We start from the raw sequence: 223983 nt of genomic DNA on the forward strand, positions 1-223983 counted from the left end.
TGGGGCGATGCCCTTTTCCTCGAGGCGATAGGCGGCGAGATCGCGCAGGTCATCATCGCCGCTCTCGAGCGCCAGATGGGGGTTCCATATCTCGAACGTGCCGCCGACGCCGACGAACAAGGCGAGCTCCTCGATCCGGCCCTTGCGGCGCATCATCGGGGGCAGGATGATGCGGCCGCTCGTGTCGTAGGGGACATCCTCGGTGATGCCGAAGGTGCGGCGCGCCCGCGCGAAATGCTGGGCGGGATCGCCCTGCCCTTCCTCGAGCAGGCGGCGGCGCTCATTCTCGGCATGGAGGATGCGGCCGTAACCGCGGTCGTAGGCGGTGAGGCAGGGATCGCATTCGTGGGCGCCGAGCACCACCGCCTTGGCGTCGGTGCGGCGCTCGATCACCCCGCGGATGAACGCCGGAACCGACAGACGCCCCTTGGCGTCCACCGCGTTCAGCGCGCTTCCGTTGAAGAGGTGCTCCAATTCCACCTGTTGATCCGCCCCTTGAAACGCACACGGATCTTCCCTGTTCGCGAAGGTGCGCATCCGCGCCCTCGCGTGACTCGCTGGTCAGCCAGGAAATGCCCCGAAACTTTGAGGCTCAGTGGATAACAGTATGGGCACAGGGATGGAAGGGGTTTTCATGCCACACGTGGGGATTTCATGCCCAAACGTGGTTGATGGCTATGTATTCTTGGTTTGTTCATGCGCCAGTTCTTGGCCTGTTCGCGAGAAACAGGCCTGTGGATAACCTTGGGGAAGAGAAGCGGGGGCGACGCCCGAGCGGCGGGCGCCGAGTCTCAGCTCTGGGGCTCGGCCGCGAGGGGCGGCTGCGATTCGCTCGCCACATTGTTCGAATCGACGTTGCCGGGCGCGACGCCGAGTTCGGCCAGCGGCTCCTTGGGCTCCGCCGTTTCGGCGAGATTGGCCTGGCCGCCGGGGACAAGGCCCTGTTCGATCGTATTGGCGGTGATCGGGGCTTCGTCACTGGGGCTGCTGAAGATGGCGGCCAACAGGACGAGCATGAAAACGAACGCCAGTCCGGTCAGGCCGATGCGAACACGCTGCATTGCTTGCGAACTCTCCCGTCCCCCGCGCGGGCTCGGAATAGCCCAAGCCGTCACCCTTGTCGAACCCCGGGGCCGGTTCGTCAAAAGGCTGAGGCCCTGCGGGTGACCGCAATCCTTAACTATCCCCTTGACGATTCTCGCTGCAATCGCGAAGGGGCCGACATGCAACGCACCATATCCTTCGCTGCCGCGCCGGTCGCGGCGCTCCTCGCCCTCGCGGCCTGCAACCAGCAGCCGGAGACAGTCAGCACCAACGGCGCCGATCCGCAGGCCGCGGCGCTCGCCAAGGCGGCGCCGGTCGAACTGCCGCCGTCCATCCAGGCGAGCCGCACCTATCGCTGCAAGGACAACAGCCTCGTCTATGCGACCTTCTACACCAACAATACTGTGAAGGTCGCCGACGAGCAGGGCGCGGCCGGCACCCTACTCACCGCCGCCGGCGGACAGCCGCCCTTCGTCGCGGAAGGCTATTCGCTGAGCGCCAATGCGGACAGCGTGTCGTACACCGCTCCGGGCAAGGGCACGCAGAGCTGCAACGCCTGATCTGATTGCCAGCCAAGCCAAATCAGGCCGGCCGGAGGATGCTCCGGCCGGCCTTTTTCATGTCAGTGCCAAAGGCCCAGGATGAGGCCGAAGAGCGCGAACTGGGCGGTGTGATAGCCGCAGTTGATCAGCGCCACCCGCGCCGTCCGTCCTTCGAACAGATGCTGGATGCCGAACGATGTGGTGATGAAGGCGAGGCCGACCGCCAGGCCCCACAGCACCGCCCCGCCGAGCGGAGGCTCGGGCCCCAGGAACGCCGCGAAGACGATCGCGGCGACGACCGACAAGGTGATCCCGACCGCGAAACGGGTCGCTTCCGAGATATTGCCCTTATGCCCGTCGGCGATGCCGGTGTCCGCCTGCCAAGGCTTGAGGAACATCAGCTTCGAATACCACAGGCCTCCGACGAAGAAGCCGAGAACGCCGGCGGCCACCGCCGCGATCCAGTTGATTTCCGCCATGTCATCCTCCCGCCGCGGCGCCGCTCAGGCCATCTCGCTCGCCATCGCCTGCATCCGGCGATGCATCTCCTCCTCCGGCACGTCCTCGACATGGGTCGAGAGGGTCCAGCGATGTCCGAACGGATCGACGACGGTTCCCATCCGGTCGCCCCAGAACTGGTCCGCGACGGGCCGCTCCTCAATCGCCCCGGCGTCGAGCGCGCGCTGGAAAGCCAGGTCGACATCGGCGAGATAGATCATCAGGCTGGCCGTCGCCCCGCCGCGCCTGGCCGGGCCGAGCAGATCCATGTCCGGCCACTCGTCGGACAGCATCACATGGGAATCGCCGATCTTGATCTCGGCATGGGCGATTCTGCCGCCCCCTCCGACGCCTCCGGCGGCGTCGCTCTCAACAGGCATCGGCATGCGCAGCATTTCGACCGCGCCGAACGCCTCGGAATAAAAGCGAATCGCCTCGGCGGCTCCATCGATGATCAGATAAGGCGTAACGCTATGATAGCCCTGCGGTATCGGATTGACGGCCATGGTTCGGCTCCTTTCAGATAGAACAAACCATGACCATATCTACTCTCAAACCACCCCTTCGACAAACGACATTCGATGACTTACAGGGCGGCCATGTCGAACAGCATCACTCCGCAGATCATCGCCGAGCACGGCCTCTCCCCGGAAGAATATGAGCGCGTCCTCCACGCCATGGGGCGCGAGCCGAACCTCACCGAGCTCGGCATATTCTCGGTGATGTGGTCGGAGCATTGCTCGTACAAGTCGTCCCGCATTCACTTGAAGAAGCTGCCCACCACCGGCCCGCAGGTGATCTGCGGCCCCGGCGAGAATGCCGGCGTGGTCGATATCGGCGACGGGCTGGCCGCCATCTTCAAGATGGAGAGCCACAACCATCCGTCCTATATCGAGCCCTATCAGGGCGCCGCGACGGGTGTCGGCGGCATCCTGCGCGATGTCTTCACCATGGGCGCGCGGCCGATCGCCAACCTGAACGCGCTCCGCTTCGGCCGGCCGGACCATCCGAAGATGCGCCATCTGATCGCCGGCGTCGTCTCCGGCATCGGCGGCTACGGCAATTGCGTCGGCGTCCCGACCGTGGGCGGCGAGGTCAATTTCCACCGCGCTTATGACGGCAACATCCTGGTCAACGCGATGACCGTGGGCATCGCCGCCACCGACAAGATCTTCTATTCCGCGGCCTCGGGCGTCGGCAATCCGATCGTCTATGTCGGTTCCAAGACCGGACGCGACGGCATTCACGGCGCGACCATGGCTTCGGCCGATTTTTCCGAGGATTCGGAGGAAAAGCGCCCCACGGTCCAGGTCGGCGATCCGTTCACCGAGAAATTGCTGATCGAAGCCTGCCTGGAGTTGATGGCGTCGGACGCGATCGTCGCCATCCAGGACATGGGCGCCGCCGGCCTCACCTCGTCATCCGTGGAAATGGCTTCCAAGGGCGGCGTCGGCATTGAGCTCGACATGAACGCCGTTCCCTGCCGCGAGGAGGGCATGACGCCCTATGAGATGATGCTGTCGGAATCGCAGGAGCGGATGCTGATGGTGCTGAAGCCCGGCCGCGAGGATTTCGCGGAAAGCATCTTCCGCAAATGGGAGCTCGATTTCGCCGTCATCGGCCGCGTCACCGATGGGGGCCATATGGTGCTCAAGTGGAATGGCGATGTGGTCGCCGACATCCCCCTCGCCCCCCTCGCCGACGAAGCGCCGCTCTACGACCGCCCTTCGGTCCCGACGCCGAAGCCCGCCCCGCTTGGCCCGGTGCCGCCGCACGGGGACATAGGCGACAATCTCATCCAGCTGATGGCTTCGCCCGACCTCGCCAGCCGCCGCTGGATCTGGGAGCAATATGACCACATGGTCGGCGCCGACACGGTCCAGCGCCCGGGCGGAGACGCCGCCGTGGTGCGCGTCCACGGCACCGACAAGGGCCTCGCCATCTCCACCGACTGCACGCCGCGCTATTGCTTCGCCGACCCTGTCGAGGGCGGCAAGCAGGTCGTCGCCGAATGCTACCGCAATTTGAGCGCGGTCGGCGCGACGCCGCTGGCGATCACCAACTGCCTCAATTTCGCCAATCCGCAGCGCCCCGAGATCATGGGCCAGATCAAAGGCTGCCTCGACGGCATGAGCGAGGCCTGCCGGGCGCTCGACTTCCCGATCGTCTCCGGCAACGTCAGCCTCTATAATGAGAGCAAGGCGACCGGCGGCGGCAGCGCCATCCTTCCGACTCCGGCGATCGGCGGCATCGGCCTCCTCGCCGACTGGAGCGCCTCCGCCACGGTCGCCATCAAGGCCGAGGGCGAGGCGATCTTCGTCATCGGCGACACAAAAGGCCATCTCGGCCAGTCGCTGTGGCTGCGCGAGATTGCCGGCCGCGAGGAAGGGGCACCGCCGCCGGTCGACCTCGACAAGGAGCGCAGCGCCGCCGAGTTCGTGCGCCGCCTGATCGCCGAGAACAAGGTCAGCGCCGTCCACGACGTCTCCGATGGCGGCCTGCTCGTCGCGGTCGCCGAGATGGCGCTCGCCGGCAATATCGGCGCCGCGCTGGAGCAGATTGGTGACCACGCCACCGCCTTCGGCGAGGATCAGGGCCGCTACGTCGTCACCAGCCGCAACCCGGAGACGATCCAGGCAGCGGGCTTCCCGATGACGCGCATCGGCACCACCGGCGGCGATTCGATTCGCGGCGCCGGCCGCGAGGTGCCGCTCGATGAACTCCGCCGCGCCCATGAAGGCTTCTTTCCGGCGCTGATGGGAGCCGACGCCGCCTTCGCTTGAGTGCGAAAGCGAACCATTCGCCGCATCCTGCGTGAAAGGATATTGCGACACATTCGCATTAGATATATGCGGCTTCTCAGGGAGTAGCCGAATGATCGTGTGCGTCTGCAATGCGTTGAAGGAAACCGAGGTGCGCCGGGCCGCGCGCGACGGCGCCTCCTGCCCGACCAGCGCCTACCGGGCTTTCGGCCGCAAGCCGCGCTGCGGCCAATGCTTCTCATTCGCGCGTGAGATCATCGCCGCGGAACGTGCGACTGCCTAGCATAAGCACCCGATTTTTCGCAGTTTTCCGCCGCTTTTTCGTTCAAATTGCATCTTCGATAGGCTATGGTCGCGGCAACATAGGAGACCGCGATGAAGGGTGACGAAAAGGTTATCGAGCTGCTCAATGAAGCGCTCAGGAACGAACTGACGGCGGTCAACCAATATTGGCTGCATTACAGGATGCTCGATAATTGGGGCGTGAAGCGGCTCGCCGAATTCGAGCGGCACGAATCGATCGACGAGATGAAGCATGCCGACCGGCTGGCCGAACGCATCCTCTTCCTTGACGGCCTGCCCAATTTCCAGATGCTCGGCCGTCTGCGCATCGGCGAGAGCGTCGAGGAGGTGCTGAAAGCCGATCTCGAGCTGGAGCGCGAGGCGCTGGTCCAGCTTCGCGGCGCGATCGAATATTGCGAGACCAAGCGCGACTATGTCAGCCGCGACCTCTTCACCGATATCCTCGAGAGCGAGGAAAGTCATGTCGACACGCTCGAAACCCAGTTCGAGATGATCGAGCGGATGGGCCTGCAGAACTACATCCAGCTCCAGTCGAAGCCATCGGAGGGATGATCGCGCGCCGCGATTGTGCGCGGCGTTGATTGCTGTAGTTTCGCCCCCGATACTGCCTGACAGAGAAATCGGGGGAATGACCACCATCACGGAACCGCAGCCGCGGATCGCCACGCTCGACATCGTCCGCGGCGTCGCCGTGATGGGCATATTGGCGATGAACGTCGTCGCCTTCTCGATGCCGATCGAAGCCTATATGAACCCTGTTGCCTACGGCATGGAGACGACGGGCGACTTCATCGCCTGGCTCGGCGGCTTCATCTTCATCGACGGGAAGATGCGCGGGCTCTTCTCCTTCCTGTTCGGCGCCAGCATGTTGCTCGTCATCCAGCGCGCGGAGGCCAGCGGGCGTTCCGCGTGGTCGGTCCATTTCCGGCGGATGCTCTGGCTCGCCGTCTTCGGCCTCATCCATTATTACTTCATCTGGTACGGCGACATCCTCTTCAGCTACGCCGTGATCGGCATGATCGCCTGGCTGTTCCGCGCCAGTGAGATGCCGAAGCTCCTTCACTGGGCCTTCTGGCTGCTCGTCGCCCAGCTCATCATGGGGGGTTTGATGGCGCTCTCCTTCTTCGAGATGAGCGCCGCCGCGGCCGCCCCGGGCGCGACCGCCGAGGTCATCGGCCAATGGACGGCGATGAAAGCCGAATTCGCCGTGCCCGGCGCCCAACGGCTCGCCGAGGATCTGGCCCTCTATCGCGGCGATTATGCCGGCATTGTCGGAGACCGGCTGACCGACGGCGTCATTTTCCCCTTCTTCGGCCTGTTCCTGTTCGGCAGCGAGACATTGGGCTATATGCTGCTCGGCATGGCGGCGCTGGAGAGCGGCTTCTTCAAGGGCGAATGGAGCCGCGCCGCTTATGCCCGGACGCTCATCATCGGCTTCGCGATCGGCATTCCCGCTTATGCTGTCATGGCCTGGCTGGTCGTATCGGGTGATTACAGCGTGCCGATGATCGTCGCGGTGACGTTCGCGGCCACCGTGGTCTTTCGCCCAGCCATGATCTTCGCGACCGCCGCGCTCATCATCCTCGCCACCTGCAGCGGGGGAGCCCTGGTCGAGCGCATCGCCGCCGCCGGCCGCGCCGCCTTCACCAACTATCTCGGCACCAGCCTTCTGATGACCACGCTTTATTATGGCTTCGGCCTGGGGCTCTACGGCACGATGGGCCGGGCCGAGTTGTGGCTGGTCGTGGTGGCGATGTGGGGCGTCATGCTGATCTGGTCGAAGCCTTGGCTCGACCGCTACCGCTACGGGCCGTTCGAATGGCTGTGGCGCACGCTGGCGCGCGGCGAGCGCCAGCCGATGCGGAGATTGACGGCCACGTGACCCAAGCCTTCGTGGGTCAGATGCGTCCGAAATCCTGGTTGTGCGCCCCCGAGCGGCCGACGACGGGGCGGCGCTCAACGAGAGGATTGGTTTCCTTTTCGAACAGCTCCATCGTCTGCTCGTAAAGCGGCCGCAGCCGCGCGGCGGCGGGAATCAGGTCGTCGGGAAAGGCGCGCATCTCGATCGCCCGGCGCCCCGCGAACTCGATCTCCTCGGCCAGCTCGCCCAGCGGCTCGGCGCCGAACTGGCGCGCCTCCGATTTGAGCGTATGGGCCGGTATCACCAGACCGGTCGCGTCGCGGCGCTGCATCGCCTCCTCGATCCTAGCGACCGATTTCTCGCCATCCTCGCGGAAATAGCCGAGGATGCGCACGAAACCCGGCCCCAGCTCGGCCCGCGTGCGCGAAAAAACGGTCCAGTCCACGATTGCGTTGGATTCGTCGGGCAAATCCGCGTTCCTTCCGGTCTTACGTCCACCTTGTCCGGGGGCGATATTAGGCCGCGCGGAGTAAACAGGCGGTTGACGTGATCGCCGGTGTCGCGTCGCTCATTTCTTGGTGTCGAACGGATTGCGCGACGGGCGCGCGGCGAGGCGCACCGGCACCGCGCCGAACCCCAGCTCCTTTCGGATCCCGTTGACGAGATAGCGCAGATAGCTGTCCGGGAGCTGGTCGACGCGCGTCCCGAACAGGACGAAGCTCGGCGGCCGGCTGTTCACCTGGGTGATGTAGCGCAGCTTGATCCTCTTGCCGCCGGGCGCGGGCGGCGGATTGTTCTCGATCGCCTGTTCGAACCAGCGGTTGAGCTGGCCGGTGGAGACCCGCTTGGACCAGATTTCGCGGACCTCGAAGGCGGCCGCGAGCAATTGGTCGATCCCCTTGCCGGTCTTGGCCGAGACCGCGAGCAGGCCGACGCCGCGCGCCTGGCTGAGCCCTTCCTCCAGCGCGCCCTTGATGCCGTTGAACAGGGAGCTCTGATTTTCCGCGATGTCCCATTTGTTGATCGCGATGAGCAGCGCCCTTCCCTCCTCCAGCACGTGGCTGGCGATCTTGAGATCCTGGACCTCGAGGCCGCGGGTCGCGTCGAGCAAAAGCACGACGACCTCGGCGAAATCGACCGAGCGCCGGGCGTCGGCGACCGACAGTTTCTCGAGCTTGTCATCGACCTTGGCCTTCTTGCGCATCCCCGCCGTGTCGATCAATCGCACCGGCCGCGCCTCGCCGTCCGGTGCCGTCCATTCCCAGTCGACCGCGATCGAATCGCGGGTGATCCCCGCCTCCGGCCCGGTGATGAGCCGCTCCTGCTCGAGGATTCGGTTGATGAGCGTCGACTTGCCCGCATTGGGCCGGCCGACGATGGCGAGCTTGAGCGGCCCCTCTCCTTCCTCGACATCCTTCTCGTCGTCCTCGCGCTCGACGAACGGGCGGATATGCTCGAACAGGTCGACGACGCCCTCGCCATGCTCGGCGCTCATCGCGATCGGCTCGCCGAGGCCGAGTGCATAGGCTTCGAGGATGCCGCTCTCGCCGGCTTTCCCTTCCGCCTTGTTGGCGGCGAGCACGACCGGCGTCGTCTCGCTCCGCAGCCAGCGGCCGATCTCCTCGTCGAGCGGGGTGAGGCCCGCGCGCGCGTCGATCAGGAATAAGGCGGCATCGGCCTCGCGCACAGCGGCGATGGTCTGCGCCCGCATCCGCCCGGGCAGCGTCTCGGGATCCTCATCCTCGTAGCCGGCGGTGTCGATCACCCGGAATTCGAGCCCGAGCAAGGTGGCGTCACCCTCGCGCCGGTCGCGAGTCACGCCCGGCCGGTCGTCGACCAGCGCCAGCTTCTTGCCCACCAGCCGGTTGAACAGAGTCGACTTGCCGACATTGGGGCGTCCGACAATCGCGATGGTGGGGGGCTTGGCCATGGTGAGGCGGCCCTGCCCCCTTATCTCCAGGCGGTCAACTGGCCGCTGTCGTGCAGGATGTAGAGCGTGTTGCCGGCCACGACCGGCGGCAGCGTCGCCGGCATTCCGGTTTCGACCGTCGACTGAATGCTTCCGTCATAAGGCGACACGTTGACGATCTGCCCCAGCGAGTTGACCAGGATCAGCCGGTCGCCGGCGAGGACCGGGCCGGTCCAGCCGATCCGGCCTTTCTTGTCTTCCTCGTCGCGCCAGCGCGGGAGCTGGGTCATCCACTTGATCCGGCCGCTCGACCGCGCGAGGGCCAGAAGCTGCCCCTGGTCGGTGACGACGAAGACCCATTCGCCCGCCACCCAGGGGGTGGAGATGCCGGCGATGTTGATCTCCCAGATGCGCTGGCCGGTATTGAGCTCCAGCGCCACCATGCGCCCGCCCTGCCCGACGGCATAGACGCGGCCGTCGGCGATCACCGGATCGGCGTCGATGTCGGACAAAGCCGCGACCGTCGTCGAGATGCTGGTGCGGGCGAGCGCGTCCTGCCAGACGGTGCGGCCATTCTCGTAGCGATAAGCGGTGAGCTCGCCCGAGGAATAGCCGGCGACGACCGTCCCTTGCGCGGCGGCGGGGGTGGCGTTGCCGAATACGCCGGCGAGTTCGACCGTGCCCGCCTCGTTCCAGCGCGTCGCGCCGTCCGCCGGGTTGAGCGCGAAGAGCTGGTTGTCCTGGCTCACCACATAGACATTGTCGTTGGCGATGGTCGGGGCACCGCGCAGCGGGCCGCCCGGGCGCACCTTCCAGATTTCCGCGCCGGTGCCGGCGTCGAGCGCGGCGGCGTATCCCAAGCCGTTGGTCGCATAGACCCGGCCATTGTCGAAGCTGACGCCGCCGCCGAACAGCGCATTCTCGTTGCCACCGTCGCCGGTGATGCGGGTGCGCCACAAGGTCGCGCCGGTGCCGGCGTCGAAGGCGCTGACCGTCGCCCCGGAATCGACGGTGAATATCTTGCCGTCGGCGACGACCGGCGCCGCGCCGAGCCGGGCCTTGTTGCCGCTGCCTTCGCCGATGCTGACCGCGAAGGCGCGAGAGAGCGACGTGCCGAGCGCGACATGGCTCATCGTCTTGGCGGCATTGCCGCCGGGCTGGGCCCAATCGGCGTTGGCGACCGCCGGCGGAAGCGTCACCGCCACGTCGGCCAGCGCCGGGTCGGTCTCGATGCTCGTTTCGGCCGAGAGGACGGGAATGCGCTTGCCGATGGTCGGAGTCTTGGGCTTGCCGTCGCCTTCGAGGATTCCGCATCCGCCCAGCAGGCCGGCCATGGCGGCGGCGAGGATCAGTCGCTTCATTCGGCATCTTCCTTCGTTGTGGCGGGGCCTTCGCCCGTATCTTCCGCCTGGACCGCGTCGACCCCCAGCGCGCCCGCCATCTGCATGGCCCGCGAGCGCATGCTCGGCGGAAGCGCTTCATCCTTGGCCATTGCGGCGAAAATGGGGGCGGCGAGCGCCGGCTTGTTCTGCTTCAAATGGGCGAGCGCGGTCATCTCGCCGGCACTGCCGAACCAGGGACTTCCGGGAACCGCCAGCGGCTTCAGCCGCTCGACGATCGCGGCGGGAGCCAAAGTGTCGAACTCGACCGCCGTCTGACGGATGAGGGCGAGGTCGCGATAGGGCTGGGGAAGCTCACCGTCCGCCGCCACCGCCTTGAAAGCGGCGGCCGCCGCCGCGTCGTCGCCCGCCTGGACCGCGAGGTCGGCCTTGGTCAGCATGGCGGCGGCGCGATAGCCGGGGCCGGCGTCGGCGGCGATCGCGTCGAGCTTGGCGCTTGCGCCTTCGGTTCGGCCGGCCTGGATGTCGGCGAACACGGCGGTGAGCGCCTCGCCTTTCTCGCCCGCTTGCACCTCCTGGCGGTGCTGCCAATAGATCACGCCTCCGATAACGGCGATCAGCAGCACGAGCCCGGCGGCGACGGCGATACCGTAGCGCTTCCAGAATCCGCTCAGTTGCTCGCGGCGAAGCTCCTCGTCGACCTCGCGGTAGAAGCTTTCATTGTCTGCGGGCTTGATCGCCAAGGACGGTCTCCAAAAATCGATGCGGCAGCCGCGCCGGCGCCGGCTCCCTCATTCCCGCCTTCAACAATAGCGAGGATGAACGGAGGATTGGCGCGGCGGAATGCCCTTCGCCCCCTCTATCCAGACAAACGGCCGAACGGAAGGCTTCACGTGGCCGGGTGATAGGTCTGGTCCGCGGTCGGGAAATCGCGGGCGCGCACTTCGGCCGCATAGGCCGCCGCCGCCTCGCCAACGCGGGCGGCGAGATCGTCATAGCGCTTCACGAAGCGCGGCGTGCGCTCGAACATGCCGAGCATATCCTCCGTGACCAGCACCTGGCCGTCGCATTGGGCCGACGCGCCGATACCGATGGTCGGGCAGGCGACCATTTTGGTCGCTTCGATGGCGATCTCCTCCATCACCCCTTCGAGCACGAGCGCGAAGCAGCCCGCCTCGGCGACCGCTTTGGCGTCGGCGAGGATCTTGTCCGCCTCGGCATCGTCGCGGCCGCGGGCGCGATAGCCGCCCAGCACGTTCACCGCCTGCGGGGTCAGCCCGACATGGCCGATCACCGGAATGCCGCGCGCGACGAGGAAAGCGACCGTCTCGGCCATCGCCTCGCCGCCTTCGAGCTTCACCGCCGCCGCGCCGGTTTCCTTGAGGATGCGCGCGGCATTGTCGAACGCCTGGGCCGGACTTCTTTCATAGGAGCCGAACGGCATGTCGACGGCGACCACGCTGTGATACGACCCCCGCACCACCGCCGCGCCATGAGCGCACATCATCTCGAGCGTGACCGGCACCGTCGTGGGCAGGCCGTAAATCACCTGGCCGAGGCTGTCCCCGACCAGCAGCAGGTCGCAATGCGGATCGAGCAACTGCGCCATCCGCGCGGTATAAGCGGTGAGCATGACGATCGGCCGGTCGACCTTGCCGTCGGCGCTCTTCCTCTCCCGAATCTTCGGCACGGTGAGCCGCCGCATCGGCGCGGGCGTGGGATTGGCGCGGCTGGTCGAGGTGTCGAGCGTGTAGGTGGACATGATGTCTGCCTAAAGGTTCGTCGCCATCATGGCAAAGGGAGAGGATGAAGCGTCGCGCTCAGCGCGGCCCGGCGGTCAACGCCGCCGCCAGCAGGAAGGCGGCGCCGATCACGAACAGGGCGATGCCGGGAACGTCCGCCTTCAGGCTCAAACGCCGGCCGCGCCCCTTGGGCTCCAGCGTATCGGGCGCGTCCTCGGCCGGCGGCGGCTCGGCATCGCTCAGCCGTCCCCGCCGGATCGTCGTCGTCGCCGACAGCAAGACGCCGATGACGATGAGAAGCGCCCCGATCCAAACCAACAGCATATCGCCTCCCGGCTCGCGCCCGTCGCCATCGCTGCATAGCGCAAAGCGGCGGGCGCGTGAACGCCTAAAGCTGCCGCCCAGCGCCACTTTCCGACATCCATAGGAAGCCGGGATTGGCCTCGACTTTCGCGATCTTCCTTGCTTTGGTGTTTTGAATCTTAACGAAATCCGGGGTCGCACGTTTCCCGATCGCCATTGGCGCGGGCGGGCCGCTCTCAGTCGAGCTTGGCAAGAAGCTCCTCGAACATGCATAGCGAACGCATTTCGCCGTCCATGGCGAAGGCTTCGCGCAAGGCATTGCCCACGCCGGCATGAACGGTGGGCGGCGCCACCTTCACGAAGCGCCTTGAGGAAGCATGAGTCATGGCTTCTTTTCTCGGATTCATCACATTCACCTGGGTTAAAACGTCCTTTGTTCTATCCGGTTGCAAAAGTTGCGCTCCGCCAACGAAACTGGTCTGGTTTGTGGCATGACGGCGACACCCATGGATCCCGATTTTGAAGACGCTCTGGCGCGTGCCTCGGCCTGTTCCCCCTTCCTGAAGCTCCAGCTCGAAGCACGGCCGGACGTGACCGAGCTGCTGCGCGCCGGGTCGATCGAGGGAGCCTTGGAGAAGGCGCGGCTGAGCGGCGACGACGCGCCCGACATAGGGGCGTCGCTTCGCCGGGAGCGGAGCGCCACAGCGCTGGCGGTGGGCGTCGGCGACCTCGCCGGGGCCTTGCCGCTGGAGCGGGTGGTGGGGGCGCTTTCCGACCTCGCCGACCGCGCGCTGGGCGAGGCGCTGCGGAGCGCCATCGCCGCGCGCACTCCCGATGCCGAGCCGCGCGGATTCGCAATCGTCGCGCTCGGCAAGCTCGGCAGCCGCGAACTCAATTATTCGTCGGACGTCGATTTGCTGTTCCTGTTCGATCCCGAAACCTTGCCGGTGAAGCCCGGCGAGGAGCCCGCGCGCGCGGCGGTGCGGATTGGGCAAAGTCTGATCGAGCTCATCCAGAAGCGCGACGGAGAGGGCTATGTCTTCCGCGTCGACCTGCGGCTCAGGCCCTCGCCCGAGGTGACGCCGATCGCCTTGCCGGCGGGCGCGGCCATATCCTATTACGAATCGAGCGCATTGCCGTGGGAGCGCGCCGCCTTCGTCCGCGCCCGCATTGTCGGCGGCGACGCCAGGCTCGGCGCTTATTTTCTCGACGCGATCCACCCGTTCGTATGGCGCCGCTCGCTCGATTTCGGGGCGATCGAGGAGCTGCGCGCGATCACGCGCCGCATCCGCGACCATTATGCGCAGGGCCAGCGTTTCGGCCCGGGCTACGATCTGAAGCGCGGTCGGGGCGGCATCCGCGAGATCGAGTTCTTCGCCCAGATCCACCAGTTGATCCATGGCGGCCGCGAGCCGTCGCTGCGCGCGCCGGCCACCCTCGATGCGCTGGCGGCGCTAGCGAAGGCAGGCCGCATCCCGGCCGACGAGGCGTCGGACCTCGCCGCCGCGTACCGGCTGTTCCGCACCATCGAGCACCGCCTCCAGATGGTCGACGACCGCCAGACCCACAATCTTCCGGAGGATGCCGGCGCGCTGGACAATGTCGCGCGTCTCCACGGCCTCGCCGATGGCCGGGTATTGCTCGACCTGCTGGAGCCGCATGTCGAAAGAGTGGCGGCGATCTACGGCGGGTTGGGCGAGGCGGACGGCTCCGAGCTGCCCCGCGACCCCCAGGCGCTGGAGGCGCGGCTGTCCGCCGTCGGTTTCGAAGATGCGGCCGCGGGGCGGCTTCGCATCGAGGGCTGGCGGTCGGGCCGGGCGCGCTCGCTTCGCGGCGCGGCGTCGCGCGTCGCGTTCGAGGCGATGCTGCCGGCGCTGATCGAGGCTTTCGGCGACTCGCCGGACGGAATGCGCGCGATGAACCGCTTCGACGACGTCGTGACCAAGCTGCCGAGCGGGGTCAATTTCTATCGGCTTCTCCAGGCGCGGCCCGGCCTGATCCGGACCCTGGCGACGATCCTGGCCCACGCGCCGGCGCTGGCCGAGCAGCTCGGCCGTCGCCCGGAGCTGCTCGACGGCCTGATCGATGCCAGCGCCTTCGAGCCGACGCGCGCGGTGGATGCGCTGGCGCGCGACTTCGCCCGGCCCGAGCGCGAAGGCGAGGATTATCAGATATTGCTCGACCGGGTCCGTCGCCGCGTCAACGGCGCGCGGTTCGCGCTGGGAGTCCAGCTGGTGGCGGCGCATAGCGACCCGCTGGAGGTCGCCGGCGGCTATGCCCGCGTCGCCGAAGCCGCCATCCGGGTGCTCGCCGACGCCACCATCGCGGAGTTCGAGGCGGTGCACGGCCGCGTCCCCGGATCCGAGCTGGTCATCCTCGGTCTCGGCAGGCTCGGCGGCGAGGCGCTGACCCACGCCTCCGATCTCGATCTCATCTACCTTTTTTCGGGGACGCACGAGGCCCAGTCGGACGGCGCGAGGCCGCTGCGGGCCACCGATTATTTCAACCGCCTCGCGCCGAGGATCACCGCCGCTCTGTCGGTTCCGACGGCGGCGGGGCCGCTCTACGATGTCGACACGCGCCTGCGTCCGTCGGGAGCGGATGGTCTGATCGCCGTCTCGCTGCCGAGCTTCGCCGATTATCAGACGACCCGCGCCTGGACCTGGGAGCATATGGCGCTCACCCGCGCCCGGCCGGTCTATGGATCGGACGAGGCGCGTGGCGCGCTGGGCAATATCGTCGAGAGCATCCTCCTGCAGCCGCGCGACGTCGCCGGCCTGGTCGCCGACACCGCGAAGATGCGGGCGGAGATCGCCGCCCACAAGCCGGCTAAAGGGCCCTATGACATCAAATTGGGGGACGGCGGGCTGGTCGACCTGGAATTCGCCGTCCAGACGCTCCAGCTCCGCCACGGAGCCGCCCTCCATCCCCAGCTCGAACGCGCGGTGAGGGCCTTGGCCGAGGCAGGCCTGATCCCGTGCGAAATCGTGTCGGCCCATAACCTGCTCACCCGGATGCTGGTGATGTTCCGCCTGGTTTCTCCCTCATCGGACGCGCCGCCGGAAGCCACCCGGCCGCTGGTCGCGCAAGCCTGCGGCATGGCCGACTGGGAAAGCCTGCTTGCGGCGCATGACGAAGCCCGGCACAGGATTTTCAAGCTGTGGCGCGACGTCGCCGCCGACAAGGGAGAATGACGATGCTGGCCGAAGGCGACCCCGTACCCGACGTGACCCTGGAAGGGCTGGAGGGGCAACCTGTGCGCCCCGCCGACTTCAAGGGGCAGAAGCTGGTCCTCTATTTCTATCCCAAGGACGACACGTCTGGCTGCACGCGCGAAGCGCAGGATTTCACGGCTCTGGCGGAGGAATTCGAGAGCGCGGGCACCTGGATCCTCGGCGTCTCGAAGGACGATGCGAAGAAGCACGCCAAATTCATCGCGAAATACGACCTCAAGGTGCCGCTCGCCACCGACCCCGACGGCTCGGTCTGCGAGACGTTCGGCACCTGGGTGGAAAAATCGATGTACGGCCGCAAATATATGGGCATCGACCGCGCCACTTTCCTGGTCGACCGCGACGGCGTCATCAAGCGCATCTGGCGCAAGGTCAAGGTGCCGGGCCATGCCGAGGAAGTGCTCGCCGCCGCTCGGGAGCTTCCGTAAGCGTTGGCGCCGCCCTTCTTTCGTTCATGGGCGGGCAAACGCGCCATGCTAGGCTTCCGGCATGACCATCGGGCTCCGAGTCGCGCTTGTTGCAGCTTGCGCCATTGCGCTGGCGGCGCCGGCGCAGGGACGCGCGCCGGTGCCTGAAAGCAACGCCAATCGCGCCCGCGACGGCGACATCGCGATCCAGGAAGAGCTGTGCGCCGCGCGCAAGGCGGGCACCATCGCGGCCTACGACCTGTTCATCGCCCGCCATCGCGGTCATCCTTTGGTCGAGACCGCGCGAGCCGAGCGGGAGCGGCTCATCTCAAGCCGTCCATGATGCGAGGGGCGGCGGCGGCGGACGCAATCTGAATAGCGCCCGCGCGCAATCTGTGGCAATTTGCGCGTCTGCCCGCCGGGGCAGTGTCGCGGTGTCATCGAGAGGATTTTGGCCATGCCGGCAACGCTTCCAGTCACGCTGACGGGTAATCAGGACATTGACGGGCTCCTTGAATCGGACCGATGGGCCGTCGCCACCCTCAGCTTCAGCTTCCCGACGACCGCGGCCGCTTACGCCGCCGATTACGATCCGGCCGAAGGCCTCGACGAGCCGACCACCAATTTCTCCGCCTTCACCGTCGGCCAGAGGATCGCGGCGCGCGACGTGCTCGCCCAGTTCGCCTCGGTCGCCAACCTGACCTTCACCGAATCGACGGGCGGCGCCGCGGCCAACGCCGATCTCCGCTTCGGCCGCACCGGCGCCACCGAGGTCGCCCATGCCTACACGCCCACCTCCCACCCGGTGGGCGGCGATTCCTGGTATGCCAATACCGGCGACTTCGCGCTCGTCGCCAATCCCCAAGTCGGGGATTACGACTACAGCACCCTGCTGCACGAAGTCGGCCATGCGCTCGGCCTCAAGCACGGCCACGAAGTCTACGAAGCCGATCCGCCATTCTTCCCGGCCCGGCCGGCGATGACGGCCGCGCATGATTCGATGGAATTTTCGGTGATGACCTACCGCTCCTATGTCGGCGCGGATCTGAGCGGCTACACCAACGAGACGTTCGGCTACGCCCAGAGCCTGATGATGTACGACATCGCGGCGCTCCAATATATGTATGGCGCCAATTTCAGCCATAATGGCGGCAATAGCGTCTACACTTGGAACCCCAATAGTGGCGAGATGGCGATCAACGGCGTCGGGCAGGGCGCGCCCGGCGGCAACCGCGTCTTCCTCACCGTCTGGGACGGCGGCGGCAGCGACACCTACAATCTTTCGGCTTATGACGACGGCGTTCGGATCGACCTGCGCCCCGGCCAGTGGACGACCCTGTCGGACGTGCAGATCGCCAATCTCGGCGACGGCAATTTCGCGCGCGGCAACATCGCCAACGCGCTCCAGTTTGAAGGCGACGCGCGCTCGCTGATCGAGAATGCGGTCGGGGGCGACGGCAACGACATCATTATCGGCAACAATGCGGTCAACCGCCTAAGCGGGGGGCGCGGCAACGACCGGCTCGACGGCCGCGGCGGGGCAGATGCGATGAATGGCGGAATCGGCAACGACACCTATATGGTCGACAATGCCCGCGACCGCGCCATCGAAAGCAGCGCCGCCGGCGGCACCGACAGCGTCCGCAGCTCGGTGTCCTTCACCTTGCGCGCCAACCTGGATAATCTGACGCTGACCGGGGGCGGAACCATCAACGGCAATGGCAACGGCCTCGACAATTGGCTGACCGGAAACGGTGCCGCCAACCGTCTGCTGGGAGGCGCCGGCGAGGACATGGTCCGGGGCGGCAACGGCAACGACCGCCTTTACGGAGGCGAGGGCGACGACCGGTTGAGCGGAGGCTCCGGCGCGGACCGCTTCTATTTCGACACCGCCCTCAATGCCTCGACCAATGTCGACCGGATTCTCGATTTCTCGACCGCCCCCGACACGATCATGCTCGACCGCGCGATTTTCGACGATATTGCCCTCAACGGGACCCTGAGGGCTTCAGCCTTTCGCAACGGCAACGTCGCCGCCGACAGCAGCGACCGCATCCTGTACGACGGCGCCACCGGCCGGATATTCTACGACGCCGACGGCAACGGGGCCGGAGCGGACGCGACCCTGTTCGCGACGGTGACGGCGGGAACCGCGCTCACCAATGCCGACTTCAGCGTCTTCGGGTAGCGCGGCCTACAGCACGAAGTCCCCCACCACCGGCGCGACGAGGCCGTCGAGGCGGATCATGAAGTCGGCGGTGCCGTCGCCATTGGTGTCACCTTCGATGAAGGTGTCGCCCTGGGCGTGGCCGTAACGCAGCTCGCCGGCCGCGCCGGAGAAGGCCGCGTCGCCGACGAAGGTGAAATTCTGGTCTCCGCCGGTGCCGGTGTCGGCGTCCGTTTGCCTGAGGTTGATGCGGTCTCCCTCGGCGCTGTTGAAGTCGGTGACGATGTCGGCGCCGTTGCGGGTGGCGGCGGTGTCGCCGTCGGCGAACACGAACTGGTCGGCGTCGGCGCCTCCCGTCATCGTGTCGCGCTGAATGCCACCGTTGAGCGCGTCGTCGCCGGATCCGCCGTCGAGGATGTCGGCGCCCGCCTTGCCGAACAGCCGGTCGTCGCCCACGCCGCCATCGAGCGTATCGACCCCGTCGTCGCCATTCAGCCGGTCCTCGCCGGCGTCGCCGAACAGGCTGTCATTGCCGAGATCGCCATAGAGGATGTCGGCATCGTCGCCGCCACGAAGCTCGTCGACCCCGCTCTGGCCGCGAAGCGTGTCGTCGCCGCCCAAGCCCGACAAGATGTTGGCGATGCTCGATCCGAAGATCATGTTATCGAGCCCGTTGCCGGTTCCCACATGCGCGGTGCCGAGCAGCCGCATATCTTCGATATTGGCGGCCATCGTGTGGTCGTTGAACGCTTTGACCTGGTCGTGGCCCTGGTTCAGCCCTTCGATCGCCTGATCGCCCGCTTCGCGGACGAAGAAGATGTCGTCGCCAAGATTGCCGCGCATCTGATCGTCGCCGCCGCCGCCGTTCAGCACGTCATTGCCCGATCCTCCGATGAGCAGATCCTCACCACCCTGGCCCGACAGGCTGTCATGGCCGCCGCCGCCTTCCAGCCGGTTGACGCCGATGGTGCCGCTCAACGTGTCGGCAAAGCCCGAGCCGATGGCATTCTCGATGCTGGATAACGTATCGACGCCCGCGCCGCCTGTATCCTGCGCCGTGGTGAGAACGAGACGCAGAGTCACGCCCGCCCCGGCATTGGCGTAACGCGCCGTGTCGGTGCCCGACCCGCCGTCGAGGCTGTCGTCGCCGTCGCCACCGTCGAGCACGTCATCGCCCCCGAAGCCGCGCAGCGTGTCGGCGCCTCCAAGGCCACTCAGAATGTCGTTGAAGTCGCCGCCACTGATCGTCTGGTCGATCGCGGAGCCGGTCCGCGTGACGCCGCTCGTGGGCGCGCGACCGAAAACGACATAAGCCTCGCCTGCCTGGGCACCGCCATCATCGCCATTGTGAGCGCCGACGATCACATCGGCGAAACCGTCGTCATTGACATCGCCCGCCGCCGAGACGCTGAAGCCGGCCCGGTCTCCGAAGGTGTCGCCCTGGATGACCAGGCCGTCGCCTTGAGCGAGATTGGCGAGGTCGACATCGCCCAGCACCGCGTTGCCGAAGATCACATAGGCCTTGCCCTCCTCGCCGCCGTAAGGCTCGCCGACGATGATGTCGTCGAAGCCGTCGCCGTTGACATCGCCCGCCGAGGAGACGTTGCTGATGACGTCGCCCGTAGTGCCGGCGCGGACGCTGATGCTGAAGCCGTCGGCGGGGGCGAGCGATTCGAGATCGATGTCCGCGAAGCCGCCGGCCTTGCCGAACAGCACGAAGGCGGTGCGGCCGTCATTGGCGTTGTTGGTGGTTTCCGGAGAGGCGACAATGACGTCGTCATAGCCATCGCCGTTGATATCGCCTGCCGAGGAGACGCTGAGCCCGGCATTGTCGAAGCCTGTCGCGCCCAAGATGGCGAAACCGTCGGCCAGATCGAGGCTCGACAGGTCGATATCGGCGAAGCCGTTCGCCTTGCCGAACACGACAAAAGCCGCGCCGGCGCCGGGCGCGCCGCCATCCTCGTTGCCGGGCACGCCGACGATGACGTCGTCGAAGCCGTCGCCATTGAGATCCCTGGCCGACGACACGCTCCAGCCCGCCCGGTCGGAAGGATCGCCGCCGAGGATCGTGAAGCCGACGCCGTCATTCGCGGCGAGGAAGGTCAGGTCGACCGTTCCGAACCCGGCAGCGTTGCCGAAAATCACATAGGCCGCACCCGCCGCATTGCCGCCCACTTCATCCTCGTTCGCGCCGACGATGATGTCGTCCACGCCGTCGCCATTGACGTCGCCCGCCGACGACACGCTCCAGCCGGCCTGGTCGTAGGAATCGCCGCCCTGGATGGTGAACCCGTCGGTGGGGTCGTAACCCGGATTGTCGGGGTTGAAGCTGGTAAGGTCGATCGTCGTGAACCCCCCTGCCTTGCCGAAGATGACATAGGCCTCGCCGGCGCGGGGGAAGCCGCCATCGTCGCCTTCAGGCGCGCCGATAATCACATCGTCGAAACCGTCGCCGTTTACGTCGCCCGCCCCCGAGACGCTCCGGCCGGCCTGGTCGTAGTTGATATCCCCCTGGATGATGAAACCATCGGGGGCGGCGAGACCGGTGAGGTCGATCGTCCCGAACCCGTTTGCCTTGCCGAAGATGACATAGGCTTCGCCGGCCCCGTTGCCGCCGTCGTCCCCGGCGCGCGCGCCGACGATCACGTCGCCGAAGCCGTCGCCATTGACGTCGCCCGCGCCGGAGACGCTGAAGCCCGCCAGATCGTTGGCGGCATCGCCCTGGATGATGAAGCCCGCCGAACCGAGCGTCGATAGATCGATGATGTCAGCCACGACTCGTCTCCCCGTCGTCAACCGTCGAACAGGCTACTCCTTATCCGTGCCTGTGGCGAGCGGAGGTGGAAAGGCGGATCAAGGACATGGCCGATCACAGCGCGCAGCTGACCGTATCGGAACCGGAGGAACGAACCGTCACTCAAGCCGACGGCCTCTCCCGAAGCGGAAGGGGAGCGCCTCAAAGCATGAAGTCGCCCGCTTGCAGGCTCGTCACATTTTCGATGCGGATGAGGAAATCGGCGCCGCCGTCGCCATTCGTGTCGCCCTCGACGAAGGCGTGGCCGGCGACAACCGAGTAGCGCAGCTGACCGGCCGAGCCGGTGAAGGCGTTCGTCCCGATGAACGTGAAATTCTGGTCGCCGTCGGCGGCGGCATCGGCGTCGATCTGGCGAAGATGGATCCTGTCGCGTTCGGACTGGCGGAAGTCCGCGACGATGTCGGCCGCGAAGCGCGTCGCTCCTGTATCGCCGTCATCGAACAGGAAGGTATCTGCCCCCGCGCCGCCCCTCAGCGTGTCTTTCTGAAGCCCGCCAATCAAATGGTCGTCGCCGTCGCCGCCCTGCATGGTGTCACCGCCTTCGCCACCCCTTAGATCATCATTGCCAAGGCCGCCGTTCAAAAAGTCCGAGCTGCCCTCACCGCGCAGTTCGTCGTCCCCGTCGCCGCCGAGCAGGCCATCGATGGCGACCGACCCGAACAGCCGGTCGGCGCCTCCGCCTCCGTCCAGCGCGTCTTCGCCGCCGCCGCCGCGCAGGATGTCATTCCCGTCAAGGCCGAGGATCGTATCATCCCCCGCCGATCCGAAGATCGCATTGTCCAGGCTGTTCCCGGTGCCGCCCCTGGCGCCGCCCAGCATACGCATTTCCTCGACATTATCGGCCATCACGTGGTGGACGAACGCCTTGACCTGGTCATAGCCCTGGTCCGCGAGCTCGATCGCGGCATCGCCCGCCTGCTGGACATAGATTATGTCGTCACCGAGCCCGCTCGTCATCGTGTCCACGCCGCCGCCGCCGCGCAGCACGTCATCGCCAGCGCCGCCGAGAAGCGCATCCTTCCCCGCATAGCCCGAAAGCACGTCGTCGCCAGCGCCTCCCTCCAGGCGGTTGATCCCCGCCGTTCCATAGAGCGAGTCCGCGAAGCCCGAACCAATGACATCCTCGATCGAGTTCAGCACGTCGGTGCCGGCGGCGCCCGTATTTTGGCCGGCCGTCGCGGTCAGCCGCACCGTGACCGCCGCAGCCGCCGTGGCATAGCTGGCGGCGTCGCGGCCGGCCCCGCCGAACAGCCGGTCGTTGCCGGAGCCGCCTTCCAGCACGTCGGCGCCGCCATGGCCGATCAGCCGATCCGCGCCGCCAAGGCCGGAAAGCATATCCTCGCCGCGACCGCCGTTGATGGTTTGGCCGATCGCCGATCCGGCGCGCACGACGTCGTTGCCGGGCAGGCGGCCGTAGATGACGAAAGTCAGGCCGGAACTGTCGCCGCCGGCGGTCGGGCGAGACATGATGATGTCGTCCAGGCCGTCGCCATTGAGATCGCCGCCGGCCGCGACCCTGACGCCGATGCCGCCCGCCCCCTCGTTGGCGATGATGAAGCCCTGGTCAACAGTCAGGGCGGCAAGGTCGATCGTGCCGAAGCCGGGAGCCTTGCCGAAGATCACGAAGGCGTCGCCGTCGTTCGGGCCGCCCGTGTCGCCGAATCTGGCTCCGATCAGCAGGTCGTCGAAGCCGTCACCATTGACGTCTCCCGCATTCGACACGGGGAAGCCGGACTGATCCACGGGTCTCCCCTGGATGACGAAGCCGTCGGCGGGCGTCAGGTTGCCGAGATCGACATTGGCGAAGCCGCCCCCCTTGCCGAAAACGACATAGGTCTCGCCGGCATTGCTACCGCCATTGTCGCCATAAGGGGCGCCGATCACTATATCGCCGAAGCCGTCCCCATTCACGTCACCCGCGCTGGAGACGCTTCGTCCCGCCTGGTCGTTGGCATCGTCGCCGCGGAGGGTGAAGCCGACCGCAGGCGTCAGGGTCGTCAGGTCTATATTCGAGAAGGCGCCCGCATGGCCGAAGATCACATAGGCCTCGCCCGCATTGGTCGCGGCATTGTCGCCATTGCCCGCTCCGACGATCAGATCGTCATAGCCGTCATTGTTGATATCCCCGGCGGACGAGACGCTGCGCCCCGCATCGTCCCCGTCCGCGTCTCCCAGGATCCGGAATCCATCGGCGGCGGGCAAGGAAGTCACGTCGATCGACGCGAATCCACCGGCCTTGCCGAATATCACATAGGCTTCGCCCGTGTTGGTGCCACCGGCCTCGCCCAAAGGCGCGCCGACGATAATGTCGTCATAGCCGTCTCCGTTGACGTCGCCCGCGTTCGCGACATCGGTGCCGAACTGGTCGCCCGCCGCGTCACCGCCGATCCGGAAGCCTTCGGCCGGAGCGAGGGTCGCCAGCGACATGTCCGCCCAGCCGGCTTCCTTGCCGAACACCACGTGCACCGCCCCTTCGAAGCTACCGGCGTCACGAGAACCGATGACGATGTCGGCCAGCCCGTCGCCGTTCGTATCGGCCGTGGCGACGTCGAATCCCGTCCTGTCGCCTTCGGCGCCATCAATCCGGATTCCGAGATCGGTGCCGAGCAGCGACAGGTCCAGATTGCCAAAACCCGCCGCGGAGCCGAAAACGAGCCAGGCCGAGCCGGAATCCTGGCCGTTTGCATCGGCGCCGGGCGCGCCGATGATGAGATCGTCGAAGCCGTCGCCGTTGACGTCGCCGGCGGCTATTCCATTGCCCGCGGAATCGCTCGCCAGGTCGCCCTTGATAACACCGCCGAAAGCCGGCGAGATGGCCGAGACCTCGTAGATCAGCGGGAAGTCGCCGGCTTCGCCGCCCCGTCCGTAGATGATATAGGCCGCCTCCGCGTAGCTCCCCGCGCTGGCGATCAGATCGTCGAAACCGTCGCCGTTGAGGTCGCCCGCAGCCGACAAAAGGCTGCCAATCCGGCGATCAGGCGTGGCCGCGATGCGGAATCCCGCTTCGGGCGCGAGGGTGGTGAGATCGATGGTGCCGAATCCGCCATCCTTGCCGAATATGACGAAGGCGTTCCCATTGCCGCCGAAGGCGTTGATGATGATATCATCATGCCCGTCCCCGTTCACGTCGCCCGCCGACGAGACGCCACTCCCGGTGGAAAAGTCGTCCCCGCCGCGGATTATGAATCCCTGCGAAGAGGAGAAGGCGGTGAGATCGATCGTTCCGAACCCGCTCGCCTTGCCATAGACGACATAGAGTTCATCGCTGAAAGACCCGCCGGGGACGAGCAGATCGTCGAAGCCGTCACCGTTGATGTCGCCCGCCTCAGATGCCCGGGATAGATAGTCATAGGCGTCGCCGTGGATCGCGAACCCGTCGCCGGCGCTTAGCGCGCCGAGGTCGATCGGGGCCCAACCGTCGGCCTTGCCGAAAATCACGTAGATCCTGCCGGCATAATAGCCGGCGTCGCTATTGTAGGGGGCCGTGACGAGCATGTCGTCGAAACCGTCGCCATTGACGTCTCCGGCCGAGGAGACGAGCGAGCCGGCCTGATCGAAACTTTCGGCGCCCCGAATGACGATCCCGTTGTCGGTCGTGAAGAAGGCGAAGGTGAGATCGATGTTTCCAAAGCCGGTCGACCGCCCGAACAGCAGATAGGCCTCGCCCGCTCCATTGCCCCCATTGTCGCCGTAGGGCGCCCCGATCAGGATGTCGTCGAGACCGTCTCCGTTGACGTCGCCGGCGGACGACACCGACCTTCCCGCACTATCGCCCTCCGCATCGCCGCGGATGACGAATCCCTGCGAGAGGGTCAGCGCCGTGAGGTCGATCGCCGACGGGAGCGTGGAGCTTCCGTATATCACGTAGGCCTCGCCCGCGGAATTTCCCCCATCGTCTCCCTGGGGGGCGCCAACGATGATGTCGGCGAGGCCGTCTCCGTTTATGTCGCCCAGCGACGAAACGCTCCGGCCGGTATTGTCGCCGGTGGAATTGTCGGTGATCACCAGCCCCTCGCCAGGGGCCATCGCGGCGGCATCGAGGGCGGGATAGCCGCCCGCCCTGCCGAAAATCACATAGGCGCGGTCCTCGCCCGTGTCGCCGATGATGATGTCGTCGAAGCCGTCGCCGTTCAGGTCCCCCGCGTCGGAAAGGGACGAGATGCTGGCCGCGGCGGGTAAGCTGATGACGAACCCATATTCGGGGTCGAAGGTGGCCAGATCGATCACGGATGGAAACGCGGACATTCGTCACTCCCCCACTCGCAGAGTCCAACGCATAAACGATTTTCAGTTCTCTCGGGAGTCCCTCCAGGAATTAGGATCAAGGCTTCGAACCGCACCTCGAGCCCGCCCCCGACGGGAGGGATGGACTGAAGCGGGCGAGAAGCTAGGGTGGGCTTCCATCCGAAGAGGAGAAGATGATGGCGGACGCGGCGGGCGAAGGTCGAGAAGAGAAATTCGCGCTCAGCACCTCCCGCCATTTTCCGGAATGGCTGGCTTCGACCGGCGGCGGGATCGCATTCACAACCTATCAGGCGGGCAAGCTGTTCTTGCTCGGCGTCAAGCCCGACGGCAAATTGTCGGTGTTCGAGCGAACCTTTCCGCGCTGCATGGGCATCGCGGTCAGCGACGACGGGCGCGCGCTCGCGCTCGCCACCCAATATCAGATCCAGCGGTTCGATAACGTGCTGCCTGCCGGACAGGCCGACAAGAGCGGCTTCGACGCCGTTTACGCGCCGCACGCCGCCTGGGTCACGGGCGACGTCGATGCCCATGACGTGGGTTTCGACGCCGATGGAAGGCCGCTCTTCGTCAACACGCTGTTCGGCTGCATCGCGGCGGTGAGCGACGGCCACAGCTTTCGTCCACTGTGGAAGCCCGATTTCATCTCCCGCCTCGCCGCCGAGGATCGCTGCCACCTGAACGGCATGGCCATGGAGGCGGGACGCCCGCGTTACGCCACCGCCGTCTCGCGCTCGGACGTCGCCGACGGTTGGCGCGACAAAAGGACAAGCGGCGGAGTCGTCATCGACTGCGACACCGGAGAAATAGTCTGCGAGGGGCTATCCATGCCCCATTCGCCGCGGCTCCATGACGGCCGGCTGTGGGTGCTCAATTCGGGAGCGGGCGAGTTCGGCTTCGTCGATCTGGCGACGGGCCGGTTCGAGCCGGTCGCCTTCTGCCCCGGCTATGCCCGAGGTCTCGCCTTCGCCGGCGGCCGGGCCGTCATCGGCCTGTCGCAGGCGCGCGAGAATCGTACCTTCTCCGGCCTGCCTCTCGACGAGGCGCTGGCGGCGCGCGACGTCGAGCCGCGCTGCGGCCTCGCCGTCGTCGATCTCGTAAGCGGCGACATGAGCGGCTGGGTCCGGATCGAAGGCGTCGTTCGCGAATTGTACGACGTGGCCGCGCTGCCAGGCGCCCGCCGCCCCTCCGCGATCGGTTTCAAGACGGACGAGGTCAAGCACGTCATCTCGATCGAGGATTGAAGCCTGGGGCTCAGCCCTGGGTGTCGTCGCTATCGGCGCCGGCTTCGGCCGCATCCGCTTCATTCTGGAAATAAGGCTCGACCGGCCCGGAAAGCTTGATCGTCATCGGCTGGCCGTGGCGATCGAGGCTGCGACCGGCGGCGACGCGGATCCAGCCTTCGGAAACGCAATATTCCTCGACGTTGGTCTTCTCCGCGCCCTTGAAGCGGATGCCGACGCCGCGCCGAAGCAAATCGGCGTCGAAATGGGGGCTTCGTGGATTGAGGGACAAGCGGTCTGGGGGCGTGGCGGTCATTCAAGCTCTCGATATGCAATTGGCGGCTGCGCCCGCCCATAGAGCATCTCGTCATTCCCGCGAAAGCGGGAATCCCGCCCCCCATTAGGAGAGAAACGGCATCCCGCTTTCGGCGGATGATCGGCTTCAGCGCAGCTTGCTGATCTTCAGGCCGTCGATCTTCGCGCGATCCTTGACCGATTCCTCGCTGCGGGTGAGCGCCTTGGCAATCGCTTTCAAGGCCATGCCCTTTCCCGCCAGCGTGCGAAGTTTGGCGACTTCCTCGCTCTTCCACGGCTGGCGGTGCCTGGTGAAGATTTCGGCCATCAGTCCTTGATCCCCATCATTCCTTGACCAGAGTTCCCTTGGTCGAAGGATTGGCGGCGATCGTCTTCTTCACCTCCTTCTTGGGTTTTCGGGCTTCCTTGTTGCTCTTCTTCTGACCCTTGGCCATCTCGCTCTCCTGTCAGCTCTTCGACGCGATATAGGCATCGACCTGCGCTTCGAGCACGTCAAGCGGAAGCGATCCGTTCTCCAGCACCGCGGCGTGGAAGTCGCGGACGTCGAACCTGTCGCCCAGCGCCTGCTCGGCCTTGGCGCGGAGCTCCAATATCTTCAATTGGCCGATCTTGTAGCTCGTCGCCTGGCCGGGATTGTTGATGTAGCGCTCGACCTCCTTGACGATGTCGCGCTCCGACAGCAGCGAATTCTCCTGGAAATAGCGGATCGCGTCCTCGCGGCTCCAGCGCTTGTGGTGGAGGCCGGTGTCGGTGACGAGGCGGACGGCGCGCCACAGCTCGAGGGAGAGCCGGCCGAAGTCCGAATAGGGATCCTGGTAGAAGCCGAATTCCTTGCCGAGCTTCTCCGAATAGAGGCCCCAGCCCTCCGTATAGGCGCCGTAGCCGCCGAAGCGCCGGAACTTGGGGATGCCGGGAAGCTCCTGCGCCAGCGCGATCTGGAAATGATGCCCGGGCGCGCCCTCATGATAGCTGATCGCCTCGATCTGGGGCTTCAGCACCTGAGTCATGTCGGCGAGGTTGACGTAGTAGATGCCGGGGCGCGAGCCGTCCGGAGCGGGGCTGTTGTAGAAAGCGACGGAAGCCGTCTCCTCACGCCATTTTTCGACCGCGCGGACCTCCAGCGGAGCTTTCGGCAAGCGCCGGAAATATTGCGGCGCGACCGCCATCACCTGATCGATGAAGGCGTTGGCCTCCTTCAGATACTGCTCCCGGCCCGCTTCGGTGTTCGGGTACTGAAATTGCTCGTCCGTCTTCAGGTGCGCGAAGAATTCCTGCAACGTTCCCTCAAAGCCGACCTTCTGCTTGATGACCTCCATCTCGCCATGGATGCGCTCCACCTCGTCGAGGCCGATCTGGTGGATCTGGTCTGCGGAAAGGTCGGTGGTCGTGGAATCGCGCAGGCGGCTGGCATAATATTCGGCGCCACGGGGCAGGTCCCACGCACCATTATTGTCGACCGCCTGCGGCTCGATGGCATCCAATGCTGCGAACAGCGTGTCGTAGCCGCGCTTGAAGGGGCCGGTCAGCGCCGCGCTCGCCTCGGCGATCAGGCGCTCCTTGACCTCGGGCGGCGCGGTAAGCGCGCTCACCTTCTTCCTGAAGTCGGCCAGGACCGTGCTGTCGGCGCCTTGGGTGAACGGCGCCCCGGTGATGACCTTCCTCGCATCCGCGCGGACCGGCTCGAAGACGAGCTTGGGCGGGACGATGCCCATTCCCGCCTGCCGGCGGACATTGGCCGAGACCTCGTTCATCACCCGTTCCGCATCGACGAGGCGGGCGATATAGGCCTCGGCGTCCGCGACGCTCGTCACTTTGTGCTGGTTGATGAGGAAAACCGGGATCGACCCGGCGGGGCTGCCGTTGGTCGAGATGGGGAAGCGATGCCAGCGCCATTCATGCTGTTCGCGATCGGTCTCGACCTGCTCCTCGAACAGTCGATAGCTGAGCTGCCCGGCGGGGCTCAGCGCTTCATAATCGAACGTGGCCTTCATCTCGGCGAGCTGGGCTTCTTCCATCGCGAGCACGCGCTGATCGTGGGCGTCGGTATAATCGTTGAGCTTGTCGTAATCGGTCTTGATGCCGAGCGCGGTCATGAATTGCGGGCTGGTTGCGACGATCGCGTCGAACCCGGCGTCGAGGAAGGCGAGCAGGCGGGCGTCTTCGGCCTCGGTGTTCGCTGCCGGGGCGACGGCGGCGGGAGCCGGAGGCGCGCTCGTCTCAACCTGGGGTGTTGCACAGGCCGCGGTGGCGAGGAGCAGGGCGGTAAGCGGGAGATGCGGCTTCATTGGAATGTCCTTTCGGCTAGACTGAATCCGTTCGCCCCGAGCGAAGTCGAGGGGCCCAATCGAGCGAAGCCGAGATGCTTTCGCCCTCGGCTTCGCTCGGGAGGATGTCTCGACTTCGCTCGACACGAACGGAGATTTCATCTGACTCAAGCGCTTTTCGCGGCGATGTAGGCGTCGACCTGCGCCTCCAGCACGTCGAGCGGCAGCGCGCCGTTGCCGAGGATGACGGTGTGGAACTCGCGAATGTCGAACTTGTCGCCGAGCGCCGCCTTCGCCTTCTCGCGCAGCTCCATGATGCGGATCTGGCCGATCATGTAGCTCGTCGCCTGGCCGGGATTGTTGATGTAGCGCTCGACCTCCTTGACGATGTCGCGCTCGCTCACCAGCGAATTGTCCTTGAAATACTGGATGGCCTGCTCGCGGCTCCAGCGCTTGGCGTGGAGGCCGGTATCGACCACCAGCCGCACCGCCCGCCAGAGCTGGGACGAAAGCATCCCGAACTCCTGATAAGGATCCTGGTAGAAGCCCATCTCCTTGCCGAAGCGCTCGGCATAGAGGCCCCAGCCCTCGCTATAGGCGCTGTAGCCGCCGAACTTGCGGAACTTGGGCAGCCCCGGAAGCTCCTGGGCGAGCGCGATCTGGAAGTGATGGCCGGGCGCGCCCTCATGATAGGCGATGGTCTCGACCTGGGGCTTCAAGACCTGGGTCATGTCGGCGAGGTTGACGTAATAGATGCCGGGACGCGAGCCGTCGGGCGCGGGGCGGTTGTAGAAGGCGACGGGCGCGGTGTCCTGCCGCCATTCCTCGACCGCCTTCACCTCCAGCGGCGCCTTGGGAAGCCGGCTGAAATAGCGCGGCGCGGCCGCCATCACTTGGTCGATCTTGGCGGTGGCGTCCTTGAGATATTGCTGCCGGCCCGCCTCGGTGTTAAGATATTTGAACTCGGCGCCGGTCAAGACGTGGGCAAAGAAATCCTGGAGCGAACCTTCGAAGCCGACGCGTTCCTTGATCGCCTCCATCTCGCCATGGATACGCTCGACCTCGGCGAGGCCCACCTGGTGGATGCGGTCGGCGCTGATGTCGGTCGTCGTGAAGAGGCGGAGCTGGTCGGCATAATAAGCCTCGCCATCGGGGAGGCTCCAGGCGCCGTCATTGTCGGTCGCCTTCGGCTCGATCTCGTCCAGCACCGTGAACATGGCATCGTAACCGCGTTTGAAGGGGCCGGTCAGCGCCGCGCTCGCTTGGGCGATCAGCCGCGCCTTGACGTCGGCCGGCGCATCCAGTGCGTCGACCTTCTCCTTGAAATCGGCGAAGAGGCTGCTGTCGGCGCCGTCGGTGAAGGGGGCGCCGATCAGCACCTTGCGAGCGTCGGCGCGAACCGGCTCGAAGTTGAACTTCGGCGGCAGAATGCCCTTCTCCGTCTGGGTGCGGATGTTGGCGGCGACTTCGTTCATTACCCGCTCGACCTCCCGGAGGCGGGCGATATAGGCCTCGGCGTCGGCGACTGAATCCACGCGGTGCTGGTTGATGAGGAAGACGGGCAGGTCGCCCGCAGGACTGCCGTTGGTCGAGATCGGGAAATCGTGCCAGCGCCACTGGAACTGCCGCCGCCCGCGCTCGACATTATTCTCGAACAGGCGATAGCTGAGCTGACCTGTCGGGCTCAGCGCGCCAGGGTCGAACTGGGCCTTCATCGCGGCGAGCTGCTTCTCCGCCAGCGCCTGGTCGGCCACGTCCTGGGCATCGGTATAATCGTCGAGCTTGTCGTAATCGGTCTTGATGCCGAGGGCCGTCAAAGTCTCGGGGCTGTCGGCGATGGCCTCGTCGAAGGCCGCATCGAGGAAGGCGAGCAGGCGCGCATCCTCGGCGGCGGGGTCCGCAGCCGGCGCGGTCGCGGCCGGCGCCGGAGATCCGGTTTGCGCGGTCGCGGTCGCGGCGAGCGAGGTGGCGGCGAGCAACAGGGCCAGAATCTTCATGGAACGGCATCCCCCTTTTATGATTTGCGCCGTCTTGTAACGGCTCGTGCCGCTCGGTCTAGCTGTCGGAACCCGCATCCGCCATCCAGCAGGGATCCCAGTCGGGCTCCGGCCCGAAACGCGCGGCCAGGAAATCGACCAGCGCGCGCACCCGTGCCGTCGTCGCGCGGCCGGGCGGCATGACGACGTGGAGACCGTTCTCGTCGAGCGGGTAATCGCGGAGCAGCACTTCCAGCGCGCCGCTCTCGATCGCCGGCGCGGCGATGAAGGTGGGCAGGATGACGACACCGAGGCCCGCGCAGGCGGCCTCGCGGAGCAATTCGCCATTGTCGGCGCGGAAGCGGACGTGGCCGTGGACATAGTCCCAGCGGCCGTTGACCCTGAACCGCCACTGGTTGCCGCGTCCTGTATTGGCGTAGAGCAGGAGATCGTGATCGTTGAGGTCGCGCGGGCTCTCCGGCCTGCCCCGCCCGGCGAGATAGGAAGGGCTCGCCAGCACCGCCGCTCGCACCGGCGCGATCCGCCGCGCGACCAGCGCGGAATCGGGCAGCTTGCCGATCCGCACCGCGAGGTCGTAGCCGCCGCCGACCAGATCGACCGTGCGATCGTCGAGCGACACGTCGAGCTCGACCCTGGGATGCAGCCGCGCGAAATCGGCCAGCGCGGGCGCGAGATACTGGCTGCCGAAGGAGAGGGGAGCGCTCATCCGGATCGGACCGGCGATCTGGGTCACCGCCTCGGCGACCACCTCCCGCGCCGCTTCCAGATCGGCGAGGATGTTGGAGGCGCGGGCATAATAAGCCTCGCCGATGTCGGTCGGCTGGGCGCCCTGCGCGGTGCGGGTCAGGAGCCGGGCGCCAAGCTGCTCCTCCAGCCGGGCGACGCGGCGGCTGAGGATCGACTTGGAAATCCCCATCCGTTCGGCGGCGCGGGCGAAGGCGCCGGTCTCCACCACCCGCACGAAGGCGAGAACGTCCAGCAGGTCGACCGAAGAGCGTTCCATTTAGTGCAACACCATGATGCGTAGCGGACGGCTACTCGCAACGATGCTACGCGCTTAGATAGCCTCCAGCAAGTTCAAAGGAGGAATTTCACCATGACCAAGGCCCTTATCCTGAACAGCGCCGTCACCGGCGAGGCGTCGATCTCCAATCGGCTGACCGGCGAATTCGCCGCCCGGCTCAGGGAGCGCGATCCCGCCGCGCGGATCGTCACCCGCGATCTCGGCGCCAGGCCGGTGCCGCACCTTCTCCCCGAGACCGTCGCTGGCATCCGCGCGACCGCCGCGACCGACGCGGAAAAGGCCGCGCTCGCTCTGTCCGACGAGCTGGTCGACGAGCTGCGCGACATCGACCTGCTGGTGATCGGCGCGCCGATGTACAATTTCGGCATGCCGTCGTCGCTGAAGGCGTGGTTCGACTATATCCTGCGCGCCGGCGTCACCTTCCGCTATACCGAGAACGGGCCGGAGGGCCTGTTGCCGGTCAAGAAAGCGGTGGTGATCGAGACGCGCGGCGGCCTCTACAGCGAAGGCCCGGCGGTGGCGATGGACAGCCAGGAACCGCACCTTCGCACCCTGCTCGGCTTCATGGGCGTTACCGACGTGGTGTTCGTCCGCGCCGAGAAACTGGGCTTCGGTCCGGAAGCCGTCCAGGCGGCCGTCGACGGCGCGATCGCCGAGCTCAACGGATGCGCCGAGAGGGAACTGGCCCTGGCCGCCTGACCACTGTCCGCCCATGTCAATTTCCCTCGTCATCCCCGCGAAAGCGGGGATCCCGCTTCTCCACAGGAGTTGGAAGAAAAAGCGGGATTCCCGCTTTCGCGGGAATGACGATAACCTAAGGACCGCAAGATGATCGACATTCGACCCTTCGACACGCTCGGCCATGCCGACCATGGCTGGCTGAATGCGCGTCACCATTTTTCGTTCGCCAATTATCACGATCCCGCCCGCATGGGCTGGGGCGCGATCCGGGTGTGGAACGACGACGAGATCGCCGCACGCTCCGGCTTTCCGCCTCATCCGCACGCGGACATGGAGATCATCACCTATGTCCGGACCGGCGCGATCACCCATCAGGATTCGATGGGCAACAAGGGTCGCACCGCGGCGGGCGACGTTCAGGTGATGAGCGCCGGAACCGGCGTCCGTCATTCGGAATTCAACCTGGAGGACGAGACGACGACCCTGTTCCAGATCTGGGTGATAACGGACAAGCCCGGCGCGGAGCCGGGCTGGGGCGCGAGGCAATTTCCGAAGGACGACCGGGAGGGCAGTTTCGTCACCCTCGCCAGCGGCTTCGCGGAGGATAGCGACGCGCTCGGCATCAATGCCGCCGCCCGCATCATGGGCGCGACCCTGAAGGCCGGGGAGACGGCGGAGCTCGGCCTCGATCCGGCCCGTCACGTCTATCTGGTCCCGGTCGATGCCCCGATCGAGGTCAACGGCGTCCGGGCCGAGCCGCGCGACGGCGTCGCCATCACCGGCGAGGAGACGATCGCGATCACCGCGATCGGCAATACGGAGGTCGTGCTCGTCGACGCGCGGTGACGGGCGCTCGCCTCAACCTGCGCGAAAAAATAGCCCCGGCCGGCGAGGGCCGGGGCTAGTATCACCGCTCGTGGATCCCAGGGAGTTTCCGCGGTGCGTGAGGCGTGAAGCTTACTGACTGTTCGCCTGGACGTTGGCGTCGACCGAGACGTTGGCGTCGACCACGTTGCCGGGATCGACCGTGTTGAGGTCGGTTTCATTGCCCAGGCTATCGGCCGGGATCTCTGCAAGAGTGCCATCGGTCGGCGCGAGCACATCCTCTTCCGGCACGGCAACGGTGTCGACAACATTGTCGGTCACAGCCTCTTCGCCGCCACCGCAGGCGGCCAGGACCAGCATACCCGCGCCGAGAAGGACATTGGAAAATAGTTTCATCGTGGCGTTTCCCCGTTGGAATGGAGGCGTGAGGATTGCAGCTTCGCGGATGGGCGGCAACGCGAAACCCGTGAACCCGCCATCTTTGCACAATCCGCCTCGCGGGCGCGGCGCGGGCGACTGGAATCTTCCAAGAAGACGTGGATGGGATAGACGATTCTGCCCTCGACTTTCGAGGCGTGTCGGAAGCCGGAGCCACGAGCCCCGATGCCGGAGGCTTTGTGACGACGGGCCGCATCTGCTATGGCGTTGGCTCTAAGCAGTTGAAGAGTCGCGGATCGCCGACGAGGGAGGCCCGGAGGTCCCGCTTCAGATCACGGAGGTCTTGTAGTGATGCCAGGTGAAGATCGCCAGCGCGCCACGGTGCGGGCGCCACGCCTCGGCGAGTTCCCTCACCCGCCGCTCGCCGGGTTTTTCGGGGAGGTTCAGCAGACGCCCCACTTGGATCTGGACGACAAGGTCGCCCGCCGGCCAAACATCCTCTCGGCCCTCGGCAAAGAGCAGGTAGACCTCGGCCGACCAGCGTCCGATCCCCTTGACCCGGACGAGCTCGGCGATGGCCGCTTCGTCGGATTCAGCTAGGTTGTGAAGGTCGAGCCGGCCTGAAACCACCTCTTCGGCGAGGCTGCGCGCGTAGCTCGCTTTCTGGCGCGACAGGCCGGCCGCGCGCAGCGTCTCATCGCTGGCCGCGAGAATCGACGCCGGATCGGGCGTTTCGCCGACCAGCGACTGGAGCTTGGCCCACATCGACGCCGCCGCCTTGATGCTGACCTGCTGGCCGACGATGGTGCGCAGCAAGGTGATGTAGCCGGGCGCGCTGGTCCGGGGCTCGGGATAGCCGGCGTCCGCCAGCGCCGCCGCGAACAAAGGCTCGCGCCGCGCCAGCTCGTCCAAAGATGCCCGCAACGCCCCGGCCTTGATGCCCACTCCTGCCCCTCCGCTTGATTTGACCGGGGGCGCCTAGCATAGGACGGCGCACACGCCTTCCCCTTTTCAGCGATCACGGACAATATTCCCGATGCCCAAGCTCATCCTCGTTACCCGCGACGGAACCGAAACCGCAGTCGAGGCGCGCGCGGGCTACAGCGTGATGGAGGTCATCCGCGACAACGGCTTCGACGAGCTTCTCGCTCTGTGCGGCGGTTGCTGCTCCTGCGCCACCTGCCACGTCCATGTCGACGAGGCGTGGCTGGAGCGATTGCCGCCGCGGGGCGCGGACGAGGACGATCTGCTCGACAGCTCGGACCACAAGCAGCCCAACAGCCGCCTCTCCTGCCAATTGCTGTTCGCGCCCGCGCTCGACGGAATGCGGGTCACGATCGCACCGGAGGATTGAGAAGGGGCGTCCGAACCAAGAGCGGCTAGGCCCGGGCCAATCAAGTCTTGCGTCCTCTGAATTGGTGTCCCTAAATGCAGTGGTACTGTTTCCGTAGTTCCTCTCACCGCACCTCCGAGCCCGGCCGCAACGGCAGCGGATTTTTTAGCCAGTCATGTGGGTGTCCCGTCAGGGCATCGATTTCCATCTCAGAAGGTGGCTCCCGAACGCCGTCCGCCCAGATCGCGCACTCCGTTACCAACTGGACTCGCTGTTGCTCTGTCAGGTTGAAGCGAGTCGTCACGCGTCCATAGAAGGCGTCACGCGCCAGGGGCGAGACTCCGAATTCGCCTAAACGGCAGAGATTAACAGTGAAAACACCTCCAGCGACTGGGTGCTCATAATGAGAACTGGGGGATAAGTCCGCAGTGTCAGCAAGATTAATAGCTTGCTCTATGTGTGATTGGCTCGCGCTAACATCACTACTCGATCCAATCTGTAGAGCAGCCACTACGATAAAACCAGCTTCAAATAAGCCCGGCATCTCACAATCCCGTAAATATAGTTAGAGATATTATCAGAGATTCACGAATAACTTAAAGTGTCTTGTCATTGTATTGAAAAAGCAGCTGCGCTGCTAATCCGGAATCTTCGTCAACTTTAACCCTGCATGTAATCTTTGTGCTTGAAAAGCTAGCCTGGATTATCTCCGATTCAGTTAGCCGTAACTTTGCCATCAGATGAACTAAACTTCTCTGTCCATCGTCTTTCTTGGATATTCGCTCATGTTTCAAGTAGTTTATTAGTCTATTCTTTTTCATGCACCATAATATTTGATATCTGCCATAGGCGAACAACGCGACAACTGCTGTAGCAATTGCCGCCCCATCTGCCACGACTTCAAGCACGGAGTTCGTTCCACCAGAGGCGCCTGCAGGCATAACGAGAGCTAATCCTTCTGCCCACGCGAACCCGCGAACCGCACCACCGCCGTCGGCACCGTCCGGCTCGCCGGAGTCACCCGCCAGACGATCTTTGTGCCGGGGCCGGGCTCCGCGCCCGCTTCGTTATTCTGCATCACCAGTTCGGCGTCGGTGGTGAGGGTGAAGGTGCCTTCGCGGCGCTCCACGGCTTTGTCCATCGGGCTGGTGGGGGTGGGGATGACGCCCTCGGTCTCGCCTTCGCCGAAGGCGGGGGCCTTGATGCGGGCGGTGCCGTCCTGGCGGAGTTCGATCGCGATCCAGGGGAAGATCGCGGCGGCGTCGCTGTTGAAGGGATAGACGAAGGCGCGGTCGAGCCGCCCGGAGATCGCGTAATTGACCCGGTACAGGCCGTCGCCCAGATACTGGACCGAGCGATAGCCCTGCTCCTTGCGGAGCGCCTCGGCGATGGCCTCGCGCTTGGCGCGGAGCTCCGCCGTCTCGACCGCCGGAGCGGGCGGCGCGGATTCCTCCGGCGCGGAATAGTCGCCGCCTTCCGCCTCGGGATCGGAGGAAATGCTCACATTCTGCTCGGGGTCGATGAGGATCGCCTCGCCGGCATAAGTGAAGGTGAAGCTGCGGTCGCTCCCGATGTCGAGGGTGGAGACGAACTTGCCCGGCGTCAGCAGGCAGGAGACGAGCAGCAGGGGCGCCGCCAGGATCGTCACAAGCCGCGCCATCCGCATCGCACTTCCCCCGGTCGATCAGCTTCCCGTCGTTACGGCGGCGTATAGCGCAATCGCGGCGGCGTTGGAAACGTTGAGGCTCTCGATCCGGTCGCTGATCGGCAGCCGGGCGAGGGCGTCGCAATGGGCCTGGGTGTTGTGGCGCATGCCTTCGCCCTCGGCGCCGAGCACGAGGGCGATGCGGGGCGGGCCCATCGCTTCGGCCAAGGTCATCTCCGCCTCGCCGGTGAGGCCGACCCGCCAGAAGCCGGCCTGGGCGATCTCGTCGAGGGCGCGGGCGAGGTTGACGACGCGGACCCAGGGCACCGACTCCAGCGCGCCGCTGGCGGCCTTGGCGAGGGCGCCGGATTCGGGCGGCGCGTGCCGGTCTTGCGTCACGATGCCCAAGGCGTCGAACGCGGCGGCGGAGCGCAGGATCGCGCCGACATTGTGGGGATCGGTGACCTGGTCGAGCACCAGCAGCGGCCGGCCGTCCTCGGCGCGGTCGAGCAGGTCGCCGAGCCAGATGTCGGGCAGTTTCTCGATCTCGATGACGATGCCCTGGTGCGGCGCGTCGCCGGGGACCAGCCGGCCGAGATCGGCGACGTCGGCGAAGGTCAGCGGGATAGACGGGTCGAGATCGAAGGCTTCGGCGGCCTCGCGGGTCGCCCAGATGCGCTTGACGACACGCTCGGGATTGGCGAGCGCGGCGGCGACGGCGTGGCGGCCCCAGAAGCGGGGGCGGTTCTCGGCCTTGGTGGCCTGGCGGGCTTTGCGGCGCATGGAGCGCTGCATGGCGAGTGCGAGGCTTTCTGGCAAGCGCTCGCCGCTGAACCAATCGCCCGGTGCGCGGTTGAACGGCCAAGGAGGATGCGATGGCGACCGCTCGGCCTTCTTTGCCCCAATGGCGCGGCGACCGGCTGTTCTTCATCGGAATGAGCGTCTTCGTGGCGCTCACGATATTCGCCAGCTTCGCCCGCACTTATTATCTGTCGCAATGGATGACGCCACCGGCGCGGACGCCGGAAATCACCCCGCTGCTGCACGCCCACGCTCTGGTCTTCACCTTGTGGGTCTGCCTGCTGGTCGTCCAGCCCGCGCTGGTCGCGGGCGGGCGCGTGGCGCTCCACCGCCGGCTTGGGATCGGCGGGGCGGTGCTCGCTATCCTGGTCTGGGCGCTCGGCAACCTCGCCGCCGTGAAGGCGATCCATGCCGGCTTCGCGGGCGTCGGCGACCCCTACGCCTTCTACGCCATCACCTTCTTCTCGATCCAGGCGTTCGGTATCATCGTCGTGCTGGGTGTGCTTTGGCGGGAGTATGCCGAGACGCACAAGAGGCTGATGCTGCTGTCGAGCGCGGCGATATTGGAGGCGGCGGTCGGCCGGCTGCCGGTAGGCATAGTGGCGGAGGCGGCGCCTTTGTCCTTCTATGTCGGCAGCGATCTCGTCATCGTCGCGGGCGTGGCTTACGACCTCGTCAGCCGAGGCGCCGTCCATCCCGTGTGGATCTGGGGCGGCGGTGCCTTGATTGCCAGCCAGCTTTTCAGAATAGCGATCATGGACACGACGCCGTGGCTGGCCTTCGCCCATTGGGCGGCGTCGCTCGTCTAGGATAAGGCTGGAGCGGGTAGCGGGAATCGAACCCGCGTCACAAGCTTGGAAGGCTAGTGCTCTACCATTGAGCTATACCCGCTTTCGCCCCTTCGCCTATGGCGAAGGGAGCTTCAGCGGGCAAGCCCGCTTTCCTTCGGCGCTATCGGAAATGTTTGGCGGCAAAAGCGCGTCCGGAGCCGAATTTCAGATATTGCTCGAATGCCACGGCCTTGGCCTCGTCGACGAAGGCGAAATAGCTGACCAGGTTCCACGGACGATGCTTTGAGGTATGGGGCGATTTGCCCGCATTGTGCTGGGCGAGGCGGAGCCGCAAATCCACGGCTAGCCCGGTATACCGGTATCAGCCTCGCTCCTCAAGATGTCCACATAATGCATATCGCGGACCGCTGGCTTGCCAGCCGAAGCCTTTGGCGAAGGCTGGTGGACAGGGCTGGATTCGAACCAGCGTACGGGAAACCCGGGCAGATTTACAGTCTGCTGCCTTTAACCACTCGGCCACCTGTCCCCAAGGGCGTTGGACCCTAGATAGGAAGGCGGCTCAATGGCGAAAGGGGGGCCGGCTGTCAACGCGGCCCTTCCCCTCAGTCGTCGCGCAGCCATCCCATCAGTTCGTGGAACGGAATGACCTGGTTGAAGGCGATGCCGGCGAGGCCGTCCTGGCACCAGCGGACGACGCCGTGGACCGGACGGAACTTCTCCAGCGAGAGGACGACGTGCGCGCCGGCCTCGAGCGGCTGGTCCGATTCGATCTTGATGCCGCCCTGCGAGATGTCCCGCGTGCCGACCCAGTGGGTGCGCGCGCCGACCCGCAACGTCGCCAGCCGGTCGACCTCGACCCGTGGCAGCCGCGTCCGCCAGCCATTCTCGAGCACCGACTGGGTGGCGAGCATCTCTTCGACGTCGATCGGCGCGTCGAAGGTGATGCCGATATTGGACCCGTCGACCCACGATACCCGGCCGGCGACGGCCTGGTTGGTCTTGAGCTCGACGTGAATCGCCTTTTCGGGCGTCAGGGAGGAATAGACATGCGCCATCAGCCCGCCCGCCGAAATGTTGCGGATCAGGCAAAGCTCGCGGCCGCCGTCGACCATCAAGGTGCCGACCTTCAATATGGTGAGATGACGGGCCTGCCGGCGCCTCTCCCGCGGGGGCGGCGGCGCCTCGCGCGAAAAGGAGAAAATCGTCTCCTCCAAGGCGGTGTTCATCAGCACAGAATCCTCCCTCGCCCGCCGCGCCGACGATCCCCCTTCGCCGCCGCAACCTCGTCCGAATCTACGACGCAATAAGTTTAAGAAGGCCTTACGCCGGTATCGGGTCGCCACGGCCCGTCGCGTTTCTCTTCACCGGATGCTTACGCAATGGCGGCTATGGCGGCGCCATGAACGCGCAGGGCAGGATCGAAAGCGATGCGCGCCGCGACGCCCGGCCGGCGTCGGCGGTGAGCACCGGGGTGGGCCTCGCCGGGCTGCTGGGCCTGGCCTGCTGGACGGCGGCCGGGCGCGCCTGGGGCATGGAAGGCCCGCTTGCCGCTCTGTGCGGCGTCGTCGCCTGCGGTGTGCCGATGATCCTGTGGTCGCTGTTGGTCGACAAGGTTCACCGCAATCCGAGCACCGGCATCGACTGGGATTCCGCGCCGCGCCCCCTCGTGGAAAGCGCCGACACTAGTCTCGTCAAGCTGGTCGGTCTGTGGGGCATCTGGGGCCTCATCGCGAGCCTTTACTGCATCGCGCGCTGGTATTGGGACGGCAATTATCTGTTCGCGATGCGGGTGCTGGCGGTGGGATCGGTGCCGATGCTGCTGCTGTCCGTGCCTTATATCTTCTGGCTAGACCGGCGGCTGAAGGAGCCGCGCGACGGCGCCTGGCATTTCGGACGGCTGCTGATCGGACGCGGCGCCGGAATAGACCGGGAATTGCTCCACGATTTCCTGCGAAGCTGGGCGGTGAAGGGCTTCTTCCTCGCCTTCATGATCTCGATCGTGCCCGGCAACTGGGCCGACGTCATCCGCGCCCCGGCCTGGGAGATCGCGTCCGATCCGCTTGCTTTGTCACGCTGGCTGATCGCGGGCATGTTCATGATCGACGTAACCTTCGCCACGGTGGGATACACGCTGACGATGAAGCCGCTGGACGCGCACATCCGCTCGGCCAATCCTTATGCGTCCGGCTGGGCGGCGGCTTTGATCTGCTATCCCCCCTTCATCCTGATGAATGCAGGAGGGCCGCTCGATTATCAGCAGGGCACCAGCGATTATGTCCATTGGCTGAGCGGATCGCCGCTGGCGCTCACGCTGGTCGCCTTCATCCTCGTCGCGCTGGCGGCCGTCTACGCCTGGGCGACGGTGGCGTTCGGACTGCGCTTCTCCAACCTCACCCATCGCGGCATCCTGACCCATGGACCCTATGCCTGGACCAAGCATCCGGCCTATGTGTCGAAGAACCTGTTCTGGTGGCTGGCGACCCTCCCCTTCCTCGCGACCACGGGCAATCCGGTCGACATGATCCGCAACACCGTGGTCCTCGGCATCGTGAGCGGAATCTATTACTGGCGCGCCGTCACCGAGGAAAGGCATCTGATGGCCGATCCCGCCTATCGCGACTATGCCGCCTGGATGGAGCGCCATGGCCCGATGCCAAGGCTTCTTCGCGCCCTCGGCGACTGGGCGAGGCGGGCTCCGGCGGCGGCGGAATAAGGTTCCGGCCGAACTTTCGATTGCCCGGAACGCCCCGGACGGCGCATAAGTGGCCCTCGAACGGAGAGGTGCGATGCGAATTGCGTCTGTCATCCTATTGATCGGGCTGGCGGGCTGCGCCGACCCCGGCAATGGCCAGGCCGGGAGCGCGAATATGGTGGCGATCACGATCCATGATGCGCAAGGCGAGCCCACCGATTGCGGCCTCGCGATCCGCTTTGGCAGCTACGCGATGGGCATAGACGGCGTCGCGGCGCGAAAGGTCGAGGCGCTGGTCGCCGGCGATCCGGGCGCACGCTCGGCCGCCCGCCATCGCTGGGGACGGGAAGGCGAATATACATTGTGCGTCGAGACCACGTCCGACGCGGCGGCGAAAGCGCTGTTCGGCCGAATCATGCCGATTCTCCCGGCGACGCCGCGCGGGCCGATCCAGCTGATCCTGCGCGACGGCGCCCGCCACGACGCGCCGCCGCGATAACGCCCGCGCTCAGCCCACCGCGACGAAATCGGCGTTGGTAAGCTGGACGGCGGGGACCAGCAAAGCGATCAATATCGCGTCGCCGTCGCCATTGCCGTCGGCGTCGTAGAAGATTTCGCCAGTCGGCCTGTTGTAGAGGATCCGGTCGTCGGCATCCATCGCCACCGCCCCGGCTCGGAACGCCGATACGCTCAACGTCCCGTTCGCCGCGATCCCGTCGAAGATCGTCCGGTCGAGCATGATCGTGTCGTCCGCGGCGGATAAATCGAGAATTCTGTCGACATTGTTATTCTCGTTGAGCGCGGTGTCGAAGTAGAAGCGGTCGGCGCCGCCGCCGCCCCTCAGATCATCGTCGCCGGAGCCGCCGAACAGCCGGTCATTGCCGAGCCCGCCGCTCAGCGAATCCGCACCGCCGGCGCCGTTGAGCAGGTTCGCCCCGTTATTGCCGACGATCATATTGGCCAGCCCGTTGCCGATGCCGTCGATGGCGGCGGCGCCGGTGAGGGTCAGTCGCTCGACATTGTTGCCAAGTGTGAAATCGACCGAGCTTCGGACGATGTCATTGCCGGCGCCCGCGGCTTCGAGCGCTTTGTCGCCGACGGCGTTGACCGTGTAGGAATCATTGCCACCGCCGCCGCGCATCGTGTCCGCGCCGCCGGCCCCGTCGAGGAGGTTGGCCACCGCATTGCCGGTGAGGGCGTTGGCGAGCGCGTTGCCGGTCCCGCGCGCGGCCGTGCCGGTCAGGACGAGGTTTTCGAGATTGTTGCCGAGGGTGAAGTTGAGACTGCTGCTCACCGTATCGATGCCGGCGCCCACGGCTTCCAGAGCTTTGTCGCCGCCATTGTCGACCATGTAGAGATCGTTGCCGTCGTTGCCGCGCATCGTGTCGGCGCCGCCAGCTCCGTCGAGGACGTTGTTCGCATCATTGCCAGTGATGGCGTTGGCGAGGCCGTTGCCGGTCCCGCGGGCGGCGGATCCGATGAGGATCAGGTTCTCGACATTGTTGCCCAGGATGAAGCTCGCGCTGCTCCGGACGACGTCCGTTCCCATGGCCGCGGCCTCGATGGCGGCGTCGCCGCTGTCGTCGGCAAGGTAAGTGTCGTCGCCATCGCCGCCGCGCATCGTGTCGGCGCCGCCGGCTCCATCGAGCAGGTTCGTCTGGTCGTTGCCGGTAAGGGTGTTGGCGAGATTGTTGCCGGTGCCTTTTTCGGCGGTTCCGAGCAGGGTCAGGTTCTCGACATTGGTGCCGAGCGTGAAGTTTATGGTGCTCCTGACGATATCTGTGCCCGCCCCGGCCGCCTCGATCGCCTGGTCGGCGCCGACGTTGACCATGTAAATGTCGTTGCCGCCGCCGCCGCGCATCGAATCGGCGCCGCCGGCGCCGTCGAGCATGTTGTTCCGGGCATTGCCGATGAGGATGTTGACGAGGCCGTTCCCGGTTCCCCTCGCCGCGGTCCCGATCAGGGTAAGGTTCTCGACATTGATGCCGAGGACATAATTGACCGAGCTCTTCACCAGGTCGACGCCGCCGGTCGCCGTCTCCAGCGCCCGGTCGGCGCCGCTATCGGCCATGAAAATATCGTCGCCATCCCCGCCGCGCATCGTGTCGACGCCGCCGCGGCCGTTCAGGATATTCGCCAGTTCATTGCCGACGATGACGTTGACGATGTCGTTGCCGACACCGCTGACCGCCGCGCCGGTCAAAGTGAGGCGCTCGACATGGTCGGAGAGCGCGAAGTTCGCCGAGCTGATGACGATGTCGTTGCCCTCGTCCGGATCCTCCAGCGCCGTATCGTCGGAACTGTCGACCAGGAAGGTATCGTTGCCGTCGCCGCCCAGCATCCTGTCCGCGCCCGCGCCGCCATCGAGGATGTTCGCGCCGACATTGCCGATCAGCCGGTCGTCGGCGACGCTGCCCAGCGCGTTCTCGATCAGGTTGACGATCACGCCCCCGACCCTAACCGCCGCCGCGAGGCCGATATTGTTGGGGATGGCGCCGATCGTCGAGAAGGCGCCCGGGTTGAGGTTGAGCGTCACCGGACCGCTCTGGTTGGCGCCGCTGAACAGGTCCGTCCCGCCCGCGTCCCATGCGCACAGGATCGCACCCATTCCGTTGGCGAGCAGGCCGCCATCGGCTAGCGCGAACGCGGTGGCGCCGGTGCCAAAATAAACATCGTCGCCGGCGCGGGTCGAAAGATTGGGCCCGTAGAGCGCCTGCATCGCCTGAATGTCGAACAGCATCGGCGTGATCGGCCAGGCCGAACTTTCGTCCGGCACGCCGACCTGGCCGGGATGCACATCGTAGGACATCACAGTATATTGATTGTTGTTGCGGGGGTCGCCGGCCGTGTTGTTCGGATCCTGGTCCGGATGGGTCAGGCCGAGCGCGTGGCCGAGCTCGTGCAGATAGGTCTGCCAGCCAGTATTGCCGAACTGCGCGGCATTCTGAAGGCCGAGGCCTCGGTTGATCCAGACATCGCCATGGCTCGACCGCGTGCCGAGTTCGCCCGGGAAGTCCGACACGAACCCGAACGTGTTCGGATCGCCCGTGAAGTCCGCCGAGCCGAAGGTGATGTCGCCGACCGTGCCGCCATTCCTCACCTTGAAGACGTAGAGGCCCTGCTCGCCTGTGTTGCCGACCGTGCCTTCGAGGCCGAGCATCGCGCCCCCGTCGCCGGACTGGCTCAGCTCGAAGAAATCGCCGCCATTGCCGGCGGAATAGCCTGCCCGGGCGGCGGTGCCGCCGAGGCCGCCCGTACCGCCGCTGGCATCGCCCGTCGTCCAGTTGAGGTCGGCATAGCGGAACACGATGTCGAAATCGCCGCCGCCGCGGTCGAACATCTGGAGCTGGAAGCTGTTGGTGGTTTCGGCATTCTGGAAATAATAGCCGACGCCGGACCAGGTGACGGTCAGCACTCCATTGGCCTCGTCCATGTCGACGAAGATCGGTGCGCTGTCGGGCGACGCATCGTCCGCGTCCTGCCGCGTGTCGACGTCGGCCCAGAAGGGGGCGATGATCGGCGTCGAGCCGCCGCTGATCTGGAACGGCGTGAAGGTACCGATCGAGCTTCCGAACGAGATGTTGCCGTTCGTGTTGACGAAGATGTCGGTATAGGTGTTGCCGAAGAAGTTGAGGCCTTCGGCGAACACCGAGCTGATATTGTAGAAGGACGAGCCGTCGTCGTTGCGAGGAACTTCGATCTCGCCGAAGCCCGACGCGCCGCCGAGCCCCCCGATCAAATTGCCGTCGCCGGTGACCGGCGCGCCCGTCTCCGGTCCGTCGTCGATGCTCCCCGGGACGAGGTTGATGTTGGCGACCTCATTCCAGGCGGCGACCGCGAGCTCCGACAATATCCGTTCCCCGACCGTCATCGAAGCATTCGCGTCGAGCGGCAGATCGTCCGAAGGGTCGCCCGGATTGATCCGGATCTTGTCCGGCACTGTGTCGCCGTCGGTATCGACGCGCTCGTAATAACTGGGGATCGTCGCTCCGAGGAACGAATAGGTGATGGCCTCGCCGCCGTTATGCCAGCCGTCGGCGCCGCCTACCAGAAGCGAATTGAAGGTCGTCATGGCGCGACTCCCGCAAGAGGGGAAAAACGCGACTCATTACTGGGGGACGAGAAGAATCCGCCTGAATCGCGCGCGAGTCAATCGGTCATCGCGAGCCGCGAACCTGCGCGTGGAAGGGCGCATCACGGCCGCTCGCGCGTGTCCGGATGAGGTCAGTCGGAGCACTCGTACCAACGCCGCGTCCGCTTCGCGATCGCCACCACGGACAGCATCACCGGCACCTCGACGAGGACGCCGACGACGGTCGCGAGGGCGGCGCCCGACTGGAGCCCGAACAGGCTGATCGCCGCCGCCACGGCGAGCTCGAAGAAGTTGGAGGCGCCGATCAGGGCGGCCGGAGCGGCGACGCACCAGGCGACGCCGAACCTGCGGCTGAGCCAGTAAGCGAGGCCGGCGTTGAAATAGACCTGGATCAGGATTGGCACCGCGAGCAGGGCGATGACCAGGGGCTGGGCGAGGATGGCGTCGCCCTGGAAGCCGAACAGCAGGACCAGCGTTGTCAGCAACGCGACGAGCGAAACCGAGCCGAGCCGTTTCAGCAGGCGATCCAGCGCCGGCTGGCCGCCGCTCGCGAGGCGGTGCCGCCGGATGAGCTGCGCGACGACGACCGGCACGACGATGTAGAGCAGGACCGAGAGCAACAACGTTTCCCACGGCACCGCGATCGAGGCGACCCCGAGCAGCAGGCCGACCAGGGGCGCGAAGGCGAAGACCATGATGAGGTCGTTCAGGGCCACCTGGCTCAAGGTGTAATGCGGCTCGCCCTCGCATAGGTTCGACCAGACGAACACCATCGCCGTGCAGGGCGCGGCGGCGAGGAGGATGAGGCCGGCGATATAGCTCTCGATCTGGTCCGGCGGGAGCAGCGGCCGGAACAGCCAGCCGATGAACAAGGTGCCGAGCAAGGCCATGGAAAAGGGCTTCACCGCCCAGTTGATGAACAGGGTGACGCCGACACCGCGCATGTGCTGGCGTACCTGTCCGAGCGCCGCGAAATCGATCCTGAGCAGCATCGGCACGATCATCAGCCATACGAGCGCCGCCACCGGCAGATTGACCCGCGCCACCTCGGCCGCCGCTATCGCCGCGAAGGCTTGCGGCAGCGCCGCGCCAAGCGCGATTCCGACGGCGATGCACAGGGCGACCCAGAGCGAGAGATAACGCTCGAAGCCCGGTATTGCCGGGCGAGCCGGCGGTTGATCGGAGATTGCCGTCGCCATGGCTCAGCCGCGCTCCCGCCTCGCTTCGGCCGAACGGCCGGTGGACGGGAGCGAGAGGCTGAGGATGCGATGCCTCATGACGGCATCGCGGGCGCGCAGCAGGCGGCTTCGGCGGCGCCGGCGGACAAGGCAGTGAAGGAGGGGCTGTCGCCATAGACGGTGGCTTCGCCGCGCGTGAGGAACGCTTCCCACACGATTCCGTCGGGATCGGCGATCCAGCTCTTTTCCGACCGGGCGTAGCAGCAGGTGGTGGCGCCTTCCGCCAGCACCGGCCGGTCGGCGGCCTTGAGACGGTCGTAAACCTCTGCGAGTTCCTCCTCATCTCCGGCTTGGATGCCGAGATGCTCGATGCCTTTGGCGGCGTGGTCGCCGCTCGAAATGGCGAAATTAACGCGCGGGTCGTCGAGCATCCATTTGGCATAATCCGGCTTCACCACCGCCGGCTCCGCGCCGAACAATGTGGAGTAGAATCCGATCGAGCGGTCGAGGTCGGCAACTCCGACATGGACGTGAAGGCGCTTCATGCCGATTTCCTTTCAGGCTTCAGGGAGGAGGAAGAGACCGCGGTCCCGCACGGCTGCGGCGGGCAAGCCGCGCCGCCGCAGCAATTTTCCATCAGATAGCCGACGAGCGCGTTCATCGCGGCATAGTCCGCCGTATAGATGAGCGACCGGCCGCGCCGTTCCTGACGGATGAGGCCGGCGCGGGTAAGCTGCGCGAGGTGGAAGGATAGCGAGCTGTTGGGCACGCCCAGCGCGTCCGCGATGGCGCCGGCGGGCATGCCGTCCCGGCCGGCTTGGACGAGCAGGCGGAACAAAGCCAGTCGATGCTCCTGCGCCAGCGCCGAAAGCGCGCCAACGACCGTCGGCGCTTCGAGCGCGGCGATGCTTTTTTCAGCGGGCATGTTCCTGTCGCTCCATATTTCGACGATTATCGAATTATGTCGCTACGTGGCGCCTGTCAACGACTTTTCTACTATAATCGAAATATGCAGGATGCCGCCGATCAGGCCGCGTCATCCGCGGCGAACGCGGCGAGCTTGATCGCCAGTTCCACCTCGCGGCGGACGCCGACCTTGCGGAAGACGATCTTGAGCTGCGACTGGACCGTGCTCAAGGACACGCCCCGCTCGGCCGCGATCCGGTCGCGCGAATGGCCGGCGAGGAAGGATCGTACGATATCGGTCTCGGATGCCGTCAGTCCGTAGAGGCTCCCCATCAGCGACGGCGCGATGCCAGCGGCGCCCGCGCCCTGCCGGACCACCATCACCGCGCGCGGCGCGAAGCCGAAACTGTAATCGCGCTTCGGCAAGGCGAGGAAGCTCAGCACGACCACGCGATCCCCCGCGCCGACCAGAATCGTCGAAGAGACGCCCGCGCCGGGCTCGGAGCCGGTGGCCATGGCGAGCGCCGAAGCGATGGCGGCGGCGTCCTCGGCCGTGCGCCCCTGCAAGCGCCCGCCGCCCAGCCGCACCGGAAGGCGGCCGTCCAGGCAGGTTTCCGCCCTGGGAGTCATCGCGCGCACCGATCCGAAGGCGTCGCAGACCACCGCCGCCAGCGCCATCGTCTCGAGCGTACCCGCTACGAGCTGCGCGCCCTGCTGTTCCAGCATCTGCGAGAGTCTGACCGCCCGGCGGACGTCTGGGGCAATGCGGGCGAAGACAGCGCGGTCCCGCGCGGTCGTCGGCCCGTCCCGCGCGCTCCTCAGCATGGCCAGTCCGACGAGGCTGTCCTCTTCCATGAATAGATTGGTCTGGCAGCCGAAGGGGATATCGTGCCGGTGGACGAATTCCTCGTACACGTCGTCGGCGAGCAAAGGCTTCGCCGCCAGATAGTCCCGTTCCGAGAGCACCTCCAGCACCCCGCCGCCGAAGCCCGCGGCAACTCGCCAGTTGATTCCCGGATCGCCTCCACCGATCGCGGAGAACTCCTCCAGTCCGCGCTCGGTGAACTCGGTAATGTGGTTGAACGGGATCGCGGCGGGTCCGCCGAAGCCGATAATCTGCCCGCGCGCCGAGCCGGTCACGTCGGCGAACCGGGCGAGCGCCGGTATCCAGCCACTTTCGTCGAACACGACTTCGGCGAACATGTTCGCAATCGAAAGCAACTCGGCTTCGCGCATCCCGCCCCCGGTTATCCCACCAACATCGACCGGTCCCGCCGCCGCCCGCGCAAAAGCTCCCCAACTCGAACGGACGTCCTCAGATTAGGGGATGAAGCGTAAAAAACCAGCCCTTATCAAAAGGACAGCGGCGAAGGCCCGATGGACGGCCACGTCCAGCGTCGGAATCGCGGGAAGCCGCGCCGCCCAGCTACTTCATCCGGTCGTATGGACCGGACCTACTCCCATTCGATCGTGCCCGGCGGTTTCGACGTATAATCATACACCACCCGGTTGATGCCCTTGACCTCGTTGATGATGCGCGTCGCGCAGCGCGAAAGGAAGGCGGCGTCGAACGGGTAGATGTCGGCGGTCATGCCATCGGTCGAGGTGACGGCGCGCAGCGCGCAGACATATTCGTAGGTGCGGTGGTCGCCCATCACGCCGACGGTGCGGACCGGCAGCAGCACCGCGAACGCCTGCCAGATCGCGTCGTAGAGGCCGGCGTTGCGGATCTCCTCCAGATAGATGGCGTCGGCCTTGCGCAGGATGTCGCAGCGTTCCTTGGTGACTTCGCCCGGGATGCGGATGGCGAGGCCGGGCCCCGGAAACGGGTGGCGGCCGACGAAGGCGTCGGGAAGCCCCAGCTCGCGGCCGAGCTCGCGCACCTCGTCCTTGAACAATTCGCGCAAGGGCTCGACCAGCTTCATGTTCATGCGCTCGGGCAGGCCCCCGACATTATGGTGGCTCTTGATCGTCACCGAGGGACCGCCGGTGAAGCTGACGCTCTCGATCACGTCGGGATAGAGCGTGCCTTGGGCCAGAAAATCGGCGCCGCCGATCTTCTTCGCCTCCTCCTCGAACACCTCGACAAAGGTCTTGCCGATGAACTTGCGCTTGGCTTCGGGATCGGTGACGCCGGCGAGACCGTTCAGGAACAGGGTCTCCGCGTCGACGTGGACCAGCGGAATATTGTAGGCGCCCCGGAAGAGGCTCACGACCTGCTCGGCCTCGCTGGCCCGCATCAGCCCGTGATCGACGAACACGCAGGTCAATTGGTCGCCGATCGCCTCGTGGATCAGCACCGCGGCGACCGCGCTGTCGACTCCGCCCGAAAGCCCGCAAATCACCTTGCCGTCGCCGACCTGTTCGCGGATCTCGGCGATCTTGGCTTCCCGGAATTCGGCCATCGTCCAGTCGCCCGGCAGGCCGCAGACGTGGCGGACGAAATTGGCGAGCAACTTGCCGCCGTCGGGCGTGTGGACCACCTCGGGGTGGAACATCAGGCTGTAGAAGCGCCGCGCCTCGTCGGTCGCCACCGCATAAGGCGCGCCTTCGGAACGGGCGACGACGCTGAAACCTTCCGGCAGCGCTTCGACCCGGTCGCCATGGCTCATCCACACCTGGTGGAGTTCGCCCGCTTTCCACAGCCCGTCGAACAGAGCCGATTCGCCGCAAATCTCAATGAAGGCCCGGCCGAATTCGCGGCTGTCGGAAGGGGCGACCCTGCCGCCCAACTGGTGCGCCATGGTTTGCTGGCCGTAGCAGATGGCGAGGATCGGCAGCCCGGCGTCGAACAGATGCTGCGGGGCGCGGGGGCTGTCGTCCCACATCACCGAGGACGGGCCGCCCGAAAGGATGATGCCCTTGGGCTTCAATCGCGCGAACGCCTCGTCGGCGGCGTTGAAGGGGGCGATTTCGCTATAGACCCCCGCCTCGCGCACGCGGCGGGCGATGAGCTGGGTCACCTGGCTGCCGAAATCGACAATCAGGATGGAATCAGTCGGCTGGACGGTCATGGATGAAGGAGCTTCCGCGGGCAAAAAGAATGCGCGCGAGCCCTAAGGCCCGCGCGCATCCCTGTCCAGCAATCCGCCGCGACCCTGTCAGACGCGGAACTGGACAATCCGGCCGCCCTGCGCGTGGCAGGTGAAGCCCTCGCGGTCGATATCGTAGCGGCGACCGCCCCAGCGGCCATAATCATAGTCCGGCACGTCGATCCGGCCACGCACCCGGAAGGTGGCGTAATCGCGGCGATCGACGTCGGTGATGGTCACGCGATGGCCGTAGCGTCGCGCTTCGCGGCCGCAGGCATTGACCGCGGCACGGGCACCGCCGCGGCGATAGCCCTGATTATAGCCGCGTCCGTAATAGCCGCGGTTATAATAGCCATCGTTGCCGTCAAGCGCGTCGATGGCGAGCGCCACACCGCCCAGGATCGCGACGCCGGCGGCGACGTCGCCGAGATCGATGTCGTCGTCGCGGTCATAATAGCCGCGATCATAATATTGCGCCTGAGCCGGCGATGCGGCGGCGAGGGCGGCCACGCCGACCGCGGCGGCGCCGGTCATGACTTTGAAAAGCTTCTTCATGGCAACCTCCTTTTCGTCCTGACCGCATCACAACGGCCATACCGGCCCTTTTCTACCAAGGCCGCTCTGACCCGAGGCTGAACCTCCCGTCGCCGGCTGTTCAGGAAAAGTGGCCGCCGCGCGGCCCACTTACGTGGCGCGGGCAGCGCTTTTCTGGAGGCCGGCGGCGGGTTTTCCATTCCTGCACGGCCAAACGAAAGCAGGCGGGATCGAATCACGGAAGCGGCGGGGAAAGGGGCTTATTTCCTTGGGAATTCGCGCATGCCTCGCTATATAATCGGCATGGCAACTTCTCCTGAAAAAAACGCTTACGGCGCCGAGTCCATCAAGGTGCTGAAAGGTCTCGACGCGGTCCGCAAACGGCCGGGAATGTATATCGGCGACACCGACGACGGCTCGGGCCTCCACCACATGGTGTTCGAGGTGTCCGACAATGCGATCGACGAGGCTTTGGCGGGGCATTGCGACCTCATCCAGATCACGCTCAATCCCGACGGATCGGTCTCGGTCGAGGATAATGGCCGCGGCATCCCGACCGGGATCCATGCCGGCGAAGGCGTCTCGGCGGCCGAGGTCATCATGACCCAGCTCCATGCCGGCGGTAAGTTCGAGAACACGTCCGACGACAATGCCTACAAGGTTTCCGGCGGCCTTCACGGCGTCGGCGTCTCGGTGGTCAATGCCCTTTCGGAATGGCTGGACCTCAACATCTGGCGCGACGGCGAGGAGCATTATATGCGCTTCCGCCTCGGCGACGCCGTGGCGCCGCTGAAGGTCGTCGGCCCGTCCAACGGCAAGAATGGCACCCGCGTCACCTTCCTGCCCTCGCCCAGCACGTTCAAGATCACCGACTTCGATTTCGAGAAGCTGGAGCACCGCTATCGCGAGCTCGCTTTCCTCAATTCGGGCGTCCGCCTGTTGCTGGTCGATGCGCGCCACGAAGAGCCCAAGGAGGTCGAGCTTTTCTACGAAGGCGGGATCGCCGCCTTCGTCCGCTATCTCGACCGCGCCAAGACGCCGCTCTTCCCCGATCCGATCGCCATCCACGGCCAGCGCGACGATATCGGCATCGACATCGCGCTCGAATGGAACGATTCCTATTACGAGAACGTCCTCGCCTTCACCAACAACATCCCCCAGCGCGACGGCGGCACCCACATGGCGGCGTTCCGCGCCGCTCTGACCCGCACCCTCAACAATTATGCCGACAAGTCCGGCCTGTTGAAGAAGGAAAAGGTCACGCTCACGGGCGACGACATGCGCGAGGGCCTGACCGCGATCGTCTCGGTGAAGCTGCCCGATCCCAAATTCAGCTCGCAGACCAAGGACAAATTGGTCTCGTCCGAAGTCCGCCAGCCGATGGAAGCCCTGATGGCCGACAAATTGGCCGACTGGCTGGAGGAGAATCCCGCCCACGCCCGCGCCATCGTCGGCAAGATCATCGACGCCGCCGCCGCCCGCGAGGCCGCCAAGAAGGCGCGCGAGCTGACCCGGCGCAAGGGCGTGATGGATATCGCTTCGCTGCCCGGCAAGCTCGCCGACTGCCAGGAGCGCGACCCCGCCAAATGCGAATTATTCCTGGTCGAGGGCGACAGCGCCGGCGGCTCGGCCAAGCAGGGCCGCGACCGCAAGGTCCAGGCCATCCTCCCGCTGAAGGGCAAGATCCTCAACGTCGAGCGCGCTCGCTTCGACCGGATGATCTCTTCCAAGGAGGTCGGCACCCTCATCCAGGCGATGGGCACCGGCATTCTCGACGAATTCAATCTCGAGAAACTGCGCTATCACAAGATCGTCATCATGACCGACGCCGACGTCGACGGCGCCCACATCCGGACGCTCCTGCTGACCTTCTTCTATCGCCACATGCGGCCGATCATCGAAGCCGGCCACCTCTACATCGCCCAGCCGCCGCTCTACAAAGTCGCCAAGGGCCGCTCCGAAGTCTATCTGAAGGACGACGCGCGGCTCGACGATTATCTGGTCGATGCCGGCATCGGCGCGATGGTGCTGGAAAGCGCCCAGGGTCCGCGCTCCGGCGACGACCTGCGCAGCCTCGCCGACCATGCCCGCCGCTTCCGCACCCTGATGCGCTACGTTCCGCGACGCTACGACCCCGCCATCATCGAGGCGCTGGCGCTGACCGGCGCGCTCGATCCGGACCTGCGCGCCGGCGAGCGCGGCGAGGCCGTGGCGAGGGCGGCCGCCTGGCTTCAGGCCGGGGACGCCGAGGCGACCTGGGAGGCGCATGCGAACGAGGGCGGCGATTACGTCCTGCAACGCCTGTGGCGGGGCGTCACCGACCACCATGTCGTGGACCACAAGTTCCTGGTCAGCGCCGAAGCCCGCAAACTCCACGCTCTGGCGATGGAGCAGGCCGATTCCTACGCCAGCCAGTCGCGCCTGGTGACGCTGAAGGCTGGCGCCAAGGCGGAGGCAACGGAGTCCGGAGTGGCGGAGGATTCGGACTCCGAGGAAGAAACCGCGACCCCCGCCAAGGGCGTGCTCGTCCGCCGCCCCTCGGAGCTTCTCGATGCGATCCTCGCCGCCGGGCGCAAGGGCCTCTCGATCCAGCGCTACAAGGGGCTGGGCGAGATGAACGCCGAGCAGCTCTGGGAAACCACCCTCGACCCCGAGAATCGCAGCCTGCTGCAGGTGGAAGTCGCCCAGGCCGACATCGCGGACGAGATATTCACCCGGCTGATGGGCGACGTGGTCGAGCCGCGGCGCGAGTTCATCCAGGAGAATGCGCTGAACGTCGCCAATCTGGACGTTTGAAGGCGGCGCTTATTGCGTCTGGAGGGACGGCATAAGCTTGAGGACCTCCTCCACCGGCAGCGCCTCGATCCGGCCCCGATGCCCCGCCATCGCCTCGGCCTGGAACAGCGAATTGAGCACCGCTTCCTCCGTCGCCTCGACCGTCGCCTGGAAGAGCGGCGAGACGATGTCGTTGGGGGCTTTCGGATAGGCGCTCACCGCGCCACGCCGTTCGGGCGTCCGTCGCACGCCTTGGTGGGTGGAGAAGGCGACGGCATAATCGCCCGAGCCATTGGTGATGGGGGAGCCGGTGCGGGCGATGCCGAGGAAGGCGCGGCGGGCGAGGCGTTCGAGGTTGCGGTCGGAGAGCGGGGCGTCGGTGGCGACGACGACGATCACCGAGCCGTCGCCGCTCGCCGACGAGAGCTCATCCTTCAGATAATAGCGCCCGAGCGCTTCGCCGACGCGCGAGCCGTCGACGATGAGCGCGCCGCCATAATTGCTCTGCACCAACACCCCTATCGTCCAGCCGCCGCGATGCGCGGGCAGTCGGCGCGAGCTGGTTCCGATGCCGCCTTTCCAGCCGAAGGCGATGGTGCCGGTGCCGGCGCCGACCGCGCCCTCAGCCACCGGGCCTTCGCGCGCCGCCTCGATGGCGGCGACGGCATCGGCCTTGGTGACGCGGCGGGCACGGATGTCGTTGAGCCAGCCGTCATTGGTCTCGCCGACAACGGCATTGACCGAGCGCGCCTCCTCGTTGCCCGGCCGGGCAAGGGTCCATTCGATCGCGCCGGCCGCCGCCTCGGGAACCGAAAGCGTATTGGTGAGGAGGATCGGAGTCTCGATCTCGCCGAGCTCCATGATCTGGGTCGAGCCCATGAACTTGCCATAGCCATTGGCGACCGCGAAGCCGGCGGGGACCTTGTCCTGGTAGAGATTGCCGCCGTGCGGCAGCACCGCCGTCACGCCCGTGCGCACCGCCGCTCCCTCGATCAAAGTGACATGGCCGACCTCGACGCCCGCGACGTCGGTGATGGCGTTGAGCGGCCCTGGGGCGAGTATGCCGATCCTGATTCCGGCTTCGCGCGCCCGGGGGCGTTCGGCGGCGGCGGCGGCGGAGGCGGCGGTCACGGCGAGCGCCGACAGGGCGGAGAGGCGGAATGCGAAGGACATCGCCTTCGTCTGCCAGCGCCGCGAAGACATGACAACGGCACCGCCTTCCTCATCCATCGGCGCGCGCGAGTATCTCCTCGGCGACGCGGTGCGTGCGTTCGTTGTCGACGTCGATGGCGAGGCGGCCGTCGGTGACGAGCATCGGCTTGATGCGGACGCGGAAGCGGCGGGAGATGTGGCGGAACATGCCGTGGATCGTCTCGAGCCCGAAGCGGAAACGGATGAGGTTCATCACCCCGAACGCCTTGACGATCCGTCCCGGCCTTTTGGCGAACTGGCCGCCCTCGCGGAAGCTCTCGGTCGCGCGCAGCGCCTGTTCGCTCCCCAGCCAGAACAGGTTGCAGTTGGAATAACCGCCGCCGCGCACTTCGTAGAAGCGGCGCTGGCCGTCGGGATGGGCGGCGAGGATGTCTGTTTTCTCGGCGACCACGACGATCGCGTCCGCCTCCCCCTTCGCGCCCTCGGCGATGAGGTCGTGAAGCACGTCGCCGGTCATCAGCACATTGTCTGCGGTGGTGATGATGAGCGGGAAGCCGGAGACCTGGCTCGCGGCGACGATGCTGTCGACGATCTGGTATCGCGCCTCGACCGGAGTCAGACGGCCGGCGGCATGCAGGCGCGCAACGGTCGGCTCGTCGGCCACGGCCGCGAAATCCTCGACCGACAGGAACAAATCGACCTCCGGGCAGGCCTCGGCGGCGGTCCTGAGGACGCGCCCCACCATCGCCTCTCCGCGCACCGGGACCAGACATTTATGGGTGACGCCGGCGGCCTCGGCGAGCGGGTCGAGCGTGGCCGAACGGCGTCCGGCGAGAACCAGTATCTTGGTGGTCATAGGCCCCAGGTCATTCCGCGACCGCCTAGGCGGCGCGATTGCCGATCGCCTTGTGGCGCCGGCGCTGGACCGACGAACCGATCCCCAGCGCCTCGCGATACTTGGCGACGGTGCGCCGCGCAATATCGAACCCCCTGGCGCGGAGCAGGTCGACCAGTTGGTCGTCGGACAGGATGGCGCGGACATCCTCCGCCGCGATCAGGGTCTTGATGTGGCTCTTCACCGCCTCGGCCGAGACGGCGTCGCCGCCGTCGGCGCTCTGGATGCCGCTGGTGAAGAAATATTTGAGCTCGTAGAGACCGCGGTCGCAGGACAGATATTTGTTCGACGTGACCCGGCTGACGGTCGATTCGTGCATGCCGATCGCCTCGGCGACGGTGCGCAGGGTGAGCGGGCGGAGGTGCGCGACGCCGCGCCGGAAGAAAGCGTCCTGCTGCTTCACGATCTCCGTCGACACCTTGACGATGGTCCGCGCCCGCTGGTCCAGCGCCTTCAACAGCCAGTTGGCGCTGGCGAGGCATTCGGACAGCCACGCTTTCGATTGCTTGTCCTGCGCGCCGCCCGAAAGCTCGGTATAATAGCTGCGGTTGACGAGGAGGCGCGGCAGGGTCGCGCCATTGAGCTCGATCGCCCAGCCATGGCCGCGGCGGGCGACGAACACGTCGGGCACGATCGCATCGACGCGCTCGCTTTGGCCGAACCGGCAGCCGGGCTTGGGATCGTAGGCGCGCAGTTCGCGCACCATGTCGCCCAGATCCTCGTCGTCGACGCCGCAGATCCGCCGCAACGCGGCGAAATTGCCTGTCGCGAGATAATCGAGATTGTCGATCAGCCGCGCCATCGCCGGATCGTAGCGGTCGGCGTCCTTCGCCTGGAGCGCGAGGCATTCGGCGAGCGAGCGGGCGCCGACGCCGGCGGGGTCGAAGCCCTGGATGACGGCGAGCACCCGCTCGACATCCGCGAGTGGCACGCCGAGGCGCTGCGCCAGTTCCAGCACGGGGGCGAGAAAATAGCCGGTTTCGTCGATCTGCTCGATCAGCCGGCCCGCGACGATCAGGTCGGTGCCGGCGAGGCAGGCGCCGGCCTGGGCGAGCAAATGCTCGTGGAGCGAAATATCCTCGCTGGCGAAGCTGTCATAATCGGGCGCCTCGCCGGAGGCCGATCCGCCCCCGCCCAACCCTTCGAGGCCGAGGCCGCCGTCGAGGCCGCGCATGCTGTCGGCGGCGCTGTCCTGATGAAAATCCTCGCTGTCATAGTTGACGTCGAGGGGCGCGTCGCGCTCGGCGTCGCCGGACTGGACGAGCAGGTCGATGGTCTCGGCCTGCTCGCCATCCTGCGACACGGTCTCCAGCTCGGTGGACTCGCCATCGGCTGCCTCGTCGCCGCCGCCGCTGTCGAGCAGCGGGTTCTTCTCCAGCTCCTCGGCGATGAAGCCCTCGATTTCCAGGTTGGACAGCGCCAGCAGCCTGATCGCCTGCTGGAGCTGCGGCGTCATCACCAGCGACTGGCTCTGGCGCAGATCGAGGCGGGGACCCAGACCCATGGCTACAAGGCGAAGCTCTCGCCGAGATAGAGGCGGCGGACATTCTCGTCCGCGACCAGGGCTCCGGGGTTGCCGGCGAACAGGACCTGGCCATCGTAGATGATCGCCGCGCGATCGACGAGGTCGAGCGTCTCGCGCACATTGTGGTCGGTGATGAGGACGCCGATGTCGCGTTTCTTGAGCTCCAAGACGAGGTCGCGGATATCGGCGATCGAGATGGGGTCGATGCCCGCGAACGGCTCGTCGAGCAGCATGATCGACGGATCGGCCGCGAGCGCGCGGGCGATCTCGCAGCGCCGCCGCTCGCCGCCCGACAGCGCCATCGCCGGGGCGTCGCGCAGCCGCTCAATGTGGAACTCGCCGAGCAATTGCTCGAGCCGGGCCTCGCGCACCTTGCGGTCGGGCTCGGCCACTTCGAGCACCGCCATGATGTTCTGGCTGACGGTGAGGCCGCGGAAGATCGAGGTCTCCTGCGGCAGATAGCCGAGGCCAAGAATGGCCCGGCGGTACATGGGAAGGCCGGTAATGTCGTCGCCATCGAGCAGGATGCGGCCGCTGTCGGGCTTCACCAGCCCCATGATCGAATAGAAGCAGGTCGTCTTGCCGGCGCCGTTGGGGCCGAGCAGGCCGACCACCTCGCCGCGCTCGACGTGGAGCGACACGTCCGACAGCACCACCTTCTTGTCGTAGGATTTGGCGATCGAGATCACCGAAAGGCCGCGATCGACATGCGCGATCGCCGCCTCGTCCTCCGGCCTGTCGAGAAGTGCCGTATCGTTCATGCCTGCTCCGCCTCCCACGGCTCCAACTTAAGGCACCCGAACCGCCGGCTCAACTGGCAAGATTCATGCATGGCTTAAAAAAGGCGGGCGCGCGGCGCCGCTGCAACAGTCAGCCGGCGGCGACAAAGGTCCGCCGATCAAGGGTTTAATCGTTGCGCTGGGGAACAGTGAAGGTGCCGGTGACGCGGCCGTCCTCGCCGCTGGTCGTGCCGGGGGCGGCGCCGGCGGCGCTGCCGTCCATCACCGCGCGGCCGGTGTCGAGATCGAGCACCAGTCGGCCGCCGCGCACCTGCGAGGCGCCGCGGGTCAACGTGACGCCGCCGAGCATGGTGATGACCCGATTGTTGAGATCGTAGATGGCGAACTGGCCGCGCGCCGTTTCCGACGGGCTGCGTACGGTGACGCCGCCGCTCGCATCTATCCGCTGAATCTCGATGCCGCCCGTATCCGCATACGCCACCGTCAGCCGCGCCGCGTCGAGGTTGAGATCGCCCTGGCGGACCTGAACATTACCCGAGAAGATCGCCCGGTCGGCGCGGTCCTGGACTTCGATACGGTCGGCCGCGACGTCGACGGGGGCGTTGGTATTGTGCCCGCGCAGGGCCGAGGTGGCGTCCTGACCCAAAGCCGGCTGGCTTCCCACCAGCGCCAGGGCAAGCGCGCCCGCGCCGACCAGTTTCGCGAAATCCCTCATCGCGCTCATCTGATGCCGCCTTGCACGATATGCAAGCGGGCGTTGCCGCTCAGCGTCACCGTCCTGTCCGAGATGTCGGCGACGAGCCGGTTCGCGGAAAAGCGGCCGAGCGGCATCCGGCCCTCGACGCGATCGTCGCTCACGATCGTCCGGCTGTTGAGGTCGACCGCGACGTCGCTTGTCTCGAGCCGGTACCCGTCGGCGGCGGTGAGCAGAATCGGGCCGATCACGTTTACCGTCTCGGTCTCCAGATTGTAGCGGCCCTTGTCGGCACTGATCGTCGCCGGGCCGCTTTCGAGACCGATCCGGGCGCTCATGCCGAGCACGTCGACGATCGGGTCGCGCGAGGTCGCCTGCACGGCCGAGCGGGCTTCGATCGTGAACGGCCGGCCCCGGTCGTCCTGGCCCCGATAGAGAGCCGTCTGGACACGCATCCGCTCCTTGGCGAGGGCGACCTTGTTCTTGTCGAGGATGAAGCTGATCTCGCGCCCGCTGCTGAGCGGCGCCAAGGCGAGATAGGCCATCAGCACGCCGATCAGCACCGGGAGGGCGAGCTTCAGCAGCCGCACGACCCGGTCGTGGGCGCCGCCGGGCGCGGCCCAGCCCTGCTTGCGGACTCGTTCGCGCTCGGCGAGCTCAGACATGGGCGAAGATGTCGACCTCGGGCCAGCCGGCGAGATCGAGCAGCGCGCGATGGGGCAGGAAATCGAAGCAGGCCTGGGCCAGTCGCATCCGCCCCTCGCGCTCCAGCCGCTCGTCGAGCTTCTCCTTGAGGCCATGGAGATAACGGACGTCGGACGCGGCATAATCCTTCTGCGCGTCGCTCAGCTCGGGCGCGCCCCAGTCCGAGGTCTGCTGCTGCTTGGAAATCTCCTGGCCGAGCAGTTCGCGCACCAGCTCCTTGAGGCCGTGCCGGTCGGTATAGGTGCGGATCAGCCGCGACGCCGTCTTGGTGCAGTAAACGGGCTCCGCCATCACGCCCAGATAGGCGCGGATCGAGGCGAGGTCGAAGCGGGCGAAATGATAGAGTTTGAGCCGCGCCGGATCGGCGAGCACGGCCTTGAGGTTGGGGGCCGCATAGTCGCTGCGCGGCGCGAAGCGGACGAGATGCTCGTCGCCGCGGCCGTCGGCGATCTGGACGAGGCAGAGCCGGTCGCGGCCCAGCTGAAGCCCCATCGTCTCGGTATCGACGGCGACGGGTCCCGGGGCGAGCGCGCCCTCCGGCAGATCTTCTTCATGGAAATAGATGGTCATTCGCTTCGCATAGGCGAAAGGCCCTGGCGGCTCAATCCGGGGTTGCGCCTTCGCGGCCGGCGCGGGCTTGATCGGAGCGCCGGAGCCCGTAACAGGGGCGATACCGCCAAACAGGGGAACGGATTCATGCCCAGTGGTCTTGCCGCCTTGCTCGACGATGTCGCGGCCATCGCCAAGCTCGCCGCGGCCTCGATCGACGATGTCGGCGCCGCGGCGGGACGCGCCGGCATGAAGGCGGCGGGCGTGGTGGTCGACGATACCGCGGTCACGCCCCGCTACGTCACTGGCTTCACCCCCGACCGCGAACTGCCGATCATCGCCAGAATCGCCAAGGGGTCGATCCGCAACAAGCTTCTCATCATCCTGCCGGTGGCGCTGGCGCTGAGCGCCCTTTTGCCCTGGGCGATCACGCCCCTGCTCATGCTGGGCGGCGCCTATCTCTGCTACGAGGGGGCCGAGAAGGTGTGGGAGGCGCTGTCGGGAGCGAAGCATGATCTCGCCGAGGAGGCGGCCGAGCTCAACAGCCCCGAACATGAGAGCAGGATGGTGTCGGGCGCGGTCCGGACCGACTTCATCCTGTCCGCCGAGATCATGGCCATCGCCCTCGCCGAGGTCGCGAGCGAGCCTTTCCTGACGCGCGCCCTGATCCTGGCGGTGGTGGCGGTGGCCATCACCATCGGCGTCTACGGCGCCGTCGGTCTGATCGTGAAGATGGACGATATCGGCCTCCGCCTGGCGGCGCGGCGCGAAGGCGCCGCGCGCGCGCTGGGCCGCGGCCTCGTCCACGCGATGCCGAAGCTGATGGCGGGGCTGTCGACGATCGGCATCGCGGCGATGATCTGGGTCGGGGGCGGCATCATCGTCCACGGGCTGGAAACATTCGGCATGACCGCGGTCGCGCATGTCATCCACGATCTGGCGGCCGGGGCGGGCCACGCTCTGCCGGCGGTCGGCGGCACGGTGGAATGGATTGTCGGCGCGGCCGGAGCGGGCATCGTCGGATTGGCGATCGGCGCCCCCATCGTCGCCGTCCACCACAAGCTGGCGCACCGCCATTGACGGGAGCACGACCGGTGTCGAAAGCCCCTCGCTAGCATCGGAAATTTAGGCTATAGGAGTCGCTGGTGCGCCGATTTTCGCGCCAGAGGCCGTTTGCGCTTTAAGCCCAGCGCGGTGGTTCTAACAGGGTTTCGGGCGCGGGAAAGTTATAGACGGCATGAGTTTCGACAAAGGACGCCGCGGCGATCGCGGCGGGCGCGGCAGAGATAAGCGCGACGGTTTCGGCGACGACAGTTTCGGCAGCAGCAGTTACGGCGGCGATCGCGGCGGCTACGGCGGCGGCGACCGATTCGGCGGTGGCGGTGACCGCTTCGGCGGCGGCGGCGGCGGCGGCTACGGCGGCGGCGACCGATTCGGCGGTGGCGGTGGTGGCGGCGGTTACCGTGGCGGCGGTGGTGGCGGCGGCGGCTTCGGCAGCCCCCGCGGCGGCGGCATGCCCCCGCAGGTCGTCGGCGAAGGCAAGGGCGTCGTCAAATTCTTCAACGCCCAGAAGGGCTTCGGATTCGTCGTCCGCGACGATGGCGGCGAGGACGTGTTCGTGCACATCTCAGCGGTCGAGCAAGCAGGCCTCACCGGCCTCGCCGAAGGCCAGCCGCTCGAATTCACCCTCGTCGATCGGGGCGGCCGCGTCTCGGCGACCGACCTCAAGATCGAGGGCGATCCGCTTCCGGTCGAGGATCGTGGCCCTCCGCGCGAGCGCGAGGGCGGCTTCGGCGGCGGTAGCGGCGCGGGCGGACCGCAGCGCCAGCTGACCGGCGAGAAGGCCTCGGGCACCGTCAAGTTCTTCAACGCGATGAAGGGCTTCGGCTTCATCAGCCGCGATGATGGACAGCCCGACGCCTTCGTCCACATCTCGGCCGTCGAGCGTGCTGGCATGGTGAGCCTCAACGAGGGCGACCGGCTCGAGTTCGAGCTGGAAGTCGACCGCCGCGGCAAGACGGCGGCGGTAAACCTGACGCCGGTCCAGTAGGTTTTCGGCTAACGGACAGGCCGGTTCGCGCTCCCGGCGCGGGCCGGCCTGTTGTTCGCCCCGTACGGGAGAATGGCATGCGGCCGCTGATACTTGTCCTGCCGCTGGCGGCGCTCCTTCTCGCCGCCGCCAATCCGGACGATCCCGCCATGGCGGACGCGCAGTGCCTGCTGGCGCTTGGCCAGCTTGGGTCGGCCGAGGATGAAGCGGCGCGGCAGGCGGGGATGATGGGCGCCCAATATTATCTGGGGCGGCTCGACGGACGCGCGGTCGCGGACCTTGAGGGACTTCTCCGGCGGGCCGCCGCGGCCATGAAAGCCGAGGAGCTTGGCCCGACGCTCCAGCGCTGCGGCGCGCTCATGCAGGAACGCGGGCAAGCGCTCCAGGCGATCGGCGACCGCATGACCAAGGACGGCGCGGCGCAATAACCGCCGTCGCGGCGGTTCAGGCCGCCTTTCCGATCGTCAGCGACGCGTGGCCACGGCTGAAGCCGCCGATGCCGCGCGCGCTCGCCTCCGCGAGCGGGAGCGCCGCGCCGCAAAAGCCGCATTCGGCCGAGACGCGCCCCACATACCAATGGGTCCGGCCGCAGCCCGGGCAATGGTTGATCTCATTCTCGCGATAGACGGCGTGATAGCCCCGTCCCAGGGGGTTGTGCGGGAAGCTCTCGCCCCTCTTCTCGATCATGGCTCTCAACATGTCGTCTTCCCTTTCGTCGCTGGACAGCAGGATCGGCGATTCGACGATCGCGAGAATCCGCTCATTCCGGGCGCGTGTCATCGGGCGAATTTCCGCCGTTCCGAAAGGAGACGCATTCCCGAACCAGGTTAAGACGCGACGGGAACGGGATTTTCGGCCGGCGGCGCTCCGGGCGCGGCGATCCACAGGTCGGCGACCAGCCGCCAGCCCTCCGCCCTTTTCTGCCAGATGCGCGCGTAATGGCCCCAGCGCGGCGCCTCGTCCCTCATCCAGCGAACCTCGCCATAGGTGAAGGCCATGTCGCCCGCGCTGGAAGCGACGCCGCCGAGCGCGCGCAACGTCGCCGTCGCCGGCCGCCACTCCAGCTCGGCGATCTGATGCGAACGCCCGACCTCGCTCCCTTCCGGCGAGCCCGCGGCAAGCCCGTCCTCGGCGAGATATGCGAGATGCGCCGCCCCGATGTCGGTGGCCGCCCGCGCCGCGAGGTCCGTCTCCAGCGGCGCGATCTCCGCGAGCGCCCGTTCGGCCGAACCCGCCGCCGCTGTCGACCCCGCCAGATAGCGAACCGGCGTCTCCGGCCCCTCGACTATCTTCTCCCTGAGAGCCGGCCCGCCGTCGTAGATCCATTTCCAGCGCCCGTCGGGCTGCTTGCGCCAGACGGTGAAGTAGCGCACCGGCCGATTGACGCCCCCGGTGGTGAAGCCGAGATCGCCGGACCTCGCGATGCCGGCCCAGAGCGGCCACCAGTGCAGAGGATCATCTCCGGGCGCGTCGTCCGGGGCTGCCTCGAGCGTGGTCCGCGCCGCCACCGGCCCCGGCTGGAACAGCATCCCGTCGGGCGCCGCGAAGGCGAGGAAGCCTCGCTTGAAGCCGGTATCGCGAACCGCGGCGGCAAAATCGCGCTCGGCCTCGACCACGGGTTCGGGGGAAGGCCGTTCGGCATGAACGGGGGCGGCGGCGAGCGCGAGCGCGGCACCCAAAGAGAGCAGAAACGGATTCATGGCGGCGGACCTTCATCGACGAAAACCGGCACCGGCTAAGGCAGGCCGCGCGCCCGGGTCGAGCCCGGTTTCTGCCAAGGCCCGCCTATCGCCGACAAACGGCCCACCCATACGACGAATGCGCGAATCCGCAGCTTGCGCGCCCCGCCGCGTTGTTGCACCGTCTTGCCGTCCTACCTCACCTGCACATGCGCCGTCCTGGCGCCGGGAGACTTTCATGATCAAAGGCATCGCCGCTCTTTCCCTCCTCCTGCTGTCCACGACCGCGCTGGCGCAGGACAAGGACGCGAAGAAATGGGATGTCGCCGCGCCGCCGATGAAGAGCCGGTCGGTGCCGATCAACGTGTCCGAAGGCACCTGGATGAACCTTGACGTCAGCCCCGACGGCCGCACCATCGCCTTCGACCTGCTGGGCGACATCTACACGATCCCGATCGCCGGCGGCCGCGCCACGCGCATTTCCGCCGGGCTCCCGTTCGAAATGCAGCCCCGCTTCTCGCCCGACGGCACGAAGATCGCCTTCACCTCGGATCGTGGCGGAGGCGACAATATCTGGATCATGGACGTCGACGGGTCGGACAAGCGCCAGCTCACCAAGGAGAGCTTCACCCTCCTCAACAACCCGACCTGGAGCCCGGACGGGAAATATATCGCCGCGCGCAAGCATTTCACCACCCAGCGCTCGGCCGGCACGGGCGAGGTCTGGCTGTACCATGTCGCCGGCGGCGGCGGCGTGTCGCTGGTCGAGCGACCCAATCCGCAGCACCAGAAGGAACTGGGCGAGCCGATGTTCACCCCGGACGGCGAAGGCGTCTATTTCACGCTGGACACCACCCCGGGCGGCACTTTCGAATATGCGCAGAATTCCAACGACCAAGTGTTCGCCATCGAGCGCTACGATATCGATACGGGCGAGCGCACGACCGTCGCCGCCGGCCCGGGCGGCGCCGTCCGGCCGACTCCCTCGCCGGACGGCAAGTGGCTCGCCTTCGTCAAGCGCGAGCGCGCCAAGTCGAAGCTCTACATCAAGGATCTGCGGTCCGGCGTGGAGCGCAAGATATATGACGATCTCGATCAGGACATGCAGGAGACCTGGGCGATCACCGGCCTCTATCCCAACATGGACTGGACGCCGGACAGCCGCTCGATCGTCTTCTGGGCCGGCGGCAAGATCCGGCGCATCGATGCCGACGGTTCCGGCGTAGCGGACATCCCGTTCCAGGTTTCCGACAGCCGCGACGTGATCGATCCCCCGCGCCCGCAGGTCGATGTCTATAGCGAGACCTTCACGACCCGGATGCCGCGCTTCGCCTCATTGTCTCCGGACGGCCGTCAGGTGGTGTTCGCCAGCCTCGGACGGCTCTACGTCAAGGACGTGAGCGGCGGCGCGGCGCGGCCGCTGACCGCTCAGGACGGCGATTTCCAGCTTTACCCCAGCTGGTCGCGCGACGGCTCGCGCATCGCCTTCGTCAGCTGGAACGACCAGCGGCTGGGTGAAATCCGCACCGTCGGCGCCGACGGCAGCGGCATGGCGACCGTCACGACGGTGCCGGGCCATTATCGCCGTCCGCGCTTCTCGCCCGACGGACGCACCATCGTGTTCGAGCGCGGCGGCGGCGGCTATCTGACCTCCAACGCCTGGTCGGACGATCAGGGCGTGTTCCGGGTCCCCGCCGCCGGTGGGGAAGCGACGCGTCTCACGACCGAAGGCGGCAACCCGCATTTCGGCGCGGCGTCGGACCGCATCTTCATGGAAGTGCGCGAGGACCGGAAACTGAAGCTCGCCAGCGTCGACTGGAACGGCCACGACAAGCGCATCCACGCCGAGGGAGATATGGCGGTCGGCTACGAAGTCTCGCCGACCGGCGACTACATCGCCTTCCGCGAAAATTACAACGCGTTCGTCACGCCCTTCTTCGGGGGCGCCGAGACGATCGAGGTGGGCGCCAAGGCGACCCAGCTTCCCGTCACCCGGGTCAGCGGCGACGGCGGCCAGTATCTCCACTGGGGCGCCGGCGGCCGCACCCTCGCCTGGAGCCTCGGCCCAATCCTCTATTCGGCCGACGCCGCGACCGTGATCCGCGCCGGCGACGACGCCAAGTTCACCGCGCCCAAGACCGGCGTCTCGCTCGCCATGCCGGTGGCGTCGGACAAGCCCGACGGCCTGGTCGCGCTGACCGGCGCCCGGATCATCACGATGGGCGACGAGAATGGCGGCGTCATCGAGGACGGCGTCGTGCTGATCGAGGACAACCGCATCAAGGCGGTCGGCGCGCGCGGGTCGGTGACCATCCCCGCCGGCACGAGCGAGGTCGATCTCGCCGGCAAGACCATCGTGCCGGGCTTCATCGACGCCCACGCCCATGGCAGCCAGGGCGAGGACGACCTCATCCCGCAGCAGAATTGGGAGCAGCTCGCCCATCTCGCCTTCGGCGTCACCACCGTCCACGATCCGTCCAACACCGCCAGCGAGATTTTCGCGGCGGGCGAGATGCAGCGGGCCGGCGTGATCCTGTCTCCCCGCATCTTCTCGTCGGGCGAAATCGTCTATGGCGCCAAGTCGCCTGGCCGCTACGCCGTCATCGACAATTATGAAGATGCGCTGGCGCATGTGCACCGGCTCAAGGTGCAGGGCGCCCATTCGATCAAGAATTACAACCAGCCGCGCCGCGACCAGCGCCAGCAGGTCGTCGCCGCGGGCAAGGCCGAAGGCATCGCGGTCGTCGCCGAAGGCGGGTCGCAATTCGCCATGGACATGACGATCATCGCCGACGGCAACACGACGCTGGAGCACAATATCCCGCAGGCGATGCTCTATGAGGACGTGCTGAGCTTCTTCGGCCAGACCGACGTCGGCTACACGCCCACGCTCGGCGTCACCTATGGCGGCATGGGCGGCGAGCCCTATTGGATCCAGGAAAGCCAGGTGTGGAAGCACCCGCTCCTCACCCAGCATGTCCCCGCCCACATCCTCAATCCCGAACTGGTCCGCGTCACCACCGCGCCGGAAGAGGATTATGTCGACCAGGTCAGCGCCCGCACCGCGGACATGCTGTCCGAACGCGGCGTCCCGGTCAGCATCGGCGGCCATGGCCAGCAACAGGGCATCGCCGCCCATTGGGACATGTGGTCGTTCGTCCGCGGCGGGATGACCCCGCTGGAAGCGTTGCAGGCCGCCACCATCACCCCGGCCAGGGCGCTGGGTTTGAACGGCATCGGCTCGATCGAGCCCGGCAAGCTCGCCGACCTCGTCATTCTCAACTCCGATCCCCTGGCCGACATCCAGAATACCGACGACATCGCCAAGGTGATGCTCAACGGCCGTCTCTACGATGCCGCCACGCTCGACGAGGAAGTTACTGGCACACGGACGCTCCAGCCTTATTATTGGGAGAAGTGAGGCACGGATCCCCCCTCCCGGCCGGGAGGGGGGACGCCTGCCGGCAGCCGCAAGGCGGCGCTAGGAATTCGGTAAGGCCTTTGGTGCATGGTGCCCGATATCGGGGGGTGGCGCTTATGGGCATGTATCGGAGGAATCTCGCGCTGGCCGGAGATCTGGTCGCGCGAACGCAGCCGCGGCTGGCCGAGCAGCGCTCCGAGCCCCGGCATGACGATGTCGTCCAGCGCGCCGTCATCACCTTTCGCGGCCAGGAATATCTGGTGCCGGTGGTCAACATCTCGTCGCGCGGGACGATGGTCGAGAGCGAGATCATGCCCCGCATCGGCGAATCGATCAGCATCCAGTTCGAGCATTGCACGCGGATGCAGGCCTTCGTCCGCTGGATCCGCGACGGCCGCCTCGGCCTCAATTTCGGGCACGAGATCATCCTCGGCGGCTAGGCGGATTCCCTCATGTTCCTGACCAAGATCGCGGCCGGCGCGGATGTCGAGCCCCGCCGCCGGGAAACCCGGCTCGCCGTATCGGCAGAAGTCGCCCTGCGCGCGTTCGGCGCCGCGGGTGTCGAGGCGCGCCTGCTCAACCTATCGAGCCACGGCTTCATGGCGGAAACCGCCGCCGAGATGGCGGTCGGCGCGCGCGTCTGGCTGACTTTGCCGGATGGAAGCCGCGCCAGCGCGCTCGTCATCTGGGTGCGCGACGGCCGGCTGGGCGGCAAGTTCGCCGAGCCGATCGACCCGCTGGTCATGTTTCAGGCGCTGGGGCGCAAAGCCTCGTCCGGCGCCAATCCGTTCCTCAACGCCGGCCCAAAGCCGTCAGTACGCTCGGCACGATCCCGCTCACCATCCGCTTGATTCCCTGGAAATTGGGATGGACGCCGTCGCCCAGCAGCAGCCGGCGGTCGCCGACCACATTGGCGAGGAAGAAGGGATAGAGATCGGCGCCATATTTGCCGGCAAGGTCGGGAAAGATGCGGTTGAACGCGGCGCCATATTCCGGCCCGAGATTGGGCGCGGCGATCATCCCGGCGATGAGCACCCTGATACCACGCCGCCGCAGCTCGGCGACGATCGCCTCCATGTCGGCGCGCGTCTGGCGGGGCGGCAGCCCGCGCAGCATGTCGTTGCCGCCCAAAGCGACGATGGCCAGATCGGGCTCCTCGTCGAGGCCGTCGAGGGTCCAGGCCAGCCGCGCCCGGCCGGCGGACGCGGTATCGCCGGAAACACCGCCGTCGGTGACGAAGGCGCGAATGCCGTTACGCCTCAGCGCATCCTCCAGCTGCGGCGCGAAACCCTGGCCCTGGGGAAGCCCGTAGCCGGCGGTGAGGCTGTCGCCGAAAGCCAAGATGTGAACGTCCTCGGCCGCCGCCGGCGCCGCCCAGGCCAGGAAAGCCAGCATGATGGCATGGACAAAGCGGCGCCAGTCGCCATATGCCACCCGTAACGACATCCGGATTCCCTTTCCCTTCATGACCATTCCCTACGTCATCGACGCGTCGAATGTCACTCTGTCGCTTGGGCATTCCGCGGCCCGGGTCGATATATTGCGCGGCATCGACCTCCAGGTCGCGAAAGGCGAAAGCGTCGCTTTGCTGGGACCGTCCGGATCGGGCAAATCGTCGCTGATGGCGGTGCTCTCCGGACTGGAGCGCGCGACCTCCGGCATCATCCGCGTCGCCGACGCCGACTTCACCGCGCTCGACGAGGACGGCCTCGCCCGCGCCCGCCGCGGCCGGATCGGCATCGTTCTCCAGGCCTTCCATCTGCTGCCGACGATGACCGCGCATGAGAATGTCGCCGTCCCGCTGGAGCTGGCCGGCGTCGACGACGCGTTCCCGATCGCCGCCGCCGAGCTGGAAGCGGTCGGCCTCGGCCACCGCCTGACCCATTATCCGGCGCAGCTTTCGGGCGGTGAGCAGCAGCGCGTCGCCATCGCCCGCGCCACCGCGCCCAAGCCCGAACTGATCTTCGCCGACGAGCCGACCGGCAATCTCGACGCCGGGACCGGCCACACCATCCTCGATCTGCTGTTCGCCCGGCAGACCGACACCGGCGCGACCCTTTTGGTCATCACCCACGATCCGGCGCTCGCCGCCCGCTGCCACCGCATCCTGGAGATGCAGGACGGGCGCATCGTTTCGGACAGGCGCACGGACTGATCGGAAGGTCCCTGGCCGCGTCGCGCGGGGGGGCGGCGACGCGGCCGATGCGATGCGCGGAGCACAGGGCATCAGTCCCGAAAGGGGTGGACCGCGATGCGTAACGCGCCTTGTGGGAAAGGGTTGCCGCGACGAAACAACTTGTCGCTTACTGTTGCTCCAAAGCCTCAGCGATGAGCCTGCGGCTGTTGTCGACGCCATAAAGCGCGATGAAGCTGCCCATGCGCGGACCCTGGCTGGTGCCGAGCAACGTCTCGTAGAGCGTCCGGAACCAGTCGCGCAGATTCTCCTTTCCGAAGAATGCCTTGCCCACTTCGAAGACGATATCCTGGAGTGCCTCGGCGGTCGGTTCGGGGGGGAGCGCGGCGAGCCGGCCATCAAGGTCGCGCAGCGCCTCGGCCTCCTTTTCGTCGGGAGCCCGGCGCTCCAGCGAATCCTTCACGAAATCGCGGAAGTACGCGACGGCATGGCCGATCAGCGCGTCGAGCTCCGGATGGGTCTCCGGCGAGGCATCGGGGGCGTAGCGCCGGACGAACGCCCAAAGCAGGGCCTTGTCCTCGGTCAACGCGACTCCGACCAGGTTCAGCAGCAGCGCGAAGGTGAGCGGCATCCGCGCCGGCGGCACGTCGCCGGCATGGACATGGTGGACCGGGTTGCCGAGCCTCTTGTCCCAAGGCTGGTCGGGATAGGCCGCGAGGAATTGCTGATATTCGTCGACCGCCTTGGGAATGATGCCGAACGACAATTGCTTGGCGCGCTTGGGCTCGCGGTAGATGTAGAAAGCGAGGCTCTCCTCGGGCGCATAGGTCAGCCACTCGTCGATGGTGACGCCATTGCCCTTCGACTTGGAGATCTTCTCGCCATTCTCGTCAAGGAAGAGTTCGTAGTTGAAGCCCTCCGGCGGACGCGCGCCGAGCACCCGGGCGATCTTCGAGCTTTGGGTGACCGAATCGATCAGGTCCTTGCCCGACATCTCATAATCGACGCCGAGCGCGACCCAGCGCATCGCCCAGTCGACCTTCCACTGGAGCTTGGCGCCGCCCGCCAGGATCGACTGCTCGACGCTCTCGCCCGATGCCGGATCGGTGTAGCGGATGAGTCCCGCCTCGGCGTCCACCACCTCCACCGCGACCTGGAGCACCTTGCCGTCGACCTGGCTGATCGGCAGCACCGGCGAATAGCTCTTGCGCCGCTCCTCGCGCAAAGTGGGGAGCATGACGGCCTGGATGTCGTCATATTTGCGAAGCACCTGCCTCAGGCTCTCGTCAAAACGCCCGGAGCGATAGCCATCGGACGAGGCCATGAATTCATAGTCGAAGCCGAACCGGTCGAGAAACTGGCGCAGCAAATTGTTATTGTGGTCGGCATAGCTTTCGTGGCCGCAGCCGAACGGGTCCGGCACCCTGGACAGCGGCTGGTCGAGATGCTCGTGCATCATGTCCTGGCGCGGCACCCCCGGCGGCACCTTGCGCATCCCGTCCATGTCGTCCGAAAAAGCGATCAGCCGCGTCGGCCAATCGACCATCTCGGTCAGCGCGTGACGCACCATCAACGTCCGCGCCACTTCCTGGAAGGTGCCGAGATGCGGCAGGCCCGACGGTCCGTAGCCGGTCTCGAACAGGATCGCCTTGTCCCCCGGCCCGTCCGGATAGCGCTTCAGAAGCTTGCGCGCCTCCTCATAAGGCCAGGCCTTGGAAACGAGCGCGGCGGCGCGGAGGTCGGCGGGGATCGGAGATGTGGTCATGCCTTGCCTCTGCCGCCTGGGACCGCCGGGCGCAATCGCCTTCTGGCGCGGCGAAAGGTCCCAAAGGTCGTGCTAAAACACATGTTTCATCCAGCGCGGGGGCTGCGGGCAGGCGGTCCGAGGAGCGATTCGCAAAGCATGCGGCAGGATGGCAGCAAGCGGGGGCTGTAGGACAGTGTTTTTGGTGCGAGGCTTTAGGTCTCTTCGAGGACTGCTTCGCGCCCTTTGTTGCCGGCCGGCTTTTGATTGACGGCCTCGAAAGCCGCCCCTCGTTCTTGTTCCAACACGGTCTGCAACACAGGGGAATAAAGAGGCCGGAGTTACAACCTGATCAACGAAGCTAGGGGCAAATACTCAAAGATTAGTGTTGCGAAAGCACCGGAAAGAAACGCAATATTGTCGTCAGGGAGGACAGAAGTGGCAAAATTGGCGGAGTGGATTGCGGGGCAGGATGCTTGGGTAAGCGATGCGCTGCGCCGGGCGGCGCTGGCGGGTGTCGCAACGGCCGAAGATGCTGATTCCATCGCCTTACGCGTCCAAGCTGCACAAGGTCTCAACGCCCACGAACCCCTAGAATGCGTCGCTTTTGATGAAGCCTTCCTTTCCGCGACCATCGATGCCGCCGAGGTTCCCTTGCTTTGCTCGATAGGCCCCCTGGACCATGTCGACAGGCTCGCACCGGGCCAGGAACTCAAATTCGCTCTCGACGGGCTGACGATCATCTTTGGAGAGAATGGCTCGGGCAAGAGCGGTTACGCGCGCGCCGCGCGTCGCCTCTGCACGTCGCGGGTGCCGATTACGCTTCAGGGCAACGTTTTCGCGCAGAACGAAGCGGCGCCGACGGTTACGTTCACCGTTAAGAGTGGTGAGGCCGAGCCGGTCCTGCATCAATGGGTCGAAGGCTCGGCTTTACCGGGCATCTGCGCGCACATGACCTTCCTCGATACGGCTAATGCGCGCGCCTATGTCGAGGATAAGGCCGAAATCCTGTTCCTTCCGCCCGAGGTCCGATGCCTCACCACCTTGGGCCAGCTATATGTCCTCGCCGCCGAGCGCTGTCAAAAGGCGGCTGACCAGTTGACCGCAGCGCATGGTGGCGCACTCGGCGTGCAGTTCGGTCCGAACACGGTCGCCGGAAGCCTCGTCGCCTTGCTGGCGACGGCGACGCCGCTCACGCGGCTCCCCTCGGTTGAGCAATTACGCTCAGCTGCCGCGTGGGACGAGACCGCCGCTGCTCAGCTTGTAAAAGTACGCCTTCAGCTCGCGGAGGGTCCGACGGCCCAGGCGCGGACGCTGCGCCGCCTTGGCGAGGCCGCGAAGTTCATCGCCGACAACGCCGTCGCCGTGATCGTGCCGCTCGGCAGACCGCAAATCGAACAGGACGCGGGGCTGTTGCGGTCCTTAGCTCAGGCTCGCGCCGCCGCCGAGACGTTTGCGGCCGAACAGGTCGGCCGCTTCCCCATCGCCGCGACCGGGAGCGAGACGTGGCGGCAATTGTTTATCCTCGCGCGTCAGTTCGCGGCCGAAGCGGACATCGTGCCCGACGACGGCGCCTTTGAGATCGGCGACCCCTGCATGCTCTGCCAGCGTCCGTTCGATGAAGAAGCCCGCGATCGAATGAGGGCATTCGACGCCTTTATCGCCGGCGAAGCAGCCGCTGCGGTAGAGGCGGCAAAGGGCAAGATCGATGCCCGAGTCGCTGCCTTGGCCGGCCTGAAAATCGAGACCGAAGAGCATGTTCTCCAGGCTCTCTCAGAGCACCGAGAGCGCGACGAAAATCTCCGCGCGATCATCGACGATGTTGCGCAAGCCTTGCGCGCCTTGCTCGAACATCGCCAGCGTCTCGTTGCTCATCTCCAAGGTGGCCCTCCGGTAGAGAGTGTGCCCGACATTGCCCCAATCGTCGCGCTCTCCCGAACCGCCGAGAATCTCATTGCGCGCGCCGAGATCCTCGATCAGGGCGGCGGTGTCGATCCAGCGGCGATGGCGCTGGAACAGGAGCTGCGTGACCGCGAGGCGCTTGCTGCGTGCATTGACATGATCGTGGCACGACGCAACGGCCTCGCCGATCGACAACGCTATCTCGCCTGCGTGACCGCGCTCGGCACGCGCCCGATCTCCCTGCTCGCCTCCTCCTTGCGCGGTGAACTGGTGACGCCAGAGCTACGTCGCCGGATCGAGCGGGAAATCGCTTCGCTCGGGCTGGAGCATGTGCCGCTGCGCTTCACCGAGCAGAGCGCGTCGGGCAAAAGCTTCTTCGAGATGGCACTTGCCAGCGCCGGCCGCGCCAAAAAGTCGACGGTCCTCAGCGAGGGCGAGCAGCGCGCGCTCGCGCTCGCGTGCTTCCTTGCGGATGCGCATGTAAGCGAGAGCAAAGGCGCGATCATCGTCGACGATCCCGTCACTAGCCTCGACCATCAACGAATCCGACGTGTCGCGAACCGCTTCGTCGCCGAAGCTGGACGTGGGCGGCAAGTCATCATCTTCACCCACAATCTGCTCTTCTACCAAGAAGTGCTCCGCGCCTGCGCGGATCGCGATCCGCAGATACTGGCGCTTCCCTGCCTGATTCAGCAGTCGACGGACGGTTTCGGTCTCGTTTCGATCGACGACCAGCCTTGGATCGCCAAAAAAGTGCGCGAGCGCGAGCGCGCCCTGGATGCACAGCTCAAGGCCATCCCCGGTGGACTCGCCGCTGACAGCGAGGAGCTGCGCGTCCTCGCAAAGCAGTTCTATACCGACCTGCGCGAAACATGGGAACGCGCCGTTGAGGAAGTGGTGCTCGGTGGCGTAGTTGAGCGCTTTGGCACCGATGTGAAGACCCAAAGTCTCAAGTTGGTCGACATCGATGATGCCGACTATCGGACGATCTTTTTCGCGATGAAACGTGCCTCGGAGCGGTCCGGTCACGATCAGGCGGCCGCGAAGCAGATAGACGCACCTGATAAGAAGCAGATGGATGCCGATCTACTCGAGCTCAGAGGCTTCATTGCAAAGCATAAGAAGAAGGCACAGGCGACGGGCGAACGTCGCAAGGAGATGGAGCAGCCACCCAAGGCGAGTGTCGCCTGAGCACGCTACGTTCTTTGCTATGGCAGCTTGAGCAGGGACCGATCCGACCTGCCAATTCGCCAACGGCAAAACTAGCCTTCCACCCCCCTCCCCCAGTTGCCAATCTGTTCCGCATCGCCGACAAGGCGCTTATGCCTTCCCTCCCCTATCCCGCGCTCCACGCGACCCATGGCGGCATCTGGCTGGCGATGCCGGATGGGGAGACGCGCGGGCTTGGCCGCGGCGAGGCGATCGGGCGCGCCGCCGAGACGCCGATGATCATGCTCAATGCGCCTCTGGTCGGGCAGCGGCTGGGCTATCCCGATCTGTCCGGGCTCGATTTGCTCGAACTGTTCGCCTTCGTCTTTCCCGCGCGCTTCGCGGTGCCGACGCCGAAAGGAATCGCCCATGCGCTGGGCCTCGCGCCGCCCAGGGATGAAGGGGAGGCGGCGCCGTTCCTGCTGCGGGCGGCGGCGGCCTTGCTGGAGCGGATGGGGGCGGCGGACTGGCCGGAGCGCGAAGGGGCCTGGGCTTCGGCGCAATCGCTCTATCGGCTGCGCTGGGCCTGGGCGGCGCCGGTGACGGAGCGGCTGAAGCGGCCGGAGCGGGACGAGCGCTGGCTTTTCTCGAAGCTCCCCGAATGGGAGGACAAGCCACCGAGGCCGCAGCCGCGACCGACGCGGATCGCGGGCGACGAGGCGGTCGAGCGGCTCGCCAGCCTGACCGGGCGCGGCGCCGAAGCGCGCGAGGGGCAGAAGGACTATGCGGCGGCCGCCGCGGCCGCCTTCGCGCCGCGCAAAATGGAGGGCCAGCCCAACATCCTGCTCGCCGAAGCCGGCACCGGGATCGGCAAGACTCTGGGCTATCTCGCGCCCGCCTCCTTGTGGGCGGAGAAGGCGAACGGCGCGGTCTGGGTGTCGACCTACACCAAGGCGTTGCAGCGCCAGCTGGACCGCGAGAGCCTCCGCCTCTTCCCCGATGCGGCGGAGCGCAAGGCCAAGGTCGTCGTGCGCAAGGGGCGGGAGAATTATCTCTGCCTGCTCAACCTCGAGGACGCATTGCAGGGCGGGTTCGCCGGCCGCGCCGCGATCCTCGCACAACTGGTCGCGCGCTGGGCGGCTTACACCAAGGACGGCGACATGGTCGGCGGCGACATGCCGGGCTGGCTGCCGACTTTGTTCCGGCGGGCGGGGGCGACGGCGCTGACCGACCGGCGCGGCGAGTGCGTCTATGCCGGCTGCCCGCATTACCGCAAATGCTTCATCGAACGCTCGGCCCGGGCCAGCCAGGACGCCGACATCGTCATCGCCAACCACGCGCTCGTCATGGTCAACGCCGCCCGAGGGCGCGAGACGGGCGGAGCGGCCACGCGTCTGGTGTTCGACGAGGGTCATCACCTGTTCGATGCCGCCGATTCGACCTTCGCGACCGCGCTGACCGGCCAGGAGACGATCGAGCTCAGGCGCTGGCTGATCGGGCCGGAGGGCAAGTCGCGCGGGCGGCGGCGCGGACTTTCGGCGCGGCTGATGGATGTCGCTTCCTATGACGAAGCCGGCGCGGCGGCGCTCGAGGCGGCGGTGCAGGCGGCGGGGCTGCTGACCGGCGACGGCTGGCTCCAGCGTATCGCCGAAGGCATGCCGTTCGGGCCGCTGGAGAAATTGCTCTCCGCGGTGCGCGGCACCGTCTATGCGCGCGCTTCGGCGCAGGATGCGGGCTACGGCATCGAGACCGAGCTGGCCGAGCTCGATGGCGACATCGTCTCGGCCGCGGCGCCGGCCGTCGAGGCGATGGAGTTGCTGCTCCGGCCGCTGGTCGCGCTCGGCAAGAGGCTGGAGGCGGTGCTGGAGGACGCGCCCGACTGGCTCGATCCGCAGGCCAAGGCGCGGATAGAGGGGGCGATTGGCGGCCTCGCCTGGCGGGTGCAGTCGCTCTCCGCCTGGATCGCCCTCGCCGCGCGAATCGGCGGGCCGGCCGATCCGGACTTCGTCGACTGGCTGGCGGTCGAGCGGGTCGACGGCCGCGAATTTGATATCGGCGTCCACCGGCGCTGGCTCGACCCCACCCGGCCGCTCGCCAGGACGGTGCTGGAGCCGGCGCATGGCGTGGTGGTCACCTCGGCGACCTTGCGCAACGCGGAAGGATGGGACGCCGCGGAGGCGCGCACCGGCGCCTGCCACCTGCCGCATCCAACCCTCCATTTCAGCGCCGACAGCCCGTTCGATTATGCGGCGCATAGCGAGGTGCTGATCGTCACCGACGTCAAGCGCGGCGACATCGGCCAGCTCGCCGGCGCCTATGCGCGGCTGATCGAGGCGGCGGGGGGCGGCACATTGGGGCTGTTCACCGCCATCCAGCGGCTGAAGGCGGTCCACGCCCGCATCGCCGACCGGCTCGCCCGCATTGGGCTGCCGCTCTACGCCCAGCATGTCGATCCGATCGACACCGGCACGCTGGTCGACATCTTCCGCGACGACCCCCGCGCCTCCCTGCTCGGCACGGATGCGCTTCGCGACGGGGTCGACGTGCCCGGGCACTCGCTCAGACTGGTGGTGATGGAGGGCGTGCCGTGGCCGCGCCCGACGGTGCTGCATGCGGCGCGGCGGGCGGCGGGCGGCGGTTCGGCCCATGACGACCGGGTGGTCCGGGCGCGGCTCGCCCAGGCGTTCGGGCGCCTCATTCGGCGGGCCGAGGACAGAGGCATTTTCGTGCTGCTCTCCGCCGCGACGCCATCGCGCTTGCTCACCGCTTTCCCTCCGGGCGTGTCGATCCGGCGGGTCGCGCTGGCCGAAGCCATCGAACGCGTCCGCTCCGGCCTTTCAACCGCCTCCTCTTTGGGGCATCAGGCGGTGGGAGAGACGGCGGTCGAGGGAAGATCATGAAGATTCTGACGCTGCTGCGCCACGCCAAGTCGACCTGGCACGATCCGGTCGCCCGCGACTTCGATCGTCCGCTCAACACGCGCGGCCGCAAGGCGGCGAAGACGGTGGGGCGCGAGATGCGCGCGCAGGGACTGCGTTTCGATCGCGTGCTCGCTTCGCCCGCCATGCGGGTGAGGGAGACGCTCGACGAGGTTGCCGACGGTTATGGGCGGTCGTTCGATCCCGAATATGACGCGCGCCTCTATCTCGCCTCGCCGGCCTTGCTGCTCGACATCATCCACGAGGTGGCCGATCCCGTCGAAAGGCTCCTCCTCGTCGGCCATAATCCCGGGCTGGAGCAGCTCGCCTTGCTGCTGACGGACGGGGAAGGATTGCGCCGCGAAGTCGCCGTCAAATATCCGACCGCGACGGTGGCCGAAATCGCCCTTCCGATCGACCATTGGCGCGATGCGGGGGAGGGAATGGGCATCCTCGCCCGCTTCATCCGCCCGCGCGACCTCGATCCCAGCCTGGGGCCGGACGAAGATACGCATTGAAAGGCGTCGGACGCCGGGTTCAACGTCCGTCGAGCGCGTCCGCCAGCATCCCGCGCAGCGACCGCAGCTCGTCCGCCGGAAAGCCGGGATTCGGCTCCGCCGGCTCCGCGTCCGGCGCTCCGTCGCGTTCCTCGCCGTCGTCCGCGCCGCTCGTCAGGAGCTGCTGGACACCGCGAATGGTGTAGCCGTCCTGGTTCAGCAGGCGATGAATGCGCCGCGCGAGGGCGACATCGTCCGGGCGGTAGTAGCGGCGGTTGCCGGCCCGCTGGAGCGGGCGGAGCTGGGGAAAGCGCGTTTCCCAGTAGCGCAGGATATGCTGCGGGACGCCGAGGTCTCCGGCAAGCTCGCCGATGGTGCGGAATGCGTTCTCGCTCTTGGCGCGGGCTTCCGGCAAGGCCTCAGCCGCCGCTTACGATCCGCTCGCGCATGATCTGGCTGGCGCGGAAGGTAAGCACGCGGCGCGGCGCGATCGGCACCTCGACGCCGGTCTTGGGATTGCGGCCGATCCGCTCGCCCTTGTCGCGCAGGATGAAGCTTCCGAAACCGGATATCTTCACATTCTGCCCCTCGGCCAGGGCATGGCACATGTGATGGAGCACGCGCTCGACGATGTTCGCCGATTCGGCGCGCGACAGCCCGATCTCGCGATGCACGACATCGGCGAGATCGGCACGCGTCAGCGTTCCGGCCGCCGGTTTCCTGATCGTCGCTGCATCGGCCATGGGCTTTCCTCCCCGCGAGTAATGGAAACGTCTAATATAGCTTGGATTCAAGTGCAATCGGCATTGCGCGATCGACCGTCAATAGCGGATAACCGCAGCGCCCCAGGTGAAGCCGCCGCCCATCGCTTCCAGCACGATCAGGTCGCCTTTCCGGATCCGGCCGTCGCGGACCGCGACGTCGAGCGCCAGGGGGACGGATGCGGCGGACGTGTTGGCATGCTGATCGACGGTGACCACGACCTTCTCCGGCGGGAGGCCGAGCTTCCGGGCGGTGGCGTCGAGGATGCGCTTGTTGGCCTGGTGCGGCACCACCCAATCCACCTCCTCGGCCTGATGGCCGGAGGCGGCGAGGACTTCGTTGAGAACGGCGGCGAGGTTCACCACCGCGTGGCGAAACACTTCCTTGCCCTTCATGCGCAGCTTGCCGACCGTGCCGGTGGTGGAGACGCCTCCGTCGACATAGAGGAGGTCGTTATGACGGCCGTCGGCGTGGAGCCGGGTGGCGAGGATGCCCTGATCCTCGGTTTCCTCCGCCTTCAGCACCAGCGCGCCGGCGCCGTCGCCGAACAGCACACAGGTGGTTCGGTCCTCCCAGTCGAGGATGCGGCTGAACGTCTCCGATCCGATGACGAGGGCGTAATCGGCCATGCCGCCCTTCAGCATATTGTCGGCGACGGAGAGGGCATAGAGGAAGCCGGTGCAGACCGCCGCCACGTCGAAGGCGATGCAGTCGTCGATGCCGAGCGCCGTCTGCACCCGGGTCGCGCTCGCCGGGAAGGTCTGGTCGGGAGTGGCCGTGGCGAGCACGATGAGGCCGATCTGCCCGGCGGTCACTCCAGCGGCTTCGAGCGCCTTGCGCGATGCCTCGGTCGCGAGCGTCGCCGTCGTCTCGCCGTCTCCGGCAATGTGGCGCGCCTCGATGCCGGTGCGCTCGACGATCCATTCATGGGTGGTCTCGACCCGCTCGGCGAGCTCGGCATTTGTCACCCGCCGCGGCGGCAGCGCGGAGCCGGTTCCGATGACGACAGCGCGGCGGGTCATTGCGCGGCGGCCTGATCGGCGCGGTGGGCGGCTATGTCCGCGAGATCCTGGGTGATCTTGCGGGTGAGATCCTCGCGGACCATGCGCGCCGCCACCCGGATCGCGTTGGCGACGCCTTTTTCATTGGCGTTGCCGTGGCTCTTCACGACCAGCCCGTTCAAGCCCAGGAAGACGGCGCCATTGTGGTTGTTGGGATCGAGATGGTGCTTGAGCAATTCGGTCGCCGGCCGCGAGATCAGGAAACCGACCTTGGAGCGCACCGAGCTGGTGAAGGCGCGCCGAAGCAGATCGGTGACGAAGCGGGCCGTCCCCTCGGCGGTCTTGAGCGCGATGTTGCCCGAAAAGCCGTCGGTGACGATCACGTCGACATCGCCCCGCGAGATTTTATCGCCTTCGGTGAATCCGTCGAAGCGCATGCGAAGATAATCGGCCTCGCGCAGGATAGACGCGGCGTCCTTGAGCTGGTCGGTGCCCTTGAGCTCCTCGGTGCCGATGTTGAGGAGGCGGACGCGGGGTTTGTCGATATCGAGCACCACGCGAGAATAAGCCGCACCCATGACGGCGAACTGAACGAGATTCTGGGTATCGCACTCGGTATTGGCGCCAAGATCGAGCATGACGAGGTCGTTGTCGCCCAAGGTTGGCAGCAAGGCGGCGAGCGCGGGCCGATCGATGCCCTTCAGGGTGCGGAGCGCGACCTTGGACATCGCCATCAGCGCGCCGGTATTGCCGGCGGACAGGGCGGCATTGGCGTCGCCCGTCTTCACCGCCTGAATGGCGCGCCCCATCGAGGTGGTCTTGGCGCGGCGCAGCGCCAGGCTCGGCTTCTCCTCGGCGGCGATGACGTCGTCGCAATGGACGATTTCGACGACGCCGGCGAGCCCGGAATGCCTGCCGAGTTCCGACGCGATCGCCGCTTCGTCGCCGAAGATCAGGAAGCTCAGGTCGGAGCGGCGGTCGTGGGCGCGCGCCGCGCCCGCCAGCATCACCGCCGGGCCGACATCGCCACCCATCGCGTCGATTGCGATCCGTGGCGCGCTGCCCACCGGTGTCGCCTCCAGAAGCTTGTTAGCCGTTACGCCTCGACCGGCCGGATTTCGCGGCCGTTATAATGGCCGCAGCCGCCGCACAGATTATGCGGCAGGCGAAGTTCGCCGCAATTCGGGCATTCCTGATAATTGACCGGCTTCAGCGCATGATGGCTGCGACGCATGTTGCGCTTGGAAGGCGAAGTTTTTCTTTTAGGGACGGCCATGCTGGCACCTGTTCCAATCGATCGAGTCTATGATGCAACGAGCAGCGGCGCCAATCGGTCAACGGCCGGATCGGCCGCTGGCCATGGCGGCCGGGATACTCGTTCTTGAGCGGTGCCGCCTATAGCGGATTTCGCGGATGTTGCAAGCGCCGCTTCCCCGTGCGAGCGGAGCGAGGATAGAGGGAGAATAGTCGATGATGTTGCCGATCACCTTGACCATCGCGGGCGCCGCCGCCCTGCTCAACGTCTGGCTCGGCCTGAGGGTCAGCCGGCTGCGGCGGCAATATAATGTCTCGATCGGCCATGGCGGCAAGAGCGCGCTCGCGACGCGCAGCCGTTCGCATTCCAATTTCATCGAATATACGCCCTTCTTCCTCATCCTGCTGGGCCTGGTCGAGATGGCGCGCGGTTCCGAGCTGTGGCTGTGGGGCGCGGCGATCCTGTTCATCCTGGCGCGCCTCCTCCATCCGTTCGGCATGGACCGGCCGGAGCGCGTCTGGATGCGGACGGTCGGCGTGGCGGTGACCTGGGCTGTCCTGCTCGGCCTTGCGGCCTATGCGATCGCGATCCCCTATCTGGAACGGGCGCGGGCGCCTTCGCTTACCTACGCCGCCTCGACAGGCTCTCCGGAAACCCCGAAACCGATCTGAGCGGGCCGGAATCGGCGACGATCGCGCACCACCGCAGTAGCGACTCTCACCTCCTCGCCAGCGCTTGGTCGCCGACGAAGGGGTTGGTGCGCCGCTCATGGCCGAAATTGCTCATCGGGCCGTGGCCGGGAATGAAGGCAGTGTCGTCGCCCAAAGGCCACAATTTCGAGACGATCGCGTCGAGCAGGGCCTGATGGTCGCCCATCGGGAAATCGGTGCGCCCGATCGAGCCCTGGAACAGTACGTCGCCGACAATGGCCAGCTTCGATTCGGGATGGTGGAAAACGACGTGGCCGGGCGTGTGGCCGGGGCAGTGGTATACGTTGAAGCTCAGTTCGCCGACAATGGCCGCGTCGCCTTCGTCGAGCCAGCGGTCCGACGCGAACGGCACGCCCTCGATGCCGTAGCGGGCGCCGTCCTCCGCCAGCCGGTCGATCCAGAATTTGTCGGCCAGGTGCGGACCTTCGATCTTCACGCCGAGCTCGTCCGCGAGCAGCTTGGCCGATCCGCAATGGTCGATATGGCCGTGGGTGAGCAGGATCTTCTCGATCGTCACGCCCTGTTGCGCGGCGGCCGCCTTGAGCCGGTCGATATCGCCGCCGGGATCGACGAAGGCGCCGCGCATCGTCCGCGTGCACCACAGCAAGGTACAATTCTGCTGGAGCGGGGTGACCGGGATGATCGCGGCCTTGAGGGGAGAGGTCATGCGCCGCGACATGGTCCGCGGCGGCGCCGGATGCAAGCACTCCGCCGTCCGCTCACGGCCGTGCGTGGTTTGCCGGAGGCGCGGAAATTCACTTATCCGCACGAACCCGATGGATTTCAGGCCGCAATTCCATTAGGCGCCTGCGCTCGAATATCATCCGTCTCTATTTTCCAAGACGTTACGCAAAGGATAGACAATGATTCGTTCTGCTTCTTCGCTTTCGTTGCTTGCCATTTTCGGGGCCGCCGCTTTGGCCGCCACGCCCGCACTCGCCGACAAGGGGGAGCACGCCCACGCCAACGAGGCGGCGACCGAAGCCGAAGCTCCCAAGGCGCCTGCCGCCAAGGAAGAGAAGAAGGTGTGCAAGACCATCGAGACCACTGGATCGCGCACGGGCGGCAAGAAAGTGTGCATGACCCGCGCCGAATGGAAAAAGGTCGACATGTAAGCGGACGGCTTACCAGCCGGCCGTCTTCTCCCACTCATCAATGATATGATGGCCGCCGTCCACGACCCGGTAGCGGTCGTAGGCGGCGGTCGTCATGCAGACGTGGTTGGGCAGGATTCGTATCCTGGCGCCGACCGGCAATAGATCGAACAAGGCGGAGTGCGCGACCGGCACTTCACCATGCTCCTGATGCACGCCGCCGACGACGAGGTCGCCGAACGCCGGCTCGCCGTCCAGATCGACGACGAGTCCGTAGCCCATGTCGCCGCCGGCAAGCGCCGCGGTCGACCGGTCCTTCGACAAAGCGAGGCCGCCGGCATCGACGATCAGATGGCCGCGAGCGCGGTCGTGGCTGATGACGGTGGCCAGCACCGACACGGCGATGTCGCCGCGCGCCAACGAGCCGATCGCCGCCTGGAACAGGTCGCCCGCCATGTAGACGCCGGGGCGCAGCTCGGTGAGGCCGTCGCCCGAGCGCGCGTGGACGGCCGTGGGAGTCGAGCCGGCGCTGACGCCGGGCACGTCGAACCCGGCCTGGCGCAGCCGGCTGGCGGCCAGGACCACCGCTTCCCGCTCCTGCTCGGCGATCACGGTGATGGCTTCGGCCGAGCGCGCGCGGTAGCTGTGGCCGCCATGGGTGGCGACCCCGGCGAGAAATGCCCGCGAGCCTTTGAAGGCGTTAGCGATCTCCAGCAGCGCGCCGCCATCGGCCGCGACTCCGGTGCGATGCTCGCCGCTGTCGATCTCGATCCAGACGCGAAAGGGCATTGCGGCCGCCGCGATGGCGCGAGCCGCTTCGGCGCTGTCGACGAAGAAGCTGAAGCGTGGGATCGAGCGCGCTACACCCGCCGCTCGCTCCAGCTTGTCGGGCGTGAGGCAGACGGCGACCTGGATATCCTCGATGCCGTGCCCGGCGAAATATTCCGCTTCCTTCAGGGTCGAGACGGCGATGCCGCCATGTTCCGGGTCGATCGCGATCCGCGCTGCGTCGATCGATTTCAGCGTCTTCATGTGGGGCCGAAGACCGACGCCGAGGCGCCGGCAGCGCTCCCGCATCGCCTCGCAATTCGCCTCCAGCCTGCCGCGGTCGAGGATGAGCGCGGGGGTGAAAAGGTCCGACAGCTCCATCGTCAGCACTCGACCACATTGACGGCGAGGCCGCCGAGCGAGGTCTCCTTGTAGCGCTCGTTCATGTCGAGGCCGGTCTTGCGCATCGTCTCGATCACCTGGTCGAGGCTCACCCGGTGGGTGCCGTCGCCGACCAAAGCGAGGCGCGAGGCCTCCAGCGCCTTGACCGCGCCGACGGCGTTGCGCTCGATGCAGGGCACCTGGACGAGCCCGCCGACCGGATCGCAGGTGAGGCCGAGATTATGCTCCATGCCGATCTCGGCGGCATTCTCGACCTGGCTCGGAGAGCCGCCCATCGCGGCGGTGAGCCCGGCGGCGGCCATCGAGCAGGCGACCCCCACCTCGCCCTGACAGCCGACCTCGGCGCCGGATATAGAGGCATTCTCCTTGAACAACGAACCGATCGCCGCGGCGGTGAGGAGGAAGATGCGGACGCCTTCGTCGGATGCGCGGGGGGTGAAGCGCTGGTAGTAACGCAGCACCGCCGGCACGATCCCGGCGGCGCCGTTGGTGGGAGCGGTGACGACGCGGCTGCCGGCGGCATTCTCCTCGTTGACCGCCAGCGCCCACAGATTGACCCAGTCGAGAACGGTCAGCGGATCGGACAAGGTGCGCTCGGCCCGTTCGCGGAGCAAAGCGTGGAGCGCGGGCGCGCGGCGCTTCACCTTGAGTCCGCCGGGAAGGATGCCGTCGATCGTCATGCCGCGGTCGATGCAGGCGGACATGGCGTCGGCGATGGCGGCCAGGCCGCGGTCTATCTCCTCGTCGCCAAGGCCGGCGCGTTCGTTGGCGAGGGCGATTTCGGCTATGGTCAGGCCTTCTCGCGCCGCGATGGCGAGCAATTCATCGGCGGAATGATAATTGAAGGGCACGTCCCAGCCGCCTTCGGGCGGGGCGTTGCGGCCGACGGTCGCCTCATCGACGATCGCGCCGCCGCCGATGGAATAATAGACCTGGCTGACGAGCGTGTCGCCGGCCTCGTCGATCGCTGCGAAGCGCATGCCGTTGGAATGATGCGGCAGCCGCTCGCGCTGGAGGAAACGAAGGTCGCGCGCCTCGACGAACTCGACATTCCTGGCTCCGGCAAGGTCGATCCGCGCCGTCTCGCGATTCCGCGCGACGATAGAGTCGGCCCTATCGGGATCGAGCGTGTGCGGCCGCTCGCCCGACAGGCCGAGCAGAATCGCGCGGTCGGTGGCGTGGCCCTTGCCCGTAAGGGCGAGCGAGCCGTACAGGTCGACCTCGACGCGCAGGGTCGCCTCGATCAGATTCCTGGCGACCAGCATCTCGACAAAGTCGCATGCCGCCGTCATCGGCCCCATCGTGTGCGAACTGGAAGGACCCACCCCGATCTTGAACAGATCGAAGACACTGGCGACCACAGGCATTCTCCTTGGCGGCCCAGAAGCGGGCCAGCCCGGGCCGGGACATGCGCCGCGTCCACGAATATGGCAAGCGCCCGACGCATGATCGATGCCAGCCTCCCCTTCGTCCTGCTGGACGATGCCGGCGACGCCGCGATCGGTTCGTCACGGCTCTTCACGGGGGCGGTCGAAATCGTGGAGACGCGGGAGCCGGCGGAGGTGCGCGCCTGCCTTGGAAGGGTTCGCGAGGCGGCGGAGCGAGGGCTTCATGCGGCGGGATTCCTGTCCTACGAGGCGGGATATTCGCTGGAGGCGAAGCTCGAGCCGCTTGGGCGCCGCCCTCCCCGCGAAGCTCCCCCCCTGCTCTGGTTCGGCCTGTTCGAAGGCTGTGACGAGATCGAGCCTGCGCAGGTGCCGAGTCTGCTGCCGGACCCGGCGTCCGCCTGGACGGCGGCGCCTCGCCCGCTTATCGCCCAAGAGGATCACGCCGAGGCGGTCGCGCGGGTGAAGGCGCATATCCTGGCCGGCGACATCTACCAGGCGAACCTCACCTTTCCGGCGGAGGTCCGCACCGCCGGCAGCCCGCTCGGCGTCTATGCGGCGCTTCGCCCCCGCGCCCGCGCCGGCCATGGCGGCCTGGTCTTCACCGGCGCGCACTGGCTGCTGTCTTTCTCGCCCGAGCTTTTCTTCACCCTGGAACGCGGCCGCGTCACCACGAGGCCGATGAAAGGGACCGCGGCGCGCCATGCCGATGCCGCCGACGACGCGGCCGAGGCGGCCGCGCTGCGCGAAGATCCCAAGCAGCGCGCCGAAAATCTGATGATCGTCGATCTCCTGCGCAACGATTTGTCGCGCGTATCGCGGCCGGGCAGCGTCAAGGTGCCCTCGCTATTCGCCGTCGAGACCTATCCGACCGTCCACCAGATGACGTCCACCGTCACATCGGAGCTGGAATCAGGCGTCGATCCGATCCGCCTCGTCGAGGCGATCTTCCCCTGCGGTTCGATCACCGGCGCGCCCAAGATCAGGGCGATGGAGCTGATCTCCGAAATCGAAGGCCATCCGCGCCATGCCTATACCGGCGCGATGGGGAGGGTTGCGCCAGGCGGCGAAGCATCGTTCAATGTCGCCATTCGCACGATAATCCTGAAGGAAGGAGACGATCGCGGCGTGATGGGATTGGGTTCGGCTATCGTGGCAGACAGCCACGCCGGCGACGAGTGGCGCGAATGCCTGGCGAAGGGGGCGTTCGCGCACGATCCGGCACGACGATTCGACCTGATCGAGACGATGCGTTTCGATCCGCGCGAAGGCGTCGCCGAGCTCGATCTCCACATGGCCCGGATGAAGGCGAGCGCGGAGGCGCTGGGCTTCCCGTTCAGCCGCCACGAAGCGCGTAACGAATTGCAGGCGGCGACCTTCCGGCTGCGCGAGCCCAGGAAGCTGCGCCTGCTTGTGTCGAAGAGCGGCGCCATCGCCATCGAGAGCCGCCGGCTGCCGCCCGATCCCGAGGCTCCGGTCGGAGTCGCGATCGTGCCACGACCCGTCCCGCGCGACGATTTCCGGCTGTCCCACAAGACCAGCGACCGCGCCTTCCACGATGAAGCGCGCGCCACCGCGGGGACGTTCGAGATCGTGTTCGAGGACGAGGACGGATTCCTGACCGAGGGCAGCTTCACCAGCCTCTTCGTCGAGCGCGACGGGCGGCTGGTGACTCCGCCTTTGGCGCGCGGCCTGCTGCCCGGCATACTCCGCTCGCGCCTGATCGCCAGCGGAGAGGCTGAGGAGGGCGACGTGCGCGCGGTCGACCTGGCGGGAGGATTCTTCATCGGCAACGCGGTTCGCGGGCTGCTCCCGGCCGTCGTCAGGAGGAGTTCAGCCGCGACGTTCTAATATCGATCCGAACGGAGGCTATCGATGAACAGACGCACCATGATCGCAGCCGGCGGCGCGACCTTGCTCGGCGGCTATGCGCTGCTCGGCCGCGGCGGCAGCTCCCACGCCCGCGAGGGAAATTTCGAGATTCAGCTGAGCGAGGCTGAGTGGCGGAAGCGGCTGTCGCTCGAACAATATGCCGTGCTGCGCCGGGAGAGTACCGAGCGCGCCGGATCGAGCCCGCTCAACAAGGAGAAGCGCAAGGGCATCTATGCCTGCGCCGGCTGCGGGCTGCCGCTTTATTCGTCCGCCACAAAGTTCGAGAGCGGCACCGGCTGGCCGAGCTTCTGGAAGCCGCTCCCCAACGCCGTCGGAACGCGGCCCGACAACAGCCTCTTCTTCACCCGCACCGAGGTCCATTGCCGGCGCTGCGGCGGCCATATCGGCCATGTCTTCGAGGATGGACCCAGGCCGACCGGCCTGCGCTACTGCATGAACGGCGACGCGATGACGTTCCGGCCGGCATGAAGCGCCTTCTGGTCCTGATCGCGGCGGCGCTGGCGACGCCCGCCATGGCGGCGGAAACCGAGACCGCCATCCTCGCCGGCGGCTGCTTCTGGGGCGTCGAGGGCGTGTTCGAGCATGTCAACGGCGTGCGCGAGGTCGTCTCGGGCTATGCCGGCGGCGAAGCGGGAGATGCCAGCTACGCCAGGGTCAGTCGCGGCGGGACCGGCCATGCCGAAGCGGTGCGCATCCGCTACGATTCCGCGCAGGTCAGCTACGGCCAGTTGCTGCGCATCTATTTCACGGTGGCGCACGATCCCACCCAGCTCAACCGGCAGGGGCCCGATGTCGGCGCCAGCTATCGCTCCGCCATTTTTCCGCGCGACGAGGGCCAGCGGCGCGTCGCCTCGGCCTATATCGAGGCGCTGAACGAGGCGAGGACCGGCGGACGGCCGATCGTGACGACGCTGGAAAGCGGAAGCTTCTACCCGGCCGAGACGGAGCACCAGGATTTCATGGAGAAGAATCCCCGCCATCCCTATATCCGCGCCCACGACGCGCCCAAGCTGGTCGCGCTGAAGCGCCGCTTTCCGGCGCTGTGGAAGCCATAGACCTTCCGGCTCACCTCGTCATTCCAGCGAAAGCTGGAATCTCCCTTGTTCGGAAGGATTAAAAGAGATCCCAGCTTTCGCCGGGATGACGATGAGGCGAACCGGCTCAGGCCGCGATCGGGAATCTCAGCAGCCGATCGGCCACCGGCACCAGCGCCTCGGCCCGGCCGCCCACCGCCCGCGCGATTTCCGGATGGCCGGCATCGAGGCCGCCGGTGAGCGCCCCAAATGCGGGCAGGATGAGCTTCGTGCCGGTGGCGACGAAGCAGCGCCGCGACACCTGCCGGCCGCGCCGGGTGATCCGCAGCTTGGGGTGGAAATGCCCCGAAATCTCAGGCCGCGCCTCGGCGGGGTCGGCCTGGTGACGCAGGATCAGCCCGTCCACCTCCGCCTCCTCGACGAGCAGGCCGCCGCAATGGTCCGCGAACCCCGGATCGTGGTTGCCGATGATCCAGGTCCATCGCGTCGATGCGGTGAGCCCGGTCAGCATTTCACGCGCCCGTTCGGGCAGCCGATCGCAGCCGTGACGGTCGTGGAAGCTGTCGCCCAGGCACCAGATTTCCCGCGCCGCCGTGCTCGCCGCCAGCGCCGCCAGATCGGACAGGGTCGCCATCGAATCGTAGGGCGGCAGCATCTGGCCCAGCCGCGCGAACCAGCTGGCTTTCTCCAGATGCAGGTCGGCCACCAGCAGCGCGCCGCGCGCCGGCCAGAACAGAGCGCCCTGCGGCAGCGCCATCAATTCGTGTCCAGAGAACGAAAAGCGAACCATCGCGCTTGCTATAAAGCGGACCGTGCCGCGTTCAAGCGCCTCGCGTCATGCGGTCAGATCCGTCGCCGTGGCGGCGCTCTCGGTCGGCGCGGATCGCGGCGAGGGATCGACGTCGCCGGGCGCGGTCGCCCAGAACAGGATCGCGCCGGCGATGAAGCCCTGCGCGACCAGGGCGAACGGATTTTGCAGCTTCTGCTTGATGCTCATTATCTTGCTCTCAGTCCGCAGACTGCCTTTCGGAAACGCCTACATCACCGGTGGGTCGTCCTTGCGGGAGGCGCGCGCCGGGAGTCGCCGTCTGCTCCCCGCGACCTAGACCGGAGATGAATCCGGAGGGAGCGGCGCGAGACGAAGGTGCGGGACCCGGCGACGAAGCTGCATTTGGAAACGACCCCGGCCGTGGTCAATCCCGCAATTTCAACAGGTCGCCGTGCGGCCAGCCTAAGCGGAGCGAAGCGACAAAGAGGCGATGGCCGGCAATTGCCCCGCCACCACAGCCGCCAGCTGGTCCATGCTGAACGGCTTGCGCAGCACAGGGCCGTCGGTGCCGAGTGCCCGTTCGATCTCGTCTGTCTCGGCATAGCCGGTGACGAAGACGATCGGCAGACCGGGGTGCGTCTTGCGGAGGGCGCGGGCGACATCGGCGCCGTGCATCCCGGGCATCGCGAAATCGAGCAGCAGCAGATCGGGCGTGGCGGCGGTGACCTTGCCGATCCCTTCCTCGCCGCTGGCGGCCTCGACGACGGCATAGCCGAGTTCCTTCAGCGAATCGGCAAGGAAGGCCCGGACGTCGTTGTCGTCGTCGATGACAAGGATCGTCGCAGCGCGGCGCCCGCCGGGCGCGTCGGCCGCGGGTTCCCCGCCCTCGGTGACGGTGCCCGCATTCGCCTCGGCGACAGGCAGCAGGATATGGACGACCGTCCCGGCGCCGACCTCGCTCTCGATGCGCACGGTGCCGCCGGACTGGTGGGTAACGCCATAGACCTGCGACAGCCCCAGCCCGGTGCCCTTGCCGAGCGGCTTGGTCGAGTAGAAGGGCTCGGTGGCGCGGGCGAGCACGTCGGCGGTCATGCCCTGGCCGGTGTCGCTCACCGATATGCGGACATAGTCGCCTTCGGCAGCGTCCGGCGCGGTCGTCAGCCTGACCAATTCGGTGGCGATGGCGAGGGTGCCGCCCTCCGGCATCGCGTCGCGCGCGTTGATGGCGAGATTGAGCAAAGCGTTTTCGAGCTGGTTGGCGTCGCATCGGGCATGGCCCACGTCGGCGCCGAGGTTCGTCTCGACCGCGATCTTGCGGCCGATCGTGTGGCGAAGCAGGTCCTTCATGTTGGCGATGACCTCGTTCACGCCGACCGCGGCCATGCTGATCCGCTGGACGCGCGAGAAAGCGAGGAGCTGGCCGGCGAGCTTGGCGCCGCGCCGTGCCGATTCGAGGCCTGTCTCGGCCATCCGCTTCAGCCGCTCATCCTCGATCCGCATGGCGATGAATTCGAGCCCGCCGATGATCGGCGTCAGCAGATTGTTGAAATCATGGGCTATACCTCCGGTCAGCTGGCCGACCGCCTCCATCTTCTGCGCCTGGCGCAGCGCCTCCTCGGCCCGAAGCCGCTCGCCGACCTCGGCCTGCAGGCGGTCCAAAGCGGAGCGGAGATCGGCGGTGCGCTCCTCCACCCTCTTCTCCAGCGTGTCGTTGAGCTCGCGCAAGGCGGCTTCGGCGCGCTTGGCGTCGGTAATGTCATGGGCCACGCCGATGAAGCCGGCATGATCGCCGTCCGGCCCCCAGCGGGGCTGCGACGTGGAGCGCAACCAGCGCCACTCGCCGTCGCAGCGGCGGTAGCGCGCCTCCAGCACGAACGGTTTCAGCGTCGCCTCGCCGGCAATGGATTGGGCGACGATCCGGTCATGGTCTTCTTCGTGGAGGATCGTCCGCCAATCGAAATCGACGCAATCCGCATAGGAGACGCCGAGGAAGTCGACATAAGCGCGGTTGACGAAGCCGCGCTTGCGGTCGAGCTTGGTCACCCACATCGGCACCGGCGCGCTGTCGGCGATCAGACGGAAACGATCCTCGCTCTCGCGCAGCGCCCGATCGGAATCGACGCGCTTCGTCATGCGTCGGACGCCCAAGGGCTGCGGGGCAAGTCGCCATATACGGCACGCGGCATGACGCTACGCTCCACTCAATCGTCGCCCGCCGCCCCGAAGGGATCGTAGCGGCGACGTTCCGATTGCGGAAGCCCTCGCGTTCAACCCGCCTTTCGCGCGTGCATTTCCGCCGCCTCGAGCAGGCGCAGCACGTTGCCGCTCCAGATTTTCTCGATATCCTCGTCGCTATATCCGGCCTGCCGAAGGCGGGCGGTGATCTTCGGCAAGGCGGCGACATCCTCCATGCCGGCGAGCCCGCCGCCGCCGTCCCAGTCGGCGCCCAAGCCGACATGGTCGACGCCCATCACGTCGATGGCGTGGAGGATGCTCTTCATGAACAGGTCGAAATCGCCCTCGTTATTGGGCTGGCGGGCGTCGAGCGCGGCCTTGTCGGCGACAAGCTGACGCCGTTCGGCCGGCGAGAGGTCGAGCCACCTCGCTTGCCGCTTTTCGATCGCCGAGCGTTCGTCGCTGCTGTCGCCCGCCGCCAGGAACAGGCTGTTGATCTGCATCACCCCGCCCGCCGCGGCGAGCTTGCGCAGGCGCGCGTCGTCGATATTGCGGGGATGGTCGTAGAGCGCTTTGGGACCGGAATGGGACAGGATGATCGGCGTTCTCGACAGGGCCAGGAGATCGTCGAACGCGGCGTCGGACGAATGGCTTCCGTCGATCACCATGCCGAGCCGGTTCATCTCCTTCACCCATTGCTCGCCCAGCGGGCTGAGGCCGTTCCACCGCGGCGTGTCGGTGGTGCTGTCGGCGAACTGATTGTTGCGGGAATGGACCGGCCCCGCCATGCGCACACCGAGCTTGTAGAAGGTCTCCAGCAAAGAGAGGTCGTTGCCCAGCGGATAGCTGTTCTCGATGCTCTGATAGACGATGCGCTTTCCCGCCTTGTGAATACGCTCGGCGTCGGCGGCGGTGGTGGCGAGTTCCAGCTTGTCGCGATTCCGGTTCACCACGCGCTGGATCGCCGTCGCGCGCAGCAGGGCCGCGTCTCGCGCCTGGGCGAAGCCTTCCGGGGTGAGCGGTCCCTGCGGCGTGTAGATGACGAAGAAGCCGCCATCGAGCCCGCCCGCCGCCATCCGCGGGATATCGGTTTGGGTCTGATCCCAATGATATTCGTGCCATTCGTCGAACGCCCAACCGGGCCTTTCGAAATGCGCGGGAGTGTCGAGATGGGTATCGAGCACCAGCATCTGCTCATGCGCGAGCCGGTCGACCGGGCTGACCGTGTCGTGGGCGAGGGCCGGCATGGCGACGGCGAGGACCAAAGCGGATACAAAAAAAGGGCGCATGGGGCGGTCGTTCCTTGAATGAACCTTGAGCGGCGGATCCGACGAACCGAATCGCCCCGATGTGCCAGAAGCCCATGGCCTCTGTCACGGTCCCGGATCATTTCCGCTCATCCCGAAGGATCAAGCGCCTCGATTGGAACGACGGGGAGCCCCGCCGGAACGCCCGCCGGAGCGTCAGTCGGCCTTCCGGTAGGGAATGAACTCGCCGAGCGAGACGAAACCGTTCCGCATGCGCGCGGTGCTGTCGTAGAGATGGACGACGTCGATATCGCACAGGCGCGGCGAACGCGTGTCGGTGACCAGCACGTCCCAATGGCTCAGGGATTGGGCGCCGGCCTCGGGACGGTTGACGTAGAGCGTGCCGCCGCGCGTCTCGTAGACGATGGCGGTGCGGTTGATGATCCGGGTGGAGCGGATGTCGCGCTGGGTGAGGCAATCGACCGGCGCGCCGGCGACGCGTCCTTCCAGCACCTGGGCGAGCTTCGCCTCGCCGTCGGCGGAGGGGCTGGCCATGGCGGGCGCGGCGGCCAGGATGAGGGTTCCAAGGAACAGGGAGGCGGCTTTGCGCATGACGGTTTCCTTTCAGGGCGAGGCCCGATCGTCGGCCTGCCTAACAGAGCCACGCTGAACGTGACGTGACCGAATCGGTCGTCAGAGCCGGAAAATGCCTTCGATCACGGTGACGCAGCCGCCCCCGAGGATCACGCGATCGCCCTCCGCGGCGGGCTTCAAGCGGCAGGCGACGCGGCCGCCGCGCCGGCTTGCCTGCCAGGCGGTGAAGGCGTCGCGGCCGAGCCGCCCGGCCCAGAAGGGCGCGAGGGCGGCGTGGGCGGAGCCGGTGACGGGATCCTCGTCGACCCCCCAGGCGGGAACGAAGACGCGGCTGACCACGTCGAAATCGCCTTCGCCGGGGGCGGTGACGATGACCATCAGGTCGATGCCGCGGAGCGCCCGCATGTCGGGCGCCAAGGCGCGGACGGCGGCGGCGTCGGGGAGGAGGACGATCGCGGTCGCCTCGGCGCCTTCACAGGAGAGGAACAGCTCCGCGTCCGGCGCGCCGAGCACGTCCAGCAAGCTCTCATGCGCGCCGGGCTCCACCCGGGTCGCGGGGAGGTCGAGCGTCAGCGCGTCGCCTTCCCGGCCGACAATGAGGATCCCCGCCTCGCGGGTCCGAAAGCGGACCGCCTCCCCATCGATCAGCACATGGCCGCTGGCGAGCGTGGCGTGGCCGCACAAGGCGACCTCGGTCGTCGGCGTGAACCAGCGCAATTCATAGTCCGCATCGCCGGATGTCGGCACGGTGAAGGCGGTCTCGCTGAGGTTGTTCTCCAGCGCGATGGCCTGCATCGTCGCGTCGGGCAGCCAGGCGTCGAGCAGGATCACGGCGGCGGGGTTGCCGGCGAAGGGGCGGTCGGCGAAGGCGTCGACCTGGACGAAGCGAAGGTTCACGGGCGCTTTCCAAACCAGCCGGGGGTGACGTCGGTCTCGACCAGCTTGTTGCCGGGATGGTCGATATGACCCTCCGGGTCGAGGTGGATGAAGACTTCAACGTCGGGAAATTCGTCGGCGATCATCGCTTCCACCTCGTCCATCACGTCATGCGCGGCGCGCACGCTCATCTCGGGCGCGACATACATGTGGAACTGGGCGAAGTCGCGCGATCCGCTGCGCCGGGTGCGGAAATCGTGGATGCCCTTCAATTCGGAATGGGCGGCGGCGAGCGCCAGGAAACGCTGGCGCTTCTCTTCCGGCCATTCCTTGTCCATCAACTGGTCGATCGCATGGCTCGACGCCCGGAACGCGCCCCAAGCGAGCCAGAGCGCGATGGCGATGCCGAACACCGGATCGGCGCCGGTCAGTCCGAGAAACTGGTCGAGCACCAGGGCGGCGATCACCGACAGGTTGAGCAGCAGGTCGCTCTGATAATGGACGGAATCGGCCTGGATCGCGACCGATCCGGTGCGCGCGACGACGCGGCGCTGATAGGCGATCAGCGCGAAGGTCGTGACGACCGCGATCAATGAGACGGCGATACCCAGTTCCGCGTCGGCGGTCGGCTGGTCGGCGCCCAGCCGCACCACCGCGCGCCAGCCGATCGCCGCCGCCGACGCGGTGATCAAAGCGACCTGGAACAAGGCGGCGAGCGCCTCCGCCTTGCCGTGCCCGAAGCGATGATCGTGGTCCGCCGGCGTGGCGGCGATGCGGACGCCGTAGAGGGTGACCAGCGAGGCGAGCAGGTCCAAACCGGTGTCGGCGAGCGAGCCCAGCATGGCGACCGATCCGGTGTGCCAGGCCGCGAACGCCTTGAGCAGCAGCAGGAACGCGGCGACCGCGACGCTGGCGATGGCGGCGGTGGCGGTGAGGCGTCCGTGATTTTCGCGCAGCGCCGTCACGGGTAGAGCAATCCTTCGTCCCAATGCTCGCCGTCGCGGACGAACAAGCGGCGCTCGTGCAGACGGTGGGGACGGTCGGTCCAGAATTCGATCCGATCGGGGAGCAGGCGGTAGCCGGACCAGCGCGGCGGGCGCGGGACGTCGCCGCCCTCGAAGCGGACGCGCAGTTCCTCGTAACGAGCTTCGAAGGCAGCGCGGCTGGCGAGCGGGCGGGACTGGTCCGACGCCCAGGCGCCGAGACGCGAATCGCGCGAGCGGGTGGCGAAATAGGAATCGGCCTCGGCTTCGCTCACCGGCTCGACGGACCCTTCGATCCGGATCTGGCGGCGCAGCGACTTCCAGTGGAACAGCAAGGCGGCGATCGGATTGGCCTCCAATTCGCCACCCTTGCGGCTGTCGCGGTGGGTGTAGAAGACGAAGCCGCGCGGATCGTGACCCTTGAGCAGCACCATCCGCGCCGACGGGCGGCCGAGCGGGTCGGCGGTGGCCAGCGCCATCGCGTCATGGTCGTTCGGCTCCGCGGCGGCCGCCTCGGCGAACCAGGTGTCGAACAGCTTGTGCGGATCGTCGGCCATGGTCCGCCTCTTGCCCATTCACGGGCGCCAAGTCGAGAGATCAGGCCCGCGATCGGGGTAGCGCTTATTGCTATTACCGCCGCCGTCGAACAGATGAGCGCGTGCCTCATCCAGGAATTGAACGAGCCACCGTGGACGACCTTCCCGATCCCATTCCCGCCGCCACCCTGATCCTGATGCGACCGGCCCCCTCTGGCGCTCCCGAGCTGCTGGTGATGGAGCGGACGTCGGCGATGGCCTTCGCGGCCGGCGCCCTCGTCTTTCCGGGCGGGCGTATCGATCCCGACGATCATGATCTCGCGGAACAGATCGGCGCCGGAGTCGATCACGCGGCCGCGCGGATCGCGGCGATACGCGAGACGATCGAGGAGACCGGAATCGCGCCGGCGCTCGATCCGGCGCCGGACGCCGCTTTGGTGACGGAGCTGAGGCGAGCGCTGGAGGCGGGCGCGCCATTCTCGACGCTGCTTGAGACTCATGGCCTGAGCCTCGATCTGTCCGCTCTCACGCCGTTCGCCCGCTGGTGCCCGACCTTCCGCGAAGCGCGGCGGTTCGACACCTTGTTCTTCGTCGCCGACGCGCCCGAAGGGGCCACCGCCACCGCCGCGAAGGCCGAGGCCGTGCGGACTCTGTGGGCGACCGCCGGCGATATCCTCGGCGAAGCCGACGAAGGCCGTGCCCGCATCATCTTCCCGACCCGCCGGAACCTCGAAAGGCTCGCTCGCCTGGGCGGCGTCGAGGAGGCGCAGGAAGACGCGCGGCGACACCGGGTGCGCAAGATCGTCCCCTGGATCGAGGAGCGCGGCGGCGAGCAATGGCTCTGCATCCCCGAAGATGCCGGCTATCCCGTCACCGCCGAACGGCTCGAAACGGCGCGCCGGACCTAGCGCAACTCTCGCGGCGCTCGAGCGTCGCACATTCATGCGACTCCTTCGCGTCCTGAAACTCGTCCTATTCCTCGGCCTGGCCGGCCTCGCGGCTTTGCTCCTCTACGGCTATGCCCGCAACCATCCCGAGGACCTGCCCTGGACGGACCTCGACCTCGCCGAGCCGGTCGGCGCTTTTACCGGCCGCAAGCTCGTCGCGCTCGGCGGTGACGACGCGCCGGCCTGCCGCGCGCTTCTGGACCGCGCCGGCATCCAATTCACCGCGCTGCCCGCGCGCTCGACCGATACGCAATGCGGCTATGACGACGCCGTTCGCGTGACCGGCGGCGCGGTCGATCTCGGCGACCGCCCCGCCGGGCTCGGCACCAGCTGCCCGGTCGCCGCGGCTTTGGCGTTGTGGGAATGGCATGTCGTCCAGCCGGCGGCGCTCGACCATTTCGGACAGAAGGTCGCGGCCATCGACCATCTCGGCAGCTACAATTGCCGCCGTATCTACGGTCGCGCCGAGGGCGATTGGAGCGAACATGCCTCCGCCAACGCCGTCGACGTCGCCGGTTTCCGGCTGGAGGACGGCACCCGCATCGGCATCCTCGCCGACTGGGACGCCGACGGCGCGGAATCGGCCTTCCTGCGCGACGTCCGGGACGGCGCCTGCGACCTCTTCGCCACCGTCCTCTCTCCCGATTACAACGCCGCCCACCGCGACCATCTCCATCTGGACCAGGCGGATCGCGGCGAAATGGGCTGGCGGGCCTGCCGCTAGGCCTCCGCGCACCGATTCACGCCACAAAAGAGGCGAGCCGCCGGAGCGACTCGCCTCTTTGAATCCATCCCGCTCGCGCGGGCGCTCAAGCCGCGATCAGGGCTGGCTCAGATGGTTGGACAGATGCTTGTTCATCTCGAACATCGACACCTTGTCCTTGCCGCCGAAAATCTTCTTGAGCTTGTCGTCGGCCAGGATCTCGCGCTTGTTCTGCGGGTTCTGAAGATTGTTCTTCTTGATATATTCCCACATCTTGCTGACCACCGCGCTGCGCGCGATGTTGCCCGATCCGGTGATCACCGCGAGATCGGCCGACGGCTTCAGCGGCCGCTGCAGCCCGTCAGACCCACCCGACTTCTTGGCACCCGATTTTGGTTCTAGCATTCCGCCCTCCTCATGAATTTCCTCCGATAGAGCGCAAACCGACGGGCATTGCAATGCCCCGCGACGCGGTTCGACGCATGATGAATGCACTTATCCGAAGGGAACCACCCGGTTTCGCGAGTCATGGCCGATATCGGCGGCGCCGAGCCAGGCTATCCCCGCGCGCTCGCACCAGTGCCGGACGATCTGCTCCTCGCTCTCGCCGAAATCGGGATCGTTCTCCGGCACCAGGCTGCACCGGCCGAGGCGGATGCCGGCGACGCGGCGCACGGAAGGGTTGCTCGTGATGTGGAACATCGCCCGGTCGGTACGGTAGCTATATTCCGACACCTCCTCCAGCATCAGCACATGGCCGGCGAGGTCGGGCTCGAGCGGCGTTCCCAGCAACTGGCTGAAGACGGTGATGTTGAAGGCGGCGTGGCGCGCGTCCGCGCGGACATGCGGCTCCAGCGCTTGCGGGGAGCGATCGACCAGCCAGGACAAGGCCCGCCGAACCGCCGCGTCGCCGCCTTCGCGTATCATGTCCTGCGGCATCGGCCCGTGCGCGACCGAGCCGAAGCCCGCTTTGTAGAGGCCGGCTAGCAGGAACCCGGCATCGCTATAGCCGAGATAGGCCTTCGCCCGCGCCGCCGGCCCGAGCCGCGCCAGCACGTCCTCGGCGATGCGGCACGACCCATAGCCGCCGCGGGCGAACCACAAGGCGTCGAACGCCGGATCGTTGGCGACCTCCACGAAGGCGTCGGCGCGGACCGCGTCCTCGCCCGCGAAATGACGGTAGGAGGCGAAGCATTGCGGGTGGAAATGGACCTCGGCGCCCGCCTCCCCGGCCAGCGCCGCCGCTCGTTCCGCGACGGCCCGGTCGATCGGCGTGCTCGGCGCCACCACTCCGATCCTCATCCCCGCTCCTCTTCGTTTGAAATGGCCTCCGCTTCCCAATAGGGCGAGGCAATGAATCAGGCCAAATCCTATTTCTTTTGCGGAATCGGGGGCAGCGGCATGCTTCCGCTCGCCTGCATCGTGCGCGCTTCCGGGGCCGAGGTCGCGGGCTCCGACCGCTCGCTCGATCAGGGCCGCGTCGCCGCCAAGTTCGCCTTCCTGGAACAACGCGGCATCACCCTGTTCCCGCAGGACGGCAGCGGCGTTACGAGCGCCGACCAGCTCCTCGTCACCTCAGCCGCGGTCGAGGAAACCGTGCCCGACGTCCAGGCCGCCCGCCGGGTCGGCGCCGGGCAGGTCACCCGGCCCCAGCTCCTCGCCCGCTTGTTCAACGCGGCGCCGACCGGCATCGCCGTCGCCGGCACCAGCGGCAAATCCACCGTCACCGGCATGATCGGCTGGATGCTCCACGCGCTCGGCAAGGCGCCGACCGTGATGAACGGCGCGGTGATGAAGAATTTCGTCACGCCCGACACGCCCTTCGCCAGCGCCCTCGTCGGCGACGGCGATATCTTCGTCAGCGAGGTCGACGAGAGCGATGGCTCGATCGCGCTCTACCGGCCGCGCATCGCGCTGCTCAACAACATCACCCTCGACCACAAATCCCTGGATGAGCTGCGCGCGCTTTTCCGCGATTTCGTCGTCGGGGCCGACACAGCCGTGCTCAACCTCGACGACGACGAGACCCGCCTCCTCGCCGCGACCCTCCCGCCCGACGGAATCGCCACCTTCGGCTTCACCGACGAGGGCGCCGACCTGTTCGGAAGCGACATCCGCGAGGAGCCGCTGGCCGTCTCGTTCGCCATGGCGGTGCGGACCAGCGGCGAGAGGATACAAGTCCGCCTCGCCGTGCCCGGGCGCCACAATGCGGCCAATGCGCTCGCCGCTCTCTCGGCCATCCGCGCCCTCGGCATCGACCTCGCCCAGGCCGCCAGCGCGCTCGCCGGTTTCCAGGGCCTCCGCCGCCGCTTCGAGGTGGTGGGCACCGAGAACGGCATCAGCGTCATCGACGATTTCGCGCACAATCCGGACAAGATCGCCGCCACCCTCGAAACCCTGCACGCCTTCCCCGGCCGGCTGCTCGTCCTGTTTCAGCCGCACGGTTACGGTCCGCTCGCCAAGATGGGGCGCGAGCTGATCGACGGCTTCGCGCGCCATCTCGCCGCCGAGGACATCCTGATCATGCCCGATCCCGCTTATTTCGGCGGCACCGTCGAGCGCGAGGTCGGCAGCGAGGACATCGTCGCCGGAATTCTCGCCACCGGCCGCGCGGCCGAACATATCCCGGATCGCGCCGCCTGTGCCGAGCGGCTGCGCGCTCTCGCCCGTCCCGGTGATCGCATCATCGTCATGGGCGCGCGCGATGATACGTTGTCGGAATTCGCCGCCGGCCTGCTGGCGAGCCTGTCGGAGGATTGATCCATGGCGACCTACAAGGCGATCGTCGACTGGAAGGCGAAGGGCGATTTCGCCGCCAACCGCTACGCCCGCGCCCATGAATGGCGCTTCGACGGTGGCGCCATCGTCCCCGCCTCCTCCTCGCCCCACGTCGTGCCGGCGCCGCTCTCCGACCCCGCCGGCGTCGATCCGGAGGAAGCGCTCATCGCCTCGGTCTCCTCCTGCCACATGCTGTGGTTCCTCTCCCTCGCCCAGGCCGCCGGTTTCGTCGTGGAAAGCTATCGCGACGAAGCGGAAGGCCGGATGGGCAAGGATGATCGCGGCAAGGTCGCCGTGACGAAGATCATTCTCTACCCGGAAATCACCTTCGCCGGCCGCGCGCCTTCGGCCGGAGAGCTGGACCGCCTTCATCACGACGCCCACGACAAATGCTTCATCGCCAATTCGCTGCGCACCGAGATATTGGTCGCCGCGCGCTAGGCCTGCTATCGTCGCGCCGACCAATGATGGGAGCGGACCATGGCGAAGAAGACGAAGAAGCTTCCGAAGAAGATCGCGGGCGTGAAGATACCCAAGGAATTGCGCAAGGCGGGCGGCAAGGCGGTGACGCTCGCTTCCCGCCATCCGGTGATCAGCGACATCGTCGCCGCCGGCCTGCTTGCCGCCGCCGCCGCGCTGACCGACGACAAGAAGATGCAGGCCGCCGCCGCCAGGCTCGGCGAAGAAGCGGAAGAAGCGGGCCGCAAAGCCGGTCGCGCCAGGAACGCGGTCAAGGCCGCCGCCGGCGCCATCGGGCAAGCATTGCTCGACGAGCTGGGCGACGGCAAGGCGGCGAAGCGCCGCCCCGCGCCCGGGACCGACTGAGCCGCTTCCAAATCCCTCGCCCTGCCTCGCGCACGAATTGCCGGAGCCCCTTCGGCTCCGGCGGAGCGCCGTTTCGGCGCGGCGGGCGGCGGAACCCGCATAGCCGGCCCTTCGTTTCTTCACCGTTCCCACCGCAGGGGAGCATCAATGAAGGAGGCTTTCGATGGCCAACCAAGACAAGAACAACGACCGCCAGCGCCAGCAAGGCACTGACCGCGACAATCAGCGCCAGCAGCAGGAGCAGCAGGGCGGCGGCAATCGCCAGCAAGGCACCGACCGCGACAATCAGCGCCAGCAGCAGGAGCAGCAAGGCGGAAGCAACCGCCAGCAAGGCGGCGATCGCGACAAACAGCCCCAGCAGCAACAGCAGCAGGGCGGTGGGAACCGCCAGCAGGGCGGCGGCAGCGACCGCGACCGCCAGCAGCAATAACAGCGCTGGACCGCTTCGTTCGAAGGAAGCAAAAGCGGATCGCTCTCCTTTGGGAGCGGTCCGTCTTTTTATCCCCGATATCCTATTTATCCACAGGTCGATTTCGCTTGGCGCGACTCGGAAAAGGGTGAGAGCCTTTGCTCGTGGCCGGAACGATCGACCGGAGACGGACGAAAGCTCCCAAGCCATGAGCCAGTGCGAAACGGCACGGATCCCGCAAGGGTGAAGCGCGGCGAAGCACAGGCGGGACGGCGGCGGAAGCCGACGCGAAGCGAAGGACCAGGGCGCGAGCCCGGACCGAAGCGGAACGGAAGCTTTCAAAAACCCTCCCGGTGAAACCGTAGTCCTCGCGACAATGGTTTTGCTACAGGGAAACCGCGCGAAGGCGACTTCTCGCGCAGACCCGAACCGCCCGAGCGAAACGAGCCTTTGCCCTCGGGCATCGGCGACCTGGACTTGGGACAGTGGGGGTTGGTGGCGACACCAGCCCCCATTACGTTTTTTGGGCGCCCGTTCGCGCCGACCTCCGTCTTCGCGCGCGCGATCCACCTGCGGCCAGCCCTTGATGTCGGTTAGGCTTTTGGTGATAGATGGCGCCCATCTTCGGCGAGGGGAGGCGCCACGATCATGTTCAGCAAGGAAAAGAAGGCGCGCGCTCCGGGCGCGGGCAAGGCTCCGGGCCGTACCGACAAGGCGAACGACTCCGCTTTGTCCTTCATCGGCCCCGAAGTGGTCATAAGCGGCGACATCGCCACCGAGGCGCGGCTCCATGTCGATGGCCGGATCGAGGGCGACGTGCGCTGCACGACCCTGAGCCAGGGCGAGGCCGGCACCATCGCCGGCAATATCGTCGCCGAGGAAGCGCGGCTCGCCGGCCTGGTCGACGGCACGGTGACGGCGCGCAACCTCATCCTCGGCCCGACCGCGCGGGTCACCGGCGACGTCGCTTACGAGACGCTCAGCATCGAGAGCGGCGCCCGCATCGACGGCCGCTTCGCCCGCCGCGAATCGGCCGCCGCCGCCGAGCCGCCGAAACTGGTCGTCGCCGCCGGCTGATTTCGGAACCGTCCCGACCCCCGTCGGTTCGGAAGTGATGACGAGGAGCGGAGCGCGCCGGGTTCGATGAGCCTACAGCCCATCTGGGTGCCCTATTGCGGGGCGGCGCCCGCGCCGGCCGAATGGCTGGGGCGGTGGAATTGGGATCCCGTCCTGCTGATCGTGCTCGGGGCTCTTGCCCTTGGCTACATGCTTCGCTTCGCCGCCGTCGAGCCGCGTCGGCGCGCCTGTTTCGGGGCCGCGCTCCTGCTGCTGCTCCTGCTTTTCGTGTCGCCATTCTGCGCGTTGGGATCGGCGCTGTTTTCGGCGCGCGTCGTGCACCACGTCCTGATCGCGACAATCCTGGCGCCGCTGCTGGTCGCCTCGCTGCCGCCCTCCGCGCGCGCTTTTGGTGGCTCGCTCGCGGGCTGGACGGCGGCGCAGGCCGTTATCTTCTGGCTCTGGCATTCGCCCGCGCTGTACGGCTGGGCGCTGGCCGGCGACGCCGCTTACTGGCTGATGCAGCTCAGCCTCATCGGCAGCGCGATCGGCTTCTGGGTGGCGCTCCGCCGGGCCGCGGCGCCGACAGCGGTCGCCGCCCTGCTCGCGACGATGGTCCAGATGGGGCTGCTCGGCGCCCTGATCACGTTCAGCGCCGCGCCGCTCTACGCCCCGCATTTCCTCAGCACCAGCGCCTGGGGATATACGCCGCTGGAGGACCAGCAGCTTGCCGGCCTCATCATGTGGGCGCCGGCCGCGGGCGTCTATCTCGCCATCGCTTTGCTGCTGCTCGGACGCTGGCTTGGGCGCGAGGCGCGGCCGTCAGCGGCGCCATGATCGAGCGGCTTCGCGCCTGGGCCCGGACCCATACCGAGCAGGACCGCTATTCGCCGGTGGGAATCGCCTTCCACTGGGTCATGGCCATCCTGGTGCTCTTCCAGCTCGGCTGGGGCTGGTACACCAGCTTCCTTCCGGCCGGCGGCGACAAGCTTATCGGCTATCAGGTGCACAGCGCGGCGGGCCTTCCGATCCTCATTCTCGCGATCTTGAGGTTCGCCTGGCGGATCGTCATTCCCGGCCCGGTCAACGACGCCGACCGGCAAGGATGGCAGACCCAGATCGCCTATGCGACCGAATATGTCTTCTACATCTGCTTCTTCGGCCTGCCGCTGAGCGGCTGGGCGATGTGGTCGTCGGTGGCCGCGCCGGGGCCGCTCTATCTGGCAGGTTTCATCCCCTGGCCGCAGCTCCCGCTTCAGGAGCTGCCGCTGACGAGCCGCTGGGCGGTGATGGATGTGGCCGAGGACGTGCACCATGTGCTTGTCTGGGCGCTCATGATCCTGGTGCCGCTCCACGTGCTGGCGGCGTTGAAGCACCATTTCTGGAATCGTCACGACGTGCTGCGGGGGATGCTCCCCGAGATACCTGACGAGGAAGATCTCCGGGCAACGCGGCGGCGTATGCCGAGAGGGACGCGATCTCGCGGGGAGTCAGGCGCTGGCTGATGCGAAGCATGACATTGCCCGGATCGTTGCGGCGCTTGCTAAGGCGCCAATTCTCCATCTGCGCGGCGAGGTAGGCGGGGGGCTGGCCGCCGAGCGGCGGATTGGCGGCGCCGAACCCCTCGCCGGCAAGGCCGTGGCAGGCGGCGCAGGGCGGCAGCCCGCGATCGGGATCGCCCGCCACGTAGAGGGTCGGCGCGACGCGGGGCTCCCGCGAAGGCTCCGGCGCATAGGGCATCGCCGCATAATGCGCCGAGACCGTCTGGCGATGGACCGGATCGAGCCGCCCGGCGATCGCCTCCATTTCGGGATGGCGGCGGGTGCCGTTCGCATAGCTTTCGAGCTGGCGGTCGAGATAGCCGAGGCCCAGCCCGGCGAGGCGGGGCGCGCCGGCGCCGTTGCCGCGTCCGTCGAGGCCGTGGCAGGTGAAGCAGGCGTTGGCCGCGCCGGCGTCGCCGCCGCTGAGCGCGATCAGCCGCCCCGTGGCGGTGAACCGGTCGGCGGACGTGCGCTCGGCCGCGCCGCAGCCCGCCAGCGCGGCGGCCAGCGCCAGCGCCGCGAGCCGGCGGCGGGACCGATTGAAAAACGGATTCATGACGGCTCGGGAACCGTCGCCGCCGCGCGTTGGTTCCGGATACGAAACTCCACGCCTCGCGGCGGTCCTGCGACAAGGGGGATTTTTGTCGGCGCTGTATCTTTTCATGCCCTTCGCTTTGCTGCTGGCATCATGCCAGCCGCCGCCCGACGAACGGCACCACATGCCGAAAGCGAGCGCGGCGCGCGGGCTGGACGCCATCGAGCGCGCCGGCTGCGGCGCCTGCCACCTTATCCCCGGCCTCGACTGGCCCGAAGGCAGGCTCGGCCCCTCGCTGCAAGGCTTTGCCGGCCAGGGCCTGATCGCGGGGCGTCTGCCCAACCGGCCGGACATGCTCGCCGCCTTCGTCCGGGACGCGCCGGCTTTGGTCCCTGGAACGGCGATGCCCGCCATGCCGCTGTCGGAAGGGGAGTCGCGCGATGTCGCCGCGTATCTCTACACGCTTGAACTTCGCTGAGCTGCTCGACGGCTGGCCGCCGCCGGTCTTCGATCCGGCGGGACCCTATGCCGGATCGATCAGCCTCCTCGCCTGGGTGCTGCTCGCCATGGCCGCGGCCGTGCTCCTCATCGTCATCGCCGCCTTGTGGATCGCCCTGTTCGGCAAGGACAGGCTGCGCGCCCGGCTCGGCGGCATCCGATTGATCTGGATCGCCGGCATCGCCTTCCCGATTGTCGTGCTCACCGCCCTGCTCGTCTACGGCCTGACCCTCACCCGCAGCCTTACCGCGCCGATCGCAGGCGACGAGATGCGGGTGAGGATCGTGGGCGAGATGTGGTGGTGGCGCGTGGTCTATCTGGACGGCGACGGCCGCGCGCTCGTCCACGACGCCAACGAATTGCACATCCCCGTCGGGCGCCCGGTGGTGCTGGAACTCGAATCGGCCGACGTGATCCACAGCTTCTGGGTGCCGCGCCTGTCGGGCAAGCTCGACATGATCCCCGGCCGGCGCAACGTGATGCGCATCCAGGCCGACGAGGCGGGCGTCTATGGCGGCCAATGCGCCGAATATTGCGGCGGCCCACACGCGCTGATGGGCTTTGCCGTCATCGCCCATGAGGCGGAGGACTTCGCGCGCGTCATGGCGGCGCGGCGCGCGCCCGCGCCAAGGCCGGCCAGCGCCGAGGCCGCGCGGGGCGAAGGTCTTTTCATGTCCGCCGGCTGCGCCGCCTGCCACCGCATCGCCGGCACGCCCGCCAACGGCATGGCCGGACCCGACCTCACCCATGTCGGCTCCCGGCTGACGCTCGGCGCCGGCATCCTGCCCAACAATCGCGGCACGATGATCGGCTGGATCGGCGACAGCCAGGCGATCAAGCCCGGCAACCGCATGCCTCCTTATACGGTTCTCCCGGCCGAGGATTTGCGGGCGCTCGCCGCCTATCTCGAGACGCGAAGGTGAGGTCCGAGACCGGCTTCGACCCGGAGCTCTACAAGCGCTTCCCGACCCGGGAGGAGCGGCCGGAAGGCGAGCTTGAGGAGCTGGAGCGCGTCTGGCGCGCGCCGACGGGGTGGGCGCGGCTCACCGTGGTCAACAACAATTATATCGGCACTTATTATGTCGGCGCGGCCTTCTTGTTCTTCATCCTCGCCGGAATCCTCGCTCTGGTCATGCGGGTCCAGCTCGCGCTGCCGCTGAGCGGCGTGCTGCCGCAGGAGACGTACAACCAGTTCTTCACCATGCACGGCACCTTGATGATGTTCCTGTTCGCGGTGCCGGCGGTCGAGGCGTTGGGCGTGCTGCTCCTCCCCCAGATGCTGGCCGCGCGCGACCTGCCCTTCCCCCGGCTCTCGGCCTACGCCTTCTGGGCCTATTTCGTAGGCGGCCTGTGCTTCTTCGCCTCGCTCTTCTTCGGCCTGGCGCCCAACGGCGGCTGGTTCATGTACCCGCCGCTCACCAGCACCGCTTATTCGCCCGGCATCAACGCCGATTTCTGGCTCCTCGGCATCGGCTTCATCGAGATCTCCGCCATCGCCGGCGCGATCGAGATCATCGTCGGCGTCCTGCTCACCCGCGCGCCCGGCATGAGCCTCGACAAGATGCCGATCTTCGCCTGGGCGATGCTGGTGTTCGCGGTGATGATCATCATCGGCTTTCCCGCCATCATCCTCGGCACCCTGCTGCTGGAGCTGGAGCGGGCGCTCAATTGGCCCTTCTTCGATCCCACGCGCGGCGGCGATCCGGTGCTGTGGCAGCATCTGTTCTGGTTCTTCGGCCACCCAGAAGTCTACATCATCTTCCTTCCCGCCGCCGGGCTCGTCTCGATGATGGTCGCCACCCTCTCCCGCGCGCGCCTCGTCGGCTACCGGCTGGTCGTCCTCGCGCTTGTCGCCACCGGATTCATCAGCTTCGGCGTCTGGTCGCACCACATGTTCACGACCGGCATGCCGACCTTGACGATCGGCTTCTTCGCCGCCGCCAGCATGGCGGTGAGCGTTCCGGCCGGGGTGCAGGTCTTTTCCTGGATCGCCACCCTCGCGGTCGGCAGGCCCCGCCTCAACACGCCGACCCTGTTCCTGGTCGGCGGCCTCGTCACCTTTGTGATCGGGGGCCTGACCGGCGTGATGGTGGCGATGGTGCCGTTCGACTGGCAGGTGCACGACACGCATTTCATCGTCGCCCATCTCCATTATGTGCTGATCGGCGGCATGGTCTTCCCGCTGTTCGCGGCTTTTTATTACTGGACGCCGATGATGAGCCGCCGCGCCTTGTCGGAGCGCCTCGGCAAATGGATTTTCTGGCTGATGTTCGCCGGCATGCAGGTGACGTTCCTGCCGATGCACCTGACCGGCTTCATGGGCATGCCGCGGCGCGTCTACACCTATCTTCCCGGTCGCGACTGGGAGATCACCAACTTCATCTCCACCGTCGGCGCCTTCATGATCGGGGCGGGGGTGCTGTTGTTCGTGATCGACCTCGCCCGCAACTTCCGCTTCACGGTCGGCGACGAAGCCGGCAACGTCTATGGCGGCGGCACGCTCGAATGGCTGCCGACCGGCCTCTATTCGACCCGCAGCATCCCGCTGGTGACAAGTCGCGAGCCCCTGTGGGACGATCCCGGTCTCGCCAAAGCCGCGGAGGAAGGCCGCTATTTCCTGCCCGGCTCGGCGACCGGCCATCGCGAGACGCTCGTCACCAGCCCCATTCGAGCCGAGCCGCAATATCTCCAGATCATGCCGGGGCCGTCGGTCTGGCCGCTGCTGGCGGCCATCTTCACGGCCGGCTTCTTTATCATCCTCACCATCCAGGGCTACGGCATCGCGGTTTTCAGCGGCATATTGGCGATCCTGTGCGTGCTGCGCTGGCTGTGGGAGGCCGACCGTCCGGTGGCGGCCGAGAGCGCGGACATCGGCGCCGGCATCCAGGTTCCGACCTACGTCACCGGCCCCTCCACCCATGGCTGGTGGGCGATGGTCGTCCTGCTCATCGTCATCGGGATGATCTTCCTGATGGCGGTGTTCAGCTATCTCTATCTGTGGGGCATCCATCCGGGCTTCTGGCGCTCGCCGCCCGATCCGCTCTGGCTCGGTCCCATTCTTCTCGGCCATGGCGCCGCGGCCGGCCTCGCTTTGTTCGGGCGATGGATGCTGGCCCGCGAGAAGACCACCCTCTGGACCCCGGGCGTGCTGATCGTCCTCTCCGCCGGCGCGCTCCTCCTCGCGTTCGGCGCCGATTTCTACAGCTGGCGCGTCACGGGCCTGGCTCCCGACGCGAGCGGGCAAGGCGCGACCGTCTACGCCTTCCTGTCGATGCAGGGCCTCCTCACGGCCATCGCGGCGCTGATGGCGGCATTCCTTTCCGCTCGCAACAGCCGCGGGCTGATCGTCCGGCCGCGCAACAACAGCTACGATCTCATCGTCCTCTTCATCGCCTATACGGCGGCACAGGGCGCGATCTCGGCGCTGCTCGCCCGCTTGTTCCCGGGGGCGCTGTAGCGATGCGCGCCTGGGCCTTCCTGCTCGGCGGGATGATCGTGTGGACGGCGCATTTCTTCTTGCTTTACATAATCGCCAGCATCTTCCTCGACACTTTTCTCGCGCGGGTGCTCACCATCATCATCACCCTCGCCTGCCTCGCCGCCGACGGCGCTCTCCTGGTACGCGCCGCGCGCCTGCTCCGCGGCGGACGGACCGACGAAGTCGCGGGCTGGATGGCCTCGTTCGCCGGCCTCCTTGCCGCCCTCTCGCTCGTCGCGGTGCTCTGGCAGGGCCTGCCGGCGTTGCTGGCCTGACAAGAAACGGCGGACCCGGCGAACGACCCGTCGCGCGGCGGATAATTTCATGTTCCGCGCGCTGGTTAACCCCGCTTTAGCCCCTTGCCCCCTAGCTGGAGCGACACCAACGAACGGGCGGACCATGCCGAGACGAATCAAGGCGCTGATGGATCAATTGGAGAGCGAGGTCGGCCGCTTCGCCGCGACCAACGAACGCATTGCCAAGCAGACCAATTTCCTCGCGCTGAACGCCACCATCGAGGCGGCGCGATCGGGTGAGGCCGGTCGCGGATTCGCGGTCGTCGCGCAGGAGGTGAAGGCGCTCGCCGGCCAGGCCCGGGCCGCCTCCAACGATTTCCGCGCGCTCGTCATCGACCGGCTCAAGACCGGATCCGACATCGCCGACAGCCTCGTCGACGACATCGAGGGCAGCCGTCTCGCCGAATTCGCCTTCGCCACCGTTCAGGCCTTCGCCCGCGCCGTCTATTCACGCAGCACCGACATCCGCATCCTCGCCACCGACGAGGATATCGTCGCGGCGGTTCGCGATCCCGACGACGGCGTCAGGGTCGCCAAGGCCGAGGACCGGCTGCGCGCCGCCATGCGTTTCTCGCCCCATTATCTCAACGCCCTGTTCGCCACCCGCGCTGGCCGGGTGATCGGATCGGCCGATCCGAGGAGCGCTCTGCTCGGCGTCGATGTCGGCGGCGAGCCGCAATTCGCCAGGGTTATCGAGAGCCGCTCGGTCGACGACTGGTTCACCGACGCCGTCTGGGAGAATCCCTATTCGGCGGGGCGCCAGGTGCTGATCTTCGCCTGCGGAATCCGCTCGCTGGACCGGGACGGCAATCCGGCGGACGGCTGCCTCTATCTGGAATATGACTGGCAGCGCAACGCCGCCGAGCAGCTCGCCACCCAGCTCGCCGCCGCCGACAAGGAGCTGCGCAGCGCCACCATCCGTATCATGGAGCATGGCGGCCGGATCGTCGCCTCGACCGCGCCGGGCGAGTTCGACAAACATTATGCTCTGCCCCCGGACCGCGCTCCGCGCGGCACCTTGTCGCAGAGCGACCGCGTCGTCGCTTATGCCGACGCCGACGACCGGGGCGGCCGCAACTCGCTCAATCTCACCTGCGTCGTCGAGCATGCGATCGCGCCGGGCGGCGTGGCGGACAGCCTGGCGGCCTGATCAGCCGATCGCCAGCAGGCGGATCAGCAGGAAGGCGACCAGGCCGAGCACGAGCAGCGACAGCGTCACCACGACGGTAACGCGCGCGCCCGTCCTGGCGACGGTGCGCAAATCCACGCCCAGCCCCAGCGCCGCCATCGACAGGATGGTGAGGCCGGTGGCGAGCGTCGAGACCGGCTCCAGCGCCGCCTCGGGAATGAATCCGGCCGAGCGCGCCGCGGCGAGCGCCAGGAAGCCGAGGATGAACCAAGGCACGAGCTGGCCAAGCGGCGGCCGCCGCCTCTGCGTTGCCGCGCCGCTTTCCTGCGCGAGGCGATGCGCGAACAGCGACAAAGCGAGCACGACCGGCCCCAGCATCAGCACCCGGATCAGCTTCACCACCGTCCCGACCTGGGCCGACAGAGAGCTGATCGGCGCCGCCGCGGCCAGCACCTGCGGCACCGCATAGACGGTCAGCCCGGCCAGCACGCCATAGGCATGAGGCGTCATGCCGAGCAGGATGGCGATCAGCGGCAGGATGAGGACCATCAAGACGCCGAGCGCGGCGGTGAAGGCGATCGAGGCGGCGACGTCCTGGCTCCGCGCCCCGATCACCGGAGCGACGGCGGCGATGGCCGAATTGCCGCAGATCGAGTTTCCGCAGGCGATCAGCACCGCCATGCGGCGCGGCAGGCCGAACAGGCGGCCGAGGCCGTAGCTCGCCGCCAGGCTGATTGCGACGACGCCGGCGATGCCGCCAACCAACGCCGGACCGGCCGCGGCGACGGCCTGGGCGCTGAGCGTCGCCCCGAGCAGCACGACGGCGAGTTCGAGCAGGAATTTGGCGCTGAACCGGATTCCCGGCTGCCAGCGCTCGCCGGGCGTCCAGACGACCCTGGCCGCCGTCCCGATCAGGATGGCGATCACCAGCGCCTCGATCCAGGCGCGCCCGAACAGACCCGTCTCGACCCGTTCGAGCGCGAGCGCCGCGACTCCGATCGCCGCGCACAACGCCACGCCCGGCGCCAGCGCGACGACCGACCGCCCACCGGGCCGGGCTCCCTCCCCCTCGAATGCCGAAACCATGCGCGCTTATCGGGCCTCAAGCCCGACATTCCAATCCCCTCCACGCTCGACGGCGATGGGACCGGATGCGCCCGCCAGGCCCTTGAAGCAAAAGCGACACATGGCGCTGCTAAGGGTCCCGCCGACGATCAGGAGGAGCAACAAGGATGCGGGTATCGGATATAGTCAAAGGGTTGGCGGATATCGTCCTGCTTCTCCTGAAACTGGCCGCCTGCCTTTGTATCCTCCTCGCCGACCGTCTCGGGCTCGTCGCGCAGACCGGGATCGGCTCGCGCAGCCGTCAGGCCGGGACCGATTCGCGCGACCCCGCCTCGCTCGCCTGACGAGCGGGCTCGGGGCCGCCGATCCGCGCCAGCCCGGCTTCGAACTGCCTGGCGCTCGCTTCCCAGCTGAAGCCGCGTCCGTATGCGGCGCAGGCGGCCCGGTCGCAGGCCAGCGCCCCCGCAATAGCCTGGTCCAGATCCTCGTTCATGACCCCGACGCCCTCGCGCAGAACGTCGCGCGGTCCGGAAACCGGATAAGCGGCGACCGGCGTGCCGCAGGCGAGCGCTTCGATCATCACCAGCCCGAACGTGTCCGTCCGGCTCGGAAAAACGAACACGTCCGCGCTTGCATAAGCGGAGGCGAGCGCGGAGCCGTGCAGCGCCCCCGCGAACGACACATCGGGGTAGCGCCGCCTGAGCGCGCCCAGGGCTGGCCCGTCGCCCACCACGACTTTGCTGCCTGGATGGCGGGTGGCGAGGAACGCCTCGATATTCTTCTCGATCGCGACCCGTCCAACGTAGAGCTGAACCGGTCGCTTCAGGCCGGACAGCGCCGGATGTGGCGCTATGTCGGGGCGAAAGCGATCCAGATCGACCCCTCTGCCCCACGGGAGAGTCCGATGAATGCCATGCGCGGCGAGCTGCCGGGCGACGCTCGGTGTCGATACCAGCACCGCCCGCGCCGGGCGGTGAAACCAGCTGATGTAGCGCCAGAACCAATCCGCCGGCAGGCCGGTTCGCGCCGCGAGATAATCCGGAAACTGGGTATGATAAGCGGTGGTGAAGGCGAGTTCGTGATCGAGGCACCAGCGGCGCGCCGCCACCCCCAGCGGACCCTCGGTCGCGATATGGATCGCGTCCGGCACGATCGCGTCGATGGCCTGCCCCACCCGCCGCCGGCCGGCCAAAACGAGCCTGATCTCGGGATAGGTCGGGCAGGGCAGCGACGCGAACTGGTCGGGGGCGATGACGCTTACCTCGTGTCCCGCCTTTTCCAACTCGCCGAGCACCGCCCGCAGGGTGCGGACGACCCCGTTCACCTGCGGCTCCCAGGCGTCGGTGACGATCGCAATCCGCATCAGGCGGCGGCCCTGACCGACGCCGTCGCGCACCTCGCGGCGATCTCGTCCGCCCAGTGGAGGATTTCCATCCTTCCATCATAATGCTCGACCAAGGCGGTGCATCCTTCCACCCAGTCGCCGTCATTATAATAAGTGATGCCGTCGAAATCGCGTTCCTCGGCGGTGTGGACATGGCCGCAGACGACGCCGTCGACCTTGCGCGCTCGCGCCTCGTGCGCGACCGCCTGCTCGAAGCGGGAGATGAATTCTACCGCGTTCTTGACCTTGCGCTTGGGGTGCTTGCTGAGCGACCAGTAAGGCAGGTCGAAGCGGCGGCGGACGCCGTTCACGACGACGTTCAGCTTCATCAGGAATTCGTAAGCCGCGTCGCCCGCGAAGGCGAGCCAACGATGGCCCATCACGACCGCGTCGAACTCGTCGCCATGGAGCACGAGCAACTGGCGGCCGTCGGCGGTGCGATGAATGGCTTTGTCGCGGATCTGGACGCCGCCGAAATTCATGCCCGCATATTGGCGGAACATCTCGTCATGATTGCCGGGTATGTAGATCACCTCGGTCCCGCGCTTGGCGCGCTTCATCACCCGGCTGACGATCGCGTTGTGGCGCTCCGGCCAGTAATAGCGTTTCTTCATCCGCCAGCCGTCGATGATATCGCCGACCAGATAAAGCGTATCGGAGTCGACATGGTCGAGGAAGTCGATCAGCAGCCGGTCGTTGCATCCGCGCGTGCCGAGGTGCACGTCGGAAATCCAGATTGTCCGGTAGCGCCGCCTTGGGCTGCCGGACGGCCCGACGCTCTTGTCTATCTTGGAGATGCACTTGCGAAGCCGCTCCGACGCTCCGGCCTCGGCGATCCCCGCGCCCTTAATTCTTGCATGAACAGTCACTTGCGCCTCCCCAATTCGGGTCTGGCTACGAGCGTGTATCTTGGAAATGTTACACGACGAATCGCGGGCGGCGAACAAGTCCCTGGTCAGCCGCAACCCATCGGCCGGACGTGCTCAGGCGGCTTCATCCTTGCGCGGATCGCCGACGCCGATGAGATGAAGCAGACCCTCAGGGCGCCGTCGATCCACCGGCGCCCACCTTCATGCCCGTATGGTGGGCGATGAAGGCCCACATGTCGGCATATTCCTCGATGATCTTGTCGGTCGGCTTGCCCGACCCATGGCCGGCTCGGGTCTCGATGCGGATGAGGTGGGGCGCGCCGTCGGGATCGGCCTGCTGCATCGCCGCGATATATTTGAAGCTGTGGCCGGGCACGACGCGGTCGTCGGTGTCGGCGGTCGTCGCCAGCACCGGCGGATAATCCGCCTGCGCGATATTGTGGTAGGGCGAATAAGCGTGGAGGATCCCGAAATCCTCCTGCCTCGACGGATAGCCGTAATCATCGACCCAGTAGCGGCCGGCGGTGAAGCGGTCGAAGCGGAGCATGTCCATCACGCCGACGGCCGGAAGCGCGGCGGCGAACAGGTCCGGCCGCTGGTTGACGACCGCGCCGACCAGGAGCCCGCCGTTGGAGCCGCCCTGAATGGCGAGCTGGTCCTTCGACGTGATCCCTTGCGCGATCAGATATTCCCCGGCGGCGATGAAATCGTCGAACACATTCTGCTTGTCGGCGAGGCGGCCGGCATCGTGCCACGCCTTGCCATATTCGCCGCCGCCGCGAAGGTTGGCGACGGCCAGCACCCCGCCCTGCTCCATCCAGGCGATGCGCGTCGCCGAATAAGCGGGCGTCAGCGAGACGTTGAAGCCGCCATAGCCGTAGAGCAAGGTCGGCGCCGGCCCGGTCAACCCCTTCTTGTGGACCACGAACATCGGTACGCGCGTCCCGTCCTTCGACGTGTAGAAACGCTGGCCGACCTCATAGGCGGCAGGGTCGAACTTCAGCTCCGGCTGCGCCCAGGGCGCCGCCTGTCCGGTCGCGGCGTCGTAGCGGTAGATGGCGGTCGGCGTGGCGAAGCTGGTGAAGGCGAAGAACGTCTCCGGATCGCCGGCATCGCCGTCGAAGCCGGTGGCGGTGCCGATGCCGGGCAGCGCGATCGTGCCCCTCGGCGTCCCGTCGAGCCCGAAGCGCCGGACTTCGGTCTTGGCGTCGACCAGATAGGAAGCGATCAAAGTGTCGCCGACGATCGAGGCGCCATCGAGGGTCGCCTCGTCCTGGGCGACGATCTCGACCGGCTGTGGATCGGCTTCGGCGATGTCGAGCGTCACCAGCCTGAGCCGTGGCGCGTCCTTGTTGGTGGCGAAGAAGAACCGCGTCCCTTCATTGCCGACATAGGACCAATTATTCTCCAGCCGCTCGATGAGCCTGCGCGGCGCTGCGCCCGGCGCTTCGAGGTCGATCAGGGTCACCGCATATTTGTCGTCCGTCCCTTCCGACGTGGTGATTACCAGCCACTTGCCGTCGTCCGACACTTCCGCGCTATGCCCGCGCTTGGGCTCGCCCGGCGTCGCATAGATCTGGACGTCGGCGGATTGCGGCGTGCCGAGCCTGTGGAAATAGACCGCCTGATTCTCGTTCAGCGCCTGGAATTTCTCGCCCTCGGCCGTCTCGGGAAAGCGCGAATAATAGAAGCCGGAGCCGTCCTTCGCCCAGGCGAGGTTGGAGAATTTGACCCATTCCACCGTGTCGGCGAGCGGCTGGCCGGTGGCGACGTCGAGCACCTTCACCGTCCGCCAGTCGGTGCCGCCGTCCTGCACGGCATAGACGATTCGGCTGCCATCCTCCGAAGGCACCCAGCCGGCGAGCGCGGTCGCGCCGTCCTTCGACCAGCTGTTGGGGTCGATCAGCATCCGCCCCTCGCCATCGACGCTGTCGCGGACGAACAGGACCGCCTGGTTCTGGAGGCCGTCGTTGCGCGTGTAGAAATAGCGGCCGCCTTTCTTCTCGGGCACGCCGAACCGCTCGTAATCGTAAAGCTCCGTCATCCGCGCGGCGAAGATGTCGCGCCCCGGCAGCGTCTCCAGATAGGCGTCGGTCACCGCATTCTGCGCCGTCACCCAGTCGCGGACCGCCTGGTCCTCGCGCACGTCATTCTCGAGCCAGCGATAGGGGTCCGCGACGGCGACACCGAACTGCGTCTCGACCACGTCGCCGCGCGCAGTCTGGGGATAGGTGAGCGGAGCGGCCGCGACTTGGGCGGCGCTGTCGGTTTGCATGGCGATGGCCTGGGTTCCGGCAAGGGTGAGGAGGGGGAGGAGGAGCAGACGGGCGGCGTGGCGCATGGATGGGGTTCTCGCAAGGATGAGGAGGCGCGGAGCTAAGCGGGTCGCCACCTTGTTGTCAAAGCCCGCCGGCGCCGGCGAATAAAGTGGGATCGACCGGTGGACGCGGCGCAAGGCGGCGCTATGAGTCGCGCTCCATGTGGCAACTCTATCAATTCCCGCTCTGTCCCTTCTCGCGCAAGGTCCGGCTGATGCTGGGCGAGAAGGGCGTGGCGCATGAGCTGGTCCGCGAATCGCCCTGGCTGAAGCGCGACGAGTTCATCGACCTCAACCCCGCCGGCCAGACGCCGGTGCTGGTCGAGGAGAGCCGCGGCATCGTCCTCATCGATTCGAGCGCGATCTCGGAATATTTCGAGGAGACGATCGACAAGGCGCCGATGATCCCGGGCACCGCCGCCAACCGCGCCGAGGTGCGCCGGCTGGTCGCCTGGTTCGACGGCCGCCTCCATGGCGAGGTCGTCGGCCCTTTGCTCGAGGAGAGGATGCGCAAGCGCCTCGTCCAGCGCGACCCGCCCGACACCAGGGTGCTGCGCGAAGCGATGAAGATCGCCAACAGCCATCTCGATTATATCGACTATCTGCTCGATCACCGCCGCTGGCTCGCCGGCCCCGTCCTCAGCCTCGCCGATCTGACCGCCGCCGCCCACCTCTCGGTCGCCGACTATCTCGGCGGCATCGACTGGCGCGGCCACAAACAGACGACCGACTGGTATGCGGTGATGAAGAGCCGCCCCACCTTCCGCCCCCTGCTCGCCGAACGCATGGAAGTCATCGCCCCGCCCGCCCATTACGACAAGGTCGATTTTTTCTAACGCAACCCTGCGGCCCAGCCGACAGAACCGCCAGCGCGGAATTGAGTCTCGTGTTCCCGGAATTGCGCCGGAATTGCCAATGAGGGCCTACCTTGGGACGACCTTCAGCCCCGGGAGAGGCTCCACTATCGGCTCGCTCTTGAGCCAGTTCTTGAGAGTCGGAACGATCTTAAGGCACGACGTGCTCCTTGCCGAGCGGAGACTCCTCCGTTCCGCAATATATACACCGCCCAACAGGCGGGTAGTAATGTGTCTCGCCTATCTTAAGCTCAAACATCAGGCGATAATAAAACTATTCCTTGTGAGTCGTCACCCAGCTTTCAGATCGTTCAATCTGGCATTTCCGGGGACGCGGCAATTCCGGACATCCAGAAAAATTCCGTCCACCAATTCCACGCAATACGGGGATAGCCGCTCCGATCTTGACGACGCGCTCCAAGCCACGGCACCAGAGCGCGGACAATCGAGGGGGAAGAAGAATGCGCGCAATTGTCTTTGCCATCCTGATCGGGCTGGCCGCCCCGGCTTCGGCCGCGGACCCGGCCGCGCAGCTCGTCGAGACGATGCAGACCGATCGCGCGCTCGAATCCGTGTTCAAGGACCTGGGACCGTTATTCGGGGCGCAGGTGGTCGCCCAGCTGGAGCGCGAGGAGGCGACGCGCGCGACGATCCAGGAGATCACGACCAAAGGCAGAGGCGGCCGGGAAAGGCTCGAGCAAATCCTGGCCGAGACATTCCTGGCGGAGATGCGCAAGGGCTTCCCCGAGATAAAGGCTGAGCTCGCCGAAGCCTATCGCGGGAGGCTGACCACGGCCGAGCTGGAAGAGTTGAACCGCTTCTTTTCGTCGGGCGTGGGCGCGAAATATGTCGGCCTGGAGCCGGTGTTCGAAGCGCAACTCAAATCCGTCGGCGAGTCTGTCGGGATGAAGGTCGGCATGGCGGTGCTCCCCCGCGCGATGGAGCGGGTCGAAGCCGAGATGATGCAATAAGGACCGAAACGATTTTCCTACAGGCGTGTTTTCATACCGCCCTCCCGCGTGGATAGGATTGAAAAGCAGCCTCATTCCGAAAAGTTCGTGAACTTGCACGGGGAAGCCCGCGATGCGGGGACCCTCCCTATTCCCTCGCTACTTGGCACAAGACGTGCTAGGCCGCCGCCATCACCTGCACATCACGCAAGCATCCTGTGACAGAGAGACGAGATGCTCTCGCTTGCCAATCGAGGTGACTCCGATGGAACAGACCTACTGGCTCGGGCGCGAGCGCGCCGCCGGCGCGATGGCGAGGCGCGCGACCTCATCCGAAGCGCGGCTCATCCATTTCGAGCTCGCCGGGCGCTACAGCCTGCTCGCCATGGCCTGCGGCGAGCCATCCGACGAGGAGACCGGACAATGACCAAGACCGAGGAATATAAGACCCGCGCCGCCGAGGCTCTGGTCGATCTGGACAACGCCACCAACGAGCGCGACCGCGACCGCTTTCGTCGGTCGCACGGCGTGTGGCTGCGTCTGATCGCCAACGTCGACGAAGCCGCCGCGCGGATCGCGGCGCGCACCCCGCCCAAGGTCAAGGCGGCCAAGGCCGGCCTGTTCAAATGAGGCCGGGCGACGCGATCTATTATGCCGAGCTCCAGGCCGGGGCCGAATATCTGGCCGAGCAGGCGTCGGACCCGGCCGAGCGCGCCGTCCACCTGAACATGGCGCGCGTCTATCGCGGCCGCGCCCGCGACGCGGCGCTCTCGGGAGCCGGCGCGACCTTCCACTGAGGGCCGGCGTCCCCCTCCTTCCTTCTACCGAAAGCGATTCACGATCATGGCAGCCAAAGACGTCCGATTTGCCCGCGACGCGCGCGAAGGCATCGTGCGCGGAGTCGATATCCTCGCCAATTCCGTCAAGGTGACGCTCGGCCCCAAGGGCCGCAATGTCCTCCTCGACAAGGGCTACGGCTCCCCGCGCATCACCAAGGACGGGGTGACGGTCGCCAAGGAGATCGAGCTTTCCGACAAGTTCGCCAACATGGGCGCGCAATTGCTGCGGGTCGTCGCGACCCGGACCAGCGACCATGCCGGCGACGGCACCACCACCGCCACCGTGCTCGCCCAGGCGATCGTCCATGAGGGCATGAAGTCGGTCTCCGCCGGCGCCAACCCGATGGATCTGAAGCGCGGCATCGACCTCGCCGTCGCGAAGGTGGTCGAGGATCTGAAGGCGCGCTCGCGGCCGGTGTCGAGCACAAACGAGATCGCCCAGGTCGGCATCATCTCCGCCAATGGCGACGAGGAGGTCGGCCGCTCGATCGCCGAGGCGATGGACAAGGTCGGCAAGGAAGGCGTCATCACCGTCGAGGAAGCCACCGGCCTGACCCTGGAGCTCGAGCTGGTCGAAGGCATGCAGTTCGACCGCGGTTACCTCTCGCCCTACTTCATCACCGACGCCGAGAAGATGATCGTCGAGATGAACGACCCCTACATCCTCCTCCACGAGCGCAAGCTCGGCAAGCTGCAGGATCTGCTCCCCCTGCTCGAGGCGGTGTCGCAATCCGGCCGGCCTTTGCTGATCATCGCCGAGGACATCGAGGGCGAGGCCCTTGCTACGCTCGTCGTCAACAAATTGCGCGGCGGCCTCAAGGTCGCGGCGGTCAAGGCGCCCGGCTTCGGCGACCGCCGCCGGCTGATGCTCGAGGATCTCGCCGTGCTGACCAAGGGGCAGGCGATCTCCGAGGAGCTCGGCCTCAAGCTGGAAACCGTCACGCTCGACCTGCTCGGCACCGCCAAGCGCGTGACGATCGACAAGGACAAGACCACGATCATCGACGGCGCCGGCTCGAAGGAGGACATCCAGGCCCGCGCCGAGCAGATTCGCGGCCAGATCGAACGGTCCGACAGCGAATATGACATGGAGAAATTGCAGGAACGGCTCGCCAAATTGTCCGGCGGCGTCGCCGTCATCAAGGTCGGCGGGGCCAGCGAGACCGAGGTCAAGGAACGCAAGGACCGGATCGAGGACGCGCTCCACGCCACTCGCGCCGCGGTCGAGGAAGGGATCGTGCCCGGCGGCGGCACGGCCCTGCTCTACGCCGCCAGATCGCTCGACGGCATCAACCCGCCGAACGAGGACCAGGCGCGCGGCATCGACATCATTCGCCGCGCGCTGCGGGCGCCGCTTCGACAGATCGCCGAGAATGCCGGCATCGACGGGGCGGTCGTCGCCGGCCGGCTGCTCGATGGCGGCGACGAGACGATGGGCTTCAACGCCCAGACCGAGGTCTACGAGAATCTCATCGCCGCCGGCGTGGTCGATCCGACCAAGGTCGTCCGCTCGGCGCTGCAGGACGCGGCTTCGGTCGCCGGCATGATCGTCACCACCGAAGCCGGCGTGACGGAATGGGACGAGGAGGATAGCGGCACGCCGGGCACTCGCTTCGGCTAAAAGGACGCCGAGGCGACCCGCGAAGGCATCGGCACGATCGAGGGCGAGGCCGCCCGGGTCAGCCTGCCCGCTTCGCGGTCACGAAATAGTCCAGCGACTTGTCGTCAGAGAGGCTGAAGCCACGGGTGAGCGAGAAGGCCAGGCCGGTCATGTCCACCACCTCCAGCCCGGCATCCCCGAGCAGCGCGCCGAGCTCGTCGGGCGTCAGGAACTTGTCCCAGTCGTGGGTACCCTTCGGGATGCGGCCGGAGCCTTCGCCGAGCACGATCATCATCAGCCGCGAGCGCGCCGTCCTGTTGGGCGTCGACAGGATCAGCAGCCCGTCCGACGCCAGCGCGCCCGCCAGCCCGGCGACGAAGGCGCGGGGATCGCTCACATGCTCGACCACCTCCAGCGAGGTGACGAGATCGTACGTGCCTTCCAGCGTCTCGATGCCGCCGACGCGATAGTCGATCGCCAGCCCCTGCCCCTCGGCATGGCGCCGCGCTACCGCGATCGTCTCCGACGCGGCGTCGATCGCGGTGACCTCCGCTCCCAGCCGCGCCAGCGGCTCCGCCAGCAGCCCGGCGCCGCAGCCGACGTCGGCCACCCGCTTGCCCGCCAAGGGCCGACGCTCATGTTCGTCGATCCGCCAGTGATGGTCGATCCGGTCGCGGACATAGCCGAGCCGAACCGGGTTCATCTTGTGAAGCAGGGCCGACGAGCCTTTCGGGTTCCACCAGTCGGCGGCCATCCGGCCGAAATGCGCCGCCTCCTTCGGGTCGATCGTGCCGAGCGGCTCGCTTGCATGTGCCATGGCGCCCCCTTATCAGGACCGCGCTTCCTTCCCAAGGCTTTCCCAAGCGAGACGCATGGCCCGCATCGTCATGAAATTCGGCGGCACCTCGATGGCCGGCATCGAGCGAATCCGCCACGTCGCGGGGCTGGTGAAGCGCGAGGCCGAGGCGGGCCACCAGGTCGCCGTCGTCGTCTCCGCCATGGCGGGAGAGACCGACCGCTTGATCCATTTCTGCCGCGAGGCCTCGTCGCTCTACGACCCGCGCGAATATGACGTGGTGGTCGCATCGGGCGAGCAGGTGACCAGCGGCCTGCTCGCCATCACGCTCACCGGCATGGGCCTCAATGCGCGCTCCTATATGGGCTGGCAGCTTCCGATCCGGACCTCGGCCGGCCACGCCGCCGCCCTCATCGACGGCGTCGACGCCGACGTGCTGGAGCGGGTGTTCGACGAGAGCGGCATCGCCGTCATACCGGGATTCCAGGGCCTCGCCGCCGACGGCAGCCTCGCGACCCTGGGCCGGGGCGGCTCGGACACCTCGGCGGTGGCGGTCGCGGCAGCGATGAAGGCCGACCGCTGCGACATCTATACCGACGTCGACGGCGTCTACACGACCGACCCCCGCATCGTGCCGAGGGCGCGCAAGATCCCGGTCATCACCTATGAAGAGATGCTGGAGCTCGCCAGCGTCGGCGCCAAGGTGCTCCAGACCCGCTCGGTCGGCCTCGCCATGCGCGAGAAAATCCCGATCAAGGTGCTGTCCTCTTTCGACGACCGCCCCGGCACGATGGTCGTCGCCGAAAACGCAATCGAGGAAGATATGGAACGCCAAGTCATCACCGGCATCGCCTATGAAAAGAACGAGGCGAGGATGACCCTCACCGCGATGCCCGATACCCCCGCCGCCGCGGCCTCGGTCTTCGGCCCGCTCGCCGAGGCCGGCGTCAATGTGGACATGATCGTCCAGAGCGTGCCCCGGGCGGGCGAGCGCACCGACCTCACCTTCACCGTTCCCGCGACCGCGCTGGCGCAGGCGGTGGACGTGCTGGAACGGCTCAGGAGCGAAATCGGCTTTGCCGACATCCTCACCGACACCGCCATCACCAAGGTCAGCATCGTCGGCGTCGGCATGCGCGGCAATCCCGGCGTCGCCGCTTTGATGTTCAGGACGCTCGCCGACCGCGGCATCAACCTCCTCGCCATCACCACCAGCGAGATCAAGGTCTCGGTGCTGATCCCCGAAGATTATACCGAGCTGGCCGTGCGGGTGCTCCACACCGCCTACGGCCTCGACGCGGAGAGCGAGGCGTGAACAGCCCCCGTGATGCCAGCGGAGGCTGGCATCACGGGACCAGAAAGACGCCGGCACCCTATCCGGCCTGAGACCCCAGCCTTCGCTGGGGTGACGGAGTGAATATGAACGACGCACAGATCTCACTGGGCCACGACCGCCTCGCCCGCCTGATGAAGCGCGGCACCGATTTCCTCGGCTGCGAGGTCGCGATCATGGGCGGCGCGATGAGCTGGATTTCCGAGCGCAACCTCGTCTCGGCGCTCTCCAATGCCGGCGCCTTCGGCGTCATCGCCTGCGGCGCGATGACGCCCGACCTGCTCGACACCGAGATCGCCGAGACGAAAAAGCGAACCGATCGCCCGTTCGGGGTCAACCTCATCACCATGCATCCGATGCTGTCGGAGCTGATCGAGACCTGCAAGCGCCACGAGGTCAGCCACGTCGTCTTCGCCGGCGGCCTCCCCCCGACCGGTTCGATCGAGCGCGTCAAGGAAGGCGGCGCGAAGCTCGTCTGTTTCGCTCCCGCGCTTGCCCTGGCGAAGAAGCTGATCCGCTCCGGCGTCGACGCGCTGGTCATCGAGGGAATGGAGGCGGGTGGCCATATCGGCCCTGTCTCCACCTCCGTCCTCGCTCAGGAGATTCTGCCCGAGGTCGGCGCGGACGTGCCCGTCTTCGTCGCCGGCGGCATCGGCAAGGGCGGGCTGATGGCCGGCTATCTCGAAATGGGCGCGTCGGGCGTTCAGCTCGGCACCCGCTTCGTCTGCGCCGACGAATGCATCGCCCACCCCAATTTCAAGAAGGCGTTCATCCGCGCCTCCGCCCGCGACGCCATCCCCAGCGTCCAGATCGACCCCCGCCTCCCCGTCATCCCGGTTCGCGCGCTCAAGAATCGCGAGATGGAGAATTTCTCCGCCAAGCAGCGCGAGGTCGCGCAGCTACTCGACGAGGGCGCCGTCGAGATGGCCGAGGCCCAGCTCCAGATCGAACATTATTGGGCCGGCGCCCTGAAGCGCGCCGTCATCGACGGCGACGTCGAGAGCGGCTCGGTCATGGCCGGCCAGTCGGTCGGCATGGTCAAGAAGGAGGAGCCGGTCGCCGACATCCTCCGCACCCTGATCGACGAGGCCGCGCACGCGCTGGAGCGGCGCAGCCACTGACGCTCCCCTCAGCCGGGGAAGATGAAGTCCGTGACGGCCAGGGTCGTCACGCCTTCCAGCGTCGCGATCAGGACCAGGCTTTCCTCGCCGCCCGCGCCGTCGGCGTCGTACCAGAGCCGCGACGCGTCGGTTTCGAACAGGAACATCGGACCGCTTCCCGTCGAGACCAGTTCGGTGCCGAGCTCGACCCGAAATTCGGGAAACTCCGATGAGATCGACGCGTGGAACCAGCTGGCGGGAATCTCCAGCCTGTCCTCACCGCGCGTGAAATCGGTGATGACGTCGCCGGGCCAGTCCGAATTGTAGCTCGCGCCCGGCTCGAGAATGAACCGATCCGCGCCGCCGCCGCCGGTCAGCGTGTCGGCATCGTCGCCGCCGTCCAATATGTCGTTGCCGCCGCGGCCGTTCAGGACATCGTCCGCATTGCCGCCGAGCAGGATATTGGCTGCGCCGTTCCCGAACATGATGTCGTTGTAGAAGCTTCCCTCGAAAATCTCGACGGACGAATAGGAATCGTTGTCCGCGGCGCCGTCGTTCCTGGCCTGGTGGGCGAGGTCGAGATAGACCGAGGCGGCGCCAAAGCCGAAGCTGACCGTGTCCCTTCCCTCGCCGCCGTCGATCGCGTCCGCGGCGCCGTCGTCGAGAGACATCCGGAAGACATCGTCGCCGCCGTCGCCCGACAGATTGTCGCCGCCGCTCCTGCCATGGAGGATGTCGTCGCCGTCGCCGCCGGAAAGCTGGTCGGCGCCGGTGCCGTCGTCGTAGAGAATGTCGTTTCCGGCGCCGCCTTCCAGGCGATCGTCGCCGTCGTCGCCGCGCAGGATGTCGTTGCCGCCGTCGCCGCGCAGCACGTCACCGCCGCCGCCGCCGAAGAGCATGTCCTCCAGCCCGCCGCCGGTGATGTCGTCGACGCCCGTGCCGCCGACGAAACTCAGCTTCTCGAATCCGCTCACGACCGCGCCGTTGGCGAGGATGGTGACGGCGCCGGTGAGTGCGTAGGCGACTCCGACCGACGATGCGCCGAACGTCATCCGGATCGTGTCCTGGCCCGTCCCGCCCGCCGCGGTATCGCCCGCGCCGATGGCGACCAGGTCGTTGCCGGCGCCGGCGTCGATCACGTCCTGCTCCGCGCCTGCGTCGGCGCCGTCATAGTAAGAAAGGAACGATCCGATAATGTCGTCGCCGCCGCCGCCGAAGATCGTATCCGCGCCATTGCCGCCATAGATATAATCGCCGCCGAGGCCCCCGCCGAGCCGGTCGGCGCCGTCTTCGCCCTGCAGGAGGTCGCTGCCGTCATCGCCCGCGATATGATCGTCGCCGCCGGCGCCCGCCAGGCGATCGTCTCCATCCCCACCGTAGATCCGGTCGGCCCCGAACGGCTGGTTGAAATCGTCCCCGTATATCTGGTCGTCGCCGGCGCCTCCGTAGAGCCGGTCGTTGCCAGCCTGGCCGAAAAGCGAATCATTGCCTTCATTGCCCTCGACCAGGTCGTCGCCGCCGCCGCCGAGCAGGTAATCGTCGTGCCTCCAGCCGCCGAGCCGGTCGCCCAGCGCGGTGCCGGCAATCTCATAACGTTCGACGTTGACGATCGTCAGGCCGCCGGAGACCCGGTACGAGGTCAGCGGATCCTGCGCGAGGAAAACGAGGCGGGTCGTCCGTCCCGAAAAATCGGCGACCAGATAGTCGGTGCCGGAGCCGCCATCGACCCGGTCGCCGGCCATTTCGACGACGTTGCCGACAAAGAAGGTGTCGAAGCCCGCGCCGCCCCACAGCGAATCCCGGCCGGCGCCGCCGGTGATCCTGTCGTTGCCGGCGTCGCCGAACAAACGGTCGTTCCCGGCCTCGCCATTGATCCGGTCGTCGCCGAGCCCGCCGCGGATGATGTCGGCGCCGCCGCCGGAAACATTGTCGGCCCGATCCCCCCAAAGCGTATCGTTGCCGTAGCCGCCCCGGATCGTGTCGTCGCCGAACAGACCGCGGATGAGGTCGTCGAAATAGGTGCCGTCGATCGTCTCCGCCAGAGCGGGGTCGTCGTTTCCGTCGATGATGGCCATGCGCTTGCTCCCTATGCCGTTTCGGCGGCCTCCTGGGGGTCGACGCGGAATATGCGATGACATTTGCGACCGGGATGCGGCTGCCGGCGATGGGCGGTCGCAACCGGCGATATTCTCGACGATTTCATCGACGAACCGCCGCCATTGGAACCCCGGCCTCTTTCTGATAGCGCCGGGCCATGCCGGAAACCTCCGTCTCCTCCGCCCGCGAGATATTGACCGGGCTTCACGACGTGATGGCGTCCCGCTCCGGCGCGCAGGCGAAATTGAACCGCGTCGTCAGGATCATCGCCGAGGCGATGTCGAGCGAGGTCTGTTCCATCTACCTGCTGCGCGACGGCGTGCTGGAGCTTTTCGCCACGGTCGGCCTCAACCAGAGCGCGGTCCACGTCACCCGGCTGGCGATGGGCGAGGGCCTGGTCGGCACCATCGCCGATCAGGCGGCGGTGCTCAATCTCGACGAAGCCACCCGTCATCCCGAATTCGCCTATCGGCCCGAGACCGGCGAGGAATTGTATCACAGCTTCGCCGGCGTCCCGATCGTGCGGCGCGAGCGGGCGATCGGCGTGCTCGCCGTCCAGCATGCCGAGAGCCGGGCCTATGACGATGTCGAGATCGAGGCGCTGCAGACCGTCGCCATGGTGCTGTCCGAGCTGATCGCCGGCGCTGGCCTCGTCGACAAGGCGGTCGAGGCCGTCGGCGCGGCGCGCGACGCCGGCTCGCTCCGCCTCGCGGGCCTCAGGCTCGTCACCGGCATGGGGCGGGGCGCCGCCGTCTATCACCAGCCGCGCATCCTCATCGAGCATACCGTCGCCGAGGATATCGAGGCCGAGCGCCACCGCGTCTATTCCGCCTTCCGCAAGATGCGCGAGCAGATCGACACGATGACCAACATGGCGGAATTCGGCACCGCCGGCGAGCATCAGGAGATACTCGAGACCTACAAGATGTTCGCCTATGACGAGGGCTGGTCGCGGCGGATCAACGAGGCGATCGACAGCGGCCTCACCGCCGAGGCCGCGATCGAGCGCGTCCAGCAGCGCACCCGGATGCGGATGCGCGAGATAGACGATCCGCTGCTCGCCGAGCGGATGCACGATCTCGACGATCTCGCCAACCGGCTGCTGCGCATCGTCTCGGGCCGCCTCGGCACCGCCGCCCAGATGGGCCTCCAGAGCGACACCATCCTGATCGCCCGCAATCTCGGCCCCGCCGAATTGCTCGAATATGACCGGCGCCGCCTCAAGGGCGTGATCCTCGAGGAAGGCTCCTTGACCGCCCACGTCACCATCGTCGCCCGCGCGATGGGCATCCCGATGCTCGGCCGCGTCCGCGACGTTCGCCAGGCCGTCGGCGAAGGCGACGACATCTTGCTCGACGTCGGCGAATCGGCGGCCTTCGTCCGGCCCGGCCCGACGATCCACGAGGCGTTCGCGGCCAAATTGGTGGTGACGCAGAAAAGGCGCGCCGAATTCGCCGCGCTCCGCGACGTCCCGCCCGTCACCCTCGACGGCGAGCGCATCACCGTCATGGTCAATGCGGGCCTGCGCGACGACGTCTCCGCGCTCGACGTCACCGGCGCGGACGGGATCGGCCTGTTCCGCACCGAATTCCAGTTCCTCGTCTCGGCGACGCTGCCGCGGCGCGAAGCCCAGCAGCGTCTCTACCGGTCGGTGCTCGACGCCGCTGGCGACCGTCCGGTTATCTTCCGCACCATCGACATCGGCGGCGACAAGGCGCTGCCCTATCTCCGCGTCGACAATGGCGGAGAGGAAAATCCGGCGATGGGCTGGCGCGCGCTGCGCCTCGCCCTCGATCGCCGCGCGCTGATGAAGGCCCAAGCGCGCGCCTTGCTGGAAGCGGCCGCCGGCCGCGAGCTCAACATCATGTTCCCGATGGTGTCCGAGCCCTGGGAATATGAAGAGGCGCGGGCGCTGGTCGAGGGTCAGCGCGCCTGGCTCGCCGGCAAGAAGAAGCTGCTGCCGTCGAACATACGCTACGGCGCGATGCTGGAAGTGCCGGCGCTCGCCGAGATGCTCGACCTGCTGCTGCCGAGGCTCGATTTCCTGTCGATCGGCACCAACGACCTCACCCAGTTCCTGTTCGCCGCCGACCGCGCCCATCCCAGGCTCGCCGAGCGCTATGACTGGCTCAGCCCCGCGATCCTGCGCTTCCTGCGCCGCGTCGCCCGCGAAGCCGACGCGCATGGCGTCCCCGTCGGCGTCTGCGGCGAGATGGGCGGGCGTACTTTGGAAGCGATGGCGCTGATCGGCCTCGGCATCAGGCGGCTTTCGATCACGCCGGTCGCGGTCGGGCCGGTCAAGGCGATGATCCGCTCGCTCGACCGCGCCGCGCTGGCGCCGGCGATGGCGGCGCTGCTGGAGCGGCCGCCCGCGGACATGCGCGGCGCCTTGTCCGCCTGGGCGGAAGAGAATGGGGTTTCGATAGGCTGACGCGCTCGCGCGCCGGTCCGTGTGACAAAGAACGGCTTCGGTTGACATATGCGGCCTGCTGCTATGTCATGATGCGGAACAATCGGCGGGCGCGGAGCGCCGGCGGGCGGGGTATTTGAATGAGCGAAGCGGATCCGGAGCGCATGACCATCCATCCCATCGGCGAAAGGCTGCGCAAGGCCCGCGAAGATCAGGGCCTCACGCTGGAGGACATCGCCAACCGGACCCGAATCCCGATCCGCCATCTCCAGCATATCGAGAAGGGCGAATGGGATGCGCTTCCCGCCACGACCTACTCGATCGGCTTCGCCCGCTCCTACGCCAACGTCGTCGGCCTGAACGGCAGCGAGATCGGCGTCGAGCTTCGCGAGCAGCTCGGGCACACCCGTCCGCCCGCCGCCGCCGCCGCTTATTACGAGCCGGCCGACCCGGCCCGCGTCCCGCCCCGCTCGCTCGCCCTCATCGCCGGCGTCATCGCCCTGCTCCTCGTCATCGGCTATGTCGTGTGGCGGAGCGGCGCGGTCGACGATTCCGCGCTCGATGAAAATGCGGCCTCGGGAATCGAGACGCCGCTCGCCGAGCCGGAGCCGGCCGTGGCTCCGCCCGGGCCGGCGCAGCCGCTGGGTGGCCCCACCGCCGCCGACGCGGCCGGACCGGTCATCCTCACCGCCACCGACACGGTCTGGCTCCGCGTCTACGAGGCGGACGGCGAGCGGCTGTTCGAGAACACGCTCCAGGCGGGCCAGCGCTTCGTCGTTCCGTCGAACGCCGAGCGGCCGCAAATCCTCACCGGCCGTCCCAACGCGCTGAGGGTCACCGTCGGCAATGCGGAGATTCCGCCGCTCGGCGGCGCGGAGGAGACGATTTCGGGCGTCAGCCTCACCCCCGTCGATCTGCTCGCGCGGGTGCGCGGCGCGGCGCCCGCCGCCCCCGCGCCGACGCCGCCACCGGCCGGGTGAGCTTCATGCTGGCGACAGGCGGATCGGCTTAACAGCCAACCGCATCGATACACCGCGCGGGGAACAAAAAATGCGTTTACATCTACTGGCCGCCCTCCTTCTCGCCGGCACGGCCATGCCCGCCGCCGCCCAGGAGCGGGTCGAACGGCGCCTCGATCGGCTCGAGCAGGAGATGGACGCGGTCCAGCGCCGCGTCTTCCCCGGCGGCGGCGCCGAATATTTCCAGCCTGAAATCCGCCCCGAGGTTTCGACCAGTGTAGGCGGCGTTCCGGCCGGCAGCGCCTTGTCGGACCTCACCGCCCGCGTCGATGCGCTCGAGGCCCAACTCGCCCGGCTCACCGGCCAAACCGAGGAGAATGCCTTTCGCCTCCGCCAGATCGAGGATTCGCTGAACCGCTTCAAGAGCGACGCCGAATCCCGTTTCTCGGCGATCGAGCGCCCGCCCGCCCCCCGCCCCGAGCCGGTCGAGAGCCCGCCCGTCGACGCCCCGCCCGCGCCGGCCGACGGCGCGCCCGCGACGGGCGATCCGGGCGAGGACGCCTATCTGGCCGGTTACCGCCTCTGGGAGCGCGGCAGTTTCGCGGACGCCCAACTGGCGCTCGAAGCGGCGGCGAAGAAATATCCCGATCATCGCCGCGCCAGCTTCGCCCGCAACCTCGCCGGGCGCGCCGCGCTCGACGCCGGCAAGCCTGCCACCGCCGCCAAGCTGCTCCTCGCCAATTATCAGGAGGATCCACGCGGCGAGCGCGCCGCCGACAGCCTCTATTTCCTCGGCCAGTCGCTGATGGCGCTGAAGAAGCCCGCCGACGCCTGCAAGGTCTATGCGGAGCTTCAGGACGTTTACGGCACGACGTTGCGCGATTTCCTTCGTCAGCGCCTTCCCGAGGCGCGCGCCGCCGCCAAATGCGAATGACCGCGCGCGTGAGCGGGCCTATCTCCGGCAGATCCTGACCGGCACGTCGCGCCGTTCGCGCGCATCCCAGGCGACTTGCGTCTCGCAGCGCGGCGGCGGAGCGGCGAGGGCGTCGTCCGCATATTGTCCGTCATAATGGTCGTAAGGATAGCCGCGGTCATAGTCGTAGGCGACGCGGCCGCGCGCCGGCCAGGTTCGCGGCCCCGAACGGGCGTCGAAGAAGCCGCTGCGGCGATCAGGAACATAGGCGCCGCCATCACCGAGCCCGAAACCGAACCAGCTTCCTCGTCCCCGGCCTCGGCCTCGGAAATCGCCGTGCGACGGTCCGATATCGGAGAGAGAGGAGCCGGCGACGGCTGGTCCGGGGGCGACCGGGCGGGTCACGATCGCATGGCCCGGTCCATCGGCCAAGGCCGGCGCGGCGACCAATGCCGCCACGAGGATTGCCGCCCGAGCCGCGAGAAGCGGTTGCATTTCCACCTCCATCATGCCCCCGTGGGAACGTATAGCATTCTCGGGCGGGTCGCCAAAGCGTCATCCGGGAAGAACGGCAGATTTCCGGCTTTCGCTAAAATGACGCTATGAAGGCGCATGGGCCCCTCTCCTGACCTCGTCGCCCGCTTCCGCCATGACCTCGAGGCGCTTGACGGGGAACCGGAGCGGATCGGCACCGCCGTCTCCGGCGGCCCGGACAGCCTCGCTTTGCTGCTCCTCGCGGCCGCCGCCTTTCCCGGGCGAGTCGAGGCCGCGACCGTGGACCATGGCCTCCGCGCCGAAGGCGCCGAGGAAGCCGCGCTCGTCGCGGCGCTCTGCGGCCGGCTCGGCTGCCCCCACGAGACGCTGAAGGTGGAGGTCGCCTCCGCCGGCGCCGGGTTGCAGGGCGAGGCCCGCCGCGCCCGCTACGCCGCGCTTCGCGCCTGGGCCGGGCGACGGGGTCTTCCTCTCCTCGCCACCGCCCATCATCAGGACGATCAGGCCGAGACCTTGCTGATGCGCCTCCAGCGCGGTTCCGGTCTCGCCGGCCTGTCGGCGATCCGCCCGATCCGTCCGGAGGGCCCTTCGCTCCTCCTCGTCCGCCCTATGCTCGGCTGGACGCGCGCCGAGCTCGCCGGGATCGTGGCCGCGGCCGGCATCGCCGCCGCCGACGATCCTTCCAACCGCGATCCCCGCTTCGACCGCGTCGCGATGCGCCGATTCCTCGCCGCCAATCCGCAATTCCAGCCGGCCCGCCTCGCCCGCAGCGCCGCCGCCTTGCGCGAAGCCGGCGACGCATTGGCCTGGGCCGCGGACCAGCTCGCCCCGGATCGCCTCACCTCGGCCGGCGGCGAATGGCGGATCGATCCGGCCGGCCTTCCCCGCGAGCTCCGCCGCCGCCTGCTCGCCCGCGCCGTCGCCGAGATTCGCGACGCCGCCGGCCTCGCCTCGACACGAACCGTGGGCGAGGATGTCGAAAGCCTGCTGGCGACGCTCGAGGCGGGCGGCGCTGGCACCCTGGCGGGTGTGATGGCCCGGGGCGGCGCCGTCTGGCACCTCCGTCTCGCCCCCCCGCGCCGCGCGTAACCATTATCTAAGGAACCGTCGCTAGACCTGTCCCGGCAGAGAGGGGGGATCGATGCTGCGACGCGTTCCCAGGGACCGGATTCGCCTGGGCATGTACATCCAGGCCATCGAAGGGCCGTGGCTGGACCATCCGTTCTGGCGGAGCCGCTTCCTGCTCTCCGATCCGGCCGACCTCGCGGCATTGCTGGGCAGTAGCATACCCGCCGTGACCATCGACGACGCCAAGGGCCTGGGCCTGGGCGACGCGCCGGTCGCCGCCCCGCAAGTGCCGCCCGGTCAGCCGCCGCCCGCGGCTCCACGCAAGCCGGCCAGACCGCCGCCCGCATCCTGCACCGCCGCCGAAGAACTCGACCGCGCCGCCCGGATCGTCGGCCGTTCCAGGAAAGCGGTCGCCCGCCTGTTCGAAGAAGCGCGCCTTGGAAAAGCAGTCGATGTCGCCACCGTCCTGCCGGTCGTCGACGAGATATCCGCCTCGGTCGCGCGCAACGCGTCGACCCTGATCAGCATCACCCGCCTCAAGACCAAGGACGAATATACCTATATGCATTCGGTCGCGGTCTGCGCGCTGATGATCAACCTCGCCCGCCAGCTCGGCCTCGCCGAGGCCGCGACGCGCGACGCCGGAATCGCCGGGCTGCTCCACGATCTCGGCAAGACGGCGATGCCCGACCATATCCTCAACAAGCCCGGCAAGCTCACCGAACCGGAGTTCGAAATCATGCGGACCCATCCCGAGCGCGGCCACGAGGCGCTCGCGCTGAGCGCCGGCATGCCCGATGCGGCGCTGGACGTTTGCCTGCACCATCACGAGAAGATCGACGGAAGCGGCTATCCCAAGGGTCTCAAGGGCGAGGAGATCAGCCTGCTCGCGCGGATGGGAGCGGTCTGCGACGTCTATGACGCGGTCACCTCCAACCGCCCCTACAAGGACGCCTGGGGGGCGTCCGATTCGCTGTCGGCGATGTTCGGCTGGAAGGGGCATTTCGACGAGAATATTCTGGCCGCCTTCATTCGCGGCATCGGCATCTATCCGGTCGGAACGCTCGTTCGTCTCGCCTCCGATCGGCTGGCGGTCGTCGCCGACCAGAATCAGGCCGATCTCACCAGGCCGATCGTCCGCATCTTTCATTGCGCGGACAAGCGCGCGGGCCTCCCCCTCCACGATCTCGACATCGCGCGATGCCCTGACGGCGACCGGATCGTGTCGCGCGAAGATCCGGACATATGGGGCTTCGCTCCGTGGAACGCGCACTGGACGAAGATACTCCGCTGCCAGGCCGGACGAACCGGGGCTGGCGGGGCAGCGCCGAGGCGCGCGAGCAGGCGCATGGCCGCCTGATGGCGTAAGCACCCGTTCAGCCTCAGGCCTACATTGTCTTGTCCCTCGGAATGCCTATTTAGGTCGGGAACCACAGACGGACTGACAGCCATATGAGCGACGACAACAAGCAGGAACCCCAGGGCGGCGGCAATCCCTGGATGAAGAGCCTGTTCATCTGGGCCGGCATCCTGCTCGCGCTCGTCCTGTTCGTGCAGGTCGTCGACGGCGGCGGATCGTCCGCGGCCGATAACGGCATGGGCTATTCCGAGTTCCTGAACCGAGTGGATGAAGGCTCGGTCAAGCAGGTCGTCATCCAGAAGGATGTGATTTCGGGCCAGCTCACTAACGGCGAGGCCTTCCGTACCTATGCGCCGTCCGATCCCCAATTGGTCGATCGGCTGCAGGAAAAGGGCGTCGCCTTCTCGGCCGAGCCCGAGCAGCAGACCTCGGTGTGGCTGATCCTGCTCTACCAGTCGCTGCCGTTCCTCCTGATCCTCGGCATCGCCTTTTTCGTCATGCGCCAGATGCAGAAGAATGCGGGTTCCGGCGCGATGGGCTTTGGCAAGTCCAAGGCCAAATTGCTCAGCGAAAAGCATGGCCGCGTCACATTCGACGACGTCGCCGGCATCGACGAGGCGCGCGAGGAACTGCAGGAGATCGTCGATTTCCTGAAGGATCCGACGCGGTTCGCGCGGCTGGGCGGCAAGATTCCCAAGGGCGCCTTGCTGGTCGGCTCGCCCGGCACCGGCAAGACCCTGCTCGCCCGCGCCATCGCCGGCGAGGCGAACGTGCCCTTCTTCACCATCTCCGGGTCCGATTTCGTCGAGATGTTCGTCGGCGTCGGCGCGAGCCGCGTCCGCGACATGTTCGAGCAGGCCAAGAAAAGCGCGCCCTGCATCGTCTTCATCGACGAGATTGACGCGGTCGGCCGCCATCGCGGCGCCGGCCTCGGCAACGGCAATGACGAACGCGAGCAGACCCTGAACCAGCTGCTCGTCGAAATGGACGGCTTCGAGGCAAACGAGGGCATCATCATAATCGCCGCCACCAACCGGCCCGACGTGCTGGACCCGGCTTTGCTCCGCCCGGGCCGCTTCGACCGCCAGGTCGTGGTGCCGCGCCCGGACATCGAGGGGCGCGAGAAGATCCTCGCCGTCCACATGAAGAAGATACCGCTCGCGCCGGATGTCGACGCGCGCACGATCGCCCGCGGCACGCCGGGCTTCTCCGGCGCCGATCTCGCCAACCTCGTCAACGAGGCGGCCCTGCTCGCCGCGCGTATCGGAAAGCGCCTGGTCGCGATGGCCGAGTTCGAGCTCGCCAAGGACAAGGTGATGATGGGCGCCGAGCGACGCTCGATGGTGATGACCGAGGACGAGAAGAAGTCGACCGCTTATCACGAGGCCGGTCATGCCCTCGTCTCGCTCCACGTCCCCGGCTGCGACCCCTTGCACAAGGTCACCATCATCCCGCGCGGCCGCGCGCTGGGCGTGACCTGGAACCTCCCCGAGCGGGACCGCTATTCGATGTCGATGAAGCAGATGAAGGCGCGGCTGGCGCTCTGCTTCGGCGGTCGCATCGCCGAGCAGATCATCTACGGACAGGATGAATTGAACACCGGCGCCTCCAACGACATCCAGCAGGCCACCGAAATGGCCCGCGCGATGGTGATGGAATATGGCATGTCGGAGAAGCTCGGCTGGCTGCGCTACCGCGACAATCAGGACGAGGTCTTCCTCGGCCATTCGGTGGCACGGACCCAGTCGATCTCGGCCGACACCGCGATGCTGATCGACCAGGAGGTCCGCCGCCTGATCGAGGAGGCCGAAGCGACGGCGCGCACGGTGCTGACCGAGAATCTCGATGAGCTGCACAAGCTCGCCGGCGCCCTGCTCGAATATGAATCGCTTTCCGGCGAGGAAGCCAAGAAGGCGATCAAGGGCGAGGATATCGGCCGCGAGGATCCCAACAACAAGCGGCCGATCCTGCCCGCCGCCGGCTCGTCCATCCCGAGCACCCGCAAGCCTCGGGGCGGCATCGGCGGACCGGCACCGCAGGGCGCCTGACAAACGCGATACCGAACAGGTCGGTCAGTCTTCGGACTGGCCGGCCTTTTGGTTGCGCCAGACACGCCAGCCGACCCAGAACCAGCCGGCGATCATCAGCGTCCCGCCGATCGGCGTGACCGTCCCCAGCCAGCGCAGGCCGGTGAGAGCCATCAGATAAAGACTTCCCGAAAAGATCAGGGTGCCAGCGACCAATGAAGCGGCGGGCCGGCCAAGCCCCTGCAAAGGCGCGGCCCCAAGAGCGATCAGGCCGATCGCATGCCACATCTGGTACTGGGCGGCGGTCTCCCACCATCCGAGCGCCTGCGCGTCCAGCCTGGAGCGAAGGCCGTGCGCTCCGAACGCGCCGAGCGCCACGCCCAGGGCGGCCAGCGCTGCGCCGGCGGCAAATATCCGGCTGCGCGCCGCATTCACGCCACCGCTCCCGCCGTCACCAGTAGCGACAAGAACAAGCTGCCGGCGATGAAGGCGAACATTATCAGCGCGAAGGTCCGCCATAGCGCGCTCCGACGGGAAAGCCGGTAGGCACCCTTGAGCTGGCGATAGATGTGGATCGGCGGGATGAACACCATCAGGAGATTGACGACATTATCTCCGAAACCCAGCACTCTGAGCAGGCTCAGCGCGATAAGGCCGAGGCTCATGAAGGCGATGGAGTAAGTGACGAAGACCGTGTGGTCGTAGGCGCGATACTCCCGGTATCTTCTTCGGTGGAAAAAGAGCAGCCAGACGAACGGCACCGAAATCGGTATCAGCGCCCAGGAGAATTTATAGGCGTTGGTCTGGATCTTATACGCCATGAGCGACGGATTCTTGCTGACTTTGCCGAGCACCGCATCGAAGGCGCTCCAGCCGGTTTCCATATCGCTTTGGATGGCGCGAGTCTCCGCGTCGGGCACGGCCGGTGCCGCTTCCTCATACCCCGGAACAAATATCCTGCCGGCCTGCTCCCGCACGTTCAACTCGCGTTCGGCTTCCGTGATGTCGCGGTCGATGGTCGTGGTCGACTCTCCCGCGGCCTCGAGGCGCTCCCGCTCAGCCCTGAGCGCGCCAAGCTTTTCGCGCGCATCGGTCTGCTCCTTGCGCAGTTCCTGGACGGCTTCGGGGCGATCGGTTGCCGTCTCTTCGGCGGAGAAGGGCCCGCCAACCATGCTGAAGACGGCAAACATCAGGAAAACGGAGAACAGGAACATCGCGATGGGCGACACGAACCTCGCCCGTTCTCCCTCGACATAGCGCCGGGTCAGCTCGCCCGGTTTCCATGCGAGCAAGGGAAGCGTGCGCCAGATCTTGCCGTCGAGATGGAGCACCCCGTGAACCAGATCATGCCACCAGGCGGTCAATGTCCGGTGGACATGGCCGGACTGGCCGCAATTGTGGCAATAGCCGCCGATCAGGACGGTTCCGCAATTGAGGCAGGCGCCGTCCCCTCTTCGCGATTCCCCCGTCCCGGGTTCGACGGCACGCGCAATCATCCCGCCCGTCACCGCCTCGCCCACGCCTTCAAGTCCTTCGGTCATCTCGACGGCCCCCTCGTCCTCAAAAGGCACTTTGCCGCAGTCAGGCCGCATCGTCGAGGCCGTTCGCGCTTGGCGCCGGCCGTGCTATCGCGCGGCTCATGCGGAAAATCGGTCTCCTCGGGGGCTCCTTCAACCCGGCTCATCGGGGTCACCGGCAAATCAGCGTGCGGGCCATGAAGGCGCTCGGGCTGGACGAAATATGGTGGCTGGTATCGCCCGGCAATCCGCTGAAGGAGGCCGCCGGGATGGCGCCGCTCCCCGCCCGCTTCCGCTCGGCACGGCAGGCGGCGCGAGGGCTCCCGATCCGCGTCACCGCGATCGAGCGGGAGCTCGGCACGGTTTATACCGTCGATACCTTGGCCGCGCTGACCCTGCGCTTTCCCGATCGCCGATTCGTCTGGCTGATGGGCGCCGACAATCTCGCCCAGTTCCACCGCTGGCGCGACTGGCGACGGATCGCGGCGACGGTTCCGATTGCGGTGGTGGCGCGACCCGGATATGATGGCTCCGCCCATCGCGCACCCGCAATGGGTTGGCTGCGTGGCTTCGTCCGGCCCGCGAGCCAGGCCCGGCAATGGACGAAGTGGAGAACGCCGGCACTCGTGCTGCTGAATCTGCCGCCCGATCCGACGTCCGCCACCGGCATCCGCGCTGCCGACCCCGATTGGCACCAATCGCCCGCCCGACAGTTTAACCTTATGGCGCTCCGCGACGGCGTAACGCGGCGGCCATTGTTCCCAAGGAGGCCTTTTGCCCGCACCCGCACCCGCTCCACATAAGAGTGGAGACCAACAGGTCGAAGCCCTGCATGATCTCGTGCTTCGCTCTCTCGACGACGATCAGGCCCAGGAGGTCGTCACCATCCCCCTCGCCGGCAAATCCAGCATCGCCGATCACATGGTGATCGCCAGCGGCCGCTCGACCCGCCAGGTCGCCTCGATGGCGCAGAAGATTTCGGAGCGGATCAAGAAGGAGCTTGGCCGCAATGTCCGCATCGAGGGGCTCCCCGTCGCCGACTGGGTGCTGATCGACGCCGACGACGTCATCGTCCATCTGTTCCGCCCGGAGGTCCGCACCTTCTACAATCTGGAGCGGATGTGGGCGTTCGAGGAGAGCAATGCCGCGCCCGCCGGCGGCTGATCCTTGCTGCTCCACATCATCGCGCGGGGGAAGATCGGGCGCGGGCCGGAGGCCGAGCTGGTCGACCGTTACCTGAAGCGCATCGCCTGGCCGACCCGCGTCACCGAGCTTCCCGAAAGCGGCGGCAGGCTACCCGCGCCGACGGAAAACGGCGTCACCATCCTGCTCGACGAAAAAGGAGAGCCACTGGGTTCCCTCGCTTTCGCCCGCAAGCTCGAGACCTGGCGCGACGGCGGCCGGCGCGAGGCGCGTTTCCTGATCGGCGGCGCCGACGGCTTCGGCGACGAAGAAAGGGGCCGGGCCGACCTCCTCCTTGCCTTCGGCAAGGCGACCTGGCCGCACCTCTTCGCCCGCGCCATGCTGGCCGAGCAATTGTTCCGCGCGACGAGCATCCTTGCGAACCACCCCTATCATAGGGAAGGATGAAAGGATGAACCGACGCTTCCTCTTGCCCGCCATCCTCGCCGCCGCGCTCGCCGCCGGCCAAGGCCAAAGCGCGCCGGCTGATGCGGGTGCGCTCGCCTTGGCCAAGCGCCAGGCGGCCGGAGCGACCCTGCGCTCGCGCCAATTGGAGGCGCGGGCGGCCGAGGCCACCAATGCCGCCGAGAAGGCGCGCGCCGCCGCCGCCGCGCTCGCCGCCCGGATCGAGGCCGCCGAGGCCGACATCACCGCCGCCGAGGCGCGCATCCGCATCATCGAGGATCTCCGCGCCGGCCAGCGCGCCCGCCTCGCCGAGCGGCAGCGGCCGGTCGTCCACCTGACGGCCGCGCTCCAGACCATGGCCCGCCGCCCGCCAGCCCTCGCTCTGGTTCAACCGGGTTCGCTGGACGATCTCGTCCACGTCCGCTCGCTGCTCGCGTCGACCCTGCCGGTGATCCGCGCGCGGACCAGCGGCCTGCGCGAGGAGATCGAAGCCGGGGAGACCCTTCGCCGCCAGGCCGAGGTGGCGGTCGCCGCCCTCGTCCGCGGCCAGGAGGAGCTCAAGACGCAGCGCCTCGCCCTCGCGCGTTTCGAAGCGGATCGTCGCCTCCGTTCCCAGGCGCTCGCCGAATCGGCTTTGCTGGAATCCGATCGCGCTCTCGCCTTCGGGGAGGAGGCCCGCGACATCGCCGCCTTGATGGGAACCCGGGAGCATCAGGCGAAGGTCCGCCAGAGCCTCTCCGCGCTTCCCGGGCCGATGCTTCGCCCGCCGCTGGAGGGCGAGCCGCCGCGCCGATCCGTCCGCGCCGCCGCCGAGCCGCCCTATATCCTTCCCGTCGAGGGCCGGCTGGTGCGCGGCATGGGCGAGATATCGGATGCCGGGGTCCATGCCCGGGGCCTCACCTTCGATGTCGCCGACGGCGCCCGGATCGTCGCGCCGCGCGATGCGCGGGTCGCTTTCGCCGGCCCCTTTCGCGGCTATGGCGAGATCGTCATCCTCGACCATGGCAGCGGCTGGACGACCCTCGTCACCAATCTCGCCTCCCTCTCGGTCGCGGTTGGCGACAATGTGAAGAAAGGCGCGCTCCTGGGACGCGCCGGCGCAAGCGATCCGCGCGTCTCCGTCGAGCTGCGCCGGCGCGGTCGCCCCTTTCCCATCGCTCCGCTGATCGCGAGCCGCTGATCCATCCACGGGACGAACGGCGGTTCCGTTCACCCCGCGTTGCTTTTCCAAGTGCTAAAAAGGCTGTAGAACCGTCTCGAACGCGTCAGCAGGATTCTCCATGGCCAAAAACCTCTTCCGCTCCATCGGCCTCGTCAGCGCCGTCGCCCTGATCCCGGCCGCCACCGCCGCGCTCGCCGCCGTGGATGTCGACACCTATCGCGAGCTCGACCAGTTCATGAGCGTGTTCGAGCGCGTCCGATCCGAATATGTCGAGCAGGTCGACGACAAGACTCTGCTGCGCGGCGCCATCGACGGCATGCTCGCCAGCCTCGATCCCCATTCCTCCTATCTCGACGAAAAGGGCTTCAGCAGCCTGATGACCACCACCGAGGGCGAATATGGCGGTCTCGGCCTCACCGTCACGCAGGAGGATGGGGCGGTGAAGGTGATTGCGCCCACCGAGGATACCCCCGCCGACCGCGCGGGCATCAAGGCCGGCGATTATCTCACCCATCTCGACGGCAAGCTCATCTATGGCGGCACGCTCGACGAGGCGGTCGAGCAGATGCGCGGCGCTCCCGGCACCAACATCACCGTCACCGTCGTCCGCCCCGGCCGCGACAAGCCGTTCGACGTCAAGCTGACCCGCGCGATCATCGAGCTTCCCGCCGTCAAGTGGGAGATCAAGGACCGGGTCGGCATCATCAACGTCAACACCTTCAACAAGACGACGACCGACGCGACCCTCGCCGCCATGACGGCGGTCGAAAAGTCGCTGGGCGGGCCGCCGCTGGGATATGTCCTCGACCTCCGCTCCAATCCGGGCGGGCTGCTCGACCAGGCGATCGGCCTTTCCGACGCCTTCCTCGAGCGCGGCGAGATCGTCTCCCAGCGCGGCCGCGACAAGGGCGACATAGAGCGCTTCTACGCGCGCCCCGGAGACGCCGCCCGCGGCCTGCCGGTCGTCGTCCTGGTCGATGCCGGCAGCGCCTCGGCCGCCGAGATCGTCGCCGGCGCGCTGCAGGAGCATCACCGCGCGATCGTCATGGGCGAGCGCACCTTCGGCAAGGGCTCGGTGCAGACGCTGCTGCCGCTCGGCCAGGATACGGCGCTCCGCCTCACCACCGCGCGTTACTATACGCCGTCAGGCCGGTCGGTGCAGGAAGGCGGCATCAAGCCGGACATCGAGGTGCCGCAGCTGTCGGACCCCGATTACAAGGACCGCCCGGTCTTCCGCGAATCCGACCTTCGCCGCCACCTCATCAACGAGTTGAAGGTCGACGAGGAAGTGATCCAAGAGGACGGCAAGCCCGACCCCCGCTTCAGCGCCACCGCCGAGGAGCTGAAGAAGAAGGGCATCGAGGACTTCCAGCTTCACTACGCCCTCCAGACCATCGCCCGCCTCGACAAGACGCGGACGGCGGCCGCGGGCGAGCCGAAGAAGACGGGAACGCGCTAGAAAAAGAGACCGTCGCGATGGCCGCGACCGATGAAACGCGCACGCCGCGGGGGAACGAAATGCCGGGAGCGCCAGACCTGTGACGAGCCTCGAAAAGGCCCGATGGCTTGCCTTGCTGGTGCCTGCCGCCTTGCTCGCGGGGGCGCTCGGCTCCCAATATTATGGCGGCCTCTATCCGTGCGAGATGTGCCACTGGCAGCGCTGGCCCCATTATGCCGCGCTCACGCTGGCGCTCCTTTCCTTCGCGATGCGGGGCCAGCCCGACCGGGGCCGCAGCTTCGTCTGGCTCGCCGCCCTCGCCATCTTCACGAGCGGAGCGATCGGCGTCTATCATGCCGGCGTGGAGGCGGGTATCTTCGAGGGGCTGACGACGTGCAGCGCGGCTCTTTCCGGCGGCTCCAGCGCCGACATTCTCGCGGATATTATGGCGACGCCGCTCGTTCGTTGCGATCAAATACAATGGTCGTTCCTCGGTATCTCGATGGCCGGGTGGAACGCGATCCTCTCCATCGGGTCCGCATCGGTGATATCATGGCTGAGCCTCAGACGACCCCGCGCCCCGGCATGAGCGCCCCCGGTTGGCGCCCCGGCGACGCCCGCGCCGACACCGGGTCGATGATCCGCGTCGACCAGGCCGGCGAATATGGCGCGACCCGCATCTATGCAGGGCAGCTGGCGGTGCTCGGCGACCGCCACCCCGCATCGCGCGCCATCGCCCGCATGGCCGCGCAGGAGCGCCGCCACCTCGACGCGTTCGACCGGCTGATGGCCGAGCGCGGAATTCGCCCGACCCTGCTCCAGCCGGTCTGGAACGTCGCCGGCCACGCGCTCGGCGCGGTGACCGCCCTGATGGGTCCCGATGCCGCCATGGCCTGCACCGCGGCGGTCGAGACCGAGATCGACGAACATTATTCGGAGCAACTGCGCGCGCTGGGCGAAGACGATCCCGACCTTGCGGCGACCATCGCGGAATTCCGGGCCGAGGAGATCGAGCATCGCGAGACCGCGATCGCCGCCGGCGCGGAAAATGCCCTCGGCTACCCCGTGCTTTCCGCTTTCATCCGGGCCGGCTGCCGCGCCGCCATCGCGCTCTCCAAGAGGATCTGAAATCATGAAGTGCCTGTTCATCGCCGCCGCCGGCGCCGCCGGCCTCCTCGCCGCTCCCGTTTTGGCGCAGGAGGCGGCCGCGACCGTTGCCGACGACACCCGGATCAGCCAGCTCATCGTCTACGGCGCCGATCCCTGCCCCGAGAGCACCGCGGAGGAGATCACGGTCTGCGCGCGCCGGCCCGAGGAGGATCGCTACCGCATCCCCGAAAATCTGCGCAATGACCCCAACGACCCGGCCAACGACACCTGGACCGAGCGCGCCACCGAGCTGCAATATGTCGGCAAGAGCGGCATCGGCAGCTGCTCGCCGGTCGGCCCCGGCGGCGCCACCGGCTGCTATGAGGAATTGGTCCGCAACGCCCGCGCCGAACGCGCCGGCCGCGATTCGGTGAACTGGAATCGCCTCATCGAGGAAGCGCGGCAGGAACGGCTCGGCCGCATCGACGCCGAAGCCGAGGCGATCGAGGAAGAGCTGAACCCGGTCGATTAAAGGAACAAAGCGACGGCGCCGGACCTTCTATTGGGCGAAGGAAAGGAGGCCGCCATGAAAGGCTTCGTCCCCTGCGCCGCGATCCTTGCCGTCGGCGCCGCCGCGATGGCGCAGTCGCCCACGGATCCGGCCACCCCCGCGCGCGAGCAGGTTCGCCGCGTCGTCGTCTACGGCGCCGAGCCCTGCCCGCCGAGCACGTCGGATGAGATCATCGTCTGCGCGCGCCGCCCGGAGACGGAACGCTACCGCATTCCCGAGGAGCTGCGCGATGAGGCGACCGAGGAGGACCCGGCAAGCGAAGCCTGGGCCTCGCGGGCACAAAGCCTCGAATATGTGGGCGAGACCGGGATCCAGAGCTGCTCGACGGTCGGCCCGGGCGGCGTCTCGGGCTGCTGGGCCGAAATGATGCGCATGGCCCGCGAGGAGCGGCGGCAGGCGGCCGAAGGGCAGCCGCAGCCGTAGATTTCCGCGCTCGGCTTCGCGTCATCGCGAGGAGTGTAGCAACGTGGCGATCCAGCGCACAGGCTGGATCGCCAAGGTCGCTCGCAATGACGGGAAACCCGCTCAGGCCTTGGCCTTCTCCACGGCGATCCAGTCGATCACCTGACGTTCGAGCACGTCGAGCGGCACCGCGCCCTGGCCCAGGACCGCGTCGTGGAAATATCGGAGGTCGAACTTCGGCCCCAGCTCCTGCTCGGCCCGGGTCCTCAGCTCCTTTATCTTGAGCTCGCCGATCTTGTAGGCCAGCGCCTGGCCCGGATTGGCGATATAACGGTTCACCTCGGCCTCGATATTGGCCTCCGAAAGCGCCGTATTGTCCTTCATGTAATCGAGCGCCTGTTGCTTCGACCAGCCCTTGGCGTGCATGCCGGTGTCGACCACCAACCGCGTCGCGCGCCACATCTGGTAAGAGAGCTTGCCCATCTGCTTGGCGGGCGTGTCGTAGAGACCCATCTCCTCGCCAAGGCTCTCCGAATAGAGGCCCCAGCCCTCGATGAAGGCAGTGAAGAAGGCGGCATGTTTGCGGAATTCGGGCATGTCGAGTTCCTGCTGGAGCGCGATCTGGTGATGATGCCCGGGCACCGCCTCGTGAACGCTGAGCGCCGGCACTTCCCAGAGCGGCCGCTGGTCGAGCTTGGAGGTGTTGACATAATAGGTCCCGGCGATGCCGCTCTCGGGCGAGCCCGGGTAATAATAAGCGGTCGTCGTCCCTTCGGCGATCTCGCTGGGTATTTCCCTGATGCCATAGGGGAGCCGCGGCAGCAGCCCGAACAGGCCGGGCATCTTGCCGTCGATTTCCTTGTTCACCCGCGCCACCGCCTGCATCAGCTCTTCGGGAGTCTTCGCATAATATTTCGGGTTGGTGCGCAGATCCTCGATATAGACTTCGCGGCTGGGGAAGCCGGCTTCCTTCGCCACTTTCTCCATCTCGCCCCGGATGCGCGCGACCTCCCCGAGGCCGATGGCGTGGATCTCATCGGCGTCGAGGTCGGTCGTCGTCATCTCGCGGATGCGGAAATCGTAATAAGCCCGGCCGTTGGGCTGCGCCGACACGCCCACCGCCTCGACGCATTTGGGGCCGACCTCGGCGGTGTAGAAATCGAGATGCTTCTTATAGGCGGGGTTGATCGCGCTGGTGACGATCGCCTTCGCCCGCGCCTGCATCGCCGCCCATTCGGCCTCGCTGACATCGACCGGCCTGGTCCGGGTGAAGGGCGCGTAGAAGCGCGACTTCTCCGCGTCTGCCGCGATCACGCCGGATATCGTGCCCTCGAACCCCTCCATCGCGACGCAGGGCAGCATATACCCCTCCTGCACCGCCCGGCGGGTGATCGCGATCGCCTCGTCGTTGAGCTTGGGATATTGGGCGATGCGGGCGAGATAGCTTTCATGGTCGGCTTTGGTGCGGAGCGGCACGAAATTGGAGAGGCCGGCGGCGAACTGGTGCCAGCCGCTCCGGTTGCTGAACAATATCATGCGCTGCCCGAAGCTGTTGGCCTCGATATCCTCTTCCAGCATCCGCGTGAGAATGGCGTGGTTGGTGCGGTCGGCGGCGCCGAGTTCGGCCACGGGGATGGCGTTCAGCCGGGCGAGTAGCGCCTTTTCCGCTTCCACCTGACGATTCGCCGCGGCGAGGCTGATGTCACCGATCCGGTCGTCATAATCGCGGACGCCGAGGCTGGTCGCCTGGATCGGGTTCACGCTCAGATACCAGGCCCAGTGATCGTCGATCACCGCCTTGAGGTCGTCCGCCGGCGCCGCCAGAGCCGGCGCGCTCGCGCCCAGCAGCAATGCAATGATGATCCCCCGCATATTGATGCCCCTCCATTCGTTCGTTACGGCTTCATATCCACCCCTTGCCCCGACGCAAGGGCCGCCGGGAAACATCTCCGCTCCCTGCCCGTTGGCAGGAAGCCAATAGCGGGAAGGACCAGCGTCATGAGCGACCACATCTACAAGATCGTCGAAGTCGTCGGCAGCTCGTCGACCAGCATCGAGGACGCCATCGAAGGCGCCATCGCGCGCGCCTCCAAAACGGTGCGGGATATAGGCTGGTTCGAGGTTACCGAAACACGGGGCCATGTCGCCGGAGGCAAGGTCGCGCATTATCAGGTGACCCTGCGGATCGGCTTCACCTTGCGCGACTAGGCCGCGCCGGCCGTCGAAAAACCACTGGTTTCCTAGAATTTTGCCGATAGGTTGCGCCCATCCGAATGGGGGGACCGCCTGTGACATTAGCCGAAGCCACGCCCGAGCTCGACGCCGTCATCGACAAGGACGACCGTTCCTTTCTCGGCCATCCCAAGGGTCTGGGCTACCTCGCCTTCGCCGAGGCGTGGGAGCGTTTCTCTTATTACGGCATGCAGGCCCTGCTCGTCCTCTATATGGTCAACGAGCTTCTTCTCCCCGGCCATGTCGAGAATATCGTCGGCTTCGAGGCGTTCAGCAGCCTTTATGGCGGCCTGACCGGCCAGCCGCTCGCCTCAGCCATCTTCGGCACCTATTTCGCTTTGGTCTATCTGACGCCGATCTTCGGCGGCCTGATCGCCGACCGCTGGCTCGGCAAGCGCCGCACGGTCGTCATCGGCGCCGTCACCATGGCGGCCGGCCATTTCCTGATGGCGTTCGAGCAGAGCTTTCTTTTCGCCTTGCTCTGTCTCGTCCTCGGCAACGGCTGCTTCAAGGGCAATATCGCGAGCCAGGTGGGCGCGCTCTACAAGCCCGAGGATCTGCGCCGCGCCGACGCCTTCCAGATTTTCTACCTCGCGATCAACGCGGGCGTCATCGCCTCGCCCCTGATCGTCGGCACGTTGGGCGAGAAGATCGGCTGGCATTGGGGCTTCGGCGCCGCCGGCATCGGCATGCTCATCGGCCTCGTCATCTATCTCGCCGGGCAGAAATATCTGCCCCGGGAGCATTTCACGCCGCAGGCCGAGCGGGCGCCGCGCGAGCGGCTGCGGCGGCACGAGTGGCTCGCCGTCACCGCCTTGCTCCTGCTCATCCCGGTGATGGCGATCGGCTTCCTGCCCAATCAGCAGATCTTCAACGCCTATCTGGTCTGGGGCGACCAGCAGTTCGACCTCGACTTCATGGGCACCAAGCTGCCAACCACCTGGTTGATTACCCTCGACGCGGTGGTCAGCGTCAGCTTCCTCGCCGGGGTCGCGCTCTTCTACCGCTGGTACGCAAAGCATTGGAACGAGCCCGACGAACTCGGCAAGATCGTCATCGGCTCGGCCTTTTCGATCGCCGGCATGCTCTGCCTGTTCGCCGCCGCCGCGACGCAGGGCGAAGGCGAGAAGATCGGTCTGTTCTGGCCGGTGATGTTCCACCTGCTCAACAGCATCGGCTTCGCCCACATGCTGCCGGTCACCCTCGCTTTGTTCGCCAAGCTCGCCCCCAAGGCGATCAACGCCACCGTGATCGGCCTCTATTATCTCGCCTTCTTCGCCGCCAACTCGCTGGTGGGCTGGATCGGCGGCTGGTACGCGACCATGCCTACCACCAGCTTCTGGCTGCTCCACGCAGGCTTCGCCGCAGTGGCAGGCGCGGCGTTCCTGCTGTTCAAATTGTTCCTGTCGAAAAAGCTGATGGCAGGAGAGCCGGCGCCGCTGCCGGCCTGAGCAAGGTTGGATGGGAAGCGATTGGATTTAATGAATAAATGCCGTCTGGACAAACGCAGGATCAGAACATAAGTAGAACGTATGTCCCGTCTCGACACGCGCGAAAAGCTCGCCATCCTGGCCGATGCCGCCAAGTATGACGCGAGCTGCTCCTCGTCGGGTACGAAGCGCCGCGACAGCCGCGGCGGAGCCGGGCTGGGCTCCACCGAAGGAATGGGCATCTGCCACGCTTACGCGCCGGACGGCCGCTGCATTTCGCTGCTGAAAATCCTGCTCACGAACAGCTGCATCTTCGACTGCCATTATTGCATCAACCGCAAGAGTTCGAACGTCCGGCGCGCCCGCTTCACAACGGAGGAGGTCGTCCGGCTGACACTCGCTTTCTACAAGCGTAACTATATCGAGGGCCTGTTCCTCTCCTCGGGGATCATCCGCTCATCAAACTATACGATGGAGCAGATCGTCGAGGTGGCGCGGTCGCTGCGCGAGGATCACGATTTTCGCGGCTACATTCACCTGAAGAGCATTCCGGACGCCGACCCCGAACTCGCCCGTCAGGCGGGCCTTTTTGCCGACCGCGTGTCGATCAACGTGGAGCTGCCGACCGAAGCGGGTCTGAAGCGCCTGGCACCCGAAAAGGATGGCGGGCGGATCGAAGGGGCGATGAAGAGCATGACGGCCTCGATCGCCGAAGCCAGCGATTCCCAGCGTCGCTTTCGCAATGCTCCAGCCTTCGCGCCGGCCGGTCAGTCCACGCAGATGATCGTCGGCGCCGACGAAGCGAGCGACGGCGACGTCATCCGCCGCGCCAGCAGGCTTTACGACCGCTTCGCTCTGAGGCGCGTTTATTATTCGGCTTTTTCGCCCATTCCAGACGCTAGCCTCGTGCTGCCCCTCAAGCGCCCGCCGCTGATGCGCGAGCACCGGCTTTACCAGTCCGACTGGCTGATGCGCTTTTATGGCTTCAAGCCGGCGGAGGTGGTGGAGGCGACCGACCCGGCGGGCATGCTCCCCCTCGACATCGATCCCAAGCTCGCCTGGGCGCTCCGGTTTCGCGAGCAATTCCCGGTGGATATCAACCGCGCGCCACGGGAGATGCTGCTGCGTGTGCCCGGCCTCGGAGTGAAAGCGGTCGACAATATCCTTGCGTCGCGCCGTTGGCGGCGCCTGCGCCTCGACGATGTCGCGCGGCTTACCGTCTCCGTCCGGAAGCTGCGGCCGTTCATCGTCGCGGAAGACTGGCGCCCCACCGCCCTCACCGAGAGAGCCGACCTGCGCCAACGCCTCGCCCCGCCGGTGGAACAGCTGGAGCTGTTCGCCGCTTGAGGAGGCTATGCGGACTGTCTGCCTTTCCCACGAGGAGGATTTCGAAGGCTGGCGCGATGCCGCGCGCTCCCTCGCTTTGGCCCGCGTCCCAGCGTCGGACGTGACCTGGCAGGTCGGCACCGGCGCCCATGACCTGTTCGCCGACGAGGCGGTGCGGGACGCATTCGACTCACCCACCTTTTCCGTACCGCGCCCGTTCGTGGAGCTCGCCGGCTCGGTCATCTGCCATTCGAACCCGGAGCGCTTCTCCCTCCTATATGCGATGCTGCTGCGCCTGCACGCCAACCCTCGCACGCTCGAGGATGCGGCCGATCCTCTACTGCGGCGCCTTGAAGCCATGGCCAAGGCGGTGCGGCGCGACATGCACAAGATGCGGGCCTTCCTCCGCTTCCGCGAAGTCGAGACCGACGCCGGCCCGCGCTTCGTTGCCTGGTTCGAGCCCGAGCATCATATCGTTCGCGCCAATGCGGGCTTCTTCGTCCGTCGCTTCGCCGCGATGCGCTGGTCCATCCTGACGCCCGAGCTTTCCATCCACTGGGACTTGGAAGCCTTGGCCGAGGGGCCCGGCGCTACCCGCGACGATGCTCCCGCGGACGATCCGATCGAGGAGGTCTGGCAGACCTATTACGCCTCGACCTTCAATCCCGCGCGCCTGAAGGTCGGCGCGATGCTGAAGGAGATGCCGAAGAAATATTGGAAAAACATGCCCGAGACGGCGTTGGTCGGAAAGTTGATCGCGGGAGCGCAGGCGCGCGAGTCGGAGATGGTGGCGAAGTCGAAAGCGAAGCTGACCGGGCCGGAGCAAGCCGGCCTCGCCGCCGCCGACGCGGTCGAGCGGCGCCTCCAGCCCGGCGGCAACGCGCTCGCCGCCTGGGAGGCGATTCTTGCTGAGGCCAAGGGCTGCACCCGCTGCCACCTACACGAATGTGGCACCCAGACCGTGTTCGGAGAAGGGCCGCTCGATGCCCGCATCCTGTTCGCCGGCGAGCAGCCGGGTGACCAGGAGGATATCGCCGGCCGCCCCTTCGTCGGCCCCGCCGGCCAGCTTTTCGACAAGGCGCTTGCCGAGGCCGGCATCGACCGGGCCGCCACCTACGTCACCAATGCGGTCAAGCACTTCAAGTTCGAGCGGCGCGGCAAGCGCCGCATCCACTCCAAGCCCGACGGCCCCGAAATCGCCGCCTGCCGCTGGTGGCTGGAGCAGGAACTGGCGCTGGTCCGGCCGCCGCTCACCGTCGCGCTCGGCGCCACCGCCGCCCGCTCGCTCTTCGGCAAGGTGGTCACCATTTCCGCCACGCGCGGCAAGGCGCACAGGCTGGAGGGTGGCGGCGAGACCTGGGTCACCGTCCACCCAAGCTTCCTTCTCCGCGTCCGCGACGACCGCGAGGCCGAATATGCCCGCTTCGTCGAAGACCTCCACAGGATCGGCGAGCGGGCGAAGGCGCTCGCCTGATGCATCGCGCGTGAGACAGTCCACCCGCCGGCGTGGAGCCGGCGGGTGGCGAGGCTTCAGAAGATGAAGTCGGCGGCAACGGGCGCCGCAGCATTCACCAGGAGGATCTGGAAGTCGAAGGCGCCGTCGCTGTCGCTATCGACATCGATCAAGGTGTTGGCGCCCGAGGCGCTGGTCTCCACGTCGCCGATGTCGATGCCATAGGCGCTGAGGTCGATGCGGTCGGTACCCGATGCGAAATCGAGGATTCTGTCCGCGCCCGGATTGCCCGAGAAGGCGAACGTGTCGCTGCCCAGGCCGCCGAGGAGCGAATCGCTGCCCCGTCCTCCGCTCAGCCGGTCCTCGCCGCCGCCGCCGACGAGAAAGTCGGCCTTGGCGCCGCCAATCAGTTCGTCGTCGCCCAAGCCGGCGTTGATGTAGGTGGGTCTGGCGCTGGCGCTGTCGTCGACCGTGTCTTCGCCGCTGGTTCCAAGTCGAACGACCTCGAACCGGCTGCCGCGTGCGGCGCCGCTCGCCAGATCGCGGACGTCGAAGGTCATGCCGGGCGCGGCGAGGAAGGAAATGCCTTCGTCGTCGTAGCGGCTGACCGGCCCGGCAAGGGCGCCGGCGCTTTCCGCCTGGAGCCGGACGGCGAGGCCCGCATCCTGGTTCGTCATGCTTCCGCCGTCGCGCGCATGGCCGTTGCCGACCTCGGCGCTGGTGAAGGTGAGCCTGACCTGCCCCGGCGCGCCGAGGAGAATCACGGTGTCGTTCCCGGCCCCGAGATTGACCGAGTCGGCGCCGTCTGCCCCGGCAATGTAGATCGCCCTGTCATTGCCGCCGCCGCCCGATATGCGGTCGTTTCCGGGCGCGCCGACGATAAGATCGTCGCCGCCGCCTCCCCGGATGATGTCGTTGCCGGCGCCTCCGACCGGATGATCGTCGCCCCTCCCGCCGGTGATCCGGTCATCGCCGAGGCCGGCATTGATGTAAAAGAACTCGCTCTGTCCGCTATAGTCGTACCTATCGGCGCCGCTGGTGCCGAGCGTCACCACGTCGAACGTGTTTCCGCTCTCCGCGCCGGATACGTCGCGAATGTCGAACTTTACCGTTTCCGACACCGTCCTGAAGGTGATGCCCTCATCGTCGAAACGGCTGACCGGGCCGAACAAGGCGCCCGCGCCGTTCTCGGCCTGAAGCCGGATGGCGAGACCGCCATCCTGGTTCGGCATCATGTTGCTGTCGTTGGTATTGCCGTTGCCGACCTCGAAGCGGGTCAGGGTAAGCCTGATCTGGCTCACCGAAGGGCCGGAGCCGATGACGACCCGGTCGTTGCCGGCGCCGAGATTCTGGATGATCGGGCCGTCGTGCAGGATGTTGAACCTGAACAGATCGTTCGCCTCGGGCTCGGCTTGCGATGCCGCGTTCCGAGCTTTGGTGCGAATGGGATAGTTTGCCATGTCGTCGCTCCTTTTCCCGCGAGAATGTGCCGTTCGCGCCGACGCCAACGGGAAGGCGCCGCACCTCTTACTGGTGCGCGCCGCGACGATCTCGCCGCAACACAGGCGACGTTATGAATCGGTGATGGAAAGGTGATATTCGCGCCGCTAGGCCGGATTCGCTCCGCGCCGGTAATCCGGCAGGGTCCTGGTGGCGCGCCAATAATCTTCAAGACCCGTCGCCTGAAGCAGGCGAGCGAAGCGCGGTTCGTCTCGAAGCGGCGCCGTCTCGGGCATGAACAAGGGCTGGGTGTACCGTCTGTCGTAAGGGCCGGGCGGCGGCACCGGCGGCCCCGATCCTTCCTTCGCGCCCAGATAATAACGCTCGAGCCCGTCGAGGGCGAGGTCGGGGCGACCGAGCAGCACGAACACAGGCGCCGTTCCCAAAATGCTCTCGACGCCATGTACTGTCTGCTCGCGAAACTCGGCCAGGCTGGCCGCGACATCCGTCGCGTCCCGTTTCTCCACCGCCCGGGCCAATGTGAGCCGAGTCTCGATCGCCTTCGGCCCGAGATTGTCCGGCTGCGTCTCCGGGTCCAAGACGAACGCGGCCGCCGAAGCGGGGCGGCCGTTGGACAGGAGGAAGCGGAACTTGAGGTTCCACAGGGGATAATGAGCGGGCCACCGCTCGACGGCCGCGTCCAGCACCGTCTCCGCTTCCTGGAGCCGGCCCAAGCTCCACAACGCGCGCGCGTGGGTGATGTGGGGGATCGGGATGAAGGGCTCGATCTCGAGCTGCCGCTCGGTATGCGCGATGCCGTCGCGCCAGCGCCCGACCTCGTAGCGGATGATGCCGAGCTGGGCCTGGACGAACCAATGGTCGGGATAGCGCTCGCCGAGCCGTCGCAGGTCGGCCTCCATCCAGTCCCAGTTCCGGAAATAGGGCTTGATGACGACGAGCGCGACCTGGGCGTCGGCGTTGTCCGGATCGAGCGCCAGGGCCCGCCGCGACGCCGATTCGATGAGGCCGGGGAGGCTGCCCATCTCGCCCTCCGCATAACCTTCCAGGATATGCCGGTAGGACAAAGCGAGCCCTCCCCAGGCATCCGCATAAAGCGGGTCGATCTCGGTCGCCTGCGTGAAGAAGGAGACCGCCTGCCGGACCTGCTCGGGCACGCCCTGGCGCTGCGCGATCTGACCGCGGCGGTAGAGTTCCAGCGCCTCGGGATGCGGCTGGTGCCGCCGGTTGCGGTCCCAGATGAACAGCCCGCCGGCCGCCACGGCGACGCCGGCGGCGACACTCGCGCCGATGACCCGCCGGCGCGATGGGCGCGCCGACGGGTCCGCTGCCGGCCCGCTTTCCCGTGACGGTGGAATCGATGTCTCCGGGGCCGTCGATCCGCCGGGTACGACCATCCTGTATCCGACCTTGGTGATCGTCTCGAGCTGGAACGAATCCATGCCGAGGTCGGTCGCCGTCTGTCGAATGATGGAGATGACGCGGTTGATCGCATTCTCGCCGACGATGCGCCCGCCCCAGCAGCGGTCGATCAACTCGTCGCGCGAGATGACGGAACCCTTGGCCTCGGCGAGCACGACCAGCACCTGCATGACCCGGGGTTCGAGCGTCTCGCTTCTGCCGTCGCGGATCAGCTGGCGCGTGGACGGATGGACCTCGACGTCGCCGAGGCGGAAGGGCGGCACATCCGCCAGGTTGACGGGATCCCCGGCCCCTCTCCTGGCCCGCACCATCGGCACCACCCCCTTTTATCGCGGCGGCGATTATAGCGTGAGGCCGTTGTCGGCGCCATGGACAGAAAGAGCGGACCGAAAACCATCTCGGATCGTGCGCGGCCGCTGGCGCAAGCGGCGCGGCAGGTGCATGAACCGGCCTGACCAGACAGGGAGAGGGATATGGCCAAAGTGACGGGGCTCGGCGGCATCTTCTACAAGGTCGCGGATCCGGAAGCGACGCGGGCCTGGTATCAGGAGACGCTCGGCATCGGCGGCGAGTGGGGCGCGGTCTTCCCCTGGCAGGCGGACGAGGCCGAAGCCTACAGCCTGTTCTCGCCGTTCAAGGTCGCGACCGATTATTTCGATCCGAGCGCCGCCGGGTTCATGGTCAATCTCCGCGTCGACGACCTCGACGCCTTCCTCGTCGGCCTGAAGGCCAAAGGCGTGGACATCCTCGGCACCCAGTACGAGGAATATGGCAAGTTCGCCTGGATCATGGATTGCGACGGCATCAAGATCGAGCTGTGGCAGCAGATCGGACCCGCACCCGCCGCCTGAGCCTTCAGGCCCTCGACCGGAGCGGACCAAGGGCGGTCGGCCCCGATCCCGATTTCATGACGTTGCGCCGGAACAGGCCGGCGGCGAGCTTCAGCGTCAGCCACACCCACAAGGCCTGCCAGCCGATCGCGAGCGCATGAGTCCACAGTTCCGGCGTCTGCGCGGCGCGGGCGATCATGGCGAGCGGCGAGCTGAACGGGAAGACCGCCGCCAGGATGGCGACGAGGCTGTTGAACGGTCCCACCGCGAAGGATGCAAGCAGGAAGATGAGGATCTGGGCGACGGTGACCGGCATCGACAGCGTCTGCACCTCGCGCACCGACGAGGCCTGCGATCCGATGCCGAGGAACAAGGCGCCCAGCAGCAGATAATTGGCGGCGTAATAGATGAGGACGAGCAGGACGAAGAGCGGCCACCCCACCGCCGGTTGCGGGAGCGCGAACGCCTCGGACGGCCACAAGGTGAGCCCGAGGATCGCAGCCGAGGCCCATACCGCGATGCCGACCAGCGACACCGCCAGCATCGCTACCAGCTTGCCCAGGAAGATGGCGTCCACGGGCACCGCTGCCGCCAGCACCTCGATCACCTTGTTCGATTTCTCCTCGATCAAATTGGAGAGGAGCATGCCGGCGAGGAATACGGTGAGCATGAACAGCAAAAGCTGTCCGCCCCGCGCGGTGACGGCGCGCGAAGCCGCGAGCGAGCCCGCCGATTCTTCCACCTTGACGAACTCGATCTCCAGCGGCGGCGGCACCGCTCCGGCGCGGTCGAGCGCGCGGCGGTGGCGCGCCTCCTCGACGATCAGGGTGATCTGCTCGCGTATCGCGCCGGTCTCGCTGACCGCGCCGGTGAGCCGGGGGCGGGCGACGCCGCCGGTCATGACCGCCAAGATGCGCTTGTCGCGGGAGCCGAGCAGGTCCGCGATCTGCGCCTCGAGGACATAATCGGGCTCCGCCCGGACGAGCACAGGCAATTCGTCCGCGCCGAAGGCCGGCGCCAGCCGGGCGCGGGCGGCTTCCATTTCGCCGAACTCCGCCTGGCTCGCGATTACCGAGACCGTCGAGCGCATGTCCTGCCGAGCCATCCGTTCGCTGAGGTTGCCGAATAGGATCGAGATGCCGATGATGAGCAGCGGTCCGACCAGGAAGAGCAGAAACGTCTTCGAAAAGACCGTGGCGGTGAAATCCCGCCGTCCAATCACGAAGGCGGATTCGAGAAGTCTGGTCATTCCGCCGCCTCCCTTGCCTCTTCCGGCCCGGTATCCATCTGCCGCGCCGCCGCTTCGCCGGCGATGGCGACGAAGGCATCGTGGAGGCCAGGCCGTTCGATCGACAATTCCTCGATGCCGGCGCCGCCGTCGATCAATGCCTTCAGGAGCGGCTCGATGCCGCTTTCGGGAAGCTCGAACTGCCAGACTCCGCCAACGCGTATCTCGGCGTCGTGCGGGAGCGCCCCCCGCCAGACGCCGTCGGCGGCCCGGGTGCGCAGCCGCACCTGCGGCCGAAGCCGCTCGCGCGCCTCCGAAACCAGCCCTTCGAAGCGCAGCCTGCCGGCGGCGATGATGGCGATGCGCTCGCACAGCCGCTCGGCATGGGCGATGACATGGGTCGAAAAGATGATGGTCGCGCCATCCGCCGCTTCCTCGCGAATCAGATGTTCCAGCCGTCCCTGGTTGATCGCGTCGAGGCCGGAAAAAGGCTCGTCGAGGACGATCAGGCGCGGGCGGTGGACGATAGTGCCGAACAGCTGGACTGTCTGCGCCATGCCCTTGGACAGGCTCCGGATCGGCTTGTCGATATAATCGCCCATGCCGTTGTCGGCGAGCAGGCCTTCGGCGCGCGTCCTGCCGATATCGAGCGGGAGGCCGCGCAGCGCGCCCATGAACGCGATGGCGTCACCGGCGGTCATCGCCGGATAGAGGCCGCGCTCCTCCGGCAGATAGCCGACGATGCGCGCCGCCTCCATCGGCCGCTCGTGGCCGAGCAGGGTGCGGTGCCCGGCATCGGGATCGATGATGCCGAGCAGCATCCGCAATATGGTGGTCTTGCCGGCGCCATTGGGGCCGAGGATTCCGTATATGCTGCCGGCGGGAACGGCGAGGTCGATGCCGGCGACGGCGCTCTTTCCGTCAAAGGCCTTGATGAGACCCTTCGCCTCGATCGCGAACCCAGCCGCCATTTTTGCCATCCCCCTTAGCTTTCAATGTGGTAGCGGGTTGCCGCGATGGATGGCAAGCTCCCCTTTCGTGAACGGCTGGAGACGGAGGCGAGGGCGCTCGGCTTTGTCGCTTTCGGCGTCGCCCGCGCCGATGCCGCGCCCAGGACGGCAGAGCGGCTGCGGGCATGGCTCGATGCGGGCGCCCATGGCGACATGATCTGGATGGAGACCACCGCCGACCGGCGCGGCTCCCCTGCCGGCCTGTGGCCGGAGGTCCGGTCGGTCATCTCGCTGGGGATGAGCTACGCCCCCACCATCGACCCGCTGGCGCTGACGGACGAGAAGGAGGTCGGGCGCATCTCGGTCTATGCCCAGGGCGGCGATTATCACGATATTGTCAAAAAGGCGCTGAAGCATCTCGCGCGCTGGCTGGTGGCGGGATCCCCCTGTGCGCTCAAGGTTTTCGTCGACACCGCGCCGGTGATGGAGAAACCGCTCGCCGAGGCGGCCGGCCTCGGCTGGCAGGGCAAGCATACCAACCTCGTCAGCCGCGCCGACGGAAGCTGGCTGTTCCTCGGCGCCATCTATACGACCCTGGAGCTCGAGCCGGATAGTCCGCATAGCGCGCGCTGCGGGAGTTGCAGCCGCTGCCTCGACGCTTGCCCGACCGGGGCCTTTCCGGCGCCGTTCCAGCTCGATGCGCGGCGCTGCATCTCCTACCTGACGATCGAGCATAAGGGCCCGATCCCGCACGAGTTCCGGGAGGCGATGGGCAACCGCATCTATGGCTGCGACGATTGCCTCGCTGTCTGCCCGTGGAACCGCTTCGCCGATACGGCGCGGAGGAACCAGGCGTTCGTGCCCCGCGCCGAACTGGTCGCGCCCGCTTTGGCCGATTTGCTGGCGCTGGACGATGCGGGCTTCCGCCAGGTCTTTGCCGGCTCCCCGATCAAGCGGATCGGCCGCGACCGCATGGTGCGCAACGCGGCGATCGCGGCGGGAAATAGTGGCAGCGGGACGCTGGTGGAGCCGTTGCGAAAACTGGTGGATGACGCCGATCCGGCGGTGGCCGAGGCGGCGCAATGGGCGATCGGGAAGCTCACCGAAATTCGTTCCTCCCGAGCGTAGTCGAGGGGCGTATGTGATGACTCCGTGCCAGCGCCCCTCGACTTCGCTCGGGACGAACGAGTCTAGCGCTTAGCCAGTGCCTACCGCGCCTCTTCCCGCCGGCTGAGCGCGGCGACGCAGCTCGCGCGGTCGACGTCACGGCCGTCGGGCAGTCGGGCGTCGATATAGCTGACGACCGCTTCGTCGCCCCTCCCCGGCGGGTAGAGATAGGCGTCGAGGACGCAGACCTGGCTGGCGAATTGAAGCTTGCGGGCGGTGCCTTCGCGGATGTCGAGATCGGCGGCGCCGAACTGGGATTCGAGCGCGCGGGCGGTGCGGCCCATCACATTTTCCAGCCCCACGATGCTGAACGTCGGCGGCGCCGGCGTGCCGACCTGGCCCGACGGCGTGATCGGCGCGCAGCCGGCGGCGGCGAGCGCCAGGCCGATCGCCATGCTGCTGCGCCTCGCTGAAAAGTTCATACTTTCTCCGAATGGAATAAGTGGGTGGCGACGGCCGCGCCGAGCACCGGCGCCAGCAGGTTGACGAACGGGATGGTGAAGAGGGCAGTCGCGCCGAGGCCGAGCAGGAGGCGCTTGATCTTGCTGGAGCCGAGCCACCGTTTCAGCGCCTCTCCGTCCAGATGCCGGATCGCCACCATTTCGCCGAGGTCGCGGCCGAGCGCGATGGCGTTGATGACGAAGAAGAGGATGAGCGGGCCGATGGCGGTCACGAGCAGCAGCAGATAGAAAGGCAGCGCCAGCAGGTTCCAGAGGATCAGCCGTCCCGCCGAGCGCAGCCCCAAAGCGAGCGACCGCGCGAACGAAGGATTGCGCCCGCTCGCCGCGGCGGCGGGATAATGGCGCGCTTCGACCGCCTCGACGACCTCGTCGGAGAAGATGCCGAGCACGCCGATGGCGATGGCGGGAAAGAGGAACCAGAGGCCGAGAAGGCCCAGAAATACGGCAGCCGTGGTGCCGGCGCCGGTCCCGATCTCGCAGCTATAATCGAGCGGGCCGATGCCGCAGGGATTGCTCCCGGTCAGCAGCCAGCCGAGCAGCAAGCCGGCGAGGGCGAAAATCGCCAACGTCAGCAGCAGCGACTTGACGAGCAACCGCCGGATGCGGGGATCGCCGAGTTGGGCAATAGCGAACGGGAGCGCGGCGAACATGGCTCCTGCTTCGCCGATGCGGGCCGGACGGTCAACGCCGGGCAGGTTGATCGCGCGCCGCCCGCCGTTTAGGGGCGGCCCATCTCCCTCCCTCGGAAAGCAGCCCCACGTGACAGACACACGCCTCGACGTCCTCGCTATCGGCAACGCCATCGTCGATGTGATCGCCGCCGCCGACGACGCCTTCCTGGAGGCCGAGGGCCTCGCCAGGGGGTCGATGCGGCTGATCGACGCGGATGAGGCGACCCGGCTCTACGGCCGCATGGGCCAGGGCCGCGAGACGAGCGGCGGATCGGCGGCGAACACGGTCGCGGGCATCGCCGCGCTCGGCGGGCGTGCCGGCTTCATCGGACAGGTGGCGGGCGACCAATTGGGCGAGATCTTCCGCCACGACATTACCGGCCTCGGCGTCGAGTTCACCACGCCCGCAAGCGCCGGAGCGGTCCCGACGGCGCGCTGCCTGATCCTGGTCACGCCGGACGCGCAGCGCACGATGAACACCTTCCTCGGCGCTTCGCAGCACTTGCCCGCCGCCGCCATCGACGCAAAGCAGATAGAAAGCGCGGCAATCCTCTACCTCGAAGGCTATCTGTGGGATCCCGAAGAACCGCGCTGGGCGATGATCAAGGCGATCGACATCGCCCGCAATGCCGGCCGCAAGGTCGCCTTCACTCTCTCCGACAGCTTCTGCATCGCGCGGCACCGCGACGGCTTCAACCAGCTGATCGACAGCGGCAAGATCGACATCCTCTTCGCCAACGAGGAGGAACTGAAGGCGCTCGCGGGCGAGGAGGATTTCGGCGCCGCTATGGCCGCAACCAGCCGTCGGGTGGAGACCCTGGTCGTCACCCGCAGCGAGAAGGGCGCCGTCGCCCTGCGTGGCAAGGAACGGGTGTCGGTGCCCGCCGAGCCCGTGGCCCAGGTCGTCGACACGACCGGCGCGGGCGATCTCTTCGCCGCCGGCTTCCTCGCCGGCCAGGCGCAAGGCCGCTCGCTGGAGCAGAGCCTCCGCATGGGCGCCATCGCCGCAGCCGAAGTGATTTCGCACTATGGCGCTCGGCCCGAGGCAGACCTGAAGGCGCTCGTCGCCGAGGCGTTGGGATGAAAAAGGGGAGGCTGAAGCCTCCCCTTTTCCTTTTCACGCTTGGCACTTCCCGTAGGAGCCTATTGGTTTTCGGTCCCAGGAGGGGCATGCGGCTCGATCTCGTGGAGATCGGGCACCTCGACAATGCCTTTGCCGAGATGGCTGTGGCGATATCCGTAGAGATAATAGATCACGAACCCGATCACCGCCCAGACCGGCAGAACGATCATCGCCTCGAACGGCAGGTTGAAGAACAGGAACAAAGTGCCCGCGATGGTGAGCGGTCCGATCAGCCACAAAGCCGGAGTACGGAACGGCCGCTTCCGGTTCGGCTCTCGCTTGCGCAGCATCATCACCGCGATCGCCACCATGAAGAAGGCGTAGAGCGTACCCGCATTGGCGATATCGGCCAGCTGGCCGACCGGCAGGAAGGCGGCGGCGAAGGCCACCACGGCGCCGGTGATCGCCGTCACCACATAGGGGGTCTTCCACTTCGGGTGGATCTTGGACAGGCCGTCCGGCAGCAGCCCGTCGCGCGACATGACGAAGAAGATGCGGGTCTGGCCGAACAGCAGGATCAGGATCACCGAAGGCAGCGCGACGAAGGCGGCGATACCCAGCAGGTTGCCGACGCCGCTGAATCCGATCTCGCGCAGCACATGCGCCAGCGCTTCGTTCGAGCAAACCAGCATGCCGGAATAAGCGGGCATGGCGCATTGGCGGGCAAGCTCTTCCGATCCGGCCGGAAATGGAATGCCGCCCGGGCCCATGATCGGCTGTCCGCCGATCGAGCCGATCGCGCCGGCGGCGACGAGGACGTAGAAGACGGTGCAGATCAGCAGCGACCCGATCAGGCCGATCGGCACGTTGCGCTGTGGGTTTTTGGTTTCCTCGGCCGCGGTCGAGACCGCGTCGAAGCCGACATAGGCGAAGAACATCGTCGCGGCGGCGCCGACCGCGCCGACACCCGATCCGAACCCGCCGAACACACCGGCCGGCAGGAACGGGTTGAAATTGTCGAGCTCGGATCGCGGCAGCGTCAGGATGATGAAGGCGGTGAGCGCGGAAACCTTGATCGCCACCAGCACCGCGTTGACGCGCGCGCTTTCATTGGTGCCGATCATCAGCAGCCAGGTGACGAGGAGGGCGATCACGACCGCCGGGAGATTGATGAAGCCGCCGGGCGCGCCGCCGAGCGCGAGCGGTCCGGCGCTCAGCGCGGCCGGAAGCTCATAGCCCATGAACTGGTTGAGTATCGTGCCCGTGAAATAGCCGGACCATCCAACCGACACCGCGGACGCAGCGACCGCATATTCGAGGACGAGGGCCCATCCGACTGACCAGGCGAGCAACTCGCCCATCACCGAATAGGTGTAGGTGTAGGCCGAGCCCGCGACCGGGATCATCGATGCGATCTCGGCATAGCAGAGCGCGGCGACGATGCAGATCGCGCCCGCAATCGCGAAAGCCAGCATCAGTCCCGGTCCGGCCTTCTGCGCGCCGGCCGATGTCAGCACGAAGATGCCGGTGCCGATGACGCAGCCAATGCCGAACAGGGTGAGCTGCAAGGCGCCGAGCGTGCGGTGAAGCGACTTCTTCTCGGCGGTGGCAAGGATGGCGTCGAGAGGCTTTACGCGCCCGAAAATCATGGTCTTCCCCTTGAAATGTCCCTGAGCCGCTTGGCCGCGGCCCTATGGTTTGTCGCGGAACCTACTCGCTAATCATCGGCGCGCAATAGCGATAATGGCGGCGGAGGCTCATCCCGGCGTCGGCGGCCCCGAAAAAAGCCCTCTCCGGGCGGGACGCGTGGCCGCTCCTAGCGCACCAGCATAGGCCCGAGCGGATGCCCGCCGAAAATATGGACGTGGAGGTGGGGCACTTCCTGCCCGCCATTGGCGCCGACATTGGCGAGCAGGCGATAGCCGGGCTCGACCAGCCCCGCTTCCCGCGCGATCCGGCCGACGGCGCGGACGAAGCCGGCTATCTCTTCCGCAGACGCGCGCGCGGAGAAATCGTCCCATGAGACATAGGCACCCTTGGGTATGACCAGGATATGGATCGGCGCCTGCGGAGCGATGTCGTTGAAGGCGAGCACGTATTCGTCCTCATAGACTTTCGAGCAGGGTATCTCCCCGCGCAATATCCGGGCGAAGATGTTGCTTTCGTCATAGGGGCGGGTGGCGTCGATTGGCATAAGGTCCTCCGTCACGTCGGCTTAACCGCTGGGCGGGCGGCGGCGCAACGCGCTTGACCCGTTCGCGCCCGGCGCTACGAGTCGCCCCATGAGCGACGACGCGCCCGACAGCCTGATTCCCTATGACGAGATCGTCCAGGAGGCGCTGCGCGCCGTGGTCGGCCGGGTGCTGGGGGAGGTGGAGTCGACCGGGATTCTGCCCGGCGAGCATCATTTCTACATCACCTTCAAGACCGCCGCCGCCGGGGTCGACATCCCCCGCCACCTGACCGAGCGCTTCCCCGACGAGATGACGATCGTCATCCAGAACCGTTTCTGGGACCTGAAGGTGCGCGAGGACGGGTTCGAGGTCGGCCTCTCCTTCAACCAGGCGCCGGCCAGGCTGGTCATCCCGTTCGCGGCGATCACCGGCTTCGTCGACCCGGCCGTCAATTTCGCGCTGCAATTCCAGGCCCAGGCCGACGAAAGCGGGCCGCAGGCGCACGAGGAAGCCGAGAACGATCATCCGGGCGCCGAGCCGGTCGAGGACGGATCGAACGTCGTATCGGTGGATTTCAGCCGGAAGAAGTGACGGCCCCAACGGGCTGTCACCCCAGCGAAGGCTGGGGTCTCGTGGAGAAGGGCCGCGACCTCTGGTCCTCCAGCTTTCGCTGGAATGACGATCAGCGGATTGGGAGTGTGTCATGAGCGAGATCACCACCACCCGCACCGAGACGGACAGCTTCGGCCCGATCGAGGTGCCCGCCGACGCTTATTGGGGGGCCCAGACGCAGCGCTCGATCGACAATTTCCCGTTCGGCCAGCGCGAGGCGATGCCGGTCGAGATCGTCCACGCTTTGGGCTTCGTCAAGCAGGCGGCGGCGCGGGTGAACGCGCGCGGCGGCGGCCTCGACGCGCGACTGGCCGAGGCGATCCAGGCGGCGGCGGGCGAGGTGGCGTCCGGCGCGCATGACGACCAATTCCCGCTGGTCATCTGGCAGACCGGATCGGGCACCCAGTCCAACATGAACGCCAACGAGGTGATCGCCGGGCGGGCCAACGAGATCCTGACCGGCCGGCGCGGCGGCAAGAGCCCGGTCCACCCCAACGATCACGTCAATATGGGCCAGTCGTCGAACGACAGTTTCCCGACCGCGCTCCACGTCGCCGCGGCGCGGGCGGCGGCGGCGCGATTGATGCCGGCGCTCACCCGCATGTTCGAGGCGCTGGGCGCCAAGGCCGAAGCGTGGGCGCCTATCGTCAAGATCGGGCGGACGCACCTCCAGGACGCGACGCCGCTGACCCTGGGCCAGGAATTTTCCGGTTATGCGGCGCAACTTTACGCCTGCCGCAACCGCATCGACGGCGCCGTCGCGCACGGCGTCGCCAAGCTGGCGCAGGGCGGAACGGCGGTCGGGACGGGGCTGAACGCGCCCGCCGGCTTCGATCTGGCCATGGCGCGGGAATTGTCGAACCTCACCAGGCTGGACTTTGAGCCGGCCGGCAACAAGTTCGAGGCGCTGGCCTCCAACGACGCGCTCGTCCATTTGTCGGGCGCGCTCAACACGCTGGCGGTGGCGCTGACCAAGATCGCCAACGACATCCGCCTGCTGGGCTCGGGCCCGCGCTGCGGGCTGGGCGAGCTTCGGCTGCCGGAGAACGAGCCGGGCAGCTCGATCATGCCGGGCAAGGTCAACCCGACCCAGGCCGAGATGCTGACCATGGTCGCCGCGCAGGTGATGGGCAACCATGTCGCGGTTACAATCGGCGGCCTGCAGGGGCATCTTGAACTCAACGTGTTCAAGCCGCTGATTGGTGCCAACGTGCTGCGCTCGATCGACCTTCTCTCGACCGCCATGGAGAGCTTTACCGAACGCTGTCTCGACGGGATCGAGCCGGACGAGCGGCGTATCTCGGAACTGCTGAACCGGTCGCTGATGCTGGTGACGGCGCTGGCGCCCGAGATCGGCTACGACAATGCCGCCAAGATCGCCAAATATGCGCACGAGCACAGCCTGACGCTCAAGGAAGCCGGGCTGGAGCTCAAGCTGATCGACGAAGCGCGGTTCGATCAGGTGGTGCGGCCGGAGGACATGACCGGACGCTAGCCCGCTCGACAGGGCGATCCCGGCTGGAACATCGCGCCCGCTCGCTGGTTCATTCCAGCCGAGGCGAATCCTCGTTTCCAGTCATTTTTTTCAGAGAGTCAGATGCTGTTCGATATCGCTGTCGCCGACGCCCCCGTCGGCGAAGACCTCATCCTTGAGCGCCCGCTGACCCGGTGGGGCGTCGATTCGGAATATGGGCGGTTGCTGGATGTGATGGTGTCGCCGCCGCCGCATCTGGAAATCGTTCCCTGCAACAGCATCTCGATCGGCGCGCTGGATCGGGGCATGAGCTGCTGCTCCGACACGGCCGGGCGGCAGCATCGGGCGCTGGTCACGGCGCTCCAGGCGGAGGGCGTGCGCTGCCATGTCGTCCCACCCTCGGAGGATATGCCGGACCTCTCCTTCACCCGCGACGCGGCGTTGATGACGCCCTGGGGGCTCCTCCAACTCAATCCTTCCGCCCCCCATCGCGAGGCGGAGGCGGCGCATGTCCGCGATGCGGCGCGGCAGTGGGGCGTGCCGATGCTGGGCGCCATCGAGGAGGGCAAGATCGAGGGCGGCGACATCTGCATCCTGCGCCCGGGCGTGGTCGTCGTCGGCTGGTCGGGCCAGCGCACCGACGAGGCTGGAGCGAAGGCGCTGGCGCGGATTTTCGAGGATCGCGGATGGACGGCGGTCATCACCCGCTTCGACCCCTATTTCCTCCACCTCGACACCTTGTTCACCATGGTCGGCCAGCGCAGCGCCGCCGCCTGCCTCGAAGCGCTCGACGGCGATTTCGTCGAACGCCTGTGGATGCTGGGCCTCGATTTCGTGCCGGTGACGATCGGCGAAGTGCAGGGTCTGGGCGCCAACCTGGTCAGCCTGGGCGACGAGCGCATCCTTTCCTCGGCCGACAGCAGCCGCATCAATACGGAACTGGCGCGGCGCGGCTACCGCGTGATCGCGGTCGAGATCGACCAGTTCACCCGCTGCGGCGGCGGCATCCACTGCCTGACCCTGCCGCTGGCGCGCCTGCCGGGATGAGCCGACGCCAACGTCAGCGCTAGAGGAGGATGAGATTAGCTCAAACCATCCCCGTTCGGGCTGAGCCTGTCGAAGCCCTGCTCTTTCTAGCCGAAAGAGAAGGACGGCCCCCTTCGACGCCGCCTGCGGCGTCGCTCAGGACAGGCTTCGACAAGCTCAGGGCGAACGGTTCAATACTATCCCATCACGCTTTAACCGCCGCCCTGCCACACCCGCACCGCGTCCACCGGCGCGATCAGCATCAGCACGTTGAGCGTCAGATTGTCGCGGATCGTCCAGAGCGTGAGCAATTCGAATCCGATCGCGATCAGCATCGTCGCCCAGACCGGCAGGCGGCGGGCGGCGAGGAATCCCAAGGTCATCCAGCCTATGTCCGCCATGCTGTTCAGCACGCTGTCGCCATTATAGCCGAAGGCGAAGGTCGCCTCGCGATAGCGGTCGATGATCCACTGGCTGTTCTCGAGCAACTCCCACGCCGCTTCGATCGCGACCGCGGCGAGGAGGCGGTCGCCATAGGGGTTGCGGCGGAGGAACAGCCAGCCCAGCCCGTAAAAGAGGAAGCCGTGGATGATGTGGCTGGGCGTGTACCAGTCGGCGATATGCTGGCTGTTGTCGGCGCTCTGCACCGCGCCGGTCCACAATTTCACCTCGCCGCACGCGCAGATGAGCGGACGGCCCATCAGAAGAAGGACTACGGCGGTGGCCAGCGCCAGCCCCAGCGCGATCATCCAGTAACGGCGTTCGATCAGCGGCATTTTCGGTTTCCCCCTCGTCCGATCCTCTCTTGACGCATCGCCACCGCCCACGCCAGTAGCGCCCATGGCGACCAGCAATCAGCTCAAGCGGCGCGGCCTTCTTTTCGTGCTCTCCAGCCCCAGCGGCGCCGGCAAGACCACGATCGCGCGGATGCTCCTCGACCAGGACAGCGGGATCTCGCTGTCCGTCTCCGCGACGACGCGGCCAATGCGCGAAGGCGAGGTCGACGGGCGCGATTATCATTTCGTGACCGACGCCGAATTCGACCGGATGGTCGAGAGCGGCCAGTTCCTGGAATGGGCCCATGTGTTCGGACAGCGCTACGGCACGCTGGAAAACGAGGTGCGCAAGTCAATCGACGCGGGCTGCGACGTGCTGCTCGACATCGACTGGCAGGGGACGCAGCAATTGAAGCAAGTCGATCCCGACATCGTCCGCGTCTTCATTCTGCCGCCGTCCATGGCGGAGCTGGAGCGGCGGCTGCGCGCGCGCGGCACCGACAGCGACGAGGTGATCGCGAGCCGCATGGAGCGCGCCGCGGCCGAGATCAGCCACTGGGCCGAATATGATTATGTCCTCGTCAACGAGGACAAGGACGCCTGCCTCGGCAAGGTCCACGCCGTCCTGGAGGCGGAGCGGCTGAAGGCGACGCGGCGGATCGGCCTGCATGATTTCGTGCGCGGCCTGATCGGCTGAGGCCTTTTGCTTCCCCTCGCGTTTCGGAGTAGCTTCGAGCGACACAGGATAAGGGGAAGAGCGATGATGGGACGGGCAATTATCGGCGCATTCGCGGCGGCGGTCGCGATGTTCATCCTGGGCTTCCTCTTTTTCGCGACGCCGATCTCCCATCTGGGCTTCAAGAACCTGCCCGATGCGCAGGCGGCCTCCGTCCAGGGCGTGCTCGCCCAGAACCTGCCGGAAACCGCGACCTATTCCGTTCCGTCGGGAACGACATCGTCCCAGACGATCCTCTACGGCCGCGGGCCGATAGCGACGATCCATTACAATGTCGCCGGCTATCCGATCGGCGACGGCGCGACGATGATCGCGGGCTTCGTCCACATGCTGGTGGTGACTTTGCTGATGGCGGCGGGGCTCTATCTGGTCTCGCGCCACATCGCGAGCTTCGCGGAGCGGGCGAAGCTGCTCGTCCTCGGCGTCCTCGGCACCACCATCTTCATGCGATTGGGCGAGCCGATCTGGTATCATCACGACTGGGGCAACGCCATTTACCTGTTCGTCGCCGACACCGTCTCGCTGATCGTCGCCGGTGTCATCATCCTCAAATTGCTGCCCGCCGCGGTCTATGATCGCGCCGGCCACCGTCCGCCCAGCGACGTCTAGATCAAGGTGAGGAACCGATAGGCGGCGGCGAAATCGTGGCGGCGCGCCTCCAGGGCGGCGGCGGCTTCCGCGTCCTCGCCCCATTGCTCCGCCTGCCACGCCTCGTCGAGCGTCGCCGCTGACCAGGCCCTGTCGAGGTCGATCGCCTCCTCCGCGAGCGCCAGCGCGACGATCAGCGAGCCGCCGATGGTGACGATGGGCGACAAACCGGCGAGCGCGAACGGGTCGCGGGCGGCAACGGCGTGGGCGAGCTGGCGCAAGGTCGCTTCATACTGGGGCCGGTGCATGATGCCGCACACGATCTCGAAATCTACGTCGAAGCGGCGGCGCGCCCAGGCGAGGAGCGGATCCCATAACTCGGCCTGGCGCGCGACCAGGCTGGAAGGACCTTCGGCGCGGTAGCAGAGGAGGTCGTTCTCGCCATAAGCGGCGAGGCCGCGCGCAAAGCTTTCGGCGTCGGGCGCGACGCGGTCGATCGCGGCATTGGCGAGGCCGGTGAGCGGCATCGAGCGCGGATCGACCTTCTCGCCCTGCGCATTCCATTCCTCGGCGACCGCCCGGGCGAGCGGCTCCGTGGGAAGCAGCAGCGGCCGGCGCGCCGGCGTCTTCACCGCCCGCTCGTCGAGCAAGATCTCGAAACCTCCTTGCGCGGCGCGGAGCGTGGCGTGACTGTAGAAGCGCGTCATTCCACGGGCGGCGTCCGCCACTTCCTGGCCAACGCCCTGGGGGCGCCGAAGCTCGCTACCAGGCCGACCGCGACCATGGGTATGCCGACCAGCGGCCAGCCGCCCTCCCGCGCCAGATCGCCCTGCCAGACGAGCAGGCCGACCAGGACCACTACCGTGCCGGCGATCCGCGCGAGGTTCATCAGGATGAAGCGGTTGCGCCACATCGCCCTGTCTTCGTGGGGTGTCATGCGAGAGCCTTTATCAGTTCGAGGATGTCGGACGGGTGATCCGCCACATGGTGGGCGCCGGCGTCGCGCAGTTCACCGGCTTCGTGATAGCCCCAGGCGACGCCAATCGCGGTCACTCCGGCGGCGCGGGCCATGGCCATGTCGTAGCTGGTGTCGCCGATCATGATCGTGGTCGCGCGATCGGCGCCCGCATCGGCCATGGCCTGTTCGACCATGGACGGGTGCGGCTTGGAGGGGTGGCGGTCGGCGGTCTGGAGGGTGACGAAGCGGCGGGAGAGCCCGTGATGGGCAAGGCAGAGGCCGAGCCCCCGGTCGGACTTGCCGGTGGCGATGCCGAGCAGCCATCCATCGGTTTCGAGCGCGTCGATCAGATCGGCGACACCCTCGTAAAGCGGCTCGTCGACGAGCCCCTGCCCGCGCAGCCGGTGGAAGGCGAGCTTGTAATCCTCGGCCAGGGTGACGTGGAATTCGGGATCGGCCTCGGGCAGCATCGCCCGCATCGCCTCGACCAGGCTGAGCCCGACCACGCGGCGCGCTCTCTCGCGGCAGGGCGCCGCCAATCCTGCCCGCGCGAAGCAATCCTCCATCGCCAGGCAGATATTGATCTGGCTGTCGACGAGCGTGCCGTCGCAGTCGAAGATGGCGAGGCGGTTCATCGCGCCGCCTCTCCCGCCATCAGGTCCGCCATCTCCGCCCGCCCCGCCGCGCGCAGGCCACCGACTGCCCCCTCCAGCTCCGCCGGCTCCTTGTTCTGACCGAGCTTGCGGGTGCCGCGCAGGTCGTCGATCGCAAGCTCGTAGCCGACGATCGCCTTCGCCAGCGCCTCGAAGCGGCCGGGAGACATCTTGCCGCGAGTCCAGGGAGGCTTGGGCGCCAGGCGCGCCTCATGAGCCTCGCTCAGGGCGTCGGCCTGGGCGACCAGCTCGTCACCGCTCAGGCGACGCAGCCGCCCCTCGGCCTCGACCGCGACATAGTTCCAGGTCGGCACCTGGTCGGGCGTCCCGTACCAGTCCGGACTAATATAGGCGTCGGGACCGAGGCAGGAGAGAAGGGCGACGGCGCCGTCGAGGACCGGCGAAGCCCGGTTGCCGCGCGCGACGTGGAAGAGAAGACGGTCCGGCGCCGCCACGACCACGGGCACATGGAGGACATGGCCGCCCTGGCCCGTAGCGACGAAGAGGGTGCAGAAAGCGGTGTCGGCGATGAAGGCGAGCATTTCGTCCCGGTCGTTCCAGGCGAAGGCGCGGTTCGGGTGCATCAGCCCCGCCCCCTGCCGCGCCGCTCGCCCTTGCGCTCCTTGCGCTTCGCCTTGGCGACGGCGCTGGCGGCCTTGCGCTTGCCTTCGGGTGTCTCGGAATATTTCACGTCATCGAGCGGCAGGTCGCCGAGCTCCAGATCGAAGCCGAGCGAGGCCATGCTCTCGGCGAGATGGGCGGGAAGCTCGGCGGTCACGTCGACGCGGCCGCCATCGGGATGATCGATGCGCAGGCGCCGGGCATGGAGGTGGAGCTTGCGGCTGATGCTGCCGGTGAGGAAGGAATCCTGGCCGCCATATTTGCCGTCGCCGACGATCGGATGGCCGACCGCCGCCATGTGGACGCGGAGCTGGTGGGTGCGGCCGGTATGGGGCTGGAGCTCGACCCAGGCGGCGCGGTTGCCGGCGCGCTCGATGACCCGGTAACGGGTGCGCGAAGGCAGGCCCGCGTCGCTTTCGTCGACATGCATCTTCTCGCCGCCCGTGCCCGGCTGCTTGCCGAGCGGCAGGTCGATGAAGCCGTCCTTCACTTCGGGCACGCCGACCACCAGCGCCCAATAGACCTTGCGGGCGGTGCGGCCCGAGAAGGATTTGGAGAAGAAGGCGGCGGCGCGCGGGGTGCGGGCGAGGAGCAGCACGCCCGACGTATCCTTGTCGAGCCGGTGGACGAGCTTGGGCCGCTCGCCGCGCTCATTGGCGAGGCCGTCGAGCAGGCCGTCCAGATGCGTGCTCGTCTTGGTTCCGCCCTGCGTGGCGAGGCCGGGCGGCTTGTTGACGACGATCGCGGCCGGATCGCGGTGAATCACCATCTCGTTCACATAAGCGATCTCGTCCTCGCTCAGCCTTGGCCGTTCGACGCGCGGCTTCGGCGCGGCCGGCGCTTCGGCGGGAGGGACGCGGATGACCTGGCCGGCCTCGATCCTGTCGCCGGGCGCGGCGCGCTTGCCGTCGAGGCGGAGCTGGCCGGTGCGGGACCAGCGCGAGACGATGTTGAAGCTGGCGTCGGGCAAATGGCGCTTGAACCAGCGGTCGAGTCGGATGCCGTCATCCTCGACCGAGACGGTGAACTGGCGGACCTGGTCGCTGGCGGCGGTCTCGTTCATGCCGTCGCCCTCGCCAGCCAGAAGCCGATGAAGAGCAGCATCACCGACCCCGCAACGGAGGAGACCGCATAAGCCGCCGCCACGATCAATTCTCCGCGCTGGATCATCTGCGCGGCCTCGAGGCTGAAGGCGGAAAAGGTGGTGAAGCCGCCGAGCATCCCGACGCCGAGAAAGAGGAGCAGGGGATCGTCGACCGGCCCGTCACGGAGCGCAATGCCCGCGAGCAGGCCCATCAACAGGCCGCCGAGCAGGTTGGCGATCCAGGTCCCCCAGGGGAAGGCGGCGCCCATCTGCTCGAGCGCCACGCGGCTCAGATGATAGCGGAAGCCGGCGCCGATCGCGCCGCCCAGCATGACGAGGAAGAGATTGGGCATCGGCCGCGATGTAGCGGCCGCGTGGCGAGTTCGCCAGTGGGCGAGTTCCCCTTGGCCGATCCGAGAGGGCCTAGCCGCCGTTGCTGGCGATCACGGCCACGTCCGAGCCCGCCCCCTTGGGCGTAACGATCAGGTAGAAGGCGTCACCGCCTTTCTTGTCGACGCCGGCGAGGATGAGGTCGCCGCCGCGGACCTGTCGTTCGGACGAATAGCCGGCGCCCACCGCCCTCGCCTGATACCAGTCCAGCACGTTGCGCGGCGCGGCCTCCGTGACGAAGGTCGCCACGCGGCACACGCCGCCTTTGTTGCCGGCGGCTTCCGTGAGGCGGGCGCCGGGATAGACGGGGAGAGCGGCGGGCAGCCGCTTCGCCCAGCCGGGATTGTAATCGAACGGCGCCGCGCAGGCGCCCGCGCTCGGCCCCGGCATCCAATCCGCTCCGGCCGACGCGGCCGCCGGCGCCGGATAAGGCGCCTGGACAGGACTCTCCGGCGGACGGACGGAATTGCGGTTGGACTGCTGCGACAGGGTCGGATCGACCAGTATCTGATCCTCCAGCGCGCTGGTGAGCGCCGGATCGGCGTCGTTTCCGACGATCTGGTTGTCGAGACTGGCGAGCTCCGTCTCGTCGGAGGCCGACCCGCAGGCGGCGAGCATCATCACCGCGATCAGGATGGCGGGACGCAAGGGAAAGGCGATGCGGTGGTACATAACGGCTCCTCGAGTGGCCCTCATCATGCCGCAAAATCGAAGGCGGTGGGTGAGGAGACGTGGTTAATCCGCAGCTTCGGCACCGCCTGTGCCATTATCGGACTGCCAGAAGGCGAAAGTTTCCGCCTGCACGGCGGCGATGAAGCACGCCGCCTCCGGCCCTTCCCAAAGCCCCTTATAGCCGCGCGACCGGCCGCCGCCCGCGACCCACCATCCCTGGCCGGGGAGACCGTCGGCCTGCCGGACGACCAGCACCGCTAGCTCGGGCTCGCCGCGAATGGCGCCCTCGTCGTCGATCCTCCCCAGGATGACGCAGAGCTGGCGCATCTTCGGGCGCGAAAAGGCATAGCCGAGCCGTTCGAGAAGCTCGGAATAAGTCAGCGCCGTGCCGGCCCGCGCGGCGGCGACGAGATAAGCGCGGACTTCCTCCGGCTCGGCGAGCATCAGCCCGCGTCGCTGAAGACCAGCCGGCCGTCGGTGCCGCCGCCGCTCGCCGGCGACAGGCGAACGGTGAAGGGGTCGCCATCCTCCTTCTGAGTCCCGCGGATGACGGTGTCGTCGCCTTCCCGGCCGGCGGAGGCGATGGTCAGGACTGCCGCGCGGGCGGGGTCGCGATACCAGGCGGCGATCTTGTCCGGCGCGTCGGCGCTGGCGAATCGGAGCTCGACCGCGCCGCGGTCGCGACCGTCGCTGCGCTCGCCGGCCTCGATATGCAGGCCGCTGAGGCTCGACCCCGGATAGAGGATGTCGCTGTCGCTCTCCACCTCGGCCCGTTCGGCCAGGCCGTCGGGAATGTCGAACTTGAGGTCGAAGCCGGGCGCGTTGATCGAGAATTGCCCTTCCTCGGCCTTGCCCTCGGCGGAGATTTCCTCCCGGGCGCCATCGGCGTCGGCGGTGGGCGCGGCGGCATCCTCCTTGCCGATCTTGGCCTCGCAGGCGGCGAGCAGCGAAGCGGCGCACAAGGCGGCGACGAAACTGGTCCTGTTCACGATTCTCTCCCTCCCTTCGGATTGCGGGCGGAGCTTAGCTCATGGCGTGACCGGAACCAATTCGAACACGTCGAGCGTCGATTCGCGGCGCGGCCAGGGAATGACGAGGCGGTAGCGGAAAGGGGCGACCCGTTCGACCACGCCGGCCATGTCGCGCTGGGGATCCTCCCCATAAGGAAGCGGCGCGTCCTCGTCGCCCAGCTCCAGGGTTCCGAGGAAGATATGGCGCTCGTCGCTCTCCGGATAGATGCGTCCGGCCGGTCGCTGGGACCCCGTCTGCTTGACGATGATGAGGACATCATCCTCGGCCTCGACGTAGCAGAAGAAGGGCTTGTAGGCGATGTAGGCGAGGTCGCGGGAGCCTTGGGTGCCGATCTTGATGACCCGGCAATGATAGGAACCGGGAGGCGGCGCGGCGCGCGGCAAAGCGGCGTCCGGATCGAGCAATTCGCCCTCGTCGGTGATCGCACCCTTGAAGCCGCGCGATCGCGCCTCGGCGAGCGCGGCGGTCCAGGCCGATTCGAGCCGGGCGATCCGGTCCTGGTCGGCCGCGCTCGCGACGCTCCGCCATCCGCTCTCGTCGACGGGCACGGCCTCCACCGACACGGTCGCCGGCGGCTCCGCGATCCGCGCGCAGGCGCTCATCAGGATCAGGCCCGCCATCGGCAGGACAAATGCGTTCTTCGACATGCTCTTCCCCACAAAGACGCGCTGAGCCGACCATGAAGGCGGCCGGCTGCACAAGAATAATAAGTCGTTAAGCGGACGAAATGTTCCTGCCGTGGGCCGGACGGCCTCGCGCGCCGTCGCGGCGGCCCGGACGGCTTGTCGTCGCGCCACCGCTGCTCTAGGCGCGCGCCATGACCGACGATCATGCGCGCACCCGTGCCGGCCTCCTGCTGGGGCTCGGCGCCTATTTGCTGTGGGGCGTGCTTCCGCTCTATTTCAAGGCGCTCGCCAGCCTGCTGCCGACCGAGATCGTCGCCCACCGGATCATCTGGTCGCTGATCTTCCTGGCAGTGCTCGCCACTTTATGGCGGCGCTGGCCGGGCATCGGCGCCGGCCTCCGCTCGCCGCGCCTCATGGCGATCCTGGCGCTGACCGCGACCCTGATCGCGGCCAACTGGCTCATCTACGTCTGGGCGGTGCTCAACGGACACGTGCTGGAGGGCAGCCTCGGTTACTATCTCAACCCCCTGGTCAACGTGCTGCTCGGCGTCGTGCTGCTCAAGGAGAAATTGACCCGGGCGCAGATGGCGGCGGTGGGGCTGGCGGCGGCCGGCGTCGCGGTGCTCGCGTTCGGCGCCGGCGACGCCTTGTGGATCAGCCTCGCGCTCGCGGCGAGCTTCGCCTCCTACGGATTCCTGCGCAAGGTGGCGCCGGTCGAATCGCTGGAGGGGCTTTCGATCGAGACCGCCTTGCTTGCGCCGGTGGCGCTCGGCTGGGTGCTCTGGCTGGAAGGGACTGGACAGGGCGGCCTCGGCGCCGATGCGATGACGACGACCTTGCTGGTGCTGGCCGGCGCCGCGACCGCCATCCCGCTCCTGCTATTCACCGCGGCGGCGAAAAGGCTGCCTTATTCGACGCTGGGCTTCCTCCAATATGTCGCGCCGTCGATCCAGTTCCTGCTCGCCGTGCTGGTGTTCGGGGAGGAACTGACCAGCGCGCATCTCGCCTGTTTCGGCGCGATCTGGGCGGCGCTGATTATCTTCGCCTGGGAGGGGTTCCGCACCGGCCGGGCGGCGGCGCGGACCCGGCGCGCCCAGGCGGACAAAGCCGCCGCTTGCGTCGAGCCGTGCAGCGTTCCATGATGGGCGAATGCTGAACCTCGTCTCCATCTTCATCGGCGCGGTCGCCCTGCTGCTCGCGATCATCGCCTTCGTGCCCCTGCTCGGCTGGGCCAACTGGCTGATCATCCCATTGGCGCTGGTCGGCGCCGGGATCGGAGTCATCTCGAAGCAGAAGAGCGGACGCAATCTCAACCTGTTGGTCATCGTGATCGGGATCCTCCGCCTGATGCTCGGCGGCGGCATCATCTGAACCCTATCGGCCGGGCGGCTCCTGTCGCGCGTAGCGGAGCGTCGTCCCCTTCCAGTCCACGTCCAGGCCCTCCGCGGTGATCGCGGCCGGCACCGCCTGGAAGTCGGCCTTGCCGACATCGTTGGCCTCGAACCGGAAGCGAAGCGCGGTGACGTCCTCGGCGACGGGAAAGCGCTCGGAGACGAAGCCGTAAATCTCGCTGCCGAGGAACATCGCCACGATCCTGCGCGCCGGATCGGGCTCGAAACGATATTCGCCGCCTTGGATGAAGCCCGACTCCCGGCTGCCGTCGGAATATTCCGCGGCCACGTCGAGATTGCCGGCGGGTTTTCCGCGGTCGTTCGTCACTTCGATCCGAAGGCCGGGGATATCGCTGTCGCCGGCTCCTGTCTGGATGAAGCGGGGCGGCACCACCGGGGGGTCGCTGGTGAGGACGAGCCGGTCGCCGTGCCGCGTCCAGCGCCCCTCGCCGACAAGATCGAGCGCGCCTTGCGAAAAGCCCCACTGGAATCGGTCGCCGGGCCCCAGGATCAAGGTCGAGGCCGTCTCCGGCATGTCGAGCTGATAAATGCCCTCGACCGTGGCCACGGCCGGCGAGACGGCGAGCCATGCGGCCGCGAGCACGGCCCCGGTCATGACCCATCCTCCTTCGGCCGCATCGCCTCGCCGAGGGCGGCGGCGATGGTTTCGAGGCGGTAGGGTTTGTAAACGACCGGCAGACCGCCGCTGCCCGAAGTGGCGATGCGGTCGCTGAAGCCGGTGGTGAGGATGACCGGAAGCTCCGGGCGCTGCTCGTGGAGCCGCTCGGCAAGCTCGAGGCCGCTCATCTCCGGCATGACGACATCGGTGAAGACGGCGTCGATCCGCGCCTCGGCGGCGAGGCGGAGCGCCTCCGCGCCCGATCGGGCGCGGATGACGGTGTGGCCGAGCTCCCCAAGCAATGTCTCGGCGAAGGCGCCGACATCCTCATTGTCGTCGACGACGAGGACGCAGCCGGTAGCGGCGCAGGTCCGCACCTGCTGCTCGCGCGCCGCTTCGCCGGTCGCCGCCTCGCGCTCGCTGCATGGAAGGAGGATGGTGATCGTGCTGCCTTCTCCCGCCACGCTGTCGATGAACACGTCGCCTCCCGACTGGGTAGCGAATCCATAGACCTGGCTGAGGCCGAGGCCTGTGCCCTTGCCGACGCCCTTGGTGGTGAAGAAGGGTTCGAACACCCGCGCCTGCGTCTCCGGGTCTATGCCCTCGCCGGTATCGGAGATCGCCAGCAGGAGCGCCCGTCCCCGTTCCGCATTTTCCTCCGCGTCGGTCGTGCGAATGGTGAGGGTGCCGCCGTCGGGCATGGCGTCGCGGGCGTTGACGGCGATGTTGAGGACGGCCGATTCGAGCTGGGTCGGATCGACCTCCGCCGGACACAAATCGGACGCCAGGTCGAGACTGATCTGGATTCGCTCGCCGAGCGTGCGATCGAGCAGATCGGCCATGCCGAGTATCTGCTCGTTGAGGTCGAGCACCTCGGGCCGCAGCGGCTGGCGACGGGCGAAGGCGAGGAGCTGGCTGGTGAGCGCGGCGGCGCGGCCCGCCGTTTGGGCGATCGCACCGGCGAAGCGGATGCGCGTTTCCTCCGTCAGGTTCGGGCGCTGGAGGATATCGGCCGAGCCCTGAATCACGGTTAGCAGATTGTTGAAGTCGTGCGCGATGCCGCCGGTGAGCTGGCCCAGCGCCTGCATCTTCTGCGCCTGGCGAAGCTGCTCCTCGGCCTTGGCGCGCTCCTCGATCTGGATCTCCAGCTCGCGATTCGCCTCGGCAAGCGCGCTCGCGCGCTCGGCCAGCTCGCGATTGACCCGGCGAAGCGCGGTATGGGCGATGCCGAGCACGCCCACCACCAAGGCCGTCATGACGACGAACAGCGCGATCAGCGCATAGCGCGTGAGCCTCCGCGACAGCGGCTCGGGAACGACCGACAGGCTGACCGTGCCGATTCTCGTCCCGTCCCGAGCGACCGGCGCGGCGGCAATCGCGATGCTGCCCTCGGGCGGCAGGATTTCGGCGAGCGTGGGAGGCAATGTCGTCCCCGACCGCTGGAATCCGGCGAACAAAACGCCCTCCCCGTCATAGACGGCGGCGGACCGGATTTGCGGGTTCACGCGCAATGCGTTGACCGATTCCTGGGCGGCCGCGGCATCGGCGAAATCGAGCGCGGCGGTGACGCTGGCGGCGAGTATCTCGGCCTGGACCCGCGCCTCCCTGACCTTCTGCTCGCGATAGGCGCTCTCGCTCTGGAAGATGATGCCGAGCCCGGCCAGCAGCAGCAAGGCGGCCATCAGGCCGGCGGCGGCCGGGACCGATCGCCAGCCCCGGGCGAGGCGGTTGAACGGCCTCACGAACTCTGCCTCACGCTGAGCGCGATGCCGAGCAGCCGTGAGCTGATCGAAAGATGGCTGCGCGCGGCCGAGACGGCGTCGACATGGAATCCGACGCGGCCGTCGACGATCGCGAAATGGACCATGCCGCGCGCCGAACCGTCGCGGGCATCGGTAACGGTCAGCACCGGCTTGTCGCGCAGGCCGGCCAGCAGCTGCGCGGTGGACCGTCCCGTCCGGCCGCGCACGAAGGCGATATGGCAGTTCGAGGCGCCGTCGACGCCGGCAAGTCGGCGCACGACCACCGGATTGTCGCCGATGCGCTGCCCCGCCACAGCATCGTCAATCACCTCGCCGAAGGGATCGCTGCCGATGATGCACAATTGGATCGGCGTGCCCGCCGCCGGTCGCGCCCCGGGTGGCCATTCGACGTAGCGGGCGAACTTGGGAAGAAAGGCCGCCTTGACGGAGGTTTCGAGCGGCTGCGCCGAAACCGGCTGCGCGAGAGCGAGCAGGAGCAGGCCCGGAAGCATCCGGGTTGCCGTTCCCCGGAGGACAGAGGCGAAGCGCGTCGCCATCAGAACAGGATTCGCGTCCCGGCGTGGAGGCTGCGCTCGATACGCTGCGAGCGCTCGGGCTCGCCGCTTTCCTCGTGCGATGCGTGGAGCAGGTTGCGGCCCGCCACATAGAGCTCAAGATTGTCGCTAACGCGCCAGCCCAGGCGGGCGTCGGCCTCGACGTAGCTGTCGACGCGCGGACGCTCCAGATCGTCGACGGTGCGCAGGCCGACGTCGAGCTGGACGTTGTCGGCGACATCCATCTGGGAACGAACGAGGATCCTGAAATCGGGATCGTTGCCGGCCGATTCTCCGCCGGTGATGTCGATATGGCCGTCCTTTACCTTGAACGACTTGCCGAGGGTGGCGAGGCCTAACTTCATCCGCCACCAGGAGGCGACCTGTTGGGTGGCCCAGGCTTCGATGCCGTAGCTGTGGCCCTTGAGGCTGTTGCCGAGCATGATCGGAAGCCCGCCGTCGGGCGCGAATTCGGTTGTGCGCAGATCGTCGTAGATATTGTAGAAGAGCGAGACGGAGAGGGTGGTGGTGTCGGTCGGCTGTCCGCGATAGCCGGCCTCGATGGCCGTCAGTTTTTCGGACTGGAAGCTGGTGGCGGGCGCCAGGATCGGCAGCGCCTGAAGGTCGCGGTCGATCCGCGAGGGTGTGCGGACGGCCCGCGACACCGCCGACCAGAGCAGCACATCCTCGCTCGGCTGCCAGGCGAGCCGAAGGTTCGGAAGCACTTGCACCCCGGCGGACGACGACCGTTCGAGCTTGACCCCCGCCGTCAGCGTCAGCCGTTCGCCGAGCGCGACCTGGTCCTGGGCGAAGGCGTTGATGATCCACAGCCGCTCGCGTTCGGGATCGAGGACGAAGGGGTTGAGCCGGTTGATGAAGGCGTCGCGGGTCGTGCGCACGCCGGCGCCGAGCACGAAATCGTGCCGCCCGGCGGAGCCGCTATACTGGGCCTCGACGTCGAAGGTCTGGAGGGCGTCGCGCACCAGCACGAAGCGGCGGTTGAAATTGTCATAATAAGCTTGGAGCCGGAACGAGGAATCGTCGTCGATCCGGCGCGTCCAGCGGGCGAGCAAATTATGGCCCTTCTCGCCGTCGCCGCGGAAGATGTCGGTGCGGGTGTCGAATATGTCCCCTTGCAGGGTGAAGGCGTTGTCCGCCGAGCCCAGATCCGTGCGGAAGCCGGCCTGGAAGCCGGATGAGGCATCGTCTATGTCCGGCCCGGCGCCGTCGGGCTGGTCGCCGCGACGGGAATAATTGCCGTAGATCCGCATGGCGCCGTCGCCGACCGGGAAGCCGTAGCGCAGTGCGGCGGTGCCCTCGTTGGCGGCGAGCGTCCCGCGCGCGAGGCCGCCCAGCGTGTCCACGGCGTTCTTGGTCGTGATGTTGATGACGCCATTCACCGCATTGGGGCCAAACAACGTCCCGCCGGGGCCGCTCACCACTTCGATCTGTTCGATATCCTCCATCACCGGGGAATGGAGTTCCCAGAAGATCGCGGAGAAAAGCGGCGTGTAGATGCTGCGGCCGTCGATCAGCGCGAGCATCTTGTTGGCGGTCTCATAGCCGTTGAAGCCGCGCGCGCTGATCGCATATTGGCGCGAATCGATCTGCTGCAGCTGGAGATTGGGCGCCAGTCGCAGCGCTTCCGGCAGCGATGTCGCCGACGAGCGCAGGATATCCTCGTTGGTGATGACGTAGATCGCGGCCGGCGCTTCGCTCAGCGGCTCCGGCCGTTTCGAAACCGACGTGACCTGGACCTGCGCCAGCTCCTCGATCGACAAATCGCGGAGCTCGGCCACGCTCTGCGCCGCGCCGGCAGAAGGGATCGAAGCGGCGCTCCCCGCCAGAAGAAACGCCACCGCCGCGCGGCGCATCTGTGCGGCCTTAATCGAATGCATCGGATTCAGAATCCCCCGGACAGGCGTTCGCCCGCCCCATGCGAACGAGCCCATCCGCCATAAGCAACCCGGCAATGCGCAATTCGTTGCTTCCCCGATATATTTTCCCTTCGGCCACTTTAGCGCGGAAAATTGGAGCAAGGGAAGTTTCGCCTAGGCGGCTTGCGCGATCGGCCGGGAAATCCGATGGTCGCGCGTCAGCGAAGGGAAGCCGCTTATGTCCCGCGACGAGCGCATCGATGCCTATATCGCCCGCCAGGCCAATTTCGCGCGGCCAATCCTCGAGCATCTGCGGGCGGCGGTCCACGCGGCCTGCCCCTCATGCGAGGAGACGCTGAAATGGAGCGCGCCCACCTTCATGTACGGCAAGGAGCAACTGGCGATGATGGCCGCGTTCAAGGCGCACGCGACCTTCGGCTTCTGGAAAGGCAGCCTGGTCGTCGGCGAGAATGACCGGCAGACGAGCGCGATGGGTCAGTTCGGCCGGCTGACCTCTGTCGCCGACCTTCCCGACGACGAGACGCTGCACACGCTGATCCGGAAGGCCATGGCGCTGACCGATGCCGGCGTGAAGCCCGCTCGCGCCAAGCATCCCAAGCCGCCGATCGCCGTTCCCGACGACCTGCGCGCGGCGCTCGACGCAGAGTCCAAGGCGTCGGCGACCTTCGACGCCTTTCCGCCAGGCGCGCGGCGCGACTATCTCGAATGGATCACCGAGGCGAAGCAGGCGGCGACGCGCGACAAGCGCATCGCCCAGGCGGTGGAATGGATGGCCGAAGGCAAGAAGCGCAACTGGAAGTATGAGAAGTGTTGAAACGCCATTGAGCCTTGATCGCGCCCGCGTCGGGGACCACATGGAACCCATGCTGATCCAGACCGAACCGACGCCCAATCCGGCGACCCTCAAATTCCTGCCTGGCGAGACCGTGATGAGCGGCGGGACGCGCGATTTCGCGACGCCGGAGGAAGCCGAAGCCTCACCGCTCGCCGAGGCGATCTTTTCGACCGGCGATGTCGACGGCGTGTTCTTCGGCCGCGACTTCATTTCCGTGACCGCCGCGCCGAGCGTCGAATGGCGGGATCTCAAACTGCAGATACTGAGCGTTCTGCTCGATCATTTCTCGAGCGGCGCGCCCCTGTTCAAGCCGGGCAGCGCAGGCGGCATCGCGGTCGCGCCCGCTTTGGCGATGGACGACAATCCCGAGGATGCGGAGGTCGTCGCCCAGATCAAGGAGCTGGTCGAAACGCGAGTCCGGCCGGCGGTCGCCCAGGACGGCGGCGACATCGTCTATCGCGGCTTCCAGGGCGGCACCGTCTTCCTGGCGCTGCACGGCGCCTGCTCGGGCTGCCCGTCGTCGACGATGACGTTGAAGCAGGGCATCGAAAGCCTGCTCAAACATTATGTGCCCGAGGTTGAAGCCGTCGAAGCGGTCTAGGCGGCGATGCTGCTGGCGATCGACAGCACGACCGCCGCCTGCTCGACCGCGCTCGTCGATGGCGAGCGCCTGATCGACGAACGGCACGAACTGGTCGGCCGCGGCCATGCCGAGCGGCTGATGCCGATGATCGACGAGATGCTCGCGGGGAGGCGCCCTCTCGGCATCCTCGTCGATTGCGGGCCAGGCAGCTTCACCGGCGTCCGCGTCGGCCTTGCCGCGGCGCACGGCCTGGCGATCGGCTGGGGGATTCCCCTTTACGGTTATTCGGCCATGGCCCTGGTCGCGACCGGCGAACCGGCCGATCAATTCGCGGTTGCGCTGGAGGGCGGACATGGGCAGCTTTTCGTGCAAAGCTATGGCCGTGAACCGCTCCAGTCCCGCGACCCCCTTCGCTCGCTGCCGCCGCAGGAAGCGGCCGCGGCGATATCGGCGCGACTCGTCCTGGGCTCGGGCGCGGAGGCGCTGGTGAAGGCGCGAGGCTTCGGGGAGGCGAAGGCCGCGGAGCTTCGCGCGGCCAATGCGCGCCGGCTTCCGGCGGCCCTGCGAAGCCTTCCCCCCAAGCCGATCTACGGCCGCGCGCCCGACGCCAAGCCGATGCCATGACGCCCCCCGAGGTCAGCATCGCGGAAGGCGGCATCCTCGATCTCGATTCGGTGATGCGCGTCATGGACGATAGTTTCGACCCCGCTTTCGGCGAAGCCTGGACGGCACCCCAATGCGCCGGCCTGATGCCGATGCCGGGCGTGTGGCTGAGCCTTGCCCGCGCCGGCGACGAAGTCGTCGGGTTCGCGCTTGGCCGATTCGTCGTCAACGAGGCCGAATTGCTGCTGCTGGCGATCAAGCGAGATGCGCAGGGACGGGGCATCGGGCAGTCGCTGCTCGACCGGTTCATCTCGATCGCCACGTCGCGCGGAGCCGAGCGGCTCCACCTTGAGGTCCGCGAAGGAAATCATGCAGTTAAGCTTTACTCCCGGGCGGGGTTTATCGAAGTCGGCCGGCGCGGCGGCTATTATAGCGGCCGCGACGGACAGGTTTACGACGCCCTGACGCTCGCCAGATCCGCGGCGCCATAATCCAGACTCCCTCGCGTCCTCCGGAATTTCGCTTGTAAAACGGGCCGGAAGGGACGATTTGCGCCCGCAGGACCAGTTCCCCCAGCAACATCTATTCGGAGGCTCGACAGGCTGACCATGGAAAATAGCGACAACATGAATGAAATTCTTGTCACGCTGACCGCTGACATCGTGTCCGCGCATGTGAGCAACAACAGCGTGGCGGTGAACGATCTTCCGACGCTGATCCAGAACGTGCACGGCGCCCTTTCCGGACTTGGAGCGCGCGAGGAAGTGCCGGAAGTGAAGCAGGAACCGGCGGTTTCAATCCGCTCTTCGGTGAAACCGGACTATATCGTCTGCCTCGAGGACGGCAAGAAACTGAAGATGCTGAAGCGCCATCTGATGACCCATTATCAGATGACGCCGGACGAATACCGCCAGAAGTGGAACCTCAACGCCGACTATCCGATGGTCGCGCCCAACTATGCCGAGCAGCGCCGCGCGCTGGCCAAGAAGATCGGGCTCGGCACCAAGCGCCGGCGGACCGCGAGGAAGTAAGCCATTGCGCCGGGGCTCCTGAGCGGGCCCCGGCCGCTTTGACCTCCCCGCTTTATTGGCTAAAGCCACGACATGACACGCAGGATCGACATCGAGGCGCTGTGCGCCGAAAAGGGGCTCAGGATCACCGAGCAGAGACGGGTGATCGCCCGCGTGCTTTCGGAATCCGATGACCATCCCGACGTCGAGAGGCTGCATGAGCGCGCCTCCGCGATCGACAGCGGCATCTCGATCGCCACCGTCTACCGCACCGTTCGCCTGTTCGAGGAAGCCGGCATCCTGGAGCGGCACGATTTCGGCGACGGGCGCTCGCGCTACGAAGCCGCGGCCGAGACCCACCACGACCATCTGATCGACGTCGAGACCGGGAATGTCCTCGAATTCGTCGACGACGAGCTCGAAGCGTTGCAAAGGCGCATCGCCGAGAAGCTGGGCTTCCGCCTCGTCGACCACCGCATGGAGCTTTACGGCGTCTCCCTCGACCGCGACAAATAAGGCCGCGCGATGCGGCTGACGCTGCGGGTCGGCGCGATGGTGGCGGGGCTGCTATTCTGCCTTCCTTTCCATTATGCTTGGCGGCTTTTCGGACGGCCGTCGCCCTGGCCGAGGGCATTCCTCGCCTGGGTGGCGCGCGCGGCCGGAATGCGCGCCCGGATCGTCGGCACGCCCCGGCGCCGCCATGTCTTGTTCGTCTCCAACCATCTGAGCTGGCTCGACATCATGCTGATCGCCGGCGCCACCGGAGCGGCCTTCGTGTCCAAGGAAGAGGTCGCGCGCTGGCCGGTGTTCGGATGGCTAGCGCGGCTGAACGGCACGATCTTCGTCGCCCGGGCGGATCGGCGCGCGGTCAAGGGTCAGGCGGACGCGCTGCGCGCGGCGCTGGCCACCGGGCAGCCGGTCGCCTTGTTCCCGGAAGGCACGACCGCCGGCGGAGAAGAGGTGCTGCCGTTCCGCGCCAGCCTGCTCGCCTCGGTGATGCCGCCGCTGCCGGGCCTCATGGTCCAGCCGGTGGCGATCGATTACGGCGCGGCGGCGACACAAATCGCCTGGGTCGGCGACGAGCCGGCGGCGGATAATGCCAAGCGTGTCCTCGCCCGCAAGGGCGCGACCATGGTCACTTTGCGCTTCCTCGATCCGATCGACCCGCACGCGCTGCCGGACCGCAAGGCACTGGCCGAAGCGGCGCGGGCGCGGATCGTCGCCGCGCTCGGGTTCGACGCTTCCGCCGCCCGCCCCGATCCCCTATAGGCGCTGCGATGAACCATCCCGATCCCAAGACCTTTCACGTCAAATCCTTCGGCTGCCAGATGAACGTCTATGACGGCGACCGGATGACGGAGCTGCTCGAATCGCGAGGCCTGGTCGCGGCCGAGGGAGGCGAGGCCGATCTGGTCGTGCTCAACACCTGCCATATCCGCGAGCGCGCGGCCGAGAAGGTCTATTCGGACATCGGCCGCCTCAACCGCAAGGACGGCTCGCGGCCGATGATCGCGGTGGCCGGCTGCGTCGCGCAGGCCGAAGGCGCGGAAATCCCGCGCCGCGCGCCGAGCGTCGATATCGTGGTCGGGCCGCAGGCCTATCATCGCCTGCCCGATCTGATCGCCCGGGCCGCGCGTGGCGGGCGAGCGCTCGACACCGACATGCCGATCGAATCCAAGTTCGGCGCTTTGCCCGCGCGGCGCAGGCCGGGGCCGACGGCGTTCCTGACCGTGCAGGAAGGCTGCGACAAATTCTGCACCTATTGCGTCGTCCCTTATACGCGCGGCGCCGAGGTGTCGCGAAGCTGGCGGGCGGTGGTCGACGAGGCGAAGGCGCTGGTCGAGCGCGGCGCGCGCGAGATCACCCTGCTCGGCCAGAACGTAAACGCCTGGGAAGGCGAGGACGAGACAGGGCGCTGCCAGGGCCTGGACGGGCTGATCCGCGCGCTCGATGCGCTGCCGGGGCTGGAGCGGATCCGCTACACGACCAGCCACCCCAACGACATGAACGAGGCCCTCATCCGCGCCCATGGCGAGGTCGGCAAGCTGATGCCCTTCCTCCATTTGCCGGTGCAGTCGGGCAGCGACCGGGTGCTCAAGGCGATGAACCGCAGCCACACGACGTCGAGCTACCTTTCCGTCATCGAACGGGTCCGGGCCGAGCGCCCCGATATCGCGCTTTCGGGCGATTTCATCGTCGGCTTCCCCGGCGAGACCGACGCCGAGTTCGAGGACACGTTGAAAATCGTGCGCGAGGTGAACTACGCGCAGGCTTACTCGTTCAAATATTCGCCGCGGCCGGGAACCCCCGCCGCCGACATGGATGGACAGGTGCCGCCAGAGGTGATGGACGAGAGGCTGCAGAGGCTGCAGGCGGAGATCAACGCGCACCAGCTCGCCTTCAACCGGGCCAGCGTGGGTCGGCGCACGTCGGTGCTGCTCGAGCGCCGCGGCAAGAAACCGGGGCAGCTCATCGGCAAATCGCCCTGGCTGCAATCGGTGCATCTGGAAACGCAGGCGGGGATTGGCGATCTGGTGGATGTGGAGATTGTGTCGGCAGGCCCGAACAGCATTGGCGGCATTCAGCTCCCCGGCGAAAGCCGGGGTCCAGCGATGGTAGCCGCCTGATGCCGCAGAAGAAGGCCAGCGAAGCGCCGCCGCCCCGCGCGCGGCTGGAAATCGAGTTCGAGCAGCCGCATCTGCTGGGACCGTTGTTCGGCGAGTTCGACCGTAATCTGGTGGCGATCGAGGATCGGCTCGGCGTCTATATCGCGGCGCGCGGCAACCGCGTCCAGATCGAGGGCGAGCCCGAGGCGGCCGCGCGCGCGCGCGACGTGCTCACCGGGCTCTACAACCGGCTCGATCAGGGCCAGGACATAGACGCGGGGGCGGTCGACGCGGTCATCGCGATGGCGGGACAGCCTACTTTGGAGGGTATCATCGCCCAGGATGTCGCCGAACCGCCCAAGGTGATGATCCGCACCCGCAAGAAGACGATCGTCCCGCGCTCCAAGGCGCAGGCCGTCTATATGGAAGCTTTGGCCCGCGACGACATGATCTTCGCATTGGGGCCCGCCGGCACCGGCAAGACCTATCTCGCCGTCGCGCAGGCGGTACAGCAATTGATCGGCGGCTCGGTCGACCGCCTGATCCTCTCGCGCCCCGCGGTCGAGGCGGGCGAGCGTCTGGGCTTCCTGCCCGGCGACATGAAGGAGAAGGTCGACCCCTATCTGCGCCCCCTGTACGACGCGCTCTACGACATGCTGCCGACCGAGCAGGTCGAGCGGCGCATCGCCTCGGGAGAGATCGAGATCGCGCCGATCGCCTTCATGCGCGGCCGCACCCTGAGCGACGCGTTCGTGATCCTCGACGAAGCGCAGAACACCACGCCGATGCAGATGAAGATGTTCCTCACCCGTTTCGGGATGAGGAGCCGCATGGTCATCTGCGGCGATCCCAAGCAGGTCGATCTGCCCGACGTCGGCAAGTCCGGGCTCGCCGACGCGGTTGCCAAGCTCGAGGGCATTCCCAAGATCGCCACCGTCCGTTTCGGCGCCGGCGACGTGGTTCGCCATCCGCTGGTCGGCAGGATCGTCGATGCTTATGAAGGGCCGGCGGAATGAGCGCGCCCCAGATCAATTCCTCCCCCCTTGTGGGGGAGGGTAGGGTGGGGGGTGCCGTCCGAAGGACGGCGCGCAGCTTCGCTGCGCACCCCCTCCCCTGGCCCTCCCCACAAGGGGGAGGGGGAAGGTGGCGCTCATGATCCTGGTCGAGGCCGGCGCCGGCGAGGAATGGGACAGTCGCACCGACTGGGAGGAGCTTGCCGAGCGCGCGGTGCTGTCCGCCGTCGCCAGCAGCAGCCACGCCGCGCTCAACAATAGCGAACTCGCCGTCGAGGTCTCGGTAAAGTTCACCGACGACGCGGAGTTGAAGGCGCTGAACGCCGCCTATCGCAACAAGGGAAGCGCGACCAACGTCCTCTCCTTCCCGATGTTCGCGGCCGAACTGCTCGACCAGATCGTCACGGCCGACGGCGGCGAGGTCCTGCTCGGCGACGTGGTGCTCGCCCATGGCGTCTGCGCGGCCGAGGCGGCCGACAAGGGCATAGCGGTCGAAACCCATGCCGCGCATCTCGTCGTCCATGGCACGCTTCATCTTTTAGGCTATGACCACGAGACCAGCGACGACGACGCCGAGACCATGGAGAAGGTGGAGCGCGAGGCGCTGTCCGCCATCGGAATCGCCGACCCCTATGCAGTGACTGAGGTTCAAACCCACTGATATGCCAGACGACAGCAGTAGCGGCGCCCAGGAGAATGGGCGAAGTTTCTGGAGCGGCCTGAGGGCGCTCCTGTTCGGCGACGAAAGCGAAGCCACGCTCCGCGACCAGATCGAGGAAGCGATCGAGAATCATGAAGGCGAGGTGCCGCGATTGGGCGACCTGACGCCCGTCGAGCGGCAGATGCTGCGGAACCTCCTTGATTTCGGCGAGAGCACGGCCGGGGACATAGCGGTGCCGCGCGGCGACATCATCGCCGTGCCCGCGTCGATCGACTTCGACGGGCTGGTGGCGGCCTTCACGGATGCGGGCCACAGCCGGCTTCCGCTCTACGAGGACAGCCTCGACCGGGTGATCGGCATGGTCCACATCAAGGACGTGTTCGCGCTCCAGGTCACCGACGCCGCCCCGCCCGACGACATGAGGACGTTGATCCGCGCGCCCCTGTTCGTGCCCGAATCGATGGGCGTGCTCGATCTGCTCGCCCGGATGCGGGCGGAGCGCGTCCATCTCGCCATCGTCGTCGACGAGTTTGGCGGCACCGAGGGTCTCGTCACGATCGAGGATGTCGTCGAGGAGATTGTTGGCGAGATCGAGGACGAACATGACGAGGAAGCGCCGGGCATGCTGATCCCGGTCGAGGACGGCATCTGGGATGCCGACGGGCGCGCCGAGCTGGAGGAGGTCGCCGAGACGATCGACGCGCGGCTGGCCATGGTCGAGGAGGATGTCGACACTCTGGGCGGGCTCGCCTTCGTGCTGGCGGGCCATGTGCCGCGGCAAGGCGAGATCGTCGAGCATTCGAGCGGCTGGCGCCTCGAAGTGACCGACAGCGATTCGCGCCGGGTCAACCGGCTGCGGCTGCACGCGCCGGAGACGGCAGCCATCCCGGAATAGGAAGCGGCCTGCTGGGGGCGGGAGCCACGAATTTGACCTCCGCGCGATAAGGCGCGATGGCCGGTGCGATTTCCTCACCCATCAGGGGACGATGTTTGGCGACCACGATCGAAGAGCTTGAGGCGCGGCGCGAGCAGGCCCGCGCGGGCGGCGGCGAAAAGCGCGTCGCGGCGCAGCATGCCAAGGGGCGGCTGACCGCGCGCGAACGGCTCGACGTGCTGCTCGATGAAGGCAGCTTCGAAGAATATGACATGTTCGTCGAGCACAATTGCGCCGACTTCGGCATGGAGACGCAGAAGTTCCCGGGCGATGGCGTCGTCACCGGCTCCGGCACGATCAACGGCCGCCTCGTCTATGTCTTCGCGCAGGATTTCACCGTGTTCGGCGGTTCACTCTCCGAGCGGCACGCGCAGAAGATCTGCAAGATCATGGACATGGCGATGAAGGTCGGCGCGCCCGTCATCGGTTTGAACGATAGCGGCGGGGCGCGCATCCAGGAGGGCGTGGCGAGCCTCGGCGGCTATGCAGAGGTGTTCCAGAGGAACGTGCTCGCCTCCGGCGTCGTGCCCCAGCTCAGCCTCATCATGGGCCCCTGCGCGGGCGGCGCGGTCTATTCGCCGGCGATGACCGACTTCATCTTCATGGTGAAGGATTCGTCCTACATGTTCGTCACCGGCCCGGACGTGGTGAAGACCGTCACCAACGAAGTGGTGACTCAGGAGGAACTGGGCGGCGCCGTCACCCACACGACCAAGTCGGGCGTCGCCGACGTCGCTTTCGAGAACGACATCGAGGCCTTGCTGGCGACCCGCGACTTCTTCGACTTCCTGCCGCTCTCGAACCGCCACGATTTGCCGACGCGGCCGACCACCGACCCCTGGGACCGGCACGAGGACAGCCTCGACACCCTGATCCCCGACAGCGCCAACAAACCCTATGACATGCACGAACTGATCCGGAAGACGCTCGACGAGGGCGATTTCTTCGAGGTGCAGCCGGCGCATGCCGCCAACATCATCTGCGGCTTCGGCCGGATCGAGGGCCGTACCGTCGGCATCGTAGCCAACCAGCCGATGGTGCTGGCCGGCGTGCTCGACATCAAATCGTCGAAGAAGGCCGCGCGGTTCGTGCGCTTCTGCGACGCGTTCGAAATCCCGATCGTCACCTTCGTCGACGTGCCCGGCTTCCTCCCCGGCGTCGCCCAGGAGCATGACGGCATCATCAAGAACGGCGCCAAACTGCTCTTCGCCTATGCCGAGGCGACCGTGCCCAAGATCACCGTCATCACCCGCAAGGCCTATGGCGGCGCCTATGACGTCATGGCGAGCAAGCACCTCCGCGGCGATTTGAACTACGCCTGGCCCTCGGCCGAAATCGCCGTGATGGGCGCCAAGGGCGCGGTCGAGATCATCTTCCGCAAGGACATAGGCGACCCCGAAAAGATCGCCGCCCGCACCGCCGAATATGAAGCGCAATTCGCCAACCCCTTCGTCGCCGCGAGCAAGGGCTTCATCGACGAGGTGATCATGCCCCACTCCACGCGGCGGCGGATCGCGCTGGGGTTACGGAAATTGCGCGACAAGCAGCTCGAGAATCCGTGGAAAAAACACGACAACATTCCGCTTTAGGATTTTGTAGTGAGCAAACTTCCGAAATGGTTCTGGTATGCAGTGGGAGCAGCCCAAGTGGTCGCGACTATCTACATCTATCCAGAGGCCGCATTGGATCTTCAGCCTTCTAACCCTTTTGAACTCGAACCAGGCGTACTTGGGACTGCAATCGTTGCCGCGATCCGTGCCGTGCCTTACACTCTCATGATCGCTGCGGTCCTTTACCTTCTCGCGTGTCACGAGGCCGGAAAGAAAATAAGCGAATTTGCTGGGCAGACGGTCGGCCTGATATTCTTAGCAGCAGTCGGGCTTGGTGTGCTTTCCGCCCTGCTCTCGCCTAGCAGTTGCAGTAGTAATCCTAGTCAGGAATATCGCGCACGATGATGCCTGTACGCTTGAATCAAATCGGAATAGCGACTTCGCGATTGATAATAGTATGAAATTGCGCGGTCGTTTAGCCTGGTTTGTTGGCATCGGCGTCGTAGTGGCCGTGTTATCGGGATGCGATCAGGTGTCTGATGAGCAGGCGAACCAAGTCGCGCCTTCTGAGCCTGCGGGTGAAATCGATGCGCCCCCGCAACACGCCGTGCGCTCTCTTCCGATGGGAGAGCAGCGCGCCCGCGCCTTTCAGGCGGCGTTCAGCGGCGAGGGGAGCCCGGTCGTTGAGGTCGACGACCAGCGGCTGCGCTATTCGCCGGGCCGGCTCGTCTGGATCGGGGATCGCGCGGTGCTGCTCAGTCCCGGAAAGAATCTGGACAAATGCCACGCCTGCGCGGGGGCGCTGGCGATCCATTATCTGGAGCCCTCGGGCGACGGCTTCCGCGTCACCGGAAGCTGGCCGGCTTTGGTTCAGGGTTCGGGCTATGGCGATCCGCCGTCCGACTGGAGCCTGTCCGACCGGTTCGCCGAATATCCGGTCCTGATCGAGGAAGGCGGCTATACGGCGCAGGGCTGCACCTCGGGCGGCGTGACCCTGACCGAGCTGAAGCCCGAGCGGCCGGTCCAGTCCGCCCTCATCCGCACGATCTATTCCAACCAGAGCGGCTTCGGCGCGGACAACGGCACCGAGATCGACGGCGAGATCGTCAACATCCAGAAGGGCGTTTCGTTCGACGTGGCCTATTCAGGATCGCGCGCCTTCACCGAGACGTGGGTGCGCTGGGGCGACACGTTCGAACCCCGCGGAGAAACGAGGATGCCGCAATGTTAGGGTGCTTGAACCATGTACGGGTCGTCACTTCATCAATCCTCCCCTTAGAAGGGAGGTGGCTCGCGAAGCGAGACGGAGGGGTGTCGGCGTATGAAGGAGAGCTGAGCACCCTTTCACGGACGCTGATACCCCTCCACCGCCTTCGGCGGTCCCCCTCCCCTTTCAGGGGAGGATTGTGATGAAACTCGGCCGCCTCAATCATGTCGGCGTCGCCACGCCGTCGATCGAGAAGAGCATCGCGCTTTATCGCGACATGCTCGGCGCGACGAAGGTCCACGCGCCGTTCGACCTGCCGCCGCAGGGAGTGCGGGTGTGCTTCGTCGATACGCCCAACAGCCAGATCGAGCTGATCGAGCCCTTGGGCGAGAGTTCGCCGCTGCACGGCTTCCTCGCGAAAAACCCGGCGGGCGGGCAGCATCATGTCTGCTTCGAGGTGCCCGATATCCACGCCGCCAAGGCCGAAATGGAGGCAAAGGGCGCCAAGGTGCTGGGCGAGCCCCGCATCGGCGCGCATGGCACGCCGGTGATCTTCGTGCATCCCAAGGATATGGGCGGCGTTCTGGTGGAGTTGATGGAGACGCCGAAAGAGGCGCATTGAGGTATTCAACCGCACCGTTCGTCCTGAGCTTGTCGAAGGGCCTTCTTTCTGTTTGGGGTGGAAGAGAAGGAACGGGCTTCGACAGGCTCAGCCCCAACGGTTTTGGATATGACTGACAAGAAACCCACTCACGCCGATTGGCAGGCCCTCGCTTCCAAGGAAGTGAAAGGGCGCGACGTTACCTGGCAGACGCCCGAGGGCATCGCCGTGAAGCCGCTCTACACGGCCGAGGATACGCGCGACATCGACCCCGGCCTTCCCGGCTTCGCGCCGTTCACGCGTGGGCCTTATGCCTCCATGTACACCGGCCGGCCCTGGACCATCCGCCAATATGCCGGCTTCTCGACCGCCGAGGAATCGAACGCCTTCTACCGCCGCAATCTCGCCGCCGGGCAGAAGGGCCTCAGCGTCGCCTTCGATCTCGCCACCCATCGCGGCTATGACAGCGACCATCCACGCGTCACCGGCGATGTCGGCAAGGCGGGCGTCGCGATCGACTCTGTCGAGGACATGAAGATCCTGTTCGACGGCATTCCGCTGGGTGACATGTCCGTCTCCATGACGATGAACGGCGCGGTGCTGCCGGTGCTCGCTTTCTACATCGTCGCCGCGGAGGAGCAGGGCGTCGGCCAGGACCGGCTTTCGGGCACGATCCAGAACGACATTTTGAAAGAGTTCGCGGTTCGCAACACCTATATCTATCCGCCCGAGCCCTCGATGCGGATCGTCGCCGACATTATCGGCTACACGTCGCGCCACATGCCGCGCTTCAACTCGATCTCGATCAGCGGCTATCATATGCAAGAGGCCGGGGCGACGGCGGTGCAGGAGCTTGCCTTCACGCTGGCCGACGGCGCCGAATATGTCCGGACGGCGATGGCGACCGGGCTCGCCGTCGACGCCTTCGCGCCGCGCCTCAGCTTCTTCTTCGCGATCGGCATGAACTTCTTCATGGAGATCGCCAAGCTGCGCGCCGCACGGCTGCTGTGGCACCGGATCATGGACGGATTCGGGGCAAGCAACGAAAAATCGAAGATGCTGCGCACCCATTGCCAGACATCGGGCGTCAGCCTCACCGAGCAGGATCCCTATAACAACGTCATCCGCACCACCGTCGAAGCGATGGCGGCGGTGCTGGGCGGCACCCAGTCGCTCCACACCAACAGCTTCGACGAGGCGATCGCGCTCCCCACCGACACCAGCGCCCGCATCGCCCGCAACACCCAGCTCGTCATCGCCGAGGAGACGGGCATCACCAACGTCGCCGATCCGCTGGGCGGAAGCTATTATGTCGAGGCGCTGACCAAGGAGCTGGCCGACAAGGCCTGGGCCTTGATCGAGGAAGTGGAGGCGATGGGCGGCATGACCGCCGCGGTGGCCGCAGGCATGCCCAAGCGCCGCATCGAGGAAGCATCGGCCGCCCGCGCCGCCCGCGTGGACCGGGGCGAGGACGTGATCGTCGGCGTCAACCGCTACCGCCTGAAGGACGAGGCTCCGCTCGACATATTGGAGGTGGACAACGCGAAGGTCCGCGCCGGCCAGATCGCGCGCATCGAGAAGGTCCGGGCGGAGCGGGACGAGAAGAGGGCATCGGGTGCGCTCGATGCCCTGCGCGAGGCCGCCCGCAACCCCCGCTCCGCTCGCCCTGAGACTGTCGAAGGGCTGTCCTTTTCTTCAGCCCCTGTGGAGGAAGGAAGGGCGGAGCTTCGACAAGCTCAGCCCGAACGGGTTTTGGGGAACAATCTTTTGGCCCTCTCCATCGAAGCCGCCCGCGCGCGCTGCACCTTGGGCGAAATCTCCGCCGCGATGGAGGATGTGTTCGGCCGCTACGATACGGTGCCGGAGCCGGTCAGCGGCATCTATGGCGGCGCCTATGCGGGCGACCCGCGCTGGGGCCAGGCAGAACAGGGCGTCGAGGCGGTCGGCCGCCGTCTCGGCCGCAAGCCCCGCTTGCTCGTCGCCAAGATGGGCCAGGACGGCCACGACCGCGGCGCCAACCTCGTCGCCTCAGCCTTCGCCGATCTGGGCTTCGAGGTCGTTCCCGGTCCGCTCTTTCAGACGCCAGAGGAAAGCGCGCGGATGGCCGTGGAAAAAGACGTCGACGTCGTCGGCGCCTCCAGCCTCGCCGCCGGACACAAGACTTTGGTACCGGAGCTGATCGGCCATCTCCGCGACATGGGCCGCGCCGACATCAAGGTCGTCGTCGGCGGCGTCATCCCCGCCCAGGATTACGACATGCTGCGCGAGGCGGGCGTCCAGGCCATTTTTGGCCCCGGCACCAACCTTGTCGATGCGGCCGGCGAAGTGCTGAAGCTGCTCGGCCACAATCTACCGCCGATCGAGGAAGCGGCGGAATGAGTTTTGTTGCAGCGAGTTCCCCGGCGAAAGCCGGGGCCCAGTCGGGCGCTGAAACTGGACCCCGGCTTTCGCCGGGGCACGTGCGGTCGGATTGGTCCCGCGAGGAAATCCGGGCGCTGTTCGACCTCCCCTTCCTCGACCTCCTGTTCCAGGCCCAGCCGGTCCACCGCGCCTGGCACGTCGCCAACGAAGTCCAGCTCTCCACCCTGCTCTCGATCAAGACCGGCGGCTGCCCGGAGGATTGCGGTTATTGCAGCCAGTCGGCCTTCGCCCAATCGGGCCTGAAGGCCGAGAAACTGATGGACGTGGACGCGGTGCTCACCGCCGCGGCCGAGGCGAAGGCGGCGGGATCGGGTCGCTTCTGCATGGGCGCGGCGTGGCGCAATCCCAAGGATCGGGACATGGACGCGCTCTGCGCCATGGTCTCGGGCGTCAAGGCGATGGGACTGGAGACCTGCATGACCCTGGGCATGCTGGACCGCGACCAAGCCGACCGCCTCCACGAAGCGGGTCTCGATTATTACAACCACAATCTCGATACCTCGCCGGAATATTATAGCGCGGTCATCACGACCCGCACCTATGAGGACCGGCTGGAGACGCTGAACCACTTCCGCGCGTCGGGCATGTCGGTCTGCTGCGGCGGCATCGTCGGCATGGGCGAGAGCCGCGATGACCGGGTCGGCTTCCTCCACGCGCTGGCGACTCTCCCCGCCCATCCCGAAAGCGTGCCGATCAACGCTTTGGTGCCGGTCGAGGGCACGGTGCTCGGCGACATGCTCGCCGGCACGCCGCTGGCGAAGATCGACGATATCGAGTTCGTCCGCACCGTCGCCGTCGCCCGCATCACGATGCCGGGCGCGATGGTCCGCCTCTCCGCCGGCCGCGAGAGCATGGGAGAGGCGACCCAAGCCCTCTGCTTCCTCGCCGGCGCCAACAGCATCTTCACCGGCGACAAGCTCCTCACCACCGGCAATGCGGGCTCCAGCGCGGATGCGGCTTTGTTCGAGAAGCTGGGGCTTCGGCCGATGACGAGCGAAGAGCCGGCAAGGATGGCGGCGGAGTGATCTTTTTTCCCGAGAGGATTATGTTCTCTAGAATCCTGGTCGCCAATTGCGGGGAAATCGCGTGAGGATCCTCCTCTTGATCGCCGCGCTGATGCTGAGCGGGACGGGATTTGCGCAAACTCCACCGGAGACGCACCCGATCACGATTGGCGTCAACCACGGCATCGCTTCGGAGCCGCTCGGGGAAACCCGCGCGATCAATGTCGTGCTGCCGGCGCGCTACGATCAAGAGCCCACCAAACATTATCCTGTCCTCTATCTCATCGACGGCGGCGTCGAACAGGATCTGCTGCACGTCTCGGGGGCTGCTCATCTTGGGGCCTTGTGGGGCCGCTCGGCCGAGGCGATTGTCGTCGGCGTCGAGACGAAGGACCGCCGCAAGGAACTGGTCGGCCCGACCAGCGATCCGGAGCTTTTGAAGCGCTATCCGACCGCGGGTGCGTCGGCGCAATTTCGCGCATTCCTTCGTGACGAAGTCATCCCGCTGATCGAGCGCTCATACCGGACCAACGGGCGAAACGCGGTTCTGGGAGAATCGCTTGCTGGCCTGTTCATCGTCGAAACCTATCTGAAAGAGCCGGCGCTTTTCGATGCCTATGCGGCGATCGACCCCAGCCTGTGGTGGGACAATGAAGCCTTGTCGAAGAATGCCGCCGCCTTGGCCGGCGACCAGCGGCGATGGCCTCCGCTTTACATGGCGATGGCGAAAGAGCAGGCGGAGGAACCGTCCGCGATGAACCGCCTGCTCGGCATATTGCGTCCCGATGTGCGGAACTTGTGCCTTGTGGCTCGACCGGACCTTTTGCATTCTACGATTTACCAGCAGCTTACGCCGCAGGCGCTGCAATTCATACTTCCGCCGGCGGAAGCGCCTCCCCCAGAATTCGGCTTCGAGGTCCAATGTTCTCCAAAATCCTGATCGCCAATCGCGGGGAGATTGCCTGCCGCGTCATTCGCACGGCGCGGAGGATGGGCATCAAGACGGTGGCCGTTTATTCCGATGCCGACGCGCGGGCGCCGCATGTGCGGATGGCCGACGAGGCGGTGCGGCTGGGGCCGCCGCCGGCTGCGGAAAGCTATTTGAACGCCGAGCTCATCATCGACGCCTGCAAGGCGACGGGGGCCGAGGCGGTGCATCCGGGATATGGCTTCCTGTCGGAGCGGGAGAGTTTCGCCAGGGCGCTGGCGGATAACGATATCGCCTTCATCGGGCCTCCGCCCAACGCCATCGCGGCGATGGGCGACAAGATCGAATCGAAGAAGCTCGCCAAGGAAGCGGGCGTCAACGTCGTTCCCGGCTATCTCGGCGAGATCGCGGACACGGACGACGCGGTGAAAATCGCCTCCGACATCGGCTATCCGGTGATGATGAAGGCTTCGGCCGGCGGCGGCGGCAAGGGCATGCGGCTCGCCTGGTCCGAGAAGGACGTGCGCGAGGGCTTCGAGGCGACCAAGCGCGAGGGGCTGGCGAGCTTCGGCGACGACCGCGTCTTCATCGAGAAGTTCATCGAGAGCCCGCGCCATATCGAGATCCAGGTGCTGGGCGACCAGCACGGCAACATCATTTACCTCGGCGAACGCGAATGCTCGATCCAGCGCCGCCATCAGAAGGTCGTCGAGGAGGCGCCCTCGCCTTTCGTCACGCCCGAAATGCGCAAGGCGATGGGCGAGCAGGCCGTCGCGCTGGCGCGGGCGGTGGGCTATTATTCGGCGGGGACGGTCGAACTCATCGTCTCCGGCGCCGACACGACCGGCAAGGGCTTCTACTTTCTCGAAATGAACACCCGGCTCCAGGTCGAGCATCCGGTTACGGAAGAGGTGACCGGCCTCGACCTCGTCGAGCAGATGATCCGCGTCGCCGCCGGCGAAAAGCTGAGCTTCGGCCAGGACGACGTGAAGCTCACCGGCTGGGCGATCGAGAGCCGCGTCTATGCCGAGGATCCGTATCGCGGGTTCCTGCCCTCCACCGGGAGGCTGGTCAGATATCGTCCGCCGAGCGCAGTCCTTCGAGACGCCGCTTCGCCAGGCTCAGCGGCTCCTCAGGATGAGCGGGTACACGGACAATCACGGGCCAAATCCGCTCATCCTGAGGAGGGACTGAGCCCGGGCGAAGGCCCGTCTCGAAGGACCGCCCGCTCCATCACCCGCGTCGATGACGGCGTGGTCGAGGGCGGCGAGGTTTCGATGTTCTACGATCCGATGATCGCCAAGCTCATCACCTGGGCCGATACGCGAGAGGAGGCGATTGATGCCCAGATCACGGCGCTCGACGCCTTCGTCGTCAATGGCATCGGCCACAATGTCGATTTCCTCTCCGCGCTGATGCAGCATCCGCGTTTTCGCGCCGGCGAGATCACCACCGGCTTCATCGCCGAGGAATATCCCGAAGGTTTCCAGGGCGCACCGGCCGGCGACGCGCTCCGGCGCCAGCTCGCCGCGCTGGGGGCCTTGATCGCGACGGCCGAGGCGAGCCGCGCCCGCCACATAGACGGCCAGCTCGGCGAACCGCTGGCCGCGCCGAGCCAATGGGTCGCCCGCATCGACGGCGAGGATTTCGATGTCTCCGTCAATGGCGAGGGCATCACCGTGGCCGGGGAGCCGCTGACGGTCGATCTCGGCTACACGCCCGGCCAGCGCCTCGTCGAGGCCATCATCGATGGCGAGCCGCTGACCGTGCAGGTCGAGCGCAAAGGCTCCTCCTGGCTGTTCACGACGCGCGGCGCACGCCACGACGTACGCGTGCTGACGCCGCGCTCGGCCGCGCTCGCCGCTCACATGATCGAGAAGGTGCCGCCGGACCTTTCCAGATATCTGCTCTGCCCGATGCCCGGCTTGCTCACCGCGCTCCATGTCGGCGCGGGCGACAAGGTCGAGGCCGGCCAACCGCTCGCCGTCGTCGAGGCGATGAAGATGGAGAATATCCTCCGCGCCGAGAAAGCGGGCGTGGTCGCGAAGGTGGAGGCGAAGCCCGGCGAAAGCCTGGCGGTGGACGCGGTGATCCTGGAGTTCGAATAGATATCTTTCTCCCTTGGGAGTCCGACGACAAAGCGCGTCCCCGAAAGCGAGCAGTGACCGCTGCGTAAGCTGGGCGCCGACCGTCGGAGCCTGGTTCAGCTCGGCATCAGCACCGCGTCGACCACATGGACCATCCCGTTCGACTGGACGAGGTCGGGCTGGGTCACGCGCGCTTGGCCGCCGGCCGCGTCGGTGACGACGAGGACGTCGCCGGAGCGGCTGACCTTCAAATTGCCGCCGCCGAGCGTCGCCAGCTCCGCGGTGCCGCCGGCCGCCTCGGCCGCCTTGGCCAGGTCCGCAACCGTCACCACACCAGGGACGATGTGATAGGTCAGAATGGTCGTCAGCCGGCTCTTCTCCTCCGGCTTCATCAGCGTGTCGACGGTTCCGGCCGGGAGCTTCTGGAAAGCGCCGTTGGCCGGCGCGAAGACGGTGTAGGGGCCAGGTCCGGCGAGCGTAGCCTCCAGCCCGGCGGCGCGCACCGCCGCGAGCAGCGACGAATGGTCCGCCGATCCGCCTAGCGTCTCGGCTATCGTGCTGTCCGCGGAGGCCGGGACGAGAGCGGGATTGCCGGCTTCAGCGCCGGCGTCCACGGCGGCGGCGCCGTTTCCGGCCGGCGCGTCGGCTTCATTCTCGCTGCCGCAGGAGGCCAAAGCCGCCGCCGCGGCGATCAGCAGAGCGTTGCGGGTCGTTCGGATGACCATTTGAAATACTCCTTCCACAGCCCCCGCTTCATTACGCACGAGGCAACGTACCGGTTGCGTCACGACGTTCCGAAAAAGGGCCGCGCCTTTCGGCACGGCCCTGTCGGTATCAATCCGGATACGGGCTTACACCAGCGCCGGAATGATGCTCTGGATCAGCCTCGTCTCGGCATCGGCGCGATAGATGTAGCCGTCATTGTAGCGGTACATATAATCGCCATTGTCGACATATTGGCTGCGATACTGGTACGGCAGATTATAGGCGCTGTACCCGATCGGGAGCGTCTGCCCAACATTGAGATCGCCGGCGAGCAGAGCCACCACCGCCTGGATCATGCCCGTCGTGGGATCGACCTGGTAGATGCCGCCGTCGCCGTAGCGATAATAAGCATCGTCCGTGTCGTAATAATAATCCCGATACTGGTAGGGCACGTTATAGGCGTCGTAGCCGACCGGCATCAGCTGGCCGACCGCAAAGCCGCCGCCGAGCAGCGGGATCACGTCGGCGACCAGGTTGGTGCTGGCGTTCACGCGATAGATGTAGCCGTCGTCATAACGGTAATAATTGTTCGGCGTGTCATAATAGATATCCCTGTAGCGATAGGGCAGCTGGGCGCGACGGCCCCAGGCCGGAGCCCATGCCGGCGGAGCCGACCGTCCGATCGGGTAGAAGTTGCTCGCCGCGCGGAAATAGTTCGGCGAGACGTTCCGGTAGAGGTAGCGGTAATCGCGATTATTCTGGCGATAGCTGGCGAGCCTGTAGCGCTGAGCCTGCTGCGCGTAGAAACGCTGCCGGTCCTGCCAGCGATCACGGGCGGCGAGCTGCCGCTGGAGCTGGCGCTGGTCCTGGATGCGTTCGCGGCGGACCTCGCGCCGTTGCTGCTGGCGACGGTCTTCCAACCGCTCGCGGGCGGCGACGCGCTGCTGCTCCTGCCGCTGATTCTCGAGCCGCTCGCGCAGCGCCTGGCGCTGCTGCTGCTCCCGGCGATCCTCGGCCCGGTCGCGATTGGCGACGCGCTGCTGTTGCTGGCGCCTGTCCTGCAGCCGTTCACGGGCCGCTTCGGCCTGACGTTGTTCCTGAGCGCGATTGCGGGCCTGCGCCTGCCTCTGCTCCTGGGCGCGATTGTCGCGGGCCTTGGCCTGGCGCTGCTCTTGGGCGCGCTCGCGCTGCTGCGCCTGCCTCTGGTCCTGAGCCCGTTCGTTGCGGGCGGCGGCCTGGCGCTGATCCTGGGCGCGCTCGCGCACCTGCGCCTGCCTCCTGTCCTGGGCACGGTCTCTGGCTGCCGCCTCCCGGCGCTGCTCGGCGCGATTGGCATCGGCACGGGCATTGGCCGCGACCCTGGCGCGATTCTCTTGACGCTCAGGAGTCGCGCGGGCCTTGACGCGGGCATTGGCTTGGGTGCGCGCCTGGGCGCGGTTGCGATCGGCGCGCGCATTGGCCTTGGCTTTCGCCTGAACGTTCGCCCGGGCCTTGGCCCGGTCGTTCTGGCCTTGCGCCGCCTTGCCGCGATCCTGCGCCTGGGTGACGGCGGGCATCGAGACCGCCATGGCGGCGACGCTCGCGAACATTAGAAGCTTACGCATGAATCTTCTCCTTCGTTGCCGTCAAAAACGGCTGGGGAGTACGGCGTGTTCCTCCGAGATTCGAACGATTCGCCGCATCTGATCCTCCTATGGACCCTTGCGGCTGAACTCCTTCTGAGTAAGTCGTTCATCCAAGCGTCCGCCCGCACCGCGATCGTCTTGCGCGGGGGCCGGAATGTCTTCTCCGCGACTGCGCGGCTTCCCCCGCGCGTCGCGAAACATCGCCGCCCTGACTATGGCGAGTGTTCCGGACCAACGGATTCTCCGATCGTCCGAACCGGTGGCCACCCGATCCTTCGTCGGACCGATCGGCTTTGTCGCAGGATCGCGCACTTTTGTCCCGGCGCCATGGGCGAAGGCACCAACCTGGCCGATCCTGGTCGGATGCGACGATTCCCCCTCCAATGCTGATGGCGAGTGACAGGCCGCTGGCTTTGCGGCAGACGAGACTCTCGTCCAGGCGAGGTGCCATCACGTACATGCCGTCCGCGAGAAAAGACGCCCGCTGGCCCGAAGCGATCCTGCTTACCGTCTCCCTGTGGCTGTTCGTGCTGCTGATGTTCCTGCCGATCATCAGCGCCCGTCATGCTCCCGGCGACTGGGCCAGCCTCATGCTCGACGTCTCCACGATCATCGTGGTGTCGATGCCGCTCGCCATGCCCCTGTTCCTGCTGTTCAAGCGCACGGTCAACTGGCCGCAGGGCGCGCGAGCCCTGCTGTTGATCTCCGGCGTCATCTTCGCCGCCGTCGCCAACACCGTGTTCGACCTGCTTTATACGGGCTGGGTCGCGAACAATCTCGAAGCCTCGTGGTCGTCGCTGCCGCGCGACATGGAACGCGGCTACGATGTGGCGCTCAAATATATCCTGGTCTTCTCCGTCAACGTCGCGCTGTTCCAGCTCAGCTTCGCGCGCCGCCAGGAGCGGCGGCAGGAACGCCAGTTGGTCGACGCGCGCTCCACGGCGCAACAGGCCCAGCTCGCCGCTCTGCGCTATCAGCTCAATCCCCACTTCCTGTTCAACACGCTGAACTCGATCTCCGCGCTGATCGTGACGGGCCGCAACGACGACGCCGAGGAAATGACCGACAAATTGTCGAGCTTCCTGCGCATCTCGCTCGCCTGCGATCCCGCCCAGCTCGTTCCGCTCGAACAGGAGTTGGCGCTCATCGAGGAATATCTCGAAATCGAGGCGGTGCGATTCGGCGAACGGCTCAATGTGGATATCCATTGCGCGGCCGATGCGTGCGCTGCGCTGGTGCCCGGTTTCCTCGTCCAGCCGCTGGTCGAAAACGCGATCAAGCACGGCGTCGCGCCGTCGCGCGATCCGGTCAACATCGCCGTCAAGGCAAGCGTCGAGGAAGGAGACCTGTGCATCACGGTCGCGAACGACCGGGTGCCGGCGCGTAGCGGGATAGCCAGCGGCCGCAGCGGCGTCGGACTGATCAACGTCGAACGGCGCCTAGAAGCGGTCTACGGCAAGGCCGCCAGCCTCACGACCGAGAAGAATGACAGCGGATATGTCGCCACGATTTGCATTCCGGAGATACAGCGGACGCATTGACTAAGCCCGGCGACCTCCGGAATAAGCGTCCGGGCCGATCTGGTCTTGGGGAGTGGTGTGGATGCGTGTGCTGCTCGTGGACGACGAAGCTCTCGCTCTGGATCGACTGCGCACCTTTTTCGAGAATATCGAGGGGGTGGAAGTCGTCGGCCAGGCGCAGGACGGCGACGAGGCGCTGACCGAGATCGCGCGTCTTACCCCCGATTTGGTCATCCTGGACGTTCAGATGCCGGGCAAGAACGGCCTGCGCGCCGCCGCCGAGCTCGACATCGATCCGCGGCCCGAACTCGTCTTCGTGACCGCCCACGAACATTATGCGCCGGACGCCTTCGACGTCGACGCCGCCGATTATCTGCTGAAGCCGGTTCGGTTCGATCGGCTGCGCCAGGCGGTCGATCGGGCGCGGCGCCGGCGGGCGATGCGCGATCAGGCGGCTCGCGCCGGCGCGCTGGAAGAGGAAGTCGCGACCTTGAGGTCGAACGGCTCGACGGGTCTCGACGATAACGGTTTCTGGGTGCCGGAGCGGCACGGGCAGCGACGCGTGCCGATCGACAGCATCGACTGGATAGAAGCGGCGCGCGATTATGTCCTGCTCCATACCGACATACGCAGCTACATGCTGCGCACGACCATGGCGGCGCTGGAGGAGAAATTGAAGGGGACGGCGCTGCTTCGCGTCCATCGCTCGGCCTTCGTGCGCCCGGACAAAGTGGTGGAAGTGAAGCGCGCCAACCGGTCGCTGACCCTGGTGCTGGCGGACGCCGCCAACGTGCAGGTGGGGCCGAGCTATGTCGGCGCGGTGAAGGAAGCGCTCAAGCTAGACTGACCGGGTCAGCCGCGGCCCTCGGGGCGGTCGGATTTGCCGCCCGCGCGCCTGGCCTCGGGCAGCAACTTGGCGCCGAACAGGCCGTGGGAAGGATTGGGCCGCCGCGTTTGCGTCGGCGAAGGCGGCTGCGCCGCGCGGTCCGCTCCTCCCGGCTCACCGAAAATCGACGTCTGCCCCATTCTCAGCGGTTCAGAACGCCATCGTCATCGACGTCGCGGCCGTGACCAGCATCGTCGTCACGAACAACGCCGCGATGCAGGTGGAAACGGTGCGAAACAGCTCCGCGGTCATTGCCTTGCTCCCATCAGGTTCCGGCCCCTAGCCGGTGAATGGAGGCTTAGGCCTCTCGCTTATGGGCAGCGCGGTCTTGTCGACGGCGGTACCCGCCGGGGCGACGAGCAAACGGAAATGCGACCAAGCCGCCATCGGCTTCGACAAGGATGCGGCGGGCGGCGACCGAGTTCGGGCGCAAGCACCGGGATGCGGCCGCGGCGTCCTGCCATTAGGGATGCCCCATGAACCAGATAGATCAAATGGATTGGGCGCGGATCGGCGGCGATCTCAACGCACAGGGCTGGGCGGTGGCGAAGGCGCTGCTCGGAGCCGAGGAATGCGCCGGGCTTTCCATGCTTTACGAAGAGGACGGCCGCTTCCGCGGCACCGTGACGATGGCGCGGCACGGCTTCGGCAAGGGCGAATATCGCTACTTCGCTTATCCGCTGCCCGGCATCGTCGCCGATCTCAGGACCCAGCTCTACGCGCGGCTCGCGCCCGTCGCCAACCGCTGGAACCGGACGATGGGAATCGATACATCGTTTCCGGACAACCATGCCGATTTCCTCGCCCGCTGCCATGCCGCCGGCCAGGCGCGGCCGACGCCGCTCATCCTGCGATACGGGCCGGGCGACTATAATTGCCTGCACCAGGACCTCTACGGCGAGCATGTCTTTCCGCTCCAGGCCGCCATTCTGCTCGACCGGCCGGGCGAGGATTTCACCGGCGGCGAGTTCCTGCTCACCGAGCAGCGCCCGCGCATGCAATCGCGAGGATCGGTCGTGCCGCTAAGGCAGGGCGACGCCGTGATCTTCGCGGTCAACCAGCGCCCGGTGCAGGGTAGCCGCGGCCCCTATCGGGTCACCATGCGCCACGGCGTGAGCGCGCTGCGCTCAGGACGGCGGCACACGCTCGGTATCATCTTACACGACGCGACTTAGGCCATTCGCGTGGCTATGTGGGCGTCGATCTCCTGCTCCAGCACAGTCATCGGCACGCCGCCCGTCTTCACTACGGCGTCGTTGAAGGCGCGATAGTCATAGCGCCCGCCGAGCTCCGCCTCGGCCTTGTCGCGGAGGCGGTTTATCTCGTTGTGGCCCATCTTGTAGCCGCAGGCCTGGCCGGGCCAGGCGCAATAGCGATCGACCTCGCCCTGCACTTCCTCGACGGTGGAGCCGTTGGTGGTGGCGAACCACTGGATGGCGTGGTCGCGGGTCCAGCGCTTGGCGTGGAGGCCGGTATCGACCACCAGGCGGCAGGCGCGGAACATCATCGACTGGAGATAGCCGAGGCGGCCGTGCGGATCGCCCTCATAGGCGCCCAATTCGTCGGCGAGCTGCTCGGCATAGAGCGCCCAGCCTTCCGAATAAGCGTTGAAGGCAAGCAGGGAGCGGACGAGCGGCAGGTCGTACGTATATTCGCCCTGCCAGATGTGGCCGGGAATGCCCTCGTGATAGGTGAGCGTCGGCAAAGCGTAGCGCGGCCACATGCCGGTGTCGCGCAGGTTGATATAATATTGGCCCGGCACCGATCCGTCGATCGTGCCGGCCGCGGCATAGCCGCCCGGCGCGCCCGCCTCGATCGCTTCCGGCACCCGCTTCACCACCAGCCGGCCCGGCACCAGCGTCTCGAAGGCGCGGGGCAGGCGGGTGCGGATATCGGCGACACGGCCGTCGATATAGTCGAGTATCCGAGCGCGGCCGACATCGGTGTTGGGGAAGAGATGCTCGGGTTTCTTGCCGAGAGCCGTCATGCGCTCACCCACCGTGCCCTGGGTCAGCCCCTGGGCGCGCAGCAGCGGGTCCATCTGGGCGGAGAGCTCGCGCAATTGATCGAGGCCGAGCTGGTGAACTTCGTCGGGCGCCAGGTTGGACGTGGTCGCCGCGCGCAGCGCCCAGCCATAATAAGCCTCGCCGTCCGGCAGCTTCCAGACACCGGCATCCCGGGTGGCGCGGGCGCGGTGACGCTCCAGCTCGGCGATCTGGCGGTCCATCGCCGGTGCGACCTTGTCGGCGGCGAGCCGCGCGGCTCGGCCCGCATGGTCGCCGGGCAGGGATACGGTTCGCCCGGCAAGCGACGTGACCAGCGTCCAGCCGGCGATCGGCTCAGCCCGCGACCCCTTCATCTGCTTCAAGGTCTTGTCGAGGAGGAAGGCCGGAGCGACCACGCCGATGCCCGCATCATGGGCGAGGCGCTCGGTCTCGCCGTCCAAAGCTTCCGCATAGGTTTCGAGCCGGGCGAGATAGGCCTCGGCGTCGGCGGCATTTTCGATCTTGTGGTTGCTGTCGAGGAAATCGGGAATTTCGACGAACGCGCCGGTATTCTGCGCGACCACATAAGGCGCGTTGCGGTACGACCATTGCTGGCTCAAGGAGACCACATCGCCGAAAGGGAAAGCGAAGCCGTCGACCGCGAGCTGGTGGGCGGTGCGGACCACCGCCAGATCGGTGCGGGCGCGAGCGCCGAGAGCCGCCTCGTCGATCGCCTCCAGCCGGGTGAGGCGCGACGCCGCGGCGGCGGCATGGGCTCGGCGGCCGGCGAGCGAACGGTCGGTCAGGCGCGATTTGAGCGCATAGCGGTCGCCGGTGTCGAGGCCGAGGGCCGAGGCATTCTCCGGATATTCCGAGAGCAGATCCTCGGCGATGCCGGCGAGCAGGCGCTGCACCGCCCTGTCGCCGCCGGAAGCCTCCGCGGGAAGCATGGTCGCGCAGCCGGAGAGCAGGGGCGCCGCCGCGAACGCGCCGGCCGTCCCCAGAAAATCGCGACGGTCCACTCTCAACATGGGCTTTCTCCCGCTTCGCCGTTGAACGCCCTATTTCCACGCCGGAGCGCGCTCCGCAATGGCGGCGGCAGCAACCGGCGGGACGGTGAAGGGAAAGACGAGGTCGAGCGGGAGCGAACCGCCGTCAGGCAGCGCGGCGCTGGGCTTGCGCCGTCAGCGCTGGCCGCTCACGATGGCCGTCCGTCGGCAGGGTGGCCCTGGTGCCGATCCGCAATGCCGCGCGGCCTTCCAGCTTGGCCTGGTACATCAGGCGATCGGCCAGATCGATATCCGCCTCGGTCGCTCCTCCGGCCCCCGGCTCCAGCAGCAGGACGCCGGTGCTGCACCGAATCGGATAGGGCGTGAGGGCGAGAACGGCATTCATCCGGTCGTGCAGCCGCTCAGCCATATGGCGGCCCTCGCTCTCGTCCCGGGCCGGGAGAAAGAGCAGGAATTCGTCGCCGCCGATGCGGGCGAACGCGTCAGCCGCGCGGATATGCTCGCGCACGCCTGATGCGAACGCACGCAGAGCCTCGTCGCCGGCTGCGTGGCCATGCCGGTCGTTGACCAGCTTGAAACCGTCGAGATCGACATAAGCGAGGATCGCCCATTCCCTGCGGCGGGTGGCGGCTACCTGCTCGTGAAAGGCCTGCTTGCTGAGCGCGCCGGTCAGCTCGTCGCGGCGGGCCCGCTGCCATTCCCGGTCGTAGGATCGCCGGAAGCCGCCCACGAGCAGAACGATGATCGCGACGGCGAGCACCCGCATCGCAAGGTTCCAGGCGATCGCCGCCTCGCCCACCGGATAGGCGTTGATGCCATGGGTGAGGATCGAAATTCCCGCGCAGAAAAAGCCGACCGCGAAGCCTGCCCGCAGTCCGATCGTCCAGGCCGGAAAGCATATGATAAGCAGATAGATCGGACCGAACCAGACGTCGGGGCCGAGCGCACGGCTGACCGCGGCGGCCAGCAGCACCGCCGCCGCGGTCAGCGTCCACGCGCGCGCCGGCGAAATCCGTGTCGCCGATCCGATCAGCGCGTCGAGCAAGGCTTCGCCCGCCCATCGGCTGGGAAGCGGATTCGACCGCGAGCCTGTCATCCATCTCATTTCGCCGGAGTAACGGATGAGCGCCTAATTTTGGGTGAAACGGGAACAGGCTCCGCTTTGCCGCGCCGCTGGCGCGCGCTTGACTTTTTGCGGTGCAACATTCATATGCGCGCCCAGCGAAGCATCATGCAGCGTGAACGGGCGGCATCGCCCCGGCTCTGCTTCGTACTCTTTCAAGCTTCCCCTTTTCACGCGGGTCGGCAAAACCCGCCGCGTTTCCGCGCGCCCTTTTTTTGGGCGGCGCAGGGGGCGCCGCTTATCAAGTGAGTTACAATAATCATGTCGTTCGAAAATCTCGGGCTTTCACAGCCCGTCCTCCAGGCGCTCGCGCTCAAGGAATATACCAAGTCGACGCCGATCCAGGAGCAGGCGATTCCCCTGCTGCTGCAGGGCCGCGACCTGCTCGGCATCGCGCAGACCGGGACCGGCAAGACCGCCGCGTTCATGCTGCCATCGATCGATCGCCTCACCGCCAGCGACAAGCGTCCGCAGCCGCGCACGTGCCGGATGCTGGTGCTGGCGCCGACGCGCGAACTAGCCAGCCAGATCGCGGAGAGCGCGCGCGGCTATGCGCGGTTCAGCCATATGAACATCGCCACCGTGTTCGGCGGCACTTCGATCAACAAGAACCGGCAGGAGCTGAGCCGCGGCGTCGATATCCTCGTCGCCACGCCGGGCCGCCTGATGGACCTGATCGAGCAGCGCATCCTGTCGCTGAACGCCGTCGAGATCCTCGTCCTCGACGAGGCCGACCAGATGCTCGACCTGGGCTTCATCCACGCGCTGAAGGCGATCGTGAAGATGCTTCCGGCCAAACGCCAGTCGCTCTTCTTCTCGGCGACCATGCCCAAGGCGATCAGGGAATTGGCCGACAAGTTCCTGACCGATCCGGTGCAGGTCGCGGTGACTCCGGCCGCTACGACGGTGGAGCGGATCGACCAGTTCGTCACCTTCGTCCAGCAGACCGAGAAGCAGGCTTTGCTCACCATGATGCTGCGCGCCGGATTCTCCGAAAAGGGGAATATGGACCGCGTCCTCATCTTCACCCGCACCAAGCACGGCGCTGACCGGGTGGTGAAACTGCTCACCGGCAACGGCATCGCGTCCAACGCCATCCACGGCAACAAGAGCCAGCCGCAGCGCGAGCGGGCGCTCGGCGAGTTCAAGTCGGGCAAGGTCAAGATCCTGGTCGCGACCGACATCGCCGCGCGCGGCATCGATGTTTCGGGCGTCAGCCATGTCATCAATTTCGAGCTGCCCAACGTCTCCGAGCAATATGTCCACCGCATCGGGCGGACGGCGCGGGCCGGGGCGGCGGGCATCGCCATCGCTTATTGCGCGGAGGATGAGCGCGCTTATCTCAAGGGCATCGAGAAGCTCACCAAGCAGCGCATCGAGGTGGTGCCGCTGCCGGAGAATTTCGTCAACGAAGCCAACAAGATCAAGGCGAGTCGTGTCGCCGTCCCGGGCGGAGCGGGCGATCGCCAGGAACGTGGCGGCGAGGACCGCAACCGGGTCCGCCGCCCCAAGAGCCGGCGCCCGAATTTCGGCGCGGCCGGCGCGCCCAAGACCAACCGCTCGCGCCGCCGCGCCTCGGGGCGGTAAGGCCGCCGTCTCGCGAAGGCGCCGTCACGGCGCCCTCGCGACGGTTCGTGCTGGCAACCATGCCCTCGTCTGAATAAGGCGGGGGCATGTTGCGTTTCGGAACCGTCGCGCTCGCGCTCGCGAGCACATCCGCCCTCGCCCAGCCCGCCGAGATCGTCGTCACCGGCCGCGGACTCGACGCGGCGGCCGGCGAGGACGCCTATGGTGCGGTGGTCATCGGCCGCGATCGGCTGACGGGCTCCGCCTCCGGCCGGCTCGACGAGATATTGAAGGACGTGCCGGGCCTGCAGCTCTTCCGGCGCTCCGACGCGCGCTCCGCCAATCCGACCAGCCAGGGCGTAACCCTAAGGGCGCTGGGCGGCAACGCTTCGAGCCGGGCGTTGCTGATCCTCGACGGCGTTCCGCAGACCGATCCCTTCGGCGGCTGGATCAGCTGGCCCGCTTACGATCCGGAGCGGCTCGACGCGGTGCGGGTGGTGCGCGGCGGCGGCAGCGGCGTCCATGGCTCGGGCGCGCTCGCCGGCACGATCGAGATGTTCAGCGCCGATCCCGAAGATCTGGCCGGCGCGCGCGCGGCGCTCGCTTATGGCAGCCGCGACAGCGTCGATGTCTCGGCCGGTCTGGGCACCGCGCTGGGGAGCGGATTCCTGTCGCTGTCGGGCAATTACGGCCGGGGCGACGGCTTTATCCCCATCATCCGGGAACAGCGCGGCCCGGTGGACCGGGCGTCCCCGTACGAGCAGGCGAGCGCGTCGCTGCGGGCGGTGGCGCCGCTCGGCTCCGACGTCGAATTGCAGGCGAGCGGACTCGTCTTCCGCGACGAGCGCGAGCGCGGCGTGCCGTTCACCGGCAACAGCACGACCGGGGCCGACGCGTCGGCGCGGCTGGTCGGGCGGGATTGGTCGGCGCTCGCTTATGTGCAGACCCGCGATTATTATAACAGCTTCGCCAGCGTCGACGACGAACGCGAAAGCGCGAACCAGGTGGCGGAACAATATAGCGTTCCTTCGACCGGGCTTGGCGCAAGCGCCGAATATCGGCCTCCGCTCGGCGATGCGATCGAGCTGCGGATCGGCGGCGACTGGCGCGAGACGATCGGCAAGACGCAGGAGCGTTTCTTCTTCCAGGAAGGCGTCGGCACGCGCGGCAGGGCGGCCGGCGGACGGACGCGCACCGTCGGCGGCTTCGCCGAGGCGGCGTGGGAGAGCGGGCCGCTGACGCTCACCGGCGGCGCGCGGATCGATCGCTGGTGGATTTCCGACGGCTTTCTCGCCGAACGGGAGCTCGCAACGGGCGGCGTGCTGAACGACATCGCCTTCGCCGACCGGTCGGGCTGGGAGCCGACGGGCCGGGCGGGCGTGGCCTGGCGCGCCGGCGAGGCGGTGACCTTGCGCGGCGCCGCCTATCTTGGCTGGCGGCTGCCGACCCTCAACGAGCTTTACCGCCCGTTCCGGGTCGGCTCGGACGCGACCGCCGCCAATGCCGATCTCGCGCCCGAGCGGCTGCGCGGCGTCGAGGCGGGGATCGAGGTGCGGCCGCTGCCGGCGGCGCGGATCGGGCTCACTTTGTTCGCCAACCGCCTCGAGGGCGCCGTCGCCAACGTCACCCTGGGCGAAGGACCGGGGCAGTTTCCAGGCGTCGGCTTCGTCGGCGCCGGCGGCCAATATCGCCAGCGCCGCAATCTCGACGCGATCGACGCCCGGGGGATCGAGCTGGACGCCGCCCTCGATCTCGGCGCCTTCTCGCTGTCGGCGGGCTATGCCTTCACCGACGCCGAGATCCGCGCGGACGGTCCCGCTTTGCCCCTGGACGGCCTGAGACCGGCCCAGACGCCGCGTCACAGCTTCGCCTCCCGGCTTGCCTGGCGCGACGCCGGCGGCGCCCGCGCCTCCATCGCCGCCCGCTATGTCGGCGCGCAGTTCGAGGACGACCTCAACGGCGAGAGCCTGCCCGACGCGCTGACCGTCGATGCCGCCGCGACGTTCCCGCTGAGCTCCCGCCTCGCCATTGAGGCCCGGGCCGAGAATATCGCCGACGCCCGCGTCGTCGCCGGCATATCGGGCGACGGCCTGGTCGAGCGGGCGACCCCCCGCACATTGTGGATCGGCCTTCGCTTCCGCGATTGAAGCAAAAGCGGTGGGGAACGCGGTTAACCAGCCATTATCCGTCTTCGGCTAAGCTAGCTGGCCATGGAACAGACTGACGGAATATCGCGCCAGGGAGGCGCGGAGACGGACCCGGCGCCGAATGTGACGATCGGGCGGCGGGAGACGCAGCGCGCCCGCGTCCAGCTCGCCGCGACCCTGTCGGCGACGACTCGCGATTATCCGGTCGCGCTCAGGAACCTGTCCTGCACCGGCGCCATGGTCGAGGGCGAGGCACTGCCGGCGACCGGACGCACGGTCGCATTGAAGCGCGGCGGCATCGACGAACTCGCCGATGTGGTGTGGGTGCGCGGCAGCCAGTGCGGGCTCCACTTCCTCGATCCGATCGCCCACGATCGGGTTCTCGCCATCGCGGCCTGCGCTCCGGAAGCCAGAATCTCGGCGCCGGCCAGCCTCTATACGCCCCCTTCGCTTCCGAACGAGCGGCTGAGCGCCGAGGATTGGGCGCGCGCCAAGCTGCGCGCGAGCCGGATGCCGCGCTGACCGGAAAGACGAGACTGGCCCGGCGTGGCGCGCGCTCCTAAGACAACAGGATGCGAACCAGGAACGTGATGACGCGCGGACATTGGTCGTGGCGGGACGATCCTTCGGTGCCCGCCTTCGCCGACCAGCATCCGCTAATCGTCTTCGACGGCGAATGCGTCCTGTGCTCGGCCAATGCGCGCTTCGTGCTCGCCCACGACCGGACTCGTCGTTTCCGGCTGACGACGACGCAGGGGCCGCTCGGCCAGGCATTGTATCGGCATTTGCGCCTGCCCACCGACCATTATGAGACGATGCTGCTGATCGAGGGCGGGCGCATGTTCGCCGATAGCGATGCGGTCATCGGCGTCTGGCGCGGACTGGGGTGGCCATGGCGCGCGGCCGCGGCGGCGGCAATCGTGCCGCGATGGGTACGCGACCCGCTCTACCGCCTCGTCGCCCGCAACCGCTTCCGGCTGTTCGGCCGGCGCGACCTTTGCTGGACGCCGACGCCCGAAATGGCCGACCGCATCCTGTGAAAAGGGTCCTGCTGATCGGCGGCTATGGCGGCTTCGGCGCGCGGATCGCCGCCCGGCTGGCGGCGGCCGGCTACGAAATCCTGGTGGCGGGCCGAAGCGGCGCGAAGGCGGAAGCCTTCTGCCGGGAGCGCCCCTCCATGCGGCCGCTCGCGCTGGATTCGCGGTCGGGCCTGGCCGAGGCGCTGGCGAACGAGCGGCCTTGGGCGGTCGTCGATGCGGCGGGGCCGTTTCAGGGCGCCGATCATGCGATCGCCGAGGCGGCGATCGCGGCCGGATGCCATTATGTCGACATCGCCGACGCGCGTGATTTCGTGACCGGCATCGGCGCTCTCGACACTGCCGCGAAGCAAGCCGGCGTGGCCGTCGTCGCCGGCGCGTCGAGCGTCCCGGCCTTGTCGGGGGCGGCGACGCAGGCGCTGGCGGCGGGGATGGAGGATGTCCGGGCGGTCGAGATCGCGATCAGCGCTTCCAACCGCGCCACGGCGGGCGAGGCGGTCGCGCGGGCGATACTCTCTTATGTTGGAAAGCCGGTGCGGCTGTGGCGCGGCGGGCGCTGTGCGCGCGGCCATGGCTGGCAGGAATTGCGACGCCAGGGCTTCCGGGTCGCCGGCGTGCCGCCGATCCGGCCGCGCCTGACGGCCATCGCCGATGTGCCGGACCTCGACCTACTGCCCGATCGGTTGCCGGGCCGGCCTGCGGTCACGTTCCGCGCCGGGACCGAGCTCGCCGCTCACAATCTCGCATTGTGGCTGCTGAGCTGGCCCGTGCGCTGGCGCTGGCTGCGCAGCCTCGCGCCGCTCGCCCCCCTTATCCTCGGCGCCCAGCGGCTGACCGCTTTCGCCGGCGGCGACCGGTCGGCGATGACGGTACGCCTGTTCGGAATCGCGGAGGGCCGGCGCGTCGAACGGCGCTGGACGCTGATCGCGAACAATGGCGACGGGCCGGAGATTCCGGGCCTTGCCGTGCCGATCATCCTCGACCTCATCGGGCGCGCCGCGGTTGAGGCAGGCGCTCGCGACGCCGGCGACCTGCTCGACCTGTCGGCGTTCGAGCCGGCTTTCTCCCGGCTCTCGATCGGACACGAAATCGTGGAGATTGAATCACCGCCGCCGCTTTACGCGCGAGTGATGGGAACGCGTTTCGACGCTCTGCCCCCGGCGGTGCGCGCCATCCATGACGTGCTTCGCGACGGCGGCGCGAGCGGCAGAGCGGAGGTTCGCCGAGGGCGCAGTCTCGCCGCGCGGCTCATTGCCGCCGCGATCGGCTTCCCGCCCGAGGGCGGGCACGCGCTGCACGTGCATTTCGAGGAGCATGGCGGCGTCGAGCGCTGGACGCGGTCCTTTTCCGGCCACCGCTTCGCGAGCAGCCTTTCGAAGCAAGGGCCGCTGCTGGTCGAGAGATTCGGTTTGCTCCGCTTCGGTTTCGACCTGCCGGGCGGCGCATCCGGGCTGACCATGGCGCTGCGGCGCTGGTGGCTCGGCCCGCTGCCGCTGCCGCTCGCGCTGGCGCCCCGTTCGCTCGCCCGTGAATGGGAGGAGGACGGCTGCTTCCATTTCGACGTGCCGATCAGCCTTCCGCTCGTCGGGCTCGTCGTTCATTATCGCGGCTGGCTCGCGCCGAACGCGGCCGCGCGCGAAGGCAAACCGGCCCTCCCGGGCTTCGTTCCGGCGACTGTTTGAGAAAGCAGGAAATAATCGGTTGACGCCGAACGCCTCTTCCGTGAGTTTAGGGGGGATGACCAACCGCGCTTCCCATTCCGGCATGATGCCCGCCGCCCCGGCGGATGCGGTCGTGTGCGCGCAAATCTGGTCCTGGTGGCGCGATGACGCGTTCGCGGCGGCATGCCTGCATCGATGGTGAAGACGACTCTTTAGGTCCGATATCTCACCCGATCAGCCCGCCGCCCGGCGGGCTTTTTTATTGCCTTTCTCACCAGGATTCTTCGCGATGTACATGAACACCAACCTTGCCGAGACCTTCGCCCCCGCCATCGCCCAGGACGCGGTTGAAACCGCGCTCGGCCGCCTGCTCATCGGCGAGTCGCTCAGCCGGAGCGAAGCCGAGCTTCTCTTCACCGACCTCGTCGAAGGGCGGCTCTCCGATCCCGCCATCTCGGCCATGCTGGTCGCGCTCAGGCTCAAGGGAGAGACCGCCGACGAGTTGATCGGCGCGGCCCGCGCGCTCCGCGTCGCCGATGCCGATTTCGAGCGGCCCGATTATCTGTTCGCCGACACCTGCGGCACCGGCGGCGACGGATCGGGATCGATCAACGTGTCGACCGCCGTCGCCTTCGTCGCGGCGGCCGCCGGGCTGCCGGTCGCCAAGCACGGCAACCGATCGGTGACCTCGCGTTGCGGATCGGCCGATGTGCTGGAACGATTGGGCGCGAAGCTCGACATACCGCCCGAAGTCTCGCGGCGGGCATTGGACGAAACGGGGGTCTGTTTCCTCTTCGCGCCGCGTTATCATCCAGGGCTCCGCCACGCGGGGCCGGTGCGGCGGGCGCTCAAGGTCAGGACGATCATGAACATACTCGGCCCCTGCGTGAACCCGGCCGAGCCCGGCGTCCAATTGCTTGGCGTCGCCGATCCGCGTCTGCTGGAACCGGTGGCGAAGACGCTGGCGGCGCTGGGGGTCGAGCGGGCGCTGGTCGTGCACGGAGCCGGGCTCGACGAGATGGCGCTCCATGGCGAGACCCATGCGGTGCGACTCGCCGATGGTCGGCTGGAGCCGATGATCATCGCGCCCGAGGAAGCGGGGCTGGCCCGCGCTCCGCTGGCGACGCTCGCCGGCGGTGGGCCGGAGGAGAATGCGGAGCGGCTGCGGATGCTGCTGCTCGGCAACGCGCCGGCGGCCGAGAACCAGGTGGTGGCGCTCAATGCCGGCGCGCTGCTGATGATCGCGGGGCTGGCCGTAGATTTGCGTGAGGGCACCGACCTCGCCTTGCAGGCGCTGGCTTCGGGCGAGCCGCACAAGCGGCTGAAGGCCTTCGTGGACGCGACCCATGGCTGAACGGAGCGTCCTCGGGGAAATCGTGGCGCGCAAGCGGATCGACGTGGCCGACCGGCTGCGTGGGGTGAGCCTTGACGATTTGAGGGCCCGGGCGCGGCCGACGCGGCGGAGCCTTCGGACGGCGCTCTCGCGTCCAGGCGCGCGCTTCGTCATGGAGGTGAAGCGGGGATCGCCGTCGCAGGGACGGCTTCGCGACGGCGTCGATCCGAAGGCGATGGCGCTGGCTTACCGGGGCGCGGCGGACGCGATCAGCGTGCTGACCGACGCGCCTTATTTCGGCGGTTCGTTCGCCGACCTGCGGGCGGTGCGGGAAGCCTATGACGGGCCGATCCTCGCCAAGGATTTCGTCGTCGATCCGCGGCAGGTGCCGGAGGCGCGCATCCAGGGCGCCGACGCGGTGCTGGCGATGCTGTCGGTGCTGTCTGACGCCCAGGCGGCGTACGTAATGGACGAGGCGCTGCGGCTCGGCATGGACGTGCTGGTCGAGGCCCATGACGAGGCCGAGGCGCGGCGGGCGGTGCGGCTCGGCGCGGCGATCGTCGGCATCAACAACCGCGATCTTCGCACCCTGTCCGTCGATCTGGGCGTGACGGAGCGTCTGGCGGGCCTGATCCCGCCGGATCGGCTGGTCGTCGCCGAATCGGGGATTGCGGATCGCGCCGATGTTGAGCGGCTGAGCCCGCATGCCGACGCTTGCCTTGTCGGGTCGTCGCTGATGCGCTCCGCCGATTCTCGCGGGGCGGCGCGCGCGCTCGCCTTCGGCCGGGTCAAGGTCTGCGGCCTGACCGATGCGCATGATGTCGAGACCGCGGCGGAGGCGGGAGCGGCCTATGCGGGGCTCGTCATGGTGCCGCATACGCCGCGCGCGGTGGCGGACGGAGCGGCCGAACGGCTTGCGCGGGCCGCCGCCGAAGAGGGGATGCCGATCGTCGGCGTGTTTCGCGACGAGAAGGTGACGAGGGTCGCCGATCGTGCGCGCGGCCTCGGATTGCGGGCGGTGCAGCTCCACGGCCGCGAGACGAGCGACTATATCGACGCGCTGCGCGGGCTGCTTCCGGACGAATGCGAGATATGGGCGGCGGGCGCCGTCGATCGGGACCTGCCGCCGCCGCGCGCGGGCGCGGACCGCACCTTGTTCGACACTGCTGTCGGCGGCCGCTCGGGCGGCACCGGACGAACATTCGACTGGACCCGGCTCAAGGGAAGGAGCGACCTTGGAAGCGCGATCCTCGCCGGCGGCCTGAAGCCGGCCAATGCGCGCGCGGCGAGCCGGGTCGGCGCGTTCGCGCTCGATGTCGGCTCCGGCGTCGAGATGGCGCCGGGCCGCAAGGATGCGGGCAAGCTCCACGCTTTCTTCGAGGCGCTTAGGGCGCCCGCGCGGGGAGAGACGGCGCCATGCTGATGCGCGGCCGGTTCGGCGATTATGGCGGCGCCTATGTGCCGGAGATCTTGATGCCGGCGCTGGAGGCGCTGGAGGAGGCGTTCCTGGCGGCGCAGGAGGATCCGGGTTTCCAAGCGGAGCTTGCCGGGTTGCTCGCCAAATATGCGGGGCGGCCGACTCCCCTCACCCGCTGCCGCAACCTGGGCTCGGACAAGGCCCGCCTCTATCTCAAGCGCGAGGACTTGCTCCACGGCGGCGCCCACAAGACCAACCAGGTGCTGGGACAGGCCTTGCTCGCGAAACGGATGGGCAAGACGCGCCTCATCGCCGAGACAGGGGCAGGCCAGCACGGCGTCGCCACTGCCATTGTCGGCGCGCTGTTCGGGCTCAGGACGCGCATCTATATGGGCGCGCACGACGCCGAGCGGCAGAAGCTCAACGTCTTCCGGATGCGGCTGATGGGGGCCGAGGTCGTGCCGGTGGAGAGCGGCGGGCGGGGCCTGAAGGACGCGGTCAACGAAGCGCTGCGCGACTGGACGGCGAGCTTCGCGGACACCCATTATCTGCTCGGCACGGTGGCGGGGCCGCACCCCTTCCCGCTGATAGTGCGTGAATATCAGCGCGTGATCGGCCAGGAAGCCCGCGCCCAAATAATGGAGGAGGAAGAGCGGCTGCCGGATGCGGTGATCGCCTGCGTCGGCGGCGGCTCCAACGCGATGGGGATGTTCGCCGATTTCGTCCAGGACGAAAGCGTAAGGCTGATCGGCGTCGAAGCCGCCGGCAAGGGGCTCGATACAGGCGAGCATGGCGCGACCCTGTTGCGCGGCCGGCCGGGGGTGCTGCATGGCGCGGAAACCTATGTGCTGCAGGATGCGGACGGGCAGATCAGCGACAGTTGGTCGGTCTCGGCGGGTCTCGATTATCCTGCCGTCGGCCCGGAACATGCCTTCCTGAAGGAGAGCGGTCGGGCCGAATATGTCGGCGCGACCGACCGCGAGGCGCTCGATGCGTTCGCCCTGCTTGCGCGCTCGGAAGGGATCGTCTGCGCCTTCGAGTCGGCACACGCTCTGGCCCATGCGCTCAAGATGGCCGAGGCGGCGACCGGCGAGACGGTGCTCGTCGTCAACCTCTCGGGGCGCGGCGACAAGGATATGGAGCAGGCGCAGCGGCTGCTGGGGTTCGAGGCATGAACGACCGCTACGGCGCGATGTTCGCCCGGCTCCGCGCCCGCGGCGAAGGCACGTTCGGCGCGTTCGTGATGCTCGGTGACCCAGACGTGGAGACGTGCGGGGCCATCCTCGACGCTCTGGTCGAGGGCGGCGCCGACATGCTGGAAGTCGGCATACCTTTCTCCGATCCCGTCGCCGACGGCCCGACCATCCAGGCGGCGGCGGAGCGGGCGCTGCGCCTTGGCGTTACACCAACCGACTGCTTCCGTCTCCTCGCGGCATTCCGTTCCCGTCATCCGCATGTGCCGGTGGGCGTGCTGACCTATGCCAATCTGGTCCTCGCCCGCGGCCGCGACGCATTCTACCGCGCGGCGGCGGAGGCCGGGGTGGACAGCGTGCTGGTCGCCGACGTGCCGGCCTTCGAGTCGGCGCCGTTCGCGCGCGCGGCGGAAGCGCAAGGGGTGGCGCCGGTGCTGGTCGCCGCGCCCAACACGCCGCCGGCGACGCTGAAGCGGGTGGCGGCGCTCGGGCGGGGCTATACTTATTGCGTCGCGCGCGCCGGAGTGACGGGCGCCGGGACGGAATTGCGGCTCGACCATGGCGCGCTGTTCGCCGGGCTGGCGGCCGCGGCGGCGCCGCCGCCTGTCCTCGGCTTCGGCATTTCGACTCCAGCCCATGTGCGGGCGGCGCTCGACGCGGGCGCGGCCGGTGTCATTTCGGGCTCCGCCATCGTCGCGATCGTCGCGCGCGACGCTGCTCCGATCCCGGCCGTCCGCGCCTTTGCCGCCGCCATGAAGTCGGCCACGCTGCCCCGCTCGGGCTGAGCCGCGCCGCCCTTGCCAATTTCGGTTGCAAGGCGACGCGCCGCCGTCCAAGCTGTTGCGAGATAAAATAAAAGGGGCCTCGGGCCGAATGCCTGAACTGAAAGCCTTCCTCGCCGGCGGCGGTGACATGGGCGCGCTGATCCGTGAACATGATTGGGAAGCGACCGCGCTGGGGCCGATCGGCGACTGGCCGCAATCGCTACGTTCGGCGCTCAGCATCTGCCTCCGCTCGGCTTCGCCGACCGCCATCTATTGGGGACCAGAATTCCGGCTGCTCTACAATGACGAATTCGCGCCCATCCTGGGGCCGCGCCATCCGGGCGCGCTCGGCCGGCCGGCGGCCTCGATCTGGTCCGACATCTGGAGCTTGATCGAGGAACAGTTCCGCGACGTTCTGGAGAAAGGCGAGGTCGTCCACGCGGTCGATGCGATGCTGCCGATGGCGCGCTACGGGCCACCCGAAGAGACCTATTTCAGCTATACGTTGCTGCCGATCGCGGGTGAGGATGGCAGCATCGGCGGCATCCTCAATCAGGCCCGCGACCGGACGACTTCGGTCTGGCAGCGTCGTCAGGACGCGCTGCTGCTGAAGCTCTCCGAGACGTTGCGGCCGCTCGATACGATCGACGCGATCCTGGACGCGGCAGTCGGGCTGGTCGGCGAGGAAATGCAGGTCGGACGCGTCGGCTATGCCGAGATCGACGAAGTGCAAGGCACTGTCTCCATCCTCGCCTGCTGGACCGACGGCAGCATGGCCGACATCAGCGGCACATATCCGCTCGGCGCCTTCGGCGACGCCGTGCACGAAGCGCTTGAGAAGGGGCTTACCGTCAGGGTCGACGACGTCGAGGCCGATCCGGGGAGCGACGACCCAGGCCTGCTGCGGCGCTATGCGGCGATCCAGCTGCGCGCGGGGCTGGTCGTCCCGGTCTTCAGCCACAGCCGTTATCGCGCGGCCTTGTTCGCCCAGCACCATCAGCCGAGACGATGGACCGACGGCGAGGAGACACTGCTGCGCGCCGCCACCGACCGGATCTGGCAGGAGGCGACCCGGGTTCGAGCAGAGGTTGCGCTCCGCCACAGCGAGCGGCGCTACCGCCAGATTTTCGAAGGCGCCAACGATCTCATCTTCACCGCCGATCTCGATCAGAAGCTGACCGACTGCAACCCCGCCGTCGCAGCCGCCATGGGGCTCGCGCCCGAGGCCGCGATCGGGCGCTCGATCCGCGAGTTCGTGTCCGAGGAAGGCTGGGCGCAGACGAACCGGATGCTCAGGCAGAAGCTGGAGCATGGCGGCACCACTCGCCACGACATAGAGGTGAGGGCGCCGGGCGGGAAGCGGATGTACTGGGAGATCAATTCGAGCCTTGCCTATGACACGGCGAACGAGATCGTCGGCCTCCACGCCATCGCCCGGGACGTGACCGAGCGGAAACGTTTCGAGGAGCGCCAGCGACTGCTGGTCAACGAGCTGAACCATCGGGTGAAGAACACGCTCGCGCTCGTCCAGGGGCTGGCGCTGCAAAGCTTCAAGGACGGGCGCGACATGGCCGAAGCGCGCGAGGCGTTCCAGGAGCGGCTGGCGGCGCTCGCCCGCGCCCACGATCTGCTCACCCGCGAGAATTGGGAGGGTGTGACGCTCGACCAGTTGGTCGAAGGCGCGACCGGGCACCAGAACGCGGTCGAGGAGCGGATCAGGGCCGATGGGCCGGACATCAAGCTCAACGCGCGAGCGGCAGTGTCACTGGTGATGGCGCTGCACGAATTGTGCACCAACGCCGCCAAATATGGAGCGCTGTCGGTACCGGGCGGTCATGTCGATGTCGAATGGGTCGTGGAGGATGGCGACCAGCTCAAGCTCCAATGGCGCGAGCAAGGCGGCCCGAAGGTCGAGGCGACGGGACGGCGCGGATTCGGATTTCGCATGATCGAGCGCGCGCTCGCCGCCGACCTGGGCGGCAAGGTCGCCATCGATCTCGCGCCGTCGGGACTGACCTGCGCGATCGAGGCGCCGCTGGACCGGGCGGAGGCGGAGGCGTGACCGCGCGGTCGCTGGCGGGCGTGCGCGTGCTGCTGGTCGAGGACGAAGCGATCATCGCGATGACGGCCGAGGACATGCTCGAGGATCTGGGCTGCGTCGTCGCCGCCACGGCTTCGTCGCAGGCCGAGGCGATCACGGCGGCGGCGGGCGACGATTTCGACATCGCGCTGCTCGACATCAACCTCAACGGCCAAACCAGCCTGGCGGCGGCCGAGGCGCTGCGAACGCGGGGCCGTCCGTTCGTCTTCACCACCGGCTACGGCGTCGCCGGCCGCGGCGAGGAATATGACAACGTGCCGCTGGTGACCAAGCCATATCGGGTCGGCGAGCTGGCCGAAGCTATTCGGAAAGCGCTGGGGCGATAGGCCGCGAAGGCGAACCGGCCTGACAGAATCTACTTGCCCAAAATCCCCATCGCGGCTGTGACCATCGCTTCGGTCGCCGTCGCGATGGTCGGTTCCGGATCCGGCGCCCAATAAGGACTGTGGAGCGAGGGCAGTTTGGAGGCGTCGTCGCCGGCCGCCCGCCATTTGTCCATCGGCACGCCGCCCACCCAGAAGATCAGGCTCTCGATCGACTTGTCGGCGAGATGGTAGCGGCTGAAATCCTCGCCGCCCATCACCGCCGGCGTGGCGATCACGCGCTCGGGGCCGAACCGTTCGGTGAAGAGGGCGGCGGTGCTGGTGGTGAGCTTGTCGGTATTGAAGACCGCCGGCGTATATTCCGCCTCGCGGATCGTCACCACCGGCATCCGGTCCTCCGGCATGCCCGCCGCGATCGCCTCTCCGCGAACGATACGCTCGATGCCGTCGAGCAACAGCCGGCGGGTCTCGTCGCTGTAGCTGCGCACGGTGAGCAGCATCGTCGCCTCGTCGGAGATGATGTTGTGCTTTGCGCCCGAATGGAAGCTGCCAACGGTGACGACCGCTGGGCTCTGCGGATCGTTCTCGCGGCTGACCAGCGTTTGCAGGGCGCCGACGATGCGGGCGCCGAGCACGATCGGATCCCGGGTCGTGTGCGGATAGGCGCCGTGGCCGCCGACGCCCTTGACCGTGATGTCGACGCTGTCGACATTGGCCAGGGCATAGCCGTTGGAATAGCCGACGACCCCGGCGGGAAGCGCGGCGGCATCGTGGAAGGCGATCACGTAAGCGGGCTTGGGGAAGCGTGTGTAAAGGCCGTCCTCGAGCATCGCCTTAGCGCCCTCGCTCGTCTCCTCGCCAGGCTGCAGGATCATCACCAACGTTCCGGACCATTGGTCCCTGGTCGCGGCGAGGCGGCGGGCGGCGCCGACCCAGGCGGTCATGTGCGTGTCGTGGCCGCAGGCGTGCATGATGCCGGTCTCGCCGCCGGCCCGGCTGGTTCCCTTGACCTTGCTCGCATAAGGGAGGCCGGTCTGCTCGACCACGGGGAGACCGTCCATGTCGGCGCGGAGCATGACGACAGGACCCGGTCCGTTCTCCATCTCCGCCACGACGCCTGTCTTGCCGACGCCCGTGGTCACGTCGAAGCCCAGCTTCTTCGCCTCGGCGGCGAGCTTTGCCGAGGTCTTGAATTCCTCCATGCTGAGCTCGGGATTGGCGTGAAGATCGCGATAGAGCGTCAGCAGCGACGGCATGTCGGCGGCGACGGCGTCGCCCAGCGGATCGGCGGAGGCGGGGGTGGCGGTCATCAAGCACAGCAACGCGCCGGCCAGCAAATGGCTTCTCAAGGTCACTTCGTCCCCCTTTTCGATCTCAGCTTTCGGCGCGCTTGGGCACCAGCTCCAGGACGTCGATAGTGGACTCGAAATGGGGATATGGGAAGACCAGCCGCCATTTGTCCTCGCCGACCCGCTCGATGACCCCGGCCATATCGCGTTCCCTGTCGCGGCCATATTGGAGGGCGCGGCTCTCGTCGCCCAGCTGGAGCGTGCCGAGGAAGACCATGCGCTGGCCGACATAGGGAAGGAGCAGGCCGAGCGGCCGCTGCGAGCCGGAAAGCTTGGCGAAGCTCATCAGCCCGTTCTCGATCCGGATCCGGCAGTCGAACGCGGGGTAGGCGACATAATCGAGCAGGCCGGCCGATTTGGCACCGATCTTGAGCGTCCGGCAACGATAGTCGCCCGCAGGTGGATCCTCCCAGGCCAAAGCGGCATCGGGCTGGAGCAACGCGCCTTCCCGGGCGAGCGCGGCGGAATGGCCGGCCGCTTCGGCCTTGTCCAGGCCCCTCACCCAGGCGGTCCGCCATTCGCGCAGGCGGTGGCGGTCGCTGTCGGTGGCGATCGTCCGCCAGTCAGGCGGCGGCGCGGCTCGCGCGGTCCTTCGGCTGTCATCCCCCGCCGCGCACCCGGAAAGCGCGCCGGCGAGCGCCGCGCAAAGGGGAAGAACAACCAGCTTCATGCACCACCTCGCCACCAGCGGTCCCCCCACCAGAGGCGGAGCTTAGTGCGTTGGCGCGATGCCGTCGATGGGCGAAATGGTCGCCGCAACGGGGCAAGCGGCGGAGACGGGGCGCGCCCGCTCCGCCGCGTCCGATCAGCCGAAAAAGGCCTGGTCGAAGGCGATAGTGGCCGCCGGATCCTGATGGTCGTAGCCGCCATATATGGGGCGCCCGTCCGCATAATTGCCCAGATCGCCCAGCATGTCGCCGTAACCCGCATCGGTGATGCGCTCGAAGATGTCGTCGGCCGCGGCGCCGAACTTGTCGACGATGCTGAGCTCGTCGAAATTGCCGAGGATATTGTCGTGCAGCGTCTGGAGCCGCTCCGGAATCGAATCCGCGTCGGTTCCATTGTCGGGCGCATATTTGACGACGCTCGACAACTGGTCTCCGCCCGCCACCAGATAATCGGCATAAGCGATGCCGAGATCGATGAAGGCGTCGTTCACGTTGGTGTTGTAATAGGTGTAATTGTCGTCGAGCTCGTCCCAGACCAGCTTGAACGCATCGGAACCCGAGCCGAGCGCATCGAGCGCTCCCGTCACGCCGCGCTCGGCGATCAGGCCGCTCACCAGCGCGCTGAGGTCGGCGGTCGGCTCGAACTTGAAGTCAAATGCCGCGTCGGCTTCGACGAAGCCGATCCCGTTCACCGGAATGCTGTTGGCGTGCTCGATCAGGTTCGCCAGTGCTTTCGCGGACATTTTCGAGAGTGCTTGTACGGATGGCATGCTTGTTCTCCCCTGCTCTTTTTCGTGCGCGGGAGCCTATGCAGCCAGCAATATCCCCCCGATTCTTTACCTTATCTTGAATCCAGTCTGTCGCAATATGGGATTCCGGATCGTCTCACTGCGATACAGGAGGAGCGGATCGTGCCTTCATTGCGCCGTCCAGCCGCCATCCATCGTGAGGTTGGCGCCGGTGATGGCGGAGGCTTCGTCCCTGCACAGGAACAGCGCCAAGGCGGCGACCTGCTCGACGGTCACGAACTGCTTGGTCGGCTGGGCGGCGAGGAGCACGTCGTTCATCACCTGCTCGCGGGTGAGGCCGCGCGCCTTCATCGTGTCGGGTATCTGATTCTCGACCAAAGACGTCCAGACATAGCCGGGGCTGATGCAGTTCACCGTCACACCGCTGGTCGCGGTCTCGAGCGCGACCGACTTGGTGAAGCCGGCAATGCCGTGCTTGGCGGCGACATAGGCGGATTTGTTGGGGCTGGCGACGAGGCTGTGGGCCGAGGCGGTGGTGACGATCCTGCCCCATCCCTTCTTCTTCATGCCCGGCAGCGCCAGGCGCGTGGTGTGGAAGGCGGCGGTGAGGTTGAGGGCGATGATGAGGTCCCATTTCGCGACCGGGAATTCGTCGACCGGGGCGACATGCTGCATGCCGGCATTGTTGACGAGAATGTCGACGCCGCCGAGCTCCTCGGCGCATCCCCGCATCAAGCCTTCGATCTGGTCCGGCTTCGTCAGGTCGGCGCCATTATAGCCGACACGAACCTTGTGCGCGTCCTCGATGCCCCGGCGGACATTCTCGATCTCGGCCGCGTCGCCGAAACCGTTCAGCATCACGTTCGCGCCCTCGGCGGCGAGCGCGGTCGCCACGCATTGCCCGATGCCGGAGGTGGAACCGGTGACGAGGGCGGTCTTGCCTTTGAGGAACATGGCTTTCCTTTCGTCTCTAATCGTCATCCCCGCGAAGGCGGGGATCCACCTTCTGTGCGGTGGCTATGCCGAAGGATGGATTCCCGCTTTCGCGGGAATGACGGGTGGGTTGCGGGGCGGTTCCCCACTCATTTGCCAAGATCGAAGGCGGCGGTCCTGCCGTCGATAATGTTGCGGGCGAGGAGGGAATCCTTCTTCATCGTCTCGGCGATGGCGGCGCGGCCCTCGGCCCAGTGATGTTCCATGCTGGCGCGGGAGAATTCGAAATCGCGGGCGCCGCCTTCCCAGCCATGGGCGCGATAGATGAGGTGGACGACGTTGACGGCGCGTTCGGCCGAGAGCGCGCGCAGGCGGGCGACGTCGGCGTCATCCTTCATCTCGTCCGGGAGCTTCTTCAGCACCTTGCGGATGATCTCGCGCTCCTGGCGGAGGCGCATCAGCTGGTCCGTCACCTGCCGGGTGCGGCTCGAATAACGTATGTCCTTTTCGCGCGACGCGACGTCCATGATGGTGTGGGGCATGTCGCCCTTGGCGGGAAACAGGTCGACCTGGAAGACGAGCATGTCCTCGCTCTGCCGGTCGAGCACATAGGATAAGGGCGTGTTGGAGACGATGCCGCCGTCCCACCACCAGCAGCCGTCTATCTCGACCGGCGGAAGCCCGGGCGGCAGCGCGCCCGACGCCATGACGTGGCGGGCGTCGAGCCGTTCGTCCCGGGTATCGAAGTAACGGAAATTGCCGGTCTCGACATTCACCGCGCCGACCGAGAGCCGCATCGGCCCCTTGTTGAGGCGATCCCAGTCGACATGGGCGTCGAGCGTCGCCACGAGCGGCGCGCTGTCGTAGAAGCTGAGCGCGCCCTCCGTCCTGGGCTGCGCGAGCATCGGCGGCAGGAGGCGCGGGCGGAAGAAGCCGGGGACGCCAGTGCCCGCGACGAAGCCGGCCGACAGGATATGCATCCATTCGCGCCATTGGTCGCCGCCTTCGAACGGCAGGCTCGGCAGGGCGGCGCTGACGGTCTCCCAGAAGCTTCTGAGCTTCGCCGCGCGGTCCTCGAGCGCGTTGCCGGCGATGATCGCGGCGTTGACCGCGCCGATCGAGATGCCGGCGATCCAGTCGATCTCGATCGCGGTCTCGGCCAGCGCCTCGAACACGCCGGCCTGGTAGGCGCCCAGCGCGCCGCCGCCCTGGAGCACGAGCGCGACCTGTCCCGGCAGTGGAAGCGGGCTGGCGCCGCGGCGCGGGGTTGATGATGCGTCGGCCATGGACGGCCCGCTCTTCGACCAGACGACGCCGCGTTGCAACCCGCCGCGCGTCCGCGCATTGTTGCCCTCGCGAAACAGGAAGGAGAAGCCCGATGCGGTTCGGCGGACGCAGGACGAGCAGCAACGTCGAGAATCGCCGGGGCGCGAGCGGAGGCTTCGGCTTTCCGATGGGCGGCGGTGGGCTGAGGCTTGGCGGAGGCAAGATGGGCTGCGGCGGCCTGGTCGTCATCATCGTCATCGCCCTCATCTTCGGCGTCAACCCGATGCAGCTTCTCGGCCCGACCGACGGCACGCCAACGACCGCGCCGCACGAGCGGAGGCAGGGCGTCACGACGGGCGCGGCGGCGCTGGACACGGAGACCGACCGCTTCATCTCGCAGGTGCTGGCCTCGACCGAGGATCAGTGGGGACGCCTGTTCCAGCAGGCGGGACAAACCTACCAGCCGACCAGGCTCGTCCTCTACGACCGCACCGACCGGTCGGGCTGCGGCATCGCGCAGGCGGCGATGGGGCCGTTCTACTGCCCGGCGGGCCAGGAAATCTACATCGACACCGCCTTCTTCAACGAATTGTCGCAGCGGCTCGGCGCGCCGGGCGACTTCGCCCAGGCCTATGTGATCGCGCACGAGGTCGGCCACCATGTCCAGACCCTGGACGGCACCGCCGACCGGGTGCGGAGCGCGCAGGCGCGGGTGAGCGAGGCGGAAGGCAACACGCTGCAGGTGCGGATGGAATTGCAGGCGGATTGCTATGCCGGCGTCTGGGCTTCGACCGAGCGGGCGGCGCTGGAGCCGGGCGACATCGAGGAAGGCCTGACCGCCGCCGCCGCCATCGGCGACGATACGCTGCAGAAGGCGACGCAGGGTTATGTCGTGCCGGAAAGCTTCACCCACGGCACGTCGGAGCAGAGGATGGAATGGCTCCAGCGCGGGCTCCGGACCGGCGATCCGGCGGCGTGCGACACGTTCGCCGCGTGACGTCTCAGGCGTCCGCCCACCGCCGCAGGAGGTTGTGATAGGTGCCGGTCAGGGAGACGATGGCGGGATCCTCGTCGCCGACTCTTTCGGCGAGGCGGCGGACGGCGAGGTCCATGTCGAGCAGCAAGGTGCGCTGGGCGTCGTCGCGGACCATCGACTCGATCCAGAAGAATGAGGCGAGTCGCTCGCCCGAGGTCACCGGCTCGACGCGGTGCAGGCTGGTCGCGGGGTAGAGGATCAAATCGCCGGCGGGGAGCTTGACCTGGTGGATTCCGTAATTGTCCTCCACCGTCAGCTCGCCGCCTTCATATTCCTCCGGTGCGGAGAGGAAGAGCGTCGCCGACAGGTCGGTCCTGATCCGGCCCGAGCCGTCGGGCAGATAGCGGATCGCGTTGTCGACATGGTTGCCGAAGCCGTGGCCGCCGGCCGCGCGGTAGCGGTTGAACAAGGGCGGGAAGATCGCTTTGGGCAGAGCGGCGGACAGGAACAGGGCGTTGCGGCCTAGGCCGGCGGTGATAGCGGCGCCGATCTCGCGGCCGGCGGCGCTGTCCTGGGGGAGTTGCTCGTTGCGCTTGGCGAGCGCGGATTGCACGCCAGCGGTGGCGCGGCCATCCTCCCACGCCGCGGCCGCGAGCAAGGCGCGGGCATGGCGCAACTGCTCGGGGCCGAGGACGGCGGGGATGGTGACCAGCATGAACTCCAGCCTAGAGCGAGAAAGCAAGCGTCGCCACCGCCGATCGCGCTTGGCCCGGCACGAAATGGCCTCCCGAAACGCTGTCGACATAATCCTCGTCGAAGATGTTGAAGACGTTGAGGCGGAGCGTCACGTCCTTGCTGAAATCATAGGCGATCGTCGCATCGGCGAGCCAATAGTCGCCGACCTCGCGCGTGTTGGCGTTGGAGGTGAAGCGGCTGCCCACATAGCGGGCGCCGCCGCCGATCTCGACGCCGAACGGGAAGCGGTAGGTCGACCACAGG

Annotated in this window: 221 protein-coding genes, 2 tRNA genes and 2 pseudogenes (3 of these 225 cut by a window edge); 117 read left to right on the top strand and 108 right to left on the bottom strand. The window is 67.1% G+C overall.

Annotated elements, in window-relative coordinates:
* On the bottom strand, window position 1 holds a 1-nt sliver of the coding sequence (gene rsmH / locus ACFQRC_RS05970) for a 16S rRNA (cytosine(1402)-N(4))-methyltransferase RsmH (RefSeq protein WP_379958877.1). It extends 968 nt beyond the left edge of the window; just 1 of its 969 coding nucleotides falls inside the window; only part of the start codon is in view: it crosses the left edge, with 1 base visible at window position 1; the stop codon falls past the left edge of the window.
* Window positions 1–480, bottom strand: the 5' portion of a protein-coding gene (locus tag ACFQRC_RS05975; protein ID WP_379958879.1) for a division/cell wall cluster transcriptional repressor MraZ. It extends 3 nt beyond the left edge of the window; 480 of the gene's 483 nt are visible here — the first part of the coding sequence; the start codon lies at window positions 478–480; its stop codon lies off the left edge, out of view. The genes rsmH and ACFQRC_RS05975 overlap by 4 nt, the downstream gene beginning before the upstream one ends.
* Before the next feature lie 311 nt (window positions 481–791).
* The gene (locus ACFQRC_RS05980) at window positions 792–1061 is read right to left on the bottom strand and encodes a hypothetical protein (RefSeq protein ID WP_379958881.1); all 270 of its coding nucleotides are present in this window, start codon (window positions 1059–1061) and stop codon (window positions 792–794) included.
* A 162-nt stretch (window positions 1062–1223) separates the two neighbouring features.
* Here ACFQRC_RS05980 and ACFQRC_RS05985 point away from each other — a divergent pair, with 162 nt between their 5' ends.
* The gene (locus ACFQRC_RS05985; protein WP_379958883.1) at window positions 1224–1604 is read left to right on the top strand and encodes a hypothetical protein; all 381 of its coding nucleotides are present in this window, start codon (window positions 1224–1226) and stop codon (window positions 1602–1604) included.
* A 62-nt stretch (window positions 1605–1666) separates the two neighbouring features.
* Here the strand turns inward: ACFQRC_RS05985 and ACFQRC_RS05990 are convergent, their stop codons facing one another.
* Both ACFQRC_RS05990 and ACFQRC_RS05995 read right to left on the bottom strand, forming a co-directional pair.
* Window positions 1667–2065, bottom strand: coding sequence for a DUF1761 domain-containing protein (locus ACFQRC_RS05990; RefSeq protein ID WP_379958885.1), 399 nt, complete (start codon window positions 2063–2065; stop codon window positions 1667–1669).
* A gap of 24 nt (window positions 2066–2089) precedes the next feature.
* Window positions 2090–2590, bottom strand: a complete 501-nt coding sequence (locus ACFQRC_RS05995) for a VOC family protein (protein WP_379958887.1) — start codon at window positions 2588–2590, stop codon at window positions 2090–2092.
* A gap of 93 nt (window positions 2591–2683) precedes the next feature.
* On the opposite strand from ACFQRC_RS05995, the gene purL reads away from it, so the two are divergent.
* From purL to ACFQRC_RS06015, 4 genes are all read left to right on the top strand, one after another.
* Entirely contained in the window at window positions 2684–4867 is a 2184-nt protein-coding gene (purL, locus tag ACFQRC_RS06000; protein ID WP_379960403.1) for a phosphoribosylformylglycinamidine synthase subunit PurL, read from the top strand.
* Window positions 4868–4958: 91 nt separating this feature from the next.
* Window positions 4959–5129, top strand: coding sequence for a bacterioferritin-associated ferredoxin (locus ACFQRC_RS06005; protein ID WP_379958889.1), 171 nt, complete (start codon window positions 4959–4961; stop codon window positions 5127–5129).
* A 92-nt stretch (window positions 5130–5221) separates the two neighbouring features.
* Window positions 5222–5701, top strand: coding sequence for a bacterioferritin (gene bfr / locus ACFQRC_RS06010; protein WP_379958892.1), 480 nt, complete (start codon window positions 5222–5224; stop codon window positions 5699–5701).
* A 76-nt stretch (window positions 5702–5777) separates the two neighbouring features.
* Window positions 5778–7031 carry a DUF418 domain-containing protein gene (locus ACFQRC_RS06015; RefSeq protein WP_379958894.1) on the top strand — a complete coding sequence of 418 codons (1254 nt, stop codon included), beginning with the start codon at window positions 5778–5780 and terminating at the stop codon, window positions 7029–7031.
* Window positions 7032–7047: 16 nt separating this feature from the next.
* Here the strand turns inward: ACFQRC_RS06015 and ACFQRC_RS06020 are convergent, their stop codons facing one another.
* The 7 genes from ACFQRC_RS06020 to ACFQRC_RS06050 all read right to left on the bottom strand — a co-directional run bounded on the left by ACFQRC_RS06020 (window position 7048) and on the right by ACFQRC_RS06050 (window position 12720).
* The gene (locus tag ACFQRC_RS06020) at window positions 7048–7479 is read right to left on the bottom strand and encodes an Hpt domain-containing protein (RefSeq protein WP_379958897.1); all 432 of its coding nucleotides are present in this window, start codon (window positions 7477–7479) and stop codon (window positions 7048–7050) included.
* Window positions 7480–7578: 99 nt separating this feature from the next.
* Entirely contained in the window at window positions 7579–8940 is a 1362-nt protein-coding gene (gene der, locus ACFQRC_RS06025) for a ribosome biogenesis GTPase Der (RefSeq protein ID WP_379958900.1), read from the bottom strand.
* A 20-nt stretch (window positions 8941–8960) separates the two neighbouring features.
* A complete protein-coding gene (locus ACFQRC_RS06030; protein WP_379958902.1) occupies window positions 8961–10280 on the bottom strand; it encodes a PQQ-binding-like beta-propeller repeat protein in 1320 nt (439 codons plus the stop codon).
* A complete protein-coding gene (locus ACFQRC_RS06035; protein ID WP_379958905.1) occupies window positions 10277–11002 on the bottom strand; it encodes a tetratricopeptide repeat protein in 726 nt (241 codons plus the stop codon). Before ACFQRC_RS06035 ends, ACFQRC_RS06030 begins: the two co-directional genes overlap by 4 nt.
* A 146-nt stretch (window positions 11003–11148) precedes the next feature.
* Window positions 11149–12021: a 3-methyl-2-oxobutanoate hydroxymethyltransferase gene (panB, locus tag ACFQRC_RS06040; protein ID WP_379958908.1), complete on the bottom strand. Its 873-nt coding sequence runs from the start codon at window positions 12019–12021 to the stop codon at window positions 11149–11151.
* 58 nt (window positions 12022–12079) lie between these two features.
* Window positions 12080–12325: a hypothetical protein gene (locus tag ACFQRC_RS06045; RefSeq protein ID WP_379958912.1), complete on the bottom strand. Its 246-nt coding sequence runs from the start codon at window positions 12323–12325 to the stop codon at window positions 12080–12082.
* Window positions 12326–12540: 215 nt separating this feature from the next.
* Window positions 12541–12720, bottom strand: a complete 180-nt coding sequence (locus ACFQRC_RS06050; protein ID WP_379958915.1) for a hypothetical protein — start codon at window positions 12718–12720, stop codon at window positions 12541–12543.
* A gap of 90 nt (window positions 12721–12810) precedes the next feature.
* Here ACFQRC_RS06050 and ACFQRC_RS06055 point away from each other — a divergent pair, with 90 nt between their 5' ends.
* The 4 genes from ACFQRC_RS06055 to ACFQRC_RS06070 all read left to right on the top strand — a co-directional run bounded on the left by ACFQRC_RS06055 (window position 12811) and on the right by ACFQRC_RS06070 (window position 18132).
* Window positions 12811–15498, top strand: coding sequence for a bifunctional [glutamine synthetase] adenylyltransferase/[glutamine synthetase]-adenylyl-L-tyrosine phosphorylase (locus ACFQRC_RS06055; protein ID WP_379958917.1), 2688 nt, complete (start codon window positions 12811–12813; stop codon window positions 15496–15498).
* Window positions 15495–15965 carry a peroxiredoxin gene (locus tag ACFQRC_RS06060; protein WP_379958920.1) on the top strand — a complete coding sequence of 157 codons (471 nt, stop codon included), beginning with the start codon at window positions 15495–15497 and terminating at the stop codon, window positions 15963–15965. The genes ACFQRC_RS06055 and ACFQRC_RS06060 overlap by 4 nt, the downstream gene beginning before the upstream one ends.
* 61 nt (window positions 15966–16026) lie before the next feature.
* A complete protein-coding gene (locus ACFQRC_RS06065) occupies window positions 16027–16287 on the top strand; it encodes a hypothetical protein (RefSeq protein ID WP_379958923.1) in 261 nt (86 codons plus the stop codon).
* A 114-nt stretch (window positions 16288–16401) separates the two neighbouring features.
* Complete coding sequence (locus ACFQRC_RS06070) at window positions 16402–18132, top strand: M10 family metallopeptidase (RefSeq protein ID WP_379958926.1); 1731 nt, start codon at window positions 16402–16404, stop codon at window positions 18130–18132.
* 6 nt (window positions 18133–18138) lie between these two features.
* Here ACFQRC_RS06070 and ACFQRC_RS06075 read toward each other — a convergent pair whose 3' ends face one another.
* The gene (locus ACFQRC_RS06075; RefSeq protein ID WP_379958928.1) at window positions 18139–20886 is read right to left on the bottom strand and encodes a hypothetical protein; all 2748 of its coding nucleotides are present in this window, start codon (window positions 20884–20886) and stop codon (window positions 18139–18141) included.
* 181 nt (window positions 20887–21067) lie between these two features.
* Window positions 21068–25171, bottom strand: a complete 4104-nt coding sequence (locus ACFQRC_RS06080) for a beta strand repeat-containing protein (RefSeq protein WP_379958930.1) — start codon at window positions 25169–25171, stop codon at window positions 21068–21070.
* 176 nt (window positions 25172–25347) lie between these two features.
* On the opposite strand from ACFQRC_RS06080, the gene ACFQRC_RS06085 reads away from it, so the two are divergent.
* Entirely contained in the window at window positions 25348–26412 is a 1065-nt protein-coding gene (locus tag ACFQRC_RS06085) for a TIGR03032 family protein (protein ID WP_379958932.1), read from the top strand.
* Between the two features lie 10 nt (window positions 26413–26422).
* Here the strand turns inward: ACFQRC_RS06085 and ACFQRC_RS06090 are convergent, their stop codons facing one another.
* From ACFQRC_RS06090 to ACFQRC_RS06110, 5 genes are all read right to left on the bottom strand, one after another.
* Window positions 26423–26707, bottom strand: a complete 285-nt coding sequence (locus ACFQRC_RS06090; RefSeq protein ID WP_379958935.1) for a DUF3297 family protein — start codon at window positions 26705–26707, stop codon at window positions 26423–26425.
* 126 nt (window positions 26708–26833) lie between these two features.
* On the bottom strand, window positions 26834–27013 hold the full coding sequence (locus ACFQRC_RS06095) for a hypothetical protein (RefSeq protein ID WP_379958937.1): 180 nt from the start codon (window positions 27011–27013) through the stop codon (window positions 26834–26836).
* 139 nt (window positions 27014–27152) lie between these two features.
* Entirely contained in the window at window positions 27153–28991 is a 1839-nt protein-coding gene (locus ACFQRC_RS06100) for a DUF885 domain-containing protein (protein ID WP_379958940.1), read from the bottom strand.
* Between the two features lie 146 nt (window positions 28992–29137).
* Window positions 29138–30967, bottom strand: coding sequence for a DUF885 domain-containing protein (locus tag ACFQRC_RS06105; protein WP_379958942.1), 1830 nt, complete (start codon window positions 30965–30967; stop codon window positions 29138–29140).
* Window positions 30968–31025: 58 nt separating this feature from the next.
* The gene (locus tag ACFQRC_RS06110; protein ID WP_379958944.1) at window positions 31026–31970 is read right to left on the bottom strand and encodes a LysR family transcriptional regulator; all 945 of its coding nucleotides are present in this window, start codon (window positions 31968–31970) and stop codon (window positions 31026–31028) included.
* Window positions 31971–32063: 93 nt separating this feature from the next.
* On the opposite strand from ACFQRC_RS06110, the gene ACFQRC_RS06115 reads away from it, so the two are divergent.
* Window positions 32064–32690: an FMN-dependent NADH-azoreductase gene (locus ACFQRC_RS06115; protein ID WP_379958946.1), complete on the top strand. Its 627-nt coding sequence runs from the start codon at window positions 32064–32066 to the stop codon at window positions 32688–32690.
* A 129-nt stretch (window positions 32691–32819) separates the two neighbouring features.
* On the top strand, window positions 32820–33518 hold the full coding sequence (locus tag ACFQRC_RS06120; protein WP_379958948.1) for a pirin family protein: 699 nt from the start codon (window positions 32820–32822) through the stop codon (window positions 33516–33518).
* Between the two features lie 111 nt (window positions 33519–33629).
* On the opposite strand, the gene ACFQRC_RS06125 is transcribed toward ACFQRC_RS06120, so the two are convergent.
* The gene (locus tag ACFQRC_RS06125) at window positions 33630–33893 is read right to left on the bottom strand and encodes a hypothetical protein (protein WP_379958951.1); all 264 of its coding nucleotides are present in this window, start codon (window positions 33891–33893) and stop codon (window positions 33630–33632) included.
* Between the two features lie 309 nt (window positions 33894–34202).
* Window positions 34203–34820 (bottom strand): DNA-3-methyladenine glycosylase family protein, encoded by a 618-nt coding sequence (locus ACFQRC_RS06130; protein ID WP_379958953.1) that lies wholly within the window; start codon window positions 34818–34820, stop codon window positions 34203–34205.
* A gap of 91 nt (window positions 34821–34911) precedes the next feature.
* Here ACFQRC_RS06130 and ACFQRC_RS06135 point away from each other — a divergent pair, with 91 nt between their 5' ends.
* Window positions 34912–35229, top strand: coding sequence for a 2Fe-2S iron-sulfur cluster-binding protein (locus ACFQRC_RS06135; RefSeq protein ID WP_379958955.1), 318 nt, complete (start codon window positions 34912–34914; stop codon window positions 35227–35229).
* 928 nt (window positions 35230–36157) lie between these two features.
* Here ACFQRC_RS06135 and ACFQRC_RS06140 read toward each other — a convergent pair.
* Entirely contained in the window at window positions 36158–36868 is a 711-nt protein-coding gene (locus tag ACFQRC_RS06140; protein ID WP_379958957.1) for a hypothetical protein, read from the bottom strand.
* Between the two features lie 24 nt (window positions 36869–36892).
* The gene (rlmB, locus tag ACFQRC_RS06145; RefSeq protein WP_379958959.1) at window positions 36893–37636 is read right to left on the bottom strand and encodes a 23S rRNA (guanosine(2251)-2'-O)-methyltransferase RlmB; all 744 of its coding nucleotides are present in this window, start codon (window positions 37634–37636) and stop codon (window positions 36893–36895) included.
* Between the two features lie 92 nt (window positions 37637–37728).
* On the opposite strand from rlmB, the gene ACFQRC_RS06150 reads away from it, so the two are divergent.
* Window positions 37729–38463 (top strand): hypothetical protein, encoded by a 735-nt coding sequence (locus tag ACFQRC_RS06150; RefSeq protein WP_379958961.1) that lies wholly within the window; start codon window positions 37729–37731, stop codon window positions 38461–38463.
* Between the two features lie 8 nt (window positions 38464–38471).
* On the opposite strand, the gene ACFQRC_RS06155 is transcribed toward ACFQRC_RS06150, so the two are convergent.
* From ACFQRC_RS06155 to ACFQRC_RS06170, 4 genes and pseudogenes are all read right to left on the bottom strand, one after another.
* Window positions 38472–38545: transfer RNA gene (locus ACFQRC_RS06155), tRNA-Gly, on the bottom strand.
* A 60-nt stretch (window positions 38546–38605) separates the two neighbouring features.
* Window positions 38606–38791: pseudogene (locus ACFQRC_RS06160) on the bottom strand (GIY-YIG nuclease family protein); the annotation flags it as partial.
* 93 nt (window positions 38792–38884) lie between these two features.
* Window positions 38885–38971, bottom strand: a tRNA-Tyr gene (locus tag ACFQRC_RS06165).
* 76 nt (window positions 38972–39047) lie between these two features.
* Window positions 39048–39671 carry a PilZ domain-containing protein gene (locus ACFQRC_RS06170; RefSeq protein ID WP_379958964.1) on the bottom strand — a complete coding sequence of 208 codons (624 nt, stop codon included), beginning with the start codon at window positions 39669–39671 and terminating at the stop codon, window positions 39048–39050.
* Between the two features lie 173 nt (window positions 39672–39844).
* Here ACFQRC_RS06170 and ACFQRC_RS06175 point away from each other — a divergent pair, with 173 nt between their 5' ends.
* On the top strand, window positions 39845–41158 hold the full coding sequence (locus ACFQRC_RS06175) for a methyltransferase family protein (protein WP_379958967.1): 1314 nt from the start codon (window positions 39845–39847) through the stop codon (window positions 41156–41158).
* Between the two features lie 73 nt (window positions 41159–41231).
* The gene (locus tag ACFQRC_RS06180) at window positions 41232–41636 is read left to right on the top strand and encodes a hypothetical protein (protein ID WP_379958970.1); all 405 of its coding nucleotides are present in this window, start codon (window positions 41232–41234) and stop codon (window positions 41634–41636) included.
* 9 nt (window positions 41637–41645) lie between these two features.
* On the opposite strand, the gene ACFQRC_RS06185 is transcribed toward ACFQRC_RS06180, so the two are convergent.
* From ACFQRC_RS06185 to ACFQRC_RS06215, 7 genes are all read right to left on the bottom strand, one after another.
* Window positions 41646–45209 (bottom strand): nidogen-like domain-containing protein, encoded by a 3564-nt coding sequence (locus ACFQRC_RS06185; RefSeq protein WP_379958973.1) that lies wholly within the window; start codon window positions 45207–45209, stop codon window positions 41646–41648.
* Window positions 45210–45361: 152 nt separating this feature from the next.
* Window positions 45362–46387, bottom strand: a complete 1026-nt coding sequence (arsB, locus tag ACFQRC_RS06190) for an ACR3 family arsenite efflux transporter (protein WP_379960405.1) — start codon at window positions 46385–46387, stop codon at window positions 45362–45364.
* A 116-nt stretch (window positions 46388–46503) separates the two neighbouring features.
* Window positions 46504–46953 carry an ArsI/CadI family heavy metal resistance metalloenzyme gene (locus ACFQRC_RS06195; RefSeq protein ID WP_379958976.1) on the bottom strand — a complete coding sequence of 150 codons (450 nt, stop codon included), beginning with the start codon at window positions 46951–46953 and terminating at the stop codon, window positions 46504–46506.
* Entirely contained in the window at window positions 46950–47333 is a 384-nt protein-coding gene (locus ACFQRC_RS06200) for an ArsR/SmtB family transcription factor (protein ID WP_379958979.1), read from the bottom strand. Before ACFQRC_RS06200 ends, ACFQRC_RS06195 begins: the two co-directional genes overlap by 4 nt.
* 101 nt (window positions 47334–47434) lie before the next feature.
* Window positions 47435–48550 (bottom strand): helix-turn-helix transcriptional regulator, encoded by a 1116-nt coding sequence (locus tag ACFQRC_RS06205; RefSeq protein ID WP_379958981.1) that lies wholly within the window; start codon window positions 48548–48550, stop codon window positions 47435–47437.
* 218 nt (window positions 48551–48768) lie between these two features.
* Window positions 48769–50328: a glutamine-hydrolyzing GMP synthase gene (guaA, locus tag ACFQRC_RS06210; RefSeq protein ID WP_379958984.1), complete on the bottom strand. Its 1560-nt coding sequence runs from the start codon at window positions 50326–50328 to the stop codon at window positions 48769–48771.
* Window positions 50329–50415: 87 nt separating this feature from the next.
* Window positions 50416–50901 carry a hypothetical protein gene (locus tag ACFQRC_RS06215; protein WP_379958986.1) on the bottom strand — a complete coding sequence of 162 codons (486 nt, stop codon included), beginning with the start codon at window positions 50899–50901 and terminating at the stop codon, window positions 50416–50418.
* Window positions 50902–51162: 261 nt separating this feature from the next.
* On the opposite strand from ACFQRC_RS06215, the gene gyrB reads away from it, so the two are divergent.
* A complete protein-coding gene (gene gyrB / locus ACFQRC_RS06220; RefSeq protein ID WP_379958989.1) occupies window positions 51163–53676 on the top strand; it encodes a DNA topoisomerase (ATP-hydrolyzing) subunit B in 2514 nt (837 codons plus the stop codon).
* 9 nt (window positions 53677–53685) lie between these two features.
* Here gyrB and ACFQRC_RS06225 read toward each other — a convergent pair whose 3' ends face one another.
* From ACFQRC_RS06225 to ACFQRC_RS06255, 7 genes are all read right to left on the bottom strand, one after another.
* On the bottom strand, window positions 53686–54828 hold the full coding sequence (locus ACFQRC_RS06225) for a P1 family peptidase (protein ID WP_379958992.1): 1143 nt from the start codon (window positions 54826–54828) through the stop codon (window positions 53686–53688).
* Between the two features lie 49 nt (window positions 54829–54877).
* Entirely contained in the window at window positions 54878–55663 is a 786-nt protein-coding gene (locus ACFQRC_RS06230) for an NTP transferase domain-containing protein (protein WP_379958995.1), read from the bottom strand.
* Window positions 55664–55688: 25 nt separating this feature from the next.
* A complete protein-coding gene (rpoN, locus tag ACFQRC_RS06235; RefSeq protein ID WP_379958998.1) occupies window positions 55689–57206 on the bottom strand; it encodes an RNA polymerase factor sigma-54 in 1518 nt (505 codons plus the stop codon).
* A 2-nt stretch (window positions 57207–57208) separates the two neighbouring features.
* Window positions 57209–57988, bottom strand: a complete 780-nt coding sequence (lptB, locus tag ACFQRC_RS06240) for an LPS export ABC transporter ATP-binding protein (RefSeq protein ID WP_379959000.1) — start codon at window positions 57986–57988, stop codon at window positions 57209–57211.
* Between the two features lie 145 nt (window positions 57989–58133).
* On the bottom strand, window positions 58134–58691 hold the full coding sequence (locus ACFQRC_RS06245; protein WP_379959003.1) for an LptA/OstA family protein: 558 nt from the start codon (window positions 58689–58691) through the stop codon (window positions 58134–58136).
* Window positions 58688–59326, bottom strand: coding sequence for an LPS export ABC transporter periplasmic protein LptC (gene lptC / locus ACFQRC_RS06250; RefSeq protein ID WP_379959006.1), 639 nt, complete (start codon window positions 59324–59326; stop codon window positions 58688–58690). The genes ACFQRC_RS06245 and lptC overlap by 4 nt, the downstream gene beginning before the upstream one ends.
* Window positions 59319–59936: a ribonuclease D gene (locus ACFQRC_RS06255; RefSeq protein WP_379959008.1), complete on the bottom strand. Its 618-nt coding sequence runs from the start codon at window positions 59934–59936 to the stop codon at window positions 59319–59321. The genes lptC and ACFQRC_RS06255 overlap by 8 nt, the downstream gene beginning before the upstream one ends.
* A 126-nt stretch (window positions 59937–60062) precedes the next feature.
* On the opposite strand from ACFQRC_RS06255, the gene ACFQRC_RS06260 reads away from it, so the two are divergent.
* The 3 genes from ACFQRC_RS06260 to ACFQRC_RS06270 all read left to right on the top strand — a co-directional run bounded on the left by ACFQRC_RS06260 (window position 60063) and on the right by ACFQRC_RS06270 (window position 62393).
* Window positions 60063–60995 (top strand): DUF808 domain-containing protein, encoded by a 933-nt coding sequence (locus ACFQRC_RS06260; protein ID WP_379959011.1) that lies wholly within the window; start codon window positions 60063–60065, stop codon window positions 60993–60995.
* A gap of 157 nt (window positions 60996–61152) precedes the next feature.
* On the top strand, window positions 61153–61965 hold the full coding sequence (locus tag ACFQRC_RS06265) for a cold-shock protein (protein WP_379959014.1): 813 nt from the start codon (window positions 61153–61155) through the stop codon (window positions 61963–61965).
* 77 nt (window positions 61966–62042) lie between these two features.
* Complete coding sequence (locus tag ACFQRC_RS06270) at window positions 62043–62393, top strand: hypothetical protein (RefSeq protein ID WP_379959017.1); 351 nt, start codon at window positions 62043–62045, stop codon at window positions 62391–62393.
* A 16-nt stretch (window positions 62394–62409) separates the two neighbouring features.
* On the opposite strand, the gene ACFQRC_RS06275 is transcribed toward ACFQRC_RS06270, so the two are convergent.
* Window positions 62410–62745: a hypothetical protein gene (locus tag ACFQRC_RS06275; RefSeq protein ID WP_379959019.1), complete on the bottom strand. Its 336-nt coding sequence runs from the start codon at window positions 62743–62745 to the stop codon at window positions 62410–62412.
* Window positions 62746–62792: 47 nt separating this feature from the next.
* The gene (locus ACFQRC_RS06280) at window positions 62793–63665 is read right to left on the bottom strand and encodes a DUF4440 domain-containing protein (protein ID WP_379959022.1); all 873 of its coding nucleotides are present in this window, start codon (window positions 63663–63665) and stop codon (window positions 62793–62795) included.
* Between the two features lie 217 nt (window positions 63666–63882).
* On the opposite strand from ACFQRC_RS06280, the gene ACFQRC_RS06285 reads away from it, so the two are divergent.
* From ACFQRC_RS06285 to ACFQRC_RS06295, 3 genes are all read left to right on the top strand, one after another.
* Window positions 63883–67065 carry an amidohydrolase family protein gene (locus tag ACFQRC_RS06285; RefSeq protein ID WP_379959024.1) on the top strand — a complete coding sequence of 1061 codons (3183 nt, stop codon included), beginning with the start codon at window positions 63883–63885 and terminating at the stop codon, window positions 67063–67065.
* 116 nt (window positions 67066–67181) lie between these two features.
* Window positions 67182–67505 (top strand): PilZ domain-containing protein, encoded by a 324-nt coding sequence (locus ACFQRC_RS06290; protein WP_379959026.1) that lies wholly within the window; start codon window positions 67182–67184, stop codon window positions 67503–67505.
* A gap of 12 nt (window positions 67506–67517) precedes the next feature.
* Window positions 67518–67916, top strand: a complete 399-nt coding sequence (locus tag ACFQRC_RS06295) for a PilZ domain-containing protein (RefSeq protein ID WP_379959029.1) — start codon at window positions 67518–67520, stop codon at window positions 67914–67916.
* Here the strand turns inward: ACFQRC_RS06295 and ACFQRC_RS06300 are convergent.
* Complete coding sequence (locus tag ACFQRC_RS06300) at window positions 67858–68511, bottom strand: arylesterase (protein ID WP_379959031.1); 654 nt, start codon at window positions 68509–68511, stop codon at window positions 67858–67860. The genes ACFQRC_RS06295 and ACFQRC_RS06300 overlap by 59 nt on opposite strands.
* A 19-nt stretch (window positions 68512–68530) precedes the next feature.
* Between ACFQRC_RS06300 and ACFQRC_RS06305 the strand changes: the two genes are divergently transcribed.
* Window positions 68531–69220 (top strand): ABC transporter ATP-binding protein, encoded by a 690-nt coding sequence (locus ACFQRC_RS06305; protein WP_379959033.1) that lies wholly within the window; start codon window positions 68531–68533, stop codon window positions 69218–69220.
* 148 nt (window positions 69221–69368) lie between these two features.
* On the opposite strand, the gene ACFQRC_RS06310 is transcribed toward ACFQRC_RS06305, so the two are convergent.
* Window positions 69369–70964 (bottom strand): lysine--tRNA ligase, encoded by a 1596-nt coding sequence (locus ACFQRC_RS06310; RefSeq protein WP_379959035.1) that lies wholly within the window; start codon window positions 70962–70964, stop codon window positions 69369–69371.
* Between the two features lie 417 nt (window positions 70965–71381).
* Here ACFQRC_RS06310 and ACFQRC_RS06315 point away from each other — a divergent pair, with 417 nt between their 5' ends.
* The 3 genes from ACFQRC_RS06315 to ACFQRC_RS06325 all read left to right on the top strand — a co-directional run bounded on the left by ACFQRC_RS06315 (window position 71382) and on the right by ACFQRC_RS06325 (window position 77430).
* Window positions 71382–74036, top strand: coding sequence for an AAA family ATPase (locus ACFQRC_RS06315; RefSeq protein WP_379959037.1), 2655 nt, complete (start codon window positions 71382–71384; stop codon window positions 74034–74036).
* A gap of 131 nt (window positions 74037–74167) precedes the next feature.
* Window positions 74168–76894 carry an ATP-dependent DNA helicase gene (locus ACFQRC_RS06320; protein ID WP_379959039.1) on the top strand — a complete coding sequence of 909 codons (2727 nt, stop codon included), beginning with the start codon at window positions 74168–74170 and terminating at the stop codon, window positions 76892–76894.
* Window positions 76891–77430, top strand: a complete 540-nt coding sequence (locus tag ACFQRC_RS06325) for a SixA phosphatase family protein (protein WP_379959041.1) — start codon at window positions 76891–76893, stop codon at window positions 77428–77430. Before ACFQRC_RS06320 ends, ACFQRC_RS06325 begins: the two co-directional genes overlap by 4 nt.
* A gap of 19 nt (window positions 77431–77449) precedes the next feature.
* Here the strand turns inward: ACFQRC_RS06325 and ACFQRC_RS06330 are convergent, their stop codons facing one another.
* The 5 genes from ACFQRC_RS06330 to rpmF all read right to left on the bottom strand — a co-directional run bounded on the left by ACFQRC_RS06330 (window position 77450) and on the right by rpmF (window position 80448).
* On the bottom strand, window positions 77450–77824 hold the full coding sequence (locus ACFQRC_RS06330; protein WP_379959043.1) for a MerR family transcriptional regulator: 375 nt from the start codon (window positions 77822–77824) through the stop codon (window positions 77450–77452).
* Between the two features lie 4 nt (window positions 77825–77828).
* Complete coding sequence (locus ACFQRC_RS06335; RefSeq protein ID WP_379959045.1) at window positions 77829–78152, bottom strand: integration host factor subunit alpha; 324 nt, start codon at window positions 78150–78152, stop codon at window positions 77829–77831.
* Window positions 78153–78230: 78 nt separating this feature from the next.
* Window positions 78231–79193, bottom strand: coding sequence for a beta-ketoacyl-ACP synthase III (locus ACFQRC_RS06340; RefSeq protein WP_379959047.1), 963 nt, complete (start codon window positions 79191–79193; stop codon window positions 78231–78233).
* A complete protein-coding gene (plsX, locus tag ACFQRC_RS06345) occupies window positions 79190–80239 on the bottom strand; it encodes a phosphate acyltransferase PlsX (protein ID WP_379959049.1) in 1050 nt (349 codons plus the stop codon). Before plsX ends, ACFQRC_RS06340 begins: the two co-directional genes overlap by 4 nt.
* A 29-nt stretch (window positions 80240–80268) precedes the next feature.
* On the bottom strand, window positions 80269–80448 hold the full coding sequence (gene rpmF / locus ACFQRC_RS06350; protein WP_379959051.1) for a 50S ribosomal protein L32: 180 nt from the start codon (window positions 80446–80448) through the stop codon (window positions 80269–80271).
* 194 nt (window positions 80449–80642) lie between these two features.
* Between rpmF and ACFQRC_RS06355 the strand changes: the two genes are divergently transcribed.
* The gene (locus ACFQRC_RS06355; RefSeq protein WP_379959053.1) at window positions 80643–81098 is read left to right on the top strand and encodes an MAPEG family protein; all 456 of its coding nucleotides are present in this window, start codon (window positions 80643–80645) and stop codon (window positions 81096–81098) included.
* Window positions 81099–81144: 46 nt separating this feature from the next.
* On the opposite strand, the gene ACFQRC_RS06360 is transcribed toward ACFQRC_RS06355, so the two are convergent.
* On the bottom strand, window positions 81145–81804 hold the full coding sequence (locus ACFQRC_RS06360) for an MBL fold metallo-hydrolase (RefSeq protein ID WP_379959055.1): 660 nt from the start codon (window positions 81802–81804) through the stop codon (window positions 81145–81147).
* Between the two features lie 196 nt (window positions 81805–82000).
* Between ACFQRC_RS06360 and ACFQRC_RS06365 the strand changes: the two genes are divergently transcribed.
* Window positions 82001–82252 carry a hypothetical protein gene (locus tag ACFQRC_RS06365; protein ID WP_379959057.1) on the top strand — a complete coding sequence of 84 codons (252 nt, stop codon included), beginning with the start codon at window positions 82001–82003 and terminating at the stop codon, window positions 82250–82252.
* Window positions 82253–82261: 9 nt separating this feature from the next.
* On the opposite strand, the gene ACFQRC_RS06370 is transcribed toward ACFQRC_RS06365, so the two are convergent.
* Window positions 82262–83380 (bottom strand): alanine racemase, encoded by a 1119-nt coding sequence (locus ACFQRC_RS06370; RefSeq protein WP_379960407.1) that lies wholly within the window; start codon window positions 83378–83380, stop codon window positions 82262–82264.
* A gap of 2 nt (window positions 83381–83382) precedes the next feature.
* Complete coding sequence (locus ACFQRC_RS06375) at window positions 83383–84762, bottom strand: L-serine ammonia-lyase (protein ID WP_379959059.1); 1380 nt, start codon at window positions 84760–84762, stop codon at window positions 83383–83385.
* Between the two features lie 84 nt (window positions 84763–84846).
* On the opposite strand from ACFQRC_RS06375, the gene pabB reads away from it, so the two are divergent.
* The 3 genes from pabB to msrA are packed head-to-tail and all read left to right on the top strand — an operon-like array spanning window position 84847 to window position 87734.
* A complete protein-coding gene (gene pabB / locus ACFQRC_RS06380; protein WP_379959062.1) occupies window positions 84847–86637 on the top strand; it encodes an aminodeoxychorismate synthase component I in 1791 nt (596 codons plus the stop codon).
* A 24-nt stretch (window positions 86638–86661) separates the two neighbouring features.
* On the top strand, window positions 86662–87147 hold the full coding sequence (gene msrB, locus ACFQRC_RS06385; RefSeq protein WP_379959065.1) for a peptide-methionine (R)-S-oxide reductase MsrB: 486 nt from the start codon (window positions 86662–86664) through the stop codon (window positions 87145–87147).
* Window positions 87144–87734 carry a peptide-methionine (S)-S-oxide reductase MsrA gene (msrA, locus tag ACFQRC_RS06390; RefSeq protein ID WP_379959068.1) on the top strand — a complete coding sequence of 197 codons (591 nt, stop codon included), beginning with the start codon at window positions 87144–87146 and terminating at the stop codon, window positions 87732–87734. The genes msrB and msrA overlap by 4 nt, the downstream gene beginning before the upstream one ends.
* Window positions 87735–87840: 106 nt before the next feature.
* On the opposite strand, the gene pdeM is transcribed toward msrA, so the two are convergent.
* The 8 genes from pdeM to pdxH all read right to left on the bottom strand — a co-directional run bounded on the left by pdeM (window position 87841) and on the right by pdxH (window position 94932).
* On the bottom strand, window positions 87841–88503 hold the full coding sequence (pdeM, locus tag ACFQRC_RS06395) for a ligase-associated DNA damage response endonuclease PdeM (protein WP_379959071.1): 663 nt from the start codon (window positions 88501–88503) through the stop codon (window positions 87841–87843).
* 45 nt (window positions 88504–88548) lie between these two features.
* Entirely contained in the window at window positions 88549–88710 is a 162-nt protein-coding gene (locus ACFQRC_RS06400) for a hypothetical protein (protein WP_379959073.1), read from the bottom strand.
* A 234-nt stretch (window positions 88711–88944) separates the two neighbouring features.
* Window positions 88945–90615, bottom strand: a complete 1671-nt coding sequence (locus ACFQRC_RS06405; protein WP_379959075.1) for a response regulator — start codon at window positions 90613–90615, stop codon at window positions 88945–88947.
* Window positions 90616–90749: 134 nt separating this feature from the next.
* Window positions 90750–91946 (bottom strand): dipeptidase, encoded by a 1197-nt coding sequence (locus ACFQRC_RS06410; protein WP_379959077.1) that lies wholly within the window; start codon window positions 91944–91946, stop codon window positions 90750–90752.
* A 174-nt stretch (window positions 91947–92120) separates the two neighbouring features.
* On the bottom strand, window positions 92121–92516 hold the full coding sequence (locus tag ACFQRC_RS06415; protein WP_379959079.1) for a hypothetical protein: 396 nt from the start codon (window positions 92514–92516) through the stop codon (window positions 92121–92123).
* 81 nt (window positions 92517–92597) lie between these two features.
* Window positions 92598–93395 (bottom strand): PhzF family phenazine biosynthesis protein, encoded by a 798-nt coding sequence (locus ACFQRC_RS06420; protein ID WP_379959081.1) that lies wholly within the window; start codon window positions 93393–93395, stop codon window positions 92598–92600.
* Window positions 93392–94339 carry a cation diffusion facilitator family transporter gene (locus tag ACFQRC_RS06425; protein ID WP_379959083.1) on the bottom strand — a complete coding sequence of 316 codons (948 nt, stop codon included), beginning with the start codon at window positions 94337–94339 and terminating at the stop codon, window positions 93392–93394. The genes ACFQRC_RS06420 and ACFQRC_RS06425 overlap by 4 nt, the downstream gene beginning before the upstream one ends.
* A complete protein-coding gene (gene pdxH, locus ACFQRC_RS06430; RefSeq protein ID WP_379959086.1) occupies window positions 94336–94932 on the bottom strand; it encodes a pyridoxamine 5'-phosphate oxidase in 597 nt (198 codons plus the stop codon). Before pdxH ends, ACFQRC_RS06425 begins: the two co-directional genes overlap by 4 nt.
* Before the next feature lie 113 nt (window positions 94933–95045).
* On the opposite strand from pdxH, the gene ACFQRC_RS06435 reads away from it, so the two are divergent.
* Both ACFQRC_RS06435 and ACFQRC_RS06440 read left to right on the top strand, forming a co-directional pair.
* Window positions 95046–95801, top strand: coding sequence for a hypothetical protein (locus ACFQRC_RS06435; RefSeq protein WP_379959089.1), 756 nt, complete (start codon window positions 95046–95048; stop codon window positions 95799–95801).
* 34 nt (window positions 95802–95835) lie between these two features.
* Entirely contained in the window at window positions 95836–96564 is a 729-nt protein-coding gene (locus ACFQRC_RS06440; RefSeq protein ID WP_379959092.1) for an extensin family protein, read from the top strand.
* A gap of 96 nt (window positions 96565–96660) precedes the next feature.
* Here ACFQRC_RS06440 and ACFQRC_RS06445 read toward each other — a convergent pair whose 3' ends face one another.
* On the bottom strand, window positions 96661–96948 hold the full coding sequence (locus tag ACFQRC_RS06445; protein ID WP_379959094.1) for an SWIB/MDM2 domain-containing protein: 288 nt from the start codon (window positions 96946–96948) through the stop codon (window positions 96661–96663).
* A gap of 90 nt (window positions 96949–97038) precedes the next feature.
* Window positions 97039–97845: an LD-carboxypeptidase gene (locus ACFQRC_RS06450; protein WP_379959096.1), complete on the bottom strand. Its 807-nt coding sequence runs from the start codon at window positions 97843–97845 to the stop codon at window positions 97039–97041.
* 51 nt (window positions 97846–97896) lie between these two features.
* Between ACFQRC_RS06450 and murC the strand changes: the two genes are divergently transcribed.
* The 7 genes from murC to ACFQRC_RS06485 all read left to right on the top strand — a co-directional run bounded on the left by murC (window position 97897) and on the right by ACFQRC_RS06485 (window position 103116).
* Window positions 97897–99303, top strand: coding sequence for a UDP-N-acetylmuramate--L-alanine ligase (murC, locus tag ACFQRC_RS06455; protein WP_379959098.1), 1407 nt, complete (start codon window positions 97897–97899; stop codon window positions 99301–99303).
* A gap of 3 nt (window positions 99304–99306) precedes the next feature.
* Window positions 99307–99762 (top strand): OsmC family protein, encoded by a 456-nt coding sequence (locus ACFQRC_RS06460; protein WP_379959100.1) that lies wholly within the window; start codon window positions 99307–99309, stop codon window positions 99760–99762.
* Window positions 99763–99801: 39 nt separating this feature from the next.
* A complete protein-coding gene (locus ACFQRC_RS06465; RefSeq protein WP_379959102.1) occupies window positions 99802–100146 on the top strand; it encodes a hypothetical protein in 345 nt (114 codons plus the stop codon).
* Between the two features lie 163 nt (window positions 100147–100309).
* Window positions 100310–100576, top strand: a complete 267-nt coding sequence (locus ACFQRC_RS06470; protein ID WP_379959104.1) for a hypothetical protein — start codon at window positions 100310–100312, stop codon at window positions 100574–100576.
* Between the two features lie 627 nt (window positions 100577–101203).
* Entirely contained in the window at window positions 101204–101632 is a 429-nt protein-coding gene (locus ACFQRC_RS06475; protein ID WP_379959107.1) for a polymer-forming cytoskeletal protein, read from the top strand.
* Between the two features lie 66 nt (window positions 101633–101698).
* Entirely contained in the window at window positions 101699–102448 is a 750-nt protein-coding gene (locus tag ACFQRC_RS06480) for a cytochrome c oxidase assembly protein (protein ID WP_379959110.1), read from the top strand.
* Complete coding sequence (locus tag ACFQRC_RS06485; RefSeq protein ID WP_379959113.1) at window positions 102445–103116, top strand: cytochrome b; 672 nt, start codon at window positions 102445–102447, stop codon at window positions 103114–103116. The genes ACFQRC_RS06480 and ACFQRC_RS06485 overlap by 4 nt, the downstream gene beginning before the upstream one ends.
* A 13-nt stretch (window positions 103117–103129) precedes the next feature.
* On the opposite strand, the pseudogene ACFQRC_RS06490 reads toward ACFQRC_RS06485, so the two are convergent.
* A pseudogene (locus ACFQRC_RS06490) lies at window positions 103130–103909 on the bottom strand (c-type cytochrome); the annotation flags it as partial.
* On the opposite strand from ACFQRC_RS06490, the gene ACFQRC_RS06495 reads away from it, so the two are divergent.
* The 5 genes from ACFQRC_RS06495 to ACFQRC_RS06515 all read left to right on the top strand — a co-directional run bounded on the left by ACFQRC_RS06495 (window position 103794) and on the right by ACFQRC_RS06515 (window position 109109).
* Window positions 103794–104165, top strand: coding sequence for a c-type cytochrome (locus tag ACFQRC_RS06495; protein WP_379960433.1), 372 nt, complete (start codon window positions 103794–103796; stop codon window positions 104163–104165). The pseudogene ACFQRC_RS06490 and the gene ACFQRC_RS06495 overlap by 116 nt on opposite strands.
* The gene (gene coxB / locus ACFQRC_RS06500; protein ID WP_379959116.1) at window positions 104128–105108 is read left to right on the top strand and encodes a cytochrome c oxidase subunit II; all 981 of its coding nucleotides are present in this window, start codon (window positions 104128–104130) and stop codon (window positions 105106–105108) included. The genes ACFQRC_RS06495 and coxB overlap by 38 nt, the downstream gene beginning before the upstream one ends.
* Entirely contained in the window at window positions 105105–107642 is a 2538-nt protein-coding gene (locus tag ACFQRC_RS06505; protein ID WP_379959119.1) for a cbb3-type cytochrome c oxidase subunit I, read from the top strand. Before coxB ends, ACFQRC_RS06505 begins: the two co-directional genes overlap by 4 nt.
* A 2-nt stretch (window positions 107643–107644) precedes the next feature.
* Window positions 107645–107938, top strand: a complete 294-nt coding sequence (locus tag ACFQRC_RS06510) for a hypothetical protein (protein ID WP_379959122.1) — start codon at window positions 107645–107647, stop codon at window positions 107936–107938.
* A gap of 124 nt (window positions 107939–108062) precedes the next feature.
* Window positions 108063–109109 carry a methyl-accepting chemotaxis protein gene (locus ACFQRC_RS06515; protein WP_379959125.1) on the top strand — a complete coding sequence of 349 codons (1047 nt, stop codon included), beginning with the start codon at window positions 108063–108065 and terminating at the stop codon, window positions 109107–109109.
* Here ACFQRC_RS06515 and ACFQRC_RS06520 read toward each other — a convergent pair whose 3' ends face one another.
* The 4 genes from ACFQRC_RS06520 to ACFQRC_RS06535 form a co-directional block, all read right to left on the bottom strand.
* Complete coding sequence (locus ACFQRC_RS06520; RefSeq protein WP_379959127.1) at window positions 109110–110174, bottom strand: YeiH family protein; 1065 nt, start codon at window positions 110172–110174, stop codon at window positions 109110–109112.
* A gap of 280 nt (window positions 110175–110454) precedes the next feature.
* Entirely contained in the window at window positions 110455–111549 is a 1095-nt protein-coding gene (locus tag ACFQRC_RS06525) for a glycosyltransferase family 4 protein (protein WP_379959129.1), read from the bottom strand.
* Entirely contained in the window at window positions 111516–112406 is an 891-nt protein-coding gene (locus ACFQRC_RS06530; RefSeq protein WP_379959131.1) for a UDP-2,3-diacylglucosamine diphosphatase, read from the bottom strand. Before ACFQRC_RS06530 ends, ACFQRC_RS06525 begins: the two co-directional genes overlap by 34 nt.
* 169 nt (window positions 112407–112575) lie before the next feature.
* Window positions 112576–114747, bottom strand: coding sequence for a prolyl oligopeptidase family protein (locus ACFQRC_RS06535; RefSeq protein WP_379959133.1), 2172 nt, complete (start codon window positions 114745–114747; stop codon window positions 112576–112578).
* Window positions 114748–114884: 137 nt separating this feature from the next.
* Between ACFQRC_RS06535 and ACFQRC_RS06540 the strand changes: the two genes are divergently transcribed.
* The 6 genes from ACFQRC_RS06540 (at window position 114885) to groL (ending at window position 118987) form a co-directional block, all read left to right on the top strand.
* A complete protein-coding gene (locus ACFQRC_RS06540) occupies window positions 114885–115559 on the top strand; it encodes a glutathione S-transferase family protein (RefSeq protein WP_379959136.1) in 675 nt (224 codons plus the stop codon).
* 479 nt (window positions 115560–116038) lie between these two features.
* A complete protein-coding gene (locus ACFQRC_RS06545; RefSeq protein WP_379959138.1) occupies window positions 116039–116548 on the top strand; it encodes a DUF2059 domain-containing protein in 510 nt (169 codons plus the stop codon).
* A gap of 244 nt (window positions 116549–116792) precedes the next feature.
* Entirely contained in the window at window positions 116793–116954 is a 162-nt protein-coding gene (locus tag ACFQRC_RS06550) for a hypothetical protein (protein WP_379959141.1), read from the top strand.
* Window positions 116951–117157, top strand: a complete 207-nt coding sequence (locus tag ACFQRC_RS06555) for a hypothetical protein (protein WP_379959144.1) — start codon at window positions 116951–116953, stop codon at window positions 117155–117157. Before ACFQRC_RS06550 ends, ACFQRC_RS06555 begins: the two co-directional genes overlap by 4 nt.
* Complete coding sequence (locus tag ACFQRC_RS06560; protein WP_379959146.1) at window positions 117154–117324, top strand: hypothetical protein; 171 nt, start codon at window positions 117154–117156, stop codon at window positions 117322–117324. Before ACFQRC_RS06555 ends, ACFQRC_RS06560 begins: the two co-directional genes overlap by 4 nt.
* Before the next feature lie 46 nt (window positions 117325–117370).
* The gene (groL, locus tag ACFQRC_RS06565; protein ID WP_379959148.1) at window positions 117371–118987 is read left to right on the top strand and encodes a chaperonin GroEL; all 1617 of its coding nucleotides are present in this window, start codon (window positions 117371–117373) and stop codon (window positions 118985–118987) included.
* Between the two features lie 58 nt (window positions 118988–119045).
* On the opposite strand, the gene ubiG is transcribed toward groL, so the two are convergent.
* Window positions 119046–119783, bottom strand: a complete 738-nt coding sequence (gene ubiG / locus ACFQRC_RS06570) for a bifunctional 2-polyprenyl-6-hydroxyphenol methylase/3-demethylubiquinol 3-O-methyltransferase UbiG (protein WP_379959151.1) — start codon at window positions 119781–119783, stop codon at window positions 119046–119048.
* A gap of 55 nt (window positions 119784–119838) precedes the next feature.
* On the opposite strand from ubiG, the gene ACFQRC_RS06575 reads away from it, so the two are divergent.
* Window positions 119839–121077 carry an aspartate kinase gene (locus ACFQRC_RS06575; RefSeq protein WP_379959154.1) on the top strand — a complete coding sequence of 413 codons (1239 nt, stop codon included), beginning with the start codon at window positions 119839–119841 and terminating at the stop codon, window positions 121075–121077.
* 104 nt (window positions 121078–121181) lie between these two features.
* Complete coding sequence (locus ACFQRC_RS06580) at window positions 121182–122216, top strand: NAD(P)H-dependent flavin oxidoreductase (protein WP_379959157.1); 1035 nt, start codon at window positions 121182–121184, stop codon at window positions 122214–122216.
* A gap of 8 nt (window positions 122217–122224) precedes the next feature.
* Here ACFQRC_RS06580 and ACFQRC_RS06585 read toward each other — a convergent pair whose 3' ends face one another.
* Complete coding sequence (locus ACFQRC_RS06585; RefSeq protein WP_379959159.1) at window positions 122225–124270, bottom strand: calcium-binding protein; 2046 nt, start codon at window positions 124268–124270, stop codon at window positions 122225–122227.
* Window positions 124271–124449: 179 nt separating this feature from the next.
* Here ACFQRC_RS06585 and ptsP point away from each other — a divergent pair, with 179 nt between their 5' ends.
* From ptsP to ACFQRC_RS06600, 3 genes are all read left to right on the top strand, one after another.
* A complete protein-coding gene (gene ptsP, locus ACFQRC_RS06590) occupies window positions 124450–126723 on the top strand; it encodes a phosphoenolpyruvate--protein phosphotransferase (protein WP_379959161.1) in 2274 nt (757 codons plus the stop codon).
* 119 nt (window positions 126724–126842) lie between these two features.
* Window positions 126843–127682, top strand: coding sequence for a helix-turn-helix domain-containing protein (locus ACFQRC_RS06595; RefSeq protein ID WP_379959163.1), 840 nt, complete (start codon window positions 126843–126845; stop codon window positions 127680–127682).
* A gap of 70 nt (window positions 127683–127752) precedes the next feature.
* A complete protein-coding gene (locus tag ACFQRC_RS06600; RefSeq protein WP_379959165.1) occupies window positions 127753–128595 on the top strand; it encodes a hypothetical protein in 843 nt (280 codons plus the stop codon).
* A gap of 18 nt (window positions 128596–128613) precedes the next feature.
* On the opposite strand, the gene ACFQRC_RS06605 is transcribed toward ACFQRC_RS06600, so the two are convergent.
* Window positions 128614–129069 carry a hypothetical protein gene (locus ACFQRC_RS06605; RefSeq protein ID WP_379959168.1) on the bottom strand — a complete coding sequence of 152 codons (456 nt, stop codon included), beginning with the start codon at window positions 129067–129069 and terminating at the stop codon, window positions 128614–128616.
* Window positions 129070–129186: 117 nt separating this feature from the next.
* On the opposite strand from ACFQRC_RS06605, the gene tilS reads away from it, so the two are divergent.
* From tilS to ftsH, 3 genes are all read left to right on the top strand, one after another.
* On the top strand, window positions 129187–130155 hold the full coding sequence (gene tilS / locus ACFQRC_RS06610; RefSeq protein ID WP_379959171.1) for a tRNA lysidine(34) synthetase TilS: 969 nt from the start codon (window positions 129187–129189) through the stop codon (window positions 130153–130155).
* 52 nt (window positions 130156–130207) lie between these two features.
* Window positions 130208–131494, top strand: a complete 1287-nt coding sequence (locus tag ACFQRC_RS06615; RefSeq protein WP_379959174.1) for an HD-GYP domain-containing protein — start codon at window positions 130208–130210, stop codon at window positions 131492–131494.
* Window positions 131495–131586: 92 nt separating this feature from the next.
* A complete protein-coding gene (gene ftsH / locus ACFQRC_RS06620; RefSeq protein WP_379959176.1) occupies window positions 131587–133542 on the top strand; it encodes an ATP-dependent zinc metalloprotease FtsH in 1956 nt (651 codons plus the stop codon).
* Between the two features lie 24 nt (window positions 133543–133566).
* Here ftsH and ACFQRC_RS06625 read toward each other — a convergent pair whose 3' ends face one another.
* Together ACFQRC_RS06625 and ACFQRC_RS06630 are read right to left on the bottom strand one after the other, a co-directional pair.
* Window positions 133567–133956, bottom strand: coding sequence for a DUF423 domain-containing protein (locus ACFQRC_RS06625; protein ID WP_379959178.1), 390 nt, complete (start codon window positions 133954–133956; stop codon window positions 133567–133569).
* Window positions 133953–135041: a DUF3667 domain-containing protein gene (locus ACFQRC_RS06630; protein ID WP_379959181.1), complete on the bottom strand. Its 1089-nt coding sequence runs from the start codon at window positions 135039–135041 to the stop codon at window positions 133953–133955. The genes ACFQRC_RS06625 and ACFQRC_RS06630 overlap by 4 nt, the downstream gene beginning before the upstream one ends.
* 119 nt (window positions 135042–135160) lie before the next feature.
* Here ACFQRC_RS06630 and ACFQRC_RS06635 point away from each other — a divergent pair, with 119 nt between their 5' ends.
* From ACFQRC_RS06635 to ACFQRC_RS06675, 9 genes are all read left to right on the top strand, one after another.
* The gene (locus ACFQRC_RS06635) at window positions 135161–135841 is read left to right on the top strand and encodes a nicotinate-nucleotide adenylyltransferase (RefSeq protein ID WP_379959184.1); all 681 of its coding nucleotides are present in this window, start codon (window positions 135161–135163) and stop codon (window positions 135839–135841) included.
* 37 nt (window positions 135842–135878) lie between these two features.
* Window positions 135879–136202 carry a ribosome silencing factor gene (rsfS, locus tag ACFQRC_RS06640; protein ID WP_379959187.1) on the top strand — a complete coding sequence of 108 codons (324 nt, stop codon included), beginning with the start codon at window positions 135879–135881 and terminating at the stop codon, window positions 136200–136202.
* A 3-nt stretch (window positions 136203–136205) separates the two neighbouring features.
* A complete protein-coding gene (locus tag ACFQRC_RS06645; RefSeq protein WP_379959189.1) occupies window positions 136206–136628 on the top strand; it encodes a 23S rRNA (pseudouridine(1915)-N(3))-methyltransferase RlmH in 423 nt (140 codons plus the stop codon).
* 4 nt (window positions 136629–136632) lie between these two features.
* On the top strand, window positions 136633–137805 hold the full coding sequence (locus ACFQRC_RS06650; RefSeq protein ID WP_379959191.1) for a murein hydrolase activator EnvC family protein: 1173 nt from the start codon (window positions 136633–136635) through the stop codon (window positions 137803–137805).
* Window positions 137806–137905: 100 nt separating this feature from the next.
* Window positions 137906–139246 carry a S41 family peptidase gene (locus ACFQRC_RS06655; RefSeq protein ID WP_379959193.1) on the top strand — a complete coding sequence of 447 codons (1341 nt, stop codon included), beginning with the start codon at window positions 137906–137908 and terminating at the stop codon, window positions 139244–139246.
* Between the two features lie 79 nt (window positions 139247–139325).
* Complete coding sequence (locus ACFQRC_RS06660; protein ID WP_379959195.1) at window positions 139326–139814, top strand: disulfide bond formation protein B; 489 nt, start codon at window positions 139326–139328, stop codon at window positions 139812–139814.
* Window positions 139778–140353, top strand: coding sequence for a demethoxyubiquinone hydroxylase family protein (locus ACFQRC_RS06665; protein WP_379959197.1), 576 nt, complete (start codon window positions 139778–139780; stop codon window positions 140351–140353). Before ACFQRC_RS06660 ends, ACFQRC_RS06665 begins: the two co-directional genes overlap by 37 nt.
* A gap of 4 nt (window positions 140354–140357) precedes the next feature.
* On the top strand, window positions 140358–140846 hold the full coding sequence (locus tag ACFQRC_RS06670) for a hypothetical protein (protein ID WP_379959200.1): 489 nt from the start codon (window positions 140358–140360) through the stop codon (window positions 140844–140846).
* A 54-nt stretch (window positions 140847–140900) separates the two neighbouring features.
* Window positions 140901–141308: a hypothetical protein gene (locus ACFQRC_RS06675; protein ID WP_379959203.1), complete on the top strand. Its 408-nt coding sequence runs from the start codon at window positions 140901–140903 to the stop codon at window positions 141306–141308.
* Between the two features lie 102 nt (window positions 141309–141410).
* Here ACFQRC_RS06675 and ACFQRC_RS06680 read toward each other — a convergent pair whose 3' ends face one another.
* Complete coding sequence (locus tag ACFQRC_RS06680; protein WP_379959205.1) at window positions 141411–143159, bottom strand: DUF885 domain-containing protein; 1749 nt, start codon at window positions 143157–143159, stop codon at window positions 141411–141413.
* A gap of 126 nt (window positions 143160–143285) precedes the next feature.
* Between ACFQRC_RS06680 and ACFQRC_RS06685 the strand changes: the two genes are divergently transcribed.
* From ACFQRC_RS06685 to ACFQRC_RS06700, 4 genes are all read left to right on the top strand, one after another.
* A complete protein-coding gene (locus ACFQRC_RS06685; protein WP_379959207.1) occupies window positions 143286–143495 on the top strand; it encodes a dodecin in 210 nt (69 codons plus the stop codon).
* A gap of 80 nt (window positions 143496–143575) precedes the next feature.
* Window positions 143576–144970, top strand: coding sequence for a peptide MFS transporter (locus ACFQRC_RS06690; protein WP_379959210.1), 1395 nt, complete (start codon window positions 143576–143578; stop codon window positions 144968–144970).
* Between the two features lie 81 nt (window positions 144971–145051).
* Complete coding sequence (locus ACFQRC_RS06695) at window positions 145052–146296, top strand: putative DNA modification/repair radical SAM protein (RefSeq protein ID WP_379959213.1); 1245 nt, start codon at window positions 145052–145054, stop codon at window positions 146294–146296.
* Between the two features lie 7 nt (window positions 146297–146303).
* A complete protein-coding gene (locus ACFQRC_RS06700) occupies window positions 146304–147749 on the top strand; it encodes a UdgX family uracil-DNA binding protein (RefSeq protein ID WP_379959215.1) in 1446 nt (481 codons plus the stop codon).
* Window positions 147750–147805: 56 nt separating this feature from the next.
* Here ACFQRC_RS06700 and ACFQRC_RS06705 read toward each other — a convergent pair whose 3' ends face one another.
* Together ACFQRC_RS06705 and ACFQRC_RS06710 are read right to left on the bottom strand one after the other, a co-directional pair.
* Entirely contained in the window at window positions 147806–149188 is a 1383-nt protein-coding gene (locus tag ACFQRC_RS06705) for a calcium-binding protein (RefSeq protein ID WP_379959218.1), read from the bottom strand.
* A 147-nt stretch (window positions 149189–149335) separates the two neighbouring features.
* Entirely contained in the window at window positions 149336–150919 is a 1584-nt protein-coding gene (locus ACFQRC_RS06710) for a winged helix-turn-helix domain-containing protein (RefSeq protein WP_379959220.1), read from the bottom strand.
* A 162-nt stretch (window positions 150920–151081) separates the two neighbouring features.
* Between ACFQRC_RS06710 and ACFQRC_RS06715 the strand changes: the two genes are divergently transcribed.
* Complete coding sequence (locus ACFQRC_RS06715; protein WP_379959222.1) at window positions 151082–151459, top strand: VOC family protein; 378 nt, start codon at window positions 151082–151084, stop codon at window positions 151457–151459.
* Window positions 151460–151463: 4 nt separating this feature from the next.
* On the opposite strand, the gene ACFQRC_RS06720 is transcribed toward ACFQRC_RS06715, so the two are convergent.
* Window positions 151464–152687 carry an ABC transporter permease gene (locus ACFQRC_RS06720; RefSeq protein WP_379959225.1) on the bottom strand — a complete coding sequence of 408 codons (1224 nt, stop codon included), beginning with the start codon at window positions 152685–152687 and terminating at the stop codon, window positions 151464–151466.
* Window positions 152684–153637 carry an ABC transporter ATP-binding protein gene (locus tag ACFQRC_RS06725; RefSeq protein WP_379959227.1) on the bottom strand — a complete coding sequence of 318 codons (954 nt, stop codon included), beginning with the start codon at window positions 153635–153637 and terminating at the stop codon, window positions 152684–152686. The genes ACFQRC_RS06720 and ACFQRC_RS06725 overlap by 4 nt, the downstream gene beginning before the upstream one ends.
* Window positions 153638–153682: 45 nt before the next feature.
* Between ACFQRC_RS06725 and queG the strand changes: the two genes are divergently transcribed.
* The gene (gene queG / locus ACFQRC_RS06730) at window positions 153683–154744 is read left to right on the top strand and encodes a tRNA epoxyqueuosine(34) reductase QueG (protein WP_379959229.1); all 1062 of its coding nucleotides are present in this window, start codon (window positions 153683–153685) and stop codon (window positions 154742–154744) included.
* A gap of 80 nt (window positions 154745–154824) precedes the next feature.
* Here the strand turns inward: queG and ACFQRC_RS06735 are convergent, their stop codons facing one another.
* Both ACFQRC_RS06735 and ACFQRC_RS06740 read right to left on the bottom strand, forming a co-directional pair.
* On the bottom strand, window positions 154825–155178 hold the full coding sequence (locus ACFQRC_RS06735) for a hypothetical protein (RefSeq protein WP_379959231.1): 354 nt from the start codon (window positions 155176–155178) through the stop codon (window positions 154825–154827).
* 23 nt (window positions 155179–155201) lie between these two features.
* Complete coding sequence (locus tag ACFQRC_RS06740) at window positions 155202–155894, bottom strand: EI24 domain-containing protein (RefSeq protein WP_379959234.1); 693 nt, start codon at window positions 155892–155894, stop codon at window positions 155202–155204.
* 109 nt (window positions 155895–156003) lie between these two features.
* On the opposite strand from ACFQRC_RS06740, the gene ACFQRC_RS06745 reads away from it, so the two are divergent.
* The gene (locus tag ACFQRC_RS06745) at window positions 156004–156999 is read left to right on the top strand and encodes an adenosine kinase (RefSeq protein ID WP_379959237.1); all 996 of its coding nucleotides are present in this window, start codon (window positions 156004–156006) and stop codon (window positions 156997–156999) included.
* A gap of 59 nt (window positions 157000–157058) precedes the next feature.
* On the opposite strand, the gene ACFQRC_RS06750 is transcribed toward ACFQRC_RS06745, so the two are convergent.
* Together ACFQRC_RS06750 and ACFQRC_RS06755 are read right to left on the bottom strand one after the other, a co-directional pair.
* Window positions 157059–158627, bottom strand: coding sequence for an amino acid permease (locus ACFQRC_RS06750; protein ID WP_379959240.1), 1569 nt, complete (start codon window positions 158625–158627; stop codon window positions 157059–157061).
* A 167-nt stretch (window positions 158628–158794) separates the two neighbouring features.
* The gene (locus tag ACFQRC_RS06755; RefSeq protein WP_379959243.1) at window positions 158795–159172 is read right to left on the bottom strand and encodes a histidine triad nucleotide-binding protein; all 378 of its coding nucleotides are present in this window, start codon (window positions 159170–159172) and stop codon (window positions 158795–158797) included.
* A gap of 88 nt (window positions 159173–159260) precedes the next feature.
* On the opposite strand from ACFQRC_RS06755, the gene ACFQRC_RS06760 reads away from it, so the two are divergent.
* The 3 genes from ACFQRC_RS06760 (at window position 159261) to ACFQRC_RS06770 (ending at window position 162285) form a co-directional block, all read left to right on the top strand.
* Window positions 159261–159743, top strand: a complete 483-nt coding sequence (locus ACFQRC_RS06760) for an SspB family protein (RefSeq protein ID WP_379959245.1) — start codon at window positions 159261–159263, stop codon at window positions 159741–159743.
* Window positions 159744–159855: 112 nt separating this feature from the next.
* Window positions 159856–161259 carry a class II fumarate hydratase gene (gene fumC, locus ACFQRC_RS06765; RefSeq protein WP_379959248.1) on the top strand — a complete coding sequence of 468 codons (1404 nt, stop codon included), beginning with the start codon at window positions 159856–159858 and terminating at the stop codon, window positions 161257–161259.
* A gap of 102 nt (window positions 161260–161361) precedes the next feature.
* Complete coding sequence (locus ACFQRC_RS06770) at window positions 161362–162285, top strand: dimethylarginine dimethylaminohydrolase family protein (RefSeq protein WP_379959250.1); 924 nt, start codon at window positions 161362–161364, stop codon at window positions 162283–162285.
* Window positions 162286–162476: 191 nt separating this feature from the next.
* Here ACFQRC_RS06770 and ACFQRC_RS06775 read toward each other — a convergent pair whose 3' ends face one another.
* Window positions 162477–163013 (bottom strand): DUF2585 domain-containing protein, encoded by a 537-nt coding sequence (locus ACFQRC_RS06775; RefSeq protein ID WP_379960409.1) that lies wholly within the window; start codon window positions 163011–163013, stop codon window positions 162477–162479.
* Between the two features lie 91 nt (window positions 163014–163104).
* Between ACFQRC_RS06775 and gmk the strand changes: the two genes are divergently transcribed.
* Entirely contained in the window at window positions 163105–163737 is a 633-nt protein-coding gene (gmk, locus tag ACFQRC_RS06780; protein WP_379959252.1) for a guanylate kinase, read from the top strand.
* A 63-nt stretch (window positions 163738–163800) separates the two neighbouring features.
* Window positions 163801–164385: a hypothetical protein gene (locus ACFQRC_RS06785; RefSeq protein ID WP_379959254.1), complete on the top strand. Its 585-nt coding sequence runs from the start codon at window positions 163801–163803 to the stop codon at window positions 164383–164385.
* Here ACFQRC_RS06785 and ACFQRC_RS06790 read toward each other — a convergent pair.
* The 10 genes from ACFQRC_RS06790 to ACFQRC_RS06835 all read right to left on the bottom strand — a co-directional run bounded on the left by ACFQRC_RS06790 (window position 164382) and on the right by ACFQRC_RS06835 (window position 170421).
* A complete protein-coding gene (locus tag ACFQRC_RS06790; protein ID WP_379959256.1) occupies window positions 164382–165092 on the bottom strand; it encodes an ATP12 family chaperone protein in 711 nt (236 codons plus the stop codon). The genes ACFQRC_RS06785 and ACFQRC_RS06790 overlap by 4 nt on opposite strands.
* On the bottom strand, window positions 165068–165301 hold the full coding sequence (locus ACFQRC_RS06795; RefSeq protein ID WP_379959258.1) for a hypothetical protein: 234 nt from the start codon (window positions 165299–165301) through the stop codon (window positions 165068–165070). The genes ACFQRC_RS06790 and ACFQRC_RS06795 overlap by 25 nt, the downstream gene beginning before the upstream one ends.
* Window positions 165298–165957, bottom strand: coding sequence for an HAD-IA family hydrolase (locus tag ACFQRC_RS06800; protein ID WP_379959260.1), 660 nt, complete (start codon window positions 165955–165957; stop codon window positions 165298–165300). Before ACFQRC_RS06800 ends, ACFQRC_RS06795 begins: the two co-directional genes overlap by 4 nt.
* Window positions 165954–166559, bottom strand: coding sequence for an FMN-binding negative transcriptional regulator (locus ACFQRC_RS06805; protein ID WP_379959262.1), 606 nt, complete (start codon window positions 166557–166559; stop codon window positions 165954–165956). The genes ACFQRC_RS06800 and ACFQRC_RS06805 overlap by 4 nt, the downstream gene beginning before the upstream one ends.
* Window positions 166559–167659, bottom strand: a complete 1101-nt coding sequence (locus tag ACFQRC_RS06810) for an RluA family pseudouridine synthase (protein WP_379959264.1) — start codon at window positions 167657–167659, stop codon at window positions 166559–166561. Before ACFQRC_RS06810 ends, ACFQRC_RS06805 begins: the two co-directional genes overlap by 1 nt.
* Window positions 167656–168033 (bottom strand): fluoride efflux transporter CrcB, encoded by a 378-nt coding sequence (gene crcB / locus ACFQRC_RS06815; protein WP_379959266.1) that lies wholly within the window; start codon window positions 168031–168033, stop codon window positions 167656–167658. Before crcB ends, ACFQRC_RS06810 begins: the two co-directional genes overlap by 4 nt.
* Window positions 168034–168103: 70 nt before the next feature.
* Window positions 168104–168742, bottom strand: a complete 639-nt coding sequence (locus ACFQRC_RS06820) for a hypothetical protein (protein ID WP_379959268.1) — start codon at window positions 168740–168742, stop codon at window positions 168104–168106.
* A 63-nt stretch (window positions 168743–168805) separates the two neighbouring features.
* A complete protein-coding gene (locus tag ACFQRC_RS06825) occupies window positions 168806–169186 on the bottom strand; it encodes a hypothetical protein (RefSeq protein WP_379959270.1) in 381 nt (126 codons plus the stop codon).
* On the bottom strand, window positions 169186–169731 hold the full coding sequence (locus tag ACFQRC_RS06830) for a hypothetical protein (protein ID WP_379959272.1): 546 nt from the start codon (window positions 169729–169731) through the stop codon (window positions 169186–169188). The genes ACFQRC_RS06825 and ACFQRC_RS06830 overlap by 1 nt, the downstream gene beginning before the upstream one ends.
* 39 nt (window positions 169732–169770) lie before the next feature.
* Window positions 169771–170421, bottom strand: a complete 651-nt coding sequence (locus tag ACFQRC_RS06835) for a DUF4893 domain-containing protein (protein ID WP_379959274.1) — start codon at window positions 170419–170421, stop codon at window positions 169771–169773.
* 170 nt (window positions 170422–170591) lie between these two features.
* Between ACFQRC_RS06835 and rarD the strand changes: the two genes are divergently transcribed.
* Together rarD and ACFQRC_RS06845 are read left to right on the top strand one after the other, a co-directional pair.
* The gene (gene rarD / locus ACFQRC_RS06840; RefSeq protein WP_379959277.1) at window positions 170592–171542 is read left to right on the top strand and encodes an EamA family transporter RarD; all 951 of its coding nucleotides are present in this window, start codon (window positions 170592–170594) and stop codon (window positions 171540–171542) included.
* A 7-nt stretch (window positions 171543–171549) separates the two neighbouring features.
* Complete coding sequence (locus tag ACFQRC_RS06845; RefSeq protein ID WP_379959280.1) at window positions 171550–171771, top strand: hypothetical protein; 222 nt, start codon at window positions 171550–171552, stop codon at window positions 171769–171771.
* Window positions 171772–171774: 3 nt separating this feature from the next.
* Here ACFQRC_RS06845 and ACFQRC_RS06850 read toward each other — a convergent pair whose 3' ends face one another.
* The 4 genes from ACFQRC_RS06850 to ACFQRC_RS06865 are packed head-to-tail and all read right to left on the bottom strand — an operon-like array spanning window position 171775 to window position 176604.
* On the bottom strand, window positions 171775–172407 hold the full coding sequence (locus ACFQRC_RS06850) for a hypothetical protein (protein ID WP_379959282.1): 633 nt from the start codon (window positions 172405–172407) through the stop codon (window positions 171775–171777).
* The gene (locus ACFQRC_RS06855; protein ID WP_379959284.1) at window positions 172404–174152 is read right to left on the bottom strand and encodes an ATP-binding protein; all 1749 of its coding nucleotides are present in this window, start codon (window positions 174150–174152) and stop codon (window positions 172404–172406) included. The genes ACFQRC_RS06850 and ACFQRC_RS06855 overlap by 4 nt, the downstream gene beginning before the upstream one ends.
* On the bottom strand, window positions 174149–174664 hold the full coding sequence (locus ACFQRC_RS06860) for a YfiR family protein (protein WP_379959286.1): 516 nt from the start codon (window positions 174662–174664) through the stop codon (window positions 174149–174151). Before ACFQRC_RS06860 ends, ACFQRC_RS06855 begins: the two co-directional genes overlap by 4 nt.
* A gap of 44 nt (window positions 174665–174708) precedes the next feature.
* Window positions 174709–176604: a TonB-dependent receptor plug domain-containing protein gene (locus ACFQRC_RS06865; RefSeq protein ID WP_379959289.1), complete on the bottom strand. Its 1896-nt coding sequence runs from the start codon at window positions 176602–176604 to the stop codon at window positions 174709–174711.
* A gap of 217 nt (window positions 176605–176821) precedes the next feature.
* Between ACFQRC_RS06865 and ACFQRC_RS06870 the strand changes: the two genes are divergently transcribed.
* From ACFQRC_RS06870 to ACFQRC_RS06960, 19 genes are all read left to right on the top strand, one after another.
* Window positions 176822–177418 (top strand): YdeI family protein, encoded by a 597-nt coding sequence (locus ACFQRC_RS06870; protein WP_379959291.1) that lies wholly within the window; start codon window positions 176822–176824, stop codon window positions 177416–177418.
* 49 nt (window positions 177419–177467) lie between these two features.
* On the top strand, window positions 177468–178040 hold the full coding sequence (locus tag ACFQRC_RS06875) for a NifU family protein (protein ID WP_379959293.1): 573 nt from the start codon (window positions 177468–177470) through the stop codon (window positions 178038–178040).
* Between the two features lie 6 nt (window positions 178041–178046).
* The gene (gene tsaB, locus ACFQRC_RS06880; protein ID WP_379959295.1) at window positions 178047–178646 is read left to right on the top strand and encodes a tRNA (adenosine(37)-N6)-threonylcarbamoyltransferase complex dimerization subunit type 1 TsaB; all 600 of its coding nucleotides are present in this window, start codon (window positions 178047–178049) and stop codon (window positions 178644–178646) included.
* Window positions 178643–179116 carry a ribosomal protein S18-alanine N-acetyltransferase gene (gene rimI / locus ACFQRC_RS06885; protein ID WP_379959297.1) on the top strand — a complete coding sequence of 158 codons (474 nt, stop codon included), beginning with the start codon at window positions 178643–178645 and terminating at the stop codon, window positions 179114–179116. Before tsaB ends, rimI begins: the two co-directional genes overlap by 4 nt.
* Window positions 179117–179251: 135 nt before the next feature.
* Window positions 179252–179656, top strand: a complete 405-nt coding sequence (locus ACFQRC_RS06890) for a MucR family transcriptional regulator (protein ID WP_379959299.1) — start codon at window positions 179252–179254, stop codon at window positions 179654–179656.
* A gap of 72 nt (window positions 179657–179728) precedes the next feature.
* Complete coding sequence (locus ACFQRC_RS06895) at window positions 179729–180151, top strand: Fur family transcriptional regulator (RefSeq protein ID WP_379959301.1); 423 nt, start codon at window positions 179729–179731, stop codon at window positions 180149–180151.
* 9 nt (window positions 180152–180160) lie between these two features.
* Window positions 180161–180904, top strand: coding sequence for a lysophospholipid acyltransferase family protein (locus ACFQRC_RS06900; protein ID WP_379959304.1), 744 nt, complete (start codon window positions 180161–180163; stop codon window positions 180902–180904).
* Between the two features lie 8 nt (window positions 180905–180912).
* Window positions 180913–182262: a tRNA (N6-isopentenyl adenosine(37)-C2)-methylthiotransferase MiaB gene (gene miaB / locus ACFQRC_RS06905; RefSeq protein WP_379959307.1), complete on the top strand. Its 1350-nt coding sequence runs from the start codon at window positions 180913–180915 to the stop codon at window positions 182260–182262.
* The gene (locus ACFQRC_RS06910; RefSeq protein WP_379959309.1) at window positions 182262–183257 is read left to right on the top strand and encodes a PhoH family protein; all 996 of its coding nucleotides are present in this window, start codon (window positions 182262–182264) and stop codon (window positions 183255–183257) included. Before miaB ends, ACFQRC_RS06910 begins: the two co-directional genes overlap by 1 nt.
* A 136-nt stretch (window positions 183258–183393) precedes the next feature.
* Entirely contained in the window at window positions 183394–183915 is a 522-nt protein-coding gene (gene ybeY, locus ACFQRC_RS06915; RefSeq protein WP_379960411.1) for an rRNA maturation RNase YbeY, read from the top strand.
* A 1-nt stretch (window position 183916) separates the two neighbouring features.
* Entirely contained in the window at window positions 183917–184810 is an 894-nt protein-coding gene (locus tag ACFQRC_RS06920; RefSeq protein WP_379959311.1) for a hemolysin family protein, read from the top strand.
* 56 nt (window positions 184811–184866) lie between these two features.
* Window positions 184867–186438 carry an acyl-CoA carboxylase subunit beta gene (locus ACFQRC_RS06925; RefSeq protein WP_379959313.1) on the top strand — a complete coding sequence of 524 codons (1572 nt, stop codon included), beginning with the start codon at window positions 184867–184869 and terminating at the stop codon, window positions 186436–186438.
* A gap of 9 nt (window positions 186439–186447) precedes the next feature.
* Entirely contained in the window at window positions 186448–186804 is a 357-nt protein-coding gene (locus tag ACFQRC_RS06930) for a hypothetical protein (RefSeq protein WP_379959315.1), read from the top strand.
* Between the two features lie 202 nt (window positions 186805–187006).
* The gene (locus tag ACFQRC_RS06935) at window positions 187007–187630 is read left to right on the top strand and encodes a hypothetical protein (RefSeq protein WP_379959317.1); all 624 of its coding nucleotides are present in this window, start codon (window positions 187007–187009) and stop codon (window positions 187628–187630) included.
* 178 nt (window positions 187631–187808) lie between these two features.
* Complete coding sequence (gene mce, locus ACFQRC_RS06940) at window positions 187809–188228, top strand: methylmalonyl-CoA epimerase (RefSeq protein ID WP_379959319.1); 420 nt, start codon at window positions 187809–187811, stop codon at window positions 188226–188228.
* Between the two features lie 108 nt (window positions 188229–188336).
* Window positions 188337–190586, top strand: coding sequence for a methylmalonyl-CoA mutase (scpA, locus tag ACFQRC_RS06945; protein WP_379959321.1), 2250 nt, complete (start codon window positions 188337–188339; stop codon window positions 190584–190586).
* The gene (bioB, locus tag ACFQRC_RS06950) at window positions 190583–191653 is read left to right on the top strand and encodes a biotin synthase BioB (protein WP_379959323.1); all 1071 of its coding nucleotides are present in this window, start codon (window positions 190583–190585) and stop codon (window positions 191651–191653) included. The genes scpA and bioB overlap by 4 nt, the downstream gene beginning before the upstream one ends.
* A gap of 61 nt (window positions 191654–191714) precedes the next feature.
* A complete protein-coding gene (locus ACFQRC_RS06955) occupies window positions 191715–192572 on the top strand; it encodes an alpha/beta hydrolase (RefSeq protein WP_379959325.1) in 858 nt (285 codons plus the stop codon).
* A complete protein-coding gene (locus tag ACFQRC_RS06960; RefSeq protein WP_379959327.1) occupies window positions 192554–194668 on the top strand; it encodes a biotin carboxylase N-terminal domain-containing protein in 2115 nt (704 codons plus the stop codon). The genes ACFQRC_RS06955 and ACFQRC_RS06960 overlap by 19 nt, the downstream gene beginning before the upstream one ends.
* Before the next feature lie 95 nt (window positions 194669–194763).
* Here the strand turns inward: ACFQRC_RS06960 and ACFQRC_RS06965 are convergent, their stop codons facing one another.
* Window positions 194764–195372 carry a fasciclin domain-containing protein gene (locus ACFQRC_RS06965; protein WP_379959329.1) on the bottom strand — a complete coding sequence of 203 codons (609 nt, stop codon included), beginning with the start codon at window positions 195370–195372 and terminating at the stop codon, window positions 194764–194766.
* 126 nt (window positions 195373–195498) lie between these two features.
* Window positions 195499–196956, bottom strand: a complete 1458-nt coding sequence (locus ACFQRC_RS06970; RefSeq protein ID WP_379959331.1) for a hypothetical protein — start codon at window positions 196954–196956, stop codon at window positions 195499–195501.
* A gap of 479 nt (window positions 196957–197435) precedes the next feature.
* Here ACFQRC_RS06970 and ACFQRC_RS06975 point away from each other — a divergent pair, with 479 nt between their 5' ends.
* The 3 genes from ACFQRC_RS06975 (at window position 197436) to ACFQRC_RS06985 (ending at window position 200558) form a co-directional block, all read left to right on the top strand.
* A complete protein-coding gene (locus tag ACFQRC_RS06975) occupies window positions 197436–198518 on the top strand; it encodes a sensor histidine kinase (RefSeq protein WP_379959334.1) in 1083 nt (360 codons plus the stop codon).
* 61 nt (window positions 198519–198579) lie between these two features.
* Complete coding sequence (locus ACFQRC_RS06980) at window positions 198580–199344, top strand: LytR/AlgR family response regulator transcription factor (protein ID WP_379959337.1); 765 nt, start codon at window positions 198580–198582, stop codon at window positions 199342–199344.
* 515 nt (window positions 199345–199859) lie between these two features.
* The gene (locus tag ACFQRC_RS06985; RefSeq protein WP_379959339.1) at window positions 199860–200558 is read left to right on the top strand and encodes a 2OG-Fe(II) oxygenase; all 699 of its coding nucleotides are present in this window, start codon (window positions 199860–199862) and stop codon (window positions 200556–200558) included.
* Here ACFQRC_RS06985 and ACFQRC_RS06990 read toward each other — a convergent pair.
* Window positions 200555–202399 (bottom strand): DUF885 domain-containing protein, encoded by a 1845-nt coding sequence (locus ACFQRC_RS06990; protein WP_379959341.1) that lies wholly within the window; start codon window positions 202397–202399, stop codon window positions 200555–200557. The two genes, ACFQRC_RS06985 and ACFQRC_RS06990, sit on opposite strands and share 4 nt — an antisense overlap.
* A 124-nt stretch (window positions 202400–202523) precedes the next feature.
* Window positions 202524–203474, bottom strand: a complete 951-nt coding sequence (locus ACFQRC_RS06995; protein ID WP_379959344.1) for a GGDEF domain-containing protein — start codon at window positions 203472–203474, stop codon at window positions 202524–202526.
* Window positions 203475–203762: 288 nt separating this feature from the next.
* Between ACFQRC_RS06995 and ACFQRC_RS07000 the strand changes: the two genes are divergently transcribed.
* The 11 genes from ACFQRC_RS07000 to ACFQRC_RS07050 all read left to right on the top strand — a co-directional run bounded on the left by ACFQRC_RS07000 (window position 203763) and on the right by ACFQRC_RS07050 (window position 217046).
* Window positions 203763–205088, top strand: coding sequence for a DEAD/DEAH box helicase (locus ACFQRC_RS07000; RefSeq protein WP_379959347.1), 1326 nt, complete (start codon window positions 203763–203765; stop codon window positions 205086–205088).
* Window positions 205089–205174: 86 nt separating this feature from the next.
* Window positions 205175–207214 (top strand): TonB-dependent receptor, encoded by a 2040-nt coding sequence (locus ACFQRC_RS07005; RefSeq protein WP_379959350.1) that lies wholly within the window; start codon window positions 205175–205177, stop codon window positions 207212–207214.
* 63 nt (window positions 207215–207277) lie between these two features.
* A complete protein-coding gene (locus ACFQRC_RS07010) occupies window positions 207278–207736 on the top strand; it encodes a PilZ domain-containing protein (protein WP_379959352.1) in 459 nt (152 codons plus the stop codon).
* Between the two features lie 68 nt (window positions 207737–207804).
* Window positions 207805–208254 carry a thiol-disulfide oxidoreductase DCC family protein gene (locus tag ACFQRC_RS07015; RefSeq protein ID WP_379959354.1) on the top strand — a complete coding sequence of 150 codons (450 nt, stop codon included), beginning with the start codon at window positions 207805–207807 and terminating at the stop codon, window positions 208252–208254.
* On the top strand, window positions 208251–209933 hold the full coding sequence (locus ACFQRC_RS07020; protein ID WP_379959356.1) for a DUF4166 domain-containing protein: 1683 nt from the start codon (window positions 208251–208253) through the stop codon (window positions 209931–209933). Before ACFQRC_RS07015 ends, ACFQRC_RS07020 begins: the two co-directional genes overlap by 4 nt.
* A 268-nt stretch (window positions 209934–210201) precedes the next feature.
* A complete protein-coding gene (trpD, locus tag ACFQRC_RS07025; protein WP_379959358.1) occupies window positions 210202–211266 on the top strand; it encodes an anthranilate phosphoribosyltransferase in 1065 nt (354 codons plus the stop codon).
* Window positions 211259–212668: a bifunctional indole-3-glycerol-phosphate synthase TrpC/phosphoribosylanthranilate isomerase TrpF gene (gene trpCF, locus ACFQRC_RS07030; protein ID WP_379959360.1), complete on the top strand. Its 1410-nt coding sequence runs from the start codon at window positions 211259–211261 to the stop codon at window positions 212666–212668. Before trpD ends, trpCF begins: the two co-directional genes overlap by 8 nt.
* A complete protein-coding gene (trpB, locus tag ACFQRC_RS07035) occupies window positions 212662–213837 on the top strand; it encodes a tryptophan synthase subunit beta (protein ID WP_379959362.1) in 1176 nt (391 codons plus the stop codon). The genes trpCF and trpB overlap by 7 nt, the downstream gene beginning before the upstream one ends.
* Window positions 213834–214640: a tryptophan synthase subunit alpha gene (gene trpA / locus ACFQRC_RS07040; protein WP_379959365.1), complete on the top strand. Its 807-nt coding sequence runs from the start codon at window positions 213834–213836 to the stop codon at window positions 214638–214640. Before trpB ends, trpA begins: the two co-directional genes overlap by 4 nt.
* 88 nt (window positions 214641–214728) lie before the next feature.
* Window positions 214729–216681, top strand: a complete 1953-nt coding sequence (locus tag ACFQRC_RS07045; RefSeq protein WP_379959367.1) for an HWE histidine kinase domain-containing protein — start codon at window positions 214729–214731, stop codon at window positions 216679–216681.
* Entirely contained in the window at window positions 216678–217046 is a 369-nt protein-coding gene (locus ACFQRC_RS07050) for a response regulator (RefSeq protein WP_379959369.1), read from the top strand. The genes ACFQRC_RS07045 and ACFQRC_RS07050 overlap by 4 nt, the downstream gene beginning before the upstream one ends.
* A gap of 29 nt (window positions 217047–217075) precedes the next feature.
* On the opposite strand, the gene ACFQRC_RS07055 is transcribed toward ACFQRC_RS07050, so the two are convergent.
* The 5 genes from ACFQRC_RS07055 to ACFQRC_RS07075 all read right to left on the bottom strand — a co-directional run bounded on the left by ACFQRC_RS07055 (window position 217076) and on the right by ACFQRC_RS07075 (window position 222028).
* Window positions 217076–218398 (bottom strand): amidohydrolase, encoded by a 1323-nt coding sequence (locus ACFQRC_RS07055; RefSeq protein ID WP_379959371.1) that lies wholly within the window; start codon window positions 218396–218398, stop codon window positions 217076–217078.
* Window positions 218399–218417: 19 nt separating this feature from the next.
* Window positions 218418–219062 (bottom strand): DUF4893 domain-containing protein, encoded by a 645-nt coding sequence (locus ACFQRC_RS07060; protein ID WP_379959373.1) that lies wholly within the window; start codon window positions 219060–219062, stop codon window positions 218418–218420.
* Between the two features lie 135 nt (window positions 219063–219197).
* The gene (locus tag ACFQRC_RS07065) at window positions 219198–219803 is read right to left on the bottom strand and encodes a hypothetical protein (RefSeq protein WP_379959375.1); all 606 of its coding nucleotides are present in this window, start codon (window positions 219801–219803) and stop codon (window positions 219198–219200) included.
* A 174-nt stretch (window positions 219804–219977) separates the two neighbouring features.
* On the bottom strand, window positions 219978–220763 hold the full coding sequence (locus ACFQRC_RS07070; RefSeq protein WP_379959377.1) for a 3-hydroxybutyrate dehydrogenase: 786 nt from the start codon (window positions 220761–220763) through the stop codon (window positions 219978–219980).
* 128 nt (window positions 220764–220891) lie between these two features.
* Complete coding sequence (locus tag ACFQRC_RS07075; protein WP_379959379.1) at window positions 220892–222028, bottom strand: DUF3734 domain-containing protein; 1137 nt, start codon at window positions 222026–222028, stop codon at window positions 220892–220894.
* Between the two features lie 92 nt (window positions 222029–222120).
* Here ACFQRC_RS07075 and ACFQRC_RS07080 point away from each other — a divergent pair, with 92 nt between their 5' ends.
* Window positions 222121–223005: a neutral zinc metallopeptidase gene (locus tag ACFQRC_RS07080; protein ID WP_379959381.1), complete on the top strand. Its 885-nt coding sequence runs from the start codon at window positions 222121–222123 to the stop codon at window positions 223003–223005.
* A gap of 4 nt (window positions 223006–223009) precedes the next feature.
* Here ACFQRC_RS07080 and ACFQRC_RS07085 read toward each other — a convergent pair whose 3' ends face one another.
* Window positions 223010–223699: a Fe2+-dependent dioxygenase gene (locus tag ACFQRC_RS07085; RefSeq protein WP_379959383.1), complete on the bottom strand. Its 690-nt coding sequence runs from the start codon at window positions 223697–223699 to the stop codon at window positions 223010–223012.
* A gap of 10 nt (window positions 223700–223709) precedes the next feature.
* A protein-coding gene (locus ACFQRC_RS07090) for a TonB-dependent receptor (RefSeq protein ID WP_379959386.1) crosses the window boundary here: on the bottom strand, window positions 223710–223983 show its 3' end. 1940 nt of this gene lie beyond the right edge of the window; the window shows 274 of its 2214 coding nt (coding positions 1941–2214); its start codon lies off the right edge, out of view — the gene reads right to left on this strand; its stop codon occupies window positions 223710–223712.

This window comes from Enterovirga sp. GCM10030262, from assembly GCF_042666435.1.
Classification (GTDB): Bacteria; Pseudomonadota; Alphaproteobacteria; order Sphingomonadales; family Sphingomonadaceae; genus Allosphingosinicella.

Bases quoted from the DNA above. Each gene is read 5' to 3' on its own strand.
- ACFQRC_RS05980 (WP_379958881.1), bottom strand. From the start codon at position 1,061: ATGCAGCGTGTTCGCATCGGCCTGACCGGACTGGCGTTCGTTTTCATG.
- ACFQRC_RS05985 (WP_379958883.1), top strand. From the start codon at position 1,224: ATGCAACGCACCATATCCTTCGCTGCCGCGCCGGTCGCGGCGCTCCTC.
- ACFQRC_RS05990 (WP_379958885.1), bottom strand. From the start codon at position 2,065: ATGGCGGAAATCAACTGGATCGCGGCGGTGGCCGCCGGCGTTCTCGGC.
- ACFQRC_RS05995 (WP_379958887.1), bottom strand. From the start codon at position 2,590: ATGGCCGTCAATCCGATACCGCAGGGCTATCATAGCGTTACGCCTTAT.
- purL (WP_379960403.1), top strand. From the start codon at position 2,684: ATGTCGAACAGCATCACTCCGCAGATCATCGCCGAGCACGGCCTCTCC.
- ACFQRC_RS06005 (WP_379958889.1), top strand. From the start codon at position 4,959: ATGATCGTGTGCGTCTGCAATGCGTTGAAGGAAACCGAGGTGCGCCGG.
- bfr (WP_379958892.1), top strand. From the start codon at position 5,222: ATGAAGGGTGACGAAAAGGTTATCGAGCTGCTCAATGAAGCGCTCAGG.
- ACFQRC_RS06015 (WP_379958894.1), top strand. From the start codon at position 5,778: ATGACCACCATCACGGAACCGCAGCCGCGGATCGCCACGCTCGACATC.
- der (WP_379958900.1), bottom strand. From the start codon at position 8,940: ATGGCCAAGCCCCCCACCATCGCGATTGTCGGACGCCCCAATGTCGGC.
- ACFQRC_RS06030 (WP_379958902.1), bottom strand. From the start codon at position 10,280: ATGAAGCGACTGATCCTCGCCGCCGCCATGGCCGGCCTGCTGGGCGGA.
- panB (WP_379958908.1), bottom strand. From the start codon at position 12,021: ATGTCCACCTACACGCTCGACACCTCGACCAGCCGCGCCAATCCCACG.
- ACFQRC_RS06045 (WP_379958912.1), bottom strand. From the start codon at position 12,325: ATGCTGTTGGTTTGGATCGGGGCGCTTCTCATCGTCATCGGCGTCTTG.
- ACFQRC_RS06055 (WP_379958917.1), top strand. From the start codon at position 12,811: ATGGATCCCGATTTTGAAGACGCTCTGGCGCGTGCCTCGGCCTGTTCC.
- ACFQRC_RS06060 (WP_379958920.1), top strand. From the start codon at position 15,495: ATGACGATGCTGGCCGAAGGCGACCCCGTACCCGACGTGACCCTGGAA.
- ACFQRC_RS06065 (WP_379958923.1), top strand. From the start codon at position 16,027: ATGACCATCGGGCTCCGAGTCGCGCTTGTTGCAGCTTGCGCCATTGCG.
- ACFQRC_RS06070 (WP_379958926.1), top strand. From the start codon at position 16,402: ATGCCGGCAACGCTTCCAGTCACGCTGACGGGTAATCAGGACATTGAC.
- ACFQRC_RS06080 (WP_379958930.1), bottom strand. From the start codon at position 25,171: ATGTCCGCGTTTCCATCCGTGATCGATCTGGCCACCTTCGACCCCGAA.
- ACFQRC_RS06085 (WP_379958932.1), top strand. From the start codon at position 25,348: ATGGCGGACGCGGCGGGCGAAGGTCGAGAAGAGAAATTCGCGCTCAGC.
- ACFQRC_RS06090 (WP_379958935.1), bottom strand. From the start codon at position 26,707: ATGACCGCCACGCCCCCAGACCGCTTGTCCCTCAATCCACGAAGCCCC.
- ACFQRC_RS06095 (WP_379958937.1), bottom strand. From the start codon at position 27,013: ATGGCCGAAATCTTCACCAGGCACCGCCAGCCGTGGAAGAGCGAGGAA.
- ACFQRC_RS06100 (WP_379958940.1), bottom strand. From the start codon at position 28,991: ATGAAGCCGCATCTCCCGCTTACCGCCCTGCTCCTCGCCACCGCGGCC.
- ACFQRC_RS06105 (WP_379958942.1), bottom strand. From the start codon at position 30,967: ATGAAGATTCTGGCCCTGTTGCTCGCCGCCACCTCGCTCGCCGCGACC.
- ACFQRC_RS06110 (WP_379958944.1), bottom strand. From the start codon at position 31,970: ATGGAACGCTCTTCGGTCGACCTGCTGGACGTTCTCGCCTTCGTGCGG.
- ACFQRC_RS06115 (WP_379958946.1), top strand. From the start codon at position 32,064: ATGACCAAGGCCCTTATCCTGAACAGCGCCGTCACCGGCGAGGCGTCG.
- ACFQRC_RS06120 (WP_379958948.1), top strand. From the start codon at position 32,820: ATGATCGACATTCGACCCTTCGACACGCTCGGCCATGCCGACCATGGC.
- ACFQRC_RS06125 (WP_379958951.1), bottom strand. From the start codon at position 33,893: ATGAAACTATTTTCCAATGTCCTTCTCGGCGCGGGTATGCTGGTCCTG.
- ACFQRC_RS06135 (WP_379958955.1), top strand. From the start codon at position 34,912: ATGCCCAAGCTCATCCTCGTTACCCGCGACGGAACCGAAACCGCAGTC.
- ACFQRC_RS06140 (WP_379958957.1), bottom strand. From the start codon at position 36,868: ATGGCGCGGCTTGTGACGATCCTGGCGGCGCCCCTGCTGCTCGTCTCC.
- rlmB (WP_379958959.1), bottom strand. From the start codon at position 37,636: ATGCGCCGCAAAGCCCGCCAGGCCACCAAGGCCGAGAACCGCCCCCGC.
- ACFQRC_RS06150 (WP_379958961.1), top strand. From the start codon at position 37,729: ATGGCGACCGCTCGGCCTTCTTTGCCCCAATGGCGCGGCGACCGGCTG.
- ACFQRC_RS06170 (WP_379958964.1), bottom strand. From the start codon at position 39,671: ATGAACACCGCCTTGGAGGAGACGATTTTCTCCTTTTCGCGCGAGGCG.
- ACFQRC_RS06175 (WP_379958967.1), top strand. From the start codon at position 39,845: ATGAACGCGCAGGGCAGGATCGAAAGCGATGCGCGCCGCGACGCCCGG.
- ACFQRC_RS06180 (WP_379958970.1), top strand. From the start codon at position 41,232: ATGCGAATTGCGTCTGTCATCCTATTGATCGGGCTGGCGGGCTGCGCC.
- ACFQRC_RS06185 (WP_379958973.1), bottom strand. From the start codon at position 45,209: ATGACGACCTTCAATTCGCTTCTGGTAGGCGGCGCCGACGGCTGGCAT.
- ACFQRC_RS06195 (WP_379958976.1), bottom strand. From the start codon at position 46,953: ATGAAGCGCCTTCACGTCCATGTCGGAGTTGCCGACCTCGACCGCTCG.
- ACFQRC_RS06200 (WP_379958979.1), bottom strand. From the start codon at position 47,333: ATGCCCGCTGAAAAAAGCATCGCCGCGCTCGAAGCGCCGACGGTCGTT.
- ACFQRC_RS06205 (WP_379958981.1), bottom strand. From the start codon at position 48,550: ATGCGCGAAGCCGAGTTGCTTTCGATTGCGAACATGTTCGCCGAAGTC.
- guaA (WP_379958984.1), bottom strand. From the start codon at position 50,328: ATGACCGTCCAGCCGACTGATTCCATCCTGATTGTCGATTTCGGCAGC.
- ACFQRC_RS06215 (WP_379958986.1), bottom strand. From the start codon at position 50,901: ATGAAGAAGCTTTTCAAAGTCATGACCGGCGCCGCCGCGGTCGGCGTG.
- gyrB (WP_379958989.1), top strand. From the start codon at position 51,163: ATGCCTCGCTATATAATCGGCATGGCAACTTCTCCTGAAAAAAACGCT.
- ACFQRC_RS06225 (WP_379958992.1), bottom strand. From the start codon at position 54,828: ATGTCCTTCGCATTCCGCCTCTCCGCCCTGTCGGCGCTCGCCGTGACC.
- ACFQRC_RS06230 (WP_379958995.1), bottom strand. From the start codon at position 55,663: ATGACCACCAAGATACTGGTTCTCGCCGGACGCCGTTCGGCCACGCTC.
- rpoN (WP_379958998.1), bottom strand. From the start codon at position 57,206: ATGGGTCTGGGTCCCCGCCTCGATCTGCGCCAGAGCCAGTCGCTGGTG.
- lptB (WP_379959000.1), bottom strand. From the start codon at position 57,988: ATGAACGATACGGCACTTCTCGACAGGCCGGAGGACGAGGCGGCGATC.
- ACFQRC_RS06245 (WP_379959003.1), bottom strand. From the start codon at position 58,691: ATGAGCGCGATGAGGGATTTCGCGAAACTGGTCGGCGCGGGCGCGCTT.
- lptC (WP_379959006.1), bottom strand. From the start codon at position 59,326: ATGTCTGAGCTCGCCGAGCGCGAACGAGTCCGCAAGCAGGGCTGGGCC.
- ACFQRC_RS06255 (WP_379959008.1), bottom strand. From the start codon at position 59,936: ATGACCATCTATTTCCATGAAGAAGATCTGCCGGAGGGCGCGCTCGCC.
- ACFQRC_RS06260 (WP_379959011.1), top strand. From the start codon at position 60,063: ATGCCCAGTGGTCTTGCCGCCTTGCTCGACGATGTCGCGGCCATCGCC.
- ACFQRC_RS06265 (WP_379959014.1), top strand. From the start codon at position 61,153: ATGAGTTTCGACAAAGGACGCCGCGGCGATCGCGGCGGGCGCGGCAGA.
- ACFQRC_RS06270 (WP_379959017.1), top strand. From the start codon at position 62,043: ATGCGGCCGCTGATACTTGTCCTGCCGCTGGCGGCGCTCCTTCTCGCC.
- ACFQRC_RS06275 (WP_379959019.1), bottom strand. From the start codon at position 62,745: ATGACACGCGCCCGGAATGAGCGGATTCTCGCGATCGTCGAATCGCCG.
- ACFQRC_RS06280 (WP_379959022.1), bottom strand. From the start codon at position 63,665: ATGAATCCGTTTCTGCTCTCTTTGGGTGCCGCGCTCGCGCTCGCCGCC.
- ACFQRC_RS06285 (WP_379959024.1), top strand. From the start codon at position 63,883: ATGATCAAAGGCATCGCCGCTCTTTCCCTCCTCCTGCTGTCCACGACC.
- ACFQRC_RS06290 (WP_379959026.1), top strand. From the start codon at position 67,182: ATGGGCATGTATCGGAGGAATCTCGCGCTGGCCGGAGATCTGGTCGCG.
- ACFQRC_RS06295 (WP_379959029.1), top strand. From the start codon at position 67,518: ATGTTCCTGACCAAGATCGCGGCCGGCGCGGATGTCGAGCCCCGCCGC.
- ACFQRC_RS06300 (WP_379959031.1), bottom strand. From the start codon at position 68,511: ATGTCGTTACGGGTGGCATATGGCGACTGGCGCCGCTTTGTCCATGCC.
- ACFQRC_RS06305 (WP_379959033.1), top strand. From the start codon at position 68,531: ATGACCATTCCCTACGTCATCGACGCGTCGAATGTCACTCTGTCGCTT.
- ACFQRC_RS06310 (WP_379959035.1), bottom strand. From the start codon at position 70,964: ATGACCACATCTCCGATCCCCGCCGACCTCCGCGCCGCCGCGCTCGTT.
- ACFQRC_RS06320 (WP_379959039.1), top strand. From the start codon at position 74,168: ATGCCTTCCCTCCCCTATCCCGCGCTCCACGCGACCCATGGCGGCATC.
- ACFQRC_RS06325 (WP_379959041.1), top strand. From the start codon at position 76,891: ATGAAGATTCTGACGCTGCTGCGCCACGCCAAGTCGACCTGGCACGAT.
- ACFQRC_RS06335 (WP_379959045.1), bottom strand. From the start codon at position 78,152: ATGGCCGATGCAGCGACGATCAGGAAACCGGCGGCCGGAACGCTGACG.
- ACFQRC_RS06340 (WP_379959047.1), bottom strand. From the start codon at position 79,193: ATGACCCGCCGCGCTGTCGTCATCGGAACCGGCTCCGCGCTGCCGCCG.
- rpmF (WP_379959051.1), bottom strand. From the start codon at position 80,448: ATGGCCGTCCCTAAAAGAAAAACTTCGCCTTCCAAGCGCAACATGCGT.
- ACFQRC_RS06355 (WP_379959053.1), top strand. From the start codon at position 80,643: ATGATGTTGCCGATCACCTTGACCATCGCGGGCGCCGCCGCCCTGCTC.
- ACFQRC_RS06360 (WP_379959055.1), bottom strand. From the start codon at position 81,804: ATGACCTCTCCCCTCAAGGCCGCGATCATCCCGGTCACCCCGCTCCAG.
- ACFQRC_RS06365 (WP_379959057.1), top strand. From the start codon at position 82,001: ATGATTCGTTCTGCTTCTTCGCTTTCGTTGCTTGCCATTTTCGGGGCC.
- ACFQRC_RS06370 (WP_379960407.1), bottom strand. From the start codon at position 83,380: ATGGAGCTGTCGGACCTTTTCACCCCCGCGCTCATCCTCGACCGCGGC.
- pabB (WP_379959062.1), top strand. From the start codon at position 84,847: ATGATCGATGCCAGCCTCCCCTTCGTCCTGCTGGACGATGCCGGCGAC.
- msrB (WP_379959065.1), top strand. From the start codon at position 86,662: ATGAACAGACGCACCATGATCGCAGCCGGCGGCGCGACCTTGCTCGGC.
- msrA (WP_379959068.1), top strand. From the start codon at position 87,144: ATGAAGCGCCTTCTGGTCCTGATCGCGGCGGCGCTGGCGACGCCCGCC.
- pdeM (WP_379959071.1), bottom strand. From the start codon at position 88,503: ATGGTTCGCTTTTCGTTCTCTGGACACGAATTGATGGCGCTGCCGCAG.
- ACFQRC_RS06400 (WP_379959073.1), bottom strand. From the start codon at position 88,710: ATGAGCATCAAGCAGAAGCTGCAAAATCCGTTCGCCCTGGTCGCGCAG.
- ACFQRC_RS06405 (WP_379959075.1), bottom strand. From the start codon at position 90,615: ATGACGAAGCGCGTCGATTCCGATCGGGCGCTGCGCGAGAGCGAGGAT.
- ACFQRC_RS06410 (WP_379959077.1), bottom strand. From the start codon at position 91,946: ATGCGCCCTTTTTTTGTATCCGCTTTGGTCCTCGCCGTCGCCATGCCG.
- ACFQRC_RS06415 (WP_379959079.1), bottom strand. From the start codon at position 92,516: ATGCGCAAAGCCGCCTCCCTGTTCCTTGGAACCCTCATCCTGGCCGCC.
- pdxH (WP_379959086.1), bottom strand. From the start codon at position 94,932: ATGGGCAAGAGGCGGACCATGGCCGACGATCCGCACAAGCTGTTCGAC.
- ACFQRC_RS06440 (WP_379959092.1), top strand. From the start codon at position 95,836: ATGCGACTCCTTCGCGTCCTGAAACTCGTCCTATTCCTCGGCCTGGCC.
- ACFQRC_RS06445 (WP_379959094.1), bottom strand. From the start codon at position 96,948: ATGCTAGAACCAAAATCGGGTGCCAAGAAGTCGGGTGGGTCTGACGGG.
- ACFQRC_RS06450 (WP_379959096.1), bottom strand. From the start codon at position 97,845: ATGAGGATCGGAGTGGTGGCGCCGAGCACGCCGATCGACCGGGCCGTC.
- murC (WP_379959098.1), top strand. From the start codon at position 97,897: ATGAATCAGGCCAAATCCTATTTCTTTTGCGGAATCGGGGGCAGCGGC.
- ACFQRC_RS06460 (WP_379959100.1), top strand. From the start codon at position 99,307: ATGGCGACCTACAAGGCGATCGTCGACTGGAAGGCGAAGGGCGATTTC.
- ACFQRC_RS06465 (WP_379959102.1), top strand. From the start codon at position 99,802: ATGGCGAAGAAGACGAAGAAGCTTCCGAAGAAGATCGCGGGCGTGAAG.
- ACFQRC_RS06470 (WP_379959104.1), top strand. From the start codon at position 100,310: ATGGCCAACCAAGACAAGAACAACGACCGCCAGCGCCAGCAAGGCACT.
- ACFQRC_RS06475 (WP_379959107.1), top strand. From the start codon at position 101,204: ATGTTCAGCAAGGAAAAGAAGGCGCGCGCTCCGGGCGCGGGCAAGGCT.
- ACFQRC_RS06480 (WP_379959110.1), top strand. From the start codon at position 101,699: ATGAGCCTACAGCCCATCTGGGTGCCCTATTGCGGGGCGGCGCCCGCG.
- ACFQRC_RS06485 (WP_379959113.1), top strand. From the start codon at position 102,445: ATGATCGAGCGGCTTCGCGCCTGGGCCCGGACCCATACCGAGCAGGAC.
- coxB (WP_379959116.1), top strand. From the start codon at position 104,128: ATGTCGCCGCGTATCTCTACACGCTTGAACTTCGCTGAGCTGCTCGAC.
- ACFQRC_RS06510 (WP_379959122.1), top strand. From the start codon at position 107,645: ATGCGCGCCTGGGCCTTCCTGCTCGGCGGGATGATCGTGTGGACGGCG.
- ACFQRC_RS06515 (WP_379959125.1), top strand. From the start codon at position 108,063: ATGCCGAGACGAATCAAGGCGCTGATGGATCAATTGGAGAGCGAGGTC.
- ACFQRC_RS06520 (WP_379959127.1), bottom strand. From the start codon at position 110,174: ATGGTTTCGGCATTCGAGGGGGAGGGAGCCCGGCCCGGTGGGCGGTCG.
- ACFQRC_RS06535 (WP_379959133.1), bottom strand. From the start codon at position 114,747: ATGCGCCACGCCGCCCGTCTGCTCCTCCTCCCCCTCCTCACCCTTGCC.
- ACFQRC_RS06540 (WP_379959136.1), top strand. From the start codon at position 114,885: ATGTGGCAACTCTATCAATTCCCGCTCTGTCCCTTCTCGCGCAAGGTC.
- ACFQRC_RS06545 (WP_379959138.1), top strand. From the start codon at position 116,039: ATGCGCGCAATTGTCTTTGCCATCCTGATCGGGCTGGCCGCCCCGGCT.
- ACFQRC_RS06550 (WP_379959141.1), top strand. From the start codon at position 116,793: ATGGAACAGACCTACTGGCTCGGGCGCGAGCGCGCCGCCGGCGCGATG.
- ACFQRC_RS06555 (WP_379959144.1), top strand. From the start codon at position 116,951: ATGACCAAGACCGAGGAATATAAGACCCGCGCCGCCGAGGCTCTGGTC.
- ACFQRC_RS06560 (WP_379959146.1), top strand. From the start codon at position 117,154: ATGAGGCCGGGCGACGCGATCTATTATGCCGAGCTCCAGGCCGGGGCC.
- groL (WP_379959148.1), top strand. From the start codon at position 117,371: ATGGCAGCCAAAGACGTCCGATTTGCCCGCGACGCGCGCGAAGGCATC.
- ubiG (WP_379959151.1), bottom strand. From the start codon at position 119,783: ATGGCACATGCAAGCGAGCCGCTCGGCACGATCGACCCGAAGGAGGCG.
- ACFQRC_RS06575 (WP_379959154.1), top strand. From the start codon at position 119,839: ATGGCCCGCATCGTCATGAAATTCGGCGGCACCTCGATGGCCGGCATC.
- ACFQRC_RS06580 (WP_379959157.1), top strand. From the start codon at position 121,182: ATGAACGACGCACAGATCTCACTGGGCCACGACCGCCTCGCCCGCCTG.
- ACFQRC_RS06585 (WP_379959159.1), bottom strand. From the start codon at position 124,270: ATGGCCATCATCGACGGAAACGACGACCCCGCTCTGGCGGAGACGATC.
- ptsP (WP_379959161.1), top strand. From the start codon at position 124,450: ATGCCGGAAACCTCCGTCTCCTCCGCCCGCGAGATATTGACCGGGCTT.
- ACFQRC_RS06595 (WP_379959163.1), top strand. From the start codon at position 126,843: ATGAGCGAAGCGGATCCGGAGCGCATGACCATCCATCCCATCGGCGAA.
- ACFQRC_RS06600 (WP_379959165.1), top strand. From the start codon at position 127,753: ATGCGTTTACATCTACTGGCCGCCCTCCTTCTCGCCGGCACGGCCATG.
- ACFQRC_RS06605 (WP_379959168.1), bottom strand. From the start codon at position 129,069: ATGCAACCGCTTCTCGCGGCTCGGGCGGCAATCCTCGTGGCGGCATTG.
- tilS (WP_379959171.1), top strand. From the start codon at position 129,187: ATGGGCCCCTCTCCTGACCTCGTCGCCCGCTTCCGCCATGACCTCGAG.
- ACFQRC_RS06615 (WP_379959174.1), top strand. From the start codon at position 130,208: ATGCTGCGACGCGTTCCCAGGGACCGGATTCGCCTGGGCATGTACATC.
- ftsH (WP_379959176.1), top strand. From the start codon at position 131,587: ATGAGCGACGACAACAAGCAGGAACCCCAGGGCGGCGGCAATCCCTGG.
- ACFQRC_RS06635 (WP_379959184.1), top strand. From the start codon at position 135,161: ATGCGGAAAATCGGTCTCCTCGGGGGCTCCTTCAACCCGGCTCATCGG.
- ACFQRC_RS06650 (WP_379959191.1), top strand. From the start codon at position 136,633: ATGAACCGACGCTTCCTCTTGCCCGCCATCCTCGCCGCCGCGCTCGCC.
- ACFQRC_RS06655 (WP_379959193.1), top strand. From the start codon at position 137,906: ATGGCCAAAAACCTCTTCCGCTCCATCGGCCTCGTCAGCGCCGTCGCC.
- ACFQRC_RS06665 (WP_379959197.1), top strand. From the start codon at position 139,778: ATGGCTGAGCCTCAGACGACCCCGCGCCCCGGCATGAGCGCCCCCGGT.
- ACFQRC_RS06670 (WP_379959200.1), top strand. From the start codon at position 140,358: ATGAAGTGCCTGTTCATCGCCGCCGCCGGCGCCGCCGGCCTCCTCGCC.
- ACFQRC_RS06675 (WP_379959203.1), top strand. From the start codon at position 140,901: ATGAAAGGCTTCGTCCCCTGCGCCGCGATCCTTGCCGTCGGCGCCGCC.
- ACFQRC_RS06680 (WP_379959205.1), bottom strand. From the start codon at position 143,159: ATGCGGGGGATCATCATTGCATTGCTGCTGGGCGCGAGCGCGCCGGCT.
- ACFQRC_RS06685 (WP_379959207.1), top strand. From the start codon at position 143,286: ATGAGCGACCACATCTACAAGATCGTCGAAGTCGTCGGCAGCTCGTCG.
- ACFQRC_RS06695 (WP_379959213.1), top strand. From the start codon at position 145,052: ATGTCCCGTCTCGACACGCGCGAAAAGCTCGCCATCCTGGCCGATGCC.
- ACFQRC_RS06700 (WP_379959215.1), top strand. From the start codon at position 146,304: ATGCGGACTGTCTGCCTTTCCCACGAGGAGGATTTCGAAGGCTGGCGC.
- ACFQRC_RS06705 (WP_379959218.1), bottom strand. From the start codon at position 149,188: ATGGCAAACTATCCCATTCGCACCAAAGCTCGGAACGCGGCATCGCAA.
- ACFQRC_RS06710 (WP_379959220.1), bottom strand. From the start codon at position 150,919: ATGGTGCGGGCCAGGAGAGGGGCCGGGGATCCCGTCAACCTGGCGGAT.
- ACFQRC_RS06715 (WP_379959222.1), top strand. From the start codon at position 151,082: ATGGCCAAAGTGACGGGGCTCGGCGGCATCTTCTACAAGGTCGCGGAT.
- ACFQRC_RS06720 (WP_379959225.1), bottom strand. From the start codon at position 152,687: ATGACCAGACTTCTCGAATCCGCCTTCGTGATTGGACGGCGGGATTTC.
- ACFQRC_RS06725 (WP_379959227.1), bottom strand. From the start codon at position 153,637: ATGGCGGCTGGGTTCGCGATCGAGGCGAAGGGTCTCATCAAGGCCTTT.
- queG (WP_379959229.1), top strand. From the start codon at position 153,683: ATGGATGGCAAGCTCCCCTTTCGTGAACGGCTGGAGACGGAGGCGAGG.
- ACFQRC_RS06735 (WP_379959231.1), bottom strand. From the start codon at position 155,178: ATGGCGATCGGCCTGGCGCTCGCCGCCGCCGGCTGCGCGCCGATCACG.
- ACFQRC_RS06740 (WP_379959234.1), bottom strand. From the start codon at position 155,894: ATGTTCGCCGCGCTCCCGTTCGCTATTGCCCAACTCGGCGATCCCCGC.
- ACFQRC_RS06750 (WP_379959240.1), bottom strand. From the start codon at position 158,627: ATGATTTTCGGGCGCGTAAAGCCTCTCGACGCCATCCTTGCCACCGCC.
- ACFQRC_RS06755 (WP_379959243.1), bottom strand. From the start codon at position 159,172: ATGCCAATCGACGCCACCCGCCCCTATGACGAAAGCAACATCTTCGCC.
- ACFQRC_RS06760 (WP_379959245.1), top strand. From the start codon at position 159,261: ATGAGCGACGACGCGCCCGACAGCCTGATTCCCTATGACGAGATCGTC.
- fumC (WP_379959248.1), top strand. From the start codon at position 159,856: ATGAGCGAGATCACCACCACCCGCACCGAGACGGACAGCTTCGGCCCG.
- ACFQRC_RS06770 (WP_379959250.1), top strand. From the start codon at position 161,362: ATGCTGTTCGATATCGCTGTCGCCGACGCCCCCGTCGGCGAAGACCTC.
- ACFQRC_RS06775 (WP_379960409.1), bottom strand. From the start codon at position 163,013: ATGATCGCGCTGGGGCTGGCGCTGGCCACCGCCGTAGTCCTTCTTCTG.
- gmk (WP_379959252.1), top strand. From the start codon at position 163,105: ATGGCGACCAGCAATCAGCTCAAGCGGCGCGGCCTTCTTTTCGTGCTC.
- ACFQRC_RS06785 (WP_379959254.1), top strand. From the start codon at position 163,801: ATGATGGGACGGGCAATTATCGGCGCATTCGCGGCGGCGGTCGCGATG.
- ACFQRC_RS06795 (WP_379959258.1), bottom strand. From the start codon at position 165,301: ATGACACCCCACGAAGACAGGGCGATGTGGCGCAACCGCTTCATCCTG.
- ACFQRC_RS06800 (WP_379959260.1), bottom strand. From the start codon at position 165,957: ATGAACCGCCTCGCCATCTTCGACTGCGACGGCACGCTCGTCGACAGC.
- ACFQRC_RS06805 (WP_379959262.1), bottom strand. From the start codon at position 166,559: ATGCACCCGAACCGCGCCTTCGCCTGGAACGACCGGGACGAAATGCTC.
- ACFQRC_RS06810 (WP_379959264.1), bottom strand. From the start codon at position 167,659: ATGAACGAGACCGCCGCCAGCGACCAGGTCCGCCAGTTCACCGTCTCG.
- crcB (WP_379959266.1), bottom strand. From the start codon at position 168,033: ATGCCCAATCTCTTCCTCGTCATGCTGGGCGGCGCGATCGGCGCCGGC.
- ACFQRC_RS06820 (WP_379959268.1), bottom strand. From the start codon at position 168,742: ATGTACCACCGCATCGCCTTTCCCTTGCGTCCCGCCATCCTGATCGCG.
- ACFQRC_RS06825 (WP_379959270.1), bottom strand. From the start codon at position 169,186: ATGCTCGCCGAGCCGGAGGAAGTCCGCGCTTATCTCGTCGCCGCCGCG.
- ACFQRC_RS06835 (WP_379959274.1), bottom strand. From the start codon at position 170,421: ATGTCGAAGAACGCATTTGTCCTGCCGATGGCGGGCCTGATCCTGATG.
- rarD (WP_379959277.1), top strand. From the start codon at position 170,592: ATGACCGACGATCATGCGCGCACCCGTGCCGGCCTCCTGCTGGGGCTC.
- ACFQRC_RS06845 (WP_379959280.1), top strand. From the start codon at position 171,550: ATGCTGAACCTCGTCTCCATCTTCATCGGCGCGGTCGCCCTGCTGCTC.
- ACFQRC_RS06850 (WP_379959282.1), bottom strand. From the start codon at position 172,407: ATGACCGGGGCCGTGCTCGCGGCCGCATGGCTCGCCGTCTCGCCGGCC.
- ACFQRC_RS06860 (WP_379959286.1), bottom strand. From the start codon at position 174,664: ATGCTTCCGGGCCTGCTCCTGCTCGCTCTCGCGCAGCCGGTTTCGGCG.
- ACFQRC_RS06865 (WP_379959289.1), bottom strand. From the start codon at position 176,604: ATGCATTCGATTAAGGCCGCACAGATGCGCCGCGCGGCGGTGGCGTTT.
- ACFQRC_RS06870 (WP_379959291.1), top strand. From the start codon at position 176,822: ATGTCCCGCGACGAGCGCATCGATGCCTATATCGCCCGCCAGGCCAAT.
- ACFQRC_RS06875 (WP_379959293.1), top strand. From the start codon at position 177,468: ATGCTGATCCAGACCGAACCGACGCCCAATCCGGCGACCCTCAAATTC.
- tsaB (WP_379959295.1), top strand. From the start codon at position 178,047: ATGCTGCTGGCGATCGACAGCACGACCGCCGCCTGCTCGACCGCGCTC.
- rimI (WP_379959297.1), top strand. From the start codon at position 178,643: ATGACGCCCCCCGAGGTCAGCATCGCGGAAGGCGGCATCCTCGATCTC.
- ACFQRC_RS06890 (WP_379959299.1), top strand. From the start codon at position 179,252: ATGAATGAAATTCTTGTCACGCTGACCGCTGACATCGTGTCCGCGCAT.
- ACFQRC_RS06895 (WP_379959301.1), top strand. From the start codon at position 179,729: ATGACACGCAGGATCGACATCGAGGCGCTGTGCGCCGAAAAGGGGCTC.
- ACFQRC_RS06900 (WP_379959304.1), top strand. From the start codon at position 180,161: ATGCGGCTGACGCTGCGGGTCGGCGCGATGGTGGCGGGGCTGCTATTC.
- miaB (WP_379959307.1), top strand. From the start codon at position 180,913: ATGAACCATCCCGATCCCAAGACCTTTCACGTCAAATCCTTCGGCTGC.
- ACFQRC_RS06910 (WP_379959309.1), top strand. From the start codon at position 182,262: ATGCCGCAGAAGAAGGCCAGCGAAGCGCCGCCGCCCCGCGCGCGGCTG.
- ybeY (WP_379960411.1), top strand. From the start codon at position 183,394: ATGATCCTGGTCGAGGCCGGCGCCGGCGAGGAATGGGACAGTCGCACC.
- ACFQRC_RS06920 (WP_379959311.1), top strand. From the start codon at position 183,917: ATGCCAGACGACAGCAGTAGCGGCGCCCAGGAGAATGGGCGAAGTTTC.
- ACFQRC_RS06925 (WP_379959313.1), top strand. From the start codon at position 184,867: ATGGCCGGTGCGATTTCCTCACCCATCAGGGGACGATGTTTGGCGACC.
- mce (WP_379959319.1), top strand. From the start codon at position 187,809: ATGAAACTCGGCCGCCTCAATCATGTCGGCGTCGCCACGCCGTCGATC.
- scpA (WP_379959321.1), top strand. From the start codon at position 188,337: ATGACTGACAAGAAACCCACTCACGCCGATTGGCAGGCCCTCGCTTCC.
- bioB (WP_379959323.1), top strand. From the start codon at position 190,583: ATGAGTTTTGTTGCAGCGAGTTCCCCGGCGAAAGCCGGGGCCCAGTCG.
- ACFQRC_RS06960 (WP_379959327.1), top strand. From the start codon at position 192,554: ATGTTCTCCAAAATCCTGATCGCCAATCGCGGGGAGATTGCCTGCCGC.
- ACFQRC_RS06965 (WP_379959329.1), bottom strand. From the start codon at position 195,372: ATGGTCATCCGAACGACCCGCAACGCTCTGCTGATCGCCGCGGCGGCG.
- ACFQRC_RS06970 (WP_379959331.1), bottom strand. From the start codon at position 196,956: ATGCGTAAGCTTCTAATGTTCGCGAGCGTCGCCGCCATGGCGGTCTCG.
- ACFQRC_RS06975 (WP_379959334.1), top strand. From the start codon at position 197,436: ATGCCGTCCGCGAGAAAAGACGCCCGCTGGCCCGAAGCGATCCTGCTT.
- ACFQRC_RS06980 (WP_379959337.1), top strand. From the start codon at position 198,580: ATGCGTGTGCTGCTCGTGGACGACGAAGCTCTCGCTCTGGATCGACTG.
- ACFQRC_RS06985 (WP_379959339.1), top strand. From the start codon at position 199,860: ATGAACCAGATAGATCAAATGGATTGGGCGCGGATCGGCGGCGATCTC.
- ACFQRC_RS06990 (WP_379959341.1), bottom strand. From the start codon at position 202,399: ATGTTGAGAGTGGACCGTCGCGATTTTCTGGGGACGGCCGGCGCGTTC.
- ACFQRC_RS06995 (WP_379959344.1), bottom strand. From the start codon at position 203,474: ATGACAGGCTCGCGGTCGAATCCGCTTCCCAGCCGATGGGCGGGCGAA.
- ACFQRC_RS07000 (WP_379959347.1), top strand. From the start codon at position 203,763: ATGTCGTTCGAAAATCTCGGGCTTTCACAGCCCGTCCTCCAGGCGCTC.
- ACFQRC_RS07005 (WP_379959350.1), top strand. From the start codon at position 205,175: ATGTTGCGTTTCGGAACCGTCGCGCTCGCGCTCGCGAGCACATCCGCC.
- ACFQRC_RS07010 (WP_379959352.1), top strand. From the start codon at position 207,278: ATGGAACAGACTGACGGAATATCGCGCCAGGGAGGCGCGGAGACGGAC.
- ACFQRC_RS07015 (WP_379959354.1), top strand. From the start codon at position 207,805: ATGACGCGCGGACATTGGTCGTGGCGGGACGATCCTTCGGTGCCCGCC.
- trpD (WP_379959358.1), top strand. From the start codon at position 210,202: ATGTACATGAACACCAACCTTGCCGAGACCTTCGCCCCCGCCATCGCC.
- trpCF (WP_379959360.1), top strand. From the start codon at position 211,259: ATGGCTGAACGGAGCGTCCTCGGGGAAATCGTGGCGCGCAAGCGGATC.
- trpB (WP_379959362.1), top strand. From the start codon at position 212,662: ATGCTGATGCGCGGCCGGTTCGGCGATTATGGCGGCGCCTATGTGCCG.
- trpA (WP_379959365.1), top strand. From the start codon at position 213,834: ATGAACGACCGCTACGGCGCGATGTTCGCCCGGCTCCGCGCCCGCGGC.
- ACFQRC_RS07045 (WP_379959367.1), top strand. From the start codon at position 214,729: ATGCCTGAACTGAAAGCCTTCCTCGCCGGCGGCGGTGACATGGGCGCG.
- ACFQRC_RS07060 (WP_379959373.1), bottom strand. From the start codon at position 219,062: ATGAAGCTGGTTGTTCTTCCCCTTTGCGCGGCGCTCGCCGGCGCGCTT.
- ACFQRC_RS07065 (WP_379959375.1), bottom strand. From the start codon at position 219,803: ATGTCCGCGAAAGCACTGGCGAACCTGATCGAGCACGCCAACAGCATT.
- ACFQRC_RS07070 (WP_379959377.1), bottom strand. From the start codon at position 220,763: ATGTTCCTCAAAGGCAAGACCGCCCTCGTCACCGGTTCCACCTCCGGC.
- ACFQRC_RS07075 (WP_379959379.1), bottom strand. From the start codon at position 222,028: ATGGCCGACGCATCATCAACCCCGCGCCGCGGCGCCAGCCCGCTTCCA.
- ACFQRC_RS07080 (WP_379959381.1), top strand. From the start codon at position 222,121: ATGCGGTTCGGCGGACGCAGGACGAGCAGCAACGTCGAGAATCGCCGG.
- ACFQRC_RS07085 (WP_379959383.1), bottom strand. From the start codon at position 223,699: ATGCTGGTCACCATCCCCGCCGTCCTCGGCCCCGAGCAGTTGCGCCAT.